A 228,601-nucleotide genomic window follows, 5' to 3' on the forward strand; every position below is an offset into this window, starting at 1 on the left:
GATGGTGAGCCCGTCGTCTGGCGCTCACGTCCCGATGTAGAACGGGTGGATCGTGTTCCAGGCGCCGACAGACTGCCGGCAAGAAGCGCCTACGGCTATGTCTGGACTTCGCTCGGCTCGCCACCGGCCGAGCTGTTCCCGATCCCGGAATATGAAGAGCCGGACCGCCGCAAGCTCAACGCGGCCACGTTTGGCGTCAACGTCTCGGCACCGCGCGCCATCGAGAACTTTCTCGACATGGGCCACTTTCCCTATGTGCATACCGACATACTCGGCGTCGAGCCGCATACCGAAGTCAAGGAATACGACGTCGAGATATCCGTCGACCGTGACGAGATCCTGGCCACGCGCTGCCGCTTCTTCCAGCCGATGGCTTCGACCGCTTCCGGTGGCGGCGCCGACGTGGACTATGTCTATCGCGTGCCGCACCCCTATTGCTCCGTGCTCTATAAATCGAGCCCGGTCGACGAGGCACGGCGCGACGTCATCGCCATCTTCCTGCAGCCGGTCGACCAGGAGCACGTGCGCGCTCACATGCTGCTTTGCGTGCTCGACGAAGACAATGAAGACAAGGTGATCAAGCGCTTCCAGCAGACGATCTTCGGCCAGGACAAGCCGATCCTGGAAAACCAGGTGCCCAAACGCCTGCCGCTCGATCCGCGCGCCGAAACGCCCATCCGGGCCGACAAGTCGGCCATCGCCTACCGGCGCTGGCTCAGCCAGAAGGGCGTGACCTACGGTGTCATTCCGGTTGCGGCCTGACGAGATTCTTGGAGACGATTGATGTTGGAAGAAGCCAGAAGCCAGTGGCATCCGATCGCCGCTTCCCATGATTTGCCGTACCGCCACGTTTTCCATAGTCAATTGCTCGGCCGGGAATTCGCCGTCTGGCGGGCCGATGACGGCTACATCAACATCTGGGAAAACCGCTGCCTGCATCGCGGCGTCAGGCTGTCGATAGGCATCAATGACGGGCGCGAGCTGAAGTGCCAATATCACGGCTGGCGTTATTCGAACCGCACCGCCGGCTGCACCTACATTCCCGCGCATCCTGCCGACGCACCGGCCCGCACCATCACCAACCGCACCTTCCCCGGGGTCGAGCGCTACGGCTTGGTCTGGTCCTCCGAGGAGCCTCGCGGCGAGGTGCCGGATGTTGCCGCGCTGACCGAAGGCAAGCTGCTCGCCTTGCGCGGCATCGCGGTCAACGCGCCGGCCGACAAGGTCGTCGAAAGGCTGAAGGCCTATCGCTTTCAGCCCAACGCAGCGATCGAAGGCGAGGGCGCGGAAACCATCATCGAGGCCGCGCGGGATTTTGCCGTGGCGCTGCATTCGCGCGATGGTGGTGCCGAGACGCGCGGCGTGTTCTTCGTGCAGCCGGTTGATTCAAACCGTTCGGTGATCCGTGGCGTGCTCGATCAGGAGGTCGAAGCAGCCGCCCGCATCGCCATCCTGCGCCACCACAATGAGCGGCTTTCCAAGCTGCGCGACGAGGTCGAGCGCGACGTCGCGAACGCACCGGCGCCCGCGCCGATCGAGCCGATCTACGAAAGGGTGTCGGCCGAACTCGCCGAAATGCCCGAGGTGACCGCGCATGGCCGCAAGGCGGCGCTGCGCGTCAGCGTGGCCAGGAAATGGCAGGCGGCCGACGGCGTTGCCGGTTTCGAGCTCCGCCCGATCAAGGGCATCCTGCCGACGTTCCAGCCTGGAGCCCATATCGACGTCCATATGCCCAATAGCGAGATCAGGCAGTATTCGATCACCAACGGCCCTGGTGAAACCGACAGCTTCATCATCGGCGTCAAGCTGGAACGCGATTCCAAGGGCGGTTCGAAATGCATGCACGAGACCGTGCGCGAGGGGGACGTGCTGGCGATTTCCGAGCCGCGTAACAATTTCCCGCTGCGCCGTGACGCGATCAAGACGCTGTTCGTCGCCGGCGGCATCGGCATCACGCCGCTGCTCGCAATGGCGCAGGCGCTGAAGAACCAGGAACTGGCGCACGAGCTGCACTATTTTGCGCAAGGGCAGGAACACCTCGCTTTCGCCGATCGGCTGAAGCATCTCGGCGATGCGCTGAAGCCGCATCTCGGGCTGTCGCCGGACGCGACCGGCGCCGAGCTTCGAGGGATTCTCGCCGGTTACCGGGACGGCATGCATCTCTATATCTGCGGTCCCGGACCGATGCTGGAAGCCGCGCGCAAGATCGCCGCCGAGCAGGGCTGGCCGGATACCGCCATCCATTTCGAATATTTCAAGAACACCAACAAGATCGACGACAGTTCGAGCTTCGAAGTAGCGCTGGCGCGCTCCTGCGTCACGCTGCAAGTGCCGGCCGGCAAGACGATCATGCAGGTGATGCGCGAGAATGGCATCGATGTTCCGTCGTCCTGCGAGCAGGGCGCATGCGGCACCTGCGTCGCCACCGTGATCGAAGGCGAGCCGGACCATCAGGACGTCTACCTCAACGATGCCGAGCGCAAGGCCGGAACCAGGATCATGACCTGCGTCTCGCGCGCCAAATCGGCACGCCTCGTGCTCGACGTTTAGGAACTCCCGATGATCACGCTTTACGATTACGAACTTTCGGGCAATTGCTACAAGCTGCGGCTGCTGATGAGTTTTCTCGGCATCGACTACAAGACAGTGCCGGTCGACTTCTACCCCGGCCGCGAACACAAGTCGGAATGGTTCCTGAAGCTCAATCCGCTCGGCCAACTGCCGGTTATCGAGGATGAAGGGCTGATCCTGCGCGACGCCCAGGCGATCCTGGTCTACCTCGCGTCGAAATACGATCCGTCGAGCACATGGTATCCCCGGAACAGACCGGCCCTGCTCGGCGAGATCAGCCAGTGGCTGGCCTTCGCCGACGGCATCACTTCGACGGCGTCGGCCGCCCGCCTGCACGACGCGCTGTTCTACGATTTCGACATCGATGCCGCACGCGCCGGCGCGCACCGGCTGTTCCGTATCCTCGACGAGCATCTGTGGTTCGGCGAGCAGCAGGGCCGCGGCTGGATCTGCTCGGCCGATCATCCGACCATCGCCGATATTGCCTGCTTTCCCTACATCATGCTGTCGGAGGAGGGCGGCATTACGCGCCAGGACTATCCCGCCATCCGGCGTTGGTGCGATCGTGTCAAACGCATCAAAGGCTTTACCGTGATGTCGGGCGTGTTCCCGGCGGGGCCGGCCAAGGCCGCATGATTTCTATCGCAACGCCGGGCGATCGGTCGTCCCGGCAAGCAAGTTTGGGAGAAAGAAATGAAAACCCGCGCCGCTGTTGCCGTTGCTGCCGGAAAGCCGCTTGAGATCATGGAGGTCGACCTCGACGGCCCGCGCGAGGGCGAGGTGCTGGTCGAGATCAAGGCGACCGGCATCTGCCACACCGACGAGTTCACGCTGTCGGGTGCCGATCCCGAGGGCCTGTTTCCCGCCATTCTCGGCCATGAGGGCGCCGGCGTGGTGGTCGATGTCGGCAAGGGCGTCACCTCGGTCAAAAAGGGCGACCATGTGATCCCGCTCTATACGCCCGAATGCCGGCAGTGCCCGTCGTGTTTGTCGCGCAAGACCAATCTGTGCACCGCCATCCGCGCCACGCAGGGCCAGGGCCTGATGCCGGACGGCACCTCGCGCTTCTCGATCGGGGGCGAAAAATTGTTTCACTATATGGGCTGCTCGACCTTCTCCAACTTTACGGTGCTGCCGGAGATCGCCGTGGCCAAGGTCAATCCCGACGCGCCCTTCGACAAGATCTGCTACATCGGCTGCGGGGTGACCACCGGCGTAGGCGCGGTCATCAACACCGCCAAGGTCGAGCAAGGCGCGACCGCGGTGGTCTTCGGCCTCGGCGGCATCGGCCTCAACGTCATCCAGGGCCTGAAACTTGCCGGCGCCGACATGATCATCGGCGTCGATCTCAACAACGACAGACGAGCCTGGGGCGAGCGCTTCGGCATGACGCATTTCGTCAATCCGAAGGAGATCGACGGCGACATCGTTCCCCATCTCGTCAACATGACCAAGCGCGGCGCCGACCAGATCGGCGGCGCCGACTACACGTTCGACTGCACCGGCAACACCAAGGTGATGCGCCAGGCGCTGGAGGCTTCGCATCGCGGCTGGGGCAAGTCGGTGGTCATCGGCGTCGCCGGCGCCGGCCAGGAGATATCGACGCGGCCCTTCCAGCTGGTCACCGGGCGGACCTGGATGGGCACCGCCTTCGGCGGCGCGCGCGGCCGCACCGACGTGCCCAGGATCGTCGACTGGTACATGGACGGCAAGATCGAGATCGATCCGATGATCACCCACACGCTGAAGCTCGAGGACATCAACAAGGGTTTCGACCTCATGCATGAGGGCAAGTCGATCAGGAGTGTCGTGGTTTACTGAGGGCGGCCACACGCCGCGGGCCCGAGGACATCCCCGCTTGGACCGACAGGAGCCCTGTCGGCTTGAGAAGGCGGGCCACAGAAATGCCCGGACTTTTCGCTACCTCCAGCCTCCCGGCCAGGTCGGCGTGTTCCCAAAGTCCGGCGTCGACCGGCGGCGTGACCAAGGTGCACCTCGGTTACGCCGCCGGTGCTGTTTGCAGGGCTGAAGGTTGCGGGTGCGGTGGCCGGCAGCTATGTCGGACCGAAAGGTCATGACGAAAAGGCAGAGTTGATGAAAGTCGTTTCCACGTCCAAGTCGCATGGCGGCGTCCAGGGTGTTTACTCGCACGCTTCAGAGGTCTGCGCCTGCGACATGACCTTTGCCGTCTTCGTGCCGCCGCAGGCCAAGGATGGGCCGGTGCCGGTGCTGTGGTATCTTTCGGGTCTCACCTGCACCCATGCCAATGTCATGGACAAGGGCGAGTACCGGCGCCTGGCGGCCGAGCTTGGTCTCATCGTGGTCTGCCCCGACACCAGCCCGCGCGGTGCCGATGTGCCGGACGAGAAGGATAATTGGCAGTTCGGCTGCGGCGCCGGTTTCTATGTCGATGCGACGCAGCAGCCTTACGCCAGGAACTACCGTATGTATTCCTACGTCCTCGATGAGCTGCCGGGATTGATCGCCGCGAACTTCCCTGCCGACATGGCGCGCCAGGGCATATCGGGTCATTCGATGGGCGGACACGGCGCTTTGACGATCGCGCTGAAGAACCCCGACCGCTTCAGGAGTTGCTCGGCCTTCGCGCCGATCGTTCAGCCGACGACCGCTGGCTGGTCGCGGCCTGCGCTCGAGAAATATCTCGGCGCCGACGACAGGGACTGGCGCGCCTATGACGCCACGCTGCTTATCGAGGACGGCCGCCGTTTTGGCGAGTTCCTGGTTGATCAGGGCACGGCCGATGGGTTCCTTGACGAAGGCCTTCGTCCGTGGCTGCTCGATGAAGCCTGCAAGAAGGCCGGCATCGACCTCACCTTGCGCATGCAGGAAGGCTACGATCATTCCTACAACTTCATCTCGACCTTCATGGACGATCACCTGAAGTGGCACGCCGCTCGGCTAGGCTGAAGAACCGCCGGCATTATCAGCGGTAGGGCCTGTGCATCGGCGAAGGCGACATAGCCATGGCGCAAGCGGCGCACGGGTCCGCGCCCGATATCGCGGGCGAGGGCATCGTCAATCCCTATGCGATGATCGAATCCACCCGCATGCTGCTGCAATGACTTGGCCACAACCGCGGCGCCATCGTCGCTGCCATCGAGAAGGAAACTGAAAATGTCCTCGCATAGGATCGCTGTCATCGGCGGTGACGGTATCGGGCCGGAGGTCGTCGAAGCCGGCGTGAAGGTGCTGGAAGCCCTGACCGCTGTCGAGCCGGGTCTGGCCTTCGACTTCAAGCGCTTCGACTGGGGCTCCGACTATTACCGCCGCAACGGCCGCATGATGCCGCAGGACGGCCTCGGGCAATTGGAGGGCTTCGATGCGATCTATTTCGGCTCGGTCGGCGATCCGAACCTTCCCGACGACGTCACCCTCTGGGGGCTGCGCCTGGCCATCTGCCAGGGGTTCGACCAATACGCCAACGTGCGGCCGACGCGCCTCTTGCCCGGGCTGACCGGCCCGTTGCGGCCCGATCTCGGCAAGCAGATTGACTGGGTGATCGTGCGCGAAAACAGCGAAGGCGAATATGCCGGCGTCGGTGGTCGCGCCCATCGCGGACTGCCTATCGAGGTCGGCATGGATGTCGCCGTCTTTACCCGCGCCGGGATAGAACGCATCGCACGTTTCGCCTGCGAGCTTGCGCTGTCGCGCCCCCGCAAGCTTCTGACGGTTGTCACCAAGTCGAATGCGCAGCGTCATGGCATGGTGCTGTGGGACGAAGTCGTGCGCGGCCTGCTTCGCGACTACCCCGGTCTCACCGTCGACTGGATGCTGGTGGACGCCATGACCCAGCGCATGGTCAACAAGCCCGGCAGCATCGACACGGTTTTGGCGACCAATTTGCATGCCGACATCCTCTCCGACCTGGCCGCCGCGCTGGGCGGATCGCTCGGCATAGGCTCGACGTCGAACATCGATCCCTCGCGCAGCCGGCCGTCCATGTTCGAACCCATCCATGGTTCGGCCTTCGACATCACCGGCAAGGGCGTCGCCAATCCGCTCGGATCGTTCTGGACGGCGAGCCTGATGCTTGAGCATCTCGGCGAGCAGGCCGCCGCGCGGCGCCTCATGGTTGCGATCGAGCTTGTCACGGACCGGGCGGAATATCTCAGCCCCGATCTCGGCGGCACCGCGAGCACCGCCGAGGTTACCGCCGCGGTGATCGCGGCCCTTCGCGCCAATTAGCGCGGCACGAACAGGCAAGCATGTCATCGAGGGCGTGGCCTCAGGAAGTTCGCGCGCCTTCGGCGTCCGTTCCCCGATATTTAACATGCTCTATGAACGCGCGCAGCTTGGGCAGGACCTGGCGTCTGTCGGGATAATACAGAAAAACGCCCGGCGTCGTGACGGCGAAGGGCGTGAGCAACGCTTGCAACCGGCCATCGGCAATCGGGGCTTCGGTGAGAGGGCCGGGCACCTGTGCAAGTCCGACACCTTGGATCGCCGCGCCAAGCAGTGTCGGGTAATCATGCGCGACCAGCGGCCCGGAGACGATTGCCTCGACGGTCTTGTTGCCGTCGATGAAGGGCCAGGGCGCGATCGATCCGTTGGAGCGGCGCATGCGCAGGCAGGCATGGCCGCGCAGATCGTCGAGGCGCTCCGGCCGTTTCTGCCGGCGCAGATAGCCAGGGCTGCCGACGACCACGAGCGGGAACGGCGGCGTCAGCCGAACCGCGACCATGTCGGCGGCGATGAACTGGCCGAGCCGGATGCCGGCGTCGAACCCCTCGGCCGCCAGGTCGACCAGCTCACCGCTTGCGGCGATCTCCACCTCTACTTCGGGATAGGCCTGGCAAAAGGATGCCACCAGCGGCTCCAGCAGGATCGGCACCACGGCGCGCGGCACAGAGAGGCGCAACAGCCCGGTCGGCCGCTGCCCAAGTTCACGTGCGACTTCGCTTGCTGCGACCAGCTCCTCGAAAGCGGGCTTTGCGCGCGAAAGGAACCGTTCGCCGGCTTCGGTCAGGCCGACGCTGCGCGTCGTGCGCATGAAGAGCGCCGCACCGACGCGCACCTCGAGCGCGCGCACCGCCTGGCTGATCGCCGATGGCGTGACGCCGAGCTCCGCGGCCGCTTTTCGGAAGCTGCGGTGTTGCGCGACGCCGAGGAACGCCTCCACGCCGTCGAGCGCGCCTTTCCGGATTGTGAAGTTCTGCTTCATGCCCCGTCAACATTATCGCGAATAGTCGACCGCTGGAAGCGGGCGTAAATTGCGCCTTACATCTCTTGGGAGGCCATATGTCGCCTGCAACCATTTTCCTGTTACATCTCGCTCTAGGCTACGTGCCTTGGCTGCTCTGCGTCGGCGTGTATGTCTTGCCCCGGCTCAGATCCGTCAACCTGGTCGAGGCGCAACGTGCCATCGCCACGCTGCACAGCTTCCGCTTCTTCGGGCTTGTCTTCATCGTTCCAGGCGTCGTCGGGCGCGATTTGCCGGCTGATTTCGCCACCTTCGCCGCCTATGGCGACTTCGCAACCGGAGTGTTGGCCATGCTGGCGCTTTTGACGACGAGGATACGTCCGCTGTTCTGGTTGTCCGTCGTCGCGTTCAATCTCGTGGGGACGATCGATATCGCCGTCGACTACTATCACGGCAGCCAAGCCGGTCTTCCTGAGCTGGCGGGGCAGTTGGGCGCTGCATACGCGATCCCCGTAATCTATGTCCCACTGCTGATGATCACGCACGTCGTCGCGTTCTACCTGATGGTGCGCCCCCAGATCCAGGCAGCTCGAGTCTTCGCAGGCGACGCGGCCGCATCTCCGTGAGGCAGCAAGTGCCGGTGTACCGGCGCGCCGCGGCGCAGACGCTTCGCGGCGCGCCGGTATTCGACTAATAGGTCGTGCGCCCGCCCGACAGGTCGAAGGTCGAGGCGGTGGTGAAGCTGTTTTCCTTTGAGACGAGCCAGGCGACCATGGCGGCGGCCTCGTCGACCTCCAGCAGACGGCCGCGTGGAATGCGCGAGCGCATGTATTCGATGTGCTCGGGCGTGAGCTGTTCGAGGATTCGGGTCTGCGCGGTGGCCGGCGAGATGCAGTTGACCGCAATGTCATACTGCGCGAGTTCCTTGCCGAGCGACTTGGTCATGCCGATGACCGCCGCCTTCGAAGCGGAATAGGCGGCGGCGTTGGGATTGCCTTCCTTGCCGGCGACGGAAGCGATGTTGACGATGCGCCCGTAATTGCGCGCTTTCATCCCGGGCACGACGGCGCGGTTGACGTAGAAGGTGCCGTTGACGTTGATGTCGATGATCTTCTTCCACGTCTCTACATCGTAGCTGTCAAGCGGGGCGGCGGGACCGGCAATGCCGGCGGAATTGACCAGGATGGAGATTTTGCCGGCGCTCTCCTCGGTTTTTGCCCGCGCGGCGTCCACCGTCTCCCAATCCGCAATGTCGACGACCAGGGTCTTGGCGGCCTTGCCAAGGTCGCGCTTGGCCGCTTCGAGGCGCGCCTCGTCGACGTCCCATAAGGTGACCGTCGCGCCGGAGGCGACGAAACGTTTGGCCATCGCGAAGCCGAGGCCTTGCGCGCCTCCGGTGACCACGGCGTGTTGGCCGTCAAGATCGATCCTGTTCATGCCGAGCGTTCTTTCTGGTTGGGTGAATTGACGTTGCCCGTTGCGGGCGGGCGATGTCGCTACATGGTAGCGCCGAGGTTCCAGGGCACGAACTCATTGTCGCCGTAGCCCAGCGATTCCGATTTGGTACGCGCGCCCGATGCCACGCGCAGGATCTCTGCGAAGATCTCCTGGCCTTTGTCGTCCAGCGTGACGCCGTCGAGGATGTCCCCGCAATTGATGTCCATGTCCTCGCGCATCTGCTCGAAAATGAAGGAATTGGAGGCAAGCTTGATCGAGGGCGTCGGCTTGCAGCCGAAGGCCGAACCGCGCCCGGTGGTGAAGCACAATATGTTCGCGCCGCCGGCGACCTGGCCGGTTGCCGAAACCGGATCGTAGCCGGGCGTGTCCATGAAGACGAGGCCGCGTTCGTTGATCGGTTCGGCATATTCCAGCACCGCGCGCAGATTGGTCGTCCCGCCCTTGGCGGACGCGCCGAGCGACTTCTCCAGGATCGTCGTCAACCCGCCGAGCTTGTTGCCGGGAGACGGGTTGTTGTTCATCTCCATGTCGTGCTTGGCTGTGTAGTCCTCCCACCAGCGGATGCGCTCGATCAGCTTCTCGCCGACCGCGCGGTTTTCCGCGCGCATGGTCAGCAGATGTTCGGCGCCGTAGATCTCCGGCGTCTCGGACAGCACCGCCGTGCCGCCTTGCGCGACAAGCAGGTCCACGGCGGCGCCAAGCGCCGGATTGGCGCTGATGCCGGAATAGCCGTCCGACCCGCCGCATTGCAGCGCGAGCACCAGTTCGGAGGCCGGTTGTGGCGTCCTTTGCGCGGCGTTGACCATGGGCAGCATATCGACGATCGCCTTGACCCCGGCCTCGACCGTCTTGCGTGTGCCGCCAGTCTCCTGGATCGTCATCGTGCGGAAGGTCGTGCTCTCCTCGATATTGTAGGACTGCATCCAGCGCGGAATCTGGAACGCCTCGCAGCCGAGCCCAACCATCAGCACGCCGCCGACATTGGGGTTCGTGGCAAAACCCCACTGCGTGCGCTTCAAGAGGTCGTAAGCGAGGCCTTTGGTGCCGATGCCGCAGCCAGTGCCATGGACGAGTGAGATCACGCCGTCGACATTGGGATAGTCGCGCAGGATGCCGCAGCGGTTGACCTCTTCCACGATGAAGCGGGCGACACTGGCCGAACAATTCACCGAGGTCAGGACAGCGATGAAGTTGCGCGTCCCGACCTTGCCGCTCGGCCTGCGGTAACCCATGAAGGTCGCGCGCTCGGCTTCAGAGACGACAGGCGTTTGGCTGGCGTTGGTGCCGAACAGATAGTCGCGTTCGAAATTGCGCAGATATACATTGTGCTCGTGAACCCAATCGCCGGCGGCGATCGGCCCGCGGGCGAATCCGATGGTCTGTCCGTATTTCACGACCGGCTCGTCCGAAGCGATGTCGCGGATCGCCATCTTGTGGCCGCGCGGTATGCGCGCCTTCGCGGGGATGTCGCCTGCCTTGTCGCCGATCATCAACGGATCGACCGCCAGAAGGATGTTGTCGGCATGCGAAAGCTGGATGAACCGCGCCATTACGAACTCTGAAAAAGCCCCGCCGGCACAATGCCGCCGAATGGATCGGAATACTAATATAATAGAACGTCAACGGTCAAGCTGCGAACATTGCTCGCCGGGCATCGGCAAGCCGGTCGGATGCCAGGTTCGGGACCTCAAACCTGCGCCGCCCGTCTCAGCGCTCAGTCGAGGTCGTCAGTCGAGAAGCTCGGCGGCGACTTCGAGCGTGTTGCGAAATGACGTCTCGAGGTGATGCTCCATTGCCTGTGCGGCGCCCTCGGCGTCGTGACGCTTCAGCGCGTCCAGAATGGCCTCGTGCTGCTCGATCGTCTGCTCGCCATAGCCGGGCTTCGGAATGGCGAGATAGCGGCCGCGATCCATCTGCGCCTTTGAGATGTCGACGGCGCGCCAGATCATCGGCAAGCCGCATATTTCAGCAATGGTGCGGTGAAAGACGTCGTCGAGCTGAATCGCTGTGGCGTACCTGCCGCGCGCAATGGCGAGCTTATGCGCGGCCATGTTGTCTTCCAGCAATTCACAGGCAGCCGGCGTCAGCTTGGCGGCGGCGCGCCTGGCGCTCTCCATCTCCAATGCACGCCGGATGACATAGGCTTCCTCGAGGTCGGCCCGGCTGATGGGAGCAACGTAGGTGCCGGTCTGCGCCAGGATCTTGACGAGCCCTTCGTCGCTGATGCGTTTGACCGCTTCGCGCACGGGCGTGCGCGAGACGCCCAGCGCTTCGGCAATTGCGATCTCATTGATGACCTCACCCGGTTTCAGCCGTCCGACGACGATCATGTTGCGGATCTTGTTGTAGATCTGGTCGCGCAGCGGGAGGGCTCGATTGAGGGTCGAAGGATCTAGATCCATGGAAAATCCCATCGTTCGTCCACCTGAAATGGCAAAATTATTCGAATGTCAAACGGAATGCACCTGCTTGCGACGCGGGGTTCGTTGCGATCCGACGCCAGTGACGGGAGCGGTCAGATCCAGCTTGCCAGAACTATTATATTAGTGCAATAGTGCCGCCCGTTGCGTGATTTTCAGCCTATGGTGAAGTGCCTGGTGCGGATGCGCTGAAAGGGGCCTTCGGGCCGGCTCGAGGTGGGCCGAACCGTGCCTGGAAATGCATTATACTAACATAACGCTGCCAGCCGCGTGCTACCAGGGAGGACCAAGCCTAGATGAGTGCCGCCGCCGATTGTGCCCTGGACATGAGAGGCATCTCCAAGACTTTTCCCGGCGTGAAGGCCCTGTCGAACGTCAATTTCGCCGTCCGGTTCGGCACCGTCCATGCGGTCGTTGGCGAGAATGGCGCCGGCAAGTCGACGCTGATGAAGGTGCTCAACGGATCCTACGCTCCGACCGCCGGCACGATCCTCGTCGGCGGCGCCGAAGTGCGCATGCGGCGTCCCGCCGACGCCCAGGCGCTCGGCATCCGCATGGTGCACCAGGAGATCAATCTTGTTCCCGACCTGACCGTCGCGGAGAACGTCTATCTCGGCCGCATGCCCGGCAAATGGAGCTGGCTGCACAAGGGCGAAATGGTCAGGAAGGCCGCCGCCGTCCTCGACGAGCTGGGCGCGGCCATCAACCCGCGCGCGCGGCTCGGCGACCTGTCGATCAGCCAGCAGCAACTGGTCGAGATCGCCAAGGCCTATGCGGCGCAGCCCAGGATCATCGTGCTGGACGAGCCGACATCGAGCCTGAGCGAGCACGAAACCGCGGCGCTGTTCCGGATCCTTCGCAAGATGCGCGATGACGGCATCGCCATCGTCTACATCAGCCATAGGCTGAGGGAGGTTCTCGAGATCGCCGACGAGGTGACCGTGCTGCGCGACGGCTCAATGATCGAGACCCGTCCGATCGACGGCATAACCGCGGCCGAGATGATCAGGCTGATGGTTGGCCGCGAGGTCGCCAACGTGTTCCCGAAAAGCCCGGCCGCGATCGGCAAGTCCGTGCTGCGTGTCGAACGCATCGGCGACGGGGCGCATTTCAGTGATGTCAGCTTCGATGTGCGCGCTGGGGAGATACTGGGCTTGACCGGACTGGTCGGGGCGGGTCGCACCGAGGTAGCACGCGCCATCTTCGGCCTGTCGCGGCTGGTGGAGGGAACGGTCAGCGTCTACGGGCGCAAGGTCGCCATCAACTCTCCTTCCGAGGCGGTGCGAGCCGGGATCGCCTACGTCCCCGAGGACCGCAAGGGCGACGGCATCATTCCGGGCATGTCGGTCCGCGAGAACATCAGCCTGTCGATATTGCGGCGTCTGACCAGCTTCGGCCGTATCAGGCGCAGCGCCGACCGTTCGCTGGCGACGACCTATGTGAAGCAGTTTTCCATTTCGCCGCCCGACGGGGAGCGGCGCATCAACCTGTTGTCGGGAGGCAACCAGCAGAAGGCGGTCATCGCCAAATGGCTCGCGGCCAAGCCCTCCGTGCTCATTCTCGACGAGCCGACGCGCGGCGTCGACGTCGGCGCCAAGGCCGAGATCCACAGCATCATCGGCCGGCTTGTCGCCGACGGCATGGCGGTGGTGATGATCTCGTCGGAACTGCCCGAAATCCTCGGCGTCTGCGATCGCGTCGTTGTGATGCGCGACGGCCGCGCATCGGAGGCGCTCGCCCGCGCCGAACTGAGCGAGGAGCGCATCATGGCGCTGGCGACGGGGGAGGCTGCATGACTGATGCGGCCATGGAGACCAGCGGGGCGAACCGCAATGACCGCTTCACGCGCGGCAGCAGGCTTGCCGATGTCCTGTCCAAGGCGGGGCTTGGCTTCGCTATCCTTGCAGTGGTGCTCTACGGCTCATTCGTCAGCCCCGCCTTCTTCACCACAGGCAATCTGCTCAACGTCCTGACCTCGATGTCCATTGTCGGCATCGTCGTTGTCGGCATGACTTTCGTGCTTGTGGCAGGCGGCTTGGCCGACCTGTCGGTGCCGGCCACCATCGCCTGCGGGGCCATCCTCTCGCTCGGGCTGCAGCCAATGATCGGGCCGGTTCCTGCCTTCGTCCTGGCGGTGGCGCTTGCGGGCCTTATCGGCCTGCTCAACGGCGTGCTGGTCGGCTATGTCGGTATCAATCCCATCATCGCCACGCTCGGCATCGGCACCATCGGGCTGGGCATCGTGCAGGCCACTGTCGGCGGCGTCATCGTCTATGGCAACAATCCCGCTTCGGCCGAATTCGCCAAGGGCCGGCTCTTCGGCGTCCCGGTCGTGGTGCTGATTTTCCTGCTGATCGCTCTCATAGGGCATTTCGTCCTCTCGCGCTCCTTCTGGGGCAGGTGGACGCTCGCCACGGGCGGCAATTACAGCGCCGCCGAGGCGAGCGCGGTGCCCGTGCGAGCGGTGAAGGCCGGTGCGTTCGTGATCACGGCGTTGGCTTCGGGCGTCAGCGGCGGCCTGCTAGGCCTGACCTTGCAAAGCGCGCGGCCGCTGATCGGCGCCGGCTACGAGTTCAGCGCCATCACCGCGGTCGTGGTCGGCGGCGTGTCGATTATCGGCGGTTTCGGCTCGGTGCCGAGGGCGATCGCGGGCCTGATCTTCGTGCAGCTTCTGACCAACGTCATGGTGCTCGACGGCGTGCGCACGATCCAGGGTTTTGTCCTCGGCATCCTGATCGTCGGCGCCGTCGGCATGGACGCGGCATTGCGCAAGAGGGGGGTGGCGTGATGAGGTTCCTGGCGCTTGCCTCGCGGCACAGGGTGGTGATCATCCTCGGCCTGACGCTGATCATTTCCGCCTTGGCGGTTCCGGGTTATTTCTCCGCATCGACCCTCGGACTCGGCCTCGACCGGGCGGCGACGATCGGCCTGATCGCCATTGGACTTACGGTGCTTCTGGTCGCCGGCCAGATCGACCTCTCCGGCGGCGCGGTGTTCGCGCTGGCGGGGATCATGTCGGTCATCCTGCAGCGCGAGATCGGCATCCTGCCTGCCGCACTTGTCGGTATCCTGGTCGGCATGCTGGCAGGCGCCATCAACGGCGCGCTGGTCGTCGGGCTGAAGGTGAACTCGCTGGTGCTGACGCTGGCGACGATGCTGATCTTCCGCTCGCTCGCGCATTGGATCACCAACAGCCAGCCGGTGACCGGCACCGACATCATGCTTTCACTGGCGTTCGCCAAGATCCATCTCGAAATCTTCACCATCCGCAGTGCGCTGTTCATCGTTCTGATCGTGCTGCTGCATGTCTGGCTGACGCGTACAATACCGGGCCGAAATGTCTTTGCGGTGGGGTCCAATCCGGCGGCAGCCAAGGAGAGCGGCATCGCTTCCGATCGCATCGTTTTTCTGGGCTTCGTCTTCGCCGGGACGCTCGCCGGTCTCGCAGGCGTTCTCCAGAGCCTCGTCACCAACACCGGTTCGCCCGTCTTCGGCTCGGAACTGACGGTCGCCGTCATTGCCGCGGTCGTGGTCGGCGGAACCCGCCTCGAAGGCGGCAAGGGATCCGCGCTCGGCACGCTTGGCGGCGTGCTGACGATCGGCTCGCTGACCATCGCGATGGAGTTCCAATCCGTTCCCGCATACGTCCAGCAGGTCGTGTCGGGGCTTATCCTGATCCTGCTCGTCGTGCTCGATCGGGCCGTGACTACCAAGGGGAGGGCGCCGGGCACAGGCCCCGCGCTCATTCGCGACAATCCAATCACTCAAGGAGGAAATACATGATCGGGAGGAAACCTATGGTTGGCAAGAAAAGCATGCTCCACATTACCGCCATGGCGGTAATATTGGCCTCGACGGGCTGGGCCAGTGCAAAGACGGTCTGCTACGTCACGGCCGCGGATTCGCATGCCTATGCGACGCCGGCCAACAAGGCGCTCCAGGCGCGCGCCGGCGAGCTCGGCATCGAGATCCTGAGCCTCAGCCAGGATTTCGACGTCCAGAAGGGCACCGAGCAGCTCAACACCTGCGTCGCGCGCAAGGTTGACGGCATCATCCTGTGGCCGCTCGACCCGCAGGCCTACATACCGGGCCTGGCCCGCGCACAACAGGCGAACATTCCCGCGATCCTCATCAACTCGCCGATGAGCGACGATGCCAAGCCGTTCATCAAGTCGTTCACCGGGCCCGACGTCTACGAGGAAGGCAAGCTTGCGGCCGACTCGCTCAGCAAGGCGTTGGGTGGCAAGGGTTCCGTCGTCATCATCGCCGGCCAGGCCGGCAACGGCACGACGATCGGCCGCGTCGGCGGCTTCACCGATCGTCTCAAGGAAACCAACGCCGACATCAAGGTGCTCGACACGGTCAATGCCGATTTCGACCAGCAGAAGGCGCTGGTGGTCAGCCGCGACCTGATCACCCGCTTCGGCGACGAGATCAGCGGCGTCTACGCCAATGACGACACCATGGCGCGCGGCTTCATCGACGCCTGGAAGGAGGCCAATCCGTCCAAGGCGGCACCGCCGATCGTCGGCATCAATGGTCAGAAGGATGCGTTCGAATCGATCCGCACCAACGAAATGTACTCCACCATCGTGCAGTCGCCGGTTGAGGACGGCCGCCTGGCGATCAACACCATGGCGGAGATCATGGACGGCAAGGAGGTCAAGGACCGTTTGCCGATCCCGCTGACGGTCGTCACCAAGGACAATGTCAACGCGGTCGAGCCGGCGTTCTGATCCCTTGGGGCCGGCTCGGCAGAACCGGGCCGGCTCCTTCGTCTTCTGGCGCGGACGGACGATCCGGCTGCGCTGCTCACTATAGGAAGGCCTGCCAGCCAAGGCTGCGCGGCACAGTTGGAACTTCCGTTTGCGCCCCGGATTATCCATCCGGGAGAACGCCAATGCCTTCTACGGCCATCCGCAGCACACAGTACCATTTCGCCACCAGGGTGCTCTCGGTCTGGTTTGTGCCGAGCGGAAACCGCTATGACTACGAAGACGTGGAGCCCGAGACATACGCTGCCTTCAAAGCCGCCTCTTCCAAGGGACGCTTCTTCAATGAATTCATACGGGATCGCTACAGGTTTCGTCTGGTCGAACGCGCCCCTGAACGCTGACGAACGCCAGCAACAAAGCGCGGGATCGCGGGACTGTTCGTCGGTCACGAATTCGTGCTGACAGGCATACGCCGAACAAGATCAGCAACTTAATTGCCGGATATTCGTTTCATGATGTCCTCGAGGCCATGAAATGTCTCAAGTTTACGATCTTGCATCCGGTCTGGTGCGGCGGATCTACGAAAAGCGCATCGACGCGCCGGCGATCCTCGATACCGCCGGCGAATTTCCAAACGCCACCAAGTTCACGGCCGCCTGGCAGGCCATCCGCGACGAAGCGCTTGCCGTGGGCAAGGCGCCCCGCTTCCACGACATCATGCCTGAACAGGCCGACATCTCGGCCAATGACGGTCGCGACTGGCGTATGTTCGTGCTCAAGGCTTACGATGTCGCGGTTCCGCAAAACCTCGCGCGAATGCCGGTCCTCGACCGACTGCTTGCAGAATGCCCTGAGGTGAAGTCGGCGGCGATCTCTTTCCTGGCTCCGGGCAAGCACATTCCCAGCCACCGCGGCCCTTTCAGGGGCATAATGAGGTTCCATGTCGGCTTGGTGATCCCTCGACAGGCAGATGGTCGTCCGGCGACGGTCATGATGATCAATCATCAGGAGAGGCGGATCGCCGACGGCGAGTGTCTGTTGTGGGACGACACGTTCCCTCATGAAGTGACAAACAACGCCGACAAGCCTCGCGTGGCCCTGCTTTTGGATATCTGGCGTCCACGAATGCCGCCCGACATGGAAATCCTGTCACGGCTGATCGTCCACGGCGTGCAGGCAGGCATGCGCCGCAGAGGCGTGTCCTTTTCTGCGTGAGGAGAGGCTCGCGGGCCATGGGCTCGCCGAGCGCCTTGGCGCGTCAGTCGCGTGGGCCCGCCACCATCCGTGCGATCCGTGTCATGTCCGTGCTCATTTCACGGTCATCGTCAAGCGGGCTGACAAGGGAGCGCACGGCGGCGAAGGTGCGCTGCGGTCCGTCGCCCATGCCGTCGACGACACCGCGCAATTCTACCCCCGTAGCCGCAAAGATCAGTTCCATCGCAACGAGATAACGCAGCCGCTCGACGATCTCGGCTGTCTTGGCCACCACGCGCGGGGCCATCGACGACTGATCCTCGATGCCGTCCGAAACGGCAAGCGAGCTGAGCGACATCGGGTTGGCGAGGTGCCGGATCTCGACTTCCAGCGCGGCAAGCGGTTTCTGCAGCTCCGCATAGCCCTGGCGGCTCCCACCCCTGGCCGACAGGAAGCGCGGCAGCTCCGCCGTTATCGGCGACATCAGCTTCATGCAACGGTTGGCGGTGCCGACCGCGCAATGCGCAAGCGCCTGGCCGAGTTGTTCCCAGGCCAGCGTCATCGCCGTCAGGTCGAAGTTGCCGTTCGAGACGACCCGCTCGATCTCCGGCAGGATAACCGGGTTGTCGCCCGAATGGGCCAGTTCGATCTCCGTCGCCAGCTTCGCCTGTTCGAACGCATGCAGCAGGCCGCCCCACACTTGCGGCACGCAGCGATAGCTGAGCGGGTCCTGGAGACGCCGTGCGGCGTTGTCCTCCCATAGACCGCTTCCCGCCAGTTCCCCCCGCAGACGCGCGCCGATCTCGCGCTGGCCGAATGCCGGGCGGGCTGACAGCGCCTCCTCGCTGATTGCGCTGACGGATGAGCGGAATGCCTCATAATTGAGGGCCACGGCAGCCAGCGACCAGTCGATGAGATGGGCGACGTCTTCGAGGCACAGGCATGCCGTTCCGGTCGAAAGGCTGTTCGCGACGATGATGGCGTGGCCGTCCTTTTCGCGCAGGTTGAGTGGTTCGAGCCCGGCGAGGGCCAGCGCATCGGCGGACGGCATGATCTTGCCCTGGAACTCCGCTTCGCCGTCGCCGCGCAGCGCCCTTGCCATATGCCCGAGGGCGGCAAGGTCCGCCGCCCCGATCGATCCCCAACTGGGGATCACCGGATGAACCCCGGCGTTAAGTGCCGCCACAAGGCCCATGACCACATGTTCGGAGGTGCCGGTGCCGCCGGCCGCCATGCCTGAAATCCTTGCGGCCATAAGCGCCCGCACGGCCTCCGTCGGAAGGGCGGGGCCGATGCCCATACTGTGGCTGAGCGGTACGCTATGCTGGAACGCGATCAGGTCGGCCTGCGCAAGCGGCGTATCCACGCACGCACCGAGACCGGTGGTGACGCCATACATGGGCTTGCCAAGTTGCGTGAGATGCTCGATGAGCGCACGGCTCTCGCGGATGCGGCGCATCGCCTGACCGCCCAACTCGAGGCGGGCGTTGCGCCGTGCGACCTCGGCCACATCACCCGCACTGAGCGGCTTGCCGTCAAGCACTACCATTCTGAGTGTCATATCCTGCCCCCATGATCGCTGCCGCCAATGCCGCGCGGGCCTCACCGCATGCGGCTGGCGGCTGCCGGTTTTGCTGTTTCCGCGGGCCAAACTGCAAGCCATTCCCGTTCCGAAGGTTTCGCCGCGGCGATCTCGCGTCCATGCCGGGCGCATCGCCGCCGGCTTGCAACTCTTCTCGTACACATGGATACCTATATCCGAGAATGAAGCTTTCCCCTAAGCTGACGATACGTGAAATGGGAGCATGGATTGCGCGGATTTGGCGAAGGCTTGATCGAGAGGCCGCAAACGGTCGCCGAGCAGGTCGCCAATGTCTTGCGCGAGGCCATTGCCAGCGGGACCCTGAAGGCCGGCACGACGTTGCGCCAGGATGATCTGGCCGAGCAGTTTGGCTTCAGCCGGATGCCGATCCGGGACGCGCTTCGTCAGCTCGAGGCCGAAGGCATCGTGTCCATCCACCCGACAAAGGGTGCGCACGTCGCCAGAATGGACGGCGACGAGATCCGAGAGATCTATGCCGTGCGCGAACTGCTCGAGTGCGAGGCACTGCGGCTCTCCATTCCCGGCCTGCCCGGCGGCAAGCTGGACGAGGCCGAACAGGTGCTCGATCAGATCGATGCCGAGCGCAATGTCGGCAGGTGGGGCGTGCTGAACCGGGCCTTTCATCTGACGCTTTATGACGCCTGCGGCAATCGCCGGTTGCTCGGCCTGATCGACGCGCACCATAATGCGGCCGACCGCTACGTCCGTATCCTGTTGTCGAACCTCGACTACCGCGCCCGCTCGCAGACGGAGCATCGCGACCTCTTGGCCGCTTGCCGGCGACGCGACGCCGGCAAGGCCGTCAGCGTTTTGACGCAGCATCTGCGCCAAGGCAGCGAGACACTGGTCAACGCCATAGAAGGCGACGGTCTGTCGCGAAAATCTTAGAATCTTTGTCCAATTCCGATGGGCGCGCGTGACGGGCTGTACGCCTTCGTCTAGCCGCTGCCGCCAGGGACGCTGCTTTTCAGTCTGCCTGATTTGATCAAATGGAAGAATTGGTTCTGGATTTCTCCCTGAAAATGCGTTTTGAAGAGCACTCCAAATAAAAGTGTGATCAAATTGGAAAGGCTGGGCTATTGACGGTGCAAAAGGAAGAGATCGACATCCAGAATGCGCTGGCTCTTGCCGAGCGCTTCACGATGGCTGGCCGGCGCGCCTTGGTGACCGGCGGCAGCGTCAGCATCGGCCGTGAGATCGTGCGGGTTTTTGCCGAGGCGGGCGCCGATGTGGCCGTCCATTTCGCTCGCGACGCCGACGTGGCATTCGGGCAGCCGGATGCGGCCGCCGAAGCTGTCCGTGAAATTCGCGGGAAGGGCAGGCGCGGCGTCGCCATCGATGCTGATTTCGCTCGGGCCGGAGAGGCGGCTCGCTGTGTCCAGGCGGCGATCGAGGCGTTGGGTGGTGTCGACGTGCTTGTCGTCTGCGCCTCGATCCAGTACCGCACGCGTTTCCTCGATCTACCCGCCGAGCAGATCGAGCACCAGATCCAGATCAACTTCAAGGCGACGATCGAATTGCTGCAGGCCGCCTTGCCCGGCATGAAGGACAATGGCTGGGGCCGTGTGCTGACGATCGGCAGCATCAACCAGACGCGGCCCGAATCCGATCTCGCCGTCTATGCCGCGCTGAAGAGCGCGCAGCACAATCTGTCATTCAACCTTGCCAAGGATTATGCGCCACACGGGGTGACGATCAACAACCTGTCGCCCGGGCTTGTCGTTACCGAGCGCAATCGCTGGCGCCGCGAGGACGCGGCCAAATGGGCGGAGATCCAGAAGGGGTCCGCGCCGATGCAGCGGGCCGGCGAGGCGCGCGAGATGGCGGGAGCGGCGTTGCTGCTTTGCTCCGACGCCGGCAGCTTCATCACCGGGGCGGACCTGCAGGCGACGGGTGGCCGCCATCTCGGCTGGCAATAGCCGAGATTAACCGGCAAAAGCCGGCTCCGGCAGTCCCGCCACGCCGACGTCGAGTGCAAGCAGGCAACCCGCCAGGGGCTCGTTGGCCAGTTGATCCTCCGTCAGCTTCTGCGTTGCGGTCGTCACGTACAGTGTCTTCAGGCCTGGACCGCCGAAGGCGCAGGAGGTCGGCTGAGTGACTGGCAGAGGGACCAGCCTGTCGAGCCGGCCATCGGGCGCGAACCGCGCCAGCGAGCCGCCTTGGTAGCGCGCATTCCAGAGGAAGCCGTCCGCATCGACGGTGGCGCCGTCGGGCTTTCCAGGCGCCGCGTGCCGGTCGGCGAACAGAGACCACGGCCCCACAAATCCGCTCGCCGGGTCGAAATCCGCCTGCTCTATATCGCCTTGCCGCGTATCCGTGAAGTAGACGGTACGGCCATCCGGGGCAAAGGCGATCGCATTGGGCACGGCGATCCCGTCGCGGATCCGGCTCGAACTTCCGGCGGCGTCGATCCGGTAAAGCGCCCCGGACGCATGCAGCCCATAGTCCCACATGCTGCCGCAGATTATGCCGCCGCCGGGATCGCACTTCATGTCGTTCAGCCGATGCTCGGGCGGCCCATCCTCCACGCGCGCCAGCAGGCTCAGTGCGCCGCTGGCGGGATCAAATGCGTGGAGACCTTGCCGCAAGGCCACGACGACACCGCCCGATGCTCGTGGAACCACCGAGCCGATGACCTCAGGCATCGGCCACGATGTCACCGCTCCTGTCTCGGGCCGCAGCCTGTGCAGGCAAGGACGCCGCAGATCGACCCAGAACAGCTCTCCGCCCCGCGCCAGCCATGTCGGCGATTCGCCCAGCGTATCGCCCGTCGACGCCGCGACCTCGAACCCGGCCGTCATTGCCGGCCGATATCGGGTTTGGGATCGACGGCGATGCGCGCCAGGAGGTCGTGTTTGGCCTTTTCGATATGCGCGCCCATCAAGGTCGCCGCCGAGCCGGCATCCTGGCGCTCTATGGCCCGGATGATGTGGCGATGATCGTCGATGACGCCATGGAAGCGCCCCTCGTCATAGCCGTAGCGTTGCCAGATCGCCGCCACCAGCAGCCAGTTGCGATCCACCATCGACAGCGCGCCCGGATTGCCGGCCGCCTCGTTGATGACGCCGTGAAAGATGTTGTTGGCATGTGGGACGGCAAGGAAGTCGTCGCTGGCCACTCTTTGCTCAAGCATGTCCTGCGCGGCCTTCAGATCGCGCAGATGCTCGGCGGTACGCCGCTCGCTGGCACGCCGCGCCAGCATCGTTTCGACGGCGCTGCGGATATCGAACAGGTCGATCACAAACGACATGTGGACCGTCCTGACGCTGGCGCCGCGATTGGGTTCCAGCACGACCAATCCCGTGCCGCTCAAGGCGCGCAAGGCCTCGCGGACCGGCATATGGCTTACGCCATAACGACCGGCGAGATCGTCGATCCTCAGCCTTGCCCCGAATGGAATGGCTCCGGAAACGATGTCGTCACGAAGAAGCTTCTGAACGTCGGGAATACGCGCCATGCATCCAAGCCTACCCTGATTTGAGCAAATATTGCTCGCACGGCGATCGAAAGAAGTCAATTTTGCCCTTGCCAAGGCAACATTTGATCAAATATTGAGATTTGAAGAGATTGCCTCGCTCGCGACGGTTTGGAAACGCCAATGCCACTGCCTGCCTCCGGTGCCGACAAAATCGACGGCCTGCCGCCATTCAGTGGCTACAGGCGGATCGATGGCCGCGCCGGAATCCGCAATTATGTGCTGATCCTGTGCATCAATGGTTTGGCGCTGCGCGTCAGCGAGCGGATCGCGGCGGGCCTCGAAGGCGCGCTTCTGGCCGCGACGAGCGCGGGCAGGGGGCACATCGAGCCGGACCTCGGCCTGCACCTTGATCAACTTGTCGGTCTCGGCCGCAATCCGAACGCCGCCGCCGTTCTGGTGGTCGGAGTGGATTCGGCGACGACCGAGATGGTCGCGGCCCGCATTTCGGCTTGCGGCAAGCCGGTCGCCAGCGTTTCCTTCGCCGAGCAGCATGAGGACATGCTGTCGGTCATGGGCGAGGGCATCAGGCGCGGCGCGGCGTTGCTGCGCGAGGCTTCGCGGATCCGGCGCGAGAACTTGCCCGGCGCGCAGCTGGTGGTCGGCATCGAATGCGGCCATTCCGACGCGACGTCGGGTCTGGTCAGCAATCCGGTCGTGGGGGCCGCGGTCGATCTTCTGGTTTCGCATGGCGGCACCGTCATTGTCGGTGAGACCGTCGAGTGGCTGGGGGCAGAACATATACTCGCGGCGCGCGCTCGCGATGCAACGGTGGCACGACAGATCCTGCAGGCCGTGGAGCGCAAGGAACGCTTCGCCGCCGCTTCCGGCCACAGCCTGACCGGCAACAATCCGGGCGAGGAGAATATACGCGGCGGGTTGAGCACGATCGAGGAGAAGTCCCTCGGTGCCCTGGCCAAGACGGGAACTTGCCGCATCGACGGCGTGCTCGGCATGGCCGAGCCGGTCACCGCCGGCGGCCTTTACCTCATGGACGGCCCGTCCTTCTCGCCGGAATCGATGACAGGCTTCGCCGCGGCCGGTGCCCAGATCATGCTGTTCACAACCGGGCCAGGCAACAGCACCGCGAGCGCGCTCGCGCCGACGATCAAGATCACGGCGCGGCGCGAGACGGCTCGCCGGCTGCCTGAGCAGATCGATTTCGACGCCAGCCCGGTTTCGGAGGGGATCGAAACCGTCGCCGAAGCGGCGAACCGGCTGCTGGCGACCATCCTCGATGTCGCCGGCGGCACCCTCACCTTCGGCGAGATTTTGGGGGAAGGGCTCGAAGTTCCGACCCGCGTGCGGGGCTCGTTGTGACGGCTATCTCCTCGAACGATGCCGGCCAAAGGACAATGCGCTTTGCGCGCCTGACCAGCCTGTTCGTGTATTTGCGCACGATGGGCCTGTTCGTCCTTGCCTGGTATGTCGGCTCGTTCTTCGTGCCTTCGAAGCTGCTCTTGCCGTCGCCGGTCGCGGTTGCGCTTGCGCTGCGCGATACGGCCCTCAACGGCGAACTGCTCGGCAATGCAGGGATCAGTCTGGCCCGTCTGCTGGCAAGCGTTGCGGCTGCCGCGGCGGTGGCGGTGCCGCTCGGGCTGCTGATGGGCCGCAGCCGGCTCTGGAACGATCTGCTCGAACTGCCGGTGGAGATCCTGCGGCCGATAGCCGGCATCGCATGGATACCGCTTGCGCTCTACATGTTCGGCATCGGCCATCGGCTGCCGCTGTTCATCATGTTCTATACCGCCTTCTTCCCGCTGCTGATCGGCACCGCCGCGGGCGCCGCCGCCGTCGACAGGCGGCTCGTCGCGGCGGCCAGCACGATGGGCCTGTCTGGGCGGGCGATCATGCGGCGCGTCATCGTTCCGGCGGCGCTGCCGGCGATCCTGGTCTCGGCACGGCTTGCGGTGGCGGCCTCGTGGACCGCCGTCGTCGCTGCCGAACTGGTAGGAGCGCCGAACGGCCTCGGCTACGCCATCGAATACTACCGCAGCATGCTGTCGACGCCGACGGTGATGGCTTTCATCGTCGCCATCGGCCTGCTCGGCTTCCTGACGGACAAGGGGTTGCGCTGGCTCTCTGATGTCTTGACACCGTGGGCGCGGACGGAGGTGGCGCGATGAACAGGTTTGCGCTTCGCCTCATCGTTCCGGTGCTGCTGCTGGTCGTCTGGGAAGCTCTCGCGTCCGGCTCCGCCCAGGCGCCACGCCCCAGCACGGTGGCCGAAACGGCCATTTCCATGCTGCGCGACGGCGATCTCGTGGCCGGTCTCGCCACCAGCCTCGGACGGGTCTTCGCCGGCTTCGCGGCGGCGGCCCTGTTGGCGATCCCGCTTGGCATCGCCATGGGCAGCATGCCGGCCGTCGAGCGCAATCTCGATCCGCTGGTCGAGACCTTCCGGCCGATAGCGGCACTTGCCATCCTGCCCCTGGTTATCCTCTGGTTGGGCTCGGGCTCCGGGGCAGCTGTCGCCATCGTTGCCTATGCCGCCTTCTTCCCGATCCTGATCAACACCATCTCGGGCGTGAAGCGTATCGAGCCCAGTCTGATGCGCGCCGCGCTGACCATGGGGCTGGCGCCGCTGACGCGGATGCGGGTGGTGCTGCTGCCGGCCGCCTTGCCATCCATTCTGGTCGGCATGCGCATCGGCCTCGGCATCGCCTGGACGGCGATCATTGCCGCCGAACTTGCGGTCGGCGCCAAGTCCGGCAGCAGCGGCGGCATCGGCCAGATGATGTTCGTCTTCTACGCCTATTCGATCAACCTCAACGGCATGGTGGTCTGCATGATCGCGGTCGGCATCGTGGCCTTCGCGCTCGACCGCATCCTGCGTGCCGCACTCGCCTTCGCCGTGCCGTGGAGCCAGCCATGAGCGATGCCAAGATCCGCCTCGACGGCGTCAGCAAATCCTTCGGGGAATCTGCCTCCGTGGTGGCGGTCGACAGCCTGTCGCTGGACATCAAGGCCGGCGAGTTCATGGCTATCGTCGGCCCATCCGGATGCGGCAAGACGACCGTTCTCAACATGCTCGCCGGCCTCGACAGGCCGACGTCGGGTACGATGAGCCTGAACGGCAGGCCGATCGAAGGACCGGGGGCCGAACGCGGCGTGATGTTCCAGGACTATGCCCTGTTTCCCTGGCGCACCGTGCGCGGCAATGTCGAGTTCGGATTGATCTATGGGCCGGCCGGGCGAGGGCTTTCGCCCGCGCAGCGCGCCGACCGCGTCAACCGCACCGTCGAAATGGTCGGCCTGACCGGCTCCGAGGACAAGTACCCGCACCAGCTATCGGGCGGCATGCGCCAGCGCGTGGCACTGGCGCGCCTGATGGCGAACGAGCCGGAAATCCTGCTGATGGACGAACCGCTAGCGGCGCTGGACGCGCAGACCCGCGTCATCCTGCAAGACGAATTGCTGCGCATCTGGGGGCAGGACCGCCCCGCTGCCGAGCGGCGGACGGTCGTCTTCATCACGCACGCCATAGACGAGGCGGTGTTCCTGGCCGACCGGGTCGCGGTGCTAAGCAGCCATCCGGGCCGCCTGAAGCAGGTCATCGACATCGACCTGCCCAGGCCACGCGGCGACGAGACGCGGCGCTCCGGCGATTTCGCCAGGCTCAGCCAATCGATCTGGGAACTGATCCGCGAAGAGGCTTACCGCGCAACGATGAACTGAAACGACAACAGGGAGAGGATTGTCATGAGGAAACTTCTGGAAACCGCATTCAACCGACGCGCAGTCCTGAGTGGTGCCGCGGCTGCCGCGCTGGCCATGCCATCGATCGTGCGGGCGCAGGACCGCAAGCCGGCCAAGGTCTCAATCGGCCGCCAGCCCTACGCGGCTGGCAACTCGCCGCTGACGCAACGCATGATCAACGAAAAGCTGCTCGAGAAGGCGGCCGCCGAACTCGGCTACGACCTGACAGTCGACTGGCGCGACTATCCTTCCGCGCTGCCGATGGTGGAGGCTTTCGTCTCCGGCGATCTCGACATCGGCATGTGGGGCAACACCCCGATCGTGCGGCTGCTTTCGCAGGCGCAGCCGATCAACATTCTCACCGTCGGTGAGGGCCACATGCGCATGGTGCTGGCGACCCGCAAGGGCTCCGCCATCAAGAACATCGGCGACCTCAAGGGCAAGACCGTCGGCGCGCTTGTCGGCGGCGACCCCTACAACGCGCTCTCGCAAATGCTGCTGCAGGAACTGGGCGACGCCGACCCGCGCGCCTTCGGCATCAACATCGTCAACACGCCGACCCAGGCCGTTGCCGCGTCCCTCCCGGAGGGCATGGACGCGTCGGTGGTGATCTACCCGGCCTTCCTCAAGGCGAATGCCGAAATCGGCCTCACCGGGATCATGAATTCGTTCGGCTATACCGAGGCCGGCTACAGCGGACCCGCGGGCGAGGGCGAAGGCCACATGCTGCCCGGCGTCAAGAAGTCGAAATTCTACCCCGACGGCTACTATTTGCACCGTTCCTTCTGGATCTGCAGCGACCGCATCGTCGGCGACGATGCCGCGCTCGGCCAGGCCTTCCTGACGGCCGCGCAACGCGCGCTTGCCGATCTCCAGAAGATCGACCCGCGGGAGATCTCGCAGTCGGTTGTCAAATATTGGGGGCTCGATCCTGCGCTGGGCGCCAAGGTCATCGGCGACGAGGTGCTTTTCCAGCGCGGCTGGATCTGGCCGACCGAAGGCGATGCGGCGGCAATCAGCCAAATCTCCCAGTTCATGGTTGCCGGCAAGATGATTCCTGAGGCGCTGAGCTGGGACCAGGTCAAGGCCGCCTTCGGCAAGGCGGCGCCGCTGCTTCAGAAAGCCTATGAGGGCACGGGCAAGGTGCCGGACGAAAGCGGCTTCACCGACAAGAATGCCAAGGATCTGCGTGGCCTGCCGGCATGGCAGCTCGACCAGTGGAAAGTGCCGTCCTGAGGAGTTCGGGCGGCACGCGCATTCAGAGTAATTCAGGGAAGGAAGTTGATCCATGACGTCAGTCGGTTTTGTCGGGCTTGGAACCATGGGCGCACCCATGGCCCGCAACGTGCTCAAGGCGGGACACGCGCTGACGGTCTTCGACCTCAATCCCGTGGCGGTGAAAAAACTCGTCGAGGCCGGCGCTCGGGCGGCGGCGTCGCCGCGCGAGGTTGCACAGCAATCGGAAATCGTCATCACCATGCTGCCGGATGCGCCTGATGTGGAGGCCGCCGTGCTCGGTGCCGACGGCATCGGTCATGGCCTCAGGGCCGGCAGCCTCTATATCGACATGAGCACGATCGACCCGCAGACCACCCAGCGTATCGGCGCATGGCTGGCGCAACGCGGCGTCGACATGATCGACAGCCCTGTTGGCAAGACGGTGGAGCACGCCATCGCCGGAACCTCGACGCTGATGATCGGCGGCGATGCCGCCGTGCTGGAGCGCGCGCGCCCGATCCTGTCGAGCATGGGGGCCGACCTCATCCATTGCGGCGGGCTCGGCATGGGGCAGGCAATGAAGCTCACCAACAACCTGCTGGCCAGCGTGCTGATAACGGCCAGCTCCGAGGCGCTGGTCGCCGGCGCCAAGGCGGGCCTGACGCTCGACACCATGATCAACGTGCTGAAGACGACGATGGCCTGGAACCAGCAATTGGCGGTGGCGATGCACAATCGCGCGCTCAAGGGCGACTTCGAGCCAGGCTTCATGGTCAAGCTTGCCCACAAGGATTGCCGGCTTGCCCTGGCGATGAACGACGCGCTCGGCGTCGAGACGCCGGTCGGGGGCGCCACGCTCGCCGTGCTCAGGGAGGCGATGGATGCTGGCATGGCGGGCAAGGATGTCGGCGCCGTGCTGAAGCTGCGCGAAGACGCGACCGGCGTCCAGGTCCGGCTTGCCGGCGCATGACCAAGCCTGGAGCCATAGTGCTGCACGCTGACGACGACGTGGCTGTCCTCGTGGAACCGGTCGAGGCAGGCGCCGAAGTGACGACGCGAGGCGCCCGCGAGGGGGTTGTCCTCAAGGCCGGCGCCGCGTTGCAAGCCGGTCATAAGCTGGCGTTGCACGACCTGGCCGCCGGCTCCACCATACGCAAATACGGCGAGGCGATCGGCCGCCTGACGGCTGCCGTGGCGGCCGGCGACCACGTCCACGTGCACAATCTGCAAAGCCTGCGCGGACGCTGACGCCGGGTCAGCACCCGAACAGGGCCAGACCTTATCGATCGACTATGGCCACGCCGTCCTCGCGGTTGCCTCCCGGCCGGTTCACTGCCACATATTGCAACATCATTCGTTCGATATGAGGTTCTTCATGTCCCCCGACAGCCGTCTGCCGGCACGTGCCCTTGCTCCTCGCCGCCATGACGAGATCCTGAGGCGCCTGAGCGTCCAGGGCTCCGTCAGCGTCGCCGAACTGGCCGGTTTCTTCGACGTCTCGCGCGAGACCATCCGCCGCGACCTGAAGCTGCTTTCTGACCAGGGACGGCTCGGCATCGTGCACGGCGGCGCCGCTCGCTTCGAGCCGAGCGAGCCGGCAATGGGCCTGCGCAGCCGGGAGAATGCGCCTGGCAAGGCGGCCATCGGCAGGGCGGCGGCCGGCCTCGTTAGCAGCGGTATGGTGGTCTTCCTCGATTCCGGCACCACCACCTTGGCCGTCGCGCAGGCCATGAATGATCTGCGCGATCTCACCATATGCACGGCCAGCCTGAAGATTGCACTGCATCTGTGCCATGTGCCCGGCATGCGTGTGCACATACTGGGCGGTGAAGTCGACCCGGGCGAGGAGGCCGCTTCCGGCATCGATGCGCTGGATGCAATGGCGCGCTTTCGCGTCGACATCGCCTTTCTCGGCGGCGGCGCGCTATCGCCGGATGGCGAAGTGACCGATTTCACCAGGGCCGGCGCCGAGCAGCGCGGCCGCATGATCGCGCTCGCCGGCAAGACCTATTTCGTCCTCGACAGCAGCAAGTTCGGCAAGCTGACGCCGCTCAGGATTCCGAATTTCGACCGCGCCGCCGGCGTTGTCGTCGACGCCCGGCCGCAGCCTGCGCTTGCCGACGCCCTTTTGCAAAAAGGGCCGGAGCTGATCGTCGCATCTTGATGTGATATTTTGTGAGTTTTTGACTTGATATTTGGCTTTCCTGTGTTAGCTTGCCGGCCACCCTCAAGATGGCGGAACGCTCATGGCTCATGAATTTCCCACGCAGGCACGCGTCGTGATCGTCGGCGGCGGCATCATCGGCTGCTCCGTCGCCTATCACCTGACGAAGCTCGGCTGGGCCGACGTCGTCCTGCTTGAACAGGGGCAGCTCAGCGGCGGCACCACCTGGCATGCCGCGGGCCTGGTCGGGCAATTGCGCAGCCATTCCAACATGACCAGCCTGATCAGATACTCCACTCAACTCTATGGCGAACTGGAGGCCGAGACCGGTCTCGCGACCGGCTGGAAGAATTGCGGCTCGCTGTCGGTGGCGCGCACCGCCGACCGCATGACGGTGCTGAAGCGCACGGCTGCGTCGGCGCGTGCGCAAGGGGTTGAGATCGATGTCATCTCGCCGAGCGAAGCCGGCGATCTGTGGCCGGTCATGGCGACGGACGATCTGGTCGGCGCGGTCTGGCTGCCTGGCGACGGCAAGGCCAATCCGACCGATCTCACGCAATCGCTCGCCAAGGGCGCGCGCAATCGCGGCGCGAGGATATTCGAGCGGGTCAAGGTCACCGGCATCACGGTGAGAAACGGCGTCGCCTGCGGTGTCGAGACCGACCGTGGCGACATCGTCGCCGAGATCGTCGTTAACTGCGCCGGCCAGTGGGCGCGTAAGGTCGGGCTGATGTGCGGCGTCTCGGTGCCGCTGCATTCGGCCGAGCACATGTACATCGTCACGGGCCGGATCGAGGGTGTGCATCCGGACCTGCCCGTCATGCGCGATCCGGACGGCTTCATCTATTTCAAGGAAGAGGTCGGCGGGCTGGTCATGGGCGGCTTCGAACCGCATGCCAAGCCGTGGGGCATGAACGGCATCCCCGAGAATTTCGAGTTCGCGCTGCTGCCGGACGATTGGGATCAGTTCGAGATTCTGATGGAAAACGCGCTGGTGCGCGTGCCGCAACTGGCGCAAGCCGAGGTCAAGAAGTTCTACAACGGTCCCGAAAGCTTTACGCCCGACAACAATTTTCTCCTCGGCGAGGCGCCGGAGCTGAAGAATTTCTATGTTGGCGCCGGCTTTAACTCGATGGGCATCGCCAGCGCCGGCGGTGCCGGCAAGGCGCTGGCCGAGTGGATCGTCAACGGCGCGCCGACCATGGATTTGTGGCCTGTCGATATCAGGCGCTTCGCCGCCTTCAACAACAATCCGCGCTGGCTGCATGATCGCGTCAAGGAGACGCTCGGTTTGCATTACGCCATGCCGTGGCCGAACCGCGAGCTGGACACCGCCCGACCCTTCCGCCGCTCGCCGCTCTACGACCGGCTGGCCGCCAGGGGCGCCTGCTTCGGTTCCAAGATGGGCTGGGAGCGCGCCAACTGGTTCGCGGCCCCGGGAGAGAGGGCCGGGAACGATTATGCCTTCGGCCGCCAGAACTGGCATGAGGCAGTCAAGCGCGAAATGAAGGCGACGCGCGAGGCTGTTGCCGTATTCGACCAGACCTCTTTCGCCAAGCTTCTCGTGCAGGGCCGCGACGCCTGTGCCCTGCTCAACCGCATCTGCGCCGGCAATGTCGATGTACCGGTCGGTACATCCGTTTACACGGGCGTGCTCAACGCGCGCGGCGGGTACGAAAGCGATCTGACCGTAATGCGACTTGGTGCGCAAAAATTCCTCATCGTCACCGGTTCGGCGCAAGCGGTCCACGACGCCGACTGGATCGCCAGGAACATCCCACCGGACGCACATGCCATCGTGACCGACGTCACCTCGTCCTACGCGGTGCTGGCGCTGATGGGGCCGCGCTCGCGCGATCTCCTGGGCAAATTGTCGTCGGCCGATCTTTCCAACGCCGGCTTCCCCTTCGCCACCATCCGCGAGATCGATATCGGCTACGCTACCGCCTACGCCAACCGCATGACCTATGTCGGCGAGCTCGGCTGGGAGCTGATCGTGCCGACGGAATTCGCCGTCGGCGTCTACGAGGCGCTGCACGAGGCTGGCGGCGAATTCGGCCTCCTGGACGCCGGCTACTACGCGCTTGATGCCTTGCGCATCGAAAAGGGTTTTCGCGCCTGGGGCCATGAGTTGACGCCTGACATTACCCCCTGGCAGGCGGGGCTTGGCTTCGCCGTCGCCATGGACAAATCGGGTGGCTTCATCGGCCGTGACGCGCTGGTCGAGGCCAAGCCGTCGACGGCGCCAGCAAAACGCATCGTACTGTTCACGCTCGACCATGCCGAGCCGATGCTGTGGGGCGGCGAGCTGATCCTGCGCGACGGCAAGCCCGTCGGCGAGGTCCGCTCGGCCGCCTACGGTCACACGCTTGGCCGCTCGGTGGCGCTCGGGCTGATCGAGAACGAGACGGGCGTCGACGCTGCGTTTCTGGCTAGCGGCCGTTTCGAGATCGATCTTGCCGGCGTTCGCCACGCGGCCACGGCACATTTGCGCACCCCTTACGATCCGAAGTCGGAACGGGTGAAAGCGGATGTGGAGGAGATCAGGGCCGCCGCCTAATCCGCCGACATCGAACGCGCCATGTCGAGGAAGGCGCGCACCAGCTTGCCGCCGCTGCGTTCGCGCAGGCAGATCAGCGCTTCGTCCATCAACGTCTCAGGCGCGTCGAGCGCGATCGCTACCAGCCGCGAATCCTGGCCGAATTCGGCCGCCGAGACAAAGCCGATGCCGGCACCCGAGGCGACGATCTCGCGGACGGCTTCACGGCCTTCGGCCTCGATCACCGGCCTGAGTTCGACCTTCGATGCCGCGGCCAGATCCTCGAGCTTCTGGCGCGTCTTGGAGCCGCGCTCCCGCATGACCAGCGATTCCTGCGCGAGTTGCTTGAGACTCAATGATTTCTTGCCCGACAGCGGATGATCGACCGACGCAAAAGCGATGATCGGCGTCGAATTGAGTTTCAGCACCTCGAAGTCGCGTCCGGTCGGCACCTCGCCCAGCACGCCGATGTCGGCATCATAGCTGTAGAGGCTGCTGATTACCGTCTCGGTGTTGCCGGCGCGCAGCGAAACCTGGACGCCGGGATAGCGCGCGCGAAAACTGCCGAGGATGTGAAGCAGATGATGCGCGGCGTCGGCGACGATGCGCAGCGTGCCGGAGCGCAGGGCGCGCGATTCCGTCAGAAGCTCGAGCGCCTGCTGCTCGGTTTCGAACATGCGGTGGGTTATTTCGAGCAGCTTCTGGCCCGAATGGGTCAGCGTGACCTGCTTCTTGTTCCGGTTGAACAGCAGCACGTCATATTCTTCCTCGAGCTTGCGCACCTGGTCCGAAATTGCCGGCTGCGTCAGGAACAGCGCTTCCGCGGCACGTGAAAACCCGCCTGATATCGCCACCTGGTGAAAGGCTCGCAATTGAACGTAGCGCATGTTCTCAGCTTTCTAGATCCGAGTTCCGGCCGCCACCCTATCATAAGCCTCGCAGGCAAAAAGGCATGAAGGAACGATTCTTCTTATATCTGGGGATGATCGCCCACGGTCACGCACATGTCATGGACACCACGCAGGCTGCGCTCGGCTGGAGGCGCGATTATCCCGCCGGGCAATAATTCGACTGCAAGCCAGATCATCGGGTGAGCTTATACATCAATACAAAATAACGATTTTACAAATACGTCGTTCCAGCCAAGAATGTCTCCACATAAAAAGCAGCGGAGGACACTATGCTCGCCGAGACGAAACTTGCCGCGGAGCCATTGGCCGGTCCGGCGCTGGGCGAGCCGTACCTGCTGACGCCGGGGCCGCTCACCACCTCCTATCCGGTCAAGCAGGCGATGCTGCGCGACTGGGGATCCTGGGACGGCGATTTCCGCGCCATGACGTCAGACATGCGCCGCCGCTTGCTGGCGCTGACCGGCGATGCGAAAGGCGAATTCGACTGTGTGCCGATGCAAGGCAGCGGCTCCTTCTGCGTCGAGGCGATGCTGGGTTCGTTCGTGCCGAAGGACGGCAAGGTTCTGGTCCTGGCCAATGGCGCCTACGGCCTGCGCGCGGCCCAGACCATGCAATATCTCGGCCGCGCCTATACGCTGATCGACAAGGGCGACTACCTGCCGCCGCGCGGCGACGAGGTGGCCGCCGCCCTCGAGGCCGATCCTGCCATCACGCATGTGATCGCCATCCATTGCGAGACCAGTTCCGGCATCCTCAACCCCGTCGCCGAGATTGCCGAGGCCGTCCATGCCAAGGGCCGCAAGCTGCTGGTCGATTCCATGAGCGCCTTCGGCGCCATCGCGCTCGACGTGAACGAGATCCGCTACGAGGCGATGGTCTCGTCCGCCAACAAGTGCATCGAGGGCGCGCCGGGCTTCGGCTTCATCATCGCCCGCAAGAGCGAATTGGAAGCCGCCAAGGGCCGCAGCCATTCGCTGTCGCTCGACGTCCATGCGCAGTGGGCGCATATGAACAAGACCGGGCAGTGGCGCTACACGCCGCCGACCCATGTCGTCGCCGCCTTCCTCGAAGCGCTTCGCCAGCACGAGGCCGAGGGCGGCGTTGCCGGCCGCGGCGCCCGCTACACCAGGAACCGCGACGTGATGGTGGCCGGCATGCGCGAGCTCGGCTTCGAGACTTTGCTCAGGGATCGCTGGCTGTCGCCGATCATCGTCACCTTCTTCAACCCGGCCCACGCCAACTTCGCCTTCGACCGCTTCTACGAGCTGATGAAGCGCAAGGGCTTCATCATCTATCCGGGCAAGCTGACCGTCGTCGATAGCTTCCGTATCGGCTGCATCGGCCAGATGGACGAACATGTCATGCGCCGCGTCGTAGAGGCGGCGGCGCAGTCGCTGAAGGAGATGAACGTCGACACCGCCGCTCCTCCCGCCGCGGCAATCGCCGAGCGCGCCAAACTCGCCGCCTGAAGCGGCAGAATTTTTGAGGATTTCGATGAACCAGATGTCTCCCATCAACGTCGCGGTCAACGGCCGCACCTACGCCTGGCCACGTGTGCCGGCCATCGCCATCTGCCTCGACGGCTGCGAGCCGGCCTATCTCGACGAAGCCATCAAGGCCGGGCTGATGCCGGCGCTGGTCAGGATCAAGCAGAAAGGCACGGTGCGTTTTGCGCATTCTGTCATTCCGAGCTTCACCAACCCCAACAATCTGTCGATAGCCACAGGCCGCCCGCCCTCGGTGCACGGCATTTGCGGCAACTACCTCTACGAGCGCGAAACCGGCAAGGAAGTGATGATGAACGACCCGCGCTTCCTGCGCGCGCCCACCATCTTCCAGGCCTTCTACGATGCCGGCGCCAAGGTCGCGGTGGTCACCGCCAAGGACAAATTGCGTGCGCTGCTCGGCAAGGGCCTCGCCTTCGACGACGGCCGCGCGCTGTGCTTCTCGGCCGAAAAATCCGACACCACCACCAAGGCCGAGCACGGCATCAACAATGCCTCGAAGCATTTTGGACTGCCGGTACCGGAAGTCTATTCGGCCGAACTGTCGGAATTCGTCTTCGCCGCCGGCGTCCAGCTGCTGAAGGAATTCCGCCCCGACATCATGTATCTGACCACCACCGACTATGTGCAGCACAAATACGCGCCCGGCGTGCCCCAGGCCAACGCCTTCTACGAGATGTTCGACAAGTACCTGGCCGAGCTTGATGCGCTGGGCGCGGCAATCGTGGTGACCGCCGACCATGGCATGAAGCCCAAGCACAAGCAGGATGGTTCGCCTGACGTCGTCTATGTCCAGGACCTGCTCGACGAATGGCTGGGCAAGGATGCCGCGCGCGTCATTCTGCCGATCACAGATCCCTATGTCGTGCATCACGGCGCGCTCGGCTCGTTCGCCACCGCCTACCTTCCTGACGGCGCCGATCAGGCCGACATCATGGCGCGGCTGGCGAAGATCGACGGCATCATGCTGGTTGTCGACAGCCCGACCGCCTGCGAGCGTTTCGAACTGCCGGCCGACCGCATCGGCGACATCGTGCTGATCTCGACGCAGAACAAGACGATCGGCACCTCGGAACACCGCCACGACCTGGCAGCCCTCAACGAGCCGCTGCGCTCGCATGGCGGGCTGACCGAGCAGGAGGTGCCGTTCATCGTCAACCGCGTGCTGGCCGATTTGCCTGATGAGCCCGTGCTGAGGAACTTCGACGCGTTCTACTACGCGACGATGGCGGCCGCGCAGGCTTGATCTCGAGCGTGATTGTCGACCCCCACTCCGCCGAGCTTCGCTCGGCACCTCTCCCCCGATCGACGGGGGAGAGGAAAGGCGCCAGGGCTAGCGGCGGCTTAGCCCGGAAACGTGGTGGCGCCGACCTCACCTGATTTCCTCTCCCCCGTCGATCGGGGGAGAGGTGGCCCGAAGGGCCGGAGTGGGGGTCGACAATCCGTTGCACCACTTTCTCCTTCGAATTGCTGGAACGGAACCGATGACCAAGCTCGATACTTCGATCAAAGTCCGCCACGAACCGATGCGCATAGCTGGTCGCAAGGTCGACGCCGACGGCGTCGTTCCTGTCCACTACCCCTATACCAATGCGGTTATCGGCACCGTGCCCGCCGGCCGCGCCGAGCATGCCCGCCAGGCCTTCGAGATCGCCGCCGGCTACAGGTCGAAGCTGACGCGCTACGAGCGCCAGCAGATCCTGTTCCGCACGGCGGAAAAACTGGCGTCGCGCCGGGAAGAAATATCTGATCTCATTACGCTCGAGCTCGGCATCTCCAAGACGGATTCGCTCTATGAGGTCGGCCGCGCCTATGACGTGTTCACATTGTCGGCGCAGATGTGCATCCAGGATGACGGCCAGATCTTCTCCTGCGATCTCACCCCGCACGGCAAGGCGCGCAAGATCTTCACCACGCGCGAGCCGCTGAAGGCGATCTCGGCGATCACCCCGTTCAACCATCCGCTCAACATGGTCTCGCACAAGGTGGCGCCGGCGATCGCCACCAACAATTGCGTGGTGGTCAAGCCGACCGAACTGACGCCGATGACGGCGCTGCTTTTGGCCGACATCCTCTACGAAGCCGGCCTGCCGCCGGAAATGCTCTCGGTGGTGACCGGCTGGCCGGCCGACATTGGCAACGAGATGATCACCAACGACAATATCGACCTGATCACCTTTACCGGCGGCGTGCCGGTCGGCAAGATGATCGCCCGCACCGCCGGCTACAAGCGCCAGGTGCTGGAGCTCGGCGGCAACGATCCGCTGATCGTCCTCAACGATCTCTCGGACGACGATCTGGCCAGGGCCGCGGATCTCGCCGTCGCCGGCGCCACGAAGAACTCCGGCCAGCGCTGCACGGCGGTCAAGCGCATCCTTGTCCAGGAAAGCGTCGCCGACCGCTTCGTGCCGCTGGTGCTGGAGCGGGCCAGGAAGATCCGCTTCGGCGACCCCATGGACCGCACGACAGATCTTGGCACCGTCGTGCACGAGAAGGCGGCGGCACTCTTCGAAGCCCGGGTCCACATGGCCGCCGGGCAGGGCGCCGAAATCCTCTACAATCCGGGCCGGCAAGGCGCGCTGCTGCCGCCGATCGTCGTCGATCGCGTGCCGCATACATCCGAACTGGTGATGGAAGAGACCTTCGGCCCGATCATCCCGATCGTGCGCGCACCGGACGATGACGAGGCGCTGATCAGGCTCTCCAACTCGACCGCCTTCGGCCTGTCGTCGGGCGTCTGCACCAACTCGTTTCCGCGCATGCAGAAATACATCACCGGCCTTGAGGTCGGCACCGTCAACATCTGGGAAGTGCCGGGCTACCGCATCGAGATGTCGCCGTTCGGCGGCATCAAGGACAGTGGCAATGGCTACAAGGAAGGCGTCATCGAGGCAATGAAGAGCTATACCAATGTGAAGACGTTTTCGCTGCCCTGGTCCTGACCGGACGACTCGGCTGACAGAACAACCGAGGGAGCGTTCCACGCTCCCTCATTCGCGTTTCGGAGAGGTTATGGTCGCGATCAAAGAGCTTGTGCATACCGAGGGTGATTCCAACACCACGGCGGCCCGCAGCCGCTGGGATTCCGGCCAGGACGATCCGCGCATCCGCGGACTGCTTGACCGCGACGCTTCGGCCTTCATGCACCAGAGCCTGTCCAGCCCCTGTCTTTCGACGATCGCCAAGGCCGAAGGCATCTGGATCGAGGACACCGCCGGCCGCCGTTTCATGGATTTCCACGGCAACAGCGTGCACCATCTCGGCTATGGCCATCCGAAGCTGGTCGCCGCGATCAAGAAACAGCTCGACGATCTCTGTTTTGCGCCGCGCCGCTTCACCTGCGAACCCGCTGTCGAACTGGCCGAGAAATTGGCCGAGTTGGCGCCCGGCGATCTCGGCAAGGTGCTGTTCACGACAGGCGGTTCCGACGCCATCGAGGTGGCGCTGAAGATCGCGCGCGCCGCGACCGGCCGCTTCAAGACGGTTTCGTTCTGGGATGCCTTTCATGGCGCTGGCTTCGGTGCCGCAAGCGTCGGCGGCGAAGCGACCTTCCGTTCCCATATCGCCGGCCCGATGATGACCGGCACCGAACATGTCGCGCCCTGGGACGGCTACCGCTGTCCTTACGGCCACGGCACCCTGGAAGCCTCCGGGCTCGCCTGCGCCAACATGATCGCCTATGTGCTCGGTCGCGAACAGGATGTGGCCGCGGTCGTCGCCGAGCCGATGCGGGCAACGCCCAACCCGCCGCCGCCCGGTTTCTGGAATCGGGTGCGCGAGGCCTGCGACCGGCACGGCACGCTGCTGATCTTCGACGAGATCCCGACCGGCCTGGGCAAGACCGGAAAATTCTTCGCCCATGAGCATGACGGCGTGACGCCGGACATAGTCGTTCTCGGCAAGTCGCTCGGCGGCGGCATCCTGCCGATCGCCGCTGTCATCGCCCGCCGCGATCTCGACGTCACCGGCGGTTTTGCCATCGGTCACTACACCCACGAGAAGAACCCGGTGACGACGCGCGCGGCGCTGACGACGATCGATATCATCCTGGAAGAAGGACTGGTCGAGCGTGCGGCCGAGCTTGGCCGGCATATGCTGGGACGCATGCAGGATCTGATGGGGCGTTCGCCCCATGTCGGCGATGTCAGGGGCAGGGGACTGATGGTCGGCGTCGAACTTGTCGAGGACCGTACCTCGCGCCAGCCCGCGCGCGATCTTGCCGAACGCGTCTTCTATGCCTGCCTCGAACGGGGGCTGAGCTTCAAGGTCAGCCACGGCAACGTGCTGACGCTGTCACCGCCGCTGGTGATTTCGAAAGCCGATCTCGACCGTGCGCTCGACATCGTCGAACGCGCTGTGCTGACAGCCTGACCGTGAAGGCCGTCCGCACCGACCGCGAGCTCGAATGCCCAGGCATCGATGCCGGCTTGCGGGCAAGGGGTGTCGAGCTGGTGACGCTGCCGGACGGCATTTCCGAGGCGGAGCTCAAAGCCGCGGTCGCCGACGCCGATCTGCTCTTGATGTGCTACACGCCAGTCACTGCGGAGGTGATCGACGCGGCGCCGAGGTTGAAGGGCATCATCAAATATGGCGTCGGTATCGACGCCATCGATATCCCCGCTGCCATGCGGCGCGGTATCCCCGTCGTCAACGTGCCCGAATATGCCGAGGAAACCGTCGCCGAAGGTGCTTTCGCCATGATGGTCGCGCTGGCCAAGCGGCTGCCCGCCATCACCGCGGCGGTATCGCGCGATGGCTGGATCTGGCCCGAGCCGCGCTGGCTGGGACGCGACATTTCAGGCGCCACGCTTGGGATCGTCGGTTGTGGCAAAATTGGCCGCAGCATGGCGCGCATGGCCGGCCAGGGATTTCATGCGCGGCTTCTTGGCTTCGATCCCGGTGTCGACGCCGAAACGATGCGCGCCGCCGGCATCGAAAAAGCCGACGACCTCCAGGCAATGCTTCGCGCCTGCGACTTCGTCTCAATCCATTGCGTGCTGAACGACAGCACGCGCGGCCTGATCGGCAAGGCTGAACTCGCCTGCCTCAAGCCTTCCGCCATCATCGTCAACGTCTCGCGCGGCGCGCTCATCGACGAGGCGGCCCTTGTCGAGGCGATCGTTTCCGAGCGCATCGGCGGCGCCGGGCTCGACGTCTATTCGGTCGAGCCGCTGGCCAAGTCGGGCAATCCGATGGGCGCGCTTTTCGGCCGCGACGACGTCATCCTGTTCCCGCACCTCACCTTCTTTACGCATCAGGCGATGCGCCGGCTCGAGGACGACACGCTCGCGCGCTGCTTTGAGATTCTCGACGGCCGGCCGGTGATCGTGCGCTCGTCCGACCCGCGGTTGCGGGCGCAGACTTCTGGCGTTTCATTCGTCTGATCATCACCTGCTCAAACGCTTCGACGGCCTGCCCTGAGCAGGCCGAAATATGTTCGCGACATGACTGCGACGGTTCCATGACAACTATCAGATGAAGTTTGCCTGTCATAAAATAAATAGATTTTACTTATCGATTCCCAATCCCCAGAGTTGTCCATAACGACGACGCTGCCGGCACCCATCGAAGCAGAAGCAGCCGGCGCGGTCGCCACAGTGCATCGCAGAATGTGCCATCAATCAAAAAAGGGGAACTGGACATGAAATCACGCAACGCAACCATGGTCGCGGCTTTCGCCGCGTTGCTGGCGTCGGCTGCCCTCGTCGGACCGGCGATGGCAGATGGCGTCGTCACCATCTACTCCGCCGATGGCCTGCATGACGGCAACGGCAGCTGGTTCGAAACCGAGTTCGCCGCCTTCACCAAGGCCACCGGCATCAAGGTGCAGTATATCGAGGCTGGTTCGGGCGGTGTCGTCGAGCGTGTCGCCAAGGAGAAGTCGAACCCGCAAGCGGACGTGCTGGTGACATTGCCGCCCTTCGTGCAGCGCGCCGCCGCCGGCGGCCTGCTGCAGGATTACAAGCCCGAAGGGGCGGACCAGATCGACGGCGGCACCGACAAATACCGGCCGCTGGTCAACAACTACATGAACTTCATCTACAACAGCGCCGTGCTTTCGGAAGCGCCGAAGAGCTACGACGACCTGCTGGACCCGAAATTCAAGGGCAAGATCCAATACTCGACGCCCGGCCAGGCCGGCGACGGCACCGCTGTCATGCTGCAGATCATCCATGCCTTCGGCGGCGAGGATGCAGGTTTCGAGTTCATGAAGAAATTGCAGGACAACAATGTCGGCCCCTCCGCTTCGACCGGCAAGCTGACGGCGCTGGTCAACAAGGGCGAGCTGCATGTCGCCAACGGCGATTTGCAGATGAACATGTCGCAAATGGCCGACAATCCCAACATCAAGGTGTTCTGGCCGGCGGGGCCTGACGGCGTGCGCTCCACCTTTGCGCTGCCCTATGAGATCGGCCTGGTAACCGGCGCGCCCAATGCCGACAACGGCAAGAAGCTGATCGACTTCCTGCTCTCAAAGGAAGCTCAGTCGAAGGTCAGTTCCGTGGCTCTTGGCCTGCCGGCCCGCAAGGATGTGACGCCGAACGACGCCAATTTCGCGAAGGCGCAAGAGGCGATGAAGGGCCTGACCATCTGGTCGCCGAACTGGGATGACGCTCTGGCCAAGCTGCCTGACTACGTCAAGCGGTGGAACGAAGCGACCGGAAGTTGATCCCTGCCAATCCGGAGGACCATGCCATGTCGGCCGCCGCTTTTACTGGGACCAGTGTCATGGACATCGACGCCGCGAAGGTTCGCGGCGCCGGCTCCAACGTCCATTTCGACAAGGTTGTTGTCGCCTATGGCGCTCACGTCGTCTTGCATCCGCTGACCCTGGATATTGCTCCCGGCGAGATCCTGGCGATGATCGGCCCGTCCGGCTCCGGCAAGACCACCGCCTTGCGGGCGGTGGCCGGCTTCGTGCGGCCGAGAAGCGGACGAATCCGCATTGGCGCGACGGATGTGACCGATCTGCCGCCTTATGAGCGCGGGCTCGGCATGGTGGTCCAGAACTACGCGCTGTTTCCGCATATGCGGGTCGAGGACAACGTCGCCTTCGGCCTCAGGGCTCAGGGCGCCGACAAGGCGCTGATCGCCGAGCGGGTCAAGGATGCGCTCGGCACCGTCGGCATGGCTGCCTATGCAGCACGTTATCCGCGCGAGCTTTCCGGCGGCCAGCAGCAGCGTGTCGCGATTGCGCGCGCTCTTGCCGTGCGGCCCCGCGTGCTGCTGCTTGACGAGCCGCTTTCGGCGCTGGACGCACAGATCCGCCGCAATATGGTCGAGGAGATCGCCAGGCTGCACCGCAGCCTGCCGGGCCTGACGATCCTCTATGTCACTCACGACCAGACAGAGGCGCTCACCCTCGCCGACAAGATCGCCATCATGCGCGACGGCTCGGTCTGTTCGCATGGACCGACGACCGAGCTCTACCGCCGCCCGCCCAACCGCTTCACCGCCGAGTTCCTCGGCCGCGCCAATCTACTGCCGGTCACCATTGCCGAGGCTGCCGGCTCCAAGGGTTTTGCCGCGGCAAGGCATGGCGACGCGGTGCTGATGGGCACCGGCCGTGACGAGAAGGTCGGCGACAAGAGCCTGCTTTGTATCAGGCCCCAGCACCTCAGCCTGACGGCCGATGGCGACCATACCAACCGCATTGTCGGCACGCTCCTGGAGGTGCACTGGCAAGGCGAACTCACCCATCTCGTGCTCGATGTCGACGGCACGACGGTGCGCGTCTCGGCGACGAGACTGCCGATGGCCCTGCCGGAACCCGGCGCCAAGGTGCCGCTGTTCTTCGCGCCCACCGACACCTCGCTCGTTCCGGAAGACGCCGGTGTCTGAGGCTGTCGCTATGGCCTCGCCAGCGGTCAGGAGAGAGCCTGGCAGATTCTGGATCGTGCCGCCGGCCGCACTCTTGGCCCTGCTGTTCTTCTATCCGCTGGCGCTCATCGCCCGGCAGGCCTTCCTGGACGATAGCGGCGTTGCCAATGTCGCCGAAGTGATCCGCGTCCTGCATTCGCGCTTCTTCCTCAACGCGCTGATCAACACGGTGACGATTTCGGTTGCCGCGACTGCCGGGTGCCTGATCGTCGGTCTCGTGCTGGCACTGATCCTGGCCTTCGTTCCGTTCCCCGGCAGCGGCTTCATCGCCAGGCTGATCGACACCTTCATCGCATTGCCGACCTTCCTGGTGACGCTCGCCTTCACCTTTCTCTACGGCTCCGCAGGCATGCACAACGCAGGGCTGATGGAGACCTTTTCACTGCCGTCGCCGCCCGTCGATTTCCTCTATTCGAGCTGGGGCGTGGTGCTGGCCGAGGTCACTGTCTACACGCCGTTCATCCTGCGGCCGCTGCTTGCCGCCTTCTCGCTGGTGGACCGCGGCCAGATCGAAGCGGCAAGCGTGCTCGGCGCGCGGTCGTTCCGCATCGTGCGCCAAATCATCCTGCCGGCCGCCATCCCGGCGCTCATTGCCGGCGGCAGCCTCTGCCTGCTGCTCACCGTCAACGAGTTCGGCATCGTGCTGTTCATCGGCGCCAAGGGGGTCATCACGCTGCCGCTGCTGATCTATGGCAAGGCGATCCAGGAATCGGCCTATCAGGTCGCCTGCATCATCGCCCTGATCAACATCGCGCTCTCGCTCGGCCTGTTCGGGCTTTATCGTTTCGCAGCCGGCCGGCTGGGGGTCTAGCCATGCTGGTCTGGTCCCGCTCCGGTCGCCTCGTTCTGTGGCTCCTCTTCGCACTGATCTTCGGTGTGCTGTTCCTGGCGCCGCTTGCGGTCATTCTCCTGTCCAGCCTTGCCGGCCAGTGGAACGGGGTGCTGCCGAGCAGCCTGACGACGGAACACTACAGCGACGTCCTGCATGGCGCGGCCGGCGATGCGGTCAAGGCGAGCCTTCTCACCGGTTTTGCAGCCAGCGCGCTGGCGCTGGTCAGCGGCACCTGGGCGGCGCTGTCGCTGCGGGTCCAGGGGCATGCGCTGCGGCGCCTGCTCGGCCTGTTGTTCTTCATCCCCAGCGCCGTGCCTTCGGTCTCCGTCGGCCTTGGCCTGCTGGTCGCCTTCAGCCATCCGCCGCTGCTGCTCAACGGTACGATCGCGATCGTCATGATCGCGCATTTCGTGCTGATATCGGCCTTCACCTTCGGCAATGTGTCGGCCGGCCTGGCGCGGCTCTCGCCCGACTTCGAACAGGTGGCATCGAGCCTCGGCGCGCGGCCGGCCTACCGCCTCTGGCACGTCACCTTGCCTCTGCTCGCACCCTATCTGGTCGCAGGTTTCGGGCTCAGCTTCGCACTGTCGATGGGTGAACTCGGCGCCACCGTGATGGTCTATCCGCCGGGTTGGGTGACGCTGCCGGTGTCGATCTTCAGCCTCACCGACCGAGGCGACATCTTTGCGGGAGCAGCGCTCACCATGATCCTGGTGGTGGCGACCCTGGCGCTGCTGCTCGGTCTGGAGCGCATCACCGCGCGCGCCACCGGATCGTAGCGCTGCCTCAGCCGGGTTTGCGTTCGACGATGTAGATGTGATCCGCGGCCAACACCACTTCGTCGCGCTGGTTGATCACCTCGCAGCGTTCGATGACCCGGCCCGCGGCCGGCCGCTTCGGATCGTCCTCCTTGGCCGCGATGGTGGTGCGCGTGCGGATCGTGTCGCCGATGAACACCGGCTTGATGAAACGCAGCCGATCATAGCCATAGGAGAAGGCAACGGGATTGACGACGCTTGCCGTCAGTCCGATGCCGACCGAGAACACCAGCGTGCCGTGCGCGATGCGCTGGCCGAACGGCGTCGTCTTCATGAACTCGGCGTCCATGTGGTGCGGAAAGAAATCGCCGGTGTGGCCGGCATGGACGACGAAATCGGTCTCGGTAATGGTGCGGCCGCTGGTCAGCCGCGAGGAGCCGATCTCGTAGTCTTCGAAATAAATGATCTGTTCCATGTCCTGCCTCACGGCCTTTCGGCCAGCGGCGTCGCCGGCGCCGCGCTCGATTTATAGGCGGCTTCCACCAGCGCCATCGTGTTCCAGGCGTCCTCGACCGAGCTGACCAGCTCGTCGTCTTCTCCGCAAGCAAAGCGCTGGACATTGGCCATACGCCCGACAAAGGCATCGGGGAACCATTCGCCGGCGAGTGGCACGGCAATCCAATCCGTCCCGCCTTTCGGGTATATTTCCAGGACGTCCGGTTCGCCGCGGGGATAGTCGAGGTTGAGGCCGAGTTTGAGATAGGCCGCGCCCTCGGTGCCGCAGATGCGGAATTCGCAGGCCTGGTGCCGGCGCCCGAACTTGTGGTCATGGTTGATCGACAGCGCGCAGCGCACGGTGTCGCCATAGTCGAGGATGGCGCTGGTGCGCGTCTGTGCCACCGTATGGTTGGGATGGCCGAGCGTCTTGGCGTGCACCCCTTTGGGGTCGCCCAGCAATTGTCTGACGAGGTCCAGATAGTGGATCGAATGCATCGCGATCTCGACACGCGGCGCCTTGAGCAGGAATTCCCACAACTCCCAAGGTGTCGCCAGCGCCAGCCAGGCGTCGAAGTCGACGACCTCGCCGAGCCATCCCTTGGCGATGGCATCCTTGAGCGCCAGCATCATCGGCGCGAAACGCAATTGGAAATTCACCGCGGCCTTGAGCTTCCTGGCGCGGCAGATTTCGAGGATTTCGGTTGCCTCGCCGAGATAGTTGCCCATCGGCTTCTGAATCAGTGCGACCGCCCCCTCGGGAAGCGCCTTCAGGATCTCGGCATGCCGACCGGGCGGTGTCGCGAGATCAAAGATCGCATCGTTGATTCCGGCGGCTTCTTCCACGGAGCGGAATGCGGTGACACCCCATTTCTCGGCCAACGTCCGCGCCTTGGCCTGGTCCGGATCATAGAGGCCGGCAACCGGAAACTCGGCCTTCCGGTAGGCGGGAAAATGGGCATCGCCGACAATCGAACCTGCGCCGAAGGTGACGATCGGCCGGGGCTTTGTAGGCTTAGGCCAGGACTGGATGAGTGAGGCAGGGTCGAAACCGCCTTCAGTCATGATGGAAGACCTCGTCCATCGAAGCCCACCATTCGCTCTCCTTGCGGGTCGCCAGCGGCTCCTGGCAAGGCATGCAGAGGGCCCACCATTCCTGTGTTTTCGGGTCTGCCGCCATCTTGGCCATGTCGGCGGCATAGTCGGTGCCGTGGTATTCGAAATAGGCAAACAGCAGGTTCTCCGGCCGTTTCAGGTAGATCGAATAGTTCTTGATGTTGCAGGCCGAGATCATGGTCAGCACGTCGGGCCAGACGGCGGCATGGAGGCGCACATACTCCTCGACCTTTTCCGGCTTCAGTCCCAGAACCATTCCCATCCGCTGCATGTTCGTTCCCCTATTTCGTGATCGCCGTGGTGAATTCGGCGATGCTCATGGCCTTGACCGCGTCCCAGTCCCAATCGATGCCGATGCCGGGCTCGTCGGGTGCCAGCGCGTGCCCATCCTCGATGCGCATGCGCTTGCCGGTCAACTGGTCAAGCTGCGGAATGTACTCGACATACCGGCCGTTCTGAACAGCGCAGGTGAGGCTGACATGCAATTCCATCAGGAAATGCGGGCAGACCGGAATGTCGAAGGCCTCCGCCGCATGCGCCACCTTTAGCCAGGGTGTGATACCGCCAATGCGGCCGACATCGACCTGCACGATCGAACAGGCGCCTTTCTGCATGTATTCGCGGAAATGCCTGATGGAATAGAGCGACTCGCCGATGGCAAGCGGCGTCTGCGTCGAGTTCGACAGCCTGACATGCCCATCGATGTCGTCGGCCGGCAGCGGCTCCTCGATCCAGGCGAGGTCGAGTTCACTGAGCCTCGCTGCGCGGCGGATCGCTTCGTCGACGGAGAATCCCTGATTGGCGTCGGTCATGATCTCGTAGCCGTCGCCCACCGCCTTGCGCACCGCCGCCAGCCGCGCCAGATCTTCCGATCCGTGCGGTTTGCCGATCTTCACCTTCGAGCCGCGAAATCCCTTGGCCTTCGCGGCCAGCGCGTCATCGACCAGCGCCTGCGTCTCGATGTGCAGCCAGCCGCCCTCCGTCGTGTAGAGCGGGCAGCGGTCCTTGGCGCCGCCCGCCAGCTTCCACAGCGGCAGGCCTTGCTTCTTCGCCCGCAGGTCCCAAAGCGCGGTGTCGATCGCCGCGATCGCGATGGCCGTGATCGCGCCGATCGTGGTGGCGTGCGTGGCGAATTCGAGATCGTGCCAGATCGCCTCGATCATGTCGGGGTCGCGGCCGATCAGGCGCGGCGCCAGATGGTCGGACAAGAGCCGCATCACAGACGAGCCGCCGGTGCCGATCGTGTAGCTGTAGCCGGTGCCGACGGCGCCGTCGGAATCGGTGATCGTGACGAGAGGCGTTTCCTGGCTGACGAAACTCTGGATCGCGTCGGTGCGCTTGACCTTGGGCACAAGGTCCACCATCCGCAGTTCTATCTTCTCGATCTTGGCCATGTCGTCAGCTCCGCAATGACTTTCCGGTGTCGGCGGCAAACAGATGCGCCTGCGACAGGTCGAGGCTCATGGCCACCCGCTCGCCCGATCTCAAAGCTCTTGGGTTCAGCATGCGCGAAACCCAGTCTGCGCCATTGAACTCGACGAACACCAGCGTCTCGTTGCCGAGTGGTTCGGTGACCGTGATCGGCAATTCGATCTGGTGGACGTCGGCCGCACCACCGGAACTGATACCATGGCCGGTCGGGTAGATGTCGTCGGGCCGCAACCCGAACACCACCTTGTTACCCCTGGCGACATTGGCTTTGAATTGGCTAGGCAATGGCAGCTTTTCGCCGCTGGCGAAAACCAAGTGGCCGTCATCGATCGTCGCCTCGTGCAGGTTCATCGGCGGCGAGCCGATGAAGCCCGCGACGAACCGCGTCGCCGGCCGTCGGAACACCTCGTCTGGGGTGCCGACCTGTTCGATATGGCCGTCGCGCATGATGACGATGCGGTCGGCAAGCGTCATCGCCTCGACCTGGTCATGGGTGACATAGATCACCGTCGACCGCACCTTGGCGTGCAGCTTCTTGATTTCGGTCCGCATCTGCGTGCGCAGTTTGGCGTCGAGATTTGAAAGCGGCTCGTCGAACAGGAACACGTCGGGATCGCGTACGATGGCGCGGCCCATGGCGACGCGCTGGCGCTGGCCGCCGGAAAGTTGCGACGGGCGACGGTCGAGCAGCGTGTCGAGGCCGAGGATGGCCGAGGCTTCGGCGACGCGGCGCTCCATATCCTCCTTGGCGGCCCCGGCAATCTTCAGGGAGAAGCCGAGGTTCTCGCGCACCGTCATGTGGGGATAAAGCGCGTAGGACTGGAACACCATCGAGATGTTGCGCGAACGCGGCGGCAAATCGTTGACGACGCGGCCGCCGATCTCGATCGAGCCGGCGCTGATCTCTTCGAGCCCTGCGATCATCCTGAGCGTCGTCGACTTGCCGCAGCCGGACGGACCGACCAGCGCGATGAATTCGCGGTCCGCGATGTCGAGGTCGATGCCGTGCACGATCCCGACATTGCCGTAGCGCTTGGTCAGCTTTTGGAGGGAAACCGTTGCCATGGGATCAGCCTTTCACCGCGCCGGAGGTCAAGCCGCCGACGAGGTGTTTCTGGACGATATAGGTGAGGGTGAGCGCCGGGATGATCATCACCACGGCGAGCGCGCACATGCCGCGCCAGTCGATGGTGAATTCGGCCGTGTAGTCGAGCAGGCCGACCGGCAGCGTCTTGGCGCTGACCGAGCGGGTAAGCTGCGAGGCCAGCGCGAACTCGTTCCAGCAGGTCAGGAAAGCAAAGATCGCGGCGGAGGCGATGCCGGGCCCGGCAAGCGGGAACTCGACCTGCCAGAAGGCCTGCCAGCGGGTGCAGCCGTCGATCTGGGCGGCTTCCGCGAGGTCCTTCGGCACCTGGCGGAAGAAGCCGTCGATCAGCCAGATGGTGAACGGCACGTTGAGCGCGACATAGGCCAGGATCAGTCCGAAATGCGTGTCGATGATGCCGAGCCTGACATAAAGGAAGAACAGCGGCAGCGAGAGCGCGATACCCGGCACCGTGCGCGTCAGCATCAGGCCGAGGAAGACGCCCGACTTGCCGCGGAAACGGTAGCGCGCGAAGGCATAGCCGCCGGCCATGCCGATGGCCACCGCGATCATCGTCGAGGTCACCGAGATGATCAGCGAGTTGCGGAAATACTCTATGACCGGGATGCCGCCCTTGCCGATGCCTGAGAACATCGCGACATAGGCGTCGAACGAGATCTGCTGCGGGATCCACACCGGCGGCTTGGCCATGATCTCCACCGTCGGCCGCAGCGACGAAAGCACGATCCACAGGCCGGGCAGGCAGATGGTCAGCATCGCCAGGAACAGGCCGATGAGATAGGCGATGCCCAGCAGCCGGCGCTTGAGGCGGGCGGAAGAATTCTCGTCCATCACCACTCCGCACCGATCTGCGTGCGCGCCGCGGCGAGCTTGTTGAAGAAATAGACGGTGAAGGCGATCGACAGCAGGATCGAGAAATAGGCCATGGCGTTGGCCATGCCCATGCGCCCGTCGCTGTAGGCGGTGCGCGCCACCAGCGTCCACAAAAGCTCGGTGCGGCCCGCCGGCCCGCCATCGGTCATGATCTTGACGATGTCATAGGCGCGCGCGACGTCGAGCGAACGGATGGTCATGGCGATGTAGGCGAAAGGCATGACGAACGGCCAGGTCACATAACGGAATGTCTGCCACGGCGTGCAGCCGTCGACGCGCGCCGCCTCGATTGGCTCCTTGGGCATGGCGAGCAGCCCGGCGAGGATCAGGATGGCGAAGATCGCCGTCGACGACCAGATCTCGGCGATCGAGATGGCGATGAAGGCGAGATGGCCTTCGATCAGCCATGCAATGGCATCCCTGGTGATGCCGAGCGATTGCAGGGCGTTGTTCACCAGGCCGATATTGTCGTTGAACATGAACTTGAACTGGAAGCCGACGAGGATCGGCGAGAACATCATCGGAAACATCATCAGCGTGCGCAGGATGCGCTGGCCGCGCGTCGCCTTTTCGACCAGCATGGCGAGGCCGAGGCCCAGCAGCATTTCGAGATTGAGCGCGATGGTCAGCAACAGAACCGTGCGGCCGAACGCCCACCAGAAATCGGCGTTCGCCAGGATCGAGAGATAATTGCGGAAGCCGACAAAGACGAAGAACGTTTCGGGCTTGGTCAGGCGGAACGGCGTGAAGCTGGAATAGAGCGACAAAAGCAACGGCACCACGACGACCGCCGCCAGCACGATCATCGCCGGAAGCAGCAGCAGGAATGGCGCGGATGGCTTGAAGCCCTTCATTGGGACCCTGTGAGTTGCATTCGATTGCCGCCTGTCGAGCCGGGCGGGGCAGGCATCGTCATCGTGGAACACCCGAGGCAGTGCGCGCCTTAAGACGCGAGCGCCTCCCCCATGACTGATGGGGGAGGCGGCCTTGGGAGCGGTTCTACAGCTTGCCGGCGTCTTCGAGGATTTGCGTCGCCTTGGCGGCGGCTTCGTCGAGCGCCTGCTTGGACGTCTTGTCGCCGAGGATCGCCGCCTGCAATTCGGGATAGACGGCGTTCGAGATCTCGATCCATTCAGGCGTCTGCGGCACCGCGAAGGCGTGCTTGGCTTCTTCCTGGAAGGCGGAGAGGACCTCCTTCTTGTAAGGATCGTTTTCGGCCTGCTTCAGGTCCCAGTCCCAGACCGCGGTGCGGGTCGGCAGCGGGCCCGCGGCGGCTTCCAGCTTCTGGCTGTCCTCGTTGGTCAGCCACCACACCAGCGATGCCGCGGCCTCCTTGTTCGGGCAGTTCTCGGTCACCGAGAAGCCATGGAAACCGGACCAGCCGGTGCGCTTGCCGGACGAGCCTTTCGGCGCGACCTTGACGCCGACATTGCCGGCGACCTTCGACGACTTCGGATCGTTGAAGAAGCCGGCCCAGCCCGGCCAGTCCAAGTTGATGGCGACGGTGCCGGAGGCAAAACCCTGGCCGAGATCGTCCCAGAGATAATTGGTGGTTCCGGCCGGCACGGCCTTGGCCTTGTAGAGGTTGACGAACCAGTCGAGCGCACGCACGCCGGCTTCGGAGTTGAAGACTGGCTTGCCGTCCTTGTCGAGATACTCGCCGCCCTCGGCCACCACCATCTCGTAGAAGCGACCGTTGATCGCCTCTTCCTTGCCGGCGAACTGCGTACCGTAGAAATTGGGCGGATTGGCGAAGAACTCGGCCTGGTCGGTGACCTCTTTCCAGGTGTCCGGCGGCACCAGATCATAGCCGTATTTCGTCTTGAACTTGGCCTTGTTGTCGGCGTTCTCGTAGAGGCTCTTCTGGTAGTAGAGGGCAGAGACGTCGAACTGCGCGCGCGGCAGCATCTCCAGCTTGCCATCGATGGTCGCCGCCTTGATCGTCGATGGCACGAAGGCATCGATCTCTTCCTTGGGCAGCAATTTGCTGAGGTCGGTATAAAGGCCGGTATACTGCGGCGCGAAGGAGGAATGATTCCAGCCGACGCACCAGTTGGTGCTGCCCGAGGCGATGTCGGACTTCAACTCCTTGTCGATGTCGAAGCCGTTCTTCTTGGTCAGGATGTTGACCTTGGCGCCGGTCGCCTTCTCCCATTCGGGGATGCGCTCGTAGAGCTTTTCGTATTGCTGGCCGCCGATCAGCTTCACGTCGACGGTAACGCCTTCGAACTTGCCGGGCAGGTCGCCGGCAAGGGCCGCGCCTGCGCCTGACGCAAGCAACAATGCGCCGGCGCACACGCCGGAAAGCAGTCTGTTCATTGGTATCCTCCCTGGGTGCGCCTTGGCGGCGACCGCAACTCGTCTGATGACAAGAAGTGTTACATTCATATACAAACAAAACATTCATGGATACGTCAAGGCGAAATTTGTTTCCGCCGGCAGCATTCCTGCGTATATGAAGAATCGATTTCACTGGAGGGAAAGCCCATGGATGATAGCGAAGACGAGCGGTATCGCGCGCCTGCGCTCGACAAGGGGCTCGACATCCTGGAACTGCTGGCCGGCGTCGACGGCGGCCTGACGCAGGCGGAAATCGCCAAGAAGCTCGACCGCAGCCCCAACGAGTTCTACCGCATGCTGGACCGGCTGGTGCGACGCGGTTATGTCACGCGGCTCGACGGTGACCGCTATTCACTGACGCTCAAGCTGTTCGGCCTGGCGCAACTGCACGCGCCGGTGCGGCGGCTGGTTTCCTATGCGACGCCGTTGATGCGGGAGCTGGCGGAGACGTCGCAGCAGGCCAACCAACTCGTTGTTTTTGATCGCGGTTCCGCCGTGGTCATCGGCCAGCAGGAGGCGCCGAACTACTGGGGCATCTCGATCCGGGTCGGCGCCCACATCAGCCTGTTCGACACCGGTTCGGGACATGTGCTGCTCGCTTTCCGTTCGCAGGAGGAGCGCCAGATGATGATCTCCGAACATGTCCGCAGCACCGACAATACGGCGCAGCCGCCCGAGTTCTTTGCCCGTCTCGACCAGATCAGGGAACGGGGATATGAGATGATGGCCTCGATGCAGACTGCCGGCGTCTACAATCTGTCGGCACCGGTGCGCGGCTCCGACGGCAAGGCGATCGCGGCGCTTTCGATTCCTTACATCACCGTCGTCAACGCACCGTCCGCGCCGGACATGACCCGCACCATCGAACTGCTGCTGGCCACATGTGAAAAGCTGTCGCGTCTGGCCGGGTCGGCCGTCGGTTCATCGGTGTAATTCTTATTTGAATGAAGAATTCCTCCGTGAGATGATGTGAAAGATACGGGAGGAGCCCTGCCATGATCATCGACACCCACCTGCACCTCATCGACCGCTCGGCCTTGCGCTACCCGTGGCTTGCCGGCGTGCCCGCTCTCAACCGCGACTTCTCCTATGAGGAGTACGGCGTGGAAGCTCAACGTGTCGGCGTCGAGCGTGTGCTGCATATGGAGGTCGATGTCGACCCTGCCGATATCGAGGCCGAGACCGAACGTGTCGAAGGCCTGTCGAGACAGGCCGGCAGCATGCTGGCCGGGGCGATCGCCGCCTGCCGTCCGGAAGAGGCCAATTTTGCGGCCTATCTCGAGCGCCAGCGAGCAAAGCCGTTCGTCAAGGGTTTTCGCCGCGTCCTCCACGTCATGCCCGATGAACTCTCGGAAGGCGCGCTATTCCGGGACAGCATCCGGCGGCTCGGCGGCACCGGGCTCACCTTCGATCTCGTCGTGCTACCGCATCAGATTCCCAAGGCGATCGCGCTCGCCGATCTGGCGCCCGACGTCCAGTTCGTGCTCGACCATTGCGGCGTCCCCGACATCAAGGGCAATGGCGAGCATCCGTGGCGCGAACACATGAGCGAAATCGCGCGGCGTCCCAACGTCGTGGCCAAGATTTCCGGCGTCGTCGCCTATGCGGATCCCGGCAGTTGGACGGTCGAGACGCTGCGGCCCTATGTCGAACACACGATCGGTTCGTTCGGATGGGATCGTGTTATCTGGGGCAGCGATTGGCCGGTCTGCACGCTGGGTGGCGGTCTCTCGACCTGGGTGGCGGCGACCCATGCGCTGCTTGCCGGTTGCAGTGTTGCGGAACGCGACAGGCTGCTCTCGGTGAACGCCCGCAAGCTCTGGCGGCTTTAACCGGCTCTGCTTGGGGCTCTTCAGATCGTCGCCGAAACGTGCCGTTCGCGGCCGTAGAGCGACACCAACAGCACGATGATGAAGCCGAGTGCTGCCTGCACCGCCGAGGGCTGGAAGCCCAGCCCGATGAGCAGCGTGTTGATCTCGGTCAGCACCAGCACGCCGGCAATGGTCCCGAGATAGCTGCCGCGCCCGCCGACCAGCGCCGCGCCGCCGACGACCACGGCCGCGATGGTCTGGAACAGGTAGGGCTGCCCGACATCGCCATAGGCCGAGCCGGTGAAGCCGAGCAGCAGAACGCCCGCCACCGCGGCGAAGAAGGCGCTTGCCGCATAGGTGATCACCCACATGCGGACGGGATCGATCAGCGCCAGAGGCGCGGCACCCGGATTGCTGCCGAGTGCGTAGAGCCGGCGCCCATAGGGCGTCCGCTCCAGCACCAGGACGACGAGCGCCGCCAGCACGACAAGACAGGGCACCAGCCATGGAACCGGCAGTGGCCCGGCCGATCCGCCGATCGACACGAAGCTCGAAACCGCTTGCGGCGCGGAGCCTGAAGGGAAGCCCGCGGTCCATAAAAGCACCAGCCCTTGCACGACCATGCCGATGCCGAGCGTGACGATAAGCGGCTGGATGTCGAGGCTGCGCGCGATGAGCCCGTTCAGGCCACCGATAAGGATCGCCAGCACGCCGACGAGGCCGCAGACCAGGACAAAATTCCAGCCATCGCCGTAGAGTTGCGCGGCCACGACATTGGCAAAGCCGATGACGAACGGGATCGACAGGTCGATGCCGCCCATGATGACGACCAGCGTCTGCCCGATCGAGGCGACGGCGAGCAGCGAGGCAAGCACCAGCATGGCGCGCACCGCAAACGGGCTGGAGTAGCCCGGAATGAGGATGATGCCGGCAAGATGCAGAAGGGCGGCAACACAGAAGGCCCCGACGACACGGGCATTGGTTGTCGCGAATAGATTTCGGCCAGCCATGTCAGCGCCTCCCGATGGCAAAGCGTTCCTGCAGCGCGGTCAGCATCACCGCCAGCACCAGTATGGCGCCGTAGGCGATCTGCAGCACGAAGGTCGAGACGTTGAACGTCGTCAGCACGCTTTGCAGCAGGAAGATGTCGACAGCGCCGATCGCGGCACCCGCGACGCCACCACGGCCGCCGGCAAGACTGACACCGCCGAGCGCCACGGCGGCGATGGCGATCAGCGTGTAGGTCGGGCCGATGTTGGGATCGGCCGACCCGATCAGCGCAGTCAGCATCAGTCCGGCGCAGCCGCCCAGGATGCCGGTCATGACATAGGCGATGAAGCGCACGAGCGTGACGTCGACGCCGGCCGTATAGGCGGCGCGATCGTCGCTGCCGACCGCCATCAGCTGGTCGTAATAAGGGCTGCGCCGCACCAGCCACCAAAAAAGGAACATCAAGGCCAGCGGCAGAAGCGAGAGTGGGCCCGCCAGGGCTTTCAGCCAGGCCGGCGCCGGGCCGATCGGCGCCGGCAGGATGGTCAGCGTCACCCCCGTCAGGATCAGATAGGTGCCGAGCGTGGCCACGATCGGCTGGATGCGCACGATGGTCGCCAGGAAACCGTTCGCCGCCCCGACCAGCGCACCGATGAGCAGCGCCGCCGGAACAAGCGCCAGCGGCGAGGATATTCCGGCGCGCAGGAAAAGCACCTGGATCACGATGGCGTTGACGAAGCCCATCAGCGGCCCGACCGAAATATCGATGCCGCCGCGCCCGGCGAGGATCACCGGCGTCGAGGCGATGGCCGCACCGATCAGCGGCGCCGCCAGACCAACCAGCGCACCCCAGGAGCCCGGCTGGAACCGTGCCGGGCTCAGCATCAGATTGATCGCCAGCAGGGCGATCAGCAGTACGACGGCGAAGCCGACGCTTCGGCCGAGGGACAGGATGCGTGCGAAGGGTCTCATGCCGCGCGTCCGAACATGGCTGCGATCACGTTCCCGGTGGTCATCGCCTGGCCGGCGATTTCCGCCACGACTTCATTTTCGCGGAACACCAGCACGCGATGGCAGAGAAGAAGGATCTCCTCGATCTCGCTGGACAGGATGACGAGCCCCATGCCGTCGGAAGCCAGCCCGCGAAAGACGTCGTAGAGAACATGCCGGGTCGCTACGTCGACGCCGCGCGTCGGGTCGTTGAGAAGCAACATTGCGGGGTCCAGCGCCAGGGCCCGCGCCAACAGCACCTTCTGCTGGTTGCCGCCGGACAGGGTGGTGATCGGCGCGTCGGGCCGAGGCGCCGATATCGACAGCCTTTCGCGATAGGCCTCGTAGCGCGCCTTGCGCGCCGCCGGGCTGATCAGGCCGAGGCGGGTATCGCGAGACAGCGTCGAGACGGCGAAATTGTCGAGCACCGATTGCGTCGGGAAAATGCCTTTGGCACGCCCGCGCGGAAGATAGGCGATGCCGCTCGATACGGCCTTGCGGAAGCCGGTGATGGCGCGGGATGCGCCGGGCAGATCGAGGGTTATCGAACCGCCAAACGGCGCGACTAGGCCGGCGAGCATCTCGAGGAAAAGCTCCTGGCCGTGGCCATCCAGGCCGGCGAGCCCAACGATCTCGCCGGCGGCGACCGCCTGCATGATCGGGCTGGCGTCCGGTGCGATGATGAGGTCGCGGATAGTGAGGGCGGCGCGATCAGCCATGCGCCAGCTCCGCGGCGGTGCGTGGCGCCATCGCCTTGAGAAGCTCCGCCGGCGTCGAAGCGCCGCGCTCCTCGGTGCGCACCACGCTGCCGCCGCGCAGGATCGAGATGCGATCCGAAAGCGACGTCACCTCATCCATGCGGTGGGTGATGAACAGGATCAGGCAGCCTTCGCCGGCAAGCGTGCGCATCAGCGAAAAAACGGACTCGCGGTCGGCGAAGTCGAGTGCTGCGGTCACTTCGTCGAGGATCAGGATCTTTGGATCGCGCACGACCGCACGAGCAAGAACGACGAGTTGCTGTGCTGCGAGCGCCAACTGCCCGGCGGGCATGTCGAGCGGAACGTTGGTGACGGCGAAACGTTTGAGGGCGGCGGCTGCCCTGTCGCGCCGCTCGTTGCGGGGAACCGCGCGCCGGACCAGGCCGTCGAGGCCAAGCAGGATATTGTCGGTCACGCTGCGGTCCGGCGCGATCAGCACTTCCTGGAAGACCGTGGCGAAGCCTTGCGCCTGGAAAGCCGAGGGGGTTCCGCCCGAAAACGGCCTGCCTTGCAGCAGGACCGTGCCGCTGTCGGGCTGAACGATGCCGGACAGCAGCTTGACCATGGTGCTCTTGCCCGAACCATTCTCGCCCAGGATGGTGTGGATGGTTCCTGCCCGGAACGCGATCGAGGCGTCCGCAAGCGCGACCGTCTCGCCATAGCGTTTGGATATGTTTCTGATTTCAAGCATGTCGCGTTTCGAAGCTGGCAAGCCGGCCCTCCGAAAGGAGCCGGCTTGTCGAGGTCTTATCTGGCCCAGGCGTCACTTCGCGCAGGCGTCTGGCACCTTCGAATAGTCCCATCCCTTGGTCGGCGCCGGGTTGGAGAAATAGGCGTCGAGCCATTCTTCCGGCATCGGATCCTTGGGCGGCACCGGGAAGATCGATACGGCATCCGTCGTCATGCAGTCCTTGTACCAGGCGCCGAGATCGGCATTGTGGACCGGCGGAATCGGAATGAGCAGCGTGTTCAGCTTCGGCTTCTGGCCGTCGAGCATGCGTTCGCCGACGCGAAACAGCGTTTCGGCGGTCCAGTGCGGCAGCACGGCATGGCCCTCGAAGCGGTACTTGTCGGGATTGGCCTTCCAGTAGCCCAGGGCATCGCCGGTGATCGAACCGGTGATCAGCGGCGCCGGCCGGCCGGCTTCGGCGAACGCCTCCGCGACGACGCGGCTTTCGCTGCCTGTCGTCCACACCGCATCGATCGGCGCCGGGTTGGTGGCGATCGCCTGCAGCACCACCGTCTTGGTGACATTGGCCGTCCAATTGCCGTTGACCGTGCGCGAGATCTTCAGCTTGGGGTTTTCCGCCAGCGCCTTGTCGGCGCCCTGGCGCTCCTGAACCACGATCGGGTGGCCGGCGATGCCCTCGACCAGCAGGATGCTGGCGCCATCAGGCTTGGCCTTGCCGATCGCCGTCATCATGTCGTAGCCCCAGCGCGCATAGTTGGAATCGACATTGATCGCGTTCGGGCTGGTCACCGAACCGGCGGCGGTGATGAACGGGATGCCTGCCTTGGCGGCCGCATCGATGGCGTCATCGAGCGCTGTTGCCGAGCCCGGGATCGAGGTGATGATCGAGCACTTCTTGTCGATGAAGGCGCGGATCTGGTTGATCTGCTGGCTGGCGTCGTTGTTGGAATCCGACACTTCGAAGCTGGAGACGGTGCCGTCGGCGATCAGCCCGTCGACCAGGCGCTTCAGCTCCTTGGTGACGGTGACCCGCCAGGGGTTGCCCTGGTAGGATTCCGAATGGCACCATTTCCATGGCTTGGACGGCGGGTTGAAATTGTCCCAGGCCGATGGCAGCACCGTCTGCGGCGCGCCGTCATATTGCGCCTTGAGTTCATCGGGCAGCCCGCTGATGACGCCTTGTACGTCTTCGGCAAAAGCTGTCGTTGCGAGTGAGGCGAAGGCGGTTGCGGCCACAAGGCCGCGGATCAGGCTTTTCATTTGTCTCCTCCGTTCAATTTTTTCAGGCTCCTCCACCGGCAGTGCCGGTCGCCTGCGCCGGGGCGCTCTGCCGAAACAGGCGATTGAGATCGGCAATGACCTGGCTGGAACGATGCCCTGAGGTCATGCCGGAATTGACGCGGTCGGACGCGGCCTGCTGGAACGCCATGTAACCATCATGGCGAGGCCGCACCCATGCGCCCTCCAGGGTCGCGCGCGTATCGCGATAGAAATTGCCGGTCGCCGCATTGACGGCCTGATCCTCCCAGGCCGCGGCATGGCCGGGCTGTCCGCCGGCCGCGGCATAGGGGCCACGCTGGACCTCGCCGCTGGCGAGCCAGTAGGCGAAATCGGTTGCCGCCTCTTTCGCCTTCGAGAAGGCCGACACCGCTATGCCTGTGCCGCCAAGCGCCGTGCCAATCGGGCCGCTGGATCCGACAACAGGGATGTCGCCAAATGCCAGGCGATGTGGGCGAAACCCGGCCATCGCGTAGGAAACATAGCCGTAGATCAGCGGTGCGCAGACGATCGGGGATCCGGCCTGCGCCATCCGCTCTGAAACGGCGATCGGATCCATCTCGAAGCAGGCCGGGTCGACCAGCGCGGCAATCTCGCGCATTGTCTCGAAGACTTCGCTGCCGGCCTCGCCGTCGATGAGATCGTTGGATGGGTCGGTCGCGCAAGCATGCCCGAGATTGCCTGCGAGCGTGAAGAACACCATCATCGAATGCGGTGGCCGCAACGGCAGCAGCACGCGTGCCTGCCGGGCGAGATCGAGCACTTCGCTCCATCGCGATGGCGGTGCGCCAAGCGCATCGGGCCGCCATGCCTGGACCTGCGTCGCGGCATCGATGGGAAACGCCCACTGCCGTCCCTGCCATGTGTAACTCGGATAGGACTGGCCGACGCTGCCGGAGGAAAGTGCCGCGCGCTCCGCCTCGCGGCCGGCGACATCGAGCGGCTCCAGGCAGCGTTCGGCGGTGATCTGGCCGACATGCGGATGGTCGATGACGATCAGATCATAGGCGCGCGCCAGTTCCTCGACCGGGAAGGACTCGAAGTCCTGCAGCGAACGCTTGTCCCATTCGACGGCAATGCCGGTTTTCTGCTTCCACAGCGACGAGCAGGCGACCATCGGATCATAGCCGCGCGGATGGTTCCAGGTCATGCCCCTGAGCGTGGGCTTTAGGAAGCGCGTGGTCACAGGCCGAACTCCTCGCGGATCGCGGCGCTATGCTCGCCGATGCGCGGTGCTGCCCGGTCGACCTTGGCCCTGATGCCGTCGACCCTGAGCGGCGAACTGGTGGTAAGGATCGAGACATCGTCCTCGCGCGTCACCGTCTGCAGCATGTCGAGCGACTGGAAGCCCCCGCTTGCCAGCATTTCCGGCCAGGTCAGCACCTTGGCGCACCAGATGTCGGCGGGTTCGAGAACATCAAGCCACTCGTCGACCGTCCTGGTCGCGATCCGCTGCGCGACGATCGCCTTGATGTCGTCGCGCGCGGTGAACCAGGATGCCGGCTTGTCGCGGTAGGGCGCCAGTTCCTCCAGCGACAGCAGGTCGGCGAGTTTCGGGATCGGTGTCATGGCGATGGCGAGATAGCCGTCCTTGGCGGGATAGACGCCGTAAGGTGCCGACAGATAGGCATGCGCGCTGCGGAAGCTGGAGCGGCGCGGCAAACGGCGGCCGTCATTGAGATGCGTGGTCAGTACCTCGAACTGGAAGTCGACCAGCGCTTCCAGCAGGCTGGTTTCGATATGGCTGCCCTGGCCGGTGATGCCGCGCCGCACAAGGGCGGCCAGTATGCCTTGCGCGCATGCCGCGCCCGCCAGCATGTCGCCGATAGCAAGCCCGAACGGCACCGGCCCCTGGTCCTCGTCGCCGTTCAGCCACATCACCCCGGAGCGCGCCTGCGCCAGGAGGTCCTGGCCGGGCCGCTTGACCCATGGGCCGTCCTCGCCATAGCCGCTGATCGAGGCATAGACCAGGCGCGGGTTGATCTTGCGGACCGCCTCGTAGTCGAGGCCGAGCCGTTCGATGACACCCGGCCTGAAATTCTGGATCAGCACGTCGGCCTTCGCCAGCAGGCCGCGCAGCGCCTTGAGATCCGCCTCGTCCTTCAGGTCGATGGCGAGGCTTTCCTTGGCCCGGTTGATGGCATGGAAGATGGTGGAATCACCGCCGATCTCGGTGTCGCTGAGATAGAGCCGGCGCGACAGGTCGCCGCCGTCCGGACGCTCGATCTTGATGACGCGGGCGCCGAGATCCAGCAGCCTGAGCGAGCAGTAGGGCCCGGACAGGAACTGGCTCATGTCGACGACGACGAGACCGGCAAGCGGCAATTCGGCTGCTGCCGGCATTTCTACTTCTCCGTCTTGCCGAGGAAATCGGCAGGGTTGCGGTACTTCACCGTCTGCAGATGCTCGCAATAGAGTACGAGTTCGCCTTCGCCCTTGAACACCTCGTAGCTGGCGCGGATCAGCCCCATGTCCTTGTAGCGCGGCGTCTTGTCGAGGTTGGAGCGGATCGAATAGATCGTGTCGCCGATGAAGACGGGCTTTATGAAGCGGAGCTTGTCGTAGCCATAGGAAAACGCATTGACGCAATTGGTGGCGACGAGCCCCAGGCCAGCCGAGAAGACGAAGGCGCCGGCCACCAGCCGCTTGCCGAAAATGCCCTCCGTCTCGGCAAACATCTGGTCCTGCACGTAAGGATGGATGTCGAGCACCAGCGTGTTGAACAGGTGGCTGTCCCCTTCGGCCATGGTGCGGCGCAACGAGCGGATCTTCTGGCCGACCGGCCAGTCCTCGTAGAACCAGTTCTCGGCGTTCCAAACCGGCAAGGCGGCATGTTCCGCGGGCATGTTGGCCGGATGCGTCGAGGCGACGCCGACGGTCGGTGCGAAGTCGTTCATCGCTGGCTCCGCTGGCACTGCGCGAGGCACGGCACAAGTTTCGGAACACGCGTCAAGGCGCCAGATTGCACGACGTCTCCTCCCGTCAATCTTCTTTTGTAAATACTATTTTCACATATGGGGTTGCGTTGCAAGCGAGGACGGGCGAAATTTTGGCTGTTTCCGCTGCGCTCGAGCCCGGCGGAACAGGGAGGAAAACATGCGCGATGCCTGTCTGGTCTTTGTCGGCAGCCTGAACCGGGAGGCGCCCTATTTTCAGGGCGCACGCGGCGTCGGCCTCGGCGTCTACAGCTTCGACGAGGAGACGCTGGAAACACGAAAGCTGGCCGAGACCAGTGACATCGACAATCCGACCTTCCTGTCGGTGACGCCGGACGGTTCGCGCCTCTACGCCAATTCGGAAGTCTTCGCCTGGCGCGAAGGAACGGTTTCGGCCTACGGCTTCGACCGCGCCTCGGGCACGCTCACTTACCTGAACAAGCAGCCGTCACTCGGCAGCATCACCGCGCATAACACCATCACCCATGATGGCACGAAGCTGCTGGTCGCCAACTACGGCATGGGCGAGGGCGGTCCGGATCGCGCAGTCGCGGTCTATGGCTTCGACAGCGATGGCGCCTTGTCGGCTCCTCTGGCCAGCGTTTCGCACAAGGGCACTGGCCCGAACGCAGCCCGGCAAGAGCGCTCGCATGCCCATAGCGTCACCGAAACCATCGCCGGCGGAACGGCCATCGTCGCCGATCTCGGCATCGACCGGTTGGTGTCCTACCGGATCGAGCATGATGGCAATCTGACCAAACTGGCCGAATCCGCTTTGCCGCCGGGCGCCGGTCCGCGCCATCTCGCCTTGCATCCGAACGGCCGTTTCGTCTTCGTCATGAACGAGCTGGATTCGACCATCGTGTCGATGGCGCTGGACGAGGCGAGCGGCAAGCTCTCGATCATCGACACCAGGCCGGCCGTGCCGGCCGAGGCGCGCCATGCCAACCACTGCGCCGATATCCAGATCTCGCCCGACGGCCGCTTCCTCTACGGCTCCAACCGAGGCCATGACAGTGTGGTCGTTATGGCCGTCGACCAGCAAAGTGGCGCGCTGAGCCTTGTCGGCCATGTCCCTTGCGGCGGCGCCACGCCGCGCAACCTGGCGCTGACGCCGTCGGGCGACCACCTGTTCTCGGCCAACCAGAATGCCGACCGCATATCGATCTTCGCGCGCGACGCCGAGAGCGGCCGGCTGACCGACACCGGCCGTGCCATCGAGATCGGCACGCCGATGTGCGTCAAGATCGTGCGGTGAACCGTGCGCGACATCGGCATCGAAGCTTCGGACTGAAACGGGCCGGAGCTCAGGCCGGGCGATCCGGGTTGACGGGTGGCTTCGCCGGAGCTGTTGACGGAGCATTGAACGAAAAAACCCGCCTGCGCGGCGGGTTCCTGGCGCAACTCAGCACCATAGATAAATATCTACCATAGCTGCCTTCACCCAGTCAAGAAAAAATTCCTATTTTGAGAGCTGCCGGCCATGGAGGCTGCTGACACAGCCGGACCGGCCGTCGTCAGGCCGCCTTTGTCAACGCGAGTTCGCACGCTGGAGCTCAGGCCTGTTGGATTGCCGAGAGCTTCCAGCTCGAGCCATTCTGACGCGTGAAGGTCCACAGCTCCGTCGTCTCCGTGGGATGATCCTCGTCGCCCTCGACGACCTTGCCGCTGGCCCGTTCGCGCATCACGTCGCGCGATTCATAACGCAGGGCCGCCGTGGCATAGTCGCGGTCATCCTCGCGCCAGCTTTCCGCGATGTCGGCCTGCAGGAGGGTGACGTCGGATACCTCGTTCCTGAGGCCCTTCTTCGCATTGTCGGCCAGCTCTTCAGAGAGATAGGACACCATTTCGGGAGTCGTCGTCTTGCGCAACGCGGCATGATCCTCACGCCCGAACGCTTCCTGGACATCGCTCAACAGCTGCTGGAATGCGTCGAGGTCGGTCTGGGCGAGCCGGATTTCATCGGAACCGGTGGCCGCCGCGGAGCCTCCGCCTGAACCGCCGCCAAAGCCGGGAATGGCGAAAGAACGCGCATTGTTGGCATCGCTCTGTCCGGCTGCGCGGTTTTCAAATCGCGAGGCATTGCCAGCGCCCGCGAGCGCAGGGGCGGGGCCACGCGCGGATTGCGACCGGAAGAACCTGATTGCCAGCATGATGGCGCCACCGATCAGCACGGCCTGCAGCAGGAAACCGAACATGCCTGCCAGCCCGCCGAAGCCCTGGCCCAGGAGCAGCCCGATCAGGCCGCCGATCAGCAGGCCGCGCATCATCGTTCCACCGAAGCCGCTCATGAAGCCGGGCCTCTGCGGGCCGGCCTGCGGCTGCCGGGCCGCGGTGTTCACGCCGGTATTGGGCGTCATCGAACGCTCGACCGGAGCGGTCGGCGCCGGAGCGGTCCTGGTCGGCGGCGCTGATTGGAACGTGCGCATGCCGCGGCTGCCGAAACTGCCGCCGCGACGGGCCTCGGCATGGTCTACCGCGACCATGGAGAATGCCAGGAACAGTCCGGCAAACAGGGCGGCAAATCGGCTTGTGCGGGAAATCATCTGGACGGACCTTTATCGATGGGTTTCGGAAATTTTCGACAGACGTCGGGCCGGCTACCGGCGTGCGGTCAATCGAACAGCTCTTCGAAGAACGATTTCTTCCGTTTCGGATAGCGGTGGCCCTGCGAGCGCGCATAGTCGTCATCGCGGTCCCGGCCATGCTGGGGCTGGGAGAACGCTGCCGGCTGTGGCGCGGGCGAGGCCTCCTTGGCCGATCGCTCGATGATCTTGTCGAGTTCGCCTCGGTCAAGCCACACGCCACGGCACTGCGGGCAATAATCGATCTCGATACCCTGGCGTTCGCTCATCACGAGCGCGACGCGGCAGGAGGGGCAAACCAATCCAAGAAGGGAAGACGATGTCATATGGGGCTCCAAACCAAAAGAGATGAGCCCGCTTGACCGAAAGGATGGAAACGGGCCCGTTAAAGCGGTCCGACATCACGGTCGCGAGGTGCGACAGTCAGAGGGGCCCGGCCCGCATGCGAGAGTTAGGAACACAGAGCGGCGCCTTCAAGAGCGACATTGTCCGCGAGGATCGAATTTGTTCCCCATCGCTGACGTCATTGCGCTTCGAGCGCTGGGTACCGCGCCTGCGCCAACGACCCCGGCGTCCCTGCTCAGACCGTCACCACGATCTTGCCGAACTGCTCGTTCGACTCGAGATAGCGATGCGCCTCGACGATCTGCTCGAACGGGAAGGTTCTGTCGATGATCGGCCTCAGCGTGCCGGCCTCCAGCCCTTCGAGGATGAACGCCTTGGCGGCTTCCAGCTTCGCCGGGTCGCCGGTGATCTCGTGGACGAGGTAGCCGCGCAGCGTCAATGTCTTGCCAAGCACGGCGGGCAAGGGAAACGGCGTCGGCTCGGGGCTCAACCCGCCATATTCAATGAGAATGCCGCCCCGGGACATCGCCGCCGCGAGCGGCTCGAAAATCGGGCCGCCGATCGCGTCAAACACGATGCGCACGCCTCGCGGCCCGGCGATCCGGCCTAGCCGCGCCTCCAGATCCTCCTCGGCCAGGACCACGACTTCAGCCGCGCCGGCGTCGAGCAGGGCCTGCTTCTTCGTCGAGGTCCGTGTCACCGCGATCGCCGTCGCGCCGACGCTGTTGGCGATCTGGATCGCGGCAAGCCCGACGCTGCTCGAGGCTGCCGTGATGACGACGAAGTCCTCGTTGCGCAGCCTGGCGATGTCGATCAGCGCGCCATAGGCGGTGAGGTACGGCATCCACATCGCGGCCGCGGTCTGCCAATCGAGTGATATCGGGTTTTTGACGACGAGCCCGGCGGGATAGGTAACAAGCTCTCCATAAGCCGGCCAGCGGATCATCGATTGCGGCGGGATGACGCTGACGGCATCACCCGACGCCAGAGCCGTCACGGCTCCGCCGACCGTTTCGATGAGGCCTGCGGCCTCCAGGCCAAGCCCGGAGGGCAGGGTGGGCGTCTCGATATAGGTGCCCGCGCGCAGCAGCGCCTCGGCGCGATTGAGGCCGAGCGCCTTGACGCGGATCTGAACCTCGCCCGGGCCGGGTAGGGGAAGATCCACATTTTCGATCCGCAGGACCTCGGGGCCACCATGCCGATGAAAGCGAACGACGCGCGCCATTGGGTCTACTCCAAATTGTTTGAACCGAAAGGAGCTATGTCGCCAAGGCGAAGTTGGATAAATAGCAATGGGAGCAGAACAGTAGAAACCAGGAGTTTCGAATATGGATCGCCTTGAGAGCATGGCCGTGTTCGTCAGGGCGGTCGACCTCGGCTCGTTCGCGGCGGCCGCGGCCGCACTCGATCTGTCCGGACCGATGGTCGGCAAACACGTCCGGTTTCTGGAGGAGCGTCTCGGCATGCGCCTGCTCAACCGCACCACGCGCCGGCAGAACCTCACCGAGTTCGGACGCGCCTATTACGACCGCTGTCGGCTGGTGCTGGCCGAGGCCGAAGCGGCCGATCAACTCGCCGCCGACCAGCTCTCGCAACCCCGTGGCAAGCTGCGCGTCACCATGCCGGCGCATTTCGGCCGGCACTGCGTAACACCCGTGCTGCTGAAACTGGCGCGGCAATATCCGATGCTGGAACTTGACCTGTCGCTCAGCGACCGCTTCGCCGATCTTGCCGAGGACGGCTACGATCTTGCCATCCGAACCGGCGATCTGGAGGACAGGGCAGGCGTGATCGCGCGCCGCGTCGCGAGCCAGGACATGATTGTCTGTGCGGCGCCGTCCTACCTGAAAATTCAGGGCGAGCCACGGCGGATCGAAGATCTCGCCAATCATCATGCCATCGTATATCGCCGGCTCGGCCAAGCCGTTCAGCCTTGGCTGTTCCCGCGCGAAGGACAACCAGCACAGGAGATCATGCCCGGCGGCCGGCTGCGGCTCGACGATCTCGATGCCATCGCGGATGCTTCGGCCGAGGGCATGGGGCTCGCCTGGTTGCCTTGGTGGCTGGTTCGCGAGCGTATCCAGGCCGGGGCGCTGGTCGAGCTCTTGCCGGACCAGCCGCGATATCTCTATGACTGCCACGCCCTTTGGCTGCAGACGCCCCATTTGCCGCTGAAAGTTCGGCTGGCCGTCGATGCGCTGGCGGCCGCCTTGCCGAAACGGATGGCTTGATCGCTAGCGCTCGCGGCCACTCTCGTTTGGGATCGCGCGGACATTCCGTGGAGAGGCGCCTCGGCTCTTTGAGGCATCGCTTTCCAGTGCCATATGAGGCAAAGCTGGCGGCATGCAGGCGCATTGCAGGAGAGACGGTTGATGACCAAAGGTTCGGATCTGTTCGTGGCGGCCCTCGAGAACGAAGGGGTCGACCGGATATTCGGCATTCCGGGCGAGGAGAATCTCGACATCGTCGAATCCATCCGCCGCTCCTCGATCCAGCTCATCCTGACCCGTCACGAGCAGGCGGCCGCCTTCATGGCCGCCACCTATGGCCGGCTCACCGGCAAGCCAGGTGTGTGCATCACCACGCTCGGCCCCGGCGCGCTCAATCTGACGACCGGCTCGGCCTATGCGCTGCTCGGCGCCATGCCGATGATCATGATCACCGGCCAGAAGGGGATCCTGTCGTCCAGGCAGGCGCGGTTCCAGATCGTCGACATCGTCGCGGCGATGAAACCGCTGACCAAGCTGTCGCGCCAGATCGTCTCGCCCAAAATGATCCCCTCGCTGGTGCGCGAAGCCTTCCGCGTCGCGCAGGAAGAGCGGCCGGGTCCCGTGCATCTGGAACTGCCGGAAGACATTGCGGCGGCTGAGTGTGAGGATGTCCCGCTGGTGCCGACGCATCCGGTCGAACTGCCGCTGGCCGGTGCGGGCGCGCTCGACCGCGCCGCCCGCATGATCCTCGAGGCCAAACGTCCGCTGCTGATGTTCGGCGCCGCGGCGTCGCGGCCGCGCGTCACGCCCGATGTCGCCCAGTTCGTGCTGCGCACCCAAATTCCCTATTTCACCACGCAGATGGGCAAGGGCACCGTGCCCGGCGGCACCGAACTCTACATGGGAACGGCGGCCCTTTCGGAACGCGACTACGTGCACGAGGCCATCGAACAGGCCGACCTGATCATCACCATCGGTCACGACACAGTCGAGAAGCCGCCCTTCATCATGGGCGTCAAGGGGCCGAAGGTCATTCATGTCGGCTATCAAACCGCCGATGTCGAGCAGGTCTATTTCCCACAGACCGAGATCGTCGGCGACCTCGGCCCTTCGCTGGCGCTGCTGGCGGATCGCATCGAGGGCAAGATCCCCAACGCGCAGGCCCTGTTGCCGTTGCGCGAAGGCATTCTGAGCCGCATCGCCGCGCGCGCCACGGAAGACCGCTTCACGCCGCAACGCATCGTGCATGACGTGCGCGCCGTGATGCCGGCCGACGGAATCCTTGCCCTCGACAACGGCATGTACAAGATCTGGTTCGCGCGCAACTACCGCACGCGCATGGCGAATACGCTGCTGCTCGACAATGCGCTGGCCACCATGGGCGCGGGGCTGCCGTCGGCGATGATGGCGGCACTGCTCTATCCGCAGCGCCGCGTCATGGCCATCTGCGGCGATGGCGGCTTCATGATGAACAGCCAGGAACTGGAGACCGCCGTCCGGCTCAAGCTCAATCTTGTCGTCCTGCTGCTCGAGGACCACGCCTATGGCATGATCCGCTGGAAGCAGGCGGTCGACGAGTTTCCGGATTTCGGCATGACCTTCGGCAATCCCGACTTCGTCAAATACGCCGAGGCCTATGGCGCCAAGGGAACCAGGGTCGGCGCGATCGCCGAATTCCGGCCGGCGCTGGAACAGGCTTTTGCCGGCGGCGGCGTGCATCTCGTCGTCGTGCCCATCGACTATTCCGAAAACATCAGGGTGCTCGTCGACGAATTGCGTGAGCGGCTGCCAGCGGTGCAGGCGACCTGACGGCGGCCGGCGCCAAGGCCGTCGATGCCGAGATGCCTGGCTGGTTGCGAAGGCGTTTTCATCTGGCGTCGGGGGACCAGTCCGTTTCGATCAAGGGAATCTGCGGCGCCGCATCACGCGGCAACGTTCCCTTGATTCTGGGATCGTCGGCGATTTCGAAGCCGGTCGCAAAGGGCTCAAATCCGCAGGCCCTGTAGAAACCGATGACACTGTGATGGTCGAAGCTGCTGGTATGCAGCCAAATGTGGCTGGGCCGGAGACGCCATGCCTGGTCGAGCGCGCCGGCCATCAGCCGCTTGCCGAAGCCGCGGCCGGTCAGGGAGGGGAACAGGCCGAAATAGGTGATCTCGATCTCGTTGTCCTCGGCCGCCGAGAACTCGACCATGCCGACATGGGCGCCGCTTTCATCATGGCCGTAATAGAGATGCTGGCGCGGATCGGCGAAATGCGCGGCGATCTCGGCATCCGACATTTCGGCGGCGTGATCCCAGAGCCAGGGAGCGCCGATCTCCAGGAAGATTGCACGGTAGGAAGCACTGTCGGGTTCCGCGATCCTTGTCATGGTCAACGGCCGCGCGAGACCCGGCACCGGCGCGCGCGCTTCCATCCATGTCACCGCATTGACGATCTTGCCGGCCGGCACCCGCCGATAGCCGACCGTTAGATTGGTGATTTCATCAGGCAATCTGCCTTCGGTGACCAACATCTGTCCTCGACCTTCCCCACCGGCGCGCAAGAAGCTGATGCCAACTCTGCGCTCGCCTGCCAAGAGGCTCCCGAGGTGGGTCAAGATTTTTGGCCCGCCTGTCCCTTGCGTTTCACAGAGATGGCATATGAGATATGATACACCATCGAACGGAAAGCGGAATATCATGCCTGAGCGAATTGCCGACGAGGCCATTTTGAACGCGGTCGACGACGGCTTCGCGCGGCAGGTGGAATTCCTCGCGAACCTCGTGCGCTTCCCCTCGCAACGCGGCGAAGAACACGCGGCGCAATCCTTCATGGCAGCCGCGTATGAAGCAGATGGCTATACGGTGGACATGTGGCGTGTCGATGTCGATGCGATCCGCGACCTGCCGGGCTTTTCGCCCGTGGCCGTCTCCTATGACGACGCCTTCAACGTCGTCGCCACCCACATGCCGCGAAACGCGACCGGCCGCTCGCTGATCCTCAACGGCCACATCGACGTCGTGCCGACGGGCCCGCTCGATCGCTGGCTGCGCGATCCCTATGATCCGGTCATCGAGGACGGCTGGATGCATGGTCGCGGCGCCGGCGACATGAAGGCTGGGCTCTCGGCCTGCCTCTACGCGCTGGCCGCACTGCGCCGCCTCGGCTATCAGCCGGCCGCGAAGGTCTTCCTGCAATCGGTGGTCGAGGAAGAGTGCACCGGCAATGGCGCGCTCGCTTGCCTGCAGCGCGGTTACCGCGCCGACGCAGCCTTCATCCCCGAACCGCTGGAGCCGAAGCTGATGCGGGCGCAGGTCGGCCCGATCTGGTTTAGGGTCGAGGTCGACGGCGATCCCCAGCATGCGTCGGGCGCTTTCTCGGCCGGCGCCAACGCCATCGAAAAGGCTTTCCTCATCATCCAGGCGTTGAAGCAGCTCGAAATCGTCTGGAACGCGCGCAAGGTCGACGACAGGCATTTCTGCGATCACCCGCATCCGATCCGTTTCAATCTGGGCAAGATCGAAGGCGGCGAATGGACATCGAGCGTCCCCGCGCGCTGCGTGTTCGAGATGCGTGTCGCCACCTATCCCGGCCAGAAGCTGGAGGATGCCAGAGCCGAGCTCGAGGCCTGCATCGCCGACGCGGCCCGCGCCGATCCGTTCATGGCCAACCGCCCGCCCAGGATCACCTACAATGGCTTCATGGCCGAGGGCTATGTGCTGGAGGGCGCCGACGAGATGGAAGCCGTGCTGCGCCGCAGCCATACCGCCGTCTGGGGCGAGCCGCTGCAGGAACACGTCACCTCGGCAACCACCGATGCGCGCTTCTTCGGCCTCTACGCCGATACGCCAGCCATCGTCTACGGTCCGATCTGCCGCATGCCGCATGGCTATGACGAGGCGGTGGAACTCGAATCCGTACGCAAGGTCACCCAGACGATCGCGCTGTTCATCGCTGACTGGTGTGGGCTGGAGCCTGTCGACCCCGAGGCAAGACCATGACCGGCGCCCTGACGGATGCATTCGGCGAAACGCTGGCCGAGGACGCGCCCGATGTCTCGATCGCCGAAGCGCTTGCCATCCTGCGCCAGCACTACGGCCTTGCCGGCACCGCTCAGCCCTTGCCCGGGGAGCGCGACCACAATTTTCACATCCGCACCGACAGCAATGGCGAGTTTGTCCTGAAAATCTCGCATCCGGCGGAAGAGGCCGGCTTCACCGATTTCCAGAACAGGGCGCTGGACCACATCCTTGCGGTCGACCCCGCTTTACCGATTCCTTCGGTGCGCAAAAGCCTCGATGGCGATGCGCAGTTCGCCGTCAGCATCGGCGATTCGCAGCCGCGCATCATCCGCCTGGTCACCTATTTGCCCGGCCAGTTGCTTTCGCGCTCGCCTGTATCGCCTGTGCAAGATCGCAATCTCGGCATCTTCCTCGCTCGGCTTGGCCGGGCACTGCGCGGCTTTTTCCACCCGGCCGCCGGCAGCGATCTTTTGTGGGATATCCGCAAGGTCGCCAAGACGCGGCCCATGCTGGCACATATCGCCGATGCCGGGCGCCGGGCCATGGTCGAGCGCGTCATCGATGCCTTCGAGGAGCACGCCGCACCCGTCATCCCCAGCCTGCGCGCCCAGATCGTCCACAACGACATGAACTCGTACAATGTGGTGATGGACGCATCGCGGCCGGAGATCGTCAGCGGCATCCTCGATTTCGGCGACATGATCCATTCGCCGCTGATCTGCGATCTCGCCATCGGCGCCGTCTACCGCTGGCCAGCCGACGGTCACCCGCTGGCGCCCGCCGCGCGCTTCGTCGCCGGTTATCAGTCGGTGCAGCCGCTCGAGGCCGAGGAGATCGGCATCCTGTTCGACCTGATCCGTGCCCGCCTTGCTCTCATCGCCAACATTGCCACCTGGCAGGCGGAGCGCTTCCCGGCCAAGCGCGATTATGTGCTGCGCCTCATCACCGAGGTCTGGGCCTCGCTCGAGCGGCTGGACGGACTGTCACACAGCGATGCCCGCCGTTATTTCCTCGATCATTCCAATCCGGAGTAGACGCTCGTGTCCCAATCCTCGCCCGCAAATGCCTCCGCCGATGCCGGTGCATCAGCATCCGCGCTGCTCGAGCGCCGTGCCAGGCTGCTCGGCCCGACCTATCGCGCCTTCTACCGCAACCCGATCCATCTCGTGCGTGGCAGCGGCGTCTGGCTCTACGATGCCCAGGGTCGCAAGTATCTCGATGCCTACAACAACGTCGCTTCGGTCGGGCATTGCCATCCACGTGTCGTCGAGGCGCTGTCGGGGCAGGCGGCCACGCTCAACACCCACACGCGTTATCTCAGCGAAATCATCCTCGACTACGCGGAAAGACTTCTCGGCACGCTTCCGCCTCATCTCGGCCATGCCATGTTCACCTGCACCGGCAGCGAGGCCAACGATCTCGCCATCCGCATCGCCCAGCATTCCAGCGGCAATACCGGCGTGATCATCACCGATTTCGCCTATCATGGCGCCACCATCGCCACCGCGCAGCTGTCGCCGGCCGCGGTCGGGGCGAAGGGCGTGCCCGCGCAGCACAGGACCGTGGCCGCCCCGGATACGTTTCGCGATCAGGGCCGGGCCGCACGCGATTTCGCCAGGAATGTCGCCGCCGCCATTGAGGACATGCGCGCACAGAACGTGCGCCCGGCGGCGCTGCTGATCGACTCGGCATTTTCCAGCGACGGAATTTTCTTCCCCGATGCGTCGGCGATGCGCGAGGCCGCCGATCACGTCAGGAAGGCGGGCGGCATCGTCATTGCCGACGAAGTCCAGTCCGGCTTCGGCAGGCTCGGCCAGGGCATGTGGGGTTTCGCCAATTACGGCCTCGAACCTGACATCGTCACCATGGGCAAGCCGATCGGCGACGGGCATCCGATGGCCGCGGTCATCGTGCGGCCGCAGCTTGTTGCCTCCTTCGGTTCCAACACCGGCTACTTCAACACATTCGGCGGCAATCCTGTCGCCGCCGCCGTCGGCATCGCGGTGCTCGATGTCATCGAAGGCGAGGGACTGGTCGAGAATGCGCGCACGGTTGGGGCCTATACGGGCGAGCTGCTGCGGGCTCTGCAGAACCGGCATGCCATGGTCGCCGATGTCAGGCATAACGGCCTTTATTTCGGCGTCGAGTTGACGGCGGAGGAGGACGAGGCGCTGGCCGCCACCAGGACGTCGGCGGTCGTCGAAGCCATGCGCGAGGACGGCGTGCTGATCTCGTCATGCGGTCCGCGCGGGAACGTGCTGAAGATCAGGCCGCCATTGCCGTTCGCCAGGGACAATGCCGAGCAACTTGCCGAAACGCTCGATCGCACCCTGTCGCGCTGGTGAGGGGATAGGAAAGGGTGCGGCAATCGACATGCTGAAGCTCGAACATCAGACCCTGAACGACCGCGCCTATGGCGCGCTCAAGCAGGAGCTGATTTCGGGCGGCTTCAGCCCGGGCCAGACATTGGTCATCCGCAAGCTTGCCGAGACGTTCGGCATTTCGACGACGCCGATCCGCGAGGCGCTGCAACGGCTCGTCGCCGAGCGGCTTCTGGAATTGCAGAACAACCGCTCGATCATCGTGCCCTTGCTGTCTGCGCCGGCCTTCGAGGAACTGACCCGCATCCGCGTCGCGGTGGAGGGGCTGGCGGGCGAGATGGCCGCCTCGCGCATCACCGAAGACGGGCTGGTCGACATACAGGCCACGCTGGCGGGCATGCAGCGCGCGATCGAGGCGGGCGACGCCGGGGCCTATCTCGCGCTCAACGAGGCCTTCCACTTCGCCATCTACCGGCATGCCGGCGCGCCGATCCTCCTCAACATGATCCGTGATCTCTGGGGGCGGGTTGGGCCCTATCTCAAGCTCCTGATGCAGGCTGAGCGCTACAAACCCCAGTCGAACGAGGCGCATCGCAAGATCGTCGCGGCATTGGCGCAGCGCAACGGCGCCGACGTCAGGACCTCCATAGAACAGGACATCGCCACGGCGGCAGCGGTGCTGGCGGGGAACCTTCGCGCGGCCGAATGACGACGCGATCCCGTCGCGCCCCGGCGATCGGCCTATCCGGTCTTGTCCAGCCGGTCGCGAAGCATGCTCCACGGCAGCAGCGCGTTCGGCGCGAAGCGCAGCAGGCTGTGGAACGGCATCGGCGACGGTGGCCCGAAGGGCAGCGGCAGATCGCGGGCGTCGGTTCCACCAGCCCAGTCCGCAAGCACCTTGCCCATGGCCGTGGTCATGGCGATGCCGCGACCGTTGCAGGCGCGACCTGCGATCAGCCCCGGTCCGAGATCGATGAGGTGGGGCAGGAAATCGGGTTCGACTGCTGCCATCCCCGACCAGCCATAGGCGAGCGGCGGCAGGTCCGGGAGCTCGAGATGCCGGGCCAGCCGCCGCTGGATCGTCTGCGGCAGGCGTCGGTCCGCACCGGGGCCGAAGACATGCATGCCGCCGCTGATCAGCCTGTTTTCGGCATCGAAGCGGTAGGTGAAGAGATTGCGTCTCGTGTCGCCGACGCCTTGCCCGCCGGGCAACAGGCGGCTGCGCACCTCGCGCGGCAGCGGCGCCGTCGCGATCTGGAAGATTTTCAGCGGGAAATAGGTTTTCCGAAGCCCCGGATTGAGCTGTCCGCCATAGGCGTTGGTGGCGATCAGCACCTTTCCTGTGCGCACCGAACCCATTTGCGTCTTCAGCGACCAGCCGTCCGCGATACGGTCGATCGCGGCGACGCGCGTGTGCTCGAACAGGCGCGCGCCGGCTTTTTCCGCCACGTCGGCCAGGCCGCGCGCATAGGCGACCGGATTGAGCACGCCTCCTGAACGATCCATCCAACCGCCGACATAACCGCGGGCGCCGGTCAGCGCCTCGATTTCTTGCCGGTCCAACACGACGGCCGGTCGGCCGCGCTCCGCCCATTGCCCCGCGCGTGATTTGACCTTTTCGAGCGCGACAGGGGAATGTGCCGGCTGGATCCAACCGTTCTGCACCGCGTCGCACTTGATGTCGTGCCGCCTGATCAGGCCGAAGACCAGGTCGGCGCTGCCAGCGGCGAAGTCGATCAGCCTCTCGCCGCGCGCGGGGCCTAGATGGGCCTTTATCGCATCCGGATCCATTTTGGCGAAGTTCGGTACGATGAAGCCGCCATTCCTGCCGGTAGCGCCCCAGGCGATGGTTTCGGCCTCGAGAACGGCGACCGAAAGACCTCTGGCCGCGGCATGCAAGGCCGTCGAAAGGCCGGTGAAGCCGCCGCCGACGATGGCAAGGTCGACATCGAGCTCGCCTTCCAGCGCCGGGCGGAGGCGGGTCTCACGGCTGACCGCGTGCCAAAGCGAAAGCGCTTCCTGCCGGGCCATTGCGGTCACGAGCCGCTCTCGCTGGCGGCCACCTTCGCCCGCTTGCCGAGCCGTGCCCGCCGCGGCCGTTCCCCGAACAGTCCGTTGGGGCGGACCAGGAGGATAATGCACAGCATGACGCCGATTGCCACGATCTGCAGGGATGCGGCGCGGGCCTGTTGCTCCGGCGGGAACAGCGCGCTGGTCAGCGTGCCCGACCCGGCCCATATCCCCCAGACCAGGATGCTGCCGATGACGGCACCGGCATTGCTGCCCGAGCCGCCGACGATCAGCATCACCCAGACCTGGAAGGTCAGGATCGGCAGGTAATTGTCCGGCGCAATGAAGCCGGTGAAATGCGCCTGCAAGGCGCCCGCTAGGGCCATGATGGCACCGCCGACCCCGAAGGCCTGGACACGGTAGAAGCGCGCGCTCTTGCCGAGCGAGATCGCCGCCCGCTCGTCCTCCCGCAGCGCCTTCAGCACCCGGCCCCACGGGCTGCGAGACAGGTGCTCCAGCGCCAGATAGGCGACCAGCGTGACCGCCGAGACGACGGCAAGGTTCGACAGGTTGAACAGCAGCGGCGTCTCGGCGAGGCTGCCGAAAGGGCGCGGGATGAAGCCGATGCCGAACGGACCGCCGGTCAGTTTCTGCGCATTAAGCGCGACCAGTTGCACGACCACGGCGACGCCGAAGGTGGTGATGGCAAGGTAGTCGGATCTGAGCCGCAACGTGGCGATGCCCGTCAGGGCCGCGGCGATGCCGCCGACGACCATGGCGCCGACCCAGCCGGCCAGGATCGGTAGCCCAAAACCGCCCAGACGCGCGGCATCGTCCGGCGTCGTCAGCAGCGCCGATGTATAGGCGCCGATGGCGACGAAGCCGGCGAGCCCGACATTGAAGAGCCCGGTCAGCCCCCATTGCAGATTGAGCCCCAGCGTGACGAGCGAAAAGATCAGCGCCGTGGTCAGGAAGAAAGCGCCATAGCCGAGCAGGTCCATCAGCGTTCCCTCACACCAAAAAGGCCGATCGGCCGCACGAACAGCACCGCCATCAGGATGATGAAGGAGACCGCCGCGCGCCATTCGGCGCCGATCAGTTGCACGGCGCCCGCTTCGGCGAGCCCGATGATCAACCCGCCGAGCACGGCGCCCGGGATGCTGCCGATACCGCCGAGAATGGCGGCGGCGAACATCGGCAGCAGCATGTCGAAGCCCATGAACGGGCGGATCTGCACCAGGATGCCGATCATCACGCCGGCGACGCAGGCAAGCGCTGCGCCGAGGACCCAGGTGACGCGCACCACCTTGACGACGTCGATGCCGACGACGCGGGCAAGGGCCGCATTCTGGCTCAGGGCCTGCATGGACCGGCCGGTCTGCGTGCGCGTCATCAACAGGTGTACGCCCAACACCAGAACCGCGGTCAGCAGCAAAAGCGCGATCTGGTCGGGCGTGATGCGGAAGCCGAAGCCGACCGGCATGGCGATCTGGATGGCGCGGCTGAAATAGGTCGGGCGTGAGGTGAAGGTGAACTCGAGCAGGCTTCGCAGCGCCATCGAGGCGCCGAAACTTGCCATCACCACGATGATGGCCTGGCCCTGAGAGCGCAGCCGCGCGAACAGCACCTTGTCGAGCAGCAGCGCCAGCAGGGCGGTGAATGCCATGCCAATGACCAATGCGACGATGAGCGGCCAGCCGAAGGAAAGCGGGGCGATCGGCGCCACCTTGCCGATCGTGGCGCCGATGGCGCCTACGACGGCCAGCGTCGCATAGGTGCCCCAGGCCATGAAGTCGCCATGGGCGAAGTTCGAGAAGCGCAGGATCGAATAGGTCAGCGTCACGCCGATGGCGCCGAGGCCTATCATCGAGCCGGTCAGCAATCCGTCGACGATGAATTGCAGGTTCATGCCGCACTTCCCTTGCCTGAAGGCGCGGCCTTGCCGGCACTGTCCGGGCGCTGGCCAAGATAGAGCTCGGCGACCACCGGATCGCTCCACAATTCAGCGGCGATGCCCTCGTGCCGGTCCTTGCCTTCGACCAGCACATAGGCGCGGTCGCCGATGGCGAGCGCCGCCTTGGCGTTCTGTTCGACGAGAAGGATGGTGACGCCGGACTTGCGGATGCCGGCCAGCATCTCGAACACCATCGAGACGAATTTCGGCGACAGGCCGGCCGACGGCTCGTCCAGCACCAGCACCTTGGGGTGGACGATCAGCGCCCGCGCCACGGCCAGCATCTGGCGTTGCCCGCCCGACAGATTGCCGGCGGCGATGCGGCGCTGGCGCGCCAGGTCGGGGAAGGTCGCGTACATCTCGTCGATGCGGGCGGGAACCCCGCGGCGCTCGATGATGCCGCAGGCAACCCTGAGATTGTCGTCGACCGACATCAGTGGAAACACGTTCTCGGTCTGAGGCACGAAGGCGAGCCCAAGCCGCACCATGGTGTGGGCCGGTGCGGTGGTGATATCCTTGCCGTCGAGGAGAACGGTGCCGCCGGTGACCGGGACGAGACCGGCAATTGCCTTGATCAGGCTCGACTTGCCGGCACCGTTGGGGCCGAGAACGACGACGATTTCGCCCTTCCTCACCGTGATCGAGGCACCGCGCACGATCGGCACGCCGGGTTCGTAGCCGGCTTCGAGGTTGCGGACGTCAAGCACGGTGCCGGTCACGCCGCGCCCCCGAGATAAGCCTCTATCACGCGCGGATCGCGCGCCACCTCGTCGGCCGTGCCTTCGCACAGAAGCTCGCCGCCCGCCATCACCAGGACGCGATGGCAAAGCCGCGTCACCATGTCGATGTTGTGCTCGATCAGAAGAAAGGTGATGCCGCTTCTGTTGATGTCGCGGATGCGGTCGATGATGACTTCGAGCAGCGTGGCGTTGACGCCGGCCGCGGGCTCGTCGAGCAGGATGATCGCCGGGTCGGCCATCATCACACGGGCAAGTTCGAGCAGTTTGCGCTGGCCGCCCGAAAGCACCCGCGCCGGTTCGTGCGCCAGCCGGGTGAGCGAGACGAGTTCAAGCAGTTCGGCAGCCTTCTCGGCGGCTGCCTTCTCTTCGGCGGCGACCCGCCACGGAATCAGGAAATTGGCGAGCAGCCGCTCCCCTGCCTGACGTTGCGCGGCGAGCATGACGTTTTCGATCAGCGTGAGATTGGGCAAGGGCCGGGGAATCTGAAAGGTGCGCCCAAGACCGCGGCCAATGCGCAGGTGCGCTGCTTCGCCGGAGACGAGCGCCCCGTTGAGACGTATCTCGCCGCTTGTAGGCAGGATGCTGCCGGCGAGCAGGTCGAACATCGTCGTCTTGCCGGCGCCGTTGGGGCCGATCAGGCCGAGGATCTCGCCCGGGCGGACCTCGAACGAGACATCGTTGACGGCGACAAGGCCGCCGAAACGCCGCACGACGTTCTTTGCTGCCAAAACCGGCGCCTGGGTCTCCGTCCCATGCCGTTTCGCCGTGTCGTTCATCAAGCCCTCTGGCCGAAGCGATCTTTGCCGCTTTCTGATTTTTTGATTTGTGATCACACTTGCTTTGATCACGCTAATCAGCTTTAATTTTCTCCGCAAGCCGAAAACAGGCCAGGCCGCCGAAAAGGCCAAGATCGGGAACGCCATGCAAAGGGCTGCTGTCGAGCGCACCAACGAGGTCATCGCCGCGCAACTCGCGCCGGTCGGCCGCGAGACGGTGCAGGACCGCGTCTATTCCGAATTGCGCCGGGCGCTGATTGGCGGTCTCTTCGAGCCGAGCCAGGTTCTGACCATACGCGGCCTTGCCGATGCGCTGGTCACGTCTACCATGCCGGTGCGCGAGGCGCTTGGGCGGCTGATCACGGAAAAGGCGCTGGAAGCGCTTCCAAACCGCTCGGTGCGGGTGCCGCCGATCACGCTGGAACGCATCGACGACCTCCTGCGCGCCCGTGCCCTGATCGAAGGCGAAGCAATCGCGCTTGCCGCCGCGCGCATGGATCCGCGTCAGATCGCCACCATCGAAACCATTCTCGGTGAATGGGACGAGATGCGGGCGCTGAAGCACAAGAAGGATGTCGACCGCGAGGTGACGCTCAATCAGAGCTTTCATTTCGAAATCTATCGCGCCTGCGGTTCCGCCGTGCTGATCCCGATGATCGAGAGCCTCTGGCTGCAGTCGGGACCATGCATCCGAGTTGCAATCTATGCCTTTTCCGAGGCCGGCGAGGTCGACACCGCCCATTATCATCGCAGCATCGTCGCCGCGCTTGCGGCGCAGGATGCCCAGGCCGCACGCGAGGCGCTGGTGGCCGACATCAGCCGCCCTTTCGCTTTCCTGCGCGACAAGCTGAAGTTGACGGCAAAAGCGGAGTGAATGCCTGATATGACCAGACGCATCATCAGGATCACCGAGCCGCATTCCGAGCTGTCGGTGACGGCGCAGTTGCTGCCGGAAAAAGCGCCAGAGAACGCAACGTTCCTGTGGTCTTACCTGGCCGAGCCGCGCGTCGTCGCGGGCATTCATGCCATGTGGACCGGCCCGGAAATCTCCTGTCCGATCCCCGCGGCGCATCTGGACGGCGAGGCCTTTGCCCAGGCCTTGCCGGCGGAGAACGCGACGCTGACGCCGCAGCCCGGCGACATCGTGCTTTCCTATGTGCCGCCGCGCATGTGGGGCGGCAACCCGCATGCGATCTTCGACATCGGCCTGTTCTACGGGCAAGGCGCGCGCCTGCTGTTTCCGATCGGCTGGCTGGCGGGGAGCGTCGTTGCGCAGGTGCTGCCTGAGCAACGCGATCAGTTCGCATCTGCCTGCGGCATCATTCGCCGCAATGGCGCCTGCGACGTCACCTTCGCGCGGCTGGAGAGCTGAAATGGCTGAACGCGACGACAGCTTCGAACTTTTCGACCTCCGCGTCGAGGCTGTCGTCCCCGAGGGCAAGCCGGTGTATTGCGGCGCCAGGCCCGGCGACTATTTCGAGCTGAAAGGCGAGATGCTGTCGATGCCGGTGGGCCAGGGATTTTCGATCTATTCCATAGCGGCCGTGCTGCCGCTGCTGGCGGCGAAGCAGCGCCCCACCCATGCCAATGACTGGATGACCTCGGATGCCGAGATCGCCTGTCCCGATCCCAATTGCGCCAGCAGGCTCAGAATCGTCAGGACCGGCAAACGGCGGTTCAGCCACGCCGAGACCACGGCGGTGCCGCTGCCGAAGGAGAGTGAGCAGAGATGACCGCCAAGACTTTCGAACTCAGCCCCGGCTACACAATCTCGCGCGTCATTCGCGGTGGCTGGCAGTTGGCCGGCGGCCACGGCGCGGTCGACCGTCAGCAGGCAGTATCTGACCTGATCGCCACGTTCGACGCCGGCATCTGGACCTATGACTGCGCCGATATCTACACCGGCGTCGAGGAGCTGATCGGAGCGGCGCGGCTGCGTCTGGCCAACGAACGTGGTCTCGATGCCGCCGCCAGGATGAGGGTGCACACCAAGCTCGTGCCAGACCTCGAGCGGCTCGCCGGCATCAGCCGCGATTACATCAGAGGCATAGTCGACCAGTCTCTGCGGCGGCTGAAGACCGAGCGGCTCGACCTCGTGCAGTTCCACTGGTGGGACTATTCAGTGCCTCGCTATGTCGACGCGATGGGTTGGCTCGACGAGCTCCGGCTGGAAGGCAAGGTGCGCAATGTCGGCACCACCAATTTCGATACGCAGCGTCTGGGCGAAATCCTGTCGGCCGGCGTGCCAGTCGTCAGCCAGCAACTGCAATACTCGGTCCTCGACCAGCGTCCGGCGGCGAGCCTCGCCGCGCTCGCCGCGCGCAACGGCGTCAGCTTTCTCTGCTACGGTTCGGTGGCCGGCGGCTTTCTCGGCGACAGATGGCTCGGCGTCGCCGAGCCGGACATGCCGCTCGAAAACCGCTCGCTGGTCAAATACAAGCTGATCATTGACGATTTCGGCGGCTGGGAGCTCTTCCAGGCCCTGCTCAGTGTGCTGAAGCGGATCGGCGACCGCCACGGCGTCGACATCGCCACTGTCGCCAGCGCCTGGGTGCTCGAGCAGCCGCAAGTGGCGGCCGTCATCGTCGGCGCCCGGAACCAGGCGCATGCGCTGGCCAATGCGAAGGTCATGGATGTCGCGCTCGGGACTGAGGATCGGGCAGAGATCGGCGCCGTGATCGCCCAGAGCCGCGGTCCCCTCGGCGACGTCTACACGCTGGAGCGCGATCGTCACGGCCGCCACGGCTCGATCATGCACTACAATCTCAACGCGGCCCGGCCATGAGCGCCACCACCGAAAGGCTGTTTTCGCGGGCCAGCACCGAAATCGTCGAGTTGCATCGCTTCTTCGTCGACTGGTTCGTCGCATCGCGCGCCGGCAAGGCCGATTTCAGCCGCTTCGAACGCGTCATGGGCGAAGGCCTGGCCATGGTCACGCCTGACGGCACGGTCTTCGATCGCGATGCGGTGGTCGACCATGTCCGCGCAAGCCGCGCTTCCTGCGACGAAGCCTTCGCCATCTCGATCGAGGACATCCGGCCGGGCTGGCAAACCGGCGACGCGATCGTCGTGCTCTATGTCGAGGCGCAGTTGCGAGGCGGCAAGCATAGCCGCCGTCAGTCGAGTGCGCTCTTCACCACCAATCCATCGGCGCCCAACGGCGTCGAATGGCGACATCTGCATGAAACCTGGCTGCAGATGCCGGAAAGCTGAACAGGCTCCAGGCGTGAAATTTGGTTCGTGTAACTCAATTCGTGTAGCTCAAGGGGAACAACAATGAGAAAGACGATACTCCAACTCACCACCGCGCTCGCTCTCGTGATGATTGCCGGCGCGGCCCATGCCGCCGACTGCAAGATCACGGTCGGCCTCGTCATGGAATTGACCGGACCGGCCGGTGAATACGGCCAGGCCGGCGCGAAATCGGTCGAGATGGCCTTCCGCGACATCAACGACGCTGGCGGCGTTCGCGGCTGCGATCTGGTGACCGACACGCGCGACAGCCAGAGCCAGGGCAACATCGCCGTCGATGCGGCGACCCAGTTGGTTCAGGTCAAGAAGGTGCCGGTGATCATCGGCGGCATCATCTCCTCTGTGTCGATCCCGATCCTGACCTCGGTCACCGCACCGGCCAAGATCGTGCAGGTCTCGCCGGCTTCGTCCTCGCCGACGCTGACCGCACTCGGGCGCGACGGCAAGACCAACGGCATCTTCTTCCGCACCATCACCTCCGATGCGCTGCAAGGCGTGGCCGCCGCGAAATACGCCATCGACAAGGGCTTCAAGAAGCTGTCGATCATCCATGTCAACAATGATTTCGGGGTCAACATGGTGGCCGAATTCTCCCGCGCCTACAAAGCGCTCGGCGGCACCGTCGTCTCCGACACGCCCTACAATGAGAAGCAGTCGAGCTATGCCTCGGAAGTCACGGCGGCCATGGCCGGCGAGCCTGACGGGCTTTATCTCGTCAGCACGCCGGTTGACGGCGCCACCGTCGCCCGCACCTGGATTTCGCAAGGGGGCGTGCAGAAATTCCTGCTCAATGACGGCATGAACAGCCCGGACTTCATCGAGTCCGTCGGCGCCGACTATCTCAAGGAGGCCTATGGCACCTCGTCCGGCACCAGCCCGACCGCCTCCACCGACTACTTCACCAAGAACTACAAGGCGTTTTCGGGCATCGAACCGTCCAATCCCGCGGCCGACCGTTCCTATGATGCCGGCGCCATCGTCGGCCTGGCAATCGCCATCGCCGGCTCAGAGGATCCGGCCAAGATCAAGGACGCCATGTACAAGGCGGTCGATCCGGCCGGCGCGCCGATCTTTGCTGGCAAGGAAGAATTCGCCAAGGCGCTCGGATTGATCAAGGACGGCAAGCCGATCCGCTACGAAGGTGTAATCGGCCCGGTCGCCTTCGACAAATATGGCGACATCACCGGTCCGTTCCGCCTGTGGAAGATCGTCGACGGCAAGGTAACGACCGACGGTGAAATGACCACGGACGACGTCAACGCCCTGCAGGCGAAGCTCCAATAGGCCGCCACATCAGGCAGTCCGGCACCGATCGCTCGATGCCGGACTGCTCGCAACCCGCTCCGGCACTGCGCTCTGAAAACATGCCGTCCACAACAATGGCTGCGGGTTTCATTCTCCCGACCTGCGTGACAGCCAGCGCCTGCGTCTTTCGCGCTGTTCGGCGAGCTCGGCCTCGTCCCAGTAGCCGATCAGCACGCCGGGCTCGATCAACGGATCGAAGTGCCGCATCTTGTCGTCGTTTCCCGTCAGCCATTCCTCGGCGGCGGTGATGCGGTTGTTGGGCAGCGCCAGCCAGCGGAACAGCGCCTGCCGCAGTCGTTCGATGTCGGCCGCCGCCGATGCTTCGGTGCCGAGGTCGCGCAATTCGTCCGGATCGCCGTTCAGATCGAAGAACATCGGCGCCAGGCCCTCGCCATGGACCAGTTTGAAGCGGCCGTCGGTGATCATGTAGAGCTTGCAGTCGGCGACCGGCATAACGAGCTTCAGCCGCGCGGCATCGCCGCCATAGTCGTACTCGCTCACCGCGTGGCGCCGCCAGTTCACGTCCTGGCCGGCCAGCAGCGGCGCCAGCGACCGGCCCTCGAGAACGTGCGGCTTCGCCTTGCCGCCGAAGAAGTCGAGGAAGGTGGGCGCGAGGTCGATCATCTCGACCAGCGCATCGGACGTCGTGCCGCGCGTCGCGTCGGCCTGCCGGCGCGGATCGTAGACGATCATCGGCACCTTGGCCGCGACATCGTGGAACAGGTATTTTTCGCCCAGCCAATGGTCGCCGAGATAATCGCCGTGGTCGGAGGTGAACACGATCATCGTGTTGTCGAACAGGCCGCGCTCCTCCATGAACCCGAACAATCCGCCCAACTGATCGTCGATCTGTCTGATCAAGCCCATATAGCAGGGAACGACCGTTTCGCGGACCTCGTCGCGGGAGAAGTTCCTGGAATAGCGCTCCTGCTGGAAGGCTTCGAAGATCGGGTGGGGCGAGACGCGTTCTGCTTCGCTGCGCACGACCGGCTTTATGTCGGCCTTGCCGTACATGTCGTGATAAGGCGCCGGCACGATGTAGGGCCAGTGCGGCTTGATGTAGGAGAGATGCGCGCACCAGGCTTCGCCCTTTGCCTCGGCCTCCTCGATGAAACGCATGGCGCGGCGCGTCATGTAGGGTGTTTCCGAATGCTCCTCGGGAATGCGCGCCGGCTTGTCGGCATGGACGAGCAGCCAGCCGTTGAAATTTTCGCCATCCTCGCCTTCGCCGGAATTGGCCCAGTGCTCCCACGGATTGGCGGCGTCGAAGCCGTGCTCGCGCAGATATTGGTCGTAGGCCGGGTCGGGATCGTAGGCAGACGACGGATGCAACCCGTCGTCGCGCTCGAACGGTTCGAAGCCGCATTCGGCGACGCGCACGCCGATGATGGACGCCTTGTCGATGCCGAGGCGCTCCATGCCTTCCTCGTCGGCCCTCATATGCGTCTTGCCGATCAGCGCGCAGCGCACGCCGATCTCGCGCAGATGCTCGCCGAGCGTAGGCTCGCCGACCCTGAGCGGCACGCCGTTATGCGTCGATCCATGCGACCGGACATAGCGGCCTGTATAGGCGCTCATTCGCGATGGCCCGCACACGGTCGATTGTACATAGGCGTTGGTGAAGCGCACCCCCCGGCTGGCCAGCCGGTCGATGTTCGGCGTGTGCAGGGTCTGGTGTCCGGCGCAGCTCAAATAGTCGAAGCGCAGCTGGTCGCACATGATGAAAAGGACGTTGCGGCGGTCTGTCATTGGTCGTCCGTCATTGTGGTTCGCGCAAGACCGGTGTGCCAGAACGGCCGATGTCCTACAACGATGCCTCAAAATATCATTTTACCCAACCAGATGCCTCATGCACTGTGAGAGCCGGGAGGGTCGAAATCGTGCCGTTCGTCACCATTGGCGGCCTTGCGCTGCACCATCGTTACATCGAGTCGACTGGCACCGCGCGGCCGGTGATCTTCATCAATTCGCTGGGTACCGATTTGCGCATCTGGGACGATGTCATCTCGCAATTAAGCGGTGACATGCCTCTGCTGGTCTACGACAAGCGCGGCCACGGACTTTCCGATATCGGCAGCGGCATCCGGTCGATCGATGATCATGTCGACGATCTCCTGGGCCTCATCGATCATTTCGATCTCGGCAGGGTCGTGCTGTTCGGCCTGTCGGTCGGTGGCTTGATCGCGCAGCGGCTCTATACCCGTCATCCCAGCTGCGTTGAGGCTCTGATCCTGTCCGACACGGCGCACAAGATCGGCACGGACGAGAGCTGGAATAAGCGTATCGCCACCGTCGAGCGCGACGGGATCGAGGCGATAGCCGACGGTGTGATGGAAGCATGGTTCACGCCCGGCTTCCATGCCGCGCGTGCGGCCGACCTTGCCGGTTGCCGCAATATGCTGACTAGGCAGGCGCTGCCGGGTTACATCGGGACATGCATGGCGGTCCGCGACGCCGACCTCACCGAGGCCGCGCGGCGTATCGCGGTGCCGACACTTTGCATGGTCGGCGACCAGGACGGCTCGACACCGCCCGATCTCGTCCGCTCGCTGGCAGCGCTGATCCCCGGCGCCCGCTTCGAAATCATTCCTAATGCCGGCCATATTCCCTGCATCGAACAGCCGGAGGCGGTGGTCGCGCTGATCCGCGATTTTGTCGCGTCGCCTCCTCCGGGGCAGAAACCTTTGAGCGCGGCTACCCCTTGATCGCCGAGCCGACGATGGAATCGACGAAAAAGCGCTGCAGCAGGACGAAGAGGATGAGCGGCGGCAGCACGGCAAGCGTCGCGCCGGCCATCACCAACCCGGTGTTGACGGCGCCTCTGTTGTAACTCAACAGCCGGCTGAGGCTGATGACGATCGGATAGGCGTCGGCGTTGCCTTGTAGCACGGTCAGCGGCCACAGATAGCTGTTCCAGTGATAGACGAAGGCAAACAGCGCCAATGCTGCGATCGCCGGCGCCACGCTGGGCGCCACGATCTTGAACAGGATCAGCAGTTCGGAGGCGCCGTCCATGCGCGCAGCGTCGATCAGATCGTCAGGCACGCTTGCAATGAACTGGCGCATCAGGAAGATACCGAAGGCATTGGCGAGGTTGGGCACGATGATGCCGGCGAGGCTGGCATTGAGGCCGATCGAGCCGACGAGGCGATAGAGCGGGATCAGCGTCACGATCGGCGGCAGGAACATGGTCGCGATCAGCACCGAGAACAAAAGCGAGCGGCCGGGGAAGTGGTATTTGGCGAAGGCGTAGCCGGCCATCATGCTGGTGATGAGGATACCGGCTGTGGTGATCGAGGCGATGACCAGGGAATTCCACATAGAACGGCCGACATTGACCACGCCCGAAACTTTCTCATAGGCGTCGAGGCTCGGCGTGTGCGGGATCCACACCGGCGGCACCTGCATGCTCTCGGCCGGAGTCTTGAGACTGGACAGAACCATCCAAACCAGCGGAAAGGCCGACGCCACGGCCACGAGCAGCATGAGCGTGGCCAGCAGCGCCTTGCGGCCGGCGGGGCGTCTGCGCGGCAACCGGCTCGACGATCCCGCGCTCATTCCTGATCCTTCCGGTTGGCAAAGGCGAACAGAGCGCAGACCACGACGATCAGCGACAGCATCAGCATGACGGCCATGGCCGAACCCAGTCCGCCCTGCGCGCGCTCGATGCCGACGCGGCGTATGTGATAGGTCAAGACATTGGTCGAGCCGACCGGCCCGCCCTGCGTGATCAGCGCCACCGGCTCGAACACCTGCACGGCGTTGATGATGGCGATCACCGCGCTGAACAGGAGTGTGCGCCGCAGCAACGGCAAGGTGATGAAGCGGAACTGCTCGAACCGGTTGGCGCCGTCGAGTTTTGCCGCCTCGTAGAGGCTGCCGGAAATCTGGGTCAGCCCCGCAATAGCCAGCACCGTGAAATAGCCGACCTGCTGCCACACATTGAGCAGGACGATCGAGATCAGCGCCGAGCGCGGGGACGACAGAAAGGGCTGCGGGCCGACGCCGATCAGGCCGAGCATCTGGTTCAGCGGCCCTTCACCAGGCGAATAGAGTTTCGACCACACCAGCGCCACCGCGATCATCGGTACCACATAGGTGGAAAACAGCACGGTCCGCAGCGCCGTGCCGCCGCCAACATCGTGCTGGTGGACCATCAGCCCGAAGGCGACCGAGAGCGGCAGGATGAGGATGACGGAAAGCGCGGTGTAGATGGAGGTGTTGATCAACGCGCCCTTGAAGTCGCGTCCGACCGATGAGGCGCCGAAAATCTCGCGAAAATTGTCGAAGCCAATGAAGGCCGCATTGGAAAAAGGCGTCTGCGTCGACCAGTCCTGGAAGGATAGCCAGACGGTGAGCAGCATCGGCAACAGGATGAAGATGCCGATCAGCGTCACGGCGGGCGCCAGCATGATGCCCGCCGAGGCACGGTACCTGTTGATCATGGTTCGGTCTACTTGGCGGCGCGCTCCAGGATCGAGGCGGCGTCCGCTTGCGCCGTCGCCTGCGCATCCTTGGCCGAGACCTGGCCGTACTGCAACGCCTCCAGCGTCTGCTGCAGGGATTCCGAGAACTCCTGTCCGCCCGGCACGACCGGGAAGGGCTTGGCGTCGGCCAGCACGCTGACATAGCCCGACAGGAATTCCGAGCCGAGCTTGTCCTTGTGGGCCTCGATATCGGAGGAGCGCGAGGGCAGGATGCCCATCGACATCAAGATGTCGGACATCGCCGAGGCGCCGTTCTTGCCGGATCTCGGATTGTTGAGCCAGGCCAGGAATTCCCATGCGGCCTTCTGCTCGGCCTCGCCGGCATTGCCGTTGACCACGGTCATCCAGGAATAGGAGATCGAATGCGGCTTGTCGCCGCTCGGGCCGACGGGGATTGGTGCGGTGGCGATATCCGCGAACCTGTCGCCCATGCCTGCCTTCAGCGCGCTTTCCCACCAATTGGCCATGATGATCATGCCGGTCTTGCCGGAGACGAAATTGTCGAGGAAGGGGCCGGTGGTGTTGGCGTCTGCCGTCGCCATGGCCGGCACGCTGGCGCCCGATTTGATGAGATCCTCATAGAGCTGGAAGGTCTGCGCGGCCTGCGGAGTGTCCAGCGCCGGCTTGCCGTCTTTGACCAGGTCGCCGCCATTGGAGACCAGCAGCGAGGCGAAGGGGTGGACGACGCCCGCCGCCCAGGAATTGATCATGCCGAAACCCTGCTGGCCGGCATCCTTGTTGGTCAGCTTCTTCGCCGCGTCCTTGAACTCGTCCCAGGTCTTCGGCGCAGCAGTAATGCCGGCCTGCTTGAACAGTGCCTTGTTGTAGTTCAGCGCGTAGACGTCGATCTCGTTGGGAATGCCGTAGAGCTTGCCGCCGACCGACGCGGCGCTCACCACGCCAGCGGGCCATGCTCCCTTGACCTCTTCGGCGACGGGGTCGGGGGCGGGCGCGACGAGCTTGTCGCGGGCGAGCTCAGGCAACCAGAGATCGTAGACGCCGCCGATCGTGGGACCGTCCGCGCCGCCGCCCTGGGAGCGCAGCGTGGTCAGGAGATCGCCGAAGGGAACGGCGCGCACGGTGACGCTGACATCTGGATTTGTCTTCGCATAGTCCTTGGCCGCCGCTTCCAGCAATGCGACCGTCTCCGGCGACCAATGGGTGAGATAGGAGATGTTGACCGACTGCGCCCAGCCGCTGGCGGGCAGGATGGCCAGGCTCGCGGCCAGAGCCAGTTTCGAAGTCCAGGCAAGAGACATCCTCATCCTCCCTCAGGCTAGCGATCACGATGACGTTATGACAACATGAAGCATTGGCGCAAGGGCCCGATTGCGAAAAAGCTGCGCATGGCGCTGTCCCTGATTTCTCTGCTGTCCGTTCACATACGGAATTTACAGTTGAAATACAGTTAGCTATGAAGGAATCATGGTTGATTGGCTTAGCCCAGCCGTTCCCGGAGGGAGTGTCAGACCTCTTGCGGATGCTGCTATGTCGTTATAATGACTTTCCTGAGGAATGACTCTCCGCGGCGTCGATAGGGCCGTGGGACGCCAAGGACAGATAAAAATGGGAGACTGGCAATGAGCATGCTTTCAATTCACCGACGCGCAGCCCTTGGCCTGATCGGCGGCCTTGCCGCCTGCGCTGGCCTGTTCACCAGCCTGCCGGCGCGGGCCGACAGCACGGTGACGCTGTGGAGCTGGCGCACCGAGGACGAAGCCGCGATGCGCCGCATCTTCGATGCCTTCGAGGCCAAGAACCCAGGCATCAAGGTCAACATCCAGTTCACGCCGGATGCCGACTACCAGAACCGCCTGAGCACGGCGTTGCGTGGCGGGCGCGGGCCCGACATCGCCCAGCTCAAGGCCTATGGCGAATTGCAGCCTTTCGTCGAGGCGGGCTATCTCGACGCGCTCGACGAGAGCGTGCCGGAACTGAAGAGCATGCCGGACGCAGCCCTTGGCGGCGCGCGTGGGCGCTCCGACGGCAAGCTCTACGGCGTGCCCTATTCGGTGCCGATGATGGGCGTCTTCTACAACAAGGATATCTTTGCCGCGCAGGGCATCGAGGTCCCCAAGACCTACAAGGATTTCGTCGCCGCCTGCGACAAGCTGAAGGCGGCCGGCATCACGCCGATCGCCACCGGCGGCGCCAACGGCTCGGCGTGGGAGCTGGAGATCGGCGTCGGCGTCATCGGCCCGACCGTCTACGGCCCCGGCTTTTACGACGAGATGATGACCGGCAAGGCGACCTTCGAGGATCCGCGCTATGTCGCGGCGCTGAAGCGCTTCGCCGAGCTGAAGCCTTATTTCCCCGACGGCTTCGCCGGGATCGACTACACCACCGCCACCCAGCAGTTCATTGGTGGCAAGGCCGCGATGTTTCTTGGCGGTTCGTTCGAGAATGGCAGCTTCAAATCGCAGAACCCGAAGCTGAAATTCTCGATCTTCCCGTTCCCGGCCGACGATGCGGGGGCAAAGCTCTACACCTCGGCCTTCTCGGACGGCTCCTACGGCCTCGTCTCCGAAAGCGCGAACAAGGAAGCCGCGATCAAGGTGCTGGACTTCATGGCCTCGGCCGAATTCGCGCAGATGTTCGCAGACGAACTCGGCTGGCCGCCGGCCCGCACCGATGTCACGGTGAAGGACCCGGTATTGGCCGAGATGATGGAGATGTCGAAGAACTCGACGCCCTACCTGACGCTGGTCGGCTTCCGCTGGCAGTCGCCGACGGCCTCTTCCGTCCTGCAAGCGGAGATCATCGACATGGTCGAAGGCAACATCGCACCGGAGAAGCTGGCGGCCGACATGCAGGCCGCCGTCGCCACCTGGTTCAAGCCGAAGCAGTAAGGAGCCGGGCCGGCCGCAATGCGGCCGGCCTCCCACCGGGCAAGCCACGCATGATCGATCGTCGCCGCAAAAGCAGCCTGAAGCGAACGCAGCAGCGCATGGCCGTGCTTTTCATCCTGCCGGCGCTGGCCGTCTACGCCCTGTTCGTCCTCTATCCCCTGGCGATGTCGCTGTGGGGCAGCTTCTTCATCTGGAAGGGGCTGCGCATCACCGAGTTCGCCGGCCTGTCGAATTTTTCGCGCCTGTTCGTCTTCCCCAGTAGTGCCAGGCTCTACGGCGCCCTCTGGCACAACACCGCCTGGTTCTTCGGCATCATGGTCTTCCAGAACGGCATCGGGCTGCTGTTTGCCTGGCTGCTGTTCCTGCGCGACAGGGGTGCTGCCTTCTTCCAGTCGGTTTTTTTCTTCCCCGCGGTGCTGAGCCCGGTCATCGTCGGTGCGCTGTGGCGCCTGCTGTTGGCGCCGGGCGGCGTGGTCGAATGGGCGCTGAACGGGCTTGGCCTGCATCAGGGCAGCCTGACCGTGCTTGGCAACAGCCACACCGCGCTGGCCATGCTGGTCGCCGTCGACGCCTGGAACTGGATGGGCCTGCCGGTGCTGATCTACACGGCGGGCCTGCGGCAGATTTCGGGCCAGATCTTCGAGGCGGCGAAACTCGACGGCGCCGGCAATGCGCGCATGCTGTTCTCCGTCGCGCTGCCCTTGCTGATGCCGGCGCTGGGCACGCTGACGACTTTGTCCTTCATCAACACCTTCAACCAGTTCGACATCGTCTATGTGATGCAAGGCGTGCAGGGCAATCCGAGCTATTCGACCGACACGCTGGTGACCTATTTCTACAGGCTGGCCTTCGGCGCGGAGGGCGCCGTCGGCATCACCGACATCGGCCTAGCGCTGGCGTTGGGCACCATGCTGTTCCTCATCCTCAGCGTCGGCACGCTGTTGATGCTGCGTTTCTTCGATCGCCGCACGGTGCAGCTATGAGCGCGCTGACCATGGCAGGCAATCCCGTGATCTCGCGCCGGCTTTCGCGGCTGCCCGGCTGGACGGTGCTTGCCCTGTGGACGGCGGCCGTGCTGCTGCCGCTCTACATCCTCGTCGTCTCCTGCTTCAAGTCGACGGCCGAAATCTACGACAACCGGCTCGGCCTGCCGGCAAGCTGGGCCTTCGACAATTTCGTCAACGCCTGGACGCGCGCCGACCTCGGCCACAATTTCATCAACAGCCTGATCGTCACCGCCGGCGCGGTCATCCTCACCATCGTCGTCTCGGCCATGGCCGCCTATCCGCTCAGCCGCTATCGGCTGGGCTGGAACGCCATCATGCTCGGCCTGTTCCTGTCCGGCATCATGCTGCCGATAAGGCTCGCCTCGGTCGAGCTGTTCACGCTGATGCGCAATCTCGGCCTGCTGGATTCCCTGACCGGACTGATCCTCGTCTATTCGGCGATCCGCATTCCCTTCGCCGTCTTCATCTTCGCCAATTTCATGCGCGTCCTGCCCTCCGAACTCGACGAGGCGGCACGCATGGACGGCGCCGGCGAGGTCCGCATCCTGTTCCAGATCATCCTGCCGATGGTGAAGCCGGCGGTGTCGATCGTCGCCATCTTCACGGCGATCGCCGTGTGGAACGACTTCTTCTTCCCGCTGATCTTCATCTTCGACGACCGCTACAAGACCGTGCCGCTGGCCATCAGCGTCTTCGTCGGCCAGTACCGCACCGATTGGGGCCTGGTGTTCGCCTCGCTGGCAATCTCCATGGCGCCGATCCTGATCATGTATTGTCTGCTCGCCCGCCAGATTCGCGAGGGCGTCGGCGCCGGGGGAGGCATGAAATGATCGAGGACAGGATTTATGCCGCCAAATCCATCCTGGTCGTCGGCGCGCATGCCTTCGATGCCGAGGTGATCGCCGGACCGCTGGCGGCGGCCGCCGTACTGAGGGGCACCACGGTGACGTTCCTGCACCTGAGCATGGGCGAGCAGGGCCATCCGTGCCTGATCCCCGAGCATTATTGCGCGCAGAAGGAAGACGAAGCGGGCAGGGCGGCCGCGCGCCTCGGCGTCGCCATGCGCAATCTTGGCCTGCATGATGCGTTCCTGCCTTCCGATGACGAGACGGCGCTGAAACTGTGCGATGTCATTCGCGAGCTGAAGCCGGAAGTGGTCATAACCCATTGGCACGGCAGCTGGCACAAGGACCATCGCGCCGCAGCCAAGCTGACGCAGACCGGCATCTTCTTCGCCGCCTTGCCGACCGTTGCGCGCGACCATGCCGCCTTTACGCCGGGCTTGCTGCTGTTCGGCGAGAACTGGGAGGACGATGACGGTTTCCGCCCCGAGCATTTGGTCGACGTCAGCGACGGCTTCGAGGCGTGGAGCGAGGCGGTGAATGAATACGAGTTGGCGCGGGGCCTGAGCAGCTTCCCCTATGTCGATTACTACAGCGCGCTCTACCGTCTGCGCGGCTGCCTGCGCGGCACGCGCCATGCGCAGGCCTTCGCGGCGGCCTCGCATTCCTGGAACGCCGGCAGCGGTCTGTTCGCGCCGCCGGCTGCCGGAGGGCGTCGATGACGCGGGTTCTGGCCATCGATCTCGGCGGCACCAATCTGCGCGCTGCCGTCCAGTCCGGCAATGTCAGCGCGCTGGAGAGGCCGAGCCGCGAACCGGCGCCGGCAAGCCTTGATGCCTTCGTCGCCCGTATCACGGCGCTTTGCGCCGAGGCTGGCGCGGTCAAGGCGTTGGGCCTGGCGGTGCCAGGTCTCGTCGAGGGGTCGGTCTGCCGCTGGATCCCGAATCTCCCTTGGCTCGACGGTGTCGACATCGCGGCGCTGTTCCCGCGGTTGCGCGTCGCCGTTGGCAATGACGCGCAGATCGCCCTGCTGGCGGAAGCCGTTGAAGGCAGCGCGAAGGGCATGTCGGATGCGATCCTGCTGGCAATCGGCACGGGCATAGGCTCGGCGGTGCTCGCCAACCACCGCATCGTCGCCGGCACGCATGGCGGCGCCTGCTCGTTCGGCTGGGCCTGCGCCGACATCAAGGACCATGGCGAGGAGCGCAGCGGCTGGCTGGAGCGCGTTGCATCGGGCCGTGCGCTTGACGCGCTTGCCGGTCAGGTCGGCCTTGCCAGCGGCCGCCAGCTGATCGCGGCTGCCCAGGCGGGCGAACTCGCGGCACAGACCTTGCTCGAGCTGCCGGCGCGCCGGCTGGGCACCGCGCTTGCCGGCGCCGTCGCGCTGCTCGACCCCCAGGTGATCCTGGTTTCCGGCGGCCTTGCCGATGCGCTTGACGTCATCGGACCGCCGCTGCTTGCCGCGCTGCGGCGCCAACTGCCGCCGCATCTGCGCGGCATTTCTCTCAAGGCTGGCGCGTTCGGCCCTGGCGCAGGCCTGGTCGGTGCGGCAGTGGCCGGGCAGGCCGGAAGCGGGTGGAGACAGATCCGATGAGTGAAGCCAGTTTTCAGCAGCCGGATCGCAGAAGGCCCGAGCCGCTCTGGTATCAGGTCGAGGAGGCCATCCGCGCCATCGTCAAGAGCGGCGAATGGGCGACGGGCGACCAGATCCCGGCCGAAGACCGGCTGGGCGCGCTGTTCGGGGTCAGCCGCATCACGCTGCGCCACGCTTTGCGCAATCTGGAGGAAAGCGGATTGCTGCGCCGCGAACACGGACGCGGCACCTTCGTGCGCTCCACCACGCTCGTCGCCGGCACCCGCGAACTGACGAGCTTCACTCAGGAGATGGGCAATATCGGCGTCGTTGCCGGCTCGCGCCTGCTCGATTGCAGCCTCACCACCGCCAATGCGGCAGCGGCCGGCGCGCTGGAGATTGAGGAGGGTGACCCGGTGGTGCGCATCCGGCGGCTGCGGCTCGGCAACAACGAACCGATCGGCATCCAGACGGCGCAGCTCTCAGCCGCACGTGTGCCGGGCTTCCTCGACGCCGGCCTGCTGCAGGGATCGCTGTACGAAGCGCTGGAGCGCCACTACGGCATCGTGCCGGTGGCGGCGCGCGAGAATTATCGCGTCGGCGCGGTTGGCGCGGCGGATGCCGAGCTGCTCGATCTGCCGATCGGCAGTCCGGCTTTCGTGGTCGAGCGTATCGCCACCGACGAGCGCGGTCCGTTCGAGTTCACCGTCTCCATCATGCGTGGCGACCGCTACGAGATACGCTCGACGCTGCGCGCCGGGCGCGTCCCGTCAAATCCGCGAAGCTGATCCATCATCACCCAAGCAGACACTAACAGGAGTACCCACGTGTCCGACCTCTACATTCACCGTCTCGCCGCCCTCATCGACCAGGCAGCGAAAACCAATGAAGCGGCCTTTGCCCAGGCAGCCAGCCGCTTTGCCGACTCGCTTGAAGGCGGCGGTCTGATCCATCTCTACGGTTCAGGCCATTCGGTGCTGCCGGTGCAGGAAGTGTTTCCGCGTTACGGCAGCTATGTCGGTTTCAACCCGCTGACGGACCCGCGCGTGATGTGGCACAATGTGCTCGGCGCCGGCGGCGTGCGTGAGCTGCTGTGGCTGGAGCGCACCGAGAAATACGCCGAAAAATTCCTGGATCATCAGCCGCTCAACAAGGGTGACTCCATCATCATCTTCGGCCACAGCGGCCGCAACTCTTCCGGCATCGATACGGCGCTCTATGCCAGGAAGCGCGGCATCTTCGTCGTTGCGGTCACCAGCAAGAACAATCTCGACAAGCCCGCGACGCACTCCTCCGGCAAGCGACTGGCCGACGCGGCCGATCTCGTCATCGACACCTGCTCGCCGATCGAGGATGCGATCGTGCCGGTCGAGGGCTGGAGCCGTCCGGTCTCCGGCTCTTCGACGGTGCTCGCCATGATCCTGGCGCATGAGCTGGTCGCGCGTACCGCCGAGCAGCTCGCCAAGCGCGGCATCGAACTGCCGGTCTTCGCCTCGCCGACGATCGCGGGCGTGACCCTGCACGACACCGATGTCATCTACGGCGTCTACCGCGAACGCATGCTGGAAGCACAGAAAAAGCACCTGCCGGCCTTCCAGGCGACGATGCGGGGCGAATGATGTTCGGGGCGGGAGGCGTCGCGGACGCCTCCCGCCCATGGATGCGCCCAATGCGAACTTATCATCGTCGATGCAAGACCCGGGCCTATCCCCTTGGCTTCCTTCCGAAGCTCCAGTGTTGCTTTGAAAGCGTAAATAAATAATTTGACGCGCGTAATGACTCTGCGATCTATTGGGAACCGTTAAAACTTGACTGGACAAGTTCGGTCGAGCATTGCTGCTTCCAGGCAACGGCCGCGTGACTGGTGTCGGCCGGGGCGGCGGGCGAGGGCAAGGGACCCTGAATATCGATGGCGGAAAAGACGCACCGCACGATGGATGACTTCGCCCGGGCGTGCGGCGTGTCACGGCCGACCCTGTCGAAATATTTCGATGATCCGACGAGCGTCAAGCCGGCGACGCGCGCCCGCATCGAGGCCGCGCTTCGCTCCTCGGATTATCAGCCGAACCTCTTCGCCCGCAATCTCAACCGCAAGCGCACCCGCAATGTCGGCATCGTCGTGCCGGCGATTACCGATCCGTTCTATGCCGAGATGGTCAGCCGCATTGAACTGCGCTGCCGCGACGAGGGTTTTTGGCCGATCGTCATCTCCTCGCACGGTTCGCCCAGGCTTGAGTCGGAATCGGTCAAGACGCTCACCTCGCTCAAGGTGGCCGGCGCCATCGTGGCCCCGCTGGGATCGGTTTCCGAGCCGGGCGTCTTCGAACGGATGGGCAAAGACATCCCGATCGTCTATTTCGACACCTATATCGAGGGTGACACGCCCTTCGTCGGCAACGACAACCACCAGAGCACGTCGATCATGGTCGATTATCTCTGCCGGTCCGGCGAGCCGCCGGTGTATGTCGACATCCCGCACGTCAACCACAATTCGGGCGAGCGACTGCAAAGCTATATCGAGACGATGCGGGCCGCCGGCCTTGAGCCTGTCGTCATCAACGCGGCGCGCGACTACACCTGGGACTTCGAGCGGATCGGCCATGAATGGATGGAAAGGACGCTCGACAAGGGAGGCCTGCCTGGTCGCACGATCCTGTGCGCCAATGACCGGCTCGCCTTCGGCATCATGTCGGCCGCTTTCACGCGCGGGCTGAAGATCGGCCGCAAGCCCGATTGCGATTTCCGTGTCGCCGCCCATGACGACCACCCGTTGAGCCGCTACACCTGTCCGCCGCTCACCACCATGGCGCAGGACTTCGCCGCAATGGCCGGCCGCAGCGTCGAGATATTGCTGGCCTTGCTCGACGAGGCCCGCCCGCCCGCGCATGACCTCGTGCGAAACGTCAAGCTCGGCGCGACCCTGGTGATGCGTCAGTCGGCCTGAGCGCGCGTCTGCAATTGGAGCCAGGCCGCGGCCTCGCTCATCGCTTGCCGCGCGGCGAGAATGTAGCGGCCCATCGAGACGAAGCCGTGGATCTGGCCCGGCCAGTGCCGCAGGACCAGCGGCACCCCTTCAGCGAGCAGGCGTTCGCCATAGGCGGTCCCTTCGTCGGCCAGGATATCGTGACCGGCGGTCAGGACAAACGCCGGCGCCGCGCCTGCAAGGCTCGATGCCAGCAGCGGCGAAACGCGCCAATCCTTGATGTCGTCCGGGGTGCGCACATAGTGGTCGCGGAACCAGGCCATGGTGGCGGCGGTCAGTCCAAAGCCGTTGCCGAAACGGCGGTAGCTGTCCGCCGTCTGGCGGGCATCGGTGTTGGGATAGATCAGGATCTGTGCGGCAAGCGGCGGTGCTTGCCCGTCGCGGGCGAGCAGTGCCAGCACGGCGGCAAGGTTTCCGCCGGCACTGTCGCCGGCAACGGCGATACGGGCAGGATCGATGCCGAGATCCCCGGCGTCTTGCGCGATGAAGCGGAGCGCTGCCGCGCAGTCTTCGAGCCCGGCGGGGAATTTGTGCTCTGGTGCCAGTCGATAATCGGGGCAGACGACGAGGGCATTGGCCAGATTGGCCAGCCAGCGGCAGATCTCGTCATGCGAATCGAGATTGCCGATGACCCAGCCGCCGCCATGCAGATAGAGCACGGCGCGCGCGCCGGTTCGCGGTGCGCCGATGCCGCGATGGATGCGGATCGGAACCGGGCCGTTCGGTCCGTCGATCTGCCGCTGCGACGTCGCCGCGACCGGCTCATGTTCGCCCTGCTGCGCCGGGAACGAAGCGTTGTAGGCGGCCCGCGCCGCCGCCACGCTGCCGTTCTCGAACGGCGCACCGCCGGCCGCGCGGCCGATTTCCAGGGCACGCAGAGCATCAGGATCGAGCGTCATCGCAATCTCCGTCATGATTGCATCTAGGCGAGCAGGTCGCGCGCCTCGTCCTCCGAGAGTAGGGCCGGCTGGACGACATCGCCAGCAATGGCGACCGGGTTTTTCGTTTCGCCGGAGTGCAGGATCGCCTCCATGATCTCCAGCACATGCAGCGCCAGAGTGCCGGACGCGCGGGGCGTGGCACCTGTCGCGAGCGAACGCACGAGGTCGGCGACGCCGAGCATGCGATAGTTGGCGCGGTCGGGCGCGGCATAGGGCCAGTTGCGGGCGCCGTAGAGTTCGCCCTCGCTGGGGAAATCCTTCCACTCGGCGCCGCGCTCGGACAAGGACACGGTGCCGCCGAACGTGTCGGGGTCGGGCAGGCGCAGCGAGCCCTCCGTGCCGTGCAGTTCGATCGGATGGTTGGAGTGCTTGAAGACGTCCCATGAGGCGCCGAAGGTGACTGTCGCGCCTGACCGGAATTCGAGCAGCGACAGCACGTTGGTCGGCGTGCCGACCTTGAAGGTCGTGTTCTTGAACGGTCCCTCGGCTGATATCAGCCGCTCCTGCTGGCCCCGCGTCGCCATTGCCATGACGCGTTGGACGGGACCGAGCAAATTGACCAGCATGGTCAGATAGTAGGGGCCCATGTCGAACACCGGGCCGCCGCCCGGCTGGTAGTAGAATTGTGGGTTGGGGTGCCAGTGCTCCATGCCGCGGCCCATCATGAAGGCTGTGCCGGTCACGGCGCGGCCGATGGCGCCTTCATCCATCAGGCGGCGCGCCCGCCGCCCGGCGGCGCCGAGGAAAGTATCGGGGGCCGAGCCGAGCAGCAGCCCTCGCTTGGCCGCCTCCGACACCAGGCGGCGCCCGTCGCTGGCCGAGGTCGCCAGCGGCTTTTCGGTGAACACATGCTTGCCCGCCGAAAGCGCCGAAAGCGAAACGTCGAAATGCGCAGCCGGGATGGTCAGGTTGAGGACGAGATCGATCTCGGGATCGGCCAGCATGGCGTCGACGCCGAGCGCGCGGATGCCATATTCCTTCGCCCGCAGCGCCGCCATGTCGGCCGAGATGTCTGCGCAGGCGCGCAGCTCGATGCTGCCGAAGAGGGCGGCATTGCGCAGGTAGGTCATCGAGATGTTGCCGCATCCGACGACGCCGATCCCAAGCTTCGTCTTCGATCGTCCGTGCATTTTCTGTGTCATTCCTCCGATGCGGCCACGCTCTGCCGGATCCATTGCGCCGGCAACGGATCACTCCCCGCAAGCCGATATACAACATTTTGAATATTGACGCGCGTAAAATTTTTATAGACCATGCGAAACCCAGGGGCGCCAAGGAAACCCAGGGCGGCGTCAAGGAATGAACAACATGACGAAGACGAAGCTCAAGGTCGGCTGCCAGACCTTCACCTGGGAAATGCTCGGCAAGGCCTGGACCGGCGGCCCCGACGATCTCCTGAAGGCGATCGCCGATGGCGGCTATGCCGGCATCGAGATCACCGACACCATGATCGGCCGCTATGCAGGCAAGCCGACGGAGTTCGCCGCGGCGCTTGGAGCATCCGGCCTGACGCTGGTCTCCTTCGCCTTCGGTTCGAAAAGCGGCTTCACGCTGAAGGACGAGATCGGCGCCGATCTCGAAACCGCGAGGCGCTGGATCGATTTCGCTGCCGCGTTCCCAGGTGCGCTTGTCTCGATGGGCTCGGCGACCGTCGTCTCCAACGGCTCGCGCGACGACAAATTCGCTATCGCCGCGGAGGTCTACAACAGGGCCGGCGAGCTCGGGCGCAAGGCCGGCGTCCAGGTCGCAGTGCATCCGAGTTCGCACCACAACACGCTGCTGTTCGACCGCGCCGACTACGACGCGATCTTTGCCTTGCTCGAACCCGACCTGGTCGGCTGGGTGCCCGATACCGGCCACATATTGCGCGGCCACAAGGACATGGCCGATACGCTTACCACCTACCGCGACCGCATCCGCTACATCCATCTGAAGGACGTCGACGCCAAGGGTGATTGGGCGATGCTGGGTAAAGGCGTCTGCGACACGCCTGAAGTGATCGAGATCGTCGGTGCTGCGCCGCGCTTCAACGGCTGGCTGGTGCTGGAAGAAGAATCCGACACGGCCGCGGCCGATCCTGCCGGCGCGGTCAAGACCAACCGCCAGACGATGCGCGGCTACGGGGCCTGAGACGATGATCGGGAAACAGGACAGGCGCCTCAGGGTCGGCGTGCTCGGCTGCGGCCCCATCGCGCAGTTCGCGCATCTGGAATCTTGTGCAAAGGCCGTCAATGCCGACCTCTACGCCATTTGCGACGCCGCGCCCGACCTGCTCGCCCGCATGGGCGCCACCTACGAGCCGCGGAAGATGTATGCCGACTATGACGAGATGCTCGCCGATCCGGAGCTGGAAGCGGTCATCGTCGCCACCTCGGACGCCTATCACGTGCCGATGTCGATCAAGGCACTCGACGCCGGCAAGCATGTGCTGTGCGAAAAGCCGATCGGAACTTCGGTCGAGGAAGGCGAGGCGCTGGCGGCGGCGGTGAAACGCTCCGGCAGGATCCTGCAGGTCGGCCACATGAAACGCTTCGATCCGGCGCTGGAGGCGGCGCGCGACTTCGTCCGCGACGAAATGGGCGAGGTGCTGGCGCTGAAGGCCTGGTATTGCGATTCCACCCACCGCTACACCAATACGGATGCGGTGCAGCCGCTGCCTGTCACCAGCAAGCTGGCGAAGAAACCGTCCGGCAATCCGAAGGCGGATCTCCGGCAGTATTTCATGCTGGCGCACGGCTCGCATCTGGTCGATACGGCCCGCTTCCTCTGCGGCGAGATCACGGCCGTACGCGCCCGTCTCAACGAACGCTTCGGCGCCTATTGCTGGTTCGTCGAGACCGAGTTCGCCAGCGGCGCGCTCGGCCATCTCGATCTCACCGTCGCCGTACGCATGGACTGGCACGAGGGCTTCCAGCTCTATGGCGAGAACGGCTCCGTCATCGCCAAGACGTTCAATCCCTGGTACTTCCGCGCCAGCGAGGTCGATATCTTCCATGAGAAGGACGCGACCTCGCGAAAACCGCTCGGCGCCGACGGCCATTTCTTCCGCCGCCAGCTGGAAGGTCTCGCCGACACGGTGCTGAACGGCGCGCCGATGCGCGGTGCCAATGTCGAGGACGGCATTGCCTCGATCCGCGCCATGGTCGCCATTGCCCGCTCCGTCGAGACCGGCGAGCGGATCGAGCTCGCTTCCGTCTCGGGTGCGGTCTGATGCGTCTCGGCGTCTTCGCCAAGACCTTTGCGGGCACCGAGCCGGCTGTTGTGCTGGAAGCAGTGCGGCAGGCGGGCTATGAGACGACGCAATTCAATCTCGCTTGCGCCGGCCTGCCGTCGATGCCCGATGCGGTGCCGGACGCAGCCATTTCGGCCATTCGCGCCGCCGCCCGATCAACAGGCGTATCGCTCGCCGCCCTGTCGGGCACCTACAACATGGCGCATCCAGACAAGGCGGTGCGCGATGATGGTCTTCGCCGCCTTGCCGTCGTCATCGATACAGCCGCCGCCCTCGACATTCCGCTGGTCACGCTCTGCACCGGCTCGCGCAATGCAGCCGACCAATGGGCCTATCATCCCGACAACGCCACACCGGCCGCCTGGTCCGACATGGCCACTGAGATGGAAAAGGCGCTGGCGCTGGCCGAAGGCGCAGGCGTCGATCTCGGCATCGAGCCCGAGCAGGCCAACATCGTCACCTCGGCGAAGGATGCCACCCGCTTGATCGCCGACATGGGCTCGAAGCATCTGAAGATCGTGCTCGATCCGGCGAACCTGTTCGAGCATACGACGCCGGAGGAGGCGCGCGCCATCGTCGCGGCGGCGATCGACGAGGCCGCTGCCCATATAGCCATGGCGCATGCCAAGGACCGGCATGCCGACGGCCGCTTTGCCACAACAGGGGAGGGCATTGTCGATTTTCCGGATTTCGTCGCGCGGCTGAACACTGTGAAATTCGATGGCCCGCTTGTCACGCACGGACTGTCGGCCGACGAAGCTCCCGCCGTTGCCGCCTTTCTGCGCCGCCTGCTCCGATGAGCGTCGCACCGACGACCATGCTTCGCGACGATGCGGCGCTTCGTGTCTTCGACACGGAGCAAGGCAGGCTTCCCGTCGTCTTCCAGCACGGTCTCGGCGGTGACGCCGCCCAGGTGGCGCAGAGTTTTCCCGACGGCCCGTCGCGACGCCGGCTCACTGTCGAATGCCGGGCGCAAGGCGGCTCCGGTGCCGGCCATAAGCGCCCCTTTTCGATCGCCATGTTCGCCGACGACGTGCTGACCGCCGCCGATGCGGCCGGCATCGAACGCTTCGTCGCCGGCGGCATCTCGATGGGTGCGGCGATCGCGCTGCGCCTGGCCGTCCGGCATCCCGAGCGCGTCACCGGCCTGGTGCTGGTCCGGCCGGCCTGGGCCTTCGACGCGGCCCCTGAAAACATGCGTCCCTATGCGGAAGTGGCCGAGCTCATCCGAAACCGTCCGCCGAACGAGGCGCGCGCCGTCTTTGCCGCTTCGGCCACGGCCGCCCGGTTCCGCGCCGAGGCACCCGACAATCTGGCTTCCCTTCTCGGTTTCTTCGAGCGCGACAATGCAGCGGACTTCGCCGAAATGATGCAGGCAATCGCTGGCGATGGGCCCGGCGTTTCGCGGGCCGCAGCCTCTGCGCTCTCAATCCCCACACTCGTCGTCGGAAGCGGCGTCGACCTCGTCCATCCCTTGGCGACTGCCCGCGAACTGGTGAAGACAATCCTCAACGCGATCTTCACCGAGGTGACACCGAAGGCCACCGACAGGGATCGCCACTTCGCCGAAATCCGTGCCGCGATCGGCGGCTTTCTCGATAAAAATTTCAACAACCAGGACCAGTCATGATCTCGAAACCCCTTTCAGGCCCGGCCGCCATCGCCGCATTGCCGCGCGATCGTCTGATCGCCGAGTTCTCGCTGTGGTCGGCCGATCTCGCCAATTTCGAGAGCGACCTCAGGCGCATCGAACCCTATGTCGATCTTCACCACATCGATGTCGCTGACGGCTACTTCGCGCCGTCCTTCCTGTTCTTTCCCGATCTGGTCGCCCGTATTGCCAAACTGACGGCCAAGCCCATCCATGTCCATCTGATGGTCGACGGGACAATCGTCGAGGAACAGACGCGCCAATTCATCGAGGCCGGCGCCGACATGATCAGCGTCCATGCCGAGAATGGCGAAGCAGGATTGCGCGCCGTGCGGCTGGCGCGCGAACTTGGCGCCGAAGCCGGCGTCGTGCTGCGGCTGGAAACGTCCGTCGAAGCGGTGAGGCCCTTCGTGTCCGAAGTCGCGTTCGTCACGCTTCTGGGAACCGCGATCGGCGTCAAGGGGCAAGGCCTTTCGGAGAAAGCCTGTGACAGGCTGGGCGCTGCCCGCGCCATCCTGAGGAAAGCCGGCCGCGAGGCGGACGTGGTTCTTGCCGCCGACGGCGGCATCCGCCACGAGACGGTGCCGCTGCTGCGTGCCGCGGGTGCCGAGACCGTGGTTCTTGGTTCGCTCGCCTTCGGTGACAAGGATCTGGCCGGCCGCATCGGCTGGCTGCACGGGCTGAAAGTCGCGGCATGAGCAACGAGGCCGCTCTCGCGATCGATCTGGGCGGCACCGAGCTTCGTGCCGCCCTGGTCGACCGTGATGGCAAGATACTGGCGTTCGCGGCGGTGCCGACGCAGGCGCAGGCCGGTCCCGAAGTGGTGATCGGCCAGATCGAGGCTCTCGCCGCGACCATCCATGCCGAGGCGCCGGCGCTCGCCATCCTTGGCGTCGGCGTCGGCGCGCCGGGACCGCTCGATCCGCTGGCCGGCATCGCCGTCGGGCCGCCGACGCTTGCCGGCTGGCTGGACGTGCCGCTCGCCGACATTCTCGAGCGGCGGCTCGGCCTGCCGGTGCGTCTGGAGAACGACGCCAATGCGGCAGCGCTCGGCGAGTGGCGCTTCGGCGCCGGCCACGGCGCCCGTTCGCTCGTCTTCGTCACCGTCTCGACCGGCATCGGCGGCGGCGTCGTCGTCGACGGGCGCATCCTGCATGGCCGCCGGGGTCTTGCCGCCGAGATCGGCCACATGACCATAACCAACGAAGGCGAGCGCTGCATATGCGGCGTCGTCGGCTGTTTCGAGGCCATCGCCTCGGGCACCGCGCTCGGCCGCCGCGCCAATGCCGCGACGTCGGCCTTCGACGGCTCGACGCTGCGCCGCCTCTCGGCTAATGCCGAGGTGACGGGCCGCCATGTCGTCGATGCAGCGCGGCTGCAGGACGATCTCGCCCTGGCCCTGCTCGAGGAGGAAGCGCGCTGGCTCGGCGTCGGCTTCACCAACCTCCTGCATCTCTATTCGCCCGACGTGCTGGTCGTCGGCGGCGGCATCGCCAATGGCCTCGATCTGATGGCTCCGGCAATAGAGGCGACAATCCGCCAGCGCGCCATGCGCGCCTATCGCGACGTGCCGGTGGTTCAGGCCCAGCTCGGCCGCCACGCCGGGCTGATCGGCGCGGCAAGCCTTGTCCTGTTCGCCGATGGCACGGCCCGCCTGCCTGTCGACGGGCCGAGCAGATATCCCGGACACGAGGACGGACACTGATGGTCGAGGTCAAGCTGCGCGGCGTGCGCAAGTCCTGCCGCCTCACGCGGTGAACATACGAAAAATGGCCGGAGGCAGCGATGCCTCCGGCCGTTTGCTATCGCTGTGCGGCCGTTGTGATTACTCGGCTGGAACGATGTCCGCCGGCAGGCTGTCGTCGGCCGTTCCCGCCAGCGCCCTGGCCAGCTTGGCCTCGTCGAGCTCGCCTTCCCAGCGCGCCACCACCAGCGTCGCCACCGCATTGCCGACGAAGTTGGTCAGCGCCCGGCATTCCGACATGAAGCGATCGACGCCGAGGATCAGCGCCATGCCGGCGACAGGCACAGCCGGCACCACCGAAAGCGTGGCGGCAAGGGTGATGAAGCCGGCGCCGGTGATGCCGGCCGCCCCCTTGGAGGAAAGCATCGCCACCAGGAGCAGCAGGATCTGGTCGCCGAAGGAGAGGTGGATGTTCGTCGCCTGCGCGATGAACAGCGCGGCCAGCGTCATGTAGATGTTGGTGCCGTCGAGGTTGAAGGAATAGCCGGTCGGGATGACCAGCCCGACCACCGAGCGCTTCGCGCCGGCCTTCTCCATTTTCTCCATCAGCGAGGGCAGTGCCGCTTCCGAAGACGAGGTGCCCAGCACCAGAAGCAGCTCCTCCTTGATGTAGCGGATCAGCGACAGGATGGAGAAGCCGTTGTAGCGGCAGACGGCGCCCAGCACGATGAACACGAACAGAAAAGCGGTCATGTAGAAGGTGCCGACCAGCATGGCGAGGTTGATGACCGAGCCGATGCCGTATTTGCCGATGGTGAAGGCCATGGCACCGAAGGCGCCGATCGGGGCTGCCTTCATCAGCACGCTGACCAGCTTGAACATCGGCGCCATCAGCGCCTGCAGGAAATTGAGCACCGGCGCGCCCTTGTCGCCGACCAGGGCCAGCGCGATGCCGAACAGCACCGAAAAGAACAGCACCTGCAATATGTCGCCGTCGGCGAAGGCGCCGACGATGGTCGTCGGGATGATGTTCATCAGGAAGCCGGTGACCGACTGGTCGTGCGCCTTGGCGGCGTAGCTGTTGACGGTCGCGGCGTCGAGCGTCGCCGGGTCGATGTTGAAGCCGGCCCCGGGCTGCACGACATTGGCCACGATCAGGCCGATGATGAGCGCCAGTGTCGAGAAGGTGAGGAAGTAGAGCATCGCCTTGCCGGCGACGCGGCCTACCTTCTGCAGGTCGCTCATGCCGGCGATGCCGGTGGCGACCGTCAGGAAGATAACCGGGGCGATGATCATCTTGACCAGCTTGATGAAGGCGTCGCCAAGCGGCTTCATGCTCTCGCCGAGCGACGGATAGAAATGGCCGAGCAGGATACCGACGGTGATCGCCACCAGCACCTGCACGTAGAGTTGGGCGTAAAGCGGCTTGCGCTGCGCGGCGGGCGCGCGTGATTGGTCTGCCATGTGCATCTGCTATCTCCCTGGCCGGAGGGAACGGCACGCGCCGCCCCGCAAGACTTCTCCCATCGCGGCGCTCCGGTCGCTCGCCGCTGTCGAGAGTTTTGCAAGCGCCGTGCCAGATCGAGAAAAAGCCGGAACCCTGGATTCCCGGCAGTTTTGTCCCCGCTTCGATGGAGGCCTGTGCGGATTTCCGCACTCGCCCTTGTTTGCCTGGGCGGAGTTTCGCATTACAGTGGCTGCTGAACAGCGAACGGTGGAGAGGGCAGACGCCGCAGGCAGACACCGATAGCGCATCCCCGGAGTTCGCCGGCCGCGACCTGCTGCGCGAAGCGATGGCCAGGCTGCGTGACGGCCGCTGGCTCATTCTCCTGATCGGCCTGGCAATGCTGGCGGGAGCGGTCGCGATTGCCGGGCGCCTTGCCGCCAACCAGGCTGCCGGCGATCTGCGCGACGGAGCACTGGCAGCCTTGCCGCTGGCGGCGGGCACCCTGACCGGCGAAATCGAAAAGCAGCGTCTCGTTCCCTTGGTGCTGGCACGCGACGATGCCGTGCGCGACGCGTTGCGCCGGGCCGGCAAAACGCAAGAGACGGCGCTCGACGACAAGCTCCGGGCCATTGCCGCCGATGCCTCGGCATCCGCCATCTATGTCATCGACACGGCAGGCATCGCGATATCGGCCAGCAACGCCGGCGAGCCGGGCAGCTTCGTCGGCATCGACTACAATTTCCGCCACTATTTCACCGACGCCATGACCAAGGGCGCCGCCAGCCAGTATGGCCTCGGCACGATCAGCGGCAGGCCGGGACTTTATCTCGCCAGCCGCGTCGATGACGGCAAGACGCCGCTCGGCGTTGCCGTACTGAAGGTCGAACTCGACGGAGTCGAAGCCAATTGGCGCTCCAGCGGCTTTGTCGTCTTCGTCACCGACGAGCGCGGTGTCGTGCTGGCGACCAGCCGGCCCGAGTGGCGTTTCCACGCGCTTGCGCCGCTCTCGGCCGCGGATGCCGCGACAGCCCACGCGCAGCTTCAACTCGCCGAAACCGGCTTCGAACCGCTGCCGATACGACGCGGTGCCGGTGACGGCCTGGCGACAATCGACAATGCCGGAAAATCGCGCCAGTTCGTCGAAGTGGTGCAGGACCTGCCCGGCGCCGTTCCCGGCTGGCGTCTGTGGCTGCTCACACCTGCCGATGCCGCCTTGACGTCGGCCGTCAACACGGCGCGCCTGACCACGCTGCTGGCGTTGCTGTTAACGGGTTTGCTTGCCTACGTGCTTCTCAGGCGCCGCCGTGCGCGCCACCTGAGGCAGGAAGCGCTGGCGCGCATGAATGCCGAGCTGGAGAGCAGGGTAAGCACACGAACGGCGGAACTGACCCGCTCCAACACGGCCCTTGCCGGCGAGATCGCCGAGCGCGAAAACGCCGAGGCCAAGGTCCGTCGGCTGCGCGACGATCTCGCCCAGGCCAACCGGCTTTCCATCCTCGGCCAGATCGCCGCCGGCGTCGCGCATGAGATCAACCAGCCGGTGGCGGCGATACGCACCTATGCCGAGAATGCCGGCCACTTCCTGCATGGCGGCAAGGTCGAATCCGTCGCGGGCAACCTGACATCGATCGTGTCGATGACCGAGCGCATCGGCGCGATCACCAGCACGCTGCGAACCTTCGCGCGGCGGCCAGGCGTCGCCGCCTCGCCGCTGCCGGTGCGTGAAGCGATCGACGGCGCGCTGTCACTCCTGTCCGGCCGCATCCGCGATTCCGGCGTCACCGTCGTCAAGCCGCGCGGCACCGCCTCGCCGACGGTCATGGCCAGCCGCATCCGGCTGGAGCAGATCCTGGTCAATCTCTTGCAGAATGCGCTGGATGCCCTGAAGGACCGGCCCGATCCGCGCATCGAGATCGAGCTTGCCGAGCGCGACGACAGGGTGCTGGTTTCGGTGCGCGACAACGGCCCTGGCCTCGGGCCGGAAGCGGCCGGCAATTTGTTCATGCCGTTCCAGACCACCAAGGAAAGGGGGCTTGGCCTCGGTCTGGTGATCTCGCAGGAGATCGCCCAGGAACTGGGCGGCACGCTGCGCCTCGATCCGGGCAGCACGAAAGGCGCATCCTTCACCATAGATCTGAGGCTAATTGAATGACTGAGGGATCAGGGCTGGTCGCGCTCGTCGAAGACGACGCGGATCTGCTTCACGCCACCACGCAATTGCTCGAGCTTGCCGGCTTCGGCGTGATCGCGTTCAAGGCCGCGGAGGCAGCGCTTGCCGCCGTCGACCGGGATTTTCAGGGCGTGGTGGTCAGCGACATCCGCATGCCCGGCATGAACGGTTTGCAGCTGTTCGATCGGATCAGGGCGATCGACATCGACATACCGGTGATCCTGGTCACCGGACATGGCGATATTGATCTCGCGGTGGCCGCGCTCAAGGATGGCGTCTACGATTTCATCCCGAAACCCTATGCCGGCGAGCGCCTTGTCGAAGCGCTGAAGCGGGCAAGCGAAAAGCGGCGGCTGGTGATGGAGAACCGGCGGCTGCACGAGGCCGCCGCGCAGGCCGCCGACGGCCTGCCGCTGATCGGCGAGGCGCCCGCCATCCGCCGCCTTCGCGAGACCTTGCGCCAGATCGCCGACATGGATGTCGACGTGCTGGTGGAAGGGGAGACCGGCACCGGCAAGGAGGTGGTGGCGGATCTCCTGCACCGATGGAGCCGGCGCCGCGCCAAGCCTTTCGTGGCGCTGAATTGCGGTGCCCTGCCGGAGACCGTCATCGAGAGCGAGCTGTTCGGCCACGAGCCGGGTGCGTTCACCGGGGCGCAGCGGCGGCGGATCGGTCGCATCGAGCATTCGAGCGGCGGCACGCTGTTCCTCGACGAAATCGAATCCATGCCGCCGCCGCTACAGGTCAAGCTGCTGCGGGTGCTGGAAACGCGCAGCCTCACCCCGCTCGGCTCCAACGAAACGCGCCGCCTCGATCTGCGGGTCGTCGCGGCAACGAAGGTCGATCTAGGCCGGCCGGACCAGCGCGGCGATTTTCGCGAGGATCTCTATTTCCGCCTCAACGTCGTGACGCTGCGCATCCCGCCGCTGCGCGAGCGGCGCGGCGACATCCCGCTGCTGTTCGGGCATTTCCTGGGTAACGCCTCGCAGCGTTTCGGCCGTCCTGTCGCGGCCGTGAATGCCGCGGTGAGCGACCATCTCCAGTCGCATGACTGGCCCGGCAATGTGCGCGAGCTCGCGCATTTTGCCGACCGGGTCGCGCTTGGCCTCGGGCCCGACGAGGAGGCCAGGGCAACGTCCGCGCGCTTGCCGGAGCCCTCGGCGGCGCTGCCCGAACGGGTCGGCCGCTACGAGGCGCAACTCATCCGCGAGGCTTTGCGCGATCATGCCGGCGACATGCGCGGGGCCATCGACGCACTCGGCGTGCCGCGCAAGACTTTCTACGACAAGCTCAAGCGCTACGGCATTTCCGCCTCCGAATTCCGCAATGGTGGCGCCCCGGACCAGCACCCTGTTCGGGGACGGATATAGGCGTTGCGCAGGCGCTCCGGCCTTCGTAACTCTGTTCATCTCCCGTTGCGCATTTCGGATGAGCCATGATCACGACACTTGAAACGACGGCAACCCCCTTGCCCGAGGAGCTCGCCTTTCTCGGCGAGCGGTTGATGGCGTTCAACGACGGCGATGTCGGCGCTTCCGAAAGGAAGGCCCTTGCGGTGTTCGTGCGTGATGAAGCCGGCGCGATTGTCGCGGGCACTTCGGGCTACACCGCCTGGGGCTGGCTCTACGTGCAATGGCTGTGGGTCGACGAAAGGCTGCGCGGTCGGCACATGGCCGGCACGATGCTGGACGCGGCTGAGAAGGAGGCGATGGCGCGCGGCTGCCAGAACGCCTGGATCGACACCTTCAACCCCAACGCCGCCAGGGTCTATCGGCGCCAGGGCTATCAGCCCTTCGGAACGCTCGCCGATTTCCCCGTCGGCCGCAGCCGCGTCTTCCTGCAGAAAAAACTGTCGGACGCCTGATCAACCAGCCAGCCGTCCGCCGCGCATCGGCTGCGGCGCGCCCGTCGTGCTGGGGAAACTGATCGGCAGGCCGCGCAGCACGCGCACCGCCAAAAAGGCAAAACACTCCGCCTCCACCGCGTCGCCGCTCCAGCCGAGGCTTTCGGCCTGCACCACCTCGACACCGGCGCGGCTAGCGATCATTGCCATCATCGTCGGGTTGTGGCGGCCGCCGCCGCTGACCACCAGTCTTTTCGGCCGGCTCGGCAGAAGATCGAGTGCCTTGCCGACCGCGGCGGCGGTGAAGGCGGTCAAAAGCGCGGCGCCGTCCTCGGCGTTCAGGCCATCCGCCATGGCGGCGCCGAAGTCGAAACGGTCCAGCGATTTCGGATAGGGTTTGGTCAAATAGGGATGTTGCAGCAGCTTGGCGAGCCGGGCTTCGTCGACCGTTCCCGCCCGGCCAAGCGCGCCGTCGCGGTCCATTTCGCCGAGCCCCTTTGACTTGATGAAGTCGTTGAGCGGCGCGTTGGCGGGGCCGGTGTCGAAGGCAACGACATTGTCGCCGCCGTCCCACCAGGTGATGTTGGCGACGCCGCCCAGGTTGAGCACGGCCACCTCGCCACTGGCGCCGGCGCTGCGCATCAGCGCAGTGTGATAGGCGGCCGCCAACGGCGCGCCCTGTCCTCCGGCGCGCATGTCGGCAGAGCGGAAATCATAGGCAACCTTGGTGCCGAGGATCGCATGCATCAACTCGCCGTCGCCGAGCTGCCGGGTCTGGCCGAGCCGGCCGATTTGCGGCGCGCGATGCAGCACGGTCTGGCCGTGGAAGCCGACGACGCCGATGTCAGCCATCGTCATCCCATAACCTTCGACGAGCTCCCCGACCGCCGCCGATTGCGCGCGCGTCAGCGCCTCCTCGGCGTCGCGGAAGATCGCCGGCTCCGGTCCGGTGAAATTCCAGGCTCGCGCCTGCTTCAGCGTCTCTTCCAGCAGCGAGCGGATCGACGGGGGGTAGGGCATCAGCCGGTAGGTGCCGAAATCGTCGATGCGCTCGCCATCGGTCTTGATCAGGGCGACATCGATGTTGCCGTCCAGCACGGTGCCGGTCATCAGGCCGACGGCCCAGATGGATTCCATTATCGAACTCCATTGATGAGATCGCCGACCGCTTGGCGAAGCGCGACGATTCCGCTGTCGAAGTGACGTGTCGGATGGATCCGGTTGGTAAGCAAGGTCCAGGCCTTGCCTCTGTCGAAGTCGATCCACAGCCCCGTGCCGGTAAAGCCGGTATGGCCTATCGTTCCGGGGCCGCACAAAGCGCCGCCGGACCAGCCGTCATAGGGACGCTCCCAGCCATGGGTGCGGGTGGCGGACAAGGGCGTGCGCATCGGCGCGATCGACCGTTCGGATGCGCCGGTCAGCAGCCCTTGGGCGAAATCGAGCACCGAGGCCGCCGTGCCGAACAGGCCGGCATGGCCGGCCCCTTGCAGCGCCGCGCAATTGTCGTCGTGAACCTCGCCGGACAGAACCCGATGGCGCCAGGTGCAGTCTTCTGTTGCAGCGGCGAGATCTGGCTCGGCGGACCACGCAAAGCCCGGGCCGGGCTCCATGTCGCGGATGGTTTTGCCCGACAGCCGCTCGAGCGCAAAACCGAGCAGGATGAAATTGATGTCGGAATAGACCGGATCGCGGGCCCGCCATTCCCGTTGCAGGATGAAGGCGCGCAGCAAGTCGGGGTCGCGCCCGTAAGTGTAGATCGGTTCGACGGCCGGGAAGGGCGTCTGGTGCCCGAGGCACTGGCGAAACGTCACCTTCCGCTCCCAGGCACTCGCGTCATATTGGCGAAGGTCCGGCAGCACCGAGACGAGTGGTGCGTCGAGATCGATGGCACCGTCCTGAGCCAGCGCCAGAATGCGCGGCGTGGTGAAGATCACCTTGGTCAGGGATGCCAGGTCGAACCAGGTCTCCTCACGCATCGGTCGCTGCTTAGGCACGAGTTGGGCTGAGCCGATCGCCCTGGTGATGCGGTCGCCATTCCTGTCAACGATGCCGAGCACGCCACCGGGGATGCGCTTGGCGGCAACTGCCGCTGCGAGTGGTTGGAACGCGCGGTCGAAGATCTGGGCGAGGTTGGTCAATGCGGGCCTCCTGAAAGGCCGAGTTCCGTCACACCCCCCTCTGCCCGGCAGGACAGAGGGGGGTGCTGTCCCGCCGACCTAACCGAGCCCAGGGCACCATGCATCACCCTTCCACCCTCGCCATATGATCTACCCCAAATTCCTCCCATCTCGCCGGCGCCGGCTCAAACCCTTGCGGGCGCACCAGGGAAGGCACCTGGCGTGTGTCGACCTCGAAACGCTCATGCCGCCGGTCGATGGCCGGAACCGCTGATATGAGCTTCTTCGTGTAGGAATGTTTCGGCGCCGACAGCACCGAGGCCGCGTCTCCGATCTCGACGATCTGGCCGGCATAGATGACGGCGATGCGATGAGCGATCCGCTCGACGACAGCCATATCGTGCGAGATGAACAGATAGGCCAGCCCGAACTCGCGCTGCAGGTCGACCAGCAGCTCCAGCACCTTGGCCTGCACTGAAACATCGAGGGCGGAAACCGCTTCATCCAGAACGACGACCGACGGGTTGAGCATCAGCGCGCGGGCGATGCACAGCCTTTGCCGCTGGCCTCCGGAGAATTCGTGCGGATAGCGCTGCAAACTGTTCTGCGGCAGGCCGACGCGCTCCAGCAGGCTCGCCATCCTGGCTCGCGTTTCGGCGTCCGCCCGGCCGCCATTGGCGATCACCGGCTCCGCCAGGATGCTCTCGATGCTCAGCCGCGGGTTGAGCGAAGCGTAGGGATTCTGGAAAACCATCTGCACGGGCTTGGCGCCGTGCTTTGCCGAGGCCGTCCGGGCGCCGACCGAGAAGCTGCCGCGCGTCGAGCGCACCAGCCCAAGGACTGCTTTCGCGGTGGTTGATTTGCCCGAGCCACTCTCGCCGACAATGGCCAATGTCTCTCCCGGCATCAGGTCGAAGTCGACACCGTCCACGGCGTGCACCGCGCCGCTGGCATGGCTGAAGAAACTGCTCTTGAGCGGAAACCGCACCACGAGGCCGTTGACCTCAAGGGCCGGGTCCGTCCTTGCGTTCTTGTCGCGCTGCCCGTCCGTGCGTGTCGCGCGGCCGTGGGCGAAATGCGGCACATCCTGCAACAGATGCTGCGTGTAGGCGTGCTGCGGCCTGTCGAGGACCTGGTTCAGTTCGCCCTGTTCCACGGCCTGCCCGTTCTGCATCACCATCACAGTGTCGGCGATCCCGGCGACAAGGCCGATGTCGTGGGTGATGAAGATCATCGACATGCCGCTTTCCTGCTTGAGCTCCGCAAGCAGCGCCATGATCTGCGCCTGTACCGTCACATCGAGCGCCGTGGTCGGTTCGTCGGCGATCAGCAGACGCGGATTGCAGGCGAGCGCAATGGCGATCATTACCCTTTGCAGCATGCCGCCCGACAGCTGGTTGGGCGTGTATTTTAGCCGCCTTGCCGCATCGGGGATGCGCACCCGGTCGAGCGCGTCCTTGGCCGCCGCCGTGGCCTGCCGGCCGGTCAGGCCGCGATGCAGCCGGAACGATTCCTCGATCTGGGTGCCGATCGTCAGCACAGGATTGAGCGAGGTCATGGGCTCCTGGAAGATCATGCCGATCTCTGCGCCGCGAATCCCGGTCAGTTGCGGCTCGGTCGCGGTCGTCAGGTCGAAGAGACTGCCGTCGGCCCGTTTCAGCGTCATGGCGCCGCCGGTGATGCGGCCGCCGCCGAAATCGATGAGACGGTTGATCGACAGTGCGGTGACGGACTTGCCCGAGCCGCTTTCGCCGACAATGGCCAGCGTTTCGCCGTCGGCGAGATCGAAGCTGACGCCGCGCACCACCTCATTGGCTCTCGGGTCGCGGCCGAAGCCGACGCCCAGGTTGCGGACCGACAGAAGCGGGATCATGCGAGCGCTCTCCGCATCTTCGGATCGAGGATGTCGCGCAAGGCGTCGCCCAAGAGGTTGAAGCCCAGAATACTGATCATGATCGCCAGGCCCGGGAAGATCATCAGCCATGGGGCGGTTTCCATCAGATTGCGGCTGTCGCTCAGCATCAGTCCGAGCGAGGCGGCCGGCGGCTGCGTGCCGAGACCGAGGAAGCTCAGGCCGGCCTCGGTCAGCAATGCCCAGGCGAGCGCCAGCGTCACCTGGACGGTTAAGGGCGCGATCAGATTGAGCAGCAGGTGCCGCGTGATGATGTAGCTCGAGCTGCTGCCGAAGGTGCGCGCGGCGTCGACGAATTCGCGCGCCTTGAGCGACAAAGCAGGGCCGCGCACCACGCGTGTGAAAATCGGCATATAGACGATGCCGATGGCGACCACGCTGGTCCATGTGCCCGGTCCGGCAACGGTGACGATCAGCAGCGCCAGAAGAATGGCAGGAAAAGCCAGCAGCACATCCATGATCCGCATCAGCACGCCGTCCCAGCGACGCCCGAGCCAAGCGGCGGCGAGCCCAAGCACGGTGCCGGCAAGCGCGGCGAAGGCGACCGAAAAGAAGGCCACTGTGAAGGACTGGCCGACGCCCGCCATCAGCCGGCTCGCCACGTCGCGGCCGAACAGGTCGGTGCCCATCGAGTAGGCGGCACTGGGCGCATGCAGCCGGTCGACCCGGTATTGCGTGATCGGATTGTGCGGGGTCAGTCCCAACAGGCCGAGGATGGCGACCAGGAGATAGACGCCGACGATCACGCCGCCGATACGGCCGCTGCTGTGCCTGAAGATGGCGCGCAGCATGCGCATCACTGCTCGCCCAGCCGGATGCGCGGATCGAGCGCGACATAGGCGAGGTCGACCAGGAGATTGACGATCATGAAGTTGAAGGCGATGAACAGCACGCTGCCCTGCACCAGCGCGTAGTCGCGCTGGAGGATGGCGTCGAGCACCATGCGGCCGAGGCCGGGCAGGGCATAGATCTGCTCGACGATGACCGCGCCGCCGAGGAGATAGCCGAACTCGATGCCGCTCAGCGTCACCACGGGGATCAGCGCGTTGGGGAGCGCATGTCGCCAGATGACGCTGCGCGCCGAGGCGCCCTTGCTGCGGGCGGTGCGCACATAGTCGTCGCTCAACACGTCGAGCATGGCCGAGCGCGAGATGCGGGTGACCGAGGCGGCGAAGGCGAAGCCGAGCGTGATGGCAGGCAGGATCAGCTGGCTGAGATTACGCAAGGGATCCTGCCAGAGCGGCGTGAATTCGCCCATGGCCGGCAGCACGCCGAAGCCGGCCGACAGCGCGTAGATGATCAAAAGGCCGAGCACGAAGCTCGGCGTCGACTGGCCGATCATAGCGACGACGCGCACACCGAGGTCGGACAGTTTCTCACTATGCGTGGCGGCGTAGATGCCCGCCGGCATGCCGGCTGCGAGTGCGATGATCATCGACAGCACGGCCAGTTCCAGCGTCAGCGGGAAGCGCTCGAGGATGACGTCCAATACCGGCCTACCATAGGTGACGGAGATGCCGAAATTGCCGTGCAGGATGCCGCCGATCCAGCGCCAGTACTGGACGAACCAGGGCTGGTCGATGCCGAAATAGGCGGCGAGCGCATCGCGCTGTGCCGGCGTCAGCAGGCCGGCTTCGGTGCCCAGCATCGCGGTGATCGAATCGCCCGGCACCATCCGGATCGCCACGAAGACCAGGATCGACACGCCAAGCAGGACGAGAGGAAACGCCGCAAGTCGTCGCATCAGATAATTCACGCGAAGAAGACCTCTCGTCTAGAGCATGATGCCGAAAAGTGTGAAACGGTTTTCGGACGACATCATGCTCTATCCCTTTGATCTGGAGGCGGATTCAAATTTCAGGTCGATTCAACCTGAAATCATCCGTCTCCAGGGCCGCCCACGGCTACTGCTGGATGGTAACCTTGCTGAGGCTGAACAGCGTGCCCGTCGGCGTCGGCACGAACCCGGCGACGTTCTTCTGCTGGGCGGTATAGCTGTAGGACGTGTAGAGCCAGATCCAGGGCGAGACTTCGGCGAGGTGCTTCTCGAACTCGGTGAAGATCGCCTTGCGCTTGGCCGGATCGGTCTCGGCGCGGCCTTTCTGCATCAGGCTGTCCAGCGTATCGTCGATGTAGTTGGCCACCTTCTGCAGATTGCCTGATTTGGTCCAGTAGCGGTTATACATGGTGTAGGGGTCGGCGCGGCCGCCATTGAGCGCGATCGCCATGTCGAAATCGCCCTTCAGCCAGGCGTCGACATAGACGTTGAGCTCCATCATCTTGATGTCGAGCTTGACGCCGATCTCGGCGAGCTGCGATTGGATGACCTGGGCTTCTGCCGCCGCCGTCGGCGGCTCGCCGGTGGCGCCGATCACGGTCGCCGAAAAGCCGTCGGCAAAGCCTGCCTCCGCCATCAACTTCTTGGCCTTCTCGACATCACGCTTGTAGCAGAAGAGCTGGCTTGGATCGGTCGCAAGTGCTGGGATGGTCAGCGGTCCGGTGACCTTGCCTTCACCGAGCGCGGCGGTGTCCAGAACCTCCTGCCGGTCGATGGCGCAGGAGATCGCCTGGCGCACCTTGAGTTCGGTCATCGGCTTGCGTGACGGATTGAGCTGCAGCACGTTATAGGCCAGCACCGGCGCGCGGTTCAGTTGCAGGCTAGCCTCCTTCGGCACCAGCGTGGCGACGAGCGGATCGTTGAGCAGCGCGAAATCGACCTGCTTGGTACGCATGGCGGCGAGGATCGCCGCTTCATCGGGCAGCACGCTGATTTCGATACCGTCGACGCCGGTCGCGCCGCCGGCCCATTCCTTGTTGGCGCTCAAGACTTCCTTGGCGTTGGGGTCCCATCTATCGAGCTTGAACGGGCCGGAGCCGACCGTTTTGGTGCCGATCGAGCCGGCCTTGATCTCGGCCGCCGGCACGATGGCCGCGTTGATGTCGCTCATCGCCGTCAGGATCGGCGCGTCGGGCTGCGATAAATGGAACACGACGGTTCCAACGTCCGGCGTGTCGATGCTGGCGATCGACAGGAAGTTGGCGCGGGCGGCGGCGCCTGTCTTCTCGTCCAGGATGCGCTCGAAAGACGCCTTGACGTCGGCCGAGGTCACGGCAGCGCCGTCCTGGAATTTCGCCTTGGGATCGAGCTTGAAGGTCAGCTCCTTGCCGTCCTTGGAGAATTCCCAGGACGTGGCGATGGCCGGGATGATCTGCAGGCTGGCATCGACCCGCACCAGCGGCTCATAGATCAGCTCCAGGAGCCGCAGCGAGGAAAAGGCCGTCTGCTTGTGCGGATCAAGTCCCGTTGCGTCCTGCGACCAGGCCATGTGCAGCGTCGCCGCCTGCGTCGAGACCGTGGCGATGCCGAGCATGGCTGCGAGCGTGACGCCCGACAGCAGCTTTCTTGTGAGGTGAACCATTCTCGTCTCCCATCTTTGCTTGAACCCGATGCCCTTGCAGTTTCTGCGGACCGCTTCCAAGACACACGCGCTTTGGAGCATCGGCCCAGTCTATGCGGCTTCGCGCCGTCTTGTGTAAAGCAGCTTCACGCCGTCTGGTCTCAAGCGCCTTCATGCGTCTCGTCGCTGATTGCCTTTCGCAGGAAACCCCTTGCCTTGGCGAGGGCTGCGCGCGCCTCCTCGACCTCAAGCCCGGTGATGGTCAGCAGGATCGCCAGCTTCACGTCGTTGCCGGTCCGGCCGAGCGCCTGGCGCGCCTGCGCCGCCGTGCAGCCTGTGGTCTGCATCACGATTCTGGTTGCCCTGGCGACCAGTTTCCTGTTGGACGGATTGAGGTCCACCATCAGGTTCTGGTAGCTCTTGCCGATGCGGATCATCGAGGCCGTGCTCAGCATGTTGAGCACCAGCTTCTGCGCCGTTCCGGATTTCAGCCGCGTCGAGCCGGTCAGCACCTCGGGACCGACGACCGGCGAGATGGCGATGTCGGCAATGCCTGCTATGGTCGATGCCGGATTGCAGGACAGGGCGACCGTCGTTGCCCCCACCTGCTTGGCATAATTCAACCCGCCGATCACATAGGGCGTGCGCCCGCTGACCGCGATGCCGACCACCACGTCGTCCGGGGTGAGCTTGATGTCCTGCAAGGCCCTGGCGCCCATCTTGGGATCATCCTCGGCCCCTTCGGTCGAGCGCACCAGCGCGTCGGGCCCGCCGGCGATCAGGCCAACGACCATGCCTTCCGGCACGCCGAAAGTGGGCGGACATTCCGAGGCGTCGAGCACGCCCAGCCGGCCGCTGGTGCCGGCGCCCATATAGATAAGCCGAGCGCCTTTCTGGAAGGCGAGGACGATGCGGTCGACCGCGGCCGCGATGTCCGGCAGCACCTTTTCGACCGCTGCCGGAACCACCCGGTCCTCGTCGTTGATCTTGCGCAGCACATCGATCGTCGGCAGCAGGTCGATGTCCATGGTCCGCGGATTCCGGCCTTCGGAAACCAGCCGGTCCAGCTCGGACATCAAACCTTGCTCGCTCATCCCAGTGCTTTCAAATCAGTGCTTTCAAAAATCAGGCCGCTCAGCCTGTTCGGAAGTGGTTCCTCTTTGGCTCCGGCACACGCGTATTTCGTTATGCTACCCCGTTTCGTTAACGTATTAGAATTCAATATTCGGTCCGTCAACGGAAAGATGGAATAAATTATTCCTTCCGCGCTAATGCTTGCCGAGTGACCTGCGGGCAAGAATGATCGCCCCGGAAACCGCGTCGCCATCGGCGGCTTTCAGGCGCCGGCGAACGTCGGGTGCGAGCCATGGTTCGAGCGGACTGGCGAGCCCGCCCAGCAGGGCCACGCGCGGCGCGCCTTTTTCGAACAGAACCCGCACCAGCGTGTCGATCTGTTCGGCGGCCTTTTGCACGATGCGCCGCCCTGCCGGATCGCCTTGGTCGGCGTGGCGCATCACCATCGGCGCCAGGGCCGCATAGTCGGTGGCGCTGGCGCGGTCCATCCAGGCCACGGCTTGCATCGGGTCGTTCTCGAAACGCTGCATGACTTCCGCCAGCAGTGCCGTGCGCTCATGCCGGCCGTCATGGGCGCGCAACGCCAGCTGCACGGCTTTCAGCCCGAGATCGGCGCCGCTGCCTTCGTCGGAGATCGGAAAGCCATAGCCTCCGGCGCGCAGGTCGCGGCCCTCGACGAAGCCGAGGCCGATCGAACCGGTGCCGGCGATGACGATGGCGCCGTCCTGGCCCGAATGCGCGCCGAGGCAGGCGGCGACGCCATCGCTGACGAAATCGATGCTGGCAAAGGGATGCGTGATCGCCCGCAGCGCCTCCAGCGCGCCCTTGCGGCCGATCCCGGCAAGGCCGATGCCGGCGTGAATCCGGGCGCTTTCCGCCGCGCCGAACCCTGCCTCCTCGATCGCCGCGCCAAAGGCCTTGGCAACCGACGCCCAGGCCGTATCGATGCCGAGCCGCGTCGACGCCGGACCGGAGAGGCCTTGTCCCAGCACGGTTCCCTCGGCATCCTCGACGCGGGCGCGACAGCCGGTTCCGCCGCCGTCGACGCCGAGAAAATAATCGGAGCGGCCGTTGTTCATGCGCTCAGCCGCTCGATGTCGGCGCCGCACAGACGCAGCTTGCGGTCCAGTTGCTCATAGCCACGGTCGAGATGATAGATCCGGTTGATGGTCGTCTCGCCCTCGGCGACCAAGGCCGCCAGCACCAGCGACACCGAGGCGCGCAAATCGGTGGCCATGACTTGCGCGCCATGCAGTTTCTCGCCGCCGCGCACCAGCGCGGTGGTGCCTTGCAGCTTGATGTTGGCGCCGAGCCGCATCAGTTCGGGAACATGCATGAAGCGGTTCTCGAAAATGGTTTCGCGCAGCAGCGACGCACCCTGCGCGCAGCACATCAGCGCCATGAACTGCGCCTGGAGATCGGTCGGAAAGCCCGGATAGGGTTCCGTCGTGACGTCGGCGGCCTTGAGCGGCTGCTCGCGCGACACGATGAGCCCGCGGTCGCCCGGCCAGACGCCGACGCCGGTCGCCTCCAGCAGTTGCACCACGGAGGCCATGTGCTCGAGCCGGGCATGCGTCAGTTCCAGTTGCCCGCCGGTGATCGCCGCGGCGATGGCATAGGTGCCGGCCTCGATGCGGTCGGGAATGATGTCGTGCCTGGCCGCGCGCCAGTCCGTGTCGCCGGCGATCAGGATGCGATGCGTGCCGGCGCCTTCGACGCGCGCGCCCATCGCGTTGAGGCAAGCGGCGAGGTCGGCCACCTCCGGCTCGCGCGCCGCGTTGAGGATTTCGGTTTCGCCCTTGGCCGTGGCCGCCGCCATCATGGCGGTTTCCGTCGCCCCCACCGATGGCGAGCTCAGCACGATGCGCGTGCCGGTGAGCCCGTTTGGCGCCGAGGCGACGATCAGCCCCTTCTCGATGGCGATGCGGGCGCCCAGCGCCGCGAGTGCGGCGACATGCATGTCGACCGGCCGCGCGCCGATCGCGCAGCCGCCGGGCAGCGAAACCCGCGCATGGCCGAAACGGGCGAGCAGCGGCGCCAGCACCAGCACCGTCGCGCGCATCTTTCTGACGGTGTCGTAGGACGTCTCCCTGGAAACGGCGGCACTGGTGTCGATCGTCGCGGCATGGGCCGATCGCGTCACCTCTGCGCCGTGCAGCCGCACCACGCCGAGCATGTTCTCGACATCGGTCACATCGGGCAGGTTGGTCAGTTCGAGCGGGTAGGGACTGAGCAGCGCCGCCGCGATCTGCGGCAGAGCGGCGTTCTTGGCGCCCGATATGGTGACCGCGCCTTGCAGTCTTTGCCCGCCGACGATGCGCAGTCTGTCCATGGCTGAAACCTTGTGCGCCGGGCCGCGTCCGGGCGCGGCGCTCTCGAAAGCTGTTCCCGAGCTCAATCCGGCCCGCTTGAGAATTAATTCCGCGTTCTTGGCTGTCAATCGAAATTGGAATAAATTATTCCTTGGCCGTGCGGCTGGACGCCAAAGCGCAAGGGGAATCATGTCCGTTCTGAACAGGATCAATGCCAAGCTCGACGGCATGGCGCCCGGCGATCGTGAGATCGGCCAGTACATCGTCGAAAATCCCGAGGAGATGCTGCGGCTGTCGACGGCTGCTCTTGCGGCTGAGATCGGGCGCAGCCAGTCGAGTGTCGTCAAATTCAGCCAGAAGCTCGGCTATGCCAGCTACCAGGAGCTCAAGCTCGCCGTCAGCGAAGCCAAGGCGCGGGAATGGCAGGTGCCGGCCGGTATGATCCACGGTTCGATCGAGGTCGGCGACGGCTATCAGGTCATCTTGAAGAAGCTGATCGGCAGCAAGCTTCTGTCGATGGAGCGGACCGTCGCCGCCAACAGCGAGCGGATCATCTCCAGGGCGCTGGAACTGCTGGATGGTGCGCGCCGCATACATCTGGCCGGTGTCGGCGCCTCCTCGCTGGTGGCGCGTGATTTCTCCTACAAGCTGATGAAGCTTGGCCGCAATGTGCTGCATGACAGCGACAGCCATATCCAGATGGCCAATGCCTCGACGCTCGGGCCTGACGATGTGCTGTTCGCGCTCTCCCATTCGGGCGCCAGCATCGAAACTCTGCGCATCGCCGAGCTTGCCCGCAAGCGCGGCACCATGGTGATCGCGGTCACCGGCCTGCACGACAATCCGCTGAGCCGCGTTGCCGATATCTGCCTCTACACCATCGCCGACGAGGAGCGTGCGCGCTCATCGTCCATCACCGCGCGCGATGCGCAGCTGACGCTGACCGACCTTCTGTTCATCCTCCTGGTGCAGAAGCAGCCGGACGCCAATGACTACGTCCACAACAGCGAGGCGGCGGTCTCGGTGCTGAAGGCCGAATGGTCTTCCTGACATGCCCGGACCGCGTCAGCCCTGACGAGGCACGCCCTTGGCAAGCAGGTAGACGAGATACGGCCCGCCGAGCAGTGAGGCGAACAGGCCGACAGGCAGTTCGTACGGGAAGGCCGCCATGCGCGACAGCCAGTCCGATATGGTCATCAGCAAGGCGCCCAGAAGCATCGCCCCGGCAAGATGAATGCGTGCGCGCCAAAAGCCGAGGAGCCGGGCAAGGTGTGGCGCGATCAGGCCGACGAAGCTCAACGGGCCGACGATCAAAGCGGCCAGCGCGGTCAGGAGCGCGCTGACGACGACCAGCATCAGCCGCCCGCCGGCTACGGGCACGCCAAGTCCGCGCGCGCTGTCGGCCCCGAGCGGCAGGATGTCCAGCCAGCGCGCGGCAAGAAAAAGCGGCAGCGTCAGTGGCAACAGGCAGGCCAGTGCAACGGCTGCGTCCAGGGCGGTCGCCTGGCCGGTCGAACCGCTCAGCCAGCGCAACAGCACATAGGACTGTGTATTGCCCATCGCGATCGTCGCGGTGATCAGCGCGCTGCACAGTGCGCTCATGGCAATGCCGGCAAGCAGCAATCGGTCGGCGCCGAACTTTGCCTTGGCGGCGATGGCCAGCATGGCGGCCAGTGCCGCCAGTGAGCCCGCGGCCGAGCCGGCGAGCTGCCAGCCGAGCCCGGTCGTTGCGCTGACCGTCAGCACGGCGGTCAGACCGGCGCCCGCGCCGGTGCCGACGCCAAGCACTTCGGGGCTCGCCAGAGGGTTGCCGGTAACGCGCTGGATGACCACGCCCGCCGCCGCGAGCATCGCGCCGGCGGCCGCGGCCACGCCGACACGCGGCGCGCGCCAGGAGACAAGATCGGCCAGCAGGTCGCCGCTGGCGATCGACCACCCTGCCGGTCCGCGCCCGACCACGAGGGCCAAGGCGGCAAATGTGAGCGCAAGCAAGACGAGGATGATGAGCCACGGACGGCGGGCCTTGCGCGGCGTCACGCCATTGGAACCGAGATGCGGCCATTCGAACATGCGCAACCGCGGCAGCAGCCACAGCAGCAGTGGGCCGCCCAGAAGCGCGGTTCCCGCGCCGGTCGGAATACGCTCGCCGCCGGAGCCGGCGGCCAGCTGGACCAGCCCGTCCGTCAGCCACAGCAGTACCGCGCCGATCAGCGGCGCGGCGATCAGCTTCTGCCGCAGGGTGCGCGCGCCCGAAAGCATGGCGAGCGCCGGCGCGGCAAGGCCGACGAAACCAATGACGCCGATCTGCGCCGCGACCGTCGTTGCCATCCATACCGCAAGAGCGATGATGAGAAAGCGGCTGGTGTGGCGGGCAACGCCAAGGCCGCGAGCCGAGGCGTCGTCGAGGCCAAGGATGGTCAGCGGCCGCGCCAGCATCAGCGCCGCGGCGGCGCCGGCCGCCAGCCTGATCGTCAGCGCGATGGCCGGTCGCCAATCCTGCTGCACCAGCGACCCGCCGCCCCAGATGAACAGCGAGAACAGGTAATCGCCATTGGCGAGGATCAGCGCGGCGCTGACGGAACTCGCGGTCAGCGCCACCATCATTCCGGCGAGCACGACCGACACCGGCTCCAGCCCGCGCCGCCAGGTCAACGCCAGCACCAGCAGCACAGCGGCGGTGCCGCCGGCAAAGGCCACCAGCCCTTGCGATCGCTCCATCAGCAACGGCGCGTAAAGCGAGGCGAGCGTCATCGCCAGTTGCGCGCCGCCCGAAATGCCGAGCGTCGATGGTTCCGCCAGCGGATTGCGCAGCACATGCTGCAACAGCAGGCCGGACAGGCCGAGCACGGCGCCCGCCAGCACCGCTACGACGGCGCGCGGCAGCGAGCTGTAGAACAGGATGACATGGCGGAGATCGCCCGGCACCGATGCCGGCTGCTGCATGCCGACGCGCCATGCGAACAAGAGTGCGGCCAGCCCCGCGAGCAGGCCCCACAGGATGATGGGCGACAGCGCGCCGCCGATGGTGCGGTGAGGTATCTCGCTTCGGGCCACAGCGCGCTCCGTCACGAAGCATGACCCGCAAGCGCCGCCGTCGCCAGGCGCGCGAAGCGGCGGGCCGACGGCAGGCAGCCGAAATGGTTGATGGCTTCGAGCACCGCGACGCGGCCCTGGCGCACGGCCGGCAGCGCGTTCCACAAGGCATTGGTGGGAAGCGAGCGCCCGACGTCCGCCGGCAAGGGCGAGACGATCAGGATGGAGGCCTCGGGCACCCGCGCCAGCGCCTCCAGGCCAACGGGTGCTGCCGCGCTGTAACTTGTCTCGTCGGACCAGGCATTGACCAGGCCGAGCCGCGTGAGCACGTCACCGAACATGGAGTCCCGGCCGAAGGCGCGGAAGTGCCTGGAGTCGCCGAGGCTAATGACAAAGACCGGCCGTGCGGACCTGGTTGGCAAGGCGGCGCGACGCCGCGCTATGTCGTCGGCGGTTTCGTCGAGGTAACGCTTCGCCTCGGCCGGTCGTCCGAGCTTCTCGCCCAGCGCCAGCGTCGCTGCCTCGGCAAGAGCGTAGGGCGGTACTCCGGCCTCGTAGACGGTTTGCGCGAACACCGGCGCTATGCGTTCCAGAATCGGGCGTTGGTACTCGTAGAAATTGGAGATGACGATCAGGTCCGGCGCGACGATGCGCAACAGCTCGTAGTTGGGCGTGCCGCGCAGTCCGAGATCGGTCACGGTTTGGGGAACGGCAGGCTCGACCGCAATCCTGCGGAACTGGATCAGTTCGGTCGCCGCCGCCGGCTCGACGCCGAGCGCCAGAAGCGTTTCCAGCATGCCCCAATCGATCGCGGCAACATTTGGGGTCGCAGTCCTGCCGGCAACCGGCGGCAGCAAGGCCGCGGCCGTTAGCGCAAGCACCTGCCGTCTGTTGGGCGGATGGATCATCGCCGGTGGGTTCGGTCCATGACTACCAACTCGTGTGCGCCTTCAGCTTGAAGGAGCGGCCTTCGCCGTAGGAGCAGGTGAGCGTTGTCTGGCAACTCGACACATAGCTCTTGTCGAAAAGGTTGGTGATGTTGAGGTCGACGCCCCAGTTCTCTTTCTCGTAGCCGAGCTTCAGGTCGGCCAGCGTTACCGCCGGAACCTTCGATGTATTCTCATTGTCTGCCCATGAGGAGCCGATATAGCGCAAACCGCCGCCAATCGAGATGCCGTCATACCAGTCGCCACGGAAGGTGTAATCGACCGATGCGGAAGCCATCACTTCCGGCACGATGAAAGGCGTCTTGCCGATGAGCGCCGGGTTGGCGTCCTTGGTGATGTCGATGTCGTAAGCTGTGAATGCACCGGTAACCCGGAAATCCTCCGTCACGTTCACCTTGCCTTCGAGTTCGACGCCGCGTGAACGCACCTCGCCGGTCTGCATCTGGGTGAAGGGAGTGACATTCGACGGCACGTTCTGGCGGGTCAGGTCGAACAGCGACAGGGTGAACAGGCCATCGACAAAAGTCGGCACGTATTTCACGCCGACTTCGTATTGCGTGCCCTCTTCCGGCTTGAACAGATTGCCCATCGCATCGGTGCCGATGATCGGATTGAAGAAGGTGGCGATGCTGGCATAGGGGGTTACGCCGTTGGCAAACTCATAGGCCAGGCCGGCGCGGCCGGAGAAGTCGCCAACCGTGCTGCTCTGCGTGCTGGAGCCCGCCGAGTAATAGGTCGGGCGGTTGTCGGCTTCGAGCCAGCCACGGTCGTAGCGGCCGTTCAGTGTCACCAGCCAACCATCGCCGAAGCGCATTTGATCCTGTGCATAGAAGCCAAGCTGCTTCTGCGTCAGGTCCTGATTGAGATAGCTGACGCGAGGCGTCAGCGGCGAACCGTACACCGGATCGAAAGCGTCGATCGGATTGTCATAATTGGGATCGTAGAGGCCGGAAGACTGTACCTGGTCGATGTTGTAATATTTGAAATCGACGCCAGCGAGGATCGTATGTTCGATCGCACCGGTTGCCACCTTGCCTTCGATCTGGTTGTCGGCGAGGAACGTCTTGGCCGTGGTGTCGTGATCGAAATTGATGCGCGCCAGCTCGGTCGGCCCTCCGATGGTTGACCAGCCGTTCGGATAGACGCTGACCTCGTCGATGTCGGCGGCGGTGAAACGGGCGCTGGAGCGAACGGTCCAGTCGTTGTCGAACGTGTGCTCGAACTCGTAGCCGAGGGAGTCCTGTTCGCGCTTGTAGAGATCGATGCTCGGCTCCGTGAAGTTCGCATCGGGATCGATGCGGCCATAGTTCACGCCGCCGACAATGTGATCGACCACGGTGCCATCGTAGGGCAGGAAGCTGCCGCCATTATGGTTCTCGTCGATGTGGCTGTAATTGGCCAGTATGGTTAGCGTGGTCGCTTCGTCCGGCTTCCAGCTAATGCTCGGCGAGATGAAGCCGCGCCAACCGTTCTGCAGGTCGCTGTTGGTATCGCCGCCGGCGACCTTGCCCGTCATCCGGTAGCTGACCGTGCCGTTGTTGGCGACGTCGCCGATGTCGAAGCCGAGATAGACATTGCCGGCATCGTTGATGCCGGTTTCGACATAGCGCGTGCGTTCGAAGTCTGGGCGCTTGCTGACATAGTTGACCAGGCCGCCCGGATTGCTGCCGCCATAAAGCACCGAGGCCGGCCCCTTCAGCACTTCGATGCGCTCAAGGCCGAAGCTGTCGACATAGAAACCGCCGAAACCATAACTGAACAGCTGGAGGCCATCCATGTAGGTGCCGGTGGCCGTTGCATCGAAGCCGCGAATGTACATCCAGTTGGTGTCGCTGTCGGGACCGAAGGGTTGGGCAAAGACGCCGGCGGTGTAGCGCAGCGCCTCGTCAGCTTTCTGTGCACCCTGATCCTCGATCTCCTGCCGTCCGACCACCGAGACGGATTGCGGGACCTCCTTGATGTCGGTCGCCGTCTTGGAGCCGGTTCTGGTCGTCTTGGCGACGACGCCGTCGACCGGCCCGGTCGCGCTATCTCCGGCCTCGCCTTCGACCACGACCGGTTCGAGCTGGGTGCTGGATTGCGCCGTCTGCGCGAACGCCGGCATTGGCGGGATCATCGCGGCAGCTGCGACGCCAGCCGCCAAAAGCGCCTTGATCCGGTAAATTCTGCTCATTCAGGAAAGTCCCCGCCTGTCGTCGTTGAGATACTTGATGGTTTACCTCAACTTATCAACGGGTCATTGGACTGATTTGGGCGGCTTGTCCATTCTTGTCCAAACCACTGATATCGCGGGTGCCGTGTTGCGGAAATGTCACCGGCGGCCGGCGCTCTTCATCCACGCACCCGGGGTCAATCCGACCACGGACTTGAACACGCGGGTGAGGTGCGCCTGGTCGAAGAAGCCGGTGGCCTGGGCGATGTCGCCAAGCGAGGCAGCCTCATGCGCCATCATCGCCTTTGCCCTGTCGATCCGCACCTGCATGTGCCAGCGGTGCGGCGGCACGCCCGTTGCCGCCTTGAAGGCATGGCTCATCGCGGTTTCGGACAGGCCGGTCAGCGCGGCAAGATCAGCAAGGCGGATCCTGTCCAGGCAGTGGGCGTCGATGTAATCCGTGACGAGGCGCAGTTTGCGGCGGGGCAGGGGCGACCGGCGCCTGGCGGCACTTGGCCGGTCTATCCGGAAAAGGCATGCGAACAAGGCGTTGAGCAGACCTTCGCCATAAAGATCATGCAGGTTCCACTCGCTGCCGCATTCAGCGGCGATAAGGCCGGCAAGCGTAGCGATCCGATCATCGCGAAACTGGAGGCGCGAGATCTGCAAGGCATCGCGATCGAGGCTGCGGCCGAAGCGGCGGGTCAGTGTCGCCGCGTCGAAATGCAGGTCGAGATGCCTGATCCGTTTGAGTCCCTCGACGCGGCCGCGGATCGGCACCCCGGCCGGTATATAGGCTGCGGAAAACGCCTGGTTGTGGCGGCGCGGTTCGCCCTGGGCGCCTTCGACGACGAAGGCACCGTCGCCGTCGATATCGAGAGCGACGAACAGCCGGGGGTCGGGAGAGATGTAGTAACCCTCGGCATTGTCACCGCATGAGACGTCCCAGAGGTCGGCGACCACGCCGTCCCAGACGTGCCATTTCAGGTCGCCAATTACGGCAAATCCCTGAATCCGGCTCTCCATGCGCGCGACGAAGGTCAATTCTGCTTATCCCGGGCATAACATGATAGAAACTATCATGTTATGCCCGGTCAGCGACAGCACCGCAAGCCCTTGCGTCGAAGGTCGTGCTGAGCCGACGCCGCTGCTGTCGGTCAGCGCAGCCTCAGACGCTTTCGAGATAGGTCTCGATCTCGAAGTCGCTGACGTTGAGCGCGAACGTATTCAGTTCCTGGCGTTTGCAGGCGATGAAAGAGTGGCGCAGGATCGCCGGGAAGATCTCCGCCACATGCGTCCCGCTTTCAAAGGCCGCGATCGCGGATGCCCAGTCCGGCGGCAGCTTGGCCGGGGCAAGGCCTTGCCCGTCGTTCCCGGTTGGGTCGCCCGGTGACATCTGCCTTTCGATGCCGACCAGTGCCGCGCCCAGTATGGCGGCAAGCACAAGATAGGGATTGGCGTCCGCTCCCGACACGCGATGCTCGATCCGGCGCGCACCAGTCGGGCCGCCGGGAATGCGGATCGCGACCATGCGGTTCTCGTAACCCCAGGCGACGGCGGTCGGCGCGTAGGATCTCGGCCGGAGCCTGCGGTAGGAGTTGAAATGCGGCGCGAACACCAGCGTGCTCTCGGCCATCGCCGCCAGCAGTCCGCCGACAGCGTGGCGCATAATGCCGGAGCCCTGGTCGGTGCCGTCGTCGAAGACGTTGCGCCCGTTGGCGTCGACAAGGCTGAAATGGACGTGGAAGCCGTTGCCGGCTCGGTCGCCATAAGGCTTGGCCATGAAGCAGGCGGCAAAGCCGTGCTTGCGGGCAATGCCCTTCACCGTGCGCTTGAACAGGACGGCGTCGTCGGCCGCCCGCAGCGCGTCCGCGACATGGTTCAAATTGATCTCGAACTGGCCGACGCCGTTCTCGGCAATGGCGGTATCGACGGGAATGCCTTGTGCTCGGCAGGCTTCGTAGATGTCGTGGATGAAGGCCTCGAAGTCGTCGATCTCGTCGATTGACAGTGCCGCGTCGGAATCCAGACGCCGCCCGGTGACCGGCGAGACAGGCCCGACCGGTCGCTGCGATTGCGGGTCGACAAGATAGAATTCGAGCTCGGTGGCGGCCACAGGCGTCAGGCCCAAAGCCTTGTAGCGGTCGAGGATACGGGCCAGTGCCCGCCGGGGATCCCCGAGATACGGTGCGCCGCCTTCGTCGGCGAGCCAGAGCGGGATGAGGGCGGTCGGATGCGCCGTCCAGTTCACCGGAAGGATGCCGCGGCCGGTCCATTGGCACAATCCGTCTGCGTCGCCGGTCGAGAACACCAGCGCGTTGCCTTCGATATCCTCGCCCCAGATGTCCAGCCCGATCAGCGAATAGGGCATGCGCAGCTTGCCCTCCAGTGCCTTGCGCGCCTGCTCGACGGGGATGCGCTTTCCCCGCATGATGCCGTTGAGGTCGCACACCGCGGCCCTCAGGCTCTGGATGTCGTTTCGGCTCTCAAGCCAGCTCAGAACGTCCGCAATTGCATCGCCCAATTTCCAACCTCTGGTTTCGAAGGTGCCCGAGCCCTGATCGGCCGCGCTGTCCCTGGTAAAAATGGCTTGTGAGTTTTCGGGATCCATATCTGGCCGCAGCCGGATGTTTCCCTATTTATTCAAGTCATTAGCTGGGATGTCGGGAGGCATTTCAAAACCAGTTGCGCGATCTGCGACCGAAACATAGAGGCAAGAGCGTGGAAAGCCAAGGCTCGGCATCGGGCTTGGCGCGCGCAGGGTGAAGCCGGGATGCCGGCATCACTCTCGGGCATGCGCGGCCGTCGTGGGGATATGAAACGTCCCTATCACAAATCTTGACCTTCCCCGCACTTGCACCTCTGGCCGCTCTCTGGCTTTTTGGGACACCCATCCGAGCGGACTGATTCGTCACGCCGCTCTGCGTCGATTGCCGTTTTGCGGTGTGATCGATCTGGCGGGGCGTGAAGCGCGAGCGACTGGCGAAGGAGAAGACGCATGGCCGAGTTCAAGAAGCCCGAGATCTCCGAGATGAGACCCAAGATCACCGTTGTCGGCGTCGGCGGCGGCGGCGGCAACGCCATCAACAACATGATCGCCGAGCAGCTTCAGGGCACCGAATTCATTGCCGCCAACACAGATGCACAGGCGCTCACCATGTCCAAGGCGACGCGGCTGATCCAACTCGGCGCGCATGTGACCGAAGGGCTGGGCGCCGGATCGCTTCCCGAGATCGGCCGCGCCGCGGCCGAGGAATCGCTGGACGAGATTATGGACCATCTGGCCGGCACCCACATGTGCTTCGTCACCGCCGGAATGGGCGGCGGCACCGGAACCGGCGCCGCGCCGGTCATCGCCCAGGCGGCGCGCAAGGCAGGCATCCTGACGGTCGGCGTCGTCACCAAGCCGTTCACTTTCGAGGGCAGGCGCCGCATGCAGATGGCCGAAGAGGGCATCGAGCGGCTGCGCGAAAGCGCCGACACCGTGATCGTCATCCCCAACCAGAACCTGTTCCGGATCGCCGACGCCAAGACCACATTCGCCGATGCCTTCGTCATCGCCGACCGGGTGCTCTATGCCGGCGTCAGCTGCATCACCGATCTCATCGTCAAGGAAGGCCTGATCAACCTCGACTTCGCCGACGTCAAATCGGTGATGCGCGGCATGGGCCGCGCCATGATGGGAACCGGCGAGGCGTCAGGCGATAGCCGGGCGATGAAGGCGGCGGAAGCCGCCATCGCCAACCCGCTGCTGGACGAAATGTCGATGAAGGGCGCCAAGGGCGTGCTGGTCTCGATTTCCGGCGGCCGCGACATGACCCTGTTCGAGGTGGACGAGGCCGCCACGAGAATCCGTGAAGAGGTCTATGAAGACGCCGACATCATCGTCGGCGCCATCTTCGACAAGAGCATGGAAGGCCGGTTCAGGGTTTCGGTGGTGGCCACCGGCCTCGACCGCGGGCTCGGCGTGGAAGATGCCGATGCCGGCATGGCGCACGACCATTCCATGCCATTCGCGGCGCGGACGTTGCAATAGGCGCTGCTCGCCGGCGGCCTTGGCCGCTGCCGGGCACCTCGACGTCGCCGGCGCACCACCAAGTTCAGCCTGGACCTGATCACCCGAAAGCGGCTTGCCGAATGGTGCGATCCGCTCACCGGCGAATGCTGGGCGCCGCCGCTTCGCCTGGACGGCGACGATGGTGATCGAGTTCCTGTGCGAAACGTAAGTCGACACCGCTTTCTTTCGCTGCCGCTGTGACCCTGACCGGTGCCACGCCCGGTGTTCGCTCGTCCATTCTCGTTGAAAATCAGCGTTTGCAGGCGCTTGGCGCTTGACTCCGATGCGTCCATGTGAAAAATTTTGCAGAAACTGAAAAAAATATCAGAGGGCGGAACGTGGTTGGATTTGGAAACGGCCTCTTGCGCGATGATGAAACCGGCATGGCGGCACGCGCCGCCTGGCTTCATTACGCCGGCGGCCTGACCCAATCCGAGGTTGCCAAGCGCCTCGGGCTGACCAGCCTCAAGGCCCACCGCCTGATCACCAAGGCCAATCAGGAAGGGCTGGTGAAGGTCTATATCGACGGCGAAGTCTCGGAATGCGTCGAGCTCGAGGACGAGCTGTCGCGCCGCTACGGCCTCGATTATTGCGAGGTGGTTCCCGATTTCGATTCCGAGGAGTTGCCGCTCAAGGCGCTCGGCATCGCCGGCGCGCAATTCCTCAAGCGTGAGATCGAACGCGGCGAGCAGGCGCTGATCGGCGTCGGCCATGGCCGCACGCTCGCCGCCTGCGTGGAATACCTGCCGCGCAGCTCGACAGACAAGATCCGCTTCGTTTCGCTGCTCGGCGGCTTGACGCGGAAGTTCTCGGCCAACCCGCATGACGTCATTCACCGCCTCGCCGAGCGCACCGGCGCCGAAGCCTATGTGATGCCGGTGCCAATGTTCGCCAACACGGTGGACGACCGCGCGGTGTTGCTGGGACAGAAGGGCATCAGCGAGGTTTTCGATCTCGCAAGATCCGCCGACCTTTTGTTTGCCGGCATCGGCACGGCCGAACGCGAAGCCTCGCTCGTCGCCACCGGCATGATCGAGAAGGGCGAGATGGAGGAGATCCGCCGCAATGGCGGCGTCGGCGAATTGCTCGGCCATTTCTTCGACGATGCCGGCAAAGCGGTGGCGACAACCCTTTCCAATCGGGCGCTGGCGCTGGCGCGCGAGGACATCGCCAGCCGCCGGATCGTCGCGGTCGCCGGCGGCAAGGTCAAGGTTCGAGCCGTCAAAGCGGTGCTGGAGGGCCGCTATCTCAAGGGCCTGATAACTGATGAGCGGACAGCGCGATCGCTCGTGGAGGAGACGCCAGTCGGGTAGCCGGCGTCGGTTCAGTTAAAACTACCCTGTGGAGGAGAAGACCAAATGCATGAGAAAGAGAAAGACCTCATTGACGCTTTCCTGCGCGGACAAGTCGACCGTCGTGGGCTGATCAAGGGCCTGGGTGCGATGGGCCTTGCCGCCGGCACGGCCGGTACGCTGCTCAATTTTGGGCAGACCCGGGCGCTGGCCGCCGACTTCGACTGGAAGGCGCACCAGGGCAAGACCATCAAGCTCCTGCTCAACAAGCATCCCTATGCGGATGCGATGATCGCCAACCTCGAAAACTTCAAGCAGTTGACCGGCATGAATGTCGTCTACGACGTGTTCCCGGAAGACGTCTATTTCGACAAGGTCACGGCCGCGTTGTCGGCGAGCTCGCCCGAATACGATGCCTTCATGACCGGCGCCTATATGACCTGGACCTACGGCCCAGCCGGCTGGATCACCGACCTCAATGAATGGATCAAGGATCCGGCCAAGACCAACCCCAACTATGCCTGGGATGACTTCCTGCCCGGCGTCAAGAACTCCTGCGCCTGGAACGGCAAGCCGGGCGGGGCCCTGGGGTCCGAAGACGCCAAGCAATGGTGCATTCCGTGGGGCTTCGAACAAAACAACATCACCTACAACAAGGGGATGTTCGACAAGGCAGGCGTCAAGGTTCCCGGCAATATGGACGAGATGGTGGCCGCGGCCGCCAAGCTCACCAAGGATGTCGGCGGCGGCGTCTACGGCATTGGCGTGCGCGGGTCGCGCTCCTGGGCGACGATCCATCCGGGTTTCCTTTCGGCCTACGCCAATTTCGACCAGAAGGACCTGAACGTGTCGGCCGACGGCAAATTGTCGGCCGCCATGAACACCGCCCAGTCCAAGGCTTTCCACAAGCAATGGGTGCAGATGATCCAGGAAAGCGGTCCGAAGGACTGGTCGACCTACACCTGGTACCAGGTCGGCGCCGATCTCGGCGCCGGCGCCTCGGCGATGATCTTCGACGCCGACATCCTCGGCTACTTCATGAATGGCGGCGACAACAAGATGGCCGGCAAGCTTGCCTTTGCCGCCTTCAAGGCCAACCCGGAGGCCAAGGCGCCAACGCCGAACATCTGGATCTGGTCGCTGTCGATGTCCAACTTCTCCAAGGACAAGGACGCCACGTGGTACTTCATGCAGTGGGCCTCCGGACCCGAGCATGCTCTGTTCGGCGCCACCAAGATGGATTTCGTCAATCCGGTCCGCCAGTCGGTCTGGAAGGATGAGACGTTCCGCGAGAAGCTGAACAAGAGCTATCCCGGTTATGTCGAAATGTTCGACGCCTCGGCGCCGGGCGCCTCGATCAAGTTCACGGCGCAGCCGCTGTTCTTCGATCTCACCACCGAATGGGCGGCGACGCTGCAAAAGATGGTGGCCAAGGAAGTGCCGGTGGACGAGGGTCTCGACAAGCTGGCCGAAAGCATCAACGGCCAGCTCAAGGAAGCCGGCCTCGGCTAGATGTAACAGAGGACCGGCCAGCCTTGGCAGGCCGGTCCTCACCTGACCTTTTCAAGATTGCGACGCGGGGCCGTAAGGTGGCCGCCAATTCGCCCGACCGGCCGCCTTGCTCCCTTGGGCGGCCGGCAGGGCGGAGCGACAGGGACAACGGAGCAGCACGATGACTGCGGTGGTATCGCAAAGGCCCAAGCCCTCGGGCTTCAGGATCAGCAAGAGAGTGCTGCCCTACGTGCTCAGCCTGCCGGCTCTGCTGGTCTGCATCGGCATCCTGATTCCGTTCCTGACCTCGGTCGTCTATTCCTTCCAGCGCTATCGGCTGAGCCAGCCCTGGGCGCGGCAGTTCAACTGGGGCGACAACTATATCTCCTTCTTCACCGATCCGAAGTTCTGGAACACGCTCAAGATCTCGCTGCTCTATGCCGGCACCACGGTGGTGCTGGAACTGCTTCTCGGCCTCGCCATCGCGCTGCTTTTGCAGAAGCGCTCGACCCTGAACAACTTCATCTCGATCATGCTGCTGATGCCACTGATGACGGCGCCGGCACTGGCCGCGCTGATGTGGAAGCTGATGACCAATCCCGGCTTCGGCGTGCTGAGCTATCTTGCCAGCCTCATCGGCTTACAGGACTTCCGGTGGGCCTCGTCGCCGTCGACGGCTTTGTTCACCGTCGTTCTCGTCGATATCTGGGTCTACACGCCCTTCATCATGATCCTGCTGCTTGCCGGCCTGCGCAGCCTGCCGACGCAGCCCTTCGAGGCCGCGGCCCTCGATGGCGTGCCGAGGAGCTTCGTCTTCTTCCGCATCACGCTGCCGATGCTGACGCCGTATATCCTGACGGCGACTTTGTTCCGCCTGCTCGATTCCATCCAGCAGTTCGACATCATCTACGCCATGACGCAAGGAGGACCGGGCGACACGCTGACCGTCTTCCAGGTCGAGGCCTATCTCAACTTCTTCCAGTCGACCAATGTCGGCCGCTCGGCGGCGCTGATGATCATCCTGTGGGCAATCACCTATTTCCTCTCCAACATCTTCATCAAGAACTGGCTCAGGCTGCGCGAGCGCGCCCGTGGCCAGGCATAGGAGGAGGCAGCCATGGAACACACCTCCTTGCTTGAACGCACCCTGCGCGGCGCGGCACTCACGCTGGTCGTGGTCTTCTTCATGTTCCCGATCGTCTGGATCCTGATGATGTCGTTCCAGACCAACGAGACCATCCTGCGCATTCCGCCGCAGCTGGTCTTCGAGCCGACGCTCGCCAACTACACCGCGCTGATCACCGGCAAGCTGACGACCGCCGCCGGCACGCTCGACATCGCCTTCATGCGCAACCTGTGGAATTCGGTGTTCCTGTCGGTGACCTCGGTCGCGGTCTCGCTGCTGCTCGGCGTCCCGGCGGCCTACGCCTTCGCGCGGCACAAGTTCCGCGGCTCGGAGGACATCGCCTTCACGCTGCTGTCGTTCAGGTTCGCGCCGGCCCTGCTGGTGCTGTTGCCGCTCACGCTCTATTTCCAGAAGCTCGGGCTGGCCAACACCTATATCGGGTTGATCTGGGTCTACCAGCTGATCTGCCTGCCGCTGATCCTGTGGATCGTGCGCGGCTATTTCGAGGATATTCCGGCCGACATCGAATATGCCTATCGCATCGGCGGCCATTCCTGGTTTGCCACCTTCCGCAAGATCGCGCTGCCGCTCGCCGGCCCCGGCATCGCCGCTGCCGGCCTGCTTGCCTTCATCTTCGCCTGGAACAATTTCGTCTTCGCGCTGGTGCTGGCCTCGGCCGACAAGCAGCCGGTGACGGTCGGCGCGCTCGCCTTCATCACCTCCTCGGGCATCCAGTACGGCCAGATCTCGGCGGCCATCGTCCTGTCGATCACGCCGACGCTGGCGCTCGCCCTCTATGCACAGCGCTATCTGGTCGAAGGCCTGTCGCTCGGCGCGGTGAAGGGGTAGTTCCATGGCCAGCCTCGAACTCAGAAACCTCGTCAAGCGCTACAAGAGCCAGACCGTGCTCGACAATCTTTCGCTGACCGTCGCCGACGGTGAGACGCTGGTCCTGTTCGGACCCTCCGGCGCCGGCAAGACGGTGCTGCTGCGCCTCGTCGCCGGCGTCATCGACCCCGACGAAGGCAAGATCCTCATCGGCGGCGAGGACATGACCGACGTCGACGCCGAATTTCGTGGCGTCGGCATGGCGTTCCAGAATTTCGCACTGTTTCCGCATATGAGCGCGTTCGACAACATCGCGACGCCGCTGGAGGCCAAGCGCTCGTCGCAAGGCGCGATCAAGGCCGGCGTCGAGAGTGTCGCCAAGCTGTTGAAGATCGCCCATGTGCTCTCCCACAAGCCGCGTGCGCTCTCCAATGGCCAGAAGCAGCGCACCGCGCTTGCCCGTGCGCTGGTCGGCTCGCCACCGCTGCTGCTGCTCGACGATCCCTTGCGCAATGTCGATGCCAAGCTGCGTTTCGAGATGCGTCTCGAACTGCCGCGCCTGCTAGCCGACCGCGGCGCCACCGTCGTCTACGTCACCCAGGATTATAAGGAAGCCATGGCGCTCGGCGACCGCATCGCGGTGATGTCGCAAGGCGTCATCAGCCAGCTCGGCACGCCCGAACAAATCTATCGCGAGCCGGCCAACATCGAGATCGCGCGGCTGTTCGGCGACCCGACCATCAACCTGCTCGACGTCAAGCCGGCGCTTGGCGCCAAGGGAATCCATGTCGCCCTGTCGAATGTGCAGGTCCATCTCGGCGGGGCTCCCGAGACCGCGGTCGGCCGCGACTGCATCATCGGGCTCAGGCCGGAAGCACTGCATTTCGTCGGAGAAAATGAACCCGGCGCCATTCCGGTGACGGTCGAGGCCGAAACCCCGCTCAACGAAAAGATCGTCACGCTGGTGCGCACGTTGCGCGGCCGCGAGATCCTGGTTTCGCGGCCGGCCGGAACACCGGGCCGCAGCGAAGGCAAGGCCCACATTGCCGTCGACGGCAAGAGCGCCCTGTTGTTCGATCGCGCCGGCGGCGAGCGCATCGGCTCGAAGAATGTCGTCAGTTTGCGCAACGGAGAAGCCGCATGAGCGCGAGCGCACTCACCATTTCCGGCGTCGACAAATTCTATGGCCCGATCGACCGGGGCGTCCACGCCGTCAAGAAGCTGACGATGGAGATCGGCAAGGGCGAGATCGTGGCGCTGCTCGGTTCGTCCGGCTGCGGCAAGACCTCGACCTTGCGCATGATCGCCGGCTTCGAGGAGGTGTCGCGCGGCGCGATCTCGGTCGCCGGCCGCCAGGTGCACACGCTGCCGCCGGTCAGGCGCAACGTGGCGATGGCCTTCGAGGGCTATTCGCTCTACCCGCCGCTGACGGTGCGCGAGAACATGGCCTTCGCGCTCAAGGCGGCCCGGCTGCCCAGAAGCGAGGTCGAGGCCAGGGTCGCCAGCATCGCCAAGCTGCTCGAGATCGAGGATATATTGGAGCGTTACCCAAGCTCTATCTCCGGCGGCCAGCAGCAGCGCGCCAGCCTCGGCCGGGCGCTGATCCGCGACGCCGATTTGCATCTGCTGGACGAGCCGATGGGGCAGCTCGAGCCGCAGCTTCGCGCCGTGCTGCGCGGCCGCATCAAGCATTTCATCAAGGAGCGCGGCTTGACAGCGATCCTGGTCACGCACGACCAGACCGAGGCCAATGCGCTTGCCGACCGCATCGCGGTGATGGAAGGCGGCGTGCTGCAGCAGTTCGATACGCCGGACAGGATCAAGGAGCGTCCGGCGAACCTGTTCACCGGCACCTTCGTCGGCGAGCCGCCGATGAATGTCTTCGAGGCCTATGTCGGCGCCACCGCCGGGCGCATCAATCTCAGGCTTCCCGACGGGCTGTCGCTGGACTACGACAAGGACGCCTTCAGCGCTCCCGTCCGCGACCAGTTGCTCAGCCGCGAGCGCGTCGTCATCGGCATCAGGCCTTACGCGGTGCGGCGCTCGAAGGAAGGGGTCCCCGCCAGGGTTTCGGCCAATCAATGGCTTGGCGACCAGACCCATATAGCGGCCGATTTCGCCGGCGGCTCGCTGGTCCTGGTCGAGCACGACCGCACCCGGCTGGACCTTGGCGCGCCGATCAATGTCAGCATCGACCCGAAGAACCTGCATGTCTTCGACCAGGCGAGCGGCGAGGCCATTTCGCACGGCATGGAGCTCGCCTGATGCGTGATCTCTTGATCGGTATCGACGCCGGTACTTCCGTCATCAAGTCCATCGCCTTCGACACGAAAGGCCGGCAGATCGCCGCCGCGGCAACGCCGAACCATTACGAGACGCTGCCGGGCGGCGGCGCCGAACAGGATCTTGCGCGCACATGGGTGGATGCGGCGGCGACCTTGCGCCAGCTCGCCGAGAAAGTGCCCGATCTCGCCGGCCGGACCATCGCCATCGCGGTGACCGGGCAGGGCGACGGCACCTGGCTGATCGACGGCAAGGGCGAGCCGGTGGCGAAGGGCTGGCTCTGGCTCGACGCGCGCGCCGCCGGCGTCGTCGAGGAGATCCGCGCGCGGCCCGAGGACCGACTGCGCTTCGAAAAGACCGGCAGCGGGCTCGCCGCCTGCCAGCAGGGCTCGCAGTTCGTGTTCATGAAGCGCAACATGCCCGAAATGCTTGGCAAGGCGGCGACGGCGTTTCACTGCAAGGACTGGCTCTATTTCAAGCTGACCGGCGAGCGCGCCACCGACCCCTCCGAGGGAACCTTCACCTTTGGCGATTTCCGCACCCGCGACTATAGCGAGGATGTGCTCGACGTGCTCGGCGTCGCCGACCTCAGGCATTTGCTACCGCCGGTCACAGACGGCACCAGGCACAGCGCCGGTCTGTCGCAGGCGGCGGCCGCCGCCACCGGCATGCTTGCCGGCACGCCGGTCGTGCTCGGCTATGTCGACGTCGTCTGCACCGCGCTTGGCGCCGGCCTGCTCGACCGCGAGCGCAAGCCCGGCTGCACAATCATCGGCTCCACCGGCATGCATATGCGGCTGGCCGAGACGCCGGACGACGTGCAGCTCAACGAGGCCGCGACCGGTTATACCATGGCCATGCCGGCGCCCGGCGTGTTCGCGCAGATGCAGTCCAACATGGCGGCGACGCTCAACATCGACTGGGTGCTTGGGCTTGCCTCCGGCATCCTCGCCTCGCAAGGCATCACCCGCAGCAATGGCGAGATGATCGCGCTCGTCGATGCCTGGATCGCGGCCTCGCAGCCCGCCTCGCTGCTCTACCAGCCCTATGTGTCCGAGGCCGGCGAGCGGGGGCCGTTCGTCGATGCCAATGCCAGGGCCGGCTTCGTCGGCATATCCTCGCGCCACGGCTATGCCGACCTGGTGCGCGCCGTCTTCGAGGGATTGGCCTTCGCCGCGCGCGATTGCTACGCCGCCATGGGGCCATTGCCGCGCGAGATCCGGCTGACCGGAGGCGCCGCCCGAAGCCCGGCGCTGCGCAAGATCCTCGGAGCCGCCGTCGGCGCAGACATCCGCACCAGCCAGCGCGAGGAGGCCGGGGCGGCCGGCGCGGCGATGATAGCCGCGGTCTGCGTCGGCCTGTACAAGTCGATGGACGAATGCGTCGCGGAATGGGTGACGCCGCTGCTTGGCGAGGCGGAGCCGAGCGACCGGAACCTCGCCGCGATCTACGACAGGATGACCCCGTCCTACATGTTGGCGCACAAGGCGCTGCGGCCGGTCTGGCGCGCGATGGCTTCAGTGCAGGCAAATTGAGAAGTCGAGTATGCCCAGGAAAATAGCGATCATTGGCGACAACTTCATGCTTCCGGAGGTGTTTCGCGCCAAAATCGAGAAGGTCGCGAGCGGTGACCTCGATGTCAGGACATTGCAGACGGCCTGGCCCGACGAGCCGATGGAATTCGGCGATCCGGCGCTCGGCCTCGACAAGGTCAAGGAGTATTTCGGCCGTCCCGACGAGGTCGTCGAGTTCATCGGCGACGCCGAGATCCTCGTCACCCAGCTCGCGCCGCTGTCGGAAGGCATGATGCGGCGCCTGCCGGCGCTGAAGCTCGTCGCGGTTTCGCGCGGCGGCCCGATCAACATCGACATGGAAGCGGCCCGCACACATGGCATCACTGTCGTCAATGTGCCCGGCCGCAACGCGACCGCCGTGGCCGAATTCACCATCGGCGCGATATTGGCCGAAACACGGCTGATCCGGGTCGGCCACGAAGCGCTGCGCAGGGGCGAATGGCGCGGCGATCTCTACCGCGCCGACCGCACCGGCCGTGAGCTTAGCGAAATGACTGTCGGCGTCGTCGGCTATGGCAATATCGGCACGAAAGTGGTCAGGCTGCTGCGCGCCTTCGGCTGTCACGTTCTGGTCAGCGACCCCTATGTGCAGTTAAGCGCCGAGGACCGTAACGCCGGCGTCGAACTGGTCGCGCTGGACGATCTCTTGTCCCGTTCCGATGTGGTCACGCTGCATTCGCGGGTGACGCCGGAGACGCGCGGCCTGATCGGCAAGGACACCATCGTGCGGATGAAACCCGGCGTGATCTTCGTCAACACGGCGCGCGGGCCGCTGGTCGACTATGAGGCGCTCTATGAGGCGCTCGTTTCAGGGCAGATCGCCAGCGCCATGCTGGAGACGTTCGCGGTCGAGCCGGTGCCGTCGGACTGGCCCTTGCTGCGGCTCCCCAACGTGACGCTGACGCCGCATATTGCCGGTGCTTCGGTGCGCACCGTGACCTATGCGGCCGAGCAGGCCGCCGAGGAGGTGCGCCGCTATATCGCCGGGCTGCCGCCGGTCAATCCGTGCTGAGAGCGGCAGCCATGGTGCGCAAATCCTGTAGCGAGATCGTGACGAGATGAGCGGCGGATCCGAAATCGTCGATCTTTTCGTCATCGGCGGCGGCGTCAACGGCGCCGGCATAGCCCGCGATGCAGCAGGCCGCGGCCTCTCCGTCATCCTGTGCGAAAAGGACGATCTGGCGGAAGGCACCAGTTCGCGATCGGGCAAGCTCGTCCATGGCGGCCTGCGCTACCTCGAATATTACGAGTTCCGCCTGGTGCGCGAGGCGCTGATCGAGCGCGAGGTACTCCTGGAATCGGCACCGCACATCATCTGGCCGATGCGCTTCGTGCTGCCGCACAGTCCTGACGACCGGCCGGCCTGGCTGGTGCGGCTCGGCCTGTTCCTCTACGACCATCTCGGCGGCCGCAAGCGGCTGCCGGCCACCCGCACGCTCGACCTGCGCACCGCGCCCGAGGGCGCGCCGATCAAGGACGAGTTCAAGCGCGGTTTCGAATATTCCGATTGCTGGGTCGACGACGCCCGTCTCGTGCTGATCAATGCGCTGGATGCGCGCGAGCGCGGAGCGAAGATCTTCACCCGAACCGCCTGCACCGCCGCCCGCCGGGAAGGCGGCCTCTGGTCGGTGGAGATGCGCGACGGCAAGACCGGCGTGAAAACCACCGTGCGAGCGCGGGCGCTGGTCAATGCCGCTGGCCCTTGGGTCAACGACATCATCAACCGCGTTGCTGGCCAGAACTCGACGCGCAATGTCCGCCTGGTCAAGGGCAGCCATATCGTCGTGCCCAAATTCTGGGAGGGCCGCCAAGCTTACCTCATCCAGAACAGCGACAAGCGGGTGATCTTCATCAATCCTTATCAGGGCGATCTCGCCTTGATCGGCACCACCGACATTCCCTATGACGGCCGACCCGAGGACGTGGCGGCGGATGAGAGCGAGATCGAATACCTGATCAGGGTGGTCAACCGCTATTTCAAGCGCGGCCTCGCGCGCGGCGATGTCGTCTATTCGTTCTCCGGCGTCAGGCCGCTCTATGACGACAATGCCGATAACCCGAGTGCCGTGACCCGCGACTATATTTTCGAACTCGACGCGCCGGATGCTGAGGCGCCGCTGCTGTCCGTCTTCGGCGGCAAGATCACCACCTTCCGCAAGCTCGCCGAGCATGCGCTGGACAGGATCGCTCCGTTCTTCCCCCGGATGGGCAAGCCCTGGACGGCGAAGGCGCATCTGCCTGGCGGCGACATCGCCAATGCCGATTTCGAACAGTTTCTAGGCGATCTCGGGCGGGAGTATCCATGGATGCCTGCATCGCTGCTCAAGCACTACGGCCGGCTCTACGGCACCAGGACACGCCTTCTGGTCGGCGCGGCCCGTTCGCTCGCGGAACTCGGGCGATGCTTCGGCAAGGATTTCTTCGAGCGCGAGGCCAGTTACCTGTTCGAGCAGGAATGGGCTGAGACACCGGCCGACATTCTCGAACGGCGCACCAAGCACGGCCTGCATCTTTCCGCCGAGGAGAGATCGGCTTTCGAACACTGGTGCGCGAGCCGGCTGGCGAGGGCAGGGTGATGGCAATCATCGCCAATGTAGCGCGAAAGGGCTGAGAGGATCGCGATCGTGGCATTCACGCTCTCCCTCAACACCAATCCGCTGGTCAACCGCTTTGCCGAGCCTGACGACCTGGTCGATACCATCGCCTACGACATCGGCATCAGGGACATTCAGCTCACGCATGAATTCGTCAATCCGGGCTGGCCGGCGGCGACGATCGTGAAATTCGTCCGCCTGTTTCGTGGCGCACTCTCCCGCACGGGCGTGCGCGTGACCTCGGGCATGACCGGTCCTTACGGCCGGCTCAACCATTTCGGCCATCCAGACGCGGATGTGCGCCGCTACTATGTCGGCTGGTTCAAGACCTTTGCCGACATCTCGGCCGAGCTTGGCGCCGGCGGCATGGGTACCCAATTCGCGATCTTCACCCATCGCGATTATGATGATCCCGCGCGCCGCGCGCGCCTGTTCGACATTGCACTGGAATGCTGGCGCGAGGTCGCCGAACACGCCCGCGCGGCCGGGCTTAACTACCTGTTCTGGGAGCCGATGTCGGTCGGCCGCGAGTTCGGCCACACGATCGAGAATTGCAGGCTGCTGCAGAATGCGATCGACGCGGCCGGCATGGCCATTCCGCTGGAGATGATGGTCGACATCGACCATGGCGACGTCACCTCCAGCAACCCGGCCGATATCGATCCCTATGCCTGGGCCGAGGCTTTCCCCAGGAAGTCGCCGATCATCCACATCAAGCAATCGTCGATGAACAAGGGTGGCCATTGGCCGTTCACCGCGGCTCACAACAGGGACGGCCGCATCACGCCTGAAAAGCTGCTGGAGACTGTGCGGCGCGGCGGCGGCACCGACAACGAGATCTGCCTCGAACTGTCGTTTCGCGAGCGCGAACCGGTCGACCACCAGGTGGTCGCCATGATCCGCGAATCGGTCGACTACTGGGCGCCCTTTATCGACACGGGCAGGCCTGACCTGCTGCCGAAAAACGGGTAGAGGTCGGAGTGGGGAGCCGATGCCACTCGCGCTGTTGACGTCCAACCGGTTGGCCCGCCAGCGAAGCAACCAGATGACATATTAGATAATGCGAGTATTGCGGCAGCCTGCGCTGCTGATTGCTATAAAAGTACAATGCGAAAGATACTTTTGTTTAACTTCGCCATGCATACTGCGAATTGGTCCGATTTGTTGTCCGGCTTCCCTCGCGAACTAGAGAATCCGCATGTCGGTTACACGTCGCACGCTGCTCACGGCCGGAAGCGTCGGCTTGCTGGTCGCGCAAGCTCGGGCGGCCAACACTCCAGGACAGCAGGCGGAGATCGCTCCCGTCATCAGCGACAATGCGCTGCGCATTGCGATGCCGGCCTTTGCCTCCGATCCATTTTTCCCGGCCGATGGATCGGGGGACAGCGGCATAGACATGGAACTGGCCCGCGGCATAGCAGCGGAGCTTGGCGTCGAGCCGGTGTTCGACCGATCCGCCGCAACGTTCGACGGCATGGTGAAACAGCTGACTTCCGGCCAGGCGGACATAGCCATCGGCAAGCTCAGCCGAACCCTTCGCCGTGGCCGCTCAATCCTCTATTCCCGGCCCTATGCCATGCTGCACCAAGGCCTCATCGCCAATCGCCTCAACCTGGCGCGCATCGCGCAAGGCAAACCACCCGAGCAGATCATCCGCGATTTCTCGGGCGATCTCGGCGTGATCGAGGGCTCTTCATTCGCAACCTATGCGGCGACGACCTTCCCGCATGCACAAGTTCATCGTTTTGCAGGCTGGGACATGGTTGTCGATGCGATCCGCGATGGGACGATCGACATGGCGTATCGCGACGATTTCGAGATCAAGAAGCTGATGGTCGACGATCCGTCGATGACGGTCGCCGCGCGCTCGATCACGCTGACCGACAAGGTAGACACGATCGCAATCGGTGTGCGACCGGACAATCCGCATCTCGCGGCGTTTATCGACCTTTACCTCGATCTCGCGCGCGGTCAGCAGGTTCTCAACACTGACGAGATCATCGCGCGCTACCGGTTGGGGAGCAAAGCCTGACGATGGCCGTCACGGAAGCAGCCGGACCCTTGGCTTTCGATTGGCGCCTGGCGGCGAGGCGCATATTGCGCTCGCCCGCGACGACGATTGCGATGATCGGGGCGGGAATCCTTTGCGGCCTCTATTATCCAGCATTTGCCCATGCGATCAGCCCTGTGGCGCAGCTCTACCTGAATTTCCTCAAGATGGTCGTCCTGCCCTACCTGGTCTCGTCGGTCATCTTCTCGATCATGTCGATGGTTCAGGATCCGAACTCGGTCCGTTACCTTGGCCGGGTGGGTATGGCGGTGCTGGTCGTGTCGTTCCTGAGCGTATTGGTGAGTGGCACCTACTCGCTTGTCCTTCAGCCGGGCCAGATCGAGAATCCTCAATCGCGCATCGAGCTTGGCGAGTTCATCAATTCGCAGGGTAGCGTATCCACCGATCTCGCATTCCCCTATCAACCGCCACCCAATGAGGGCTCCGACAACGGGCATTCGATACTGCTCGATCTTGTGCCGAACAACGTCTTCAGCGCGCTGGCCTCCGGTCAAACCATCCAGGTCCTGCTGTTCTGCCTGCTTTTCGGGCTCGCGATGGGCAAGATTCCCCAGCCTTCGTCCATGAGCCTGTCTCAGGCGCTGAACGCGGTTTACCGGGCCTGCACGGTCCTTACCAACTGGTTCATCTGGGGATTGCCGTTTGCAACCTTCATCCTGATCGCGGATCAGACCGCGTCGACCGGAACCAAGCCGCTCACGCTGATGGGCGGTTATCTGCTGGTGATGGGTTTTTCCTGCCTCACATTCATCGCCGGCGCATTTGGCGTTATCGCCATCCGCTCTCGGCGAAGCTACTGGGCCACGATCAAGACCTGTCAGCCCCTTCTCATGGTAGCCATCACCACGCGCTCTACCGTCGCCTCGCTTCCGTGGGTCATAAACCTGCTGAGCGAGCGTCTGCGGTTCAGCCTCGTGGTCGTCGAACTGCTCGTGCCGCTGCAGGCGGCACTGCTGCGGACAGGCCCGGCGCTGCTTTACACGTCTGGTGTTCTTTTCATCGCTCAGCTCTACGGCCGTCCGCTGGCAATCCCCGACCTCCTGCTCGTCGGCATCACCTCGGCGCTTCTCGCGCTCACGACCGGCGGCATGGGCAGCCTGCTCATCCTGTCCCAGATGTCGATCGTCTGTGGCTACCTGAAGATTCCCTTCGAGGCGGCGTTCGCCCTGTTCGTCGCGGTCGACGCGGCCGTCGACACGTTCATGACGCTGTCTAGCGTCTGCACCGTTGCGGCGAGCACCGCAATCATCGCGCCCAGCCACAGGGAGACAACGCAGTCTGTCGAAGCGGCGTCGGAACAGCTCGAAGCCGAGCCCGCTCGATGATCGACCATGGCATCAGCCTCCAGCTCGGCGTCATTGGCGGCCTCGGGCCGTTGGCATCGGCTGACTTCTACTTCAAGCTGACCCGAATGACCCAGGCGTTCCGGGACAATGAGCATGTGCCCGCCGTCATCCTCAGCGTGCCACAGCTGCCTGACAGGACCGAGGCGATCCTTGCCGGCCATGACGGTCCGCTGGCGTCTTTGAAAGCCGCGGTCTCGACGCTCAATGCGCTCGGCGTTGCCTGTATCGCGATGCCGTGCAACACCGCCCATCATTGGTATGAGCAGTTGGCGGCGAGCTCGCAGGCGCGGATCATCCATATCGCCGACGCGGTCGTAGCTGAAACCCATCGTAGCCTGGGCCGAGGCAAGGTTACGATCCTCGCCACGCAGGGCACGCTGGTCTCCGGCTTCTATCGGGACAGGATGTCGGCGGCGGGATTTGAGCTCTGCTTTCCCGCCGTCACGGAATTCCAGGGTCGCGTCGATAGAGCGATCGGCCTGGTCAAGGGTGGTTCGATCGCGGAGGCGGCGAGCGAAACCGAGCGCGCGCTTGAAATCGCGCGATCGGCCGGCGCCGACACGGCCGTTCTCGGCTGCACCGAACTGTCGGTGGTGGCCGCCAGCCTCAACCCTACGAACGGATTGGTCGTCATCGACAGCAATGCAGCCCTGGCGCGAGCCTGTTTGACACGGTTGGGCTTCGCCGCGCAGGACGTTCCGCGACCTCGGCCGGTGTTCTCATCCCGTAAAGAGCTGGAGCGGTTCGGCGGTTCTATCCAACACTGAACCGCTCCGGGAACTGGTCGTTTAGCCGAATTTCGGATCGAGGCTGCCCGCTTTGTAACGCTTGGCCATTTCCGAGACCGGCAGCGGCTTGATCTTCGGCGCGTTGCCGGCGGTGCCGAACTGCTCGAAACGCTCCTTGCACAGCTTCCTCATCGCCGCCATCGCCGGCGTCAGATATTTGCGCGGGTCGAATTCCGAGGGATTTTCCGTCAGCACCTTGCGGATCGCGCCGGTCAGCGCCATGCGGTTGTCGGTGTCGATGTTGATCTTGCGCACGCCATGCTTGATTCCGCGCTGGATCTCTTCCACCGGCACGCCCCAGGTCGGCTTCATCTGCCCGCCATATTTGTTGATGATCTCCTGCAGATCCTCTGGCACCGAGGACGAACCATGCATGACCAGGTGCATGTTCGGCAGGCGGCGGTGGATTTCCTCGATGACGTTCATCGCCAGCACCGCGCCATCCGGCTTGCGCGAGAATTTATAGGCGCCGTGGCTGGTGCCCATGGCAACCGCCAGCGCGTCGACATGGGTGTCGCGCACGAACTGCTCGGCCTGCACCGGATCGGTGAGCAATTGGTCGTGGCTGATCGCGCCTTCGATGCCGTGGCCGTCCTCCTGCTCGCCGCCGCCGCTCTCCAGCGAGCCCAGCACGCCGATCTCGCCCTCGACCGAAACGCCGCCCCAATGCGCCATGTCGACGACGCGCTTGGTGATGCCCGAATTATAGGCGTAGTCGGCCGGCGACTTGCCGTCCTCCTTGAGTGATCCATCCATCATCACCGAGGTGAAACCATGCTGGATCGCGGTGACGCAGGTAGCCTCGTTGTTGCCGTGGTCGAGATGCATGCAGACCGGGATGTCGGGATGGATCTCGACCAGCGCATCGATCAGCTTGGCCAGCACCACGTCATTGGCATAGGCACGCGCGCCGCGGCTTGCCTGCAGGATGACCGGCGACTTGGTCTCCTCCGCAGCCTCCATGATGGCGAGGCCCTGTTCCATGTTGTTCATGTTGAAGGCCGGCACGCCATAGCCGTATTCGGCGGCGTGATCGAGCAATTGTCTCAGTGTGATGCGAGCCAACGAATAGTCTCCCGTATCTGGTTTCTAACCTTTGCTTGCTGGCTGTCCGCGCATCGTCCAGCCCACCGATGCTTCTGGCCGGATTTCCGCGCAACCGCAACCGTCAGACACCGTCCCGGCAGCAATTCTTGTTACAGGGCCGTGATGAAAGCCACGGGAATATCCCAGGAAAATATCTCATTATAACAAAAATCATGATAGTTTCAGGAAGAAATATGTTATCTTGTCGAGGAACCAGCGCCGGTTGGCGGATAACGGCAGCAATGAAGAGCGATAGCAGACGTCAAGGCATCATGGACTTTCTGATGGACGTCGGCGCGGCGAGCGTCGACGATCTTGCCTCACGCTTTGGCGTCTCCAGGATGACGGTGCATCGTGATCTCGACGACCTTGAGGAGAGCGGTTTCCTGCGCAAGGTGCGTGGCGGCGCTTCGATCCAGCCGAGCGGTCTCTTCGAAAGCGATTTTCGCTACCGGCAAAAGCAGGCGACAGGGGAAAAGCAGCGCCTTGCGGCGGCCGCCGTGGCGATGATCGAACCCGGCCAGACTGTCATCATCGACGACGGCTCGACGGCTGGCGGCATCGCACGGCATCTCGCCGATTTCAGGCCGCTGACGGTGATCTCCAACAATCTGGCCGTCATCCAAGACCTGGCCGGCGCCGGGGGCATCGACCTGATTGCGCTCGGCGGCCAGTACAGCAAGAAGTTCCACGGCTTCTTCGGACTGCTCGCCGAGGCTTCACTGAGATCGCTGCGCGCGGACGTCGCCTTCCTGTCGTCGTCGGCTATCCACGGCGCCTCCGCTTTCCACCAGGACCAGGAGGTGGTGCAGATCAAGCGGCTGATGATGGAAGCAGCGACCCGCAAATATCTGCTGGTCGATCATGGCAAATTCGGCCGCACGGCGCTGCATTTCCTGACCGACCTCGAGGCCTTCGACGCCGTCTTCACCGGGCGCGAACCCGAGCCGGGAATTCGCGGCACGCTGGATGCAGCCGGCGTTTCGTTGACGGTGGTCGCCAACAAGGATTGAGGATCAAGGAGCGCAGGCGTGGTTTATTGGGTCGGTACAAGCTGGAAGATGAACAAGACGCTCGCCGAGGCGCTGGATTTCGCCGGGGCCTTAGTCGGCTTCGTGCCAGGCTTCGACGAGCGCATCCAGCCTTTCGTCATCCCGCCGTTCACGGCGGTGCGCGAGGTCAAGCAGGCGCTGTCGTCGACGCGGGTCAAGGTCGGTGCCCAGAACATGCACTGGGCCGATGCCGGGGCCTGGACCGGCGAGATATCGCCGCTGATGCTGAGCGACTGCGGTCTCGACATGGTCGAACTCGGCCACAGCGAACGGCGCGAGCATTTCGGCGAGACCGATCGCACCGTCGGCCTGAAGACGGCGGCCGCCGTCAAGCACGGACTGATACCGCTGATCTGCGTCGGCGAGACGCTGGCGGAGCGCGAAAACGGCAAGGCCGATGCGGTGTTGACCAGCCAGGTCGAGGGTGCATTGCAGTTCCTCGAAGGCGAGGCGAAGGCGGCAAAAATCCTGTTTGCCTATGAGCCGGTCTGGGCGATCGGCGACAAGGGTATTCCGGCCAGCTCCGTCTATGCCGAAAAACAGCAGGCGCTGATCAAGAAAGTGGCCGGCGGCCTGCTGCCGTCCATCCCGCCGGTGCTCTATGGCGGCAGCGTCAATCCCGGCAACGCGGCCGAGCTGATCGGCCAGCCCAGCATCGATGGCCTCTTTATCGGCCGCTCGGCCTGGCAGGTGGAGGGCTATGTCGACATCCTCAGGCGCGCCTCGGCGGCGATCTGAACGAACGAAATCTCATTCAAGGAAGGATACGACCATGAAAATAGCCATTGGAGCCGACAGCGCCGGCAAGCCGCTGCTCGATGTCATCGCCGCGCATCTCGCGACAAAATCCGGCCTCACCGTCAGCGACCTCAGCCAGGCCGGCTTTTATGCCGACCTGTCGCAAAAGCTCGCGCAGACGATCATCGACGGCGAGAACGACCGCGGCATCCTGTTCTGCGGCACCGGCATCGGCGTCTCGATCTCGGCCAACAAGGTGCCCGGCATCCGCGCGGCACTCACCCACGACACCTATTCCGCCGAGCGTGCCGCCAAATCCAACAACGCGCAGATCATCACGATGGGCGCCCGCGTCATCGGCCCTGAACTCGCCAAGGCGATCGTCGATACCTGGTTGGCCTCGGAGTTCGACGAGAAGGGGCCGTCGGCCGGCAATGTCCAGGCGATCAACAAGCTCGATGAAGCGAAGCAGGCCTAAGCCAGGTTGTCGCGCAACGCCTCGATGACGGTCACGGCCGAGGCGGCGCCGGGGTCGATATGGCCGAGCGAGCGTTCGCCGAGCCGCGAGGAGCGGCCCTTGGCGGCGATCATGTCCTTGGTCGCCTCGGCCCCCAGGCGCGCCGCGTCCACTGCCGCGTCGAGGCTTTCGGCAAGACCTTTTCCCGCCGCATTGCTGGCGCCGGCCGCTTCCGCCGCCGGCAACCAGGCGTCGATCATCGTCTTCTCGCCGATCTCGGCCTTGCCGCGATCGCGGATGCCTTGCGCCATCGCCTGGAACAGCGCGACGACATCCGCATCAGCTAGCGTGGTCTTGCCCTTGACGGCAGCGGCGGCGCGCATGAAGGCGGTGGCATAGAGCGGGCCAGACGACGCACCGACCGCGTTGAGGAACGATTTAGCCGCCATGTTGAGAAGCGCGGTCGGCTCGGTCGCCTTCAGGTCGAGTGGCGCCAGCGCGTCGCGCACTGCGTTGAAGCCGAGCGCCATGGCGATGCCGTGATCGGCGTCGCCGATGACGCCGTCGAGCTGGCAGAGCCGGTCCTTGTCGGCTTCGATCGCCACCGCGATCGCATCGAACATTCTCTTCAGGTCAGCGCTATCGATGCTCACGGGTCACTCCTCAGCCGGCGCGGAACATGGCGCAGTCGCACGGATGGTCGAGCATGGTCTGCAACTCGCCATCGAGATGGAACAGCGTCACCGAGGCGCCGGCCATTTCGAGCGACGTGCAGTAATTGCCGACCCAGGTCGCATGGATGGAAACGCCGATGTCGTCGAGACGCTGCTTGACGCGACGGTTCATGATGTAGAGCTCCATCAACGGTGTCGAGCCCAGCGAATTGACCAGCACCGCAATCTTGTCGCCACGCGAAGGCGCCATCTCGGCAAGGATATTGTCCAGCATCTCGTCGCTGATCTCGTCGGCGGTCCCGAGCTTGCCGCGCGCGATGCCCGGCTCGCCATGGATGCCCATGCCGATCTCCATCTCGTCGGCGCCGATCTCGAAATTCGGCCGCCGGGTCTGCGGCAGCGAGCAGGGCGACAGCGCCACGCCCATGGTGAAGGTATGGTCGTTGGCCTTGCGCGCCATGCGCTCGCATTCGTCGAAGGAGAGCATGCGATCACAGGCCGCGCCGGCCGCTTTGAAGACGAAGAAATTGCCGGCGACGCCGCGGCGCTTCTGCCGCTGGTCGCGCGGTGCCGAGGCGACATCGTCGGTGGTCAGCACCGTGCGCACCTCGATATCGTCCATGGCGGCCAATTCGGCCGCCATGTCGAAATTCATCACGTCCCCGGCATAGTTGCCGTACGTGAACAGGACGCCGGCGCCGCCGTTCGCCGCCTTGGCGCATTCAAGGATGGGATCGGGTGGCGGCGAGGCAAAGACATTGCCGATCGCCGCCGCGTCCGCCAGGCCCTTGCCGACAAAACCGAGAAAGGTCGGCTCATGGCCCGAGCCGCCGCCGACGACGAGCCCGACCTTGCCGGGACGCGGTCCGTTGCGGGCGATGATCGAGCGCGGGCTGCCGTCCGCGCTCCTGAGATGGCTGGGATGCGCGGCCAGAATCCCCTCTAGCATCTCGTCGACGGCACGGTTGCCGTCATTGATGATCTTCTTGGTCTGCACCGGCATCCTCCCGAACTCGGCATTTTCCCGAGATACTACAGGCTGTTACCGCGATTTCCACCCCGCTCTCGGCTGTTTCAGGCGGCGATGTGCCTTCGCGCCGCCAGAATCTGGAGGCATGCGCCGGCCGCTTCCTTGCCCTTTACCTGGAAGTGCTCGAGGAAGAAGCGGTGGTGCTCGGAGCTGTCGTGGTAATTGTGCGGCGTCAGTACCGCCGAAAGCACCGGCACGTCGGTCGTCAACTGCACATTCATCATGCCGTCGATGACCGCGCCGGCGACGAATTCGTGCCGGTAGATGCCGCCATTGACGACGAAGGCAGCGCCGAGGATCGCGGCGTAGCGACCCGTCTCGGCCAATGTCTTGGCGTGCAGCGGGATCTCGTAGGCGCCGGGCACGTCGAAGATTTCGACGGCAAAGCGGCCGTCGCCCAGTGCAGCAAGCTCCGCCTCGAAGGCAGCGACACACTGGTCGACGATATCCGCGTGCCAGCGCGCCCTGACAACGGCAACGCGGGTCGTTTCATAGTCTTTGTGGGAATGCTGATTCATGGGTCCATCCTTCCGTTTCGAACCAGAATCAGGACGCACGATACGAAAACCGGCCGCCGGGGCGGTCCGTCTTCCGTTTCGTTCTCTTCCATCCGGACTGTAACCGTCGGCTCCGGAATCACACCGGATCTGCTGACCCTTCCGGTTTTGCCGGAAAGCGCTCGCGGGCTTGGGTCCCGCGCATGACCCCGAAAACCGGACCGGTTTTCGGAAAGAAATCATGCGCAATCAGGAGTCCTTACCGCCGGTGGGGACTTTCACCCCGCCCTGAGAACATTAACGGCTTTGTATGGAAGGGCAGGGGCGCCGCTGTCAACCGCGCGCGGGCTGGTGGCCCATCACGTCCTGTGTGGCTGGCGCGTGCGCCAGGCGGCGGCCGAAGCCGCGACCAGCATCAGCAACGCCGCCACCATTGCCGATGCGGCAAAGCCGAAATCCGAATATAGCGGCCCGAAGCCGGTGGTGCCGACAAAGACCGCCAGATATGTCACCGCGCTGTTCAGGCCCATGATCGTGCCGCGCCGTGACGGATCGAGCGCCGACAGGCGCATCACCAGCACGTTCAATCCGAAATGATTGGCGAGACCCCAGGCCGCCACCATGGCGAGCGTCATGCCATAGCTGTTGCTTGTTGCGGCGATCGCGACATAGACGATGGCGACGAGCAGGTAAGCGAAGGGCATGACGCGGCGAGCCCCCAGGCGATCGATGATGCCGTCGAAGAGCGCCGCCGTGCCGAACCCAGCCCCATAGGCGAGTGCGGCCAGGCCGTTGGCGCTGACCGGCTGGCCCAGCCCGCTGTGCAGATGGTCGCCAAGATAGCCATAGACACCGTAGAAGGCGGTCATGAAAGCACCGCAGGCGATCAGAAGCGGCACGATGCCGGGAATGCCGAGCGCCTCGAGCGGCGCTGGAGCCGGGCCGGCCTTTCTGACATCCGGGAGTGACGATGCGGTAAGGCTGCCAAGCGCCAGCGCCGCCAGCAGCGCCACGGCGGCGAAGACGGCCCGCCAGTGCACGAGATCGGCAAGCACCGCCGACAGCGAAACGCCGGCCACCATGCTCAGCGTCCATCCGGTCAGCACAACGCCGATCGTTCCGCTTTCCCGTCCAGGTGGGGCAATCGCCGCGGAACTGGCATAGATTGCCGGCATGGCGACGCCGGCGGCGATGCCGGTGAGAAGCTGCGCAGCGACCAGCGCCGTCACCGTCGGCGCCACCGCGCTTGCGACAAGCGCCAACGTCAGCAGCAGCAAGGCCGCCTGAAGCATCCGGCGCGCGCCGACCCGGTCGATGTAGCGTGCCAGGAACAGGGCGCTCGCCGAGGTGCCGAGGCCGAACGCGGCGGCCGCCATCATGACGACAGGCACGCTGGTCGCGAACGACACGGCCACGGCGGGAGCAATCGGACCCAGCACCAGGGAGTTCGAGCCGATGACGGCGATGCATCCGGTCAAGAGATAGGCCAGCGCCGGAATGGGCGGCCGGGCATTCGCACCCAGGGTTACTGCTTGATCGCTGTTCGACATATATCCATAATGGCCGTATTTTATTCGGCTACAATCGGGAATTTCCACTATGGACGAAGAAACAAATGGCATTCCGCAGAACAGGCCGGCGCCCCGCGATCTCGACGCGATCGACAGAAAGATATTAGGCGTTCTCGTCGACGACGCCACGGTCAGCTATGCTGAGCTTGGCGATCGTGTCGGCCTCTCGCCGCCCGCCGCGCATGAGCGCGTCAAGCGCCTTCGGCGCAGCGGCGCCATTCGCGGCACGGCTGCCATCATCGACCCCAAGGCGGTCAAGAAGCCGCTGCTGGCATTCGTGCATATCGACACCAAGGGCTGGGGCAAGACGCCGGAGCTGATGGCGGTTTCGCAATATCCGGAGGTCGAGGAGATCCACACGGTTGCCGGCGACACCTGCATGCTGCTGAAGGTCCGCACGGAGGACACACGGGCGCTCGAAGGCCTGCTGTCGCGCCTCTACGAGACACCCGGCGTCACCTCGACGCGCAGCTACGTGGTGCTGTCGACCTATCTCGAGCGGCCGGTGCAGCCCGGCGTCACGACGCAGTGGCCGGCGCCCAAGCACATGGCCGAGCCTCTGTACTAAGGCCTGATGCCATAAGCGCGAAGCGGTTTTCGGACGACATCATGCTCTATCTCTTTGATTTGGAGCTGGACTCGCCGCCTCCGCCGAAAACGCCGCAAAACAAGGAATGATATGCTAATCTCCCGAGCCTCTAGGCAGAGGGCGGGTGGTGGCAATGCTGGAAACGGACAAGGTATTCGCTGGCTCCATACCGGAAAACTACGACCGCTATATGGTGCCGTTGATTTTCGAGCCCTTCGCTGCGGATATTGCAGGACGAGCAGCGTCCCTGTCGCCCGCCGCCGTTTTGGAGACGGCCGCCGGCACCGGGGTCGTTACCCGTGCATTGGCGCCGAAACTGTCTCCCGGCGCAAGCTATACGGTAACCGACCTCAACCAGCCGATGCTCGACTATGCCGCTTCGCGACAACCTCCCGACGGTCGCATCACATGGCGTCAAGCGGACGCCTTGGCGCTGCCGTTTGAAGATGCGACCTTCGACCTCGTTTGCTGTCAGTTCGGTGCGATGTTCTTTCCCGACCGGCCATCGGCCTACCGCGAAGCCAGGCGTGTCCTGAGGCCGGGCGGACATTTCCTGTTCAGCGTATGGGATCGCATCGAGGAGAACGTCTTTGCCGATGATGTGACGAATGCTCTCGCAAGGATCTTCCCCGACGATCCGCCGCGCTTTCTGGCACGCACACCCCATGGCTACCACGACAAGGCAGTGATCCGTCACGAGCTGGAGGATGCTGGGTTCTCCGGTGTAATGATCGAGACGAGAGCCGAACAAAGCCGTGCATCCTCGCCGCGCCTTCCCGCCGTCGCTTATTGCCAGGGAACTGTGCTTCGCACCGAAATCGCGGCCCGGGAGGCTGGGAAGCTGCAAGCCGCGACCGACTACGCCGCGTCCGCGATTGCAGACAGACATGGCAGCGGCGCGGTGGCCGCCAAAATTCAGGCTCACGTCATCATGGCAACGGCTTAGCTTCCCAACCGGATCGTCTCGAAATAGGCGTCGGTGCCGACCTGGCCGCCCTTGAGCGCGATTTCGAGTCCATCGATCGCACCGCCGCCATGGGCGACACAGAGCGGTGATCCCGGCGATTGCGGCAACGGCATGCGCACGGTCAGCGCGTCGATGGCCAATTGTCCGAGCGCGTGACTGGAGGTGTCGCCACCGGCGATCACCGCGCGCTTGAGTTTCTGTTCCACGATTAACCGGCGCAGGATTGTTCCCAGCGCTCGCCCGAGCGTGTTTCGCGCACCTTCGATCCGGTCGATCTCGGCGCCACGGTCGGCCTGTGGGCCAAGCGCAGTGTAGAGGATGACGCTGCGCCCCGCAGCCAGGCTTGCCAATCCGCTCGCGACGGCGCGCTCGATTGCCTCCTTGGCGCCCTCCGTGACCAGTTGCATGGCATCCATCTCGACGCCGTCGAAACCGTGGGCAAGGGCGTGGCGGATCTGCTTTTCGGTGGTCGGCGACACGCTGCCCGAGACCACCGCGAGGCGGTCTACCGGTCCCGGCGGCGCGAACGACGCCTGCCCGGAGGCAATGCCTTTGCCGGCCCATTCGGCAAGCAAGGCATATTCGACGCCCGAGGATCCGACGACGAAGCCATGGCCTTGGTCATGGATGCGCCAGATCTGTTCGCCGACGCGTCTCTGTGTCTGGCGGCTTTCGACATCAAACAGGATGACCGCCCTGTTTTGCACGGCCTGGTCGACCGTTTGCGCGAGATCGTCGGTCTGCAATGCAGCCAGGTCGACAAGGCCGGAGCTGAGACTGGTCTGGCGCGAGAGATGCACGAGCAGGTCTGCTTCGTTCATCGGCGTCACCGGATGCCTGCTCATCACCGGATGCCTGTCGATGCGGAAATACTCGCCGCGGAACGCCGCGAAAAGATTGCCGAAGGCCGTGTAGCGCTTGAGCTGCGGCGCGCCGACGACCATCGGCACGCTACTCTGGCCGAAGATGCGCCGGCCGATCTCGATGGCGCGGCCGATATTGCCGACCGTCGGGCTGGAATCGAAGGTCGAACAGATCTTGTAATGGCAGATCGCCGCTTCGAGGCTCTTCAGCCATTCGAAGGCGGGCGCCAGATTCTGCTCCATCCATTGCGGCGTTTCGCTTCGGCTGGTGCCGGCCAGTCCGACGGCGCGGCAATGGAAAAATCGCGCCAGCAGGCGCTCATCGGGCCGACGCATGAACAGCACCGTCGGCACGCCGCCGAGCTCGAGCGCCTCCATGACATCCGTCGAGCCGGTGAGGTCGTCGCCATAATAGCTCAGGAGCAGGTTCTGCATGGCTTCGCTCAGACCGCCTTGCCGTCGCTGAATTTCTCGATCGAGCGTGCCAGCTCGGCATGGTTGCGCGCGAATTCGTCGAGGGCAATGCCCTCGACCGCGGCCTGCCACGCTTGCAGCACCGCGCGCACCCCGGCGCCGGGCCCGTCCGGATGGCTGACGATGCCGCCGCCGCAGAGATAGAGGAGATCGACCGTGCGGCCGGTGCGCTCATAGGTCTCGGGCGCCTGGCCGCCCCATTGGCCGGAGCAGGCCACGGGCAGCGCGCAATCGTATGATGAAAACAGCGGCGTGGTCACCGCTTCGAAAGAGCGGATGAAAGAATCGTCCGGCTCCCAGTATTTCGAGCCGATACCGTTGATCTGGAACTGGTCGACGCCGAGCAGCCGCCAGAATTGCTGCCATACCTTGAAATCCATGCCGAGGCCGGGATGGCGGGTGAGAATGTCCCAGCCATTGCGGTGCGCATGCAGCGCCAGCCCGGAGCGCTTCCTGAGGAAAGCCATGCCGCCGAATCCGATGGAGTTGATGTTGACGACCGCGCAATTGCCGCCGGCTTCGAGCACCAGATCGTGGTTGCGCATCATCTCGTCGGGATCGGCATGCGAGATTCCGAAGGCGTACATTACTTTCTTGCCGGTCTTTTGCTCGTGGTCACGGATCAGCGGCATGATCGCCTTCACCCGCTCAGCGAGCGGCGAATAGGCCGGGCTCATCAGCTTCTCGTCGTCCTTGATGAAATCGACGCCGGCTTCGATCAGTTCGCCCACCATCGCGGCTGTCTCGTGCGGCCTGAGGCCAAGCGCCGGCTTGACGATGGTGCCGATGATGGGACGGCCCTCGACCCCGGTCAGCCTGCGGCTGCCGGCAACGCCGAATTGCGGGCCGGGATGGGCGCCCCGGTATTGTTCCGGCAGCTTCATGTCGATGACCCGGATACCGGACAGGCCCCTGATCGAATAGGTGCCGCTGATGGCGATCGTCATCAGCGCCGACAGGTCGGTGCCGATGGCGTCGAACGGGAAGCCGATATCGACATCGGCGCGCCGGAAGGGGCCGTTCCCGGATCCGGGAAGCGACGGCTGCTCGGCATCGGGCAGGGGACTGATCGCCAGCACACGAGCCGCCACACGCGCCTTTAATTCCTCGGTCTCGCCGGGCAGTGGGACGAAGGTGCCGGTCGACTGGTCGCTCGCGATCTTGGCCGCCAGCGCTTCGATGCTGCCAGAGGTTTCGATGCGATAGGTAAGCGTGATCATGGTCTGTCGGCCGCTCGAAAAGGGTTCGAAAAAAGTTTTGTCGCGCAGGAAATCTGGTATAATGAGTACCTAAGTATTGCAAGCAATATCCCGACTTCGGCAAGAGGGCCGGCTTCGGCAATTCCGGGAAATGAGCGGCGTTTTTCGTTCGGAATGCCTGGAACAAACAGCTGGCGCGGCTTGGCGATTGCATGAAATCGCGGGACCGCTCCAGGCGCAGGCATTCCGGTAATCCTGCCTGGAATGCTAAACAGGAACCGGGCCAGGGAGTGATTCGTCACGATGAACCGTTCGGAGCCGATCGTCCGGCGCAAACTTTCCGACGAAGTCTTTGCAAGGCTGAAGCGGCTGATCACCAGCGGCGAGCTGCAGCCGGGCGACGACATGCCGTCCGAACGCGAGTTGATGGAGCGCTTCGAGGTCGGCCGGCCGGCGATCCGCGAGGCCATGCAGGCGCTGAGCAATATGGGACTGGTCGCCATCTCGCATGGCGAGCGCGCCAAGGTGCTGCAACTAACCGCCAAATCGATCATCAAGCAGGTCGACGGCGCGGCCAAGATCATCCTGTCTTCATCCAGGGACACGCTGGAGCACCTGAAGACGGCGCGCATCTTCTTCGAGCGCGGCATGGTCAGGGAAGCCGCGGAAAAGGCGACCGCCGAGGATGTGCAGCGGCTCAGGGCAACGGTGGCCGAGCAGCGCGCCGCGCGCGGTGATTCCGAAGCCTTCATCTCCGCCGACATGAAGTTCCACACCCAGATATCGGCGATATCGGGCAATCCGATCTATGTCGCCGTCAGCGAAGCCACGCTCGGCTGGCTGAAGGAATACCACACCGAGATGCTGATCTGGACCGGCAAGGAACAATACACGCTTACCGAGCATGAGGAGATCATCGACCGCATTGAGCACCGTGATGCCGACGGCGCCGAAAAGGCGATGATCAAGCATCTCGAACGCTCGCGTGCGCTCTATGTGATGAATTCCGATAAGTAGCTCTAGCCAACCCGGACAATGGCGTAGGGCGACATCGTAAGATGGCCCTGACCCAGTGCCGAAACATCAACCGGGACGTCGTTCGCCGTCTGGTTCGCCAGCCAGACGGCAATGTCGCCCGAGGCGGCGCGACCGGCCAGCGCCGCAACACGCGTCTCGTCGCTTGTTTTCGCGGCAACATGCGCGAGCCCAGCCAGTTCGCAAAGCCCTTGGACGGCCCGGAAAATCGGCCGCGGCGATCCCTCGGCGACAGGTTCGCCGGATGCGGCCAGCACGCCGAATGGTCCGGTGATGCTGGACAGTGTCAGCATCTCCAGCCCGGCCGGCGCGACGCGCGCGGCATAGCCAATGGTCCAGGCGGCGGCAAACTGCGCGGCATGGCGGGGATCACGGTTCGCCATGGCAATGCGTTGGCCGGCAAAATTGTCCTTGGTCGCGCCGCCATAGGGGTTCTGTCGCATGGCAATGGTCGACGGGCCGATCCGGTAAGGCTTGTCGCCGAAGATCGCCCGGGTCGACCGGGTGATGAAGGGCAGCGCCTCCAGCGATTGCATGACGCTGAGATCGTCGGCGGCGTGAACGATCGGACAGGTGCAGTGCGTGACGAAATCGAGTTGGTCGGCGGGCACGCGCTTACGGTTGAGCTCGGTGAAATAGCTGAACATGCCGCCGCCGAGGCGGATCCCGGGAAAGGCGCGCCGCGCCGCGGCATAGATTTCTTCCAGCGGCGGGCATGCCGGCCAGGCGCTGCCCGGCGGCGTCGACTGGCGGTCGACCGAAGGCGAGACGGCAACCGCATCGAGCCGCAGGCCGACCCGGCGCACCATATCGGCGACATCGGAGAATTCGGCATCGAGGTCGCCCGTGCAGGCCACCACGCATTCGAGCGTGGTCGAGGCGGGATGCGCCGCGGCGAGCCGGGCATGGGCGTCCAGGCCGTGGCCGCGCGTCGGATCGAAGTGGAACAGGAGTTGCTGCGGACCGAGCCTTGCGAGCATCGGCAGTTCGGCCAGCGTTGCCTCGACGTCCTCGGGATAGACGATCACGCCGACATCGGGCAGCCTCGGCCCGGTCTCGCCGAGTTCGATGCGGACCGGTTCGGCACTCGCGGTCGCGGCGGGCATCCCGGCGCTGCCGGTGAGGCGCAGGCTCACCGTCTGGCGCAGCGGTTCGCCGGCCGGCAGCACATAGGGCCACGGCAAGGCCAGCGGCCGCACATAGGTCTTGTAGGAGGCGTCCGACCAGTTGCGCTGGTCCTCCATTTCGAAAGTATCGCCTTCCATCCTGCATTCGGCGCTGACGCCGGGACGCACTGCATGGGTGATGGCACGCAGGTCCTTGAAGGGCTGCCATGGGTCGATCAGATCAGGCAGTTCCGTGTCCACCACCCTGCCATCGGTGTGCTCCACCGTCACCGGGCTGCCGGCGAGGCCGGCGATCGGATGCAGGATGCAGAAGCCGCAGCGGTTGGTCTCGAAATCGCTCTCCGGCAGTGCGGCCACATCGAAGACCAGCCTGCCGTCGGCGGAGCCTTCGATCGTCGCGTGGAAGCGCAGGCTGCTGCCGCCCGGGCCGGTGCAATTCGCCTCATAGCTTACCGAGAAACGGTCGACCTTCTGGTCGATGGTCAGGTCCGTCAGCTCCGGCTCATAAGTGCCCCAGTCGCGGTCGCGTACGGTATAGGCGATGGCGCGCAGCACTTCGGTGCCGGCATGCCGGATTGTGCGCAGATTGCCATTGACCAGCTCGGCACTCAGCGCGCCCGCCTGCAGCAGGATCGGTGCCGCTTCGGCCGCCCGTGTGCCGTAAAGATCGAACACGTCGGCCGTCATTGCAGCAAGGCTTCGATCTGCACCGGTTCGCGGCTCGCAGCACCCGCATAGGCGGCCTCGACCAGGGCGAATGTCTTCAGATTGTCGGCGCCCGAGGTCGCCGGCTCCTTGCCGCCGACAAGGCAGTCGACCCAGTGCCGCTGGATGGCCAGCACGCTTTCCTGGATGTTGTGCCATGGCCGCGAGGCCCAGGGCAGGAGCGGCGGCGAGACATCGCTCACTCTGGTTCCGCTCTTGCCGGTGACGGTCAGCCGGTAGCCCTGCGCCAGCCGGATCGTGCCGTCGACGCCGTCGAGCTCGATAAGTGTTTCCGGGAACGGCTCGGTGGCAAGCTTGGTCGCATAGCTGCAATCGACAACCGACGTGGCGCCGCCGGCATGATCCATGAGCATCGTCGCCACATCCTCGCCGGCGATGGCGGGGTTGATGCGTGTGGTCCGCGCGGTCAGGCTCGTGACGTCGCCGAGCAGGAAGCGGGCGATGTCGAGGATGTGGATGCCGAGGTCCTCGATGATGAAGCGTTTTCCGGTCGCCAGATAGGGCTGGCCGGAAAACACATCATAGCCGGAGCGGAAGGAGATGCGGCCGAAGAACGGCGTGCCGATCTCGCCCTTGTCGAGCAGGGCGCGCACCGCCTGGATCGGCGACTGCCAGCGGAAGTTCTCATGCACCATAAGCGGCACGCCGGCCTTGGCACAGGCCGCGACCATCGCCTTGGCATCGCCAAGCGTCGGCGCGAACGGCTTCTGGCAGATGACGGGAACACCATGCGCGGCCGCCATCTCGACCAGCGGTCGATGGCTGCCGACAGTGGTGGCGATGTCGACGAAGTCGAGCGTCTCGGCGGTGAAAAGTTCCGCCGCATCGTTGTAGCGCCGCGCCACGCCGAACTGGTCGCCGACGATCCGCAACCGCTCCGGATCGCGGTCGCAGATGGCGACGATCGAGGCGCCCTCTATGTCGCGCCAGGCATGCATCTGGTTGACCGCGAAGAAGCCGCAACCGATCAGCGCTCCACGCAACTCCGCCATGCTCAGCCCGCCTTTGCCATCTGCATCAGGGTAACGCGCTGCTGCAGCCGGCGCTGCGCCTGGTCGACGACGACGGCGACGATGATGACGAGGCCCTTGATCACCATCTGCCAGAACGAGCTCACGCCCATCATCACCAGCCCGTCCGAAAGGATGCCGATGACGAAGGCGCCGACGATGGTGCCGCCGATCGTGCCGCGGCCGCCCGACATCGAAGTGCCGCCAAGCACCGCCGCGGCGATGGCGTTGAGCTCAAAGCTCTCGCCCGTCGCCGGATGCGAGGCCATCAGCTCCGACGAGATGATCAGCCCGACGATTGCCGCGCAGAAGCCGGAGAACATGTAGACGAACATCTTGACCATATTAACGCGCACGCCCGAGATGCGCGCGGCGCGCTCATTGCCGCCGACGGCGAAGATGTGGCGGCCAAGCGGCGTGTAGCGGGCGAGATAGGCCGCCCCCAGCGCCACCACGATCAGGATCCAGATCGAGACCGGCAGGCCGAGCAGCCGGCCGGCACCCAGGAAGCCGAAGCCGGTGGTGCCGAGTTCCGGCTTGCCGACGAGATTGGGGAAAGTGCGGCCGTCGGAGGAAAGCAGCGCGAAGCCGCGCGCCACATAGAGCACGCCGAGCGTGGCGATGAAGGGCGCGACGTTGAGCCTGGTGATCAGCAGCCCGTTGACGGCGCCGATCAGCATGCCGACCGCGAGCGTGATCAAGGCGATCTCGACGACATTGAAATAGATGGTGTAGCCGATCTGCAGGTCGATGCCGTTGAGCACGAGGTAGCCGGCCACCATGCCGCACAGGCCGACGATCGAGCCAACCGAAAGGTCGATGCCGCCGGTGATGATGACGAAGGTCATGCCCATGGCGAGAAAGGCATTGAGCGCCACGTGCTTGGCCATCAGGATCAGATTGGCGGCCGACAGGAAGTTCGGCGCCGCGATCGAGAAGAACACCAGCACGGCGATCAGCGCAATGAAGGTTCTGAGCTTCATCAGCGTCAGCAGCGCCGAGCCGCTGGAGGCGGAGGAAGCGGCAGCCTTGGCCGGAATGTCAGTCATCAGCGTTGCTCCCCATGTGCGGCCGGTCCGTGGCCCAGCGCCGACGCGGCGACGATCGCCGCCTCCGTCGCTTCGGCGCGGTCGAATATGCCGGTCAATCTGCCATTGCTCATCACCGCGATGCGGTCGGACAGCGCCATCACCTCGTCGAGGTCCGAGGTGGCGAACAGGATGCCCAGCCCGTCGCGCGAAAGCTTGCGCATGGTGCGGAAGACATCGGCCTTGGCGCCGACATCGATGCCGCGGCTGGGCTCGTCCATCAGAAGCACTTTCGGTCCGGTGAGCAGCGCCTTGCCGATCACCACCTTCTGTTGGTTGCCGCCCGACAGCGACGAGACCTCCTGCGCCGGGTCGGCGACCTTGATTGCGAGTTCCCGCACCATCTGCATCACGGCTTGCCGCTCGGCACCGCCGCGGATGTGAAACAGGCGCACGAAGCGCGACAGGCTCGCCATCGTCAGATTGCTGGCGACCGACAGGATCGACACCAGGCCCTCGCGCTGGCGGTCCTCTGGGATCAAGGCCAGCCCTCGCTGGATGCGGCGCGTCGTGTCGCGCTCCTTCACCTGCTTTCCGGCGATGAAGATCCTGCCGCTGGCATGGCCGTGACGGCCCATGATGCAGTCGAACAGCTCGCTGCGCCCCGCACCCATCAGCCCGTATATGCCGAGAATCTCGCCGGCGCGCAGCGACAGCGAGACGTGGTCGACCGCCAGCCCGCCGGTGACGCGTGGCAGGCAGATCTCCTCGGCGCGGAAGATTTCCGCGCCCGGCACATGGCCGTCGGCCTTGGCGAAGTCCTTGGCGTCCGAGCCGATCATCTGCCGCACGATCCACTGCGTATCGACGTTTTTCATCTGCTCCTGGCCGGTGATGCGGCCGTCGCGCAGCACGGTGATGTAGTCGCCGATGCGGATCAGTTCCTCCAGCCGGTGGGAGATGTAGACGATGGCGACGCCGCGCGCCTTGAGGTCGGCGATCACCTTGAACAGGATCTCGACTTCGGCGGCGCTCAGCGCCGAGGTCGGCTCGTCCATGATGAGGATCTTGGCGTCGAGCGAAACCGCCTTGGCGATCTCGACCAGTTGCTGCTGGCCGATGCGCAGATCCTCGACCAGCATGTCGGGCCGGATGCCGGCTTCCAGCCGCTCCAGGAATTCACCGGCCCGGCGCTCCTGTTCCTTGCGGTCGATCTTGCGGAAGCGGTTGGTGATCTCGCGCGTGGCGAAGATATTCTCGGCGACCGAAAGGTTGCCGAACAGGTTCAGCTCCTGGAACACCATGCCGATGCCGCGGTCGACCGCATCTCCCGACGACGAGAAAGAGACCTCTTCGCCTTCGAGCAGGATGCGCCCTACGGTCGGCTGCTCGACGCCGGCGATGATCTTCATCAGCGTCGACTTGCCGGCGCCGTTTTCGCCGACCAGCACGTTGACCGCGCCCTTGCGCACTTCGAAATTCGCCTGCTTGACCGCGACCGTGCCGGCATAGACTTTCGAGACATCCTCCAGCTTGAGGATGACGTCATGGCCATTGGCCTGGCTCATGGCTTCGGCCCGATCTCGGCCTCAGCCGGCGTCACCAGCGGCAGGTCCTGGCCGCCTTCGATCGTATAGGCGCCGAGCACCTTGGCGGTGCGGCCTTCCAGCGCCTCGCGCGGCAGCTTGGAGAGCACCGTCTTGGCCGCATGGGCGTTGAAAGCCTTGCCGAACTGGGCGAAGTCGATCTGGTTGGTGAAGTCGTTGAACTGGACGAAGTCGAGGCTGTCGCGCAGTGCCGTGCCGCGCATCGCCGGCCCGATCTGAACGCGCGCGTCCGCCTTGCCGTCACCGTCGGCGTCGACATCGATGGTGGCCGCGCGCGACTGCGTGTTTGCCGCGACGATCTTGCCCTCGACGCGCACGGCGAACGTCCATGGCGAATTCGCCTGCTTCTTCGGATTGCCGTATTTGGCGCCGGCCGCGGCCGGATCGGTCTTCGCCAGCGCATGGACCTCGGCGAACGGTCCAGCCTTCTGCTGCAGATAGGGAATGACTTTCGCCGCCCAGATGTCCTCGACCATCTCGTCAGGGTTGAAGGCGGAGGCATTGCCGTCGCCTTGCGCCGATGGCGTCGGAAGGATCTTGCAGGCGCTGAGCGCGATGCCGGCGGTCAGGGCAAGGATCGGCCAACTCGGCTTTTTCTGCATGGCGGTCAAGGGCATCCTGTTGAAAAGGAGCGAGGGACGAACCTCGGTTCGCCCCCCGCTGTTCGCGTTGCGCCGGCTCAGTTCTTGAGCGCGAAGGTTTCCAGCTTGGCGGCATTGTCGCCATTGATGAGCACGCAGTCCATCAGCTGCTTTTCCTTCTCGGGCGACTTCTTGTTCTTGATGAAGTCGTTGGCCTGTTCGACCGCCATCTGCGCCTGTGCGTAGGCAGGCTGCAGCACCGTCGCCTTGATGCCGCCCGAGGTGATGGAATCGCGCACGTCGTTCGATCCGTCGAAGCCAACGACGATGACGTCCTTGCGGCCGGCCGCGGCAAGCGCCGCATAGGCGCCCATCGCCATCGTGTCGTTGCCGGAGATGACGCCCTTGATGTCAGGATTGGCCTGCAGGATCGATTCCATCTTGGAATAGGCCTCGGTCTGGCTCCAATTGGCCGATTGCTGCGCGACCATCTTCAGGTCCGGATAGTCGTCGATGACGTCGTGATAGCCCTTGGAGCGGATGCCGGCATTGGTGTCGGATTCCTTGCCGACCAGCTCCACGAAATTACCCTTCTCGCCCATCAGCTTGACGAATTCCTGCGCGCCGAGCTGGGCGCCCTGGTAGTTGTTGGAGACGATCTGAGCCACCGCGACGCCGGTGGCGTTGATCTCGCGGTCGATGAGGAAGGAGGGGACGCCGGCGTCCTTGGCCTTCTGTACGGCGGCGACGGTGGCGTCGGCGCCGGCATTGTCGAGGATGATCGCCTTTGCGCCGCGGCCGATCGCAGTGTCGATCAGCTCGGACTGCTTGTTGGCGTCGTCGTCATGGACCAGCACCAGCGCCTCGTAGCCCAATTCCTTGGCCTTGGCTTCGGCGCCGACGGCTTCCGCCTTGAAGAACGGATTGTCGTGCGATGGGGTGATGATGGCGATGAGATCCGCCGCGTAGGCGGGCATCGCCGTGCCGAGTGCCAGCACGCCTGCGAAGGCAGCAAGCGTCATTCTGCGTGTCAGTTTCATGAAGTCCTCCCGTTGAAACCCATGCCTCGATCGTTTCGAGGCCTCTATCTACGATTGAATTCGTCAGGCAGGGCCGGCAGCGCGCCGCCCGGATTTCAGAGCCGATCGCCGGCTGTCATCCGAACTGCTCCTCGCTCCGCTCCCGCCGTCCTCCACTCGCATCAACTTCAAACTTCCAACGAAGCATGACCGATCCGAGTCCGGGAACAGCTAAAGCTAACTGGTATAATGAGTCAACCACTAATTCAGGTGATCTGTATCTAAGCGGCGGCCCTCAGGTAATCCGCTGGATGCTGGCTGCGATCTCTTCCGGTTCGAAGACCCGCTTCCAGTCGTCGCGCATCAGCACCGGCTTGCCGAATTCGATGGCCTTGTTGCAGGCGTCGGAGAAGACGCCCTTGGTTTCACCGAAGATTACGGCGCCGAGCACATTCATGTGGCCGAGCAGGAAATCGAGGGCCGCCTGCTGGTCGACGCCGCGCGCCACGACCTCGTCGACAGCTTCCTTCATGACCACCAGCAGCGAGGCGCACACGGTCTCAGAAAGGCCGGGCTCGAGCAGCGCCATCTGCTCGACGGAAACGCGGTGCGAGCGCATCACCGGCGCCCAGATGATCTTGGCGATGGCCTCGCCCTTGGCGTAGTCCGCTTCCGGTCCCTGCATCAGTGCGCTGACCATGTGCTGCTTGGCCTTGACGCCGCCGAAATAATCCTTCTTGGCCGCCATGTCGGTTTCGTCATTGAAGATCGGCGGATGGCAGGGGTGGGTGACGAAGTAGGTCAGGTCGGGACGATCAGGCAAATGGCCGGCAAACGGCGCCGCGGCATCGAGAACGATCACCATCGTGCCCGGCGCAAGCTTGCTTTCGATGCTTGCCGCGACCTTGCCGATATGGGTGTCCGGAACCGCCAGGATCACCACCTCGGCGCCTTCCAGCGCCTCGTCGGCACTGACCGTATCGAAGCCCAGCCCGGTCTTCAGCCGCTCGCGCCCGGCGTCGCTGACCTCGACATGGCGGATCGTATAGGGCGAGCCGCGGAAATTGGTCGATAGGCGGTAACCCATTTTGCCGCCGGCACCGAACAGCGCGATCGTCGTCATCTAGCCTTGCTCCTAAACATTGAACGATGGTTTCGCCAATCGTCACCTTATATACTGGTATGATCACTCTACCATCTTGGCAAGAGAAATCATTCTCTGCTTTGTCACTGCGGCCTGATTGCCGCAGCGCCCGCCTCGGGTTTCGCCGTGCCGTCGCCGGCAGCGCTTTCGAGGGCGGCGGGGTCGACGGCGGCGCGCCGCGACAGCACCTGCCGGCCGGCCAGCGCCAGCACGAAAATGACGACGATGCCCTGGACGATGTCCTGCGCGCCGGGCGGCAGGCCGATGATCTGCATGGTCGTGACGATGAGGATCAAAAGGATGCTGGCGAACAATGTGCCGAGCGCCGTCGCGGAGCCGCCGAAGATCAGCGTCCCGCCCAGCACCACCGCGGCGATGGATTGCAGGAGATAGGGCTGGCCCATTTCAAGAAAGGCGCCGCCGATATAGGCGCCCAGCAGCAGCCCGTTGAGCGAGGCCAGCACCGAGGAGATGATGAAGGCCGAGGCGATGACCCGGTTGTTGCGGATCGCTGCCAGCCGCGCCGCCGCGCGGTTCTGGCCGACTGCCGAGAGCAGTTGCCCGTAAACGGTATAGCGTAGCACGAACGACGTTGCGGCGACGCCCAGGATGGCGATGACTGCCATGATCGGCACGCCCGCTACCCGGCCCGTCGCCAGCGTCTTCAACAGCGGACTGACGGCGAAGCCCGATATCGCGCGGTTCGACAGCAGCGTTGCGGTCGCCAGCACATAGCCCGTCGCCAGCGTGGCGATGATGGCCGGTATGTTCAGCCCGACGACGAGCAGCGCGTTGAGAGCGCCGACCGCAAGGCCGAGCAGGATCGCGGCGCCGACGCCGACGGCGAGGTTGGCGTCCTGGCCCTTGATGGTCAGCAGCGCCACGAAGGCGCTGAGCGTGATCACCGAGGCCACGGAAAGGTCGATATTGCCGCGCCCGGTGGTGACGACGAACATCTGGCCGATGCCGACGACCGTTAGGAACGAGGCCGACAGAACGATGCCCGACAGGCTGGAGAGGCTGAAGCGGTTGGTGACGATGGACAGCACCAGCCAGAGCAGCAGCACCCCGATCGCCGACCAGATCCAGCGGTTTTTCTGCGCCCAAGGGCTGAAGGCGGCAAACGCGTTCATTGTTCGCTCCTGCGGTCCGCGGTCAGGCTGCGCAAGGTCAGCAGCGCGATGAGGATCAGTCCCTGCGTCGCTGCGTTGAAGTCGCTGCTCACGCTCAGCGTGCCGAGCAGGGCGCCGATCAACGCCAGCGTGACCGCGCCGGCGACGGCGCCGACCGGCGAGATGACGCCGCCCAGCAGCGAACAGCCGCCCATCACCACGGCGGCGACGCTGAGCAGGGTGAACGAATTGCCGGAATTGATGTCGCTCGCCGTGTTGATCGCCGTCAGCGACAGGCCGGCGGCGGCGGCGAATAGCCCGGCGACGAGGTAGCGCACCAGCGCGTAGCGCGTCGGCGACCAGCCGGAACGGATCATCGCGGTCGGATTGTTGCCGAAACCGCGCAGCACCACGCCGAGCGGCAACCGGTCGATCACGAACACCACGACTGCCACCGCGGCGATGAGGATGATCGAGGTTGGCACAAAGCCGAGCGACCAGTTGAACATTGTCGACAGCCATTCGGGGCTGGCGCCGCCGGGCGTCGGCTGCAGCGCATAGCCTATCCCGACCCAGATGAAGGAGGCGCCCAGCGTGACGACGATGGCCGGGATCTTGCGCGCCTGGATCAGGCCGCCGAGCCCGGCATAGGCGACGATCGCCGCCGCCAGCGCCAGGGCGCCGAGCCACGGTTGGTCGTAGAGCAGCGTGGCGCTGAGCACGCTGACGAGCCCCGCGAACGCCCCGACGCCGAGGTCGATCTCGCTGCCGCCGACGATGAACATCTGCGCCGCGGTCACCAGCACCAGCGACAGCGCCGGCATGAGCAAGAGGTCGAGCCCGAAAATGGAGGCGACCGCCGGATTGGCCGAGATCATCACAGCCAGCACCGCGGCAAGACCAATGAAGGGGGCAGCGCTCACCAGCCTGCGGGCAAGCCCGGCGCCGGCAGCGCCGCTGCGTCTCGCACTGGCAGCTTTATCCGTCTGCTGGGCGAAGGATGCGCCAACGACGGCTGATTCCGTGATCGCTTCGCCGGCCAGTTCCTTGACGATGCAGCCGCCGGAAAATACCAGCACGCGGTCGCAGGCCAGGAGTTCGGCATCTTCGGTCGTGTGCCAGATGAGCGTGCGCCCGCCTCGCGCAATGTCGTTGCAGAGGCGGTAGAAGTCCTGCTTGGTGGCGATGTCGACGCCGCGCGTCGGGTCGTCGAGCAGGACGATCGGCGTGTCGGCGACGAGCGCCCGGGCGACCAGCGCCTTCTGCTGGTTGCCGCCGCTGAGCTCCAATATGTTGGATCCGAAGCGGGTTTCGTCGAGCCGCAGCCGGCCGGCGGCATCCGCCGCTGCCGCGCGGTTGGCGCGGTCCGAGACCAGGCCCAGCGCCGGGCGGCGTGCCAGGGCGCCGATGCTGATGTTCCCAAGCACGCTCCACAAGGGGAACACGCCTTCCTTCTGGCGGTCGCCCGCGATGAAACCGGCTTCACCGTTCCTGGCGACGGCCGCATCCGTTCCGGAATCGGGCTTGAAGATTGCGTGCAGCAACTCCTTCTGGCCGCTGCCTTCGAGGCCTGCCAATCCGATGATTTCACCGCGGCCGATCTCGATGTCGCGGCCGAGTTCGGCCGTCAGGAACCCGGACAATCGCACCAGCGCTTCGCGGCTGCCGGTGGTGGCGGTACCATGCTGGTGGATCGAGTTGGCGTCGCCCCCCATGAGCTGCACCAGCCTGCCGATCGACGTCTCGGCCACATCGCCGCGCCAGGCGGTGCGTCCATTGCGCAGCACGACCACCTGGGTGGCGATGTCGATGATTTCCTGAAGCTTGTGGCTGATGAAGATGAAGGCGAGGCCGGATTTGGCCCGCTCGCGGATGAAGGCCCGCAACTGTCTCGAGCGATCGAGATCGAGCGAGGAGGTCGGTTCGTCAAGAACGATCAGCTTGACACCGGGGGTCGCGGCGGCGCGCGCAATCTCGACCATTTGCCGTTCGGCGATGGAGAGGTGGCCGACTTCGGCATTCACATCGATGCCGTTTGCGGGGAAGACGGCGTCCAGCGCCGAGCGGGCGCGCGCCCTGTAGAGTGCCCGCCAGCCCGGCCGGTTGGCGGCATCCGCCGGAATTTCCAGGAAGAAGTTTTCGGCCACCGAGAGGTTGGCGCACAGCGACAATTCCTGGTGCACCATGCGGATGCCGCGGCGCTGTGCTTCCGCCGTGTCGTAGCCGGCGAAGCCGATATTCTGGCCGGCAAACGAAATCGAGCCCAGGGTCGGCCACATCGCCCCGCACAGGATGCGCATCAGCGTCGATTTGCCGGCGCCGTTGCCGCCGACCAGCCCGATGATCTCGCCGGTGGAGACGGCGAGGTCGATCTCTGCATTCGCCAGCGTCGGTCCGAAGCTCTTGGTGATCCCGGAAAGCGAAACAACGCTCTGCCGGGTCGGATCGGTGAGCACCGCGGCGGCTGCGCCTTCCGGGGCTACGGCGAGATGGGACATTCGTCCTCCGTTTCTTCACGGGCAGGGACCGGGCGCGGCCGTTCCGCGGCGCCCGGTCCCTGGCATTGCCAATCTTACTTGCTCAGCAGGTTCTGCTTGACCCAGTCGAGCGAATAGCTGGGGCTGATGATCTGGCCGCCAGGCAGCTTTGCATATTCCTTGAGGTTGCCGGCATCGACGGTGGCCACCGGCATGATCATCATCTTGGGTGCCTTGGCGCCCTTGAGCAGCGACAGGCCGAGCCAGAACGCGGCGCCGCCAATACCGGGCGTGGTGTTCATCGAGACCGTCTGGTAGCCGTTCTTGGCGTTCTCCTCGGCCCACCATTTGACGAAGTCGGTGCCGCCGCCGCCTTCGATGATCGGCATCTTGCCGGCATAGTCGCCGCCATACTGGACGAACGCCTGGGCGATGCCGACATCGTCGCTGCCGCCTTGTGCGAGCACGGCGTCGACATGCGGCAGGGAGGGCAGCACGTTGGCGATGGCCGCCTGTGCGACCGACGCGGTCGCCTGGCCATAGACCGTGGCGACAACCTTGATATCGGGATATTTGGCCAGCACCGACTGTTGCGCGTTGAACATGTCGTTGTCGGGCGCCGAACCCTTGACGCCGCGCACCTGGATGACGTTGCCCTTGCCGCCGATCATCTTGAAGACGGCCTCGGCCTGGGCTGCCTTGTAGCCCTTGAAGTCGAAGTTGAGCTGGTAGTTGCAGGGCGCCGAGGCGACCGAATCGAACGAAACGACGATGATGCCGGCCTTGCAGGCTTTTTCGATGATCCCGTTGACCGCGGTTTCCGACGCGGCATCGACGGCGAGCACGTCGACCTTCTTGAGGATCAGCTCGGCGATCTGGCTGTTCTGCTGCGCCACCGAGCCGTCGCCGTTCATGACGATGTAGTCGGCAATCTGACCGGCCGCCTTGGCTTCCTTGGCCGAGGCTTCGAAAGCCTCCACCATCTGGTGCCGCCAGGTGTTGCCGTAATAGGCGTTGGCGAGCGCGATCACCGGCGCATCCGGTGACGCCATTGCCGGCACAGCCGAGACGCTGACCAGCGCGGCGCCGGCAAGCGCCGCCACGGTTGAAAACTTCATGATATTTTCCTCCCAAAAAAACACCGGCCGATACGTCGGCCTTCTGCCATTCCGTTACGACGTCCTCCGAAAGACGCCATACCAGCTACATGTTATACCAGCATACCAAATAGGCAAGCGGGCACCGGAACCTCGATTGCCGAAACCTCCTTCGATTTAAGGACGAGACGAAGCTCGGCCGTCAGCTTCGTTCTTTCCTTGGCCAAACGGAGCCGGCCTGCTCCAGCAACTGGTGACCAGTCCAAAGTCGGCCGTAGACGGACGTTAGGTCATCATATATGTAATGTCAATCGATGGCGCGACCCTTGTCTGCCGACGCGACTCGGGATCGACTATGCCGCGAACACCAAGGAGGGACGGATGGAGCCGGTCCAGAAAAAGAAATTGTATGTGGAGGTGCTTGACCGGCTGATGGCGGCAATCTCCACGTCCGAATTCCCGCCCGGCTCTCAATTGCCGTCGGAAAAGGAACTAATGACGATGATCGGCGTCGGCCGGCCCTCGATCAGGGAAGCGATGCTGTCGCTGCAGCAGATGGGACTTATCAGGATCTCGCACGGAGAACGTGCCCGCGTCATCAATCCGACGCCTGATGTCATCGTCGATCAGGTCTCCGCGGCGATGGTCATGATGCTGGCGACGAACTCTCGCGGGCTCGAAGAACTCAAGGAAGTCAGGCTCTTGCTGGAAACCGGACTGGTCCGGATAGCCACGCGGCGCGCCACGGCCAAGAGTCTGGAACGCCTCGCGGAGACCTTGCGTCATTTGCGCGAGGCAAAGGGCGACCAGGCCCGGTTCGTGGCGGCCGACATGGAGTTCCACGCCGTCATTGCGGAGATGAGCGGCAATTCGATGATAGCGGCGGTGGCGAAGGGAATGCTCGAATGGCTGTCCCGTTTCAAGCGGGATCTGGTGGCGATGAAAGGCGCCGAGCGGCTGACGGTCGAGGAGCATGAGCGGATCTACAAGGCAATCGCCGGCGGCGATCCGGAAGGCGCGAGCGCGGCAATGGCCGACCACATTGGCCGCGCCAACGAGCTCTATTCGAAACTGGCCGGCGGCGGAGCCGGCTGAGCGGCCGCCGAAATTTTTTTGCCCGAGAAAACTCATATGATGACATGATTTCTTTTTGGTGCTAACGGTCACTCCGTGAACGTCATTCCAGTCGGGAAGCCTGCATTGTCCGGTCGCCTCCGCGCCACCTATCTGATCGAAACCCGCTACCCGCTGGAGGTTGCCGCGGCTGCGATGGCGGGCGAACAATCAAGCGGGACTTTCCGCGCCATACCCGGAGAAACGCCGGAGCTGCTGCGCAAGTTCGGAGCCCGCGTCGAATTCATCAGCGATGTTGCCGAGGTCGACAGCGAGGCGTTGCCGTTCTCGCGCTCGCCAAAAAATGCGACCGTGAGGCCGCACCGGGCCAAGGTGGCCCTTTCCTGGAACATCGAGAATACGGGGACAGTGCTGGCTTCGGTCTGGTCGACGGTTCTCGGCAATCTGTTCGAGCTGCATCATTTCTCGGCCATGCGTCTCCTCGACGTTACCTTTCCCGATGCCTTCGCGGATGCCTATCCAGGGCCGGCCTTCGCCGTCGAGGGAACGCGTCGCCTGACCGGCGTCGACGGGCGTCCGCTGATCGGCACCATCGTCAAGCCGAGCGTTGGTCTTACCCCGCAGGAGACGGCGGCCCTGGCCGACACGCTGATTGCCGCGGGGCTTGATTTCATCAAGGACGACGAATTGATGGGGGACCCTCCGCATTCGCCCTTCGAACACCGGTTCGAAGCGGTCATGGCGGTGATAGACAGGCACGCCGACAGGACCGGGCGCAAGGTCATGTATGCGGCCAACATTTCCGGGGACATCGACGCCATGCGTCGCCAGCTGGATCTGATCGAGCGCCGTGGCGGGACCTGCGCCATGCTGGTCCTGAATTCTGTCGGCCTGTCCGCCGTCATCGAGATGCGCCGCCACTCCGCCGTTGCACTGCACGGCCATCGGGCCGGATGGGGCCTCTTCAGCCGCTCTCCCGATCTCGGCATGAGCTATCTCGCCTATCAGAAATTCTGGCGTCTGGCCGGCATCGACCACATGCACGTCAACGGGTTGTCCAACAAGTTCTGCGAGCCGGACGAATCGGTGATGGCGTCGGCCCATGGCTGTCTCACCCCGATGTTCGAGCGGGCTGGCCGTCCCGATACGGTCATGCCGGTGTTTTCGTCTGGACAGACCGCTGTGCAAGCAGCCGAGACCTATACGAGGCTCGGCTCGGACGATTTCATCTATTGCTGCGGCGGCGGGATCATGGCGCATCCAGGCGGGCCGGCCGCCGGCGTTCGAAGCCTGCATGATGCTTTCGAAGCCGCGGCGGCAGGGATTCCCGCACGCGACTATGCCGCCACGCATCCGGAGCTCGAAGCCGCGCTGCAAGCGTTCGGCTGAATCTGCGCCATCGGCGCGCCATCAAGGCAAATGGGAGAGAAAGCAAATGACGACATCCGTGGCGGTGCTTGGGGCCGGAGGGAAGATGGGCTTCCGCGTGACACGCAAGTTGATCGAAGCGGGCTACGATGTCGGCGCCGTGGAGAGCGGCGAGGCCGGCCGCAAGCGGCTGGGAGAGGCCGATATCGGCGCCGTCGCCATGGAGGAGGGCATTCCCGGCGCCAAGGTGGTGGTAATGGCCCTGCCGGACAATATCATCGGCCAGGTGGCGCGGCAGATCTCGCCGATGCTTGCCGCGGGCACCATGATCCTCATTCTGGATGCGGCAGCGCCCTATGCCGGCGACTTGCCCGGCGATCGGCCGGATCTCACCTATTTCGTCGGCCATCCCTGCCATCCCCCGCTGTTCGGCGACGAGACGGAATGGGCCGCGCGTCGCGATTACCATGGCGGCATCGCCAGGCAATCGATCGTCTGTGCCCTGATGCAAGGTCCGGAAGAGCACTATGCGCTTGGCGAGGAAGTGTGCAGGGCCATGTGGTCGCCGATCATCGACAGCCATCGCGTCACGGTCGAACAGCTGGCGATCCTGGAGCCGGGCCTGTCCGAAATGGTGGCCATGCCCTTCGTCGACACCATGGTCGAGGCCGTCGAGGAGTGTGAGCGCAAATATGGCATTCCCAGACAGGCCGCGCTGGACTTCCTGATAGGCCATCTGAACGTCGAGATTGCCATGTGGTTCGGCTTCTCTCCGAAAGTGCCGTCCGACGCGGCGTTGCGGCTGATGCGATTCGCCAAGGGCGTCGTGGTCCGTGACGATTGGCGCGAAGCGCTGTCTCCGGCCAAGGTCAAGGAAGCCTCGGAATTGATCGTCTACGGCAAGGGAGCCTGAGCCCTGCCTTCGCCGGCCCGGATCATATCGGTATCGACCGCGCTCTTCGATGGCTATCCCATGGAATTGGCCCTCGAGGAGATTGCGGCGGCCGGCGCCCTCCATGTGGAGCCGGCCTTCATCCGCGGCTATGTCGATTTCGATGAAGGCATGTTTGCGGCTGTGCACGCCGCGAAGCTGCGCCAGGCAGCGGAACATGCCGGGCTCGGGATCAATGCCGTGTCGGCTCATCTCGACCTGTCGGGGGCCGATGCCCCCGACGCCTTGTCCCGGCGCATCGGCTTTGCCGCCGGTCTTGGTGCGTCCTTCCTGATTACCAATGCCGGCCCGGCGAGAAACAGCGCGGCGATCCGCAAAACGATTGACGCCCTCCTGCCGAGGCTGGAGGAAGTCGGCATCGTGCTGGCGCTCGAGAATCCCGGACATGGCCAAGGCAATCTGCTCGGCAGTGCCCGGATGGGGGCAAGCTTCATTCGGGACATCGGATCGCGACACGTGCGCCTGAACCACGACGCCGGAAATGTCTTTACCTACAGCAACGAGACGGTGCAGCCGGCGCAAGATATCGCTGATGCCATCGATGGCGTTGGGCATGCTCATCTGAAGGATGTCGTCAGCACCGGAGAGGGATGGACATTTTGCGCTATCGGCGACGGCTCGATCGGCTACGAACCGTACTGGGCAACGCTTCCCGCGACGCTGCCGGTCAGCATCGAACTGCCATTGCGGCTGCAGCGCCCGCAGCATCGTGATCCCCAACGGCGGAGCGCGCCGGTGGATATCGCCACCATTCGGAGCGCGCTGCGGCGTTCACTGGATTTCGTCAATTCGCTGGAGATCGCAAAGAGCAGCACCTTCTGAACAGCGAAAGGTGGTTCCTTGCCTTTGCGAGAGTCGGCTATCCACGCTCCGGGAACATCGCCTTCAGCCCTTCACGCGAGGCCTTGGCGACGCCGCGTTCGGTGATCAGGCCGGTGACCAGCCGCGCCGGCGTCACGTCGAAGGCGGGGTTTGCCGCGGGCGTCGCTTCCGGCGAGACGCGCACCTGGGCGATCTCGCCGCTCGCGGTCTTGCCCCACACCAGCGAAACCTCGTCGCCGGAGCGTTCCTCGATCGGGATTTCGGCAAGTCCGTCGCCCACCGTCCAGTCGATGGTCGGCGAAGGCAGCGCAACGTAAAACGGCACGTCATTGTCTGCGGCGGCGAGTGCCTTCAAATAGGTGCCGATCTTGTTGCAGACGTCGCCGTCGGCCGTCGTGCGGTCGGTGCCGACGATGACCATGTCGATTGCGCCGCGCTGCATCAGATGGCCGCCGGCATTGTCGACGATCAGCGTATGCGGCACGCCGTGGCCGGCCATCTCCCAAGCCGTCAACTGGGCGCCCTGGTTGCGCGGCCGCGTCTCGTCGACATAGACATGGACCGGAATGCCGGCCTCCGTTGCCAGGTAGATCGGCGCGGTGGCCGTGCCGTAGTCGACGGTAGCCAGCCAGCCGGCGTTGCAATGGGTCAGGATGTTGACGGTTTCGCCCGGCTTTTTGCGCGCCGCGATGTCCTTGATGATGGCGAGACCGTTCTCGCCGATGGCGCGATTGAGCCCGACATCCTCGTCGGCGATCTCGCTGGCGCGCCGATAGGCGGCTGCAGCGCGTTGTTCCGTCGGCAGCGGCCGCAGGAAGCGCCGCATCTCATCCAGCGCCCAGCGCAGATTGATCGCCGTGGGACGCGTCTCGTGGAGCGTCTCCCAGACGGCATCGAGCGCGGCATCCGCCGGATCGTCCGCCATCTGCATGGCAACGCCATAGGCAGCGGTGACACCGATCAGCGGCGCGCCGCGCACCCACATGTCGCGGATGGCGGTGGCGATGCCATTAACGGTGTCGACCTTCACGATACGGAAGTCATGCGGCAGCCAGCGCTGGTCGATGATCTCCACCGAGCGCCCATCGTCGCTCAGCCAGATGGTGCGATAGTGGCGCTCGCCGACGTTCAAATGCGGTTCTCCTGTTCGATCAGCGCGGCCAGGTTGTTGACCTCGTCGATGCTGTGGATATGACGCCTATTGACGGCGATGTGGCGGCCGAACTTCAGCGCCCTCGCTTCACATGTGGCGCGCAGGTCTTCGTCGGCAATGGTTTCGAAATCGGCATTGTGGGCGAGGCCGAGGATGCGCCGGTGCACCTCGATGCCGGCAAAGCCGAGGAGGTCGTCCCAGATCTGGTGCAGCACATGGTCGAGCGCCTGCTCGGCGCCGAGCCTGTCGCCCTGATCCTCGAACAGGCTCTTTTGATAAAGCATGCCGTTGCGCTCCGTGCGCCACAGATGCGAGAATTCGGTGCGGAACACCGACCATGTCTGCGCCGTGACATCGAGCAGATAAGCGCGCATGGCGTCGCGCTTGCCGCTCTGCTCATGACCCCGCTGCGAGAAGAAGGCCATCCAGAAATTGGCGAGCAACATGCCGACGTCGAACGCCATCGGCCCGTAGAAGGCGAATTCAGGGTCGATCATCCTGGTCTCTATATCCGTGACCATGATCGAGCCGGAATGCAGGTCGCCATGCAGCAATGTCTCTGCATTGGCGGCGAAAAGATGCTTCAGGCGCTGCGCTTCCACCTTGAGGTCGCGGTCGGCGCGCAACTCGGCGACCAGGGCGTCGAGTTGCGGCGAAGTGTGCCGGTTCATCTTGGCGTCGAAATAAGGATCGGAGAACACCAGATTCTCGGTGATGTCGCACAGCTCGACGTTGTCGGCGAACAGCGCCAGGTCCGCCTTGCGATCCTTGGTCACCATCGAGAAGTCGGAGCCGCGGAACAGGGTGCGGGCCATGAACAGCCCGATATCCCTGGCAATGTTCGGCAATTGCCGGCCCTCGATCAGCGCCCGCCGCAAAATGATGTGCGGCGACAGATACTCCATGATGATCAGCGCCTGGGTCTCGTCGAAATGGTAGATGGCCGGCACCGAGCCCGGCGCGCGCGCCTCCTGCCGTGTCAGCGCGTGATATTCGAAGAAGGAACGCTTCAGCGGCAGCGGCCAGCTGTCGCCGACCAGCCGGACATAGGGCAGGGCCTGCTTGACGACAGCCGCGCCCTTGTCGCCCTCGACGATGAAGACGAGGTTCAGATTGCCATCGCCGACCTCGCGCACCTTCCAGCGGCTGGTGTCCTCGCCGATGCGCTGGGTGAGCGCTTCGTTGCTGCCGAGCCGCGTGGCGAGCGTCTCCACCGACAGTGCTTCGAACGGCGTTTTCCCGGTCATCCTCACCTCTCCTGCTCGTCCCTCATAATAGCGGAGCCACGGCGGCGGGGCCAAGCTAGGTAGCGCACTGGCAATTGTCAATCGTGTTGACAATTGCCGATGTAGCCCATAGCGTCACCGTCAGGGAGGAACGCATGGTCGGCAATGCCGTGTTCCGCGTAGAGGGACTGAAGAAATCCTTTGGCCGTAACGAGGTGCTTGGCGGCGTCTCGCTCGAACTCCATGCCGGTGAAGTGACCGTCCTGATGGGTGCCAACGGCGCCGGCAAATCCACCCTCGTCAAGATCGTCAGCGGCGTCTACGAACGCGACGGCGGCACCATGACCCTGGCCGGCCAGGACTTTGCGCCAGGAAGACCGGCGGAAGCGATCCGCGCTGGCGTCGTCACCGTTCACCAGAACATCAATGACGGTGTCGTCGCCGACCTTGACGTGGCGACCAATCTGACATTGGACAGGCTGAGCGGCAGTGGCGCCCCGGTGCTCTTCAACCCGGTCCGTGTGCGTCGCGAGGCCAAGGCGGTTGCCGACCGCATGGATCTGGCGATCGACTTGAAGGCGCGCGTCAGCGATCTCTCGCTGGCCGATCGCCAGATGGTGGCGATTGCCCGCGCGCTGGCACATCAGCCGAAAGTGCTGATCCTCGACGAACCGACCTCATCGCTATCGAGCGCCGAAGCCGATCGGCTTTTTGCGCTGGTCGACAGGCTACGCGCGCAAGGCGTGGCGATCCTCTATATCTCGCACCGCATGTCCGACATAAGGCGGCTTGCCGACCGCATCGTCTCGATGCGCGACGGCGCCGTGTCCGGCGTCTTCGACAAGAAGCCGCTCGACTACGAAGGTGCGGTCAATGCCATGCTCGGCCGCAAGATCCACCTCGACCAGATCGTCGCCAGGCACTCGGCCAAGGCGGTGCTGACCGTCGAAGGCCTGCGCATCGCCCAAGGCGCCAGGCCGATGTCGATGACACTTGGCGACGGCGAGGTCGTTGCCGTCACCGGGCTGGTCGGCGTCGGCAAGACAGCGCTTGCCGAGACGCTGTTCGGCGTGCGCAGGCCGCTCGCCGGCACCATGACGATGAACGGCAAACCCTACGCGCCGCGCTCGGCCGGCGATGCGATCGCCGCCGGCGTCTTCCTCGTCGCCAAGGATCGCGCCACCAGCGGCATCGTCGGCGGCTTCAACATCGAGCGCAATGTCAGCCTGCCGTTTCTGAGAAGGATGTCGAACCTGGGCGTGCTCAAGCGCCGCCTGGAACGCGCCACGGCGCGCCGGCAGATCCAGGAATTGGGCATCGTCTGCCGCTCCGAGAAGGACGAAATGTCGGCATTGTCCGGCGGCAACCAGCAGAAGGTGATGGTCGCCCGCTGGATGGCGCAGGATGCAAGGCTGTTCATTCTCGACGAGCCGTTTCAGGGCGTCGATATCTCGGCCAGGCGCGACATCGCCGCCAAGCTGAGGGCAAGCGCCAATGGCCGCACGACGCTTTTGTTCGTGACCGAACTCGACGAGGCTCTTGAGACGGCCGACCGTATCCTGGTGATGTCGGAGCAGACCATCGTCGGCGAACATCGCAACGCGGACATCGATCTCGATCGCCTGCTGGCCGAGGTGGCCGGTGGGCTGCCGCACCGCGCGGCTTGACCGGCTGGAATTGAAGAACTGACGATGACAATTGGAATGGAGAGCATGGGTTCGAGTTGGGTAAAAACGGCAGCGGCGCGCGGGGGCGCTGAATGACGCAGCGCAACCACGCCATCCGCTACGGTTTCATCGTCCTGTTGTTTGGGCTCGTCGCTTATTTCGCGATTGCCGCCGACGGTTTCGTTTCGCCGCAAAGCGCGGTCTTCATCTTCCAGTCGGTCGCTATCACCGGCGTGCTGGCGCTTGGCGTCACCGCCACGCTGGTCGTTGGTGGCTTCGACCTGTCGATCGGCTCGGTCGCCACGTCAGCCATGATGGCTGCGGCCTATGTGATGGTGGTGCTGGAGCAGAACGCTGTCGTCGCGGTCATCGTCTGCCTGCTGATCGGCGTTGTCGTTGGGCTCATCAATGGTTGGCTGATCGTCTATATGCGCGTGCCGGACCTGCTGGCGACGCTCGGCATGATGTTCCTGCTGGTCGGCCTGCAGCGTATCCCGACCGAAGGCCGCTCGATCGCCACCGGCATGACCATGCCCGATGGCTCGGTCGCCAACGGCAAGTTCGGCGAGGCGTTCCTGGCGCTCGGCCGCCACCGCTTCGACTTCTTCATCCCCAATCTCATTCCGGTCTCGGTGGTCGTCCTGGCGGTGCTCGCGGTGCTGATCTGGTTCTTCCTCGAATACACCCGCTTCGGCCGCATGATGTATGCCGTCGGCTCCAATGAGCGCGCCGCCGAGCTCGCCGGCGCGCCTGTCAAGGCACACAAAATCTGGGCCTATATCATTTCAGGAGTTTTTGCCTCGATCGGCGGTATTTTGCTCGCCGCCCGGCTTGGACGCGGCGACATCGCCTCGGGTAATAATCTTCTGCTCGACGCTGTCGCCGCGGCGCTGATCGGCTACGCGGTGCTCGGCGCCGCCAAGCCGAACGCGTTCGGCACGGCTGTCGGCGCCGTCTTCGTCGGTGTCCTGCTGCAGGGCCTGACGATGATGAACGCGCCGTACTACACGCAGGATTTCATCAAGGGCGCCGTTCTGGTCGTCGCCCTTGTCTTCACCTTCGCTCTTTCCGGCAGGGGCAGGACATAGATTTCGACCGGGTTGCATTTCAACAAGTGGAGGAAACGACGTGAACATCACAAGAAGACTTTTGGGCAAGGCAGCGCTCGGGCTCGCCGGCGCGGCGCTGCTGATGCAAGGGACGGCCCTGGCTGCCGATCGCCCGGCGCCGTTCGACAAGCCCGGCGTCAAGATCGCCCTGGTGCGCTATCTCTCGACCGGTGACTTCTTCCAGGCCTATCTCTCCGGCGTCGAGGCGCAAGCCAAGGCCCTCGGCGTCGACCTGCGCGTGCTCGACAGCCGCCAGGACGCCGCCCTCCAGGCCGACATGGTCGACCAGGCCATCGCGCTCGGCGTGCAAGGCATCATCATCCAGCACGGCCTGACGGAATCGATGAAGGACGCCGCCCAGCGCGCGGTCGACGCCGGCATCAAGGTGGTCGCTTTCGACGTCAATGTCGAAAACCCCAAGATCCCGCAGATCGAGCAGTCAGACCGCGACCTTGCGCGCCTCGCGCTCGAGCAGGCCGTCAAGGACAATGGCGAGAGCTGGAAGGCCGGCTATGTCTATGTCGCGGGCATCGCCCCGCTCGACCGACGCAACGAAACCTGGGTCGACGTGAAGAAGAAATATTCGGGCATCAACGAAGTCGCCATGTTCGGCACGCTGGACAACCCGATCGCCAACTCGGTCGCCAACCAGGCGCGCTCAGTGCTGACCGCCCATCCCGACATCAAGGTGATGTTTGCTCCCTATGACGAGTTCGCCAAGGGCGTGAAGATCGCCGTCGACGAGGCAGGCCTGAACAAGGACATCAAGATCTATTCGGCCGACATCTCGACCTCCGACATTGCGGCGATGCGGGAGCCCGACAGCGCCTGGGCGGCAACCGCCGCGACCAACCCGGCCGTCGTGGGCCAGGTCTCGGTGCGTGCGCTGGCGCAACTGCTGGCCGGCGAAGACCCCGGCCACAACGTCGTCGTGCCGCCGACGCTGATCACCCAGAGGGACCTTCTCGACAAGGACATCAAGAACATGGAGGACCTGTCGGCCAAGCTGCCGCAGTTCGCCCATGCCGATGTCGCCATGCCCGCCTGGATGCCGAACCCGAACGCGAAGTAAGCCAATCGACATTGCAATTCGCTCACACTTGGAACAGCCGCTTGCAGCAACTGCAGGCGGCTTTTTTGCTGTCTTCATTCGTTGAACAGATCGGAGTAGGAGCCGGTGCGGGCAAGCCGCAGCTCATCGTCGGCAATGCGGTAGATCAAGAGCCAATCCGGTTCTACATGCGCATCCCGATAGTCTTTCCAGTCGCCTTTTAGAGGGGTGATCCTTATAACGCGCCGGCAGTCCGGCGATGAGCAGGCCCAACAACTCGCGCAATTTAGCGAGGTCTTTGCCACGCTTCTCCATGCGCTTAACGTCCCTGCGGAATTGCCCGGAGTGAACGGGCGTCGGCATGTCAGATGCCCAAATCCTTGAACAATTCGTCGGCTGACGCGAAACGCTTGCCTTTGCCTTTTTCCAATTCGGCCATGGCCTTTTGGGTGGTTGCGTTCGGCACCTTCACCGGAAAGGGAAATTCCTTGTCGGCGGCGACGCGGACCAGCAGCAGCCGAATGGCGTCGGAGACCGACAGTCCCATTGCCGCCAGGGCTTCGGTAGCCTGGTCCTTTGTCGCGGCATCAATTCGAGCGCGGACAACCGTGTCCGTAGCCATGTTGTGACTCCTTGAGTTTGAGCCACAATGTAGCTACACACTGGTGTTCTTGCAAGCCTCCTGTGCGCTATGCGTGACCGTGCTACCGCAGCGCCGCCGCGATATTGCCCCCGTCGACCGTCGTTACGTCGGCGGTTGTGCGGTCGGCCAGCGCGTGGTGCAGGAAAGCCTGCGCCACGTCCTGCGCCGTCACCTCCTGGCCGAGCAGATTGCCGGACATGTATTCTTTTTCCGAGACACCGCGTGCGCCCGATCGGCTGGCGATCATGGCGTCGGTCAACAGCCCGGAGCGGATGCGGTCGGCATTGACGGCGTTGGAACGGATGCCATGCGCGCCGTAATCCAGTGCATATTGCCGGGACAGGAACAGCGTCGCCGCCTTCGGCACGCCATAGGCGCCGAATTTCGGACCCGGATTGACCGCCTGCTTGGAGGTGTTGAACAGGAGAGCGCCGCCGGTGCCCTGTTCGAGCATGATGCGCACCGCGTTCTGCGCCACCGACTGGTGGGCGAAGAAATTGAGTTCGAAGCTCTTGCGCAGCAGCGCGTCGTCAAGTTCGCCGATCCGGCCTTCCCAGGCGGCACCGGCATTGGACACCACTATGTCGACGCCGCCATACACGGCGACCGCCTTGTCGAAGGCTGCACGCACTTGGTCCGGATCGGTGATATCGGCGGCGACGCCGATCGAATTGTTGCCCGCTTTCTTGGCCGCATCAGCGGCTTTTTCGCCATCGAGATCGACGACCACCGCATGGGCGCCATTGTCGGCGAAAAGCTTGGCTGTCGCGGCGCCGATCGCACCGGCTCCGCCAGTGATCAGCACGACCTGGCCGGTCAGCGGCTTCGGCTTGTTGGAGGCGAGTTTGGCCTGTTCCAGCGACCAGTATTCGAGCGGGAACAGGTCGGCCTTGGAAAGCGGATGAAAACGGCCGACCGCTTCGGCGCCGCGCACGGCCTCGATCCACATCTCGCCGACGTCGGAGGCGATCCTGGCATCCTTCAGCGTGCGGCCATGGCCGAACATGCCGAGTCCTGGCACCAGCGTCAGCCGCGGCATCGGGTCGAGCATGGTGCGTTTGACGTCGTCGAGCGCGTCATTGGTCTCGAAATAGGCACGGTATTCCTTGGCGAAGGCGTCGACATGGCTCTTGATGACGGCCTTGTAGTCGCCAATCTTGTCCGCATCGGGCGCCGGCACCGCCATCGGTCCGGTCTTGATGCGGATCGACAGGTCCGGCGTCGACACGCCGCGTGCGGCATAGTCGGCGATCTCGGCCGAATTGATGAAATCGACGATCGCGTCCGAGGTGCGGAAATCGCTGATCATGCGGTCGAAGCGGCCTTCGCGGCGCGCCACCGCCACGGCGCCGCGCAACATAGGAGCGATGGAAGCCGGCGTCGCGAGCTTCGCGGGAAGCGCGGCCTTTGCCGCCTTGGGCTTGGCATGCTTGGCTACATACTCCTCGGCGACATTCACATAATGGATCATCCGGTCGTAGGCCTGCTTGGCGTCGTCGCCGAAGGTGAAGATGCCGTGCTTGTCGAGGATCAGGCCTTCCACATCAGGGTCGGCATCGAAGACGTCGGCCGCCGCCTTGGCGAGGTCGAAGCCCGGCATGATGTAGGGCACGTAACCCATCTTGGCCCCGAACACCGTCTTCACCAGCGGCTTGCTGTCTTCCTGATCGACGATCGCCAGGATGGCGGTCGAGTGCGTGTGGTCGACGAATTTGTGCGGCAGGAAGGCATGCAGCAATGTCTCGACCGAAGGATTGGGCGAGGACGGATCGATGAGGTTCGCCCGCTGCAGCGCGACCATGTCCTCGTCGGAGAGCTTGTCCAGCGCGCGCGCCTTGATGAGCGCGCCCATCTTCACCGCCGGCAGGCCCTGCGGCTCGATGACGGCCATATCCCAGCCGCTGCCCTTGACGCACAGCACGTCCCATTCGTCGCCGACGAGGTCGGTCGCCTTGGTCTTGCAGGAGGTGTTGCCGCCGCCATGCAGCACCAGTCGCGGTTCGCCGCCCAGCAGGCGCGTCGTGTAGACGCGCAGCGCGAGATCGCGTCCGACGCCTTTCTTTGCATAGTCGGCAACCATCTTCTCCGCGTCGCCGTCATTCCACAGGTTCTTCATTAGCTTCGTCCAGTTGCTGTCATAGTGGTGAAACAGGAATGCCACGACGCCTTGATGACGGCCGCGGCAGGAATGGTCTCTAGGATACCTTTTTGCCTGGCGCTCCGGCATGATCCAGAAGCCGCTGCGCCATATCGGCGCCGACCACCAGATGCGTGCAAAGGCCGCCGGCGATCGCCGCGAGCAGGGGTTCGAACTTGCTGTTCTCCTGCACCACCATCAGCCGCTTCTGAATGGCGCGCAGCGAGGAAAGCTCCGCCGAGATCACCCGCCGGTTGTAGCCGCAGTCGAGCACCTTGCCCTCGGCATCGATGATCTGCCCGGCAATGACGCCGGCCGCGCCCGCCTTGCGCAGGTCGGCCATTTCGTCTGATGTCAGCGCGCCGCATTTGACCAGATGGCTGTCGGCATCGACGGCGCCGACCGAATACAGCGCCAGATCGCATTCGTGGATGCTCGACAGCTGTTCGCGGATTACAGGCTCGGCGCGCAGGCCGCGCGCCAGCTCTTCGGTGGTCAGCACGAGCGGCGCGTAGAAATTGATGCCCTTGGCGTTGAGCCGCCGGGCGATCTCCATCGTGCACTGGTCGGGACGATAGGAATAGGGCGCGCCGAGATTGCCGCAGAGCTGCACCACGGTGACATCCTGGAGATCGGCGTAGGACATGATGTCGGCGATCATGTAGACGGTGCGTCCCCAGGCGACGCCGATGCGGTCGCCTTTTTTCACCAGTTCGAGAAAGACGCTCGCCGCCAGCACCGCGATGTCGGTGGCGGGATCGGCGATATGGCCGTTTTCCGGCGCGATCCAGACCGCGTCGAGACCGAGTGCATCCTCGAGCTTGCGCGCCATGACGTCGTCGGTGAAAAGCTGGGTCGAGGTCGAGATGTTGACGATGCCGGTCTCTCGCGCCTTGCGCAGATACATGGCAACGGAGGCGCGGGAAATGTTAAGCTGGCTCGCCACCTGGTCCTGGCGCAGGCCATGCGCATAATAGAGCCAGGCGGCCTTGTGGATAAGTTGTTCTGCCGGTCGGATCGCCATGCCTTCTCCTCGGCTGACATTAGTCACGGCTCTCGACAAAAGTCAAACCGCGCGGAGGTACGCGATGCCTTTACGCGCGCCAAATCTAGATCATCATTGCGCCAGACGCGCTTTGTCGTGGCATCGTTGCTGGTGACGCGGCCCCAGCCTGTGGTTAGAACTTGTCGGCAAAGGGACATACGGGGAGGACACGATGGGCAACCCTTACGAACAGGATCTCGACAGGAACGCTGCCAACCACCAGCCGCTGACGCCGCTCACCTATCTGGAGCGGGCAGCCAAGACCTATCCCGATCATGTCGCCATCATCCATGGCCGGCAGCGCGTGACGTATCGCGATTTCTGGCGGCGTTCGCTGCAGCTCGCCTCGGCGCTTGCCGGGCGCGGCATAGGCAAGGGCGACACGGTGACGGTGATGCTGTCGAACACGCCGCCGATGCTGGAGGCGCATTTCGGCGTGCCAATGACCAAGGCGGTGCTGCATTCGCTCAACACTCGCCTCGACGCCGCCGTGATCGCTTTCCAGCTCGACCATGCCGGGACCAGAGTGCTTATCGTCGATCGCGAATTCTCCGAAGTGGTTCGGCAAGCGCTTGACCTGGCCAAGGTGAAGCCCCTGGTCATCGACTATGACGATCCCGACTACGCCGCGGACGCTCCCTATCCGAAGGGCGGTCGCATCGGCACTCTCGACTACGAGGCCTTCGTCGCCGAGGGCGAGGGGAATTTTGCCTGGTCGATGCCTGACGACGAGTGGGACGCCATTTCGCTCAACTACACCTCGGGCACGACAGGCAACCCGAAAGGCGTCGTCTACCATCATCGGGGTGCTGCCCTGATGGCCTACGCCAACACCGTCCATGCCGGCATGGCCAAGCATGCGGTCTATCTGTGGACGCTGCCGATGTTCCACTGCAATGGCTGGTGCTTTCCGTGGACCTTGGCCGTCCAGGCCGGCACCCATGTCTGTCTGCGCTGGGTTCGGCCGAAGCAGATCTACGACGCCATCGCCGACCATGACGTCACCCATCTGTGCGGCGCGCCGATCGTCATGTCGGTGCTGATCAACGCCAGGGATGAGGACAAGCGCCAGTTCCCGCAAGCCGTCACCTTCAACACGGCCGCCGCGCCGCCGCCGGAAGCGGTGCTCACCGGCATGGCCGATGCCGGCTTCGCCGTCACGCATCTCTATGGTCTGACCGAGACCTACGGCCCGGCGGTGGTGAACGAATGGCACAATGAGTGGGATCATCTGGAGAAGGGGCAGAGGGCCACGAGGAAGGCCAGGCAAGGCGTCCGCTACGCCGCGCTCGAAGGCCTCACGGTGATGGATCCCGAAACGATGACGCAGACGCCCGCCGACGGCCAGACCATCGGCGAGGTCATGTTTCGCGGCAACATCGTCATGAAAGGCTATCTCAGGAACCGCAAGGCCACCGACGAGGCGTTCGCCGGCGGCTGGTTCCACTCCGGCGATCTCGGCGTCATGCATGCGGATGGATATATCCAGCTCAAGGACCGCTCCAAGGACATCATCATTTCGGGCGGCGAGAACATTTCCTCGATCGAGGTCGAGGACGCGCTCTACAAGCACCCGTCCGTTGCGTCTTGCGGCGTGGTGGCGCGGGCGGACGAGAAATGGGGCGAGGTGCCGGTCGCCTATGTCGAGCTGAAGCCCGGCAAGACAGCGACCGAGGCCGAGATCATCGAGCATTGCCGTGCGCTGCTTGCCCGCTTCAAGCTGCCGAAAGCGGTGGTGTTCGCCGAGATTCCCAAGACCTCGACGGGGAAGATCCAGAAATTCCGGCTAAGGGAGATGGCGAAGAGTGGCAGCGCCAACTCGTAGCAGTTTGCACCAGCATCCGCGAGTTGGTCATCCCAGAGCGTTGCAGGAGCGAAGCTCCGTCGCGGAGCCCTAGGCTCCATGCCGCGACCCGGCAGCCGTGATCCGACGGCCGACAATGGCCTTCCAAGATTGTGGATGCTGGTCGGCCTAACCCTTTGAGCCGATTTATTTTTTTCGACAGAGGTCGCAGCATGGATTCTGAGAGTCTGCGCGTCGCTCCGCTCCTTGCTACGCCCTTGATGATGACGGGATGAGCGCCATTCGCAATCGGCAACGTCGGTCATTGCACACCTGCGACTGTCACCATCTGTCACCATTTTGTACGCGTACGCCGAATCCGCGTTGACATCGCGTTCCTTTCGATTTACGAGTGACGAAAATTAAAATTCATCACTAGTAAATCGAAAGAGGCTATGTCCGAAACCGCCAACCTCGTCGCCGATGCCGCTCGCCAGGAGAATGTAACGCGCATTCTCGATTGCGCCGAGCGCCTGTTCCGGCACTATGGCTACGGCAAGACCAATGTCGCCGACATTGCCCGCGAACTCGGCATGTCGCCAGCCAACATCTATCGCTTCTTTGCGTCCAAGGTCGAAATCCACCAGGCGGTCTGTGGCCGGATGCTCGGGGCCAGCTACAGGATGGCCTACGAGATCATGCATTTGCCGATCAGCGCCGAGGAACGGCTGCGGCGCTACGTGCACGCGCAGTACAAGATGACCATGGAGGTCATGCTCGACGACCAGAAGGTCCATGAGATGGTCATCGTCGCCCTCGAGCGCGATTGGGGCGTCATCGACAAGCATGTCGACAGTATCCACGATCTTTTTGCCGAGGTGATCCGCGAGGGCATCGCGGCCGGCGAATTCAGGGAGCAGGATCCGGTGATTGCGTCGCGCTGCTTCGGCGCCGCCACGGTCATTTTGTGCCACCCGCAGATGGTGGCCCAGTGTCTTGCCAAGACCAACCGGGCGATGCCCGACGACCTCATCGAGTATGCGATCAAGGCCTTGAAGAAATAGCCGCCGCCCGCCGCCCGCCGGGCGCCGGCAACGACAGTCAATCTCCAGTTTGGGAGTGCTAAGGTGTCTTCGTCCAATTCCATTATCCGCTGGCTGCCGGTTGCCGGCCTGATCGTCGCGGCACTCGGCCTGGCCGGTTGTTCCCAGGAGAAGGCGGAGGTCAGGGATATCATCCGCCCCGTCAAGGTCGTCGAGATCGGCGCGGCGCAGACCACCCGCCAGCTCGATTACTCCGGCTCGGTGCGTGCTCGCACCGAGATGAATCTCGGCTTCCGCGTTGCCGGCAAGGTCACCGAGAGGCTCGTCGACATCGGCCAGCATGTCACCTCGGGCGACGTCCTCGCCCGCATCGATCCCTCCGACTACGAGCTTTCGGTCAAAAGCGCCGCGGCGAGCCTTGACGCCGCCGAGCGCCAGGTCGAGACGGTGGATCTCGCCAGGAAGCGCGCCGAGCAGCTTTATGCCAAGAATTTCGCGCCGAAATCGCAGCTCGAGCAGGCGACGCTGGCCTACAACCAGGCGGTCGCGACGCGCGATGCCGCCCGCTCGACCCTCGCCCAGGCTCAGAACCAGGTCCACTATACCGACCTCAAGGCGAGCGAGAACGGCATCGTCACCGCGGTCAGTGCCGATGTCGGCCAGGTGGTCGGTGCCGGCACGCCCGTGATGACGGTTGCCGTCGATGGCGAGAAGGAAGTGCTGATCGCGGTACCGGAAATGGATATTGCCGGCTTCAGGCCGGGCAAGGAGGTCAAGGCAAGCTTCTGGGCGGACGATGCGCTGACGCTTGCCGGCAAGGTCCGCGAAGTGGCCGGCAGCGCCGACCCGCAGTCGCGTACCTTCGCCGTTCGCGTCTCGCTTCCCAACGATCCGCGCGTGCTGCTCGGCATGACCGCCAACGTGCAGGCCTCGATCGACAGCAAGACCCAGCTGGTCTCGATCCCGCTCAGCGCCCTGGCCGAAAAGGACGGCCAGAAGATCGTCTGGGCCGTGGACCGCGGCAGCGACACCGTGCATTCGCGTCCGGTCAAGATCGCGAACTTCACCGCCGATGGCGTCGCGGTTGCCGACGGCCTCAAGCAGGGCGACGTCGTGGTTGCCGCTGGCACCCAGTTCATGACCGACAATCTGAAGGTCAAGCTGTCCGGCGACAGTCTCCAGCAGTCCGCCTCGGCGGCGGAAGACGCTGCCACCAGCAGCCTGCGCTGACAGCCAGGCACAACGAAACCCTTCCCTATCTTGGCGGCGCGAGCCGCAAGACCGGGCAGGCCATGGTTTCCGGGCGGCAGGCGCCCGATCGTCGAGACGCCGGCAAGATGGCTCCCCCGCATCATTGTCGCGTCACACGCGATGCGAGTCTCTCCGCTTGAGGGAGCTTCGCCGCCCGGAGGCCAGACGAAGAACGCATGAACGGCATGATGAACCTGCCTTGCAGATCAATTGGACTGGACTGGCGCCATGACCACCGACAGCAACACTGAAAAGCGGCCTTTCAACCTCTCGCGTTGGGCGATCGGGCATCCGAGCATCGCGCGTTTCCTGTTCGGCCTGATCATCCTTGCCGGTGCGCTCGGCCTGATGCGCATGGGCCAGAAGGAAGATCCCGATTTCACCTTCCGCGTCATGGTCGTGCAGGCGATCTGGCCGGGTTCTTCGATCCAGGAGATGGAAGACCAGGTCGTCAACAAGATCGAGCGCAAGCTGCAGGAAACGCCGCATCTCGACTTCGTGCGCTCCTACACGCGCGCCGGCAGCGCCATCATCACGGTTCAGATCAAGGGCGACACCAATGCTGCCCAGGTCAACGACGCCTTCTATCAGGTACGCAAGAAGGTCGGCGACATAGCAGGCGATCTGCCGAAGGGCCTGCTCGGCCCCTATTTCAACGATGAATTCGGCGACACCTTCATCACCTTGCATTCGATCAGCGGCGATGGCTTCAGCTATCCCGAATTGAAGAAGTTCGCCATCCAGGCCCGCGATATGCTGCTGACGACGCCCGGCGTCGAAAAGGCGGTCATCATCGGCGACCAGCCCGAGAAGATCTATATCGACGTCTCGTCCAAGGCGCTGGCCGAGCGCGGCCTGACGCTGACTGACCTGCAGAACGCGATCAAGGGACAGAACAATGTCGACCCGGCAGGCTCTGTCGACACCGGCCTGCGCTCGGTCCGCATTTCGGTCGAGGGCGATGTCACCAGCGCCGCCGACATTCGCGAGCTGCGCTTGCGCGCCGGCAACCAGGTAACGCGCCTTGGCGATATCGCGACCGTGAGCTCGGGGCTGGAGGATCCCTTCGAGCGCAAGTATCGGTTCAATGGCCACGAGAGTGTCCAGCTCGGTGTCGTCATGGCCAAGGGCTTCAACGTCACCGATGTCGGCAAGGACGTCGAGGCGACCTATAGGCGCTTCGAGGAGGCGCTGCCGTATGGCGTCTCCGTCGACCAGATATCGGACCAGCCCGAGGTCGTCAGGGACGCTGTCAGCGAGTTCATGCATGCGCTCGGCGAAGCGCTGCTGATCGTGCTCGTCGTCTCGTTCCTGTCGATCGGCTGGCGCTCCGGACTTGTCATTGCCATCGCCATTCCGCTGGTCCTGGCCGCCACCTTCGCCATCATGTACGAGATCGGCATCGACCTGCAGCGCATTTCTCTCGGCGCCTTGATCATCGCGCTCGGCCTGCTTGTCGACGACGCCATGATCGTCGTCGAGATGATGGAACGCAAGCTGGAGGAGGGGCTGGTCAAGATCGAGGCGGCGGGTTTCGCCTATTCCTCGACCGCTTTCCCGATGCTGACCGGCACGCTGATCACCACCGCCGGCTTCATTCCGGTCGGCTTCGCCGCCTCCACTGCCGGCGAATATGTCCGCACGCTGTTCTACGTCGTCGGCATCGCGCTCGTCGTGTCCTGGTTCGTGGCGGTCTATTTCACGCCATGGCTGGGATATATGATCCTCAAGCAGCGCAAGCATGCCGGTTCCCATCACGACGTCTTCGACACCAGCTTCTATCGCCGGCTTCGCTCGACCGTTACCTGGGCCGTGCGCCATCGCATCATCGTGCTGACGATGACGCTGGTGACCTTCGCCGCCAGCCTGTGGGCCTTCCAGTTCATTCCGCAGAACTTCTTCCCGCAATCGTCTCGCCCGGAAATCCTCGTCGATCTCTGGCTGCCGGAAGGCACCAGCATCAAGGAAGTCGAGACGCAGGCCAAGGCGCTGGAAGCCAAGATGATGGACGACAAGGACAAGCGCTTCATCGCCACCTATATCGGTGAAGGCGCGCCGCGCTTCTTCCTGCCGCTGGACCAGCAGCTCAGGAATCCGAACTTCGCCCAGCTTCTTGTGATGGCCAATGACGAGCCGGCGCGCGAGCGGCTGATCGTCAAGCTGCGTACCATCCTGGCGCAGGACTTCCCCTCCATCCGCGGCAAGGTCGACCGCTTGTTCCTCGGGCCGCCGACAGGCTGGCCGGTGCAGATGCGCGTCATGGGTCCGGACCGCCAGGAAGTGCGGCGCATTGCCGACCAGGTGAAGGCGAAATTCCAGGCCAACCCGCTGCTCGGCGCCGTCCATGACGACTGGCTGGAACCTGTGCCGGCGATGAAGCTGGTCATCGACCAGGACCGCGCCCGCGCGCTGGGCGTCACCTCGCAACGCATTCGCCAGATGCTGCAGGCGTCCATGTCCGGCGCGCCGCTGGGCGACTTCCGCGACGGCGAAGAAACGGTGTCCATCGTCGCCCGCGAGCCGGATGCCAGCCGCGCGCTGCTGTCCTCGGTCGATTCCATCTACATCCCGACCGATTTCGGTGGCTTCGTGCCGCTGTCGCAGGTGGCCAAGGTTGTGCCGGTGCTGGAGCAAGGCGTCGAGTGGCGGCGCGACCGCTTGCCGACCATCAGCGTGCGGGCGACCTTGCCCGACGGCGTGCAGTCCAACGACGTCGTCACCAAGATGTACAACGACATGAAGGGCCTGCGCGACGGCCTGGCGCCCGGCTACAAGATCGAGATCCAGGGCGGTGCCGAGGATTCGGCGGAAAGCCAGGCTTCCATCGCCGCCAAGGCGCCGATCATGCTGGCCGTCATCGTCATATTGCTGATGGTCCAGCTGCAGCATTTCGGCAAGGCGATGCTGGTGCTGGCCACCGGTCCGCTCGGCATCATCGGTGCGGCCGCGGCCCTTTTGATCAGCGGCGCGCCGTTCGGCTTCGTCGCCATCCTCGGCGTCATCGCGCTGCTCGGCATCATCATGCGAAACTCCATCATCCTCGTCGACCAGATCGACCAGGACATCGCGAAAGGCATGGAACGCTCCGAAGCGATCATCGGCTCGGCTGTGCGCCGTTTCCGGCCGATCGTGTTGACGGCAATGACCGCGGTTCTGGCGCTGATCCCGATCTCGCGCGGCGTATTCTGGGGGCCGCTCGCCTACGCCATGATGGGCGGCATTCTGGTTGCAACCGTGCTCACCATCCTGGTGCTGCCCGCCGGCTACGCCCTGTTCTTCGGCCGCGAGCGCAAGAAGGTGCCGACCGACGAACAGACGCCCGAACCAGAAACCGTCGAAGGCGTCGAGAGGCCGCAACTCGCTTTGGCGGCTGAATGAACGAAATCGGCCGGTCTCATTTGAGACCGGCCAATTTCTGTTCTTGCGGAGCCGAAGGCCGCTTGCCCGTCAGGCAAATCAGATGACGAAAAACCAGTTGGCGATCAGCATTACCGCCACGCCGGCGACCAGCGTCAGATAGGGCAGCATGCCCGCCTTTTTCACCGAGAGGTCCGCTCCCGCCATGCCGAGGTCGGCCAGCATGTGGTCGGGGAACTTGCCGCCGTCCTGGATGTAATGGCGGAAGCAGAACACCGGGATGATCAGCGCCGCGGTGATCAGCCCGGCCCACAGCGCCATCGGGTTCCACACCTTGGCGCCGGCGCCCATGAAGATCGCGTTGACATAGGCGAAGATCGCCCCGATCCCCAAGAGCCACGTCGGGGCCTTCCACGGCCGCGCGATATGGCCGTTGTCGATGCGATGGATCCAGCCGGCATTGAGGTTGAGGAAGTTGAAGATGATGTAGCCGCAATTGGATACGGCGAGAATGAAGAAGAAGCTCGTCGCATCGGCCGAGGCGATCGCCAGCACGATCAGGTTGAAGCACAGGTCGGTCCACATCGCCCGCGTCGGCGCGCCATGCTCGTTGACGTGACTGAGGTAGCGCGGCAGCCAGCCGTCGACGGAGCCCTGGTAGAGCGTGCGCGAGGAGCCGGCCATCGCCGTCATGATGCACAGCACAAGCGCTAGGATCATCAGCATCACCAGCAGGCTGTGGATAAGCCCGCCGCCGCCGACCATGCCGGCGAGAGCATCCGCCACGCCCGAACCGTCGACGATCGGCGTCGCCAGCATGCCGTTGAGGCCGAGCACGCCCTGGAAGGTGAACGGCACCAGGATGAACAGCAGCATGCAGAGCAGGCCGGAATAGAAGATGGCCTTGAAGGTATCGGTGCCCGGGTTCTTGAACTCGGAGGTGTAGCAGACGGCGGTCTCGAAGCCGTAGGTCGACCAGGCGGCGATGAACATGCCGCCGAGCACCAGCGTCCAGCCGGCGATGTTCCAGGCGCCGGGCTCTGGCGCATAGGCGGCGGCCAAGGGAACCAGCGGCGAGAAATTGGCCCAGTTGATCTGGCCGGTGAAGATCGGCACGACGCCGACGATCAGCATCGGGACGATGACAAGCAGGCCGATATATTTCTGCACATTGGCGGTGCCCAGGATACCGCGATGCTGGATCGAGAAGATCATCAGCATCAGCACGGCGCCGATGAAGAAGGTGGCGTTGAAGGTGAAGGACACCGGACCCAGCGTGTGACTGAACGCCGACCACGTGCGGATCGCCGGGGTCGCCGCCGCGGTCACCGCGGTAATGGCGTCGCCGGCGCTCGTTCCGGCATGTGCCGCGATATAGGCGGCGACCTCGGGCGACGTGTCGGTAAAGATCGGCACCGGCGCCAGCGCATTGAGGATATAGGCGGCGGCGATCGAGCAGCCGAGCGAGAGCACCGGCGACCAGGCAAACCAGTTGCACCATACCGACAAGGGCGCGATGAACTTGGAGTAGCGCAGCCAGGCGGTGGCGCCGTAGATCGAGGCGCCGCCCGATTTGTTCGGGAACAGGCCGGCGATCTCGGCATAGGTGAAGGATTGCAGGAAGCCCATGACCATGGACACCGTCCAGATCAGGAAAGCGAGCGTCCCGGTCGTGCCGGCAATGCCGCCGATCGAGAACAGGACGAGGGCTGGAACGCCGCTCGCCACCCAGAAGGCGCCGCGCCAGTCGATATGCCTGAGCAGCTTGCTTTCGGCAGGCTGGTCCAGGACCGTGCTTATGGTGCTCATGTCGGTGAATTCCCCTTTTTGATGTTCCCCGCCGGCGACGCCTCGGCTGTGCGAAGCTTGCTCCCGGCCAATATCGCCGCGACTTCAGTGTTTCCACTCAGTCGTATTTTTTTCTTAGGAGTGAAGATTGATCCGGCGCGCTTTCACGTCAAGCGTTTTGTCGCGCCGTGCACATCACGCTTGCGGGCGGGCGCACAAATGTGCCCCGCGGCGCCGCCGACGGGCAATCCCGTATGCCCGGAAGGCCGCGGTCAGGAACGCGGCCTGGTCTTCTGCGGATCGTAATGGGCGAAGGCCACGACTCGCGCCGGCAGCCGCTTGGCGTGGCCGTCGAGCTTGCCGATTTCAACTCGCGCGCCGATGGCGGCGTGGGTGACATCGAGCCGCGCCAGCGCGATGGTCTTGTTCAGCACCGGCGAGCGCATGCCCGACGTGACGACCCCGATCTGGGCGCGGCCGACATGCACGCAATCGCCATGGCCGACCGCGACGTTGGCATCGATGTCGAGCCCGACCAGTTTGTTCTGCGGGTTCTCCTTGCGCCGGATCAGCGCCTCGCGGCCGATGAAGTCGTCGGTCTTGGACTTCAGCGGCACGGTGAAGCCGATGCCGGCCTCGAACGGGTCGGTCTGGTCGGAGAACTCGTAACCGGCGAAGATCAGCCCGGCCTCGATGCGCACCATGTCCAGCGCCTGCAGGCCCATCGGCTTCAATCCATGCGGCTGGCCGGCGGCCCAGATCGCGTCGAAGACCTTTTCGGCGTCGCGCGGATGACACCAGATCTCGTAGCCGAGTTCACCGGTATAGCCGGTGCGCGAGACGACGACCGGAACGCCATTGCCGCCGCCGATGCGCGCGACGGCGAAGCGGAACCATTCCAGTTCCTCGATCGACGGCTGCAGCGGCGAGGTCCAGATCACCTTCCTCAGGATATCGCGGCTCTTCGGCCCCTGCACGGCGATATTGTGCATCTGGTCGGTGGACGAGCGTACCAGCACGTTGAGACCGAGCTTTGTCGCCGTCTCGCGCAGCCATTCGCCGGACAGATCGTCGCCGCCGACCCAGCGGAAATTGTCCTTGCCGAGCCTGAGCAGCGTGCCGTCGTCGATCATGCCGCCATGCTCGTAGCACATGGCGGAATAGACGACCTGGCCCACGCCGAGCTTCTTGACGTCGCGGGTCAGCGTATATTGCAGCAGCGCTTCGGAATCCGGGCCGGTGACCTCGAATTTGCGCAGCGGCGACAGGTCCATGATCACGGCGTCCTGCCGGCAGGCCCAGTACTCGGCGATCGCGCCTTCCCTGGCGAAGGAATTGGCCAGCCAATAGCCCCTGTACTCGACGAAGTCGCGGGTGTGCTTGGCAAAGCTCGAATGAAAGGAGGTCTCGCGGGTCATTTTCGGTTCCGAATCGGGCGTCATGCGTCTGGCGATCGCACGCGAGAATTTGTGCTGGCCGGAATAGGTGCGCACATGGATGTCGGTCAGGTCCCAGCCGTTGGCCGGCGTCGTGTCGTCGGGGCAGGCGGAGGACACGCAGACGATGTCGGTCAGGGCCCGCAGCAGCACATAGTCGCCGGGCCGCGACCATGGCTCGTCGGAGACCATGATGCCATGCGCGTCGATCGCCGTGTTGAAGAAGAAGTTGATAGCCATCCAGCCGGCGCGTGGTGTGACGCCCTTGTCCGACAGCGCGCGGTTGAAGTTCTCCGAGCAGTTGGCATGGCCGGGATAGCCGATGTCATCGTAATATTTGGCGGCGCATGCGAGCGCGAAGGCGTCGTGCCGGCCGCATGTGTCCTGCACCACTTCGACCAGCGGCTCCATGTCCTGGTCGTAATATTTCGAGTGCAGCCCCGGCGTCGGATAGCTCGCGCCCATCAGCGTGCGTGTCGTCGTCACATCGAGCGGATGGTCGAGCCCCTTGTCCAGCTTGCGCGCCGAAAAGCACTGGAAGTCGGTGCATTGGCGCCCGTCGACGTCGATGATCTGCAGATAGTCGCCGGCTTTGACGAAGTAGGATTCCGCCGTCGCCGAATGGACGCGCAAATCGAGCACCGGATCGGCGAGCGGGTCAGCCAATAGCGACTTCGCCGCCGGACGGATGGTGGCACGCCGCACGATCACGGTAAGCGGCGTCGCCGTATCATGGCCGTCGACCAGCATCGGCCCGCCGGGCGCGGCAATCACCACCGAGCCGACGCGCACGATGGTGAAAGCCTGTTCGGTGCCGGCCGGCGTGGCGCCGCCGAATACGCGCACCGCCTTGGCCTGGTCGAGCCGCACCTGCCGGCGCGCGAGCCCGCGCCGCAGGGACGCGAGGCTGTCATCGCCCTCGGCAAGCAGTGCCTTGATGCCGGCGGCATTGCTGTTGGATTTTTCCCCGAGGATGGAGGGATCGGTCGCACCGGTGCGATCCCATGCCAGCAGTTCGCAAGCCTGGCCGCCCTCGACATTGCGCACCGTGATGGTGTCGCCGGCCTCGACCTCGATCAGCACCGCACCATTGCCCTGGACCGTATAGCGCTCCATGCCCGGCGGCAGCGCGATCTGGCCGGGCCGCAGGATCAGGCTCGGCCGGGGTGGTCCGGATGCGACGGCAGGGTAGGGCGACTGGCTCATCTCAGCCTTGCGGTTCGAGAAACAAGTTTGCCTGTGTGTGAAATTATTTTAGCAGCAAGAATAGCAGTGCGGGTGGGTTTGGCAAGGCGGTGGTGGGGCAGGTTCTTCCTTCTCCCCTTGTGGGGTCCGAAGGACGGGGCGAGATTCGTGGCTCGCCCCAGGGCGGTGGATCAGTGCCCGGCGCCGAGACGGTTGAGGGGGTGGGTGACGGCGTGCCGTCATTGCCAAGCTGGAGCGCCACTCATCCGACCTCGCTCCGCGAGGCCACCTTCTCCTACAAGGGGAGAAGGGAAGGGCGTGCGCAAAGCTACGTCACTTCCTCGGAATGGCTGATATCCACACCATATTCCGCCGCCGCATCGAGCATCGTGTGCCACAGGCTCTCGGCAAAGGTCGCGAAGACCAGAACGTTGAACACCGCCTGTCCGTCCGCCCGATCATTCCCACGCCAGAGCGTGACGCTGGTGTGATCCATCGAGGTTGCGGCGGCAGAGCCGACCGCGAACACACCGGCATGCAGATCGAGCGATGAAAGCTTGGCCAACATCGCCCGCGCCTTGTCACCGGAGATGCTGATCAGCGCCCGCGCATGCGACTGGTCGGACAGCGAAGCCGATCCGGCAAGCAGAGGAGCAAGCGCCTTCATCCCGTGCTTGCCACTCTTCGACAGCACGAAAAACTGATCCGGCCCGGACCAGATCAGCGTGGCGTCCCCAATCCGCACCGCCTTGGGCGCATCCGGACCGGCAATGCCGAAACACGCCGTCGCAGCCCTGGCCAGGTCACCCGCCTTGCCGCGGCGTGCCATCACTTGCACGAGGTCGAAATTGCGGATCTCGGTCAGCGAAACGCCGGTATCGCCCTGCGCGCCACGCGGACCGACGACCAGCGTGCGGTCGAGAGGGCTGCGCGCATCCCAGGTAAATTCAGCCACGCTGGCGCCCTCCATCCGGGTCGTAGAAGACGGGATTGCACAGTTCGACATCATACTCCTCTGCGCGCAGCGGATCGTGCGCGCGCACGGCCTCGCCGATACGCTCGCGACCACGTTCCACGAGAGCAAGCCCGATCCATTGATCCGATGTCGGCGAGAAGCAGACTGAGGTGACATAGCCCTGGTCGTTATCAGGTCCGGGCGTCTGGCCCTTCGGAACGATGTGCGCGCCGGAGCGCAGCCGCCGCGCCTTGTCGGTCGGCTTGATGCCGACGACGACCTGCCGGTCCGGCGCGACCAGTGCCTCGCGCCCGGCCATGACGCGGCCCACAAAATCCTTCTTGGTCGACATCATCTTGCCCAGGCCGAGGTCGGCGGCCGTGGTCGTGCCGTTCAGTTCCGGTCCGGCGACATGGCCCTTTTCGATGCGCATGACGCCAAGAGCCTCGGTGCCGTATGGCGTCACGCCGAACGGCTTGCCGGCCAGCATCAGATTGCGCACGAGCGCCTCGCCATAGCGCGCCGGCACCGAAATTTCGAACGCCATTTCGCCGGAGAAAGAGATGCGGAACAGCCGCGCCTTGATGCCGCCGCGCAGCGCGACTTCGCGTGCACCCATGAAGGGGAAGCCCTCGTTCGACAGGTCCTCGGCCGGATCGACGATCTCCTTCAGCAGATCACGCGTCTTCGGCCCGGCGACAGAAAACTGCGCCCACTGGTCGGAGACCGAGGTCAGTTGCACATCGAGTTCCGGGAACAGCACCTGCCGGCAGAATTCGAGATGCTGCATCACCAGTCCGGCCTTGGCGGTGGTGGTGGTGAGGAAATAATGATCCTCGGCCAGCCGCGAGGTCGTGCCGTCGTCGTAGACGAACCCGTCCTCGCGCAGCATCAGCCCGTAGCGCGCCTTGCCGACGGCGAGGCTGGAGAAGGTGTTGATGTAGACGCGGTCGAGGAAGGCGCCGGCATCGGGGCCGTGCACGTCGATCTTGCCGAGCGTCGAGACATCGCAGAAGCCGACGCCGGAACGCACCGTCTTGACCTCGCGTGTGACGGATTCCAGCCAGTCCTTCTCGTCCGTGCGCGGATACCATTGCGCGCGCTTCCACAGGCCGGTGTCGACGAAGACGGCACCCTGTTCGGCGGCCCAGTGATGCGAGGGCGTCAGCCTTGTGGCGTGGAAAGTCTCGTCGCGGTGATGGCCGGCAAAGGCGCCGATCGCGACCGGCACATAGGGCGGGCGGTAGATCGTCGTGCCGGTTTCGGGAATGGACTTGCCCGACACCGCAGCCATGATGGCGAGGCCGGCGACGTTGGAGGTCTTGCCCTGGTCGGTCGCCATGCCGAGCGTCGTGTAGCGCTTCAGATGCTCGACCGATTCAAAGCCCTCACGCTGTGCGAGTTCGATGTCGGAAGCTGTGACATCGTGCTGCTGGTCGACGAACGCCTTGCCCTTGCCGGCGACATGCCAGAGCGGCGTCAACGAGAACGCCTCGTCATCGGCAGTCGGCGCTGTGCCGGCCTTGCCGCAGCGCCCGGCGTCGAGCGCGGCCGCCGCGCCTGCTGCAAACCCTCCCGCCAGGCAGGCGCCGAGACCGAACGAGCCATTGGCTGCACCGGCGGCGACCATGCCGGGAGGCGCTCCGTCGGGCACGAAGGCGGCGATGTCGTCGCGCCATTTCGGCCGGCCGCGATGATAGGAGGTGAGCCCGACCGCCGGGTTCCAGCCGCCGGAGACGGCAAGCCCGTCCGCTTCCACTTCGGCTCGCGCGCCGCCGGTGAGAGAGACGGAGATTTTCCTCACACCGTCCTTGCCGCCGTCCGCACGGCTGACGGCGCCATGCAGCACCGGGAAGCCGCTCTTCGAGGCGAGCGAACGATGGGCGGGCGAGACGTCAGGCCGTGCGTCGATGACCGCCGCAATCTGCAAGCCTGCGCCGAGTACTGTCTCGACCGTGCGCCAGCCATCCTCATTGTTGGTGAACAGCGCGATGCGTTTTGCCGGCGCGGCGGCATAGCGCGCGACATAGGTCCGCATGGCCGAAGCCATCATCACGCCGGGCGTATCGTTGCCGGCAAAGACGACCGGCCGCTCGAGGGCGCCGGCCGCGACGACGCAACGCCTGGACACGATGCGCCACATGCGCTGGCGCACCTGGTGCTCGGGCGGCGAGGGCAGATGGTCGTTGACCCGCTCGATCGCGCCATAGGTGCCGCCATCGTAGACGCCGAACAGCGTCGTGCGGGTCATGATGCGGACATCGGGCATTGCCTCGAGTTCCGCCAGGGTTCGCGACAGCCACTCGGCTGCCGGCAGCCCGTCGATCGTGCCGCCATCCGAGAGCAGGCGGCCGCCGGGAATAAAATCCTCTTCGCACAGGATGACGCGGGCGCCGGAGCGGCCGGCGGCAAGGGCCGCCGCAAGCCCGGTCGGGCCGGAGCCGGCGATCAGCACGTCGCAATGCGCCCAGGCCTTGTCATAGTGGTCGGGATCGGCAACGCCGGCGGCGCGGCCGAGGCCTGCGGCGCGGCGGATCGCCGGCTCGTAGATCGCCTCCCAGAATTTGGCCGGCCACATGAAGGTCTTGTAGTAGAAGCCGGCGACGAAGATCGGCGCGAAGAGCTGGTTGACCGACATCACGTCGAAATGTAGCGACGGCCAGCGGTTCTGGCTGGCGGCCTCGAGCCCTTCATAGAGCTCGGCGGTCGTGGCCTTGGTGTTCGGCTCGCGGCGTGCGCCGGTGCGCAGTTCGACCAGCGCGTTGGGCTCTTCCGAGCCAGCGGTCAGAATGCCGCGCGGACGGTGGTATTTGAACGAGCGGCCGACCAGCTTGACGCCGTTGGCGATCAGCGCCGACGCCAGCGTGTCGCCCTCGAAGCCGAAGAACGTCTTGCCATCGAAGCGGAAGCTCAGCGGTGACGAACGATCGACGAGGCCGCCGGTCGGGAGACGATGGGATTGGGAGGAAATCACGATGCAGCCCCATGCACTGGCGTCGCGCTGCCCCTCGTCGCCCTGCCGCTTCTTACCCTCCCCCTGGTGGGGAGGGTCGCTGCGAAGCAGCGGGGTGGGGGGGCGGCGCAGACCCCCACCCGGACCTGCGGTCCTACCTCCCCACAAGGGGGAGGTAGAGGCCTGGCGGAGTTCGCGGCGCTGAGCTGGACAGAAAAATTCATTTCGCAACCTGCCTCGCCCCGGCGCCCGCCGCTGGCTCCACGGCCGAAATTTCGTGCGTCAGCGTGTTGCGGGTGACCTTCAGCCACGCCCGGCAGCCGCCGCCGTGGTACCAATTCTCGTCCATCACGCCGGCGACATTGTCGCGCAGGTAAACGTAGTCGAAGACATCGTCCTCCGAAGCGCCAGCCTCCGGCCGCACCGGCTTGGCGTCGCCGAGATAGGTGAACTCGCCGAGTTCGCGTTCGCCGCAGAAGGAACAGGTGATGCGCATGACGGGGCCTTCAGTGCAGGTTCGGTTGGGCGCCCTGGCCCTTTTCGTCTATCATCGCACCAGACCGGAACCGGTCGAGGCGAAAGCGGGCGGCCTCCTTGTGGGACTGGTCGCGGGCCAGCAGGTGGGCAAAGACGAGGCCTGAGCCCGGCGTCGCCTTGAAGCCGCCATAGCACCAGCCGGCATTGAGGTAGAGCCCGTCGACCGGCGTCTTGTCGATGATCGGCGAGCCGTCCATCGACATGTCCATGATGCCGCCCCACTGGCGCAGCAGGCGCACGCGGCCGATCATCGGCATCAGCGCCATGCCGCCTTCGCAGACGTCTTCCATCACAGGCAAATTGCCGCGCTGGGCGTAGGAATTGTAGCCGTCTATGTCGCCGCCGAAGACCAGGCCGCCCTTGTCCGACTGGCTGACGTAGAAATGGCCGGCGCCGAACGTCATCACATTGGGGATGAGCGGCTTGATCGCCTCGGAGACGAAAGCCTGCAGCACATGGCTTTCGATCGGCAGGCGCAGGCCCGCCATCGCGGCGACGCGCGAGGAGGAGCCCGCGACGGCCATGCCGACTTTCCCGGCGCCGATCTTGCCGCGCGAGGTCTCGACGCCGGTCACCTTGCCGTTGGCGTCGCGCACGAAGCCCGTCACTTCGCAATTCTGGATGATGTCGACGCCGAGCGCGCTCGCCGCATGGGCGTAGCCCCAGACCACGGCGTCGTGCCGCGCCGTGCCGCCGCGCCGCTGCAAGAGCCCGCCTTGCACGGGAAAGCGCGCATTGTCGAAATTCAGGAACGGCATCATCTTCTTGACCGCGGCAAGGTCGAGCAATTCGGCATCGATGCCGTTGATGCGCATCGTGTTGCCGCGCCGCGCATAGGCATCGCGCTGCGCATCGGAATGGTAGAGATTGATGACGCCGCGCTGGCTGACCATCGTGTTGTAGTTGAGGTCCTGCTCCATCCGTTCCCACAGCTTCATGGACAATTCGTAGAAGCCGGTGTTGCCGGGCAGGCCGTAATTGGAGCGGATGATGGTGGTGTTGCGGCCGGCATTGCCGGAGCCGATCCAGCCCTTTTCCAGCACGGCCACATTCCTGATGCCGTACTCGCTGGCGAGGAACCAGGCGGTGGCCAGACCATGCCCGCCGCCGCCGATGATCACCACGTCGTAGCGGTCCTTCGGGCTGGCGTCGCGCCAGGTGCGCTGCCAGTTCTTGTGGCCGGAGAAGGCGGCGCGGGCGAGCGAGAAGATCGAATATTTCATACGTTCATTCCGAGGTCGCTCGCACGCTGCGCCGGTCAGATATCCAGCGTGTGGTCGCGCTCCCATTGCGTGAAGTGCGAAGCATAGGAATTCCATTCCTGGTGCTTCAGCTTTAGATAAGCCGACGAGAATTCCTCACCCAGCGCCGTCTTGAGCGATTTGTCATTGTCGAATTCGCGCAACGCGTCGAGCAGGTTGAGCGGCAATTTCGGCGCGCCCTCCACCGTGTGACCATGCTGGTACATGTCGATGTCGTAGCGCCTGCCGGGATCGGCCTTGGAGCGGATGCCGTCGAGGCCGGCGGCGATGATGACGGCTTGCAGCAGATAAGGGTTGGCCGCGCCATCAGGCAGCCGCAGCTCGAAGCGGCCGGGGCCGGGCACGCGCACCATGTGGGTGCGGTTGTTGCCGGTCCAGGTCACCGTGTTCGGCGCCCAGGTGGCGCCCGAAATGGTGCGAGGCGCGTTGATGCGCTTGTAGGAATTGACGGTCGGGTTGGTGATGGCGGCGAGAGCCGAGGCATGTTTCATGATGCCGCCGAGGAAGTGCTTACCCTTGGCCGACAGGCCGAGCTCCATCGAATTGTCGGCAAAGACATTGGTCTTGCCTGATTTGTCCCACACCGAGATGTGCGCATGGCAGCCATTGCCGGTCAGTCCCTGGAAGGGCTTGGGCATAAAAGTGGCGCGCAGGCCGTGCTTTTCCGCGATCGACTTGACCATGAACTTGAAGAAAGAATGCTTATCGGCGGTCGCCAGCGCATCGTCGAAGGCCCAGTTCATCTCGAACTGGCCGTTGGCATCCTCGTGGTCGTTCTGGTAGGCGCCCCAGCCGAGCGCCAGCATGTGGTCGCAGATCTCGGCGATGACGTCGTAGCGGCGCATCAACGCTTGCTGGTCGTAGCATGGTTTCGCCGCCGTATCATATTCGTCGGAGATCGTTTTGCCGTCGGGCGAGATCAGGAAGAATTCCGCCTCGACGCCGGTCTTGACATGCATGCCGTCGTTAGCGGCTTCCGCGATCAGTCGCTTAAGCGTGTTGCGCGGTGCCTGGTCGACCTCCTTGTCGTCCATGATGCAGTTGGCGGCGACCCAGGCGACGTCAGGCTTCCAGGGCAGCTGGATAACCGAATTCGGATCCGGCACCGCCAGCATGTCGGGATGTGCCGGCGTGAGGTCGAGCGAGGTAGCGAAACCGGCGAAGCCGGCGCCATCCTTCTGCATATCTGATATCGCCTGCGCCGGCACCAGCTTGGCGCGTTGCCCGCTGAACAGGTCGGTGTAGGAGATCATGAAATATTTGACGTTTTTCGCCCTTGCGAACTCTGCAAGATCAACTGTCACGGAAGTTCCCCATTTTTTGTCGATTGTTGGCCCTAGAGCATATGGCCTTCGGCCCTTTGTTGATCAGAAGCCGTTCTTCCCCGGTATCCAGTTGGTGCCGGCCAGCGGCACGCCGGCCATCGCGGCGGCCTCGATCGTGAGCGCGACGAGATCCTCGGGTTCGAGATTGTGCAGGCTGTTCTTGCCGCAAGCGCGGGCGATGGTCTGCGCCTCCAGCGTCATCACCTTGAGATAGTTCGCCAGCCGGCGGCCGGCGGCCACCGGATCGACCCGCTTCATCAGTTCGGGATCCTGCGTGGTGATGCCGGCCGGGTCGCGGCCCTCGTGCCAATCGTCATAGGCGCCTGATGTGGTGCCGAGCTCGTTGTACTCCGCCTCCCAGCGGGGATCGTTGTCGCCGAGCGCGACAAGGGCAGCCGTGCCGATGGAGACCGCGTCGACGCCGAGCGCCAGCGCCTTGGCGACATCGGCGCCGTTGCGGATGCCGCCCGAGACGATCAGCTGCACCTTGCGATGCATGCCGAGATCCTGCAGCGCCTGCACCGCCGGCCTGATGCAAGCGAGCGTCGGCTGGCCGACATTCTCGATGAACACTTCCTGCGTCGCCGCCGTGCCGCCCTGCATGCCGTCGACGACGACGACGTCGGCGCCGGCCTTCACCGCAAGCGCTGTGTCGTAATAGGGGCGGGCGCCGCCGACCTTGACGTAAATCGGCTTTTCCCAGTCGGTGATTTCGCGCAGTTCGAGAATCTTGATCTCGAGATCGTCCGGCCCGGTCCAGTCGGGATGGCGCGAGGCCGAGCGCTGGTCGATGCCCTTGGGCAGCGTGCGCATCTCGGCGACGCGATCGGAGATCTTCTGGCCGAGCAGCATGCCGCCGCCGCCGGGCTTGGCGCCCTGGCCGACGACGACCTCGATGGCATCGGCGCGGCGCAGATCGCGCAAATTCATGCCGTAGCGCGACGGCAGGTATTGGTAGACGAGCTGCTTGGAATGGCCGCGCTCTTCCTCGGTCATGCCGCCGTCGCCGGTCGTGGTCGAGGTGCCCGACAGCGTCGCGCCGCGCCCGAGCGCTTCCTTGGCCGGGCCCGACAGCGAGCCGAAGCTCATGCCGGCGATGGTGATCGGGATTTTCAGCTCGATCGGCTTCTTGGCATGGCGTGAGCCCAACACGACTGATGTGTCGCAGCGCTCGCGATAGCCTTCGAGCGGATAGCGCGAGATCGATGCGCCCAGGAACAGAAGGTCGTCGAAATGCGGCAGCTTGCGCTTGGCGCCGGCGCCCCGGATGTCATAGATGCCGGTGGCCGCGGCGCGGCGGATCTCGGAAAGCGTGTAGTCGTCGAAAGTCGCGGATTTGCGCGGCGTCGTCGGCGGGTTGCGATAGGTCATGCTGCCTCAATACGCGTCGGCGTTGTCGATATTGAAATTGTAGAGCGTGCGCGCCGAGCCGTAGCGCTTGAATTCAGACGGCTTGACACCGGTGACGCCGGCGCGGTCGAGCAGGCCCTGCAGCAATTCCAGGTGTTCGGGCCGCATTTCCTTGGCGATGCAGTCGGCACCCAGGCTGCCGACCTTGCCGCGCACGAACAGCCGTGCCTCGTAGATGGAATCGCCGAGCGCGTCGCCGGCATCGCCCAGCACCACCAGATTGCCGGACTGCGCCATGAAGGCCGACATATGGCCGATATTGCCGTGCACGACGATGTCGATGCCTTTCATCGAAATGCCGCACCGCGAGGACGCATTGCCCTCGATGACGAGCAGCCCGCCCTTGCCGGTGGCGCCGGCATATTGGCTGGCGTCGCCTTTGACTGTTATCGACCCCGACATCATGTTTTCGCCGACGCCGGGTCCCGCCGAACCATGCACGGTGATGGCACTGCCGGAATTCATGCCGCCACAGTAATAGCCGACGCTGCCGCGCACATCGATGCTGACCGGCTGGTCGACGCCGACGGCGACCGAATGGCTGCCCTTCGGGTTCAACACTTCCCAGGCGGTCTCGTTCGAGCCTGGCGTCAGATTGTGCAGTGCCTGGTTGAGCTCGCGCAGCGACATCTGGTCCAGGTCGAACACCCGGGAGGCATGGTCGCTCGCCGCCGCGGTTGAAAGTTTTGTTGCCGGCATGAACTCAATGCTCCCAGAAATAGACGGTTGCGGGTTCCGGTTCCCAGACTCTCGCATTGTCTATGCCGGGCAGTTTGGTCAGCGCGCGATATTCCGAGCCGAAGGCGACATACTGGTCCGTTTCGGCCATCACGGCGGGCTTGCAGGCGATCGGGTCGCGCACCACGCCGAAGCCGTTCTTGGTGCCGACGACGAAGGTGAAGAAACCGTCGAGATCTGAGAGGGTGCCCTCCAGCGCCTCGCCGAGGTTCTTGCCATGCGCCATCTGGGAGGAGAGATAGGCGGCCGCCACTTCGGTGTCGTTCTCGGTCTCGAATTTCATGCCTTCGCGGACCAGTTCGCGGCGAACGTTGTTGTGGTTGGACAGCGAGCCATTGTGCACCAGGCACTGGTCGGCGCCGGTCGAGAACGGATGCGCGCCCATCGTCGTCACCGCCGATTCCGTCGCCATGCGGGTGTGCCCGATGCCATGCGTTCCGGTCATCCCACGGATGTCGAAGCGGTCGACCACAGCCTCGGGCAAGCCGACTTCCTTGTATATTTCCACGGCTTCGCCGGCACCCATGATGCGGATGTCGGGCCTGAGCGACTGGATGGTCTCACGCGCGGCATCGACCTTTTCGGGCGTGGTCCTGATGACGGCATGCGTCGATTTTACCATGACGCTCACCGGCACGCCGAGCGCCTTGGTGAGTTCGGCGTCCAGTCCACGGAAATCACGCTCCGGCCTCGGCGACTGGATGGTGATCTTGGCCTCGTTGCGGGACGGCGCGCCATAGATCGCGATGCCGGCGCTGTCGGGTCCGCGATCGCTGAGCGATACCAGCATCTGCGACAACATCGCACCGAGCTGCGGCTCCAGCGCTTTGTCCTTGAGGAAAAGTCCAACGATTCCGCACATGCCAGCCTCCAGACCCTTTGTAGCTAAAAATGATGTATCGGATGAGTTCGGGGAATTCAATTGGTATGAAAAAAATATTCCTCTCGTTACGCGTTGTGTTTTGTCCCATCCGGCGGCCCATCGCCTTGTCGGCGCATGGAATGGGCCCATTTGGCGGTCCGGATACGAGCCATCTTGTAGGCGTCGAGGATCGACAGCGCATAGATCAGGAAGCCGCCGGCGTGGCGGCCGACAAAGCTGGCGTCGGGCGGGGCGATCTTCGCCGTCACCCAGGCCAGGATGACCATGAAGAAAAGAAACTGCAGGCCGCGCGTGGGAACGCCCAGCATGACGTGGCCGCTGCCCGGCAGCAGGGTTGCCGCGCCCAAGACGATATATGGGCTGGTAGGTCCGGGCGAGGGGGTTGCGCTGGTCATGCCGCTTTCCGTTCGTTCCTGTTGATCGCGTCGCGCAGTCCCGAAAGGGATACGAGCAGCCGCGAGATCAGCGCCGGGTCGATTTGCGCGTCACCGAAAGCGGCTTGCCGGAAGACACCGTAGCGGGCCCGCTCGGCTTCGGCCAGCAGCCAGACGATACGCACACCCTTTGGCGTGATCAGTAGCTCCTTGGCGCGTCCTTCTGAAAAGGGCTCCAGATGGTCGGCGATGATGTTTTGCGGGAAGCGCACGCCTCTGCGGTCCGTTCGAAGCACCGCCTCGGCGGGAAAGCCGGGCGCCTTCGGCAGCGTGTGGTCGAGATGGTCGAAATTGGAGAATGTCGTCGGCGAGCCCGGCCGCATCATCATGTCGAAGGTGCCGGGCACGGCTGTTTTCTCCGTTATCGATACGCTGAGCCAGCGCGCCGGCAGCTTTCTCGTCGCCAGCGTGTCGACGATGGTGCGCAACTGCACGCGCTGGCCGTTCCACGAGCCTTCCCACGTAACGACGCCGGCAGTACCGTCCGAGACATCTTCGGCGTCGGCAATGACGGCGCGGATGCTGGCCTGGTCGGCGGCGCGCGCCACGGCAGCCCTGTCGCGGCTGCGGCGTGCCAGCCAGGCAAAGTGCAGGACGAGAGCCAGGACAGCCGCCCCGGCAAGCAGTGCTGACGTCACCTCGGACATTTCGTCATGCCAGGCCCGCCCAATTCGGACGGGCCTACTCCCATCAATAGCCCTGCGGTTTCGGCCACGGCATGGTGAACTGGTCGCCGCGCCGCACGAATTTGTAGCGATAGAAATGGAACCACAGCGAGATCAGGAAATAGAACGCGACCATGGCAATGAGCTGCGAGCCGAAGCCGAGGAAGATCGCGAAGAAGGTGACCACGCACAGGCAGAACAAGACGATCGCCGGCAGCGGGTGGAAGGGATGCGTGTAGCCGCGGCGGATCGAACCCAGAGGCCACTTCTTCCGGAACATCATGATGTTGATGCTCATGAACGTATATTGCAGCACGCCGGACAGGATCGAGAAGGTGATCGCCTGGTTGAGGTCGGCGATAAAGGCGAAGGCGAGCGCGATCGGCAGCAGGAACAGGATCGAGCGGTAGGGCGTGCGGTATCTCGGGTGCACCGCCGAGAACCAGCTCGGCAGGTAGCGATCGCGGCCGAGCGAGAACCAGGCGCGCGCCGCGTCGTTGATGCAGCCATTGGCGGACGCCAGTGCGGCAAGCAGCGTGGCGATGAACAGCAGGTTTTCCAGCAGCGGGTTGCCGGTCAGCTTGCCGGCGTCCCACAGCGGATAATAAGTGATGCCGAGATATTCCCAGGGCATCAGCGAGGCGCAGACATACCAGGTCATGGCGGCGGCGATCAGAAGCGTGATCATGCCGGCCATCGTGCCATAAGGCAGCGAGCGCGCGGGCGAGCGCACTTCCTCGGCCGCCTGCGTGGTGCCCTCGATGCCGAGATAGTACCAGATGCCGAACTGGAAAGCGGCGATGACGCCGATCCAGCCATAGGGCAGCGCGTTCTCTGGGGTGACCAACTCGTTGAGCTTGAGCACCGCGCCTTGCGTCCACGGGCTGACCGAGAAGAACAGGATGACGATGGAGATGTAGGCAATCGCGGTGATGACGAAGTTGACGTTGAGCGTCATCAGCACGCCGCGATAGTTGAGCCATGCCAGGACGACGATGGTGGCGGCGATGAAGGAGTTGTGGGTGAGGCCCTCGACGCCCGCCTTGGCGACGATCGTGTCGCCGAGCAGGATGGCGTCCGACACTTCGAGCATGGTGTAGGCAAAGACCAGGAACAGCGCGACGTTGAAGGCCATCAGCGGCCCGACGATGTGCTTGGCCTGCGCATATTGGCCGCCCGCGGCGGCGACCGTCGACGTCACTTCGGAATCGATCATGGCGACCGAGGTATAGAGCAGCCCGACGACCCAGCAGACGATCAGCGCGGCAAGCGCGCCGCCCTTGTCGGCGGAGAAATTCCAGCCGGTGAACTCGCCGACCAGAACGATGCCCACACCCAACGCCCAGACATGGGCCGGGCCAAGCACCCGAAGCAGCGAGACCCTGTCGCCATTTGTTGCCGAACCCGCAGTTTCAACCACGACCGTCATCGATCAATCCCCACTCAGATCCGGTGTTTTTCGGAAGCGGCTTCAAGTTCGCCTTCGCGCGAGGACGTCAGCACATCCTCGGAGTAGGTCGTATCGACCTTGAACCAATCGTAGAGCATCCACAGCGCAAGCACGATCGAGATGCCCCAGCATGCGTAAGAGAGCGCTATCCACATGGTCTGTCCCCGGATTATTTCTCGTCGAACTTCTCGTTGATGACGTCGCGATATTCACGGTCCGATGCCCGGAACAGGAACACGAAATAACCGATCAGCACGGCTGCCATGACAACAAGCGTCGGCCAGTCGATGATGTAGTGGAAACGGTTCTGGATTATGTCGTGCGCGGTCTCTGGCGTATAGCCGAGCCTTTCCCAGATCGACGCCATGGTCGGGTTCTGGCCGAGCGCCTCCCAGGTCTTGGCGTCGAGCGCGTCGATGGACTTGGCTGCTCCCGCCAATCCCAGTTTCAGCGGCAGCCACAGCGCCACGAAGATGGCGACCACGACGACGGCGATATCGAAGACCTGCCCGGCCTTGCTCTGTTGCGGCGGCGTGTAGCGGGACATGCTTCTCTCCCCCCTCAGGATTTGCGGTTGCGGTCGTAGTTCTTGATGTCGAGCCCGTAGATGAACTCCTTGTCCTCCTTGTAGTGGTTGACCATGGCCAGGATCGCCGCCGTGTTGAAGATCAGCACCGCGGCGGCGGCAATCGCGACGACGGCCTTGATGCCGTCATGCGGGATATGCGGCCATGTCATGAAGAGGACGAAGAGGATCGTCGCCCACAGGCAGATGATCAGGAGCGCGGATCCGCGCAAGTCGGAACGGTACAGCGCCTCGATGCGCTGCTGCAGGTCTGACATCGGTTTTCCCCTTTTTCGACGTCCGGTTCCGAATCCACCGTCCGCCGTTCTCTTTCAAGAGAGTGAAATTTTTTTCATAAATTCAGACCGAATTCGGAAATTGTCAAGACGAATTTACGCAGAGTTAACCGTCTTGTTCGGATGACGAATTTTGCCTGACAATGAAATTATTTGCTTTCAGGGGATTGCAGGCCCCACGCGTTTGCGATCAATATTCGCTCAAAGCTCCAGCCCGCGCGCACAGGAGCAGGGAACATAATCAAAATATCGAACGGAGGATCGGATGACGGCATCCTGGAGATTTTCAACCCTGGCGGATCGCCATCGCGCGCTGGGTTCGAAACTCGAAGACTGGAGCGGCATGGGCACCGCCTGGACCTACGACAAGGATGCCGACGAGGAATACATCGCTATCCGCACCAAGGCCGGGCTGATGGATGTCTCGGGCCTGAAGAAGGTCCACATCACAGGCCCGCACGCCTCGCACCTCATCGATCTCGCCACCACGCGCGACGTCGAAAAAATCTATCCCGGCAAATCGGCCTATGCCTGCATGCTCAACGAGGCGGGAAAATTCACCGACGACTGCATCCTCTACCGCACCGGGCCGAATAGCTGGATGGTGGTGCATGGCTCGGGAACCGGACATGAGGAGTTGCAGCGGGCGGCGATGGGCAGGGACGTGTCGCTGCGCTTCGACGACAATCTGCACGACCTCTCGCTGCAGGGGCCGGCGGCGGTCGACTATCTTGCCAGGCACGTGCCGGGCATTCGCGACCTCAACTATTTCCATCACATGCAGACGCAGCTCTTCGGTTTTCCGGTGATGATCTCGCGCACCGGCTATACCGGCGAGCGCGGCTATGAAATCTTCTGCCGCGGCCAGGATGCCGGCACGATCTGGGACAGGATCCTCGACGAGGGCAAGAGCGCCGGCATCATCCCGTGCCGCTTCACTACGCTCGACATGCTGCGCGTCGAGAGCTATCTCCTGTTCTATCCCTACGACAATTCGCAGAAATATCCGTTCGAGAATGAAGGCCCCGGCGACACGCTGTGGGAACTCGGCCTCGACTTCACCGTCAGCCCGGGAAAGACCGGCTTTCGCGGCGCCGAGGAGCACTACCGTCTCAAGGGCAAGGAGCGCTTCAAGATCTATGGCGTGTTGCTCGACGGCAAGGAGCCGGCCGACGAGGGCGCCCCGGTCTATCGCGATGGGAAGAAAGTCGGCGTCGTCACCTGCGCCATGTATTCGCCGCTGGTCGAGAAATCGATGGGCATCGCCCGCCTCGACGTCGACTGCGCCGTCAAGGACACAAGGCTCGAGATCCGCAACAGGAGCGGATCGATCAAGGCGACGGCGCAGCCATTGCCGTTCGACGACCCAAAGAAGACCAAGCGCACGGCGAAAGGCTGAGGCATAGTCGAAGGCGAGGGTTCGAGGCACGAAGCAGAGAATGGCAGCCAAGTCGATCATCAGCCGGCCCGTCTACGGAACCTTGTCTCCGCAGCCCGGCAAGCACCATCTTTTCATCGCCGATGCCGAGGGTGCGCTCGCGATAGCGGACATGGCCAAAACGGCTCCGGACGGGTTCTTCGACGGTGCCGAGATCGTCTTCATTCCCGGGCCGGACGACAGGCAAGTCGCCGCTCTCGAAGCGCTGAAACCGGCGCGCTTCCACCAGGCGCCGTCCTTCGCCAGTCTGCTGCCGCGGCTGAAACAGACGCTTGATAACGCGCATATGGGCCTGCGCCTCTATCTCGCCGGTACCGAAGGGCTGATCGGCCAGGCCATGCAGGTGGCGCTCGATGCCGGCATCGACCACACCGCGATCCAGACCGAACATCGCGGCTCGCTGGCGCGCCGCGTGCAGTGCGTGCATTGCAAGGGCATCACCGAGAATGTAACGACGCAACCCGCCACCTGCTCGCATTGCGGCCTGCTACTTCTGGTACGCGACCACTATTCGCGGCGGCTGGCGGCGTTCCAGGGCGTCTGCATCAATGCCGAGGATCGCAGCGAAATTCCTCCGTTCGAGGAGGTCTTCCGATGAGCACCGGCACCACCAAGCTCGACGTCGTCGTCAGCGATGTTGTGCCCGTCAACGAGCTGGTCACCCGCTTTCATTTCCGCCGCCGCGACGGCGAGCTGTTGCCGACCTTTTCAGGCGGCGCCCATGTCGTGGTCGAGATGCGCGACGGCGACCGCACAAGGCTCAATCCCTATTCGCTGATGGGCTCGCCGCTCGACACGCGCGAATACACGATCTCGATACGTCGCGACGATGTCGGCCGGGGCGGCTCGCTTTTCATGCACCGGAGCGTCAAGCCCGGCCTGGAGATGGTGATCTCCTATCCAGTCAATCTGTTCTCACTCGATCTCCGGGCGAAGAAACATTTGATGCTGGCGGGCGGCATCGGCATCACGCCCTTCATGGCCCAGACCGCGCAGTTGGCAGGCGAGGGCGGCAATTTCGAACTGCACTACACCTGCCGCACGGCTTCGCTCGGCACCTATGCCGATGTGCTGCAACAGCGCTACGGCCGCCGGGTCCGGCTCTATCACGACGACCGCGGGGAACGCATAGACCTCGACCGGCTGCTGTCGTCGCAGCCGCTCGGCACGCATCTCTATGTCTGCGGTCCGGCAGGCATGATCGGCTGGGTGCGCGAGCGCGCCGCCGCGCTTGGCTGGCCACCGGAGACCGTGCATTTCGAGCATTTCGCGGCGCCGCAACCGGGATTGCCCTTCGATGTGACGCTGGCCGTCAGCGGCAAGAGCATCCGGGTCGGCGAGCAGCAGAGCCTGCTCGAGGCGATCGAGGCGGCCGGCGTCGATCCGCCCTATCTCTGCCGCGGCGGCGTTTGCGGCCAATGCGAAACCAACGTCATCGCGTCCGACGGCAAGTTCATCCACAACGACCATTGGCTGAGCGAGGAAGATCATCGCTCCGGCTGCAAGATCATGCCGTGCGTGTCGCGCTTCGAAGGCAAATCGCTGGTCTTGGAAAGATAGGAGGCGAGCTTGGGCATCACCTTTCGCAAGGAAACGTTTCGCGACGACTTCACCTTCAGGAACAGCCCTGAGCACATCAGGCGGTTCCCGTTTCCGTTCCATGAAGACAGCTACATGTATGCGGTCAACATCGAGCCGCATGTCGTCGGTCCGAAGGGCAGCGTGCTGGAAAACCTGATAGATGTCGATGAGCACTATGTCGCCGAGATGCAGGACCGCGCTCTGGTCCTGGCCGAGGATCCGTTGCGCTGCCAGTCGCTGCCGCACATGACGCTCGCCGGCTGGGATCTGCTCGAACTTCTGATGGAGCAGCAGGCGCTGGGCTATCCCGAGCATTTCACGCTGACCCGAGACGGCGATCGCTGGCGCTGGATCAACCGGCCGCTCGGCATCGACGACACCTTCACCTTCGGCGACACAACGACGCTGCCTTACGGGCCGATGGAGTACATCACCCGCCAGAGCCAGGGCGATTTCTGCATCCTCGATCAGCGCGACGGCAATCTTTGGATGGATGCCGGAATGGTCACCACCCAGGCCGACTGGTCGCTCGATTTTGACATCGGCATGAACTTCTTCGAGTGGCACGCGCCGGTACCGCTGGCACATGAAAAGGGGATTTTCGTCAGGGCGCTGAAGTTCCTCATCAACATCCAGCAGGGCAAGCCGGCGCGTCGCCTGAACTGGACCATGACCGTCAATCCGCGCCTCGACACCAGCCCCGAGAATTATCACAAATGGGGCCCGGACCGGGCGACGGTGACGCCCGACAATGTCGGCGACAAGGTGCATCTGCGCGTCGAGTTGCAGAGCTTCTGGCGCCTGCCGCGCTCCAACGCCATCGTCTTCCCGATCCGCTGCTACCTGATCAAGATGGACGAGCTGGTGACGCAACCGAAATGGGCGCGCCGCCTGCACCGCGTCGTCCGCGACCTGCCCGAGGAGCTTGCCACCTACAAGGGGCTGACGCGGTATCGGCCAACGCTGGTGGAATGGCTATCGAAGTTGGATGATGGAAGTGCGACGTCACCGGGATTCGGGCCGGATTGATTGCTGTATTGACGCTGCCCTCCAAGCAGCCAATCTCCCCCCAAGAGGGGGAGATGCCCGGCAGGGCAGAGGGGGGCGCCGTGGAGCGCAGGCCTTGCCCAATGTCCAACCTCTAACGCTCCGCGAAACTCACCCGCCGCCCAGCCCGGCCACAATCACGACATGCTGGCAGACACTGTCGACGTCGCCGATAACATCGTCGTTCCAGAAGCGCAGGACGGTCCAGCCCCGCGCTTCGAACTTGGCGGTTCTTGCAGCGTCCAATTCCAACGCTTCGGCTTGGCCATGCTGGGAACCATCAAGCTCGACGATCAGCTTTTTTGTCCGGGCATGCAAAATCGACGATATGGCCGGCGATAGGCATCTGGCGCCGAAACCCCAGTCCCATCAACCTATGTGCCCTGATCTCATTCCAGAGCTTGAGTTCGGCGTCGGTCATCACCTTGCGCATCCTGCGCGCATTGCGGCGGTTGTTGGAGGATACGAGATTATGCGTCATCGCGGTTCGCCCCCCTCTGTCCTGCCGGACATCTCCCCCTCGAGGGGGAGATCGGATGCCACTTCGGCCTTCGCCAATCGCCAATGCTGTAAAAAAGGAAATCGAGTCCCGTTACCCCGCGCTCTGCGGATAGCAAATAATCGACAGATAGCGCATCGGCAGTTTCGTCAGCTGCTCCGGCCCGTGCGGGGCGTCGGCGTCGAAGAACAGGCTGTCGCCGGGCTTCATCGGATAGAGATTGCTGCCGTGCCGGTAAACGACCTCGCCCTCGAGCATATAGAGGAATTCCATGCCCTCGTGCTGGAAGGTCGGGAACACGTCCGAATCCTCGGTCAGCGTGATCAGATAGGGCTCGACGACGACGCCGCTGGTGTTCGAGCCGATGTGACCAAGCAGATTGTACTGGTGGCCGGCCCGCGTGCCGCGGCGCTCGACGTCCAACCCTTCGCCCGCCTTGACGAAAACGGCGCTGCGCTCCTCTTCGAAGCGGCGGAAGAAGGCGGTGACGGGAACACCCAGCGCCCGCGACAGCGCCTGCAAAGTGGTCAGCGACGGCGAGGTGATGCCGTTCTCGATCTTCGACAGCATACCCAGCGAAATGTCGGTGGCGACCGCCAGATCGGCGACAGTGATGCCGAGCTTCTTGCGGAACGCGCGCACCTCGCGGCCGATCGCCACTTCCAGCACCTTTTCACGCGTGTCGCGGATGGCGTGCGGGTTCTGGGTCAGCGGCGCGCGGATGGTCTTCCCGTCCACCGAGACCTTTGACAGCGGCTTTGCCTTTGCGCCGCCGGCTCCAGCACCGGCCTTTGGATTTGAAGCGTTTTTCGCCATGTCGCCCCCCGGACTTCGCGGATTTATTTCACTCAAGGTGAACATGTTCGGTGGCGATACATGAGCGCAGCCGCGTCGGCAAGCCGTCTTATGTCGCATGCGCCAATCCCGCGATTTCGGCCAATGCGGGTTCTTCGCCAGGAATCCGCCTTGCGCAAACGCCGTTCCCGCAGATGGCTGTTGACAGTGCCGGAGGGCCAATTACTGTCACTGCCAGTGAAATTTGTTTCGCTGGGGAAATCAAAAAATGGAGGCCCGGAAATGAACACTCGCGTTGCCGTCATCGGGGCCGGACCGTCCGGCCTGGCACAGCTCAGGGCCTTCAAGTCGGCGGCCGACAAAGGGGCAGACATTCCCGAGATCGTCTGCTTCGAAAAGCAGTCCGACTGGGGCGGCCTGTGGAACTACACATGGCGCACCGGCCTCGACGAACATGGCGATCCGGTGCACGGCTCGATGTACCGTTATCTCTGGTCGAACGGGCCGAAGGAATGCCTGGAATTCGCCGACTACACGTTCGAGGAACATTTCGGCCGGCCGATCGGCTCCTATCCCCCGCGCGCCGTGCTGTGGGACTACATCAAGGGCCGCGTCGAAAAATCAGGCGTGCGCAAATGGGTGCGGTTCAACAGCCCGGTGCGAATGGTGACCTTCTCGGACGAGACGAAGAAATTCACCGTCACCGCGCATGACCGCACCAACGACGTCACCTATTCGGAAGAGTTCGACAATGTCGTCGTCGCCTCCGGGCATTTCTCGGTGCCAAACGTTCCCTATTTCGAGGGGTTCTCGACCTTCAACGGCCGCATCCTGCACAGCCACGATTTCCGCGACGCGATGGAATTCAAGGGCAAGGACATCCTGATCATCGGACGCTCCTATTCGGCCGAGGACATCGGCTCGCAATGCTACAAATACGGCGCGAAGTCGATCACCTCGAGCTACCGCTCCAAGCCGATGGGCTTCAAATGGCCTGAGAACTGGAAAGAGGTGCCGCTGCTCCAGAAGGTCGTCGGCAAGACCGCGCATTTCAAGGATGGTTCAACCAAGGATGTCGACGCCATCATCCTGTGCACTGGCTATCTCCATTCCTTCCCCTTCCTCACCGACGACCTGAAGCTCAAGACCGCCAACCGCATGTGGCCGCTGGATCTCTATGAAGGCGTCGTTTGGGAGAAGAACCCGAAGCTTTTCTACATTGGCATGCAGGACCAGTTCTACACTTTCAACATGTTCGACGCGCAGGCTTGGTTCGCGCGCGACGTCATCATGGGCCGCATCAAGCTGCCGTCCGCGCAGGCAATGGCCGAGCACGGCGCCAGATGGCGGGCGCGCGAGGAGACGCTGGAAGACGCCGAGCAGATGATCTGGTTCCAGGGCGACTACACCAAGGAATTGATGGACCAGACCGACTATCCCGGCTTCGACGTCGAGGCGGTCAACCAGACCTTCATGGAATGGGAGCATCACAAGGTGGAAGACATCATGAGCTTCCGCGACCATTCCTACCGCTCGTTGATGACCGGCACCATGGCGCCGCTGCACCATACGCCCTGGCTGCAGGCGCTGGACGATTCGATGGAGAGCTATCTGGAGGTGAAGGGCGTCGCGGCGGAGTAGCGGCTTTCAGGCCGGCAACACGACCCAGTCGTGGCGGCTTTCGCCGTAGACGGCTTGCGTCGGCGCAGGGAAAGACGGATCGGCGAAACAGCCGACCGCGACAGCGACCGCCTCCGGTTTGCGCGACGGATACCAGAACACCGTCGAGCCACAGTTTCCGCAGAAGTGGAAAGTGACGGGAAAGCCGCTGTCGGAATTGCGCCGGAATGTCTGGGATGAGCCGTCGATGTCGATCGCGTCGGCATCGAAGAAAGCCGCGATCCCGAACGGACTGCCGGTGCGCCGCTGGCAATCCAGGCAGTGGCAAAGCGATATTTTGGCCGGCTGTTGCGGACAGCGGATCTGCAATTGGCCACAGGTGCAGCGAGCAATCCTGCTGGTCATGTCTTCCTCCCTTGATAAGTTCGCCGCTTGAGCTTTAACCCAGCCTCGCCCGTGCTTTCGCCGTCCAGGCATTGAACAGCCGGTCGGCGACGATGCCGATGAAGGCGATGGCGAGGCCCGCCACGATGCCGCGGCCGGAATCGGCCTTGGACAGCGCGATGAACACCTCCTGGCCGAGATCACGGGTGCCGACCATGGCGCAGATGATGATCATCGCCAAAGCCATCAGGATCGTCTGGTTGACGCCCAGCATGATCTCGGGCAGCGCGAGTGGCAATTGCACGCGAAAGAAAGTCTGGCGCGGCGTGCAGCCCGAAACCTTGGCCGCCTCGATCAGTGCCGGCGGCACTTGCCTGATACCGTGATTGGTGTAGCGGATCGCCGGCACCACGGCGAAGGCGATCGTTGCGATCATCGCGGTGACGTCACCGACGCGGAACAGCATCACCACCGGAATGATGAAGCAGAAGGAGGGCAGTACCTGCAGCGTATCGATGACGGGCGTGATCACCTTCTCGACGCGGTCGCTGCGCGCGGCCATCAGGCCGATCGGAATCCCGATCAGGCAAGCGACGAAGGCCGAGATGCCGCAGAGATAGACGGTCGCCATGGTCTTTTCCCACAGCCCGGTGACGGCGCAGAAGGCGGTCAGCACTGCCACCAGAGCGGCCAGGCGCAGGCCGGAAAGCTGATAGCCGGCAAGGCCGAGCAGAAATACCGCGCCCAGCCACGGAAAGCTTTCGCAGAAGGCGCGCACCGGGTTCAGCACGTTAAGGATCAGCGCCACGCGGAACGCCTCGATGACATCGAAGAAGTTGATCGTCACCCAATTCACCGCCGCTTTCCACAATGGCGCGGTGGTGAAGGTGATCGCCTTCGGCACCGCCGCAAAGGCAGGCACGAAGAGGCCAAGCAGTGTGGTGACGATCAGGATGGCGACGGCCAGCGTCAGATTGGGATAGCGCCGCCAGAAGGCGGGCTGGACTTGCCGGTGGACGTGACCTTTTGCGTGGTTGGCGGCGATGGCCTGGCTCAACCGGTCGAGCGCGACGGCCAGCGCCACGATGGCCAGCCCCGCTTCCATGGCTTCGCCGACCTTCAGCGCACGCAGCGCCAGCAACACGTCATAGCCTAGCCCGCCGGCGCCGATCATCGAGGCGATGATCACCATGTTCAGCGCCAGCATGATCACCTGGTTGACGCCGACCATCAGCGTCGGCCGCGCCGACGGCAAAAGCACGCGCCACAGTTTCTGCCGCGCCGTGCAGCCGGCCATCTCGCTGAAATCGTCGATCTCGGACGGCACCCGCGACAGGCCGAGCATCGTTGCCCGCACCATTGGCGGGGTGGCGAAGATGGCGGTGGCGATCATCGCCGAAACCGGACTGTTGCCGAACAGAAGCAGCATCGGGATGAGGTACGCGAAGGTCGGGATGGTCTGCATCAGATCGAGGGCAGGGGAGACCACCAGCCGCTCCGCCCAGGGTTTCCGCCAGGCCCAGATGCCGACGAACAATCCCGTGGCGATGCAGAATGGCACGGCGATGGAAATCAGCGCCAGCGTCAGCATGGCGCTGGTCCATTGGCCGAACAGCGCGATGTAGAGAAAACAGCCGCCGACCAGCATGCCGAGCTTGCGCCCGCCAGCCGCATGCCCGGCGACAAAGGCCGCCGCGCAGATGCCGATCCAGGACAGGCGCGGCAGCACATAGGCGTCGGCGCCGTGACCGATCTTGAAATTCTTTGCCAGAAGGTCGAGCGCGAAATCGAGCGGCACGCCGAGCACGGCAGTGATCGACCGCGTCAGCCATGACAGGTTTATCTTTATCCAGCGCATCAGGGCGCTGACCCAATCGGCGACCGGCACGATCGCCTCGGCCGGATAGTTGGCAGCCCAGGGGAGACTGTCCTGGAGCAGGAACACGACCAGCACCACGGCAAGCGCTGCGGCCCAGACCAGCAGCCGGGTCTGCGCCGGCCGCGGCCTCGTCCCACTGGCGCTTGCCGTTACTGTCATGCACCGGCTCCTGACCGCTCGATGCCGGCGAGCAGGTCGATCACCGCTTGCGGCGTGACTTCGCCGATCGGCTTGCCGCTGCCGTTGACCACCGCGAACGGTCTGCCGGCCGCGACGATGCTGGCCGAGAAGCTGGCAATCTTGGCCTCTGGCGCCACCGTGCCGCCATGCTCGGCGCCGTCGCAGGCGCGCATCAGGCTCTTCGCCGAGATCACCTTGGCGCGGTCGACGTCGCGGGTGAATTCGGCGACATAGTCTGTCGCGGGATTAACCACCAGTTCCTCCGGCGTGCCGATCTGGATGACTTCGCCATCCTTCATGATGGCAATGCGGTCGGCCAGCCTTATCGCCTCGTCGAAATCATGGGTGATGAAGACGATGGTCTTGTGCAGCATGGTTTGCAATCGCATCAGCTCGTCCTGCATCTCGCGGCGGATCAACGGGTCGAGCGCCGAGAACGGCTCGTCGAGGAACCAGATCTCCGGCTTGGTCGCCAGGCTGCGGGCGATGCCGACACGCTGCTGCTGGCCGCCTGAAAGTTCGCGGGGATAGAAATGCTCGCGGCCGCGCAGGCCGACAAGCTCGATCACGTCGCGGGCGCGTGCTTCGCGCGTCGCACGGTCCTGCCCCTGGATGCTGAGCGGAAAGGCGATGTTGTCCAGCACGTTGAGATGCGGCAGCAGCGCGAAATTCTGGAACACCATGCCCATGCGATGGCGCCTGAGTTCGATGAGCGCCGCATCCGAGATCTCGAGCAGGTCCTTGCCCTCGAACTCGACCTTGCCGTGCGTCGGCTCGACCAGACGCGACATGCAGCGCACCAGGGTCGACTTGCCCGACCCCGAGAGCCCCATGATGGTGAAGACCTCGCCCTGGCGGATTTCAAGATCGACGCCGCGTACCGCCCCGACCAGTCCGGCAGCGGCGACATCGGCCATGCTGGCCTTGCCGTCGCGCTCGCGGATGAAACTGGCCGCGTTCGAACCGAACAGTTTCCAGACATTGCGGCAAGCCAGCTTTATCGGGCGGGCATCCTTTGGCGCGCCCGCAACGTTTGATCCCGGTTCGGTCTTGTCAAGCATTCAAGCGTCCTTCTGGAATATCGACGATTGAGACCCGGCCGATCGACGGCCGGGTCTCATTCTCCAGTCGGAGCGATCACTGTGCCCAGGCTTTCCAGTCGGCTTCGTGGGCGGCGATCCAGGCGGCGGCGACGTCCTCCGGCGTCTTGCCGCCGAGGTCGATCTCGCCGCTCATCTTGTTGAGCTCGTCGGTGTCGACCGTGTAGGCCTTGGCCACCTTGTAGGCGACGGGCCATTTGTCCTTCATGCCGTTCCAGGCATATTTCCAGATCTCGCCATGCGGCTTGCCGCAATCATATTTGGCATCGGGATTCGTGCCCCATTTCGGGTCGCTGTAGCATTCGAGCGTGTATTCGGGGAATTCGACCCACTCGCCCTTGTATTTGGCCGGCGCCCAATGCGGCGAATAGATCCACAGCATAATCGGCGCCTTGCGCTGATAGGCCGAATCCAGCTCCGCGAACATCGCCGCGTCGGTGCCGGCGTGGATGACTGTGAATGGCAATTTGAGTGCCTCGACGCGCTCGTCGTCAAAACCCTCCCAGGTCACCGGACCGCCGAGATAACGACCCTTGGGTGCCGTCTCGGCTGTCGAAAAGGCCTCGGCGCATTTCGGGTCTTTCAGCGCTTCCCAATTGGGCAAGCCGGGGCATTTCTCTTTCATATATTCGGGGAACCACCACTCTTCCTTGGCCTTGGGGCCGAGCTTGCCGAGGCGCTCGGTCTGGCCGGTGGCATCGGAAGCCTTCATCGCCTCGCCGGCGGTCGTGTCCCAGAATTCCAGGCCGACATCGAGGTCGCCATTGGTGAGACCGGTGGTCAGGCTGGAGAGGTAATCGGCGGTCGGATATTCGACGGTGTAGCCGAGCTTTTCGAGAATGCCGCCGAGAATCTTGGCGTTGAGGTTGACGCTGGTCCAGTCGAACAGCGCGATCTTGATGGGGTCGTTGGATTCAGGGGCTGCGGCGTGGACGGAAAGCGTTGGCAGGCTCAGTGCCGCGAGCGCGGCGGCGCCCAGGGACAGTTTAGAAACTCTGCTCCGAAATGACATGCTTGTTCTCCTTCAAGCTGTGACGGTTATCGTTCGTTCCCTTCTTGCGTCTTTCTGCCCTTGTTGGGTTTTTTCTTGATTGTGTTGGAAAGACCTGCCTTTGCGCAAGGCCGTTTCCGCCATCGCGCGGCCAAAACCGGCGCAGGCGGGATTGTGCTGAGTTTTTGATTTGCGGAAATGGTGCTGAGAGGGTCGGCGTCATAGCTGCCGACGCATCGCTACGACAGCGATCACCTGCCGGTCGATTGCCAGCCTTATGGCGCCCTGCAAAATGCGAGCCATCAGGGTCCCCTGACCTCGGCTATCGGCCCGGCAAGCCCCATCGCCAGGACGGTTTCATGGGATGAAATTATATATACCAACGTTCATCGCGCGCAACGACTAAGGCTTTGCTGGATGCATAATTCGGACCGCAGGCGAGGTCGCACCCAACCCACCTGCCGAGCCACCTTACCAGCAGACGTAGCCGCCATCGACGATCAGGTCGAGGCCGGTGACGAAGCTCGACGCGCGGCTGGCCAGGAACACGGTCGGCCCGACCATTTCCTCGGGCGTCGCCATGCGCCCCATCGGCGTGTCGCGCTTGAAGATCTTGATCTCCTCCGCCACCTCCGGCCTCTTGTTCATCGGCGTCAGCGTGTAGCCCGGGCTGACCACGTTGATGCGCAGGCCGCGGTCGGCCCACTCCATGGCGAGGCTCTTCGACATGTGGATGACGGCGGCCTTCGAGGAATTGTAATGCGCCTGCGTCAGCCCGCGATTGACGATGGTGCCCGACATCGAGGCGATGTTGACGATCGAGCCCTTGCGCCGCGCCAGCATCTTGCGCGCTTCGGCCTGGCAGGACAGGAACACGCCGGCGACATTGACCTCGTGCACCTTCTGCCACGTCTCCAGGGGCATCGTCTCGGCCGGCTCCGATCCGGCGATCCCGGCATTGTTGACGGCAATCGTCAGGGCGCCGAGTTCGCTCTCGACGCGGTCGGTCGCCGCCGCGAGATCGCTCTCGGACGTCACCGTGCCCGTCAGCACCAGCGCCTTGCGCCCAAGCGCGGTGATACGCTGTGCGGTCTCCTCCAGCCCGCCCTTCGATGCATGGCCGAAACAGGCGACGTCGGCGCCGGCCTGCGCCAATCCGATCGCGATTGCCTGGCCAATGCCGCTGCCGGCACCGGTAACCAGCGCGACATCGCCGTCCAGCTTGAAAAGATCCATCGAGAGTCCTCCCTGCTTCAGGGAGGGTATGCGCTGTCCCGCGTTCCGATCAAGCCTTCAGCGCGGGCATGGCGACGCGGCTAGAAATAGCCGTTGGAGGCGGCCGTGGCTTCTTTCGGGATCTCGACGCCGTCGACCAGGATCTTGTCGACCAGTTCGTGATGGAAGCAGACCAGGCCCTTGATGCGCTCCGCCTCATGCACCGGCTCCGGATAGTACCAGACGAGGTTCTCGTGGCGCTTCTTGCCCGTCGTCACGTGATAGTAGTTGGAGATGCCCTTGTAGGGGCAGCGCGAGATGTAGCGGCTGGGCGCGAACATATCGAGCCGCGTGTCGGAGATCGGCAGATAATGGCGTACCGGATGGCCGGTCTCGAACAGGAACACGCCGCGCCGTGAATCGGCGACCTGCTCGCCGTCCAGGATGACCTGCACCCGCCGTGAGGACGGCAGGCAGTCGACCCGCCGGAACGGGTCGCGGGCGTGGACGAAGATCTCCTCGTCCTCCTCATACCAATGCGTCATCTTGGGCCAGTAGAAGGACATGTAGTCCGCGATCGGCGGACAGCCCTTGACCGGGTCGAGATAGCGCCAGGCGGCATCCTCGACCAGCGTGATGCCGGTGTTGAGCGAGTAGTGCGTAGCCAGGCCCTTGAACGGATCTTCCGTCGTCGTCCTGCTCGGCAGCAGGAACTCCTCGCGCACGTCACTCATCGGGAAGTAGTAGACCGGCAGGTGATCGGATTCGTAGAACACCAGCGCCCTGGTCGTGTCGGCGACGATCATCGATCCCACTTGCACGCGCAGCCGCTTCTGCGTCGGCATGGTGAAGGCGACGTAGCCGGGCTCGAACTCATACTGCACGATCGTGTCGAGCAAGGGAAAATGCGGCCCACGGCCGCGCAAATGAGGCTTGCGAATGGTAGTCTCCCGTTTCTTTTCTTTTGTCATCGAGTGTTGGCGCAAAGCGAGATGGACCTGGATTGAGTCATCGTATCGGAGTGGGTTTCCGGGCGGCGGGCTTCTCCTGAGTCGAGCGGCTCGAACAATGGCCCCCCATCGCCCTTCGCAGCCCGCTGGCGGATAGCCTCGCCGCCCGAAATCAGAAATTGTCCATCCAGCCTCTATCCCAGCGACACCCGGTCGAGCAGCAGGCCGGCGGCGATCGGCGGCAGCCCGCTGACATTCTTGCGCACCGGCACCAGGAGGTCGGGAAAATAGCTGAAGATGACAGGCGTCTCGTCGAGCAGCAGCTTCTGGATGTCTGACGCCGCCGCGCGCTGCGCGCTGATGTCGAGCGCCTTGAGATAGGAAGTGACCATGCCGTCATAGGCTGGGCTCTTGAAATGCGCCGCGTTCCACGGACCGTCGCTGACCAGCGGGCTTTTCAGGAACACGTTCGGCACGCTGCGATGGGCGTAGTCGGTGATGCCGAGCGGGCTGTCCAGCCAGTCCGATTGACCGAACACCGCCTTGCCGTAATATTTGTCCTGGTCCTCGATGTTGAGCGAGACGCGCGCGCCGATCTCCTTGGCGAAGTTCTGGAACATCTGCGCGTAGCCGGGAATGTCGGAGTAGCGCAGCGTCGTCAGCGTGATGTCGAAGCCGCTGCCGAGGCCCACGGCTTCCATAAGCTGCTTGGCCTTGGCGATGTCCTGGGCGCGCTGCGGCACCGTTCTGTCGGTCGCGGGGAAGGCCGGCGCAAACGGGCTGTCATTGCCGGTCGCCGCCATCCCGCGGCACAGCCCATCCACCAGCTTGGAACGGTCGATGCACAGCGCCAGCGCCTGGCGCACGCGCTTGTCGGTGAAAGGCGCCATGTCGCAGCGCATGTGGAGCTGGCGGTGCGCGGTCGAGGCGACGCGCAGCACGGTGATGTCGGGGCTGTTCAGCACCACTTGGCTGACATCGAGCGGAACGGCGTCGAGAATGTCCACTTCGCCGGCCTGCAGCGCCAGGATGCGCGGCTGGACATCGCCGTAGAATTTGAACTCGAGCCGGTCGGGCAGCGCCTTCTCGCCCCAATAATCGGGGTTGCGGATGAACGTCGCGCCGACTTTCGGCGTGTAGCTCTCCAGCCGAAACGGGCCGGTGCCTTCAAAGGTCTTTTCGTAATCGCCCTTGTAGCTCGCCGGCAGGATGACGGCATTGTAGTTGTCGATCGACACCGAATAGGGAAAGCTGCCGTTCGGCACGTCGAGATGGAAGGCGACGGTGTGGTCGTCGACCTTGCGGGTGCCGCCCTTCGACAGCAGGCCCTTGAACACCGAAAGCGCGTTCGAGGCCCCGTCCGGGTCGGCCAGCCGGTCGAAGGTCGCGACGACGTCGTCGGCCTTGAAGTCCTCGCCATTGTGGAATTTCACGCCCTTGCGCAGCTTGAACGTCCAGACGCTGCCGTCCTCGTTCGGCGACCAGCTTTCCGCCAGCACCGGCTTCAGCGTGAGGTCCGGCTGTGTGACGCAGAGGAATTCGGCGGTCTGGAAAACCAGCTGGTAGCTGCCGCTGTCGTAGTAGGTGACGGGATCGATGGCCCCGCCCGGCGTCGCCACGCCGGCGCGCACCGTGCCGCCCGGTTTGCCTTCGGCGCGGGCTTCTTGCGTGCCGAGACCGGCGGCGGCGAGAAGGCTGCCCAAGAACGGCAGCGAAAGGCCGAGAACGCTGCCATGGCGCAGGAAATCGCGTCGGTCGAGCCGGCCGGCCAGCAATTCGTCGACAGCGGAATTTTCGATTGCAGTGAGATTCCGGCGGGCGATGTCGATCCTCTCGAAACGCTTCGGCATGGCTGCAATCCTCGCTTGTATTGGGGCAGGCCATCTAGTTCATCGTTGACCGCCAGCGGAAAGCGATATTTTTTGATAGGGGCCATCGGAATTTTCGATGCGGAGAGCCAAGACATGGACACCGAAAACCTGCGCAGTTTCCTGGAGATTGCCGAGCATGGCAGCTTCACCGTCGCGGCCAATCGGCTGAACCTTGCCCAGTCCACCGTCAGTGCGCGGATAAGAGTGCTGGAGGAGCAGTTGGGGCGACGGCTTTTCGTCCGCGACCGCGATGGCATCACGCTGACGCCGGCCGGCCGCCAGTTCCTGCCGCATGCGTCCGCCATCACCCGCACCTGGGAGCAATCGAGGCAGGACATCGCCGTTCCCGATGGCTATGAAACACTGCTGCGGCTGACCGCGCCCGCCTATCTGTGGGAGCGCATCACTTCGCCATGGGTCGAATGGATGCGCGCCGAGCGGCCGAACGTTGCGTTACGGCTCGAGGGCAGTTTTCCCGATCTGGCGATCGACCAACTGGCCGAAGGCCTGCTCGACATCTGCATCCTCTATCTGCCGCGGCCGCATCCCGGAATCGTTTACGAAACGCTGGCCGTCGATCAGGTCGTGCTTGTCCAGCATGCCGCGCAGACGAAGCCATGGACCGAGAATTACATACTGATGGACTGGGGGCTCGAATTCCGCATCGAGCATGATCGGGCGTTTGCCGGCATGGTCAAGCCGGCCATTTCGGCCGGCCTGGTCTTCATCGGGTTGCAGCACGTGCTGTCGCAGCAAGCCGCCGCCTATCTGCCGCTCAGCGCCGTCAGCGCCCATATCGAGCGCGGCGAAATGAAACGCGTCGCGAACACGCCCGTGTTCCAGCGGCCGATCTATCTTGCCTATCCCAGCAATCCGGCGTCGTCGGATGTGCTCGACGTGGCCTTGGCGGGATTGCGGGCACTGACGAGGGATTGGGCCGGCGAGCAGGGCTTTGCCGAGGGCGACCGGTCCTTCAGCATGGCCGGCCATCCGTGAAGGGCAGGGGCCGTATGTTCGGCTACGCCGGCTCGGTATCGACCGCTGCCGGCCTCTGCAGCCTGGCGAGTTCCGCGTAGGGAATATGGCAGCGGATCGAGTGCCCGGGTCGCGCCTCGGCCAGCGGCGGTTCCTGCTGTTCGCAGATCGGGCCGATCTTGCGTGGGCAGCGCGTGTGGAAGACACAGCCCGGCGGCGGATTGGCGGCGCTGGGGATTTCGCCGTCGAGACGGATGCGCGCCGTCTCGGTCTGGTCGAGCCTGGGCACGGCCGACAGCAGCGCTTCGGTGTAGGGATGATGCGGGCCGGAGAAGACGTCTTCCGACGGGCCGAGCTCCATGATGCGGCCGAGATAGAGCACGGCGATTTTGTCGGAGAGGTAGCGCACCACGCCAAGGTCATGCGAGATGAAGATGTAGCTGACGTCTTCCTTCGCTTGCAGATCGGCGAGCAGGTTCAGGATCGCGGCCTGCACCGACACGTCGAGCGCCGAGGTCGGCTCGTCGCACACGACGATGCGTGGATCGCCGGCGAAGGCGCGCGCTATGGCAACGCGCTGTTTCAGTCCGCCCGACAGCTGGCGCGGCTTCACGACCAGATGCCGGTCGGTCAGCCGCACCGAGCGGACGAGGTTGTCGAGGCGCGCCTCGAGCGCCTTGCCGCTCAAGCCCGCCAGCCGCTTCAGCGCGCGGCCGATCAGATGCCTTATCGAATGCGACCGGTTGAGTGCGGAGTCCGGATTCTGGAAGACGATCTGCATCGCCTTGACCTGGTCGTCGCTGCGGTCCCCCAGCCGCGGCGCCAGCGCCTTGCCCTCGAGCTCGATGCTGCCGCCGTCGTCGGGCGGCACAAGGCCGAGCAGCAGCCTGGCGAAAGTGGTCTTGCCGCTGCCGGATTCGCCGACCAGCCCGAGCGTTTCGCCCGGCCTGAGATCGAGCGACACGTCCTTCACCGCGCGCAGCGAATGGCCATGGCTGGCAAAGGTCTTGTTCAGCCCGGCGACCCGCAATACCGGCGCGGCTGCGGCTTTCGGCGCGGCGGGCGCGTCGCTGGGCGTCGCGCGCGGCAGGGATTGCGCCTTCTCGTGATAGTGGCAGCGCGACAGCCGGCCGCCCAGTTCGTAGAGCGGCGGCAACTCGTTGCGGCAGCGGTCGGTAGCGAGAGCGCAGCGGTCGGTGAAGGGGCAGCCCTTGATGTCGGCCCCGATGCCGGGCAAAAAGCCCGGGATGGTGTCGAGGCGGCCCTGGTCCTTGCGCTGGCCGCCGCGCGGCAGGCAGCGCAGCAGCGCTACCGTATAGGGATGGCGCGGATCGTTGAAGACGGCCTCCGTCGGCCCTTCCTCGACCAGCATGCCGGCATAGAGCACGCCGACGCGATCGCACATGTTGGAGACGACGGCGAGATTGTGGCTGATGAACAGGATCGAGGCCGACAATTCTTGCCGCAGCTGCGCGATCAGGTCGAGCACCTCGGCTTCGACGGTCGCGTCGAGGCCGGTCGTCGGCTCGTCCAGGATCAGCATCGAAGGATCGTTGGCCAGCGCCATGGCGATCGCCACGCGCTGCTGCATGCCGCCGGAAAGCTGGTGCGGATAGCGTTGCATGACGCTGACCGGATCGGAGATCCGCACCCGGTTCAGCATGGCGATTGCGCGATCCTCGGCTGCCTGCCCCGTTTTGCCCCCAAGCTCGAAGATCTCGGTCAGCTGGCGACCGATGCGGATCGACGGGTTCAGCGCCTTGCCGGGGTCCTGATAGACCATTGAGACGCTTTCGGCTCGCATCTTTCTGAGCGCCTCGGCATCGAGC

The 228,601-nt window shown here is 64.3% G+C and carries 205 protein-coding genes, 3 pseudogenes and 1 riboswitch (2 of these 209 cut by a window edge); of the genes and pseudogenes, 105 read left to right on the plus strand and 103 right to left on the minus strand.

What is annotated here, in order from left to right:
- From FJ959_RS05655 to FJ959_RS05685, 7 genes and pseudogenes are all read left to right on the plus strand, one after another.
- Positions 1-762, plus strand: the 3' portion of a protein-coding gene (locus tag FJ959_RS05655; RefSeq protein ID WP_140555640.1) for an aromatic ring-hydroxylating dioxygenase subunit alpha. The gene continues 129 nt to the left of window position 1, outside the view; 762 of the gene's 891 nt are visible here — the last part of the coding sequence; the start codon falls outside the window, past its left edge; its stop codon occupies positions 760-762.
- 21 nt (positions 763-783) lie between these two features.
- Entirely contained in the window at positions 784-2,550 is a 1,767-nt protein-coding gene (locus tag FJ959_RS05660; protein ID WP_140628965.1) for a Rieske 2Fe-2S domain-containing protein, read from the plus strand.
- Between the two features lie 9 nt (positions 2,551-2,559).
- Positions 2,560-3,207 carry a glutathione S-transferase gene (locus FJ959_RS05665; RefSeq protein ID WP_140564393.1) on the plus strand — a complete coding sequence of 216 codons (648 nt, stop codon included), beginning with the start codon at positions 2,560-2,562 and terminating at the stop codon, positions 3,205-3,207.
- A 57-nt stretch (positions 3,208-3,264) separates the two neighbouring features.
- The gene (locus FJ959_RS05670) at positions 3,265-4,392 is read left to right on the plus strand and encodes an S-(hydroxymethyl)glutathione dehydrogenase/class III alcohol dehydrogenase (protein WP_140497529.1); all 1,128 of its coding nucleotides are present in this window, start codon (positions 3,265-3,267) and stop codon (positions 4,390-4,392) included.
- A 273-nt stretch (positions 4,393-4,665) separates the two neighbouring features.
- Entirely contained in the window at positions 4,666-5,499 is an 834-nt protein-coding gene (gene fghA / locus FJ959_RS05675) for an S-formylglutathione hydrolase (protein WP_140497531.1), read from the plus strand.
- Positions 5,500-5,543: 44 nt separating this feature from the next.
- Positions 5,544-5,651: pseudogene (locus tag FJ959_RS05680) on the plus strand (isocitrate/isopropylmalate family dehydrogenase); the annotation flags it as partial.
- Positions 5,652-5,706: 55 nt separating this feature from the next.
- A complete protein-coding gene (locus FJ959_RS05685) occupies positions 5,707-6,777 on the plus strand; it encodes a tartrate dehydrogenase (RefSeq protein WP_140628968.1) in 1,071 nt (356 codons plus the stop codon).
- Between the two features lie 40 nt (positions 6,778-6,817).
- On the opposite strand, the gene FJ959_RS05690 is transcribed toward FJ959_RS05685, so the two are convergent.
- Positions 6,818-7,753: a LysR family transcriptional regulator gene (locus FJ959_RS05690; RefSeq protein ID WP_140628971.1), complete on the minus strand. Its 936-nt coding sequence runs from the start codon at positions 7,751-7,753 to the stop codon at positions 6,818-6,820.
- A gap of 77 nt (positions 7,754-7,830) precedes the next feature.
- Between FJ959_RS05690 and FJ959_RS05695 the strand changes: the two genes are divergently transcribed.
- Entirely contained in the window at positions 7,831-8,358 is a 528-nt protein-coding gene (locus FJ959_RS05695) for a hypothetical protein (RefSeq protein ID WP_140514462.1), read from the plus strand.
- A gap of 64 nt (positions 8,359-8,422) precedes the next feature.
- Here FJ959_RS05695 and FJ959_RS05700 read toward each other — a convergent pair whose 3' ends face one another.
- The 3 genes from FJ959_RS05700 to FJ959_RS05710 form a co-directional block, all read right to left on the minus strand.
- Positions 8,423-9,169 (minus strand): SDR family NAD(P)-dependent oxidoreductase, encoded by a 747-nt coding sequence (locus tag FJ959_RS05700; RefSeq protein ID WP_140583921.1) that lies wholly within the window; start codon positions 9,167-9,169, stop codon positions 8,423-8,425.
- A gap of 59 nt (positions 9,170-9,228) precedes the next feature.
- Positions 9,229-10,740 carry an altronate dehydratase family protein gene (locus tag FJ959_RS05705; protein ID WP_140628974.1) on the minus strand — a complete coding sequence of 504 codons (1,512 nt, stop codon included), beginning with the start codon at positions 10,738-10,740 and terminating at the stop codon, positions 9,229-9,231.
- A 177-nt stretch (positions 10,741-10,917) separates the two neighbouring features.
- Positions 10,918-11,592, minus strand: coding sequence for a GntR family transcriptional regulator (locus FJ959_RS05710; RefSeq protein WP_140497544.1), 675 nt, complete (start codon positions 11,590-11,592; stop codon positions 10,918-10,920).
- A 314-nt stretch (positions 11,593-11,906) separates the two neighbouring features.
- On the opposite strand from FJ959_RS05710, the gene FJ959_RS05715 reads away from it, so the two are divergent.
- The 6 genes from FJ959_RS05715 to FJ959_RS05740 all read left to right on the plus strand — a co-directional run bounded on the left by FJ959_RS05715 (position 11,907) and on the right by FJ959_RS05740 (position 17,540).
- Positions 11,907-13,406: a sugar ABC transporter ATP-binding protein gene (locus tag FJ959_RS05715; RefSeq protein ID WP_140555628.1), complete on the plus strand. Its 1,500-nt coding sequence runs from the start codon at positions 11,907-11,909 to the stop codon at positions 13,404-13,406.
- Positions 13,403-14,398: an ABC transporter permease gene (locus FJ959_RS05720; RefSeq protein WP_246678899.1), complete on the plus strand. Its 996-nt coding sequence runs from the start codon at positions 13,403-13,405 to the stop codon at positions 14,396-14,398. The genes FJ959_RS05715 and FJ959_RS05720 overlap by 4 nt, the downstream gene beginning before the upstream one ends.
- On the plus strand, positions 14,398-15,393 hold the full coding sequence (locus FJ959_RS05725; RefSeq protein WP_140498090.1) for an ABC transporter permease: 996 nt from the start codon (positions 14,398-14,400) through the stop codon (positions 15,391-15,393). Before FJ959_RS05720 ends, FJ959_RS05725 begins: the two co-directional genes overlap by 1 nt.
- Before the next feature lie 14 nt (positions 15,394-15,407).
- Entirely contained in the window at positions 15,408-16,346 is a 939-nt protein-coding gene (locus tag FJ959_RS05730; protein WP_140623752.1) for a sugar ABC transporter substrate-binding protein, read from the plus strand.
- 164 nt (positions 16,347-16,510) lie between these two features.
- Entirely contained in the window at positions 16,511-16,726 is a 216-nt protein-coding gene (locus tag FJ959_RS05735; protein ID WP_140497550.1) for a KTSC domain-containing protein, read from the plus strand.
- A gap of 133 nt (positions 16,727-16,859) precedes the next feature.
- A complete protein-coding gene (locus tag FJ959_RS05740; RefSeq protein WP_140628976.1) occupies positions 16,860-17,540 on the plus strand; it encodes an aspartyl/asparaginyl beta-hydroxylase domain-containing protein in 681 nt (226 codons plus the stop codon).
- Between the two features lie 43 nt (positions 17,541-17,583).
- Here FJ959_RS05740 and hutH read toward each other — a convergent pair whose 3' ends face one another.
- Positions 17,584-19,080 carry a histidine ammonia-lyase gene (hutH, locus tag FJ959_RS05745; protein ID WP_140628979.1) on the minus strand — a complete coding sequence of 499 codons (1,497 nt, stop codon included), beginning with the start codon at positions 19,078-19,080 and terminating at the stop codon, positions 17,584-17,586.
- 249 nt (positions 19,081-19,329) lie between these two features.
- On the opposite strand from hutH, the gene FJ959_RS05750 reads away from it, so the two are divergent.
- On the plus strand, positions 19,330-20,010 hold the full coding sequence (locus FJ959_RS05750; RefSeq protein WP_224617798.1) for a GntR family transcriptional regulator: 681 nt from the start codon (positions 19,330-19,332) through the stop codon (positions 20,008-20,010).
- A gap of 197 nt (positions 20,011-20,207) precedes the next feature.
- Positions 20,208-21,041 carry an SDR family oxidoreductase gene (locus FJ959_RS05755; RefSeq protein WP_224617896.1) on the plus strand — a complete coding sequence of 278 codons (834 nt, stop codon included), beginning with the start codon at positions 20,208-20,210 and terminating at the stop codon, positions 21,039-21,041.
- Between the two features lie 6 nt (positions 21,042-21,047).
- Here the strand turns inward: FJ959_RS05755 and FJ959_RS05760 are convergent, their stop codons facing one another.
- Both FJ959_RS05760 and FJ959_RS05765 read right to left on the minus strand, forming a co-directional pair.
- Positions 21,048-21,923 carry an SMP-30/gluconolactonase/LRE family protein gene (locus FJ959_RS05760; RefSeq protein ID WP_140628981.1) on the minus strand — a complete coding sequence of 292 codons (876 nt, stop codon included), beginning with the start codon at positions 21,921-21,923 and terminating at the stop codon, positions 21,048-21,050.
- The gene (locus FJ959_RS05765) at positions 21,920-22,579 is read right to left on the minus strand and encodes a GntR family transcriptional regulator (protein WP_140497561.1); all 660 of its coding nucleotides are present in this window, start codon (positions 22,577-22,579) and stop codon (positions 21,920-21,922) included. Before FJ959_RS05765 ends, FJ959_RS05760 begins: the two co-directional genes overlap by 4 nt.
- A gap of 141 nt (positions 22,580-22,720) precedes the next feature.
- Here FJ959_RS05765 and FJ959_RS05770 point away from each other — a divergent pair, with 141 nt between their 5' ends.
- From FJ959_RS05770 to FJ959_RS05810, 9 genes are all read left to right on the plus strand, one after another.
- Positions 22,721-23,917 (plus strand): UxaA family hydrolase, encoded by a 1,197-nt coding sequence (locus FJ959_RS05770; protein WP_140628984.1) that lies wholly within the window; start codon positions 22,721-22,723, stop codon positions 23,915-23,917.
- Between the two features lie 35 nt (positions 23,918-23,952).
- Positions 23,953-24,723, plus strand: a complete 771-nt coding sequence (locus FJ959_RS05775) for an ABC transporter permease (protein WP_140555620.1) — start codon at positions 23,953-23,955, stop codon at positions 24,721-24,723.
- Positions 24,720-25,472, plus strand: a complete 753-nt coding sequence (locus tag FJ959_RS05780) for an ABC transporter permease (RefSeq protein WP_140583911.1) — start codon at positions 24,720-24,722, stop codon at positions 25,470-25,472. Before FJ959_RS05775 ends, FJ959_RS05780 begins: the two co-directional genes overlap by 4 nt.
- Entirely contained in the window at positions 25,469-26,275 is an 807-nt protein-coding gene (locus FJ959_RS05785) for an ABC transporter ATP-binding protein (RefSeq protein ID WP_140547458.1), read from the plus strand. Before FJ959_RS05780 ends, FJ959_RS05785 begins: the two co-directional genes overlap by 4 nt.
- Before the next feature lie 24 nt (positions 26,276-26,299).
- Positions 26,300-27,532, plus strand: coding sequence for a PhnD/SsuA/transferrin family substrate-binding protein (locus FJ959_RS05790; protein ID WP_140628986.1), 1,233 nt, complete (start codon positions 26,300-26,302; stop codon positions 27,530-27,532).
- Positions 27,533-27,584: 52 nt separating this feature from the next.
- Positions 27,585-28,484, plus strand: coding sequence for an NAD(P)-dependent oxidoreductase (locus FJ959_RS05795; RefSeq protein ID WP_140497574.1), 900 nt, complete (start codon positions 27,585-27,587; stop codon positions 28,482-28,484).
- Positions 28,481-28,762, plus strand: coding sequence for a UxaA family hydrolase (locus tag FJ959_RS05800; RefSeq protein WP_140497576.1), 282 nt, complete (start codon positions 28,481-28,483; stop codon positions 28,760-28,762). Before FJ959_RS05795 ends, FJ959_RS05800 begins: the two co-directional genes overlap by 4 nt.
- A gap of 127 nt (positions 28,763-28,889) precedes the next feature.
- Positions 28,890-29,678, plus strand: a complete 789-nt coding sequence (locus FJ959_RS05805; RefSeq protein ID WP_140628989.1) for a DeoR/GlpR family DNA-binding transcription regulator — start codon at positions 28,890-28,892, stop codon at positions 29,676-29,678.
- A gap of 82 nt (positions 29,679-29,760) precedes the next feature.
- Positions 29,761-32,238, plus strand: a complete 2,478-nt coding sequence (locus tag FJ959_RS05810) for an FAD-dependent oxidoreductase (protein WP_140628992.1) — start codon at positions 29,761-29,763, stop codon at positions 32,236-32,238.
- On the opposite strand, the gene FJ959_RS05815 is transcribed toward FJ959_RS05810, so the two are convergent.
- Complete coding sequence (locus tag FJ959_RS05815; protein ID WP_140628995.1) at positions 32,235-33,104, minus strand: LysR substrate-binding domain-containing protein; 870 nt, start codon at positions 33,102-33,104, stop codon at positions 32,235-32,237. The two genes, FJ959_RS05810 and FJ959_RS05815, sit on opposite strands and share 4 nt — an antisense overlap.
- Positions 33,105-33,397: 293 nt before the next feature.
- Here FJ959_RS05815 and FJ959_RS05820 point away from each other — a divergent pair, with 293 nt between their 5' ends.
- The 9 genes from FJ959_RS05820 to FJ959_RS05860 all read left to right on the plus strand — a co-directional run bounded on the left by FJ959_RS05820 (position 33,398) and on the right by FJ959_RS05860 (position 44,125).
- Entirely contained in the window at positions 33,398-34,597 is a 1,200-nt protein-coding gene (locus FJ959_RS05820; RefSeq protein ID WP_140628998.1) for a 2-aminoethylphosphonate--pyruvate transaminase, read from the plus strand.
- Positions 34,598-34,622: 25 nt separating this feature from the next.
- The gene (gene phnA, locus FJ959_RS05825; RefSeq protein WP_140629001.1) at positions 34,623-35,879 is read left to right on the plus strand and encodes a phosphonoacetate hydrolase; all 1,257 of its coding nucleotides are present in this window, start codon (positions 34,623-34,625) and stop codon (positions 35,877-35,879) included.
- Between the two features lie 238 nt (positions 35,880-36,117).
- Entirely contained in the window at positions 36,118-37,575 is a 1,458-nt protein-coding gene (gene phnY / locus FJ959_RS05830; protein ID WP_140555610.1) for a phosphonoacetaldehyde dehydrogenase, read from the plus strand.
- 70 nt (positions 37,576-37,645) lie between these two features.
- Positions 37,646-39,004, plus strand: a complete 1,359-nt coding sequence (locus FJ959_RS05835) for an aspartate aminotransferase family protein (protein ID WP_140564382.1) — start codon at positions 37,646-37,648, stop codon at positions 39,002-39,004.
- A 2-nt stretch (positions 39,005-39,006) separates the two neighbouring features.
- The gene (locus tag FJ959_RS05840) at positions 39,007-40,017 is read left to right on the plus strand and encodes an NAD(P)-dependent oxidoreductase (RefSeq protein WP_140629004.1); all 1,011 of its coding nucleotides are present in this window, start codon (positions 39,007-39,009) and stop codon (positions 40,015-40,017) included.
- Positions 40,018-40,274: 257 nt separating this feature from the next.
- The gene (locus FJ959_RS05845) at positions 40,275-41,303 is read left to right on the plus strand and encodes a 2-aminoethylphosphonate ABC transporter substrate-binding protein (protein WP_140555604.1); all 1,029 of its coding nucleotides are present in this window, start codon (positions 40,275-40,277) and stop codon (positions 41,301-41,303) included.
- Positions 41,304-41,362: 59 nt separating this feature from the next.
- Positions 41,363-42,475, plus strand: coding sequence for an ATP-binding cassette domain-containing protein (locus FJ959_RS05850; protein WP_246678900.1), 1,113 nt, complete (start codon positions 41,363-41,365; stop codon positions 42,473-42,475).
- Entirely contained in the window at positions 42,468-43,325 is an 858-nt protein-coding gene (locus FJ959_RS05855; RefSeq protein WP_140629010.1) for a 2-aminoethylphosphonate ABC transporter permease subunit, read from the plus strand. Before FJ959_RS05850 ends, FJ959_RS05855 begins: the two co-directional genes overlap by 8 nt.
- 2 nt (positions 43,326-43,327) lie before the next feature.
- Positions 43,328-44,125: an ABC transporter permease subunit gene (locus tag FJ959_RS05860; RefSeq protein ID WP_140629013.1), complete on the plus strand. Its 798-nt coding sequence runs from the start codon at positions 43,328-43,330 to the stop codon at positions 44,123-44,125.
- Positions 44,126-44,132: 7 nt separating this feature from the next.
- On the opposite strand, the gene FJ959_RS05865 is transcribed toward FJ959_RS05860, so the two are convergent.
- From FJ959_RS05865 to FJ959_RS05900, 8 genes are all read right to left on the minus strand, one after another.
- Positions 44,133-44,579 carry a MaoC/PaaZ C-terminal domain-containing protein gene (locus FJ959_RS05865; protein WP_140514514.1) on the minus strand — a complete coding sequence of 149 codons (447 nt, stop codon included), beginning with the start codon at positions 44,577-44,579 and terminating at the stop codon, positions 44,133-44,135.
- Positions 44,580-44,587: 8 nt separating this feature from the next.
- The gene (locus tag FJ959_RS05870) at positions 44,588-45,664 is read right to left on the minus strand and encodes a Gfo/Idh/MocA family oxidoreductase (protein ID WP_140562338.1); all 1,077 of its coding nucleotides are present in this window, start codon (positions 45,662-45,664) and stop codon (positions 44,588-44,590) included.
- A complete protein-coding gene (locus FJ959_RS05875) occupies positions 45,657-45,986 on the minus strand; it encodes an L-rhamnose mutarotase (RefSeq protein WP_140629016.1) in 330 nt (109 codons plus the stop codon). The genes FJ959_RS05870 and FJ959_RS05875 overlap by 8 nt, the downstream gene beginning before the upstream one ends.
- Before the next feature lie 10 nt (positions 45,987-45,996).
- Positions 45,997-47,109, minus strand: coding sequence for a mandelate racemase/muconate lactonizing enzyme family protein (locus FJ959_RS05880; RefSeq protein ID WP_140629019.1), 1,113 nt, complete (start codon positions 47,107-47,109; stop codon positions 45,997-45,999).
- 4 nt (positions 47,110-47,113) lie between these two features.
- Positions 47,114-48,211 carry a sn-glycerol-3-phosphate ABC transporter ATP-binding protein UgpC gene (ugpC, locus tag FJ959_RS05885; protein WP_140520949.1) on the minus strand — a complete coding sequence of 366 codons (1,098 nt, stop codon included), beginning with the start codon at positions 48,209-48,211 and terminating at the stop codon, positions 47,114-47,116.
- 4 nt (positions 48,212-48,215) lie between these two features.
- Positions 48,216-49,082: a carbohydrate ABC transporter permease gene (locus tag FJ959_RS05890; RefSeq protein ID WP_140629022.1), complete on the minus strand. Its 867-nt coding sequence runs from the start codon at positions 49,080-49,082 to the stop codon at positions 48,216-48,218.
- Positions 49,082-49,978: a sugar ABC transporter permease gene (locus FJ959_RS05895; RefSeq protein WP_140514521.1), complete on the minus strand. Its 897-nt coding sequence runs from the start codon at positions 49,976-49,978 to the stop codon at positions 49,082-49,084. Before FJ959_RS05895 ends, FJ959_RS05890 begins: the two co-directional genes overlap by 1 nt.
- Positions 49,979-50,123: 145 nt before the next feature.
- Positions 50,124-51,443: a sugar ABC transporter substrate-binding protein gene (locus FJ959_RS05900; protein ID WP_140629025.1), complete on the minus strand. Its 1,320-nt coding sequence runs from the start codon at positions 51,441-51,443 to the stop codon at positions 50,124-50,126.
- 168 nt (positions 51,444-51,611) lie between these two features.
- Here FJ959_RS05900 and FJ959_RS05905 point away from each other — a divergent pair, with 168 nt between their 5' ends.
- Entirely contained in the window at positions 51,612-52,397 is a 786-nt protein-coding gene (locus FJ959_RS05905; RefSeq protein ID WP_140514524.1) for an IclR family transcriptional regulator, read from the plus strand.
- A 62-nt stretch (positions 52,398-52,459) separates the two neighbouring features.
- A complete protein-coding gene (locus FJ959_RS05910; protein WP_140629028.1) occupies positions 52,460-53,296 on the plus strand; it encodes an amidohydrolase in 837 nt (278 codons plus the stop codon).
- A 20-nt stretch (positions 53,297-53,316) separates the two neighbouring features.
- Here FJ959_RS05910 and FJ959_RS05915 read toward each other — a convergent pair whose 3' ends face one another.
- The 8 genes from FJ959_RS05915 to FJ959_RS05950 form a co-directional block, all read right to left on the minus strand.
- Entirely contained in the window at positions 53,317-54,285 is a 969-nt protein-coding gene (locus FJ959_RS05915) for an ABC transporter permease (protein ID WP_140562010.1), read from the minus strand.
- A 1-nt stretch (position 54,286) separates the two neighbouring features.
- The gene (locus tag FJ959_RS05920) at positions 54,287-55,237 is read right to left on the minus strand and encodes an ABC transporter permease (protein ID WP_140497623.1); all 951 of its coding nucleotides are present in this window, start codon (positions 55,235-55,237) and stop codon (positions 54,287-54,289) included.
- Positions 55,234-55,974 carry an ATP-binding cassette domain-containing protein gene (locus tag FJ959_RS05925; RefSeq protein ID WP_140583887.1) on the minus strand — a complete coding sequence of 247 codons (741 nt, stop codon included), beginning with the start codon at positions 55,972-55,974 and terminating at the stop codon, positions 55,234-55,236. The genes FJ959_RS05920 and FJ959_RS05925 overlap by 4 nt, the downstream gene beginning before the upstream one ends.
- Positions 55,967-56,704, minus strand: coding sequence for an ATP-binding cassette domain-containing protein (locus FJ959_RS05930; protein ID WP_140583885.1), 738 nt, complete (start codon positions 56,702-56,704; stop codon positions 55,967-55,969). Before FJ959_RS05930 ends, FJ959_RS05925 begins: the two co-directional genes overlap by 8 nt.
- A 72-nt stretch (positions 56,705-56,776) precedes the next feature.
- Positions 56,777-57,964: an ABC transporter substrate-binding protein gene (locus FJ959_RS05935; protein WP_140562013.1), complete on the minus strand. Its 1,188-nt coding sequence runs from the start codon at positions 57,962-57,964 to the stop codon at positions 56,777-56,779.
- 22 nt (positions 57,965-57,986) lie between these two features.
- A complete protein-coding gene (locus FJ959_RS05940; protein WP_140562076.1) occupies positions 57,987-59,132 on the minus strand; it encodes an extracellular solute-binding protein in 1,146 nt (381 codons plus the stop codon).
- A 32-nt stretch (positions 59,133-59,164) separates the two neighbouring features.
- Entirely contained in the window at positions 59,165-60,325 is a 1,161-nt protein-coding gene (locus FJ959_RS05945; RefSeq protein WP_140497632.1) for a CaiB/BaiF CoA-transferase family protein, read from the minus strand.
- Positions 60,326-60,327: 2 nt separating this feature from the next.
- The gene (locus tag FJ959_RS05950; protein WP_140520944.1) at positions 60,328-60,879 is read right to left on the minus strand and encodes a MaoC family dehydratase; all 552 of its coding nucleotides are present in this window, start codon (positions 60,877-60,879) and stop codon (positions 60,328-60,330) included.
- Between the two features lie 199 nt (positions 60,880-61,078).
- Between FJ959_RS05950 and FJ959_RS05955 the strand changes: the two genes are divergently transcribed.
- Entirely contained in the window at positions 61,079-62,176 is a 1,098-nt protein-coding gene (locus tag FJ959_RS05955) for a lactonase family protein (RefSeq protein ID WP_140629031.1), read from the plus strand.
- Between the two features lie 298 nt (positions 62,177-62,474).
- Here the strand turns inward: FJ959_RS05955 and FJ959_RS05960 are convergent, their stop codons facing one another.
- The 3 genes from FJ959_RS05960 to FJ959_RS05970 all read right to left on the minus strand — a co-directional run bounded on the left by FJ959_RS05960 (position 62,475) and on the right by FJ959_RS05970 (position 65,073).
- On the minus strand, positions 62,475-63,464 hold the full coding sequence (locus FJ959_RS05960) for a Tim44 domain-containing protein (RefSeq protein ID WP_140497638.1): 990 nt from the start codon (positions 63,462-63,464) through the stop codon (positions 62,475-62,477).
- Between the two features lie 68 nt (positions 63,465-63,532).
- Positions 63,533-63,829, minus strand: a complete 297-nt coding sequence (locus tag FJ959_RS05965; protein ID WP_140497640.1) for a zf-TFIIB domain-containing protein — start codon at positions 63,827-63,829, stop codon at positions 63,533-63,535.
- Positions 63,830-64,083: 254 nt separating this feature from the next.
- Entirely contained in the window at positions 64,084-65,073 is a 990-nt protein-coding gene (locus FJ959_RS05970) for a zinc-dependent alcohol dehydrogenase family protein (protein ID WP_140497642.1), read from the minus strand.
- Positions 65,074-65,176: 103 nt separating this feature from the next.
- Between FJ959_RS05970 and FJ959_RS05975 the strand changes: the two genes are divergently transcribed.
- Positions 65,177-66,079: a LysR substrate-binding domain-containing protein gene (locus FJ959_RS05975; protein WP_140497644.1), complete on the plus strand. Its 903-nt coding sequence runs from the start codon at positions 65,177-65,179 to the stop codon at positions 66,077-66,079.
- 141 nt (positions 66,080-66,220) lie between these two features.
- The gene (locus FJ959_RS05980) at positions 66,221-67,867 is read left to right on the plus strand and encodes an acetolactate synthase large subunit (RefSeq protein ID WP_140629034.1); all 1,647 of its coding nucleotides are present in this window, start codon (positions 66,221-66,223) and stop codon (positions 67,865-67,867) included.
- Between the two features lie 58 nt (positions 67,868-67,925).
- Here the strand turns inward: FJ959_RS05980 and FJ959_RS05985 are convergent, their stop codons facing one another.
- The gene (locus FJ959_RS05985) at positions 67,926-68,573 is read right to left on the minus strand and encodes a GNAT family N-acetyltransferase (protein WP_181171982.1); all 648 of its coding nucleotides are present in this window, start codon (positions 68,571-68,573) and stop codon (positions 67,926-67,928) included.
- A gap of 166 nt (positions 68,574-68,739) precedes the next feature.
- Between FJ959_RS05985 and FJ959_RS05990 the strand changes: the two genes are divergently transcribed.
- Genes FJ959_RS05990 through FJ959_RS06005 form a run of 4 tightly spaced genes read left to right on the plus strand, consistent with a single transcriptional unit; the run spans position 68,740 to position 73,092 of the window.
- Complete coding sequence (locus tag FJ959_RS05990) at positions 68,740-70,041, plus strand: ArgE/DapE family deacylase (protein ID WP_181171983.1); 1,302 nt, start codon at positions 68,740-68,742, stop codon at positions 70,039-70,041.
- The gene (locus tag FJ959_RS05995; RefSeq protein WP_140514541.1) at positions 70,038-71,096 is read left to right on the plus strand and encodes a phosphotransferase; all 1,059 of its coding nucleotides are present in this window, start codon (positions 70,038-70,040) and stop codon (positions 71,094-71,096) included. Before FJ959_RS05990 ends, FJ959_RS05995 begins: the two co-directional genes overlap by 4 nt.
- Before the next feature lie 6 nt (positions 71,097-71,102).
- Positions 71,103-72,407, plus strand: coding sequence for an aspartate aminotransferase family protein (locus FJ959_RS06000; RefSeq protein WP_140629037.1), 1,305 nt, complete (start codon positions 71,103-71,105; stop codon positions 72,405-72,407).
- A gap of 28 nt (positions 72,408-72,435) precedes the next feature.
- Positions 72,436-73,092: a GntR family transcriptional regulator gene (locus FJ959_RS06005; protein WP_140555566.1), complete on the plus strand. Its 657-nt coding sequence runs from the start codon at positions 72,436-72,438 to the stop codon at positions 73,090-73,092.
- Positions 73,093-73,124: 32 nt separating this feature from the next.
- Here FJ959_RS06005 and FJ959_RS06010 read toward each other — a convergent pair whose 3' ends face one another.
- Genes FJ959_RS06010 through FJ959_RS06030 form a run of 5 tightly spaced genes read right to left on the minus strand, consistent with a single transcriptional unit; the run spans position 73,125 to position 77,863 of the window.
- Positions 73,125-74,423 (minus strand): FAD-dependent oxidoreductase, encoded by a 1,299-nt coding sequence (locus FJ959_RS06010; protein ID WP_140629040.1) that lies wholly within the window; start codon positions 74,421-74,423, stop codon positions 73,125-73,127.
- The gene (locus tag FJ959_RS06015) at positions 74,420-75,397 is read right to left on the minus strand and encodes a branched-chain amino acid ABC transporter permease (protein WP_181171987.1); all 978 of its coding nucleotides are present in this window, start codon (positions 75,395-75,397) and stop codon (positions 74,420-74,422) included. The genes FJ959_RS06010 and FJ959_RS06015 overlap by 4 nt, the downstream gene beginning before the upstream one ends.
- A complete protein-coding gene (locus tag FJ959_RS06020; protein ID WP_140629046.1) occupies positions 75,394-76,302 on the minus strand; it encodes a branched-chain amino acid ABC transporter permease in 909 nt (302 codons plus the stop codon). The genes FJ959_RS06015 and FJ959_RS06020 overlap by 4 nt, the downstream gene beginning before the upstream one ends.
- A complete protein-coding gene (locus FJ959_RS06025; RefSeq protein WP_140562033.1) occupies positions 76,299-77,066 on the minus strand; it encodes an ABC transporter ATP-binding protein in 768 nt (255 codons plus the stop codon). The genes FJ959_RS06020 and FJ959_RS06025 overlap by 4 nt, the downstream gene beginning before the upstream one ends.
- Positions 77,063-77,863, minus strand: a complete 801-nt coding sequence (locus FJ959_RS06030; RefSeq protein WP_140520932.1) for an ABC transporter ATP-binding protein — start codon at positions 77,861-77,863, stop codon at positions 77,063-77,065. The genes FJ959_RS06025 and FJ959_RS06030 overlap by 4 nt, the downstream gene beginning before the upstream one ends.
- A gap of 145 nt (positions 77,864-78,008) precedes the next feature.
- Here FJ959_RS06030 and FJ959_RS06035 point away from each other — a divergent pair, with 145 nt between their 5' ends.
- The 6 genes from FJ959_RS06035 to FJ959_RS06060 all read left to right on the plus strand — a co-directional run bounded on the left by FJ959_RS06035 (position 78,009) and on the right by FJ959_RS06060 (position 82,399).
- Complete coding sequence (locus tag FJ959_RS06035; RefSeq protein ID WP_140497664.1) at positions 78,009-78,737, plus strand: GntR family transcriptional regulator; 729 nt, start codon at positions 78,009-78,011, stop codon at positions 78,735-78,737.
- A gap of 9 nt (positions 78,738-78,746) precedes the next feature.
- Positions 78,747-79,235 carry a DUF3830 family protein gene (locus FJ959_RS06040; protein ID WP_140497666.1) on the plus strand — a complete coding sequence of 163 codons (489 nt, stop codon included), beginning with the start codon at positions 78,747-78,749 and terminating at the stop codon, positions 79,233-79,235.
- Position 79,236: 1 nt separating this feature from the next.
- A complete protein-coding gene (locus FJ959_RS06045) occupies positions 79,237-79,596 on the plus strand; it encodes a TIGR04076 family protein (RefSeq protein WP_140497668.1) in 360 nt (119 codons plus the stop codon).
- Positions 79,593-80,648 (plus strand): aldo/keto reductase, encoded by a 1,056-nt coding sequence (locus FJ959_RS06050; RefSeq protein ID WP_140629049.1) that lies wholly within the window; start codon positions 79,593-79,595, stop codon positions 80,646-80,648. The genes FJ959_RS06045 and FJ959_RS06050 overlap by 4 nt, the downstream gene beginning before the upstream one ends.
- Positions 80,645-81,076, plus strand: a complete 432-nt coding sequence (locus FJ959_RS06055) for a DUF4440 domain-containing protein (protein ID WP_140629052.1) — start codon at positions 80,645-80,647, stop codon at positions 81,074-81,076. The genes FJ959_RS06050 and FJ959_RS06055 overlap by 4 nt, the downstream gene beginning before the upstream one ends.
- A gap of 63 nt (positions 81,077-81,139) precedes the next feature.
- A complete protein-coding gene (locus FJ959_RS06060) occupies positions 81,140-82,399 on the plus strand; it encodes an ABC transporter substrate-binding protein (protein ID WP_140623694.1) in 1,260 nt (419 codons plus the stop codon).
- A 108-nt stretch (positions 82,400-82,507) separates the two neighbouring features.
- Here FJ959_RS06060 and FJ959_RS06065 read toward each other — a convergent pair whose 3' ends face one another.
- Positions 82,508-84,169 carry an alkaline phosphatase family protein gene (locus FJ959_RS06065; RefSeq protein ID WP_140629055.1) on the minus strand — a complete coding sequence of 554 codons (1,662 nt, stop codon included), beginning with the start codon at positions 84,167-84,169 and terminating at the stop codon, positions 82,508-82,510.
- 131 nt (positions 84,170-84,300) lie between these two features.
- On the opposite strand from FJ959_RS06065, the gene pcaD reads away from it, so the two are divergent.
- Positions 84,301-85,125 carry a 3-oxoadipate enol-lactonase gene (gene pcaD / locus FJ959_RS06070; RefSeq protein WP_140629058.1) on the plus strand — a complete coding sequence of 275 codons (825 nt, stop codon included), beginning with the start codon at positions 84,301-84,303 and terminating at the stop codon, positions 85,123-85,125.
- Here the strand turns inward: pcaD and FJ959_RS06075 are convergent.
- Genes FJ959_RS06075 through FJ959_RS06085 form a run of 3 tightly spaced genes read right to left on the minus strand, consistent with a single transcriptional unit; the run spans position 85,115 to position 88,166 of the window.
- Positions 85,115-85,978, minus strand: a complete 864-nt coding sequence (locus FJ959_RS06075; RefSeq protein ID WP_140583863.1) for a carbohydrate ABC transporter permease — start codon at positions 85,976-85,978, stop codon at positions 85,115-85,117. The genes pcaD and FJ959_RS06075 overlap by 11 nt on opposite strands.
- Positions 85,975-86,865: a sugar ABC transporter permease gene (locus FJ959_RS06080; protein WP_140555552.1), complete on the minus strand. Its 891-nt coding sequence runs from the start codon at positions 86,863-86,865 to the stop codon at positions 85,975-85,977. The genes FJ959_RS06075 and FJ959_RS06080 overlap by 4 nt, the downstream gene beginning before the upstream one ends.
- An 8-nt stretch (positions 86,866-86,873) precedes the next feature.
- Entirely contained in the window at positions 86,874-88,166 is a 1,293-nt protein-coding gene (locus tag FJ959_RS06085) for a sugar ABC transporter substrate-binding protein (protein WP_140629060.1), read from the minus strand.
- Between the two features lie 321 nt (positions 88,167-88,487).
- On the opposite strand from FJ959_RS06085, the gene FJ959_RS06090 reads away from it, so the two are divergent.
- The 8 genes from FJ959_RS06090 to FJ959_RS06125 all read left to right on the plus strand — a co-directional run bounded on the left by FJ959_RS06090 (position 88,488) and on the right by FJ959_RS06125 (position 96,122).
- A complete protein-coding gene (locus tag FJ959_RS06090; RefSeq protein ID WP_140514572.1) occupies positions 88,488-89,756 on the plus strand; it encodes an extracellular solute-binding protein in 1,269 nt (422 codons plus the stop codon).
- A 50-nt stretch (positions 89,757-89,806) separates the two neighbouring features.
- Positions 89,807-90,739, plus strand: coding sequence for a sugar ABC transporter permease (locus tag FJ959_RS06095; protein ID WP_140514575.1), 933 nt, complete (start codon positions 89,807-89,809; stop codon positions 90,737-90,739).
- Positions 90,736-91,593 (plus strand): carbohydrate ABC transporter permease, encoded by an 858-nt coding sequence (locus FJ959_RS06100; protein ID WP_140520924.1) that lies wholly within the window; start codon positions 90,736-90,738, stop codon positions 91,591-91,593. The genes FJ959_RS06095 and FJ959_RS06100 overlap by 4 nt, the downstream gene beginning before the upstream one ends.
- Positions 91,590-92,327 carry a PIG-L family deacetylase gene (locus FJ959_RS06105; RefSeq protein WP_140629063.1) on the plus strand — a complete coding sequence of 246 codons (738 nt, stop codon included), beginning with the start codon at positions 91,590-91,592 and terminating at the stop codon, positions 92,325-92,327. The genes FJ959_RS06100 and FJ959_RS06105 overlap by 4 nt, the downstream gene beginning before the upstream one ends.
- The gene (locus tag FJ959_RS06110) at positions 92,324-93,199 is read left to right on the plus strand and encodes an ROK family protein (protein ID WP_140520923.1); all 876 of its coding nucleotides are present in this window, start codon (positions 92,324-92,326) and stop codon (positions 93,197-93,199) included. The genes FJ959_RS06105 and FJ959_RS06110 overlap by 4 nt, the downstream gene beginning before the upstream one ends.
- Entirely contained in the window at positions 93,196-93,966 is a 771-nt protein-coding gene (locus FJ959_RS06115) for a GntR family transcriptional regulator (RefSeq protein ID WP_140497696.1), read from the plus strand. The genes FJ959_RS06110 and FJ959_RS06115 overlap by 4 nt, the downstream gene beginning before the upstream one ends.
- Positions 93,967-94,005: 39 nt before the next feature.
- Positions 94,006-94,797 (plus strand): SIS domain-containing protein, encoded by a 792-nt coding sequence (locus FJ959_RS06120; protein WP_140514582.1) that lies wholly within the window; start codon positions 94,006-94,008, stop codon positions 94,795-94,797.
- A 290-nt stretch (positions 94,798-95,087) separates the two neighbouring features.
- Complete coding sequence (locus FJ959_RS06125; protein WP_140497700.1) at positions 95,088-96,122, plus strand: LacI family DNA-binding transcriptional regulator; 1,035 nt, start codon at positions 95,088-95,090, stop codon at positions 96,120-96,122.
- On the opposite strand, the gene FJ959_RS06130 is transcribed toward FJ959_RS06125, so the two are convergent.
- Together FJ959_RS06130 and FJ959_RS06135 are read right to left on the minus strand one after the other, a co-directional pair.
- Complete coding sequence (locus tag FJ959_RS06130; protein ID WP_140520972.1) at positions 96,110-97,060, minus strand: alpha/beta hydrolase; 951 nt, start codon at positions 97,058-97,060, stop codon at positions 96,110-96,112. The two genes, FJ959_RS06125 and FJ959_RS06130, sit on opposite strands and share 13 nt — an antisense overlap.
- A gap of 23 nt (positions 97,061-97,083) precedes the next feature.
- A complete protein-coding gene (locus FJ959_RS06135; protein WP_140514586.1) occupies positions 97,084-98,232 on the minus strand; it encodes a Gfo/Idh/MocA family oxidoreductase in 1,149 nt (382 codons plus the stop codon).
- 178 nt (positions 98,233-98,410) lie between these two features.
- On the opposite strand from FJ959_RS06135, the gene FJ959_RS06140 reads away from it, so the two are divergent.
- From FJ959_RS06140 to FJ959_RS06165, 6 genes are read left to right on the plus strand one after another with little or no spacing between them, the layout of a single operon-like run.
- The gene (locus tag FJ959_RS06140; RefSeq protein ID WP_140520919.1) at positions 98,411-99,232 is read left to right on the plus strand and encodes a sugar phosphate isomerase/epimerase; all 822 of its coding nucleotides are present in this window, start codon (positions 98,411-98,413) and stop codon (positions 99,230-99,232) included.
- Between the two features lie 4 nt (positions 99,233-99,236).
- Positions 99,237-100,313 (plus strand): Gfo/Idh/MocA family oxidoreductase, encoded by a 1,077-nt coding sequence (locus FJ959_RS06145; protein WP_140520918.1) that lies wholly within the window; start codon positions 99,237-99,239, stop codon positions 100,311-100,313.
- The gene (locus tag FJ959_RS06150) at positions 100,313-101,134 is read left to right on the plus strand and encodes a sugar phosphate isomerase/epimerase (RefSeq protein WP_140497708.1); all 822 of its coding nucleotides are present in this window, start codon (positions 100,313-100,315) and stop codon (positions 101,132-101,134) included. Before FJ959_RS06145 ends, FJ959_RS06150 begins: the two co-directional genes overlap by 1 nt.
- Complete coding sequence (locus FJ959_RS06155; RefSeq protein WP_140629066.1) at positions 101,131-101,964, plus strand: alpha/beta hydrolase; 834 nt, start codon at positions 101,131-101,133, stop codon at positions 101,962-101,964. Before FJ959_RS06150 ends, FJ959_RS06155 begins: the two co-directional genes overlap by 4 nt.
- A complete protein-coding gene (locus FJ959_RS06160) occupies positions 101,961-102,683 on the plus strand; it encodes a ribulose-phosphate 3-epimerase (protein ID WP_140497712.1) in 723 nt (240 codons plus the stop codon). The genes FJ959_RS06155 and FJ959_RS06160 overlap by 4 nt, the downstream gene beginning before the upstream one ends.
- A complete protein-coding gene (locus FJ959_RS06165; RefSeq protein WP_140520914.1) occupies positions 102,680-103,690 on the plus strand; it encodes an ROK family protein in 1,011 nt (336 codons plus the stop codon). The genes FJ959_RS06160 and FJ959_RS06165 overlap by 4 nt, the downstream gene beginning before the upstream one ends.
- 120 nt (positions 103,691-103,810) lie before the next feature.
- On the opposite strand, the gene FJ959_RS06170 is transcribed toward FJ959_RS06165, so the two are convergent.
- Positions 103,811-105,139 carry a dicarboxylate/amino acid:cation symporter gene (locus FJ959_RS06170; RefSeq protein ID WP_140497716.1) on the minus strand — a complete coding sequence of 443 codons (1,329 nt, stop codon included), beginning with the start codon at positions 105,137-105,139 and terminating at the stop codon, positions 103,811-103,813.
- 323 nt (positions 105,140-105,462) lie between these two features.
- Here FJ959_RS06170 and FJ959_RS06175 point away from each other — a divergent pair, with 323 nt between their 5' ends.
- The 3 genes from FJ959_RS06175 to FJ959_RS06185 all read left to right on the plus strand — a co-directional run bounded on the left by FJ959_RS06175 (position 105,463) and on the right by FJ959_RS06185 (position 109,150).
- Positions 105,463-107,268, plus strand: coding sequence for a sensor histidine kinase (locus FJ959_RS06175; protein ID WP_140629069.1), 1,806 nt, complete (start codon positions 105,463-105,465; stop codon positions 107,266-107,268).
- Positions 107,265-108,656, plus strand: a complete 1,392-nt coding sequence (locus FJ959_RS06180) for a sigma-54 dependent transcriptional regulator (protein ID WP_140629072.1) — start codon at positions 107,265-107,267, stop codon at positions 108,654-108,656. The genes FJ959_RS06175 and FJ959_RS06180 overlap by 4 nt, the downstream gene beginning before the upstream one ends.
- Positions 108,657-108,721: 65 nt before the next feature.
- Positions 108,722-109,150 carry a GNAT family N-acetyltransferase gene (locus tag FJ959_RS06185; protein ID WP_140629073.1) on the plus strand — a complete coding sequence of 143 codons (429 nt, stop codon included), beginning with the start codon at positions 108,722-108,724 and terminating at the stop codon, positions 109,148-109,150.
- On the opposite strand, the gene FJ959_RS06190 is transcribed toward FJ959_RS06185, so the two are convergent.
- The 9 genes from FJ959_RS06190 to murA form a co-directional block, all read right to left on the minus strand.
- Positions 109,151-110,266 (minus strand): anhydro-N-acetylmuramic acid kinase, encoded by a 1,116-nt coding sequence (locus FJ959_RS06190; protein ID WP_140629075.1) that lies wholly within the window; start codon positions 110,264-110,266, stop codon positions 109,151-109,153.
- Positions 110,266-111,267, minus strand: a complete 1,002-nt coding sequence (locus FJ959_RS06195) for a serine hydrolase (RefSeq protein WP_140520909.1) — start codon at positions 111,265-111,267, stop codon at positions 110,266-110,268. Before FJ959_RS06195 ends, FJ959_RS06190 begins: the two co-directional genes overlap by 1 nt.
- 103 nt (positions 111,268-111,370) lie before the next feature.
- Positions 111,371-113,119 carry an ABC transporter ATP-binding protein gene (locus FJ959_RS06200; protein ID WP_140629077.1) on the minus strand — a complete coding sequence of 583 codons (1,749 nt, stop codon included), beginning with the start codon at positions 113,117-113,119 and terminating at the stop codon, positions 111,371-111,373.
- Positions 113,116-113,955: an ABC transporter permease gene (locus FJ959_RS06205; protein ID WP_140629079.1), complete on the minus strand. Its 840-nt coding sequence runs from the start codon at positions 113,953-113,955 to the stop codon at positions 113,116-113,118. The genes FJ959_RS06200 and FJ959_RS06205 overlap by 4 nt, the downstream gene beginning before the upstream one ends.
- Positions 113,955-114,914, minus strand: a complete 960-nt coding sequence (locus FJ959_RS06210; protein WP_140497735.1) for an ABC transporter permease — start codon at positions 114,912-114,914, stop codon at positions 113,955-113,957. The genes FJ959_RS06205 and FJ959_RS06210 overlap by 1 nt, the downstream gene beginning before the upstream one ends.
- Before the next feature lie 148 nt (positions 114,915-115,062).
- On the minus strand, positions 115,063-116,577 hold the full coding sequence (locus FJ959_RS06215; RefSeq protein WP_140497737.1) for an ABC transporter substrate-binding protein: 1,515 nt from the start codon (positions 116,575-116,577) through the stop codon (positions 115,063-115,065).
- A 140-nt stretch (positions 116,578-116,717) separates the two neighbouring features.
- Positions 116,718-117,650 (minus strand): N-acetylmuramic acid 6-phosphate etherase, encoded by a 933-nt coding sequence (murQ, locus tag FJ959_RS06220; protein WP_140583840.1) that lies wholly within the window; start codon positions 117,648-117,650, stop codon positions 116,718-116,720.
- A gap of 174 nt (positions 117,651-117,824) precedes the next feature.
- Positions 117,825-118,709 (minus strand): N-acetylglucosamine kinase, encoded by an 885-nt coding sequence (locus FJ959_RS06225; protein WP_140629081.1) that lies wholly within the window; start codon positions 118,707-118,709, stop codon positions 117,825-117,827.
- Positions 118,706-119,962, minus strand: a complete 1,257-nt coding sequence (gene murA / locus FJ959_RS06230; protein WP_140629082.1) for a UDP-N-acetylglucosamine 1-carboxyvinyltransferase — start codon at positions 119,960-119,962, stop codon at positions 118,706-118,708. The genes FJ959_RS06225 and murA overlap by 4 nt, the downstream gene beginning before the upstream one ends.
- A gap of 169 nt (positions 119,963-120,131) precedes the next feature.
- On the opposite strand from murA, the gene FJ959_RS06235 reads away from it, so the two are divergent.
- Entirely contained in the window at positions 120,132-120,992 is an 861-nt protein-coding gene (locus tag FJ959_RS06235) for a MurR/RpiR family transcriptional regulator (RefSeq protein WP_140497745.1), read from the plus strand.
- A 15-nt stretch (positions 120,993-121,007) separates the two neighbouring features.
- On the opposite strand, the gene fhuB is transcribed toward FJ959_RS06235, so the two are convergent.
- The 5 genes from fhuB to FJ959_RS06260 all read right to left on the minus strand — a co-directional run bounded on the left by fhuB (position 121,008) and on the right by FJ959_RS06260 (position 128,598).
- Positions 121,008-122,996 carry a Fe(3+)-hydroxamate ABC transporter permease FhuB gene (gene fhuB / locus FJ959_RS06240; protein WP_210239499.1) on the minus strand — a complete coding sequence of 663 codons (1,989 nt, stop codon included), beginning with the start codon at positions 122,994-122,996 and terminating at the stop codon, positions 121,008-121,010.
- An 11-nt stretch (positions 122,997-123,007) separates the two neighbouring features.
- On the minus strand, positions 123,008-123,856 hold the full coding sequence (locus tag FJ959_RS06245; RefSeq protein WP_224680222.1) for an ABC transporter substrate-binding protein: 849 nt from the start codon (positions 123,854-123,856) through the stop codon (positions 123,008-123,010).
- A gap of 49 nt (positions 123,857-123,905) precedes the next feature.
- A complete protein-coding gene (locus FJ959_RS06250; RefSeq protein WP_140629086.1) occupies positions 123,906-126,095 on the minus strand; it encodes a TonB-dependent siderophore receptor in 2,190 nt (729 codons plus the stop codon).
- Positions 126,096-126,233: 138 nt separating this feature from the next.
- Positions 126,234-127,118, minus strand: coding sequence for an AraC family transcriptional regulator (locus FJ959_RS06255; RefSeq protein ID WP_181169536.1), 885 nt, complete (start codon positions 127,116-127,118; stop codon positions 126,234-126,236).
- 124 nt (positions 127,119-127,242) lie between these two features.
- Entirely contained in the window at positions 127,243-128,598 is a 1,356-nt protein-coding gene (locus FJ959_RS06260; protein ID WP_140514618.1) for a glutamine synthetase family protein, read from the minus strand.
- 474 nt (positions 128,599-129,072) lie between these two features.
- Here FJ959_RS06260 and ftsZ point away from each other — a divergent pair, with 474 nt between their 5' ends.
- The 14 genes from ftsZ (at position 129,073) to FJ959_RS06330 (ending at position 145,503) form a co-directional block, all read left to right on the plus strand.
- Positions 129,073-130,110, plus strand: coding sequence for a cell division protein FtsZ (gene ftsZ, locus FJ959_RS06265; protein WP_140497755.1), 1,038 nt, complete (start codon positions 129,073-129,075; stop codon positions 130,108-130,110).
- Positions 130,111-130,469: 359 nt separating this feature from the next.
- Positions 130,470-131,444: a sugar-binding transcriptional regulator gene (locus tag FJ959_RS06270; RefSeq protein WP_181165158.1), complete on the plus strand. Its 975-nt coding sequence runs from the start codon at positions 130,470-130,472 to the stop codon at positions 131,442-131,444.
- 45 nt (positions 131,445-131,489) lie between these two features.
- Complete coding sequence (locus FJ959_RS06275) at positions 131,490-132,935, plus strand: extracellular solute-binding protein (protein ID WP_140559298.1); 1,446 nt, start codon at positions 131,490-131,492, stop codon at positions 132,933-132,935.
- Between the two features lie 160 nt (positions 132,936-133,095).
- Positions 133,096-134,019 (plus strand): sugar ABC transporter permease, encoded by a 924-nt coding sequence (locus FJ959_RS06280; RefSeq protein WP_013896837.1) that lies wholly within the window; start codon positions 133,096-133,098, stop codon positions 134,017-134,019.
- Between the two features lie 12 nt (positions 134,020-134,031).
- Complete coding sequence (locus FJ959_RS06285) at positions 134,032-134,889, plus strand: carbohydrate ABC transporter permease (RefSeq protein ID WP_140629088.1); 858 nt, start codon at positions 134,032-134,034, stop codon at positions 134,887-134,889.
- Positions 134,890-134,893: 4 nt separating this feature from the next.
- Positions 134,894-136,012: an ABC transporter ATP-binding protein gene (locus FJ959_RS06290; RefSeq protein WP_140497761.1), complete on the plus strand. Its 1,119-nt coding sequence runs from the start codon at positions 134,894-134,896 to the stop codon at positions 136,010-136,012.
- On the plus strand, positions 136,009-137,133 hold the full coding sequence (locus FJ959_RS06295; RefSeq protein WP_140497763.1) for an ABC transporter ATP-binding protein: 1,125 nt from the start codon (positions 136,009-136,011) through the stop codon (positions 137,131-137,133). The genes FJ959_RS06290 and FJ959_RS06295 overlap by 4 nt, the downstream gene beginning before the upstream one ends.
- A complete protein-coding gene (locus FJ959_RS06300) occupies positions 137,133-138,686 on the plus strand; it encodes an FGGY-family carbohydrate kinase (RefSeq protein ID WP_140629091.1) in 1,554 nt (517 codons plus the stop codon). The genes FJ959_RS06295 and FJ959_RS06300 overlap by 1 nt, the downstream gene beginning before the upstream one ends.
- Positions 138,687-138,696: 10 nt before the next feature.
- The gene (locus tag FJ959_RS06305) at positions 138,697-139,737 is read left to right on the plus strand and encodes a 2-hydroxyacid dehydrogenase (RefSeq protein ID WP_140629094.1); all 1,041 of its coding nucleotides are present in this window, start codon (positions 138,697-138,699) and stop codon (positions 139,735-139,737) included.
- Positions 139,738-139,783: 46 nt separating this feature from the next.
- Entirely contained in the window at positions 139,784-141,301 is a 1,518-nt protein-coding gene (locus tag FJ959_RS06310; protein WP_140629097.1) for a glycerol-3-phosphate dehydrogenase, read from the plus strand.
- Between the two features lie 48 nt (positions 141,302-141,349).
- Complete coding sequence (locus tag FJ959_RS06315; RefSeq protein WP_140559302.1) at positions 141,350-142,291, plus strand: TIM barrel protein; 942 nt, start codon at positions 141,350-141,352, stop codon at positions 142,289-142,291.
- A gap of 226 nt (positions 142,292-142,517) precedes the next feature.
- Positions 142,518-143,351 (plus strand): transporter substrate-binding domain-containing protein, encoded by an 834-nt coding sequence (locus FJ959_RS06320; RefSeq protein WP_181167181.1) that lies wholly within the window; start codon positions 142,518-142,520, stop codon positions 143,349-143,351.
- 2 nt (positions 143,352-143,353) lie between these two features.
- Positions 143,354-144,715, plus strand: a complete 1,362-nt coding sequence (locus FJ959_RS06325; protein WP_140629100.1) for a cation:dicarboxylase symporter family transporter — start codon at positions 143,354-143,356, stop codon at positions 144,713-144,715.
- On the plus strand, positions 144,712-145,503 hold the full coding sequence (locus tag FJ959_RS06330; RefSeq protein WP_140629103.1) for an amino acid racemase: 792 nt from the start codon (positions 144,712-144,714) through the stop codon (positions 145,501-145,503). Before FJ959_RS06325 ends, FJ959_RS06330 begins: the two co-directional genes overlap by 4 nt.
- 21 nt (positions 145,504-145,524) lie before the next feature.
- Here FJ959_RS06330 and fba read toward each other — a convergent pair whose 3' ends face one another.
- Entirely contained in the window at positions 145,525-146,589 is a 1,065-nt protein-coding gene (gene fba, locus FJ959_RS06335; protein ID WP_140559305.1) for a class II fructose-bisphosphate aldolase, read from the minus strand.
- Positions 146,590-146,852: 263 nt separating this feature from the next.
- Here fba and FJ959_RS06345 point away from each other — a divergent pair, with 263 nt between their 5' ends.
- From FJ959_RS06345 to FJ959_RS06355, 3 genes are read left to right on the plus strand one after another with little or no spacing between them, the layout of a single operon-like run.
- Positions 146,853-147,623 (plus strand): DeoR/GlpR family DNA-binding transcription regulator, encoded by a 771-nt coding sequence (locus tag FJ959_RS06345; protein ID WP_140629107.1) that lies wholly within the window; start codon positions 146,853-146,855, stop codon positions 147,621-147,623.
- 18 nt (positions 147,624-147,641) lie between these two features.
- Positions 147,642-148,400 (plus strand): triose-phosphate isomerase, encoded by a 759-nt coding sequence (locus FJ959_RS06350; protein WP_140629110.1) that lies wholly within the window; start codon positions 147,642-147,644, stop codon positions 148,398-148,400.
- Between the two features lie 34 nt (positions 148,401-148,434).
- Entirely contained in the window at positions 148,435-148,878 is a 444-nt protein-coding gene (locus tag FJ959_RS06355) for an RpiB/LacA/LacB family sugar-phosphate isomerase (RefSeq protein WP_140497783.1), read from the plus strand.
- Here the strand turns inward: FJ959_RS06355 and dhaL are convergent.
- The 4 genes from dhaL to FJ959_RS06375 form a co-directional block, all read right to left on the minus strand.
- Positions 148,875-149,510, minus strand: a complete 636-nt coding sequence (dhaL, locus tag FJ959_RS06360; RefSeq protein ID WP_181171984.1) for a dihydroxyacetone kinase subunit DhaL — start codon at positions 149,508-149,510, stop codon at positions 148,875-148,877. The genes FJ959_RS06355 and dhaL overlap by 4 nt on opposite strands.
- A 10-nt stretch (positions 149,511-149,520) precedes the next feature.
- Positions 149,521-150,528: a dihydroxyacetone kinase subunit DhaK gene (locus FJ959_RS06365; protein WP_140629113.1), complete on the minus strand. Its 1,008-nt coding sequence runs from the start codon at positions 150,526-150,528 to the stop codon at positions 149,521-149,523.
- Between the two features lie 77 nt (positions 150,529-150,605).
- A complete protein-coding gene (locus FJ959_RS06370) occupies positions 150,606-151,079 on the minus strand; it encodes a 6,7-dimethyl-8-ribityllumazine synthase (RefSeq protein WP_140629116.1) in 474 nt (157 codons plus the stop codon).
- Positions 151,080-151,155: 76 nt separating this feature from the next.
- A riboswitch (FMN riboswitch) is annotated at positions 151,156-151,358 on the minus strand.
- Positions 151,359-151,417: 59 nt separating this feature from the next.
- Positions 151,418-152,608, minus strand: coding sequence for an MFS transporter (locus FJ959_RS06375; protein ID WP_140629119.1), 1,191 nt, complete (start codon positions 152,606-152,608; stop codon positions 151,418-151,420).
- 49 nt (positions 152,609-152,657) lie between these two features.
- On the opposite strand from FJ959_RS06375, the gene FJ959_RS06380 reads away from it, so the two are divergent.
- On the plus strand, positions 152,658-153,197 hold the full coding sequence (locus FJ959_RS06380) for an Lrp/AsnC family transcriptional regulator (protein ID WP_140514639.1): 540 nt from the start codon (positions 152,658-152,660) through the stop codon (positions 153,195-153,197).
- Positions 153,198-153,351: 154 nt separating this feature from the next.
- Positions 153,352-154,164, plus strand: coding sequence for a class I SAM-dependent methyltransferase (locus FJ959_RS06385; protein WP_140629122.1), 813 nt, complete (start codon positions 153,352-153,354; stop codon positions 154,162-154,164).
- Here the strand turns inward: FJ959_RS06385 and FJ959_RS06390 are convergent.
- Positions 154,161-155,483: a four-carbon acid sugar kinase family protein gene (locus FJ959_RS06390; protein WP_140555488.1), complete on the minus strand. Its 1,323-nt coding sequence runs from the start codon at positions 155,481-155,483 to the stop codon at positions 154,161-154,163. The two genes, FJ959_RS06385 and FJ959_RS06390, sit on opposite strands and share 4 nt — an antisense overlap.
- Positions 155,484-155,491: 8 nt before the next feature.
- A complete protein-coding gene (gene oiaX / locus FJ959_RS06395; RefSeq protein ID WP_140629124.1) occupies positions 155,492-156,742 on the minus strand; it encodes a 3-oxo-isoapionate-4-phosphate decarboxylase OiaX in 1,251 nt (416 codons plus the stop codon).
- A gap of 282 nt (positions 156,743-157,024) precedes the next feature.
- Between oiaX and FJ959_RS06400 the strand changes: the two genes are divergently transcribed.
- Positions 157,025-157,738, plus strand: a complete 714-nt coding sequence (locus FJ959_RS06400; RefSeq protein WP_140514647.1) for a transcriptional regulator NanR — start codon at positions 157,025-157,027, stop codon at positions 157,736-157,738.
- A 2-nt stretch (positions 157,739-157,740) separates the two neighbouring features.
- On the opposite strand, the gene FJ959_RS06405 is transcribed toward FJ959_RS06400, so the two are convergent.
- The 10 genes from FJ959_RS06405 to FJ959_RS06450 form a co-directional block, all read right to left on the minus strand.
- Positions 157,741-159,570, minus strand: coding sequence for a hypothetical protein (locus FJ959_RS06405; protein WP_140629126.1), 1,830 nt, complete (start codon positions 159,568-159,570; stop codon positions 157,741-157,743).
- Complete coding sequence (locus FJ959_RS06410; protein ID WP_140623622.1) at positions 159,567-160,601, minus strand: Gfo/Idh/MocA family oxidoreductase; 1,035 nt, start codon at positions 160,599-160,601, stop codon at positions 159,567-159,569. The genes FJ959_RS06405 and FJ959_RS06410 overlap by 4 nt, the downstream gene beginning before the upstream one ends.
- A gap of 2 nt (positions 160,602-160,603) precedes the next feature.
- Positions 160,604-161,668 carry an ABC transporter permease gene (locus FJ959_RS06415; protein WP_140497803.1) on the minus strand — a complete coding sequence of 355 codons (1,065 nt, stop codon included), beginning with the start codon at positions 161,666-161,668 and terminating at the stop codon, positions 160,604-160,606.
- Positions 161,668-163,215: a sugar ABC transporter ATP-binding protein gene (locus FJ959_RS06420; protein ID WP_140555480.1), complete on the minus strand. Its 1,548-nt coding sequence runs from the start codon at positions 163,213-163,215 to the stop codon at positions 161,668-161,670. Before FJ959_RS06420 ends, FJ959_RS06415 begins: the two co-directional genes overlap by 1 nt.
- Positions 163,212-163,856 (minus strand): DUF2291 family protein, encoded by a 645-nt coding sequence (locus FJ959_RS06425; RefSeq protein ID WP_140629128.1) that lies wholly within the window; start codon positions 163,854-163,856, stop codon positions 163,212-163,214. The genes FJ959_RS06420 and FJ959_RS06425 overlap by 4 nt, the downstream gene beginning before the upstream one ends.
- 77 nt (positions 163,857-163,933) lie before the next feature.
- On the minus strand, positions 163,934-164,875 hold the full coding sequence (locus FJ959_RS06430; protein ID WP_140497809.1) for a D-ribose ABC transporter substrate-binding protein: 942 nt from the start codon (positions 164,873-164,875) through the stop codon (positions 163,934-163,936).
- A 274-nt stretch (positions 164,876-165,149) separates the two neighbouring features.
- Positions 165,150-165,977: a phosphogluconate dehydrogenase C-terminal domain-containing protein gene (locus FJ959_RS06435; protein WP_140497811.1), complete on the minus strand. Its 828-nt coding sequence runs from the start codon at positions 165,975-165,977 to the stop codon at positions 165,150-165,152.
- 104 nt (positions 165,978-166,081) lie between these two features.
- On the minus strand, positions 166,082-167,131 hold the full coding sequence (locus tag FJ959_RS06440; RefSeq protein ID WP_140629130.1) for an ABC transporter permease: 1,050 nt from the start codon (positions 167,129-167,131) through the stop codon (positions 166,082-166,084).
- Complete coding sequence (locus FJ959_RS06445; protein ID WP_140629132.1) at positions 167,128-169,608, minus strand: ATP-binding cassette domain-containing protein; 2,481 nt, start codon at positions 169,606-169,608, stop codon at positions 167,128-167,130. Before FJ959_RS06445 ends, FJ959_RS06440 begins: the two co-directional genes overlap by 4 nt.
- Positions 169,609-169,682: 74 nt before the next feature.
- Positions 169,683-170,705 carry an ABC transporter substrate-binding protein gene (locus tag FJ959_RS06450; protein WP_140520883.1) on the minus strand — a complete coding sequence of 341 codons (1,023 nt, stop codon included), beginning with the start codon at positions 170,703-170,705 and terminating at the stop codon, positions 169,683-169,685.
- 360 nt (positions 170,706-171,065) lie between these two features.
- Here FJ959_RS06450 and nanR point away from each other — a divergent pair, with 360 nt between their 5' ends.
- The 4 genes from nanR (at position 171,066) to FJ959_RS06470 (ending at position 174,900) form a co-directional block, all read left to right on the plus strand.
- Positions 171,066-171,779 carry a transcriptional regulator NanR gene (gene nanR, locus FJ959_RS06455; protein WP_140497819.1) on the plus strand — a complete coding sequence of 238 codons (714 nt, stop codon included), beginning with the start codon at positions 171,066-171,068 and terminating at the stop codon, positions 171,777-171,779.
- Positions 171,780-171,884: 105 nt separating this feature from the next.
- Positions 171,885-173,147 (plus strand): ribulose-bisphosphate carboxylase large subunit family protein, encoded by a 1,263-nt coding sequence (locus FJ959_RS06460; protein ID WP_181171985.1) that lies wholly within the window; start codon positions 171,885-171,887, stop codon positions 173,145-173,147.
- A gap of 46 nt (positions 173,148-173,193) precedes the next feature.
- On the plus strand, positions 173,194-174,039 hold the full coding sequence (locus tag FJ959_RS06465; RefSeq protein ID WP_140629136.1) for a phosphogluconate dehydrogenase C-terminal domain-containing protein: 846 nt from the start codon (positions 173,194-173,196) through the stop codon (positions 174,037-174,039).
- 60 nt (positions 174,040-174,099) lie between these two features.
- Complete coding sequence (locus FJ959_RS06470) at positions 174,100-174,900, plus strand: sugar phosphate isomerase/epimerase (RefSeq protein ID WP_181171986.1); 801 nt, start codon at positions 174,100-174,102, stop codon at positions 174,898-174,900.
- Between the two features lie 37 nt (positions 174,901-174,937).
- Here FJ959_RS06470 and mtnA read toward each other — a convergent pair whose 3' ends face one another.
- Positions 174,938-176,032 (minus strand): S-methyl-5-thioribose-1-phosphate isomerase, encoded by a 1,095-nt coding sequence (gene mtnA, locus FJ959_RS06475; RefSeq protein WP_140520878.1) that lies wholly within the window; start codon positions 176,030-176,032, stop codon positions 174,938-174,940.
- Positions 176,029-177,300, minus strand: a complete 1,272-nt coding sequence (gene mtnK / locus FJ959_RS06480) for an S-methyl-5-thioribose kinase (RefSeq protein WP_140629141.1) — start codon at positions 177,298-177,300, stop codon at positions 176,029-176,031. The genes mtnA and mtnK overlap by 4 nt, the downstream gene beginning before the upstream one ends.
- A gap of 134 nt (positions 177,301-177,434) precedes the next feature.
- Between mtnK and FJ959_RS06485 the strand changes: the two genes are divergently transcribed.
- The 3 genes from FJ959_RS06485 (at position 177,435) to FJ959_RS06495 (ending at position 181,127) form a co-directional block, all read left to right on the plus strand.
- Complete coding sequence (locus tag FJ959_RS06485; protein ID WP_140514668.1) at positions 177,435-178,946, plus strand: sugar ABC transporter ATP-binding protein; 1,512 nt, start codon at positions 177,435-177,437, stop codon at positions 178,944-178,946.
- Positions 178,947-179,038: 92 nt separating this feature from the next.
- Positions 179,039-180,034, plus strand: coding sequence for an ABC transporter permease (locus FJ959_RS06490; RefSeq protein WP_140629144.1), 996 nt, complete (start codon positions 179,039-179,041; stop codon positions 180,032-180,034).
- 40 nt (positions 180,035-180,074) lie between these two features.
- Positions 180,075-181,127: a substrate-binding domain-containing protein gene (locus FJ959_RS06495; protein ID WP_140629147.1), complete on the plus strand. Its 1,053-nt coding sequence runs from the start codon at positions 180,075-180,077 to the stop codon at positions 181,125-181,127.
- 74 nt (positions 181,128-181,201) lie between these two features.
- Here the strand turns inward: FJ959_RS06495 and FJ959_RS06500 are convergent.
- The 4 genes and pseudogenes from FJ959_RS06500 to FJ959_RS06515 form a co-directional block, all read right to left on the minus strand.
- Positions 181,202-181,469: pseudogene (locus tag FJ959_RS06500) on the minus strand (type II toxin-antitoxin system YafQ family toxin).
- A gap of 1 nt (position 181,470) precedes the next feature.
- Positions 181,471-181,728: a type II toxin-antitoxin system RelB/DinJ family antitoxin gene (locus FJ959_RS06505; RefSeq protein ID WP_140497837.1), complete on the minus strand. Its 258-nt coding sequence runs from the start codon at positions 181,726-181,728 to the stop codon at positions 181,471-181,473.
- 82 nt (positions 181,729-181,810) lie between these two features.
- The gene (locus FJ959_RS06510) at positions 181,811-183,865 is read right to left on the minus strand and encodes a bifunctional aldolase/short-chain dehydrogenase (RefSeq protein ID WP_140629455.1); all 2,055 of its coding nucleotides are present in this window, start codon (positions 183,863-183,865) and stop codon (positions 181,811-181,813) included.
- 79 nt (positions 183,866-183,944) lie between these two features.
- Entirely contained in the window at positions 183,945-184,910 is a 966-nt protein-coding gene (locus FJ959_RS06515; protein ID WP_140497839.1) for a sugar-binding transcriptional regulator, read from the minus strand.
- Between the two features lie 193 nt (positions 184,911-185,103).
- On the opposite strand from FJ959_RS06515, the gene FJ959_RS06520 reads away from it, so the two are divergent.
- From FJ959_RS06520 to FJ959_RS06535, 4 genes are all read left to right on the plus strand, one after another.
- A complete protein-coding gene (locus tag FJ959_RS06520; RefSeq protein ID WP_140623600.1) occupies positions 185,104-186,756 on the plus strand; it encodes an acyl-CoA synthetase in 1,653 nt (550 codons plus the stop codon).
- A gap of 413 nt (positions 186,757-187,169) precedes the next feature.
- Positions 187,170-187,778: a TetR family transcriptional regulator gene (locus FJ959_RS06525; RefSeq protein ID WP_140580697.1), complete on the plus strand. Its 609-nt coding sequence runs from the start codon at positions 187,170-187,172 to the stop codon at positions 187,776-187,778.
- 63 nt (positions 187,779-187,841) lie between these two features.
- Positions 187,842-188,987, plus strand: coding sequence for an efflux RND transporter periplasmic adaptor subunit (locus FJ959_RS06530; RefSeq protein WP_140629149.1), 1,146 nt, complete (start codon positions 187,842-187,844; stop codon positions 188,985-188,987).
- A 249-nt stretch (positions 188,988-189,236) separates the two neighbouring features.
- Entirely contained in the window at positions 189,237-192,386 is a 3,150-nt protein-coding gene (locus FJ959_RS06535) for an efflux RND transporter permease subunit (RefSeq protein WP_140629152.1), read from the plus strand.
- 78 nt (positions 192,387-192,464) lie between these two features.
- On the opposite strand, the gene FJ959_RS06540 is transcribed toward FJ959_RS06535, so the two are convergent.
- From FJ959_RS06540 to FJ959_RS06615, 16 genes are all read right to left on the minus strand, one after another.
- Positions 192,465-194,174 (minus strand): APC family permease, encoded by a 1,710-nt coding sequence (locus FJ959_RS06540; RefSeq protein ID WP_140564312.1) that lies wholly within the window; start codon positions 194,172-194,174, stop codon positions 192,465-192,467.
- A 251-nt stretch (positions 194,175-194,425) separates the two neighbouring features.
- Complete coding sequence (locus FJ959_RS06545; RefSeq protein ID WP_140629154.1) at positions 194,426-196,795, minus strand: aminomethyltransferase family protein; 2,370 nt, start codon at positions 196,793-196,795, stop codon at positions 194,426-194,428.
- Positions 196,796-197,102: 307 nt separating this feature from the next.
- On the minus strand, positions 197,103-197,729 hold the full coding sequence (locus tag FJ959_RS06550) for a sarcosine oxidase subunit gamma (RefSeq protein WP_140629155.1): 627 nt from the start codon (positions 197,727-197,729) through the stop codon (positions 197,103-197,105).
- Positions 197,722-200,703: a sarcosine oxidase subunit alpha gene (locus FJ959_RS06555; RefSeq protein ID WP_140629158.1), complete on the minus strand. Its 2,982-nt coding sequence runs from the start codon at positions 200,701-200,703 to the stop codon at positions 197,722-197,724. The genes FJ959_RS06550 and FJ959_RS06555 overlap by 8 nt, the downstream gene beginning before the upstream one ends.
- Before the next feature lie 199 nt (positions 200,704-200,902).
- Entirely contained in the window at positions 200,903-201,178 is a 276-nt protein-coding gene (locus tag FJ959_RS06560) for a sarcosine oxidase subunit delta (protein ID WP_140564308.1), read from the minus strand.
- A 10-nt stretch (positions 201,179-201,188) separates the two neighbouring features.
- Positions 201,189-202,442 carry a sarcosine oxidase subunit beta family protein gene (locus FJ959_RS06565; RefSeq protein WP_140497859.1) on the minus strand — a complete coding sequence of 418 codons (1,254 nt, stop codon included), beginning with the start codon at positions 202,440-202,442 and terminating at the stop codon, positions 201,189-201,191.
- A gap of 35 nt (positions 202,443-202,477) precedes the next feature.
- A complete protein-coding gene (gene glnT / locus FJ959_RS06570; RefSeq protein ID WP_140514695.1) occupies positions 202,478-203,785 on the minus strand; it encodes a type III glutamate--ammonia ligase in 1,308 nt (435 codons plus the stop codon).
- Positions 203,786-203,848: 63 nt separating this feature from the next.
- Positions 203,849-205,177: an FMN-binding glutamate synthase family protein gene (locus tag FJ959_RS06575; protein ID WP_095771140.1), complete on the minus strand. Its 1,329-nt coding sequence runs from the start codon at positions 205,175-205,177 to the stop codon at positions 203,849-203,851.
- A 6-nt stretch (positions 205,178-205,183) separates the two neighbouring features.
- Entirely contained in the window at positions 205,184-205,915 is a 732-nt protein-coding gene (locus FJ959_RS06580; RefSeq protein WP_140497863.1) for a GXGXG domain-containing protein, read from the minus strand.
- Positions 205,916-205,919: 4 nt separating this feature from the next.
- Positions 205,920-206,816, minus strand: a complete 897-nt coding sequence (locus FJ959_RS06585) for a glutamine amidotransferase family protein (RefSeq protein ID WP_140497865.1) — start codon at positions 206,814-206,816, stop codon at positions 205,920-205,922.
- Between the two features lie 86 nt (positions 206,817-206,902).
- Positions 206,903-207,232, minus strand: coding sequence for a hypothetical protein (locus FJ959_RS06590; protein WP_140629160.1), 330 nt, complete (start codon positions 207,230-207,232; stop codon positions 206,903-206,905).
- A complete protein-coding gene (locus FJ959_RS06595; RefSeq protein WP_181165153.1) occupies positions 207,229-207,918 on the minus strand; it encodes a hypothetical protein in 690 nt (229 codons plus the stop codon). The genes FJ959_RS06590 and FJ959_RS06595 overlap by 4 nt, the downstream gene beginning before the upstream one ends.
- Positions 207,919-207,961: 43 nt before the next feature.
- Positions 207,962-209,365 (minus strand): amino acid permease, encoded by a 1,404-nt coding sequence (locus tag FJ959_RS06600; protein ID WP_140497869.1) that lies wholly within the window; start codon positions 209,363-209,365, stop codon positions 207,962-207,964.
- A gap of 14 nt (positions 209,366-209,379) precedes the next feature.
- Positions 209,380-209,541: a hypothetical protein gene (locus FJ959_RS06605; protein ID WP_140551131.1), complete on the minus strand. Its 162-nt coding sequence runs from the start codon at positions 209,539-209,541 to the stop codon at positions 209,380-209,382.
- Between the two features lie 14 nt (positions 209,542-209,555).
- Positions 209,556-209,933 carry a hypothetical protein gene (locus FJ959_RS06610; protein WP_140497873.1) on the minus strand — a complete coding sequence of 126 codons (378 nt, stop codon included), beginning with the start codon at positions 209,931-209,933 and terminating at the stop codon, positions 209,556-209,558.
- Between the two features lie 14 nt (positions 209,934-209,947).
- Positions 209,948-210,229 (minus strand): hypothetical protein, encoded by a 282-nt coding sequence (locus FJ959_RS06615; RefSeq protein WP_140497875.1) that lies wholly within the window; start codon positions 210,227-210,229, stop codon positions 209,948-209,950.
- Between the two features lie 283 nt (positions 210,230-210,512).
- Between FJ959_RS06615 and FJ959_RS06620 the strand changes: the two genes are divergently transcribed.
- The 4 genes from FJ959_RS06620 to FJ959_RS06635 are packed head-to-tail and all read left to right on the plus strand — an operon-like array spanning position 210,513 to position 214,295.
- Positions 210,513-211,646 (plus strand): aminomethyltransferase family protein, encoded by a 1,134-nt coding sequence (locus FJ959_RS06620; RefSeq protein WP_140497877.1) that lies wholly within the window; start codon positions 210,513-210,515, stop codon positions 211,644-211,646.
- Positions 211,647-211,686: 40 nt separating this feature from the next.
- On the plus strand, positions 211,687-212,283 hold the full coding sequence (locus FJ959_RS06625) for a dimethylamine monooxygenase subunit DmmA family protein (protein WP_140497879.1): 597 nt from the start codon (positions 211,687-211,689) through the stop codon (positions 212,281-212,283).
- Positions 212,280-213,245, plus strand: a complete 966-nt coding sequence (locus tag FJ959_RS06630) for a PDR/VanB family oxidoreductase (protein WP_140497881.1) — start codon at positions 212,280-212,282, stop codon at positions 213,243-213,245. The genes FJ959_RS06625 and FJ959_RS06630 overlap by 4 nt, the downstream gene beginning before the upstream one ends.
- Before the next feature lie 9 nt (positions 213,246-213,254).
- A complete protein-coding gene (locus FJ959_RS06635) occupies positions 213,255-214,295 on the plus strand; it encodes a DUF3445 domain-containing protein (RefSeq protein ID WP_140497883.1) in 1,041 nt (346 codons plus the stop codon).
- 129 nt (positions 214,296-214,424) lie between these two features.
- On the opposite strand, the pseudogene FJ959_RS06640 reads toward FJ959_RS06635, so the two are convergent.
- Positions 214,425-214,794: pseudogene (locus FJ959_RS06640) on the minus strand (endonuclease domain-containing protein).
- A 111-nt stretch (positions 214,795-214,905) separates the two neighbouring features.
- On the minus strand, positions 214,906-215,628 hold the full coding sequence (locus FJ959_RS06645; RefSeq protein WP_140559333.1) for an XRE family transcriptional regulator: 723 nt from the start codon (positions 215,626-215,628) through the stop codon (positions 214,906-214,908).
- Between the two features lie 261 nt (positions 215,629-215,889).
- Between FJ959_RS06645 and FJ959_RS06650 the strand changes: the two genes are divergently transcribed.
- On the plus strand, positions 215,890-217,248 hold the full coding sequence (locus FJ959_RS06650; RefSeq protein ID WP_140558273.1) for an NAD(P)/FAD-dependent oxidoreductase: 1,359 nt from the start codon (positions 215,890-215,892) through the stop codon (positions 217,246-217,248).
- Positions 217,249-217,254: 6 nt separating this feature from the next.
- Here the strand turns inward: FJ959_RS06650 and FJ959_RS06655 are convergent, their stop codons facing one another.
- The 7 genes from FJ959_RS06655 to FJ959_RS06685 all read right to left on the minus strand — a co-directional run bounded on the left by FJ959_RS06655 (position 217,255) and on the right by FJ959_RS06685 (position 225,776).
- Complete coding sequence (locus FJ959_RS06655; RefSeq protein ID WP_140514715.1) at positions 217,255-217,632, minus strand: GFA family protein; 378 nt, start codon at positions 217,630-217,632, stop codon at positions 217,255-217,257.
- 34 nt (positions 217,633-217,666) lie between these two features.
- Positions 217,667-219,649, minus strand: a complete 1,983-nt coding sequence (locus tag FJ959_RS06660; protein WP_140629163.1) for an ABC transporter permease subunit — start codon at positions 219,647-219,649, stop codon at positions 217,667-217,669.
- Positions 219,646-220,731: a glycine betaine/L-proline ABC transporter ATP-binding protein gene (locus FJ959_RS06665; RefSeq protein ID WP_140629166.1), complete on the minus strand. Its 1,086-nt coding sequence runs from the start codon at positions 220,729-220,731 to the stop codon at positions 219,646-219,648. Before FJ959_RS06665 ends, FJ959_RS06660 begins: the two co-directional genes overlap by 4 nt.
- A 76-nt stretch (positions 220,732-220,807) precedes the next feature.
- Complete coding sequence (locus FJ959_RS06670) at positions 220,808-221,782, minus strand: ABC transporter substrate-binding protein (RefSeq protein ID WP_140629168.1); 975 nt, start codon at positions 221,780-221,782, stop codon at positions 220,808-220,810.
- Between the two features lie 450 nt (positions 221,783-222,232).
- The gene (locus tag FJ959_RS06675) at positions 222,233-222,997 is read right to left on the minus strand and encodes an SDR family oxidoreductase (protein ID WP_140629171.1); all 765 of its coding nucleotides are present in this window, start codon (positions 222,995-222,997) and stop codon (positions 222,233-222,235) included.
- 80 nt (positions 222,998-223,077) lie between these two features.
- Positions 223,078-223,947, minus strand: coding sequence for a DUF427 domain-containing protein (locus FJ959_RS06680; protein WP_140629173.1), 870 nt, complete (start codon positions 223,945-223,947; stop codon positions 223,078-223,080).
- A gap of 173 nt (positions 223,948-224,120) precedes the next feature.
- Entirely contained in the window at positions 224,121-225,776 is a 1,656-nt protein-coding gene (locus FJ959_RS06685; protein WP_140629176.1) for an ABC transporter substrate-binding protein, read from the minus strand.
- A 114-nt stretch (positions 225,777-225,890) separates the two neighbouring features.
- Between FJ959_RS06685 and FJ959_RS06690 the strand changes: the two genes are divergently transcribed.
- Positions 225,891-226,793 carry a LysR family transcriptional regulator gene (locus tag FJ959_RS06690; protein ID WP_140559339.1) on the plus strand — a complete coding sequence of 301 codons (903 nt, stop codon included), beginning with the start codon at positions 225,891-225,893 and terminating at the stop codon, positions 226,791-226,793.
- 22 nt (positions 226,794-226,815) lie between these two features.
- On the opposite strand, the gene FJ959_RS06695 is transcribed toward FJ959_RS06690, so the two are convergent.
- On the minus strand, positions 226,816-228,601 hold the 3' portion of the coding sequence (locus FJ959_RS06695) for an ABC transporter ATP-binding protein (protein WP_140629179.1). The gene runs 266 nt beyond the window's last position; the window shows 1,786 of its 2,052 coding nt (coding positions 267-2,052); its start codon lies beyond the right edge, outside the window — the gene reads right to left on this strand; the stop codon is at positions 226,816-226,818.

Source organism: Mesorhizobium sp. B2-2-4, assembly GCF_006442375.1.
Taxonomy (GTDB): Bacteria; Pseudomonadota; Alphaproteobacteria; order Rhizobiales; family Rhizobiaceae; genus Mesorhizobium.

Coding starts and splice junctions, on each gene's coding strand:
- FJ959_RS05660 (WP_140628965.1), top strand. CDS start 784: ATGTTGGAAGAAGCCAGAAGCCAGTGGCATCCGATCGCCGCTTCCCAT.
- FJ959_RS05665 (WP_140564393.1), top strand. CDS start 2,560: ATGATCACGCTTTACGATTACGAACTTTCGGGCAATTGCTACAAGCTG.
- FJ959_RS05670 (WP_140497529.1), top strand. CDS start 3,265: ATGAAAACCCGCGCCGCTGTTGCCGTTGCTGCCGGAAAGCCGCTTGAG.
- fghA (WP_140497531.1), top strand. CDS start 4,666: ATGAAAGTCGTTTCCACGTCCAAGTCGCATGGCGGCGTCCAGGGTGTT.
- FJ959_RS05685 (WP_140628968.1), top strand. CDS start 5,707: ATGTCCTCGCATAGGATCGCTGTCATCGGCGGTGACGGTATCGGGCCG.
- FJ959_RS05690 (WP_140628971.1), bottom strand. CDS start 7,753: ATGAAGCAGAACTTCACAATCCGGAAAGGCGCGCTCGACGGCGTGGAG.
- FJ959_RS05695 (WP_140514462.1), top strand. CDS start 7,831: ATGTCGCCTGCAACCATTTTCCTGTTACATCTCGCTCTAGGCTACGTG.
- FJ959_RS05700 (WP_140583921.1), bottom strand. CDS start 9,169: ATGAACAGGATCGATCTTGACGGCCAACACGCCGTGGTCACCGGAGGC.
- FJ959_RS05705 (WP_140628974.1), bottom strand. CDS start 10,740: ATGGCGCGGTTCATCCAGCTTTCGCATGCCGACAACATCCTTCTGGCG.
- FJ959_RS05710 (WP_140497544.1), bottom strand. CDS start 11,592: ATGGATCTAGATCCTTCGACCCTCAATCGAGCCCTCCCGCTGCGCGAC.
- FJ959_RS05715 (WP_140555628.1), top strand. CDS start 11,907: ATGAGTGCCGCCGCCGATTGTGCCCTGGACATGAGAGGCATCTCCAAG.
- FJ959_RS05720 (WP_246678899.1), top strand. CDS start 13,403: ATGACTGATGCGGCCATGGAGACCAGCGGGGCGAACCGCAATGACCGC.
- FJ959_RS05725 (WP_140498090.1), top strand. CDS start 14,398: ATGAGGTTCCTGGCGCTTGCCTCGCGGCACAGGGTGGTGATCATCCTC.
- FJ959_RS05730 (WP_140623752.1), top strand. CDS start 15,408: ATGGTTGGCAAGAAAAGCATGCTCCACATTACCGCCATGGCGGTAATA.
- FJ959_RS05735 (WP_140497550.1), top strand. CDS start 16,511: ATGCCTTCTACGGCCATCCGCAGCACACAGTACCATTTCGCCACCAGG.
- FJ959_RS05740 (WP_140628976.1), top strand. CDS start 16,860: ATGTCTCAAGTTTACGATCTTGCATCCGGTCTGGTGCGGCGGATCTAC.
- hutH (WP_140628979.1), bottom strand. CDS start 19,080: ATGACACTCAGAATGGTAGTGCTTGACGGCAAGCCGCTCAGTGCGGGT.
- FJ959_RS05760 (WP_140628981.1), bottom strand. CDS start 21,923: ATGACGGCCGGGTTCGAGGTCGCGGCGTCGACGGGCGATACGCTGGGC.
- FJ959_RS05765 (WP_140497561.1), bottom strand. CDS start 22,579: ATGGCGCGTATTCCCGACGTTCAGAAGCTTCTTCGTGACGACATCGTT.
- FJ959_RS05770 (WP_140628984.1), top strand. CDS start 22,721: ATGCCACTGCCTGCCTCCGGTGCCGACAAAATCGACGGCCTGCCGCCA.
- FJ959_RS05775 (WP_140555620.1), top strand. CDS start 23,953: ATGCGCTTTGCGCGCCTGACCAGCCTGTTCGTGTATTTGCGCACGATG.
- FJ959_RS05780 (WP_140583911.1), top strand. CDS start 24,720: ATGAACAGGTTTGCGCTTCGCCTCATCGTTCCGGTGCTGCTGCTGGTC.
- FJ959_RS05785 (WP_140547458.1), top strand. CDS start 25,469: ATGAGCGATGCCAAGATCCGCCTCGACGGCGTCAGCAAATCCTTCGGG.
- FJ959_RS05790 (WP_140628986.1), top strand. CDS start 26,300: ATGAGGAAACTTCTGGAAACCGCATTCAACCGACGCGCAGTCCTGAGT.
- FJ959_RS05795 (WP_140497574.1), top strand. CDS start 27,585: ATGACGTCAGTCGGTTTTGTCGGGCTTGGAACCATGGGCGCACCCATG.
- FJ959_RS05800 (WP_140497576.1), top strand. CDS start 28,481: ATGACCAAGCCTGGAGCCATAGTGCTGCACGCTGACGACGACGTGGCT.
- FJ959_RS05805 (WP_140628989.1), top strand. CDS start 28,890: ATGTCCCCCGACAGCCGTCTGCCGGCACGTGCCCTTGCTCCTCGCCGC.
- FJ959_RS05810 (WP_140628992.1), top strand. CDS start 29,761: ATGGCTCATGAATTTCCCACGCAGGCACGCGTCGTGATCGTCGGCGGC.
- FJ959_RS05815 (WP_140628995.1), bottom strand. CDS start 33,104: ATGCGCTACGTTCAATTGCGAGCCTTTCACCAGGTGGCGATATCAGGC.
- FJ959_RS05820 (WP_140628998.1), top strand. CDS start 33,398: ATGCTCGCCGAGACGAAACTTGCCGCGGAGCCATTGGCCGGTCCGGCG.
- phnA (WP_140629001.1), top strand. CDS start 34,623: ATGAACCAGATGTCTCCCATCAACGTCGCGGTCAACGGCCGCACCTAC.
- phnY (WP_140555610.1), top strand. CDS start 36,118: ATGACCAAGCTCGATACTTCGATCAAAGTCCGCCACGAACCGATGCGC.
- FJ959_RS05835 (WP_140564382.1), top strand. CDS start 37,646: ATGGTCGCGATCAAAGAGCTTGTGCATACCGAGGGTGATTCCAACACC.
- FJ959_RS05845 (WP_140555604.1), top strand. CDS start 40,275: ATGAAATCACGCAACGCAACCATGGTCGCGGCTTTCGCCGCGTTGCTG.
- FJ959_RS05850 (WP_246678900.1), top strand. CDS start 41,363: ATGGACATCGACGCCGCGAAGGTTCGCGGCGCCGGCTCCAACGTCCAT.
- FJ959_RS05860 (WP_140629013.1), top strand. CDS start 43,328: ATGCTGGTCTGGTCCCGCTCCGGTCGCCTCGTTCTGTGGCTCCTCTTC.
- FJ959_RS05865 (WP_140514514.1), bottom strand. CDS start 44,579: ATGGAACAGATCATTTATTTCGAAGACTACGAGATCGGCTCCTCGCGG.
- FJ959_RS05870 (WP_140562338.1), bottom strand. CDS start 45,664: ATGACTGAAGGCGGTTTCGACCCTGCCTCACTCATCCAGTCCTGGCCT.
- FJ959_RS05875 (WP_140629016.1), bottom strand. CDS start 45,986: ATGCAGCGGATGGGAATGGTTCTGGGACTGAAGCCGGAAAAGGTCGAG.
- FJ959_RS05880 (WP_140629019.1), bottom strand. CDS start 47,109: ATGGCCAAGATCGAGAAGATAGAACTGCGGATGGTGGACCTTGTGCCC.
- ugpC (WP_140520949.1), bottom strand. CDS start 48,211: ATGGCAACGGTTTCCCTCCAAAAGCTGACCAAGCGCTACGGCAATGTC.
- FJ959_RS05890 (WP_140629022.1), bottom strand. CDS start 49,082: ATGGACGAGAATTCTTCCGCCCGCCTCAAGCGCCGGCTGCTGGGCATC.
- FJ959_RS05895 (WP_140514521.1), bottom strand. CDS start 49,978: ATGAAGGGCTTCAAGCCATCCGCGCCATTCCTGCTGCTGCTTCCGGCG.
- FJ959_RS05900 (WP_140629025.1), bottom strand. CDS start 51,443: ATGAACAGACTGCTTTCCGGCGTGTGCGCCGGCGCATTGTTGCTTGCG.
- FJ959_RS05905 (WP_140514524.1), top strand. CDS start 51,612: ATGGATGATAGCGAAGACGAGCGGTATCGCGCGCCTGCGCTCGACAAG.
- FJ959_RS05910 (WP_140629028.1), top strand. CDS start 52,460: ATGATCATCGACACCCACCTGCACCTCATCGACCGCTCGGCCTTGCGC.
- FJ959_RS05915 (WP_140562010.1), bottom strand. CDS start 54,285: ATGGCTGGCCGAAATCTATTCGCGACAACCAATGCCCGTGTCGTCGGG.
- FJ959_RS05920 (WP_140497623.1), bottom strand. CDS start 55,237: ATGAGACCCTTCGCACGCATCCTGTCCCTCGGCCGAAGCGTCGGCTTC.
- FJ959_RS05925 (WP_140583887.1), bottom strand. CDS start 55,974: ATGGCTGATCGCGCCGCCCTCACTATCCGCGACCTCATCATCGCACCG.
- FJ959_RS05930 (WP_140583885.1), bottom strand. CDS start 56,704: ATGCTTGAAATCAGAAACATATCCAAACGCTATGGCGAGACGGTCGCG.
- FJ959_RS05935 (WP_140562013.1), bottom strand. CDS start 57,964: ATGAAAAGCCTGATCCGCGGCCTTGTGGCCGCAACCGCCTTCGCCTCA.
- FJ959_RS05940 (WP_140562076.1), bottom strand. CDS start 59,132: ATGACCTGGAACCATCCGCGCGGCTATGATCCGATGGTCGCCTGCTCG.
- FJ959_RS05945 (WP_140497632.1), bottom strand. CDS start 60,325: ATGCCGGCAGCAGCCGAATTGCCGCTTGCCGGTCTCGTCGTCGTCGAC.
- FJ959_RS05950 (WP_140520944.1), bottom strand. CDS start 60,879: ATGAACGACTTCGCACCGACCGTCGGCGTCGCCTCGACGCATCCGGCC.
- FJ959_RS05955 (WP_140629031.1), top strand. CDS start 61,079: ATGCGCGATGCCTGTCTGGTCTTTGTCGGCAGCCTGAACCGGGAGGCG.
- FJ959_RS05960 (WP_140497638.1), bottom strand. CDS start 63,464: ATGATTTCCCGCACAAGCCGATTTGCCGCCCTGTTTGCCGGACTGTTC.
- FJ959_RS05965 (WP_140497640.1), bottom strand. CDS start 63,829: ATGACATCGTCTTCCCTTCTTGGATTGGTTTGCCCCTCCTGCCGCGTC.
- FJ959_RS05970 (WP_140497642.1), bottom strand. CDS start 65,073: ATGGCGCGCGTCGTTCGCTTTCATCGGCATGGTGGCCCCGAGGTCCTG.
- FJ959_RS05975 (WP_140497644.1), top strand. CDS start 65,177: ATGGATCGCCTTGAGAGCATGGCCGTGTTCGTCAGGGCGGTCGACCTC.
- FJ959_RS05980 (WP_140629034.1), top strand. CDS start 66,221: ATGACCAAAGGTTCGGATCTGTTCGTGGCGGCCCTCGAGAACGAAGGG.
- FJ959_RS05985 (WP_181171982.1), bottom strand. CDS start 68,573: ATGTTGGTCACCGAAGGCAGATTGCCTGATGAAATCACCAATCTAACG.
- FJ959_RS05990 (WP_181171983.1), top strand. CDS start 68,740: ATGCCTGAGCGAATTGCCGACGAGGCCATTTTGAACGCGGTCGACGAC.
- FJ959_RS05995 (WP_140514541.1), top strand. CDS start 70,038: ATGACCGGCGCCCTGACGGATGCATTCGGCGAAACGCTGGCCGAGGAC.
- FJ959_RS06005 (WP_140555566.1), top strand. CDS start 72,436: ATGCTGAAGCTCGAACATCAGACCCTGAACGACCGCGCCTATGGCGCG.
- FJ959_RS06020 (WP_140629046.1), bottom strand. CDS start 76,302: ATGAACCTGCAATTCATCGTCGACGGATTGCTGACCGGCTCGATGATA.
- FJ959_RS06030 (WP_140520932.1), bottom strand. CDS start 77,863: ATGAACGACACGGCGAAACGGCATGGGACGGAGACCCAGGCGCCGGTT.
- FJ959_RS06035 (WP_140497664.1), top strand. CDS start 78,009: ATGCAAAGGGCTGCTGTCGAGCGCACCAACGAGGTCATCGCCGCGCAA.
- FJ959_RS06040 (WP_140497666.1), top strand. CDS start 78,747: ATGACCAGACGCATCATCAGGATCACCGAGCCGCATTCCGAGCTGTCG.
- FJ959_RS06045 (WP_140497668.1), top strand. CDS start 79,237: ATGGCTGAACGCGACGACAGCTTCGAACTTTTCGACCTCCGCGTCGAG.
- FJ959_RS06050 (WP_140629049.1), top strand. CDS start 79,593: ATGACCGCCAAGACTTTCGAACTCAGCCCCGGCTACACAATCTCGCGC.
- FJ959_RS06055 (WP_140629052.1), top strand. CDS start 80,645: ATGAGCGCCACCACCGAAAGGCTGTTTTCGCGGGCCAGCACCGAAATC.
- FJ959_RS06060 (WP_140623694.1), top strand. CDS start 81,140: ATGAGAAAGACGATACTCCAACTCACCACCGCGCTCGCTCTCGTGATG.
- FJ959_RS06065 (WP_140629055.1), bottom strand. CDS start 84,169: ATGACAGACCGCCGCAACGTCCTTTTCATCATGTGCGACCAGCTGCGC.
- FJ959_RS06075 (WP_140583863.1), bottom strand. CDS start 85,978: ATGAGCGCGGGATCGTCGAGCCGGTTGCCGCGCAGACGCCCCGCCGGC.
- FJ959_RS06080 (WP_140555552.1), bottom strand. CDS start 86,865: ATGATCAACAGGTACCGTGCCTCGGCGGGCATCATGCTGGCGCCCGCC.
- FJ959_RS06085 (WP_140629060.1), bottom strand. CDS start 88,166: ATGTCTCTTGCCTGGACTTCGAAACTGGCTCTGGCCGCGAGCCTGGCC.
- FJ959_RS06090 (WP_140514572.1), top strand. CDS start 88,488: ATGAGCATGCTTTCAATTCACCGACGCGCAGCCCTTGGCCTGATCGGC.
- FJ959_RS06095 (WP_140514575.1), top strand. CDS start 89,807: ATGATCGATCGTCGCCGCAAAAGCAGCCTGAAGCGAACGCAGCAGCGC.
- FJ959_RS06100 (WP_140520924.1), top strand. CDS start 90,736: ATGAGCGCGCTGACCATGGCAGGCAATCCCGTGATCTCGCGCCGGCTT.
- FJ959_RS06105 (WP_140629063.1), top strand. CDS start 91,590: ATGATCGAGGACAGGATTTATGCCGCCAAATCCATCCTGGTCGTCGGC.
- FJ959_RS06110 (WP_140520923.1), top strand. CDS start 92,324: ATGACGCGGGTTCTGGCCATCGATCTCGGCGGCACCAATCTGCGCGCT.
- FJ959_RS06115 (WP_140497696.1), top strand. CDS start 93,196: ATGAGTGAAGCCAGTTTTCAGCAGCCGGATCGCAGAAGGCCCGAGCCG.
- FJ959_RS06125 (WP_140497700.1), top strand. CDS start 95,088: ATGGCGGAAAAGACGCACCGCACGATGGATGACTTCGCCCGGGCGTGC.
- FJ959_RS06130 (WP_140520972.1), bottom strand. CDS start 97,060: ATGACGCTCGATCCTGATGCTCTGCGTGCCCTGGAAATCGGCCGCGCG.
- FJ959_RS06135 (WP_140514586.1), bottom strand. CDS start 98,232: ATGCACGGACGATCGAAGACGAAGCTTGGGATCGGCGTCGTCGGATGC.
- FJ959_RS06140 (WP_140520919.1), top strand. CDS start 98,411: ATGACGAAGACGAAGCTCAAGGTCGGCTGCCAGACCTTCACCTGGGAA.
- FJ959_RS06145 (WP_140520918.1), top strand. CDS start 99,237: ATGATCGGGAAACAGGACAGGCGCCTCAGGGTCGGCGTGCTCGGCTGC.
- FJ959_RS06150 (WP_140497708.1), top strand. CDS start 100,313: ATGCGTCTCGGCGTCTTCGCCAAGACCTTTGCGGGCACCGAGCCGGCT.
- FJ959_RS06155 (WP_140629066.1), top strand. CDS start 101,131: ATGAGCGTCGCACCGACGACCATGCTTCGCGACGATGCGGCGCTTCGT.
- FJ959_RS06160 (WP_140497712.1), top strand. CDS start 101,961: ATGATCTCGAAACCCCTTTCAGGCCCGGCCGCCATCGCCGCATTGCCG.
- FJ959_RS06165 (WP_140520914.1), top strand. CDS start 102,680: ATGAGCAACGAGGCCGCTCTCGCGATCGATCTGGGCGGCACCGAGCTT.
- FJ959_RS06170 (WP_140497716.1), bottom strand. CDS start 105,139: ATGCACATGGCAGACCAATCACGCGCGCCCGCCGCGCAGCGCAAGCCG.
- FJ959_RS06175 (WP_140629069.1), top strand. CDS start 105,463: ATGGCCAGGCTGCGTGACGGCCGCTGGCTCATTCTCCTGATCGGCCTG.
- FJ959_RS06180 (WP_140629072.1), top strand. CDS start 107,265: ATGACTGAGGGATCAGGGCTGGTCGCGCTCGTCGAAGACGACGCGGAT.
- FJ959_RS06185 (WP_140629073.1), top strand. CDS start 108,722: ATGATCACGACACTTGAAACGACGGCAACCCCCTTGCCCGAGGAGCTC.
- FJ959_RS06190 (WP_140629075.1), bottom strand. CDS start 110,266: ATGGAATCCATCTGGGCCGTCGGCCTGATGACCGGCACCGTGCTGGAC.
- FJ959_RS06200 (WP_140629077.1), bottom strand. CDS start 113,119: ATGATCCCGCTTCTGTCGGTCCGCAACCTGGGCGTCGGCTTCGGCCGC.
- FJ959_RS06205 (WP_140629079.1), bottom strand. CDS start 113,955: ATGCGCATGCTGCGCGCCATCTTCAGGCACAGCAGCGGCCGTATCGGC.
- FJ959_RS06215 (WP_140497737.1), bottom strand. CDS start 116,577: ATGGTTCACCTCACAAGAAAGCTGCTGTCGGGCGTCACGCTCGCAGCC.
- murQ (WP_140583840.1), bottom strand. CDS start 117,650: ATGAGCGAGCAAGGTTTGATGTCCGAGCTGGACCGGCTGGTTTCCGAA.
- FJ959_RS06225 (WP_140629081.1), bottom strand. CDS start 118,709: ATGAACAACGGCCGCTCCGATTATTTTCTCGGCGTCGACGGCGGCGGA.
- murA (WP_140629082.1), bottom strand. CDS start 119,962: ATGGACAGACTGCGCATCGTCGGCGGGCAAAGACTGCAAGGCGCGGTC.
- FJ959_RS06235 (WP_140497745.1), top strand. CDS start 120,132: ATGTCCGTTCTGAACAGGATCAATGCCAAGCTCGACGGCATGGCGCCC.
- FJ959_RS06250 (WP_140629086.1), bottom strand. CDS start 126,095: ATGAGCAGAATTTACCGGATCAAGGCGCTTTTGGCGGCTGGCGTCGCA.
- ftsZ (WP_140497755.1), top strand. CDS start 129,073: ATGGCCGAGTTCAAGAAGCCCGAGATCTCCGAGATGAGACCCAAGATC.
- FJ959_RS06275 (WP_140559298.1), top strand. CDS start 131,490: ATGCATGAGAAAGAGAAAGACCTCATTGACGCTTTCCTGCGCGGACAA.
- FJ959_RS06280 (WP_013896837.1), top strand. CDS start 133,096: ATGACTGCGGTGGTATCGCAAAGGCCCAAGCCCTCGGGCTTCAGGATC.
- FJ959_RS06285 (WP_140629088.1), top strand. CDS start 134,032: ATGGAACACACCTCCTTGCTTGAACGCACCCTGCGCGGCGCGGCACTC.
- FJ959_RS06290 (WP_140497761.1), top strand. CDS start 134,894: ATGGCCAGCCTCGAACTCAGAAACCTCGTCAAGCGCTACAAGAGCCAG.
- FJ959_RS06295 (WP_140497763.1), top strand. CDS start 136,009: ATGAGCGCGAGCGCACTCACCATTTCCGGCGTCGACAAATTCTATGGC.
- FJ959_RS06300 (WP_140629091.1), top strand. CDS start 137,133: ATGCGTGATCTCTTGATCGGTATCGACGCCGGTACTTCCGTCATCAAG.
- FJ959_RS06305 (WP_140629094.1), top strand. CDS start 138,697: ATGCCCAGGAAAATAGCGATCATTGGCGACAACTTCATGCTTCCGGAG.
- FJ959_RS06310 (WP_140629097.1), top strand. CDS start 139,784: ATGAGCGGCGGATCCGAAATCGTCGATCTTTTCGTCATCGGCGGCGGC.
- FJ959_RS06320 (WP_181167181.1), top strand. CDS start 142,518: ATGTCGGTTACACGTCGCACGCTGCTCACGGCCGGAAGCGTCGGCTTG.
- FJ959_RS06325 (WP_140629100.1), top strand. CDS start 143,354: ATGGCCGTCACGGAAGCAGCCGGACCCTTGGCTTTCGATTGGCGCCTG.
- FJ959_RS06330 (WP_140629103.1), top strand. CDS start 144,712: ATGATCGACCATGGCATCAGCCTCCAGCTCGGCGTCATTGGCGGCCTC.
- FJ959_RS06345 (WP_140629107.1), top strand. CDS start 146,853: ATGAAGAGCGATAGCAGACGTCAAGGCATCATGGACTTTCTGATGGAC.
- FJ959_RS06355 (WP_140497783.1), top strand. CDS start 148,435: ATGAAAATAGCCATTGGAGCCGACAGCGCCGGCAAGCCGCTGCTCGAT.
- FJ959_RS06370 (WP_140629116.1), bottom strand. CDS start 151,079: ATGAATCAGCATTCCCACAAAGACTATGAAACGACCCGCGTTGCCGTT.
- FJ959_RS06375 (WP_140629119.1), bottom strand. CDS start 152,608: ATGTCGAACAGCGATCAAGCAGTAACCCTGGGTGCGAATGCCCGGCCG.
- FJ959_RS06380 (WP_140514639.1), top strand. CDS start 152,658: ATGGACGAAGAAACAAATGGCATTCCGCAGAACAGGCCGGCGCCCCGC.
- FJ959_RS06385 (WP_140629122.1), top strand. CDS start 153,352: ATGCTGGAAACGGACAAGGTATTCGCTGGCTCCATACCGGAAAACTAC.
- FJ959_RS06390 (WP_140555488.1), bottom strand. CDS start 155,483: ATGCAGAACCTGCTCCTGAGCTATTATGGCGACGACCTCACCGGCTCG.
- oiaX (WP_140629124.1), bottom strand. CDS start 156,742: ATGATCACGCTTACCTATCGCATCGAAACCTCTGGCAGCATCGAAGCG.
- FJ959_RS06400 (WP_140514647.1), top strand. CDS start 157,025: ATGAACCGTTCGGAGCCGATCGTCCGGCGCAAACTTTCCGACGAAGTC.
- FJ959_RS06405 (WP_140629126.1), bottom strand. CDS start 159,570: ATGACGGCCGACGTGTTCGATCTTTACGGCACACGGGCGGCCGAAGCG.
- FJ959_RS06410 (WP_140623622.1), bottom strand. CDS start 160,601: ATGGCGGAGTTGCGTGGAGCGCTGATCGGTTGCGGCTTCTTCGCGGTC.
- FJ959_RS06415 (WP_140497803.1), bottom strand. CDS start 161,668: ATGACTGACATTCCGGCCAAGGCTGCCGCTTCCTCCGCCTCCAGCGGC.
- FJ959_RS06420 (WP_140555480.1), bottom strand. CDS start 163,215: ATGAGCCAGGCCAATGGCCATGACGTCATCCTCAAGCTGGAGGATGTC.
- FJ959_RS06425 (WP_140629128.1), bottom strand. CDS start 163,856: ATGCAGAAAAAGCCGAGTTGGCCGATCCTTGCCCTGACCGCCGGCATC.
- FJ959_RS06430 (WP_140497809.1), bottom strand. CDS start 164,875: ATGAAACTGACACGCAGAATGACGCTTGCTGCCTTCGCAGGCGTGCTG.
- FJ959_RS06435 (WP_140497811.1), bottom strand. CDS start 165,977: ATGACGACGATCGCGCTGTTCGGTGCCGGCGGCAAAATGGGTTACCGC.
- FJ959_RS06440 (WP_140629130.1), bottom strand. CDS start 167,131: ATGAACGCGTTTGCCGCCTTCAGCCCTTGGGCGCAGAAAAACCGCTGG.
- FJ959_RS06445 (WP_140629132.1), bottom strand. CDS start 169,608: ATGTCCCATCTCGCCGTAGCCCCGGAAGGCGCAGCCGCCGCGGTGCTC.
- FJ959_RS06450 (WP_140520883.1), bottom strand. CDS start 170,705: ATGAAGTTTTCAACCGTGGCGGCGCTTGCCGGCGCCGCGCTGGTCAGC.
- nanR (WP_140497819.1), top strand. CDS start 171,066: ATGGAGCCGGTCCAGAAAAAGAAATTGTATGTGGAGGTGCTTGACCGG.
- FJ959_RS06465 (WP_140629136.1), top strand. CDS start 173,194: ATGACGACATCCGTGGCGGTGCTTGGGGCCGGAGGGAAGATGGGCTTC.
- FJ959_RS06470 (WP_181171986.1), top strand. CDS start 174,100: ATGGAATTGGCCCTCGAGGAGATTGCGGCGGCCGGCGCCCTCCATGTG.
- mtnK (WP_140629141.1), bottom strand. CDS start 177,300: ATGACCGGGAAAACGCCGTTCGAAGCACTGTCGGTGGAGACGCTCGCC.
- FJ959_RS06485 (WP_140514668.1), top strand. CDS start 177,435: ATGGTCGGCAATGCCGTGTTCCGCGTAGAGGGACTGAAGAAATCCTTT.
- FJ959_RS06490 (WP_140629144.1), top strand. CDS start 179,039: ATGACGCAGCGCAACCACGCCATCCGCTACGGTTTCATCGTCCTGTTG.
- FJ959_RS06505 (WP_140497837.1), bottom strand. CDS start 181,728: ATGGCTACGGACACGGTTGTCCGCGCTCGAATTGATGCCGCGACAAAG.
- FJ959_RS06510 (WP_140629455.1), bottom strand. CDS start 183,865: ATGAAGAACCTGTGGAATGACGGCGACGCGGAGAAGATGGTTGCCGAC.
- FJ959_RS06515 (WP_140497839.1), bottom strand. CDS start 184,910: ATGGCGATCCGACCGGCAGAACAACTTATCCACAAGGCCGCCTGGCTC.
- FJ959_RS06520 (WP_140623600.1), top strand. CDS start 185,104: ATGGGCAACCCTTACGAACAGGATCTCGACAGGAACGCTGCCAACCAC.
- FJ959_RS06525 (WP_140580697.1), top strand. CDS start 187,170: ATGTCCGAAACCGCCAACCTCGTCGCCGATGCCGCTCGCCAGGAGAAT.
- FJ959_RS06535 (WP_140629152.1), top strand. CDS start 189,237: ATGACCACCGACAGCAACACTGAAAAGCGGCCTTTCAACCTCTCGCGT.
- FJ959_RS06540 (WP_140564312.1), bottom strand. CDS start 194,174: ATGAGCACCATAAGCACGGTCCTGGACCAGCCTGCCGAAAGCAAGCTG.
- FJ959_RS06545 (WP_140629154.1), bottom strand. CDS start 196,795: ATGAGCCAGTCGCCCTACCCTGCCGTCGCATCCGGACCACCCCGGCCG.
- FJ959_RS06560 (WP_140564308.1), bottom strand. CDS start 201,178: ATGCGCATCACCTGTTCCTTCTGCGGCGAACGCGAACTCGGCGAGTTC.
- FJ959_RS06565 (WP_140497859.1), bottom strand. CDS start 202,442: ATGAAATATTCGATCTTCTCGCTCGCCCGCGCCGCCTTCTCCGGCCAC.
- FJ959_RS06575 (WP_095771140.1), bottom strand. CDS start 205,177: ATGACCTATCGCAACCCGCCGACGACGCCGCGCAAATCCGCGACTTTC.
- FJ959_RS06580 (WP_140497863.1), bottom strand. CDS start 205,915: ATGCCGGCAACAAAACTTTCAACCGCGGCGGCGAGCGACCATGCCTCC.
- FJ959_RS06585 (WP_140497865.1), bottom strand. CDS start 206,816: ATGTGCGGAATCGTTGGACTTTTCCTCAAGGACAAAGCGCTGGAGCCG.
- FJ959_RS06590 (WP_140629160.1), bottom strand. CDS start 207,232: ATGACCAGCGCAACCCCCTCGCCCGGACCTACCAGCCCATATATCGTC.
- FJ959_RS06595 (WP_181165153.1), bottom strand. CDS start 207,918: ATGTCCGAGGTGACGTCAGCACTGCTTGCCGGGGCGGCTGTCCTGGCT.
- FJ959_RS06600 (WP_140497869.1), bottom strand. CDS start 209,365: ATGACGGTCGTGGTTGAAACTGCGGGTTCGGCAACAAATGGCGACAGG.
- FJ959_RS06605 (WP_140551131.1), bottom strand. CDS start 209,541: ATGTGGATAGCGCTCTCTTACGCATGCTGGGGCATCTCGATCGTGCTT.
- FJ959_RS06610 (WP_140497873.1), bottom strand. CDS start 209,933: ATGTCCCGCTACACGCCGCCGCAACAGAGCAAGGCCGGGCAGGTCTTC.
- FJ959_RS06615 (WP_140497875.1), bottom strand. CDS start 210,229: ATGTCAGACCTGCAGCAGCGCATCGAGGCGCTGTACCGTTCCGACTTG.
- FJ959_RS06620 (WP_140497877.1), top strand. CDS start 210,513: ATGACGGCATCCTGGAGATTTTCAACCCTGGCGGATCGCCATCGCGCG.
- FJ959_RS06625 (WP_140497879.1), top strand. CDS start 211,687: ATGGCAGCCAAGTCGATCATCAGCCGGCCCGTCTACGGAACCTTGTCT.
- FJ959_RS06630 (WP_140497881.1), top strand. CDS start 212,280: ATGAGCACCGGCACCACCAAGCTCGACGTCGTCGTCAGCGATGTTGTG.
- FJ959_RS06645 (WP_140559333.1), bottom strand. CDS start 215,628: ATGGCGAAAAACGCTTCAAATCCAAAGGCCGGTGCTGGAGCCGGCGGC.
- FJ959_RS06650 (WP_140558273.1), top strand. CDS start 215,890: ATGAACACTCGCGTTGCCGTCATCGGGGCCGGACCGTCCGGCCTGGCA.
- FJ959_RS06655 (WP_140514715.1), bottom strand. CDS start 217,632: ATGACCAGCAGGATTGCTCGCTGCACCTGTGGCCAATTGCAGATCCGC.
- FJ959_RS06660 (WP_140629163.1), bottom strand. CDS start 219,649: ATGACAGTAACGGCAAGCGCCAGTGGGACGAGGCCGCGGCCGGCGCAG.
- FJ959_RS06665 (WP_140629166.1), bottom strand. CDS start 220,731: ATGCTTGACAAGACCGAACCGGGATCAAACGTTGCGGGCGCGCCAAAG.
- FJ959_RS06670 (WP_140629168.1), bottom strand. CDS start 221,782: ATGTCATTTCGGAGCAGAGTTTCTAAACTGTCCCTGGGCGCCGCCGCG.
- FJ959_RS06675 (WP_140629171.1), bottom strand. CDS start 222,997: ATGGATCTTTTCAAGCTGGACGGCGATGTCGCGCTGGTTACCGGTGCC.
- FJ959_RS06680 (WP_140629173.1), bottom strand. CDS start 223,947: ATGACAAAAGAAAAGAAACGGGAGACTACCATTCGCAAGCCTCATTTG.
- FJ959_RS06685 (WP_140629176.1), bottom strand. CDS start 225,776: ATGCCGAAGCGTTTCGAGAGGATCGACATCGCCCGCCGGAATCTCACT.
- FJ959_RS06690 (WP_140559339.1), top strand. CDS start 225,891: ATGGACACCGAAAACCTGCGCAGTTTCCTGGAGATTGCCGAGCATGGC.